180 protein-coding genes, 4 pseudogenes and 1 other annotated feature (2 of these 185 only partly in view) are annotated in these 230,686 nt (G+C 47.0%); of the genes and pseudogenes, 127 read left to right on the plus strand and 57 right to left on the minus strand.

Features of this window, described 5'->3' with window-relative positions; translation table 11 throughout:
- The 10 genes from NYE68_RS01625 to NYE68_RS01670 all read left to right on the plus strand — a co-directional run.
- Positions 1 to 9,734, plus strand: partial view of an amino acid adenylation domain-containing protein gene (locus tag NYE68_RS01625; protein WP_342494034.1) — the 3' portion only. Its footprint begins 1,024 nt before the window's first position; only the last 9,734 of its 10,758 coding nucleotides appear in the window; the start codon falls outside the window, past its left edge; the stop codon is at positions 9,732 to 9,734.
- Between the two features lie 82 nt (positions 9,735 to 9,816).
- Positions 9,817 to 11,070, plus strand: coding sequence for an ACP S-malonyltransferase (gene fabD / locus NYE68_RS01630; protein ID WP_033575111.1), 1,254 nt, complete (start codon positions 9,817 to 9,819; stop codon positions 11,068 to 11,070).
- 43 nt (positions 11,071 to 11,113) lie between these two features.
- On the plus strand, positions 11,114 to 15,886 hold the full coding sequence (locus NYE68_RS01635; RefSeq protein ID WP_053573787.1) for a type I polyketide synthase: 4,773 nt from the start codon (positions 11,114 to 11,116) through the stop codon (positions 15,884 to 15,886).
- Between the two features lie 184 nt (positions 15,887 to 16,070).
- Positions 16,071 to 20,861, plus strand: a complete 4,791-nt coding sequence (locus tag NYE68_RS01640) for a type I polyketide synthase (RefSeq protein WP_071392179.1) — start codon at positions 16,071 to 16,073, stop codon at positions 20,859 to 20,861.
- A 21-nt stretch (positions 20,862 to 20,882) separates the two neighbouring features.
- The gene (locus NYE68_RS01645; RefSeq protein WP_053573785.1) at positions 20,883 to 22,406 is read left to right on the plus strand and encodes an FAD-dependent oxidoreductase; all 1,524 of its coding nucleotides are present in this window, start codon (positions 20,883 to 20,885) and stop codon (positions 22,404 to 22,406) included.
- Positions 22,407 to 22,503: 97 nt separating this feature from the next.
- The gene (locus tag NYE68_RS01650) at positions 22,504 to 29,130 is read left to right on the plus strand and encodes a non-ribosomal peptide synthetase (RefSeq protein WP_324636162.1); all 6,627 of its coding nucleotides are present in this window, start codon (positions 22,504 to 22,506) and stop codon (positions 29,128 to 29,130) included.
- Positions 29,131 to 29,150: 20 nt separating this feature from the next.
- Positions 29,151 to 30,194: a methyltransferase gene (locus NYE68_RS01655; protein WP_033575115.1), complete on the plus strand. Its 1,044-nt coding sequence runs from the start codon at positions 29,151 to 29,153 to the stop codon at positions 30,192 to 30,194.
- Between the two features lie 156 nt (positions 30,195 to 30,350).
- Positions 30,351 to 30,827 carry a DUF4879 domain-containing protein gene (locus NYE68_RS01660; protein ID WP_342494035.1) on the plus strand — a complete coding sequence of 159 codons (477 nt, stop codon included), beginning with the start codon at positions 30,351 to 30,353 and terminating at the stop codon, positions 30,825 to 30,827.
- 80 nt (positions 30,828 to 30,907) lie between these two features.
- Entirely contained in the window at positions 30,908 to 31,156 is a 249-nt protein-coding gene (locus NYE68_RS01665) for a sigma-G-dependent sporulation-specific acid-soluble spore protein CsgA (protein WP_060675288.1), read from the plus strand.
- Between the two features lie 109 nt (positions 31,157 to 31,265).
- Positions 31,266 to 31,964 carry a hypothetical protein gene (locus tag NYE68_RS01670; protein WP_039252906.1) on the plus strand — a complete coding sequence of 233 codons (699 nt, stop codon included), beginning with the start codon at positions 31,266 to 31,268 and terminating at the stop codon, positions 31,962 to 31,964.
- 44 nt (positions 31,965 to 32,008) lie between these two features.
- On the opposite strand, the gene NYE68_RS01675 is transcribed toward NYE68_RS01670, so the two are convergent.
- A complete protein-coding gene (locus NYE68_RS01675; RefSeq protein WP_003156732.1) occupies positions 32,009 to 32,269 on the minus strand; it encodes a hypothetical protein in 261 nt (86 codons plus the stop codon).
- 185 nt (positions 32,270 to 32,454) lie between these two features.
- Between NYE68_RS01675 and NYE68_RS01680 the strand changes: the two genes are divergently transcribed.
- On the plus strand, positions 32,455 to 34,074 hold the full coding sequence (locus tag NYE68_RS01680; RefSeq protein WP_053573782.1) for an APC family permease: 1,620 nt from the start codon (positions 32,455 to 32,457) through the stop codon (positions 34,072 to 34,074).
- A 429-nt stretch (positions 34,075 to 34,503) separates the two neighbouring features.
- Positions 34,504 to 36,393 carry a glycosyltransferase family 2 protein gene (locus tag NYE68_RS01685; protein ID WP_053573781.1) on the plus strand — a complete coding sequence of 630 codons (1,890 nt, stop codon included), beginning with the start codon at positions 34,504 to 34,506 and terminating at the stop codon, positions 36,391 to 36,393.
- 68 nt (positions 36,394 to 36,461) lie between these two features.
- Here the strand turns inward: NYE68_RS01685 and NYE68_RS01690 are convergent, their stop codons facing one another.
- The gene (locus NYE68_RS01690) at positions 36,462 to 37,349 is read right to left on the minus strand and encodes a glycerophosphodiester phosphodiesterase (protein WP_053573780.1); all 888 of its coding nucleotides are present in this window, start codon (positions 37,347 to 37,349) and stop codon (positions 36,462 to 36,464) included.
- 95 nt (positions 37,350 to 37,444) lie between these two features.
- Positions 37,445 to 38,779, minus strand: coding sequence for a glycerol-3-phosphate transporter (gene glpT / locus NYE68_RS01695; RefSeq protein ID WP_003156725.1), 1,335 nt, complete (start codon positions 38,777 to 38,779; stop codon positions 37,445 to 37,447).
- Between the two features lie 334 nt (positions 38,780 to 39,113).
- On the opposite strand from glpT, the gene NYE68_RS01700 reads away from it, so the two are divergent.
- Positions 39,114 to 39,356, plus strand: coding sequence for a DUF2651 family protein (locus NYE68_RS01700; RefSeq protein WP_007408994.1), 243 nt, complete (start codon positions 39,114 to 39,116; stop codon positions 39,354 to 39,356).
- 55 nt (positions 39,357 to 39,411) lie between these two features.
- On the opposite strand, the gene hpaB is transcribed toward NYE68_RS01700, so the two are convergent.
- From hpaB to NYE68_RS01715, 3 genes are all read right to left on the minus strand, one after another.
- Positions 39,412 to 40,857 carry a 4-hydroxyphenylacetate 3-monooxygenase, oxygenase component gene (gene hpaB, locus NYE68_RS01705; RefSeq protein ID WP_021495313.1) on the minus strand — a complete coding sequence of 482 codons (1,446 nt, stop codon included), beginning with the start codon at positions 40,855 to 40,857 and terminating at the stop codon, positions 39,412 to 39,414.
- A gap of 148 nt (positions 40,858 to 41,005) precedes the next feature.
- On the minus strand, positions 41,006 to 41,431 hold the full coding sequence (locus NYE68_RS01710; protein WP_015416716.1) for a hypothetical protein: 426 nt from the start codon (positions 41,429 to 41,431) through the stop codon (positions 41,006 to 41,008).
- A 72-nt stretch (positions 41,432 to 41,503) separates the two neighbouring features.
- Positions 41,504 to 43,678: a glycoside hydrolase domain-containing protein gene (locus NYE68_RS01715; RefSeq protein WP_053573779.1), complete on the minus strand. Its 2,175-nt coding sequence runs from the start codon at positions 43,676 to 43,678 to the stop codon at positions 41,504 to 41,506.
- 375 nt (positions 43,679 to 44,053) lie between these two features.
- Between NYE68_RS01715 and NYE68_RS01720 the strand changes: the two genes are divergently transcribed.
- From NYE68_RS01720 to NYE68_RS01760, 9 genes are all read left to right on the plus strand, one after another.
- Complete coding sequence (locus NYE68_RS01720; protein ID WP_007408999.1) at positions 44,054 to 44,497, plus strand: Ser-Thr-rich GPI-anchored membrane family protein; 444 nt, start codon at positions 44,054 to 44,056, stop codon at positions 44,495 to 44,497.
- Between the two features lie 263 nt (positions 44,498 to 44,760).
- Positions 44,761 to 45,231 (plus strand): helix-turn-helix domain-containing protein, encoded by a 471-nt coding sequence (locus NYE68_RS01725; RefSeq protein WP_003156718.1) that lies wholly within the window; start codon positions 44,761 to 44,763, stop codon positions 45,229 to 45,231.
- Positions 45,232 to 45,303: 72 nt separating this feature from the next.
- A complete protein-coding gene (locus tag NYE68_RS01730; protein WP_254003526.1) occupies positions 45,304 to 46,374 on the plus strand; it encodes an iron-containing alcohol dehydrogenase family protein in 1,071 nt (356 codons plus the stop codon).
- 81 nt (positions 46,375 to 46,455) lie between these two features.
- Entirely contained in the window at positions 46,456 to 47,610 is a 1,155-nt protein-coding gene (gene purT, locus NYE68_RS01735; protein ID WP_324636160.1) for a phosphoribosylglycinamide formyltransferase 2, read from the plus strand.
- Between the two features lie 476 nt (positions 47,611 to 48,086).
- Positions 48,087 to 48,620 carry a CDP-diacylglycerol--serine O-phosphatidyltransferase gene (gene pssA, locus NYE68_RS01740; protein ID WP_007409002.1) on the plus strand — a complete coding sequence of 178 codons (534 nt, stop codon included), beginning with the start codon at positions 48,087 to 48,089 and terminating at the stop codon, positions 48,618 to 48,620.
- Positions 48,611 to 49,099: a DedA family protein gene (locus NYE68_RS01745; protein WP_015416720.1), complete on the plus strand. Its 489-nt coding sequence runs from the start codon at positions 48,611 to 48,613 to the stop codon at positions 49,097 to 49,099. Before pssA ends, NYE68_RS01745 begins: the two co-directional genes overlap by 10 nt.
- Positions 49,092 to 49,907, plus strand: coding sequence for a phosphatidylserine decarboxylase (locus NYE68_RS01750; protein ID WP_015416721.1), 816 nt, complete (start codon positions 49,092 to 49,094; stop codon positions 49,905 to 49,907). Before NYE68_RS01745 ends, NYE68_RS01750 begins: the two co-directional genes overlap by 8 nt.
- 42 nt (positions 49,908 to 49,949) lie before the next feature.
- Positions 49,950 to 50,225 carry a hypothetical protein gene (locus tag NYE68_RS01755; RefSeq protein ID WP_007409004.1) on the plus strand — a complete coding sequence of 92 codons (276 nt, stop codon included), beginning with the start codon at positions 49,950 to 49,952 and terminating at the stop codon, positions 50,223 to 50,225.
- 104 nt (positions 50,226 to 50,329) lie between these two features.
- A complete protein-coding gene (locus NYE68_RS01760; RefSeq protein WP_007609165.1) occupies positions 50,330 to 51,298 on the plus strand; it encodes a rhodanese-related sulfurtransferase in 969 nt (322 codons plus the stop codon).
- 36 nt (positions 51,299 to 51,334) lie between these two features.
- Here the strand turns inward: NYE68_RS01760 and gltP are convergent, their stop codons facing one another.
- Positions 51,335 to 52,585 carry a glutamate-aspartate/proton symporter GltP gene (gltP, locus tag NYE68_RS01765; RefSeq protein WP_007409006.1) on the minus strand — a complete coding sequence of 417 codons (1,251 nt, stop codon included), beginning with the start codon at positions 52,583 to 52,585 and terminating at the stop codon, positions 51,335 to 51,337.
- A gap of 369 nt (positions 52,586 to 52,954) precedes the next feature.
- On the opposite strand from gltP, the gene NYE68_RS01770 reads away from it, so the two are divergent.
- Entirely contained in the window at positions 52,955 to 54,022 is a 1,068-nt protein-coding gene (locus NYE68_RS01770) for a branched-chain amino acid aminotransferase (protein WP_015416722.1), read from the plus strand.
- A 40-nt stretch (positions 54,023 to 54,062) separates the two neighbouring features.
- On the opposite strand, the gene NYE68_RS01775 is transcribed toward NYE68_RS01770, so the two are convergent.
- The 4 genes from NYE68_RS01775 to NYE68_RS01790 all read right to left on the minus strand — a co-directional run bounded on the left by NYE68_RS01775 (position 54,063) and on the right by NYE68_RS01790 (position 59,087).
- Positions 54,063 to 55,466, minus strand: a complete 1,404-nt coding sequence (locus tag NYE68_RS01775; RefSeq protein WP_324636158.1) for an amino acid permease — start codon at positions 55,464 to 55,466, stop codon at positions 54,063 to 54,065.
- A gap of 113 nt (positions 55,467 to 55,579) precedes the next feature.
- Positions 55,580 to 56,527 carry a homocysteine S-methyltransferase gene (gene mmuM, locus NYE68_RS01780; RefSeq protein WP_021495304.1) on the minus strand — a complete coding sequence of 316 codons (948 nt, stop codon included), beginning with the start codon at positions 56,525 to 56,527 and terminating at the stop codon, positions 55,580 to 55,582.
- Positions 56,528 to 56,642: 115 nt separating this feature from the next.
- Positions 56,643 to 58,079, minus strand: coding sequence for an alanine/glycine:cation symporter family protein (locus NYE68_RS01785; protein WP_007409010.1), 1,437 nt, complete (start codon positions 58,077 to 58,079; stop codon positions 56,643 to 56,645).
- A gap of 24 nt (positions 58,080 to 58,103) precedes the next feature.
- Entirely contained in the window at positions 58,104 to 59,087 is a 984-nt protein-coding gene (locus NYE68_RS01790; RefSeq protein WP_007409011.1) for a glutaminase, read from the minus strand.
- Positions 59,088 to 59,330: 243 nt separating this feature from the next.
- On the opposite strand from NYE68_RS01790, the gene NYE68_RS01795 reads away from it, so the two are divergent.
- The 5 genes and pseudogenes from NYE68_RS01795 to NYE68_RS01815 all read left to right on the plus strand — a co-directional run.
- Positions 59,331 to 60,623, plus strand: coding sequence for a sensor histidine kinase (locus NYE68_RS01795; protein ID WP_324636156.1), 1,293 nt, complete (start codon positions 59,331 to 59,333; stop codon positions 60,621 to 60,623).
- A 1-nt stretch (position 60,624) separates the two neighbouring features.
- Positions 60,625 to 61,572, plus strand: a complete 948-nt coding sequence (locus NYE68_RS01800) for a DNA-binding domain-containing protein (RefSeq protein ID WP_007409014.1) — start codon at positions 60,625 to 60,627, stop codon at positions 61,570 to 61,572.
- Between the two features lie 5 nt (positions 61,573 to 61,577).
- Positions 61,578 to 61,970, plus strand: a pseudogene (locus tag NYE68_RS01805) (phosphotransferase); the annotation flags it as partial.
- A 48-nt stretch (positions 61,971 to 62,018) separates the two neighbouring features.
- Positions 62,019 to 62,269: a binding site (T-box leader), on the plus strand.
- A gap of 88 nt (positions 62,270 to 62,357) precedes the next feature.
- A complete protein-coding gene (locus tag NYE68_RS01810; RefSeq protein WP_324636155.1) occupies positions 62,358 to 62,522 on the plus strand; it encodes a tryptophan RNA-binding attenuation protein in 165 nt (54 codons plus the stop codon).
- A gap of 115 nt (positions 62,523 to 62,637) precedes the next feature.
- Positions 62,638 to 62,833, plus strand: a pseudogene (locus NYE68_RS01815) (IS5/IS1182 family transposase); the annotation flags it as partial.
- Between the two features lie 145 nt (positions 62,834 to 62,978).
- On the opposite strand, the gene NYE68_RS01820 reads toward NYE68_RS01815, so the two are convergent.
- Complete coding sequence (locus tag NYE68_RS01820; protein WP_113766591.1) at positions 62,979 to 63,872, minus strand: cation diffusion facilitator family transporter; 894 nt, start codon at positions 63,870 to 63,872, stop codon at positions 62,979 to 62,981.
- Between the two features lie 428 nt (positions 63,873 to 64,300).
- On the opposite strand from NYE68_RS01820, the gene NYE68_RS01825 reads away from it, so the two are divergent.
- From NYE68_RS01825 to NYE68_RS01840, 4 genes are all read left to right on the plus strand, one after another.
- On the plus strand, positions 64,301 to 64,921 hold the full coding sequence (locus tag NYE68_RS01825) for a nitroreductase family protein (protein ID WP_113766592.1): 621 nt from the start codon (positions 64,301 to 64,303) through the stop codon (positions 64,919 to 64,921).
- Between the two features lie 24 nt (positions 64,922 to 64,945).
- On the plus strand, positions 64,946 to 65,824 hold the full coding sequence (locus NYE68_RS01830) for a ring-cleaving dioxygenase (RefSeq protein ID WP_324636154.1): 879 nt from the start codon (positions 64,946 to 64,948) through the stop codon (positions 65,822 to 65,824).
- 191 nt (positions 65,825 to 66,015) lie between these two features.
- A complete protein-coding gene (locus NYE68_RS01835; protein WP_015239089.1) occupies positions 66,016 to 66,405 on the plus strand; it encodes a DoxX family protein in 390 nt (129 codons plus the stop codon).
- A 179-nt stretch (positions 66,406 to 66,584) separates the two neighbouring features.
- Positions 66,585 to 66,923, plus strand: coding sequence for a thioredoxin family protein (locus NYE68_RS01840; protein WP_015416731.1), 339 nt, complete (start codon positions 66,585 to 66,587; stop codon positions 66,921 to 66,923).
- A 62-nt stretch (positions 66,924 to 66,985) separates the two neighbouring features.
- Here the strand turns inward: NYE68_RS01840 and NYE68_RS01845 are convergent, their stop codons facing one another.
- Positions 66,986 to 67,369: a DUF2512 family protein gene (locus NYE68_RS01845; protein WP_003156684.1), complete on the minus strand. Its 384-nt coding sequence runs from the start codon at positions 67,367 to 67,369 to the stop codon at positions 66,986 to 66,988.
- Positions 67,370 to 67,522: 153 nt separating this feature from the next.
- Between NYE68_RS01845 and NYE68_RS01850 the strand changes: the two genes are divergently transcribed.
- The 4 genes from NYE68_RS01850 to tatC all read left to right on the plus strand — a co-directional run bounded on the left by NYE68_RS01850 (position 67,523) and on the right by tatC (position 70,963).
- The gene (locus NYE68_RS01850; RefSeq protein WP_015416732.1) at positions 67,523 to 67,951 is read left to right on the plus strand and encodes a cell wall hydrolase; all 429 of its coding nucleotides are present in this window, start codon (positions 67,523 to 67,525) and stop codon (positions 67,949 to 67,951) included.
- 263 nt (positions 67,952 to 68,214) lie between these two features.
- Positions 68,215 to 69,966 carry an alkaline phosphatase gene (locus NYE68_RS01855; RefSeq protein WP_033575133.1) on the plus strand — a complete coding sequence of 584 codons (1,752 nt, stop codon included), beginning with the start codon at positions 68,215 to 68,217 and terminating at the stop codon, positions 69,964 to 69,966.
- 12 nt (positions 69,967 to 69,978) lie between these two features.
- The gene (locus tag NYE68_RS01860) at positions 69,979 to 70,176 is read left to right on the plus strand and encodes a twin-arginine translocase TatA/TatE family subunit (protein WP_003156681.1); all 198 of its coding nucleotides are present in this window, start codon (positions 69,979 to 69,981) and stop codon (positions 70,174 to 70,176) included.
- Between the two features lie 61 nt (positions 70,177 to 70,237).
- Positions 70,238 to 70,963, plus strand: a complete 726-nt coding sequence (gene tatC, locus NYE68_RS01865) for a twin-arginine translocase subunit TatC (protein WP_342494036.1) — start codon at positions 70,238 to 70,240, stop codon at positions 70,961 to 70,963.
- Here tatC and pcp read toward each other — a convergent pair.
- Entirely contained in the window at positions 70,960 to 71,607 is a 648-nt protein-coding gene (gene pcp, locus NYE68_RS01870) for a pyroglutamyl-peptidase I (protein ID WP_033575135.1), read from the minus strand. The two genes, tatC and pcp, sit on opposite strands and share 4 nt — an antisense overlap.
- A 71-nt stretch (positions 71,608 to 71,678) precedes the next feature.
- On the opposite strand from pcp, the gene NYE68_RS01875 reads away from it, so the two are divergent.
- On the plus strand, positions 71,679 to 72,806 hold the full coding sequence (locus tag NYE68_RS01875) for an aminotransferase class V-fold PLP-dependent enzyme (RefSeq protein ID WP_161620107.1): 1,128 nt from the start codon (positions 71,679 to 71,681) through the stop codon (positions 72,804 to 72,806).
- A gap of 35 nt (positions 72,807 to 72,841) precedes the next feature.
- Here the strand turns inward: NYE68_RS01875 and lmr(B) are convergent, their stop codons facing one another.
- Together lmr(B) and NYE68_RS01885 are read right to left on the minus strand one after the other, a co-directional pair.
- The gene (lmr(B), locus tag NYE68_RS01880) at positions 72,842 to 74,281 is read right to left on the minus strand and encodes a lincomycin efflux MFS transporter Lmr(B) (protein WP_032865253.1); all 1,440 of its coding nucleotides are present in this window, start codon (positions 74,279 to 74,281) and stop codon (positions 72,842 to 72,844) included.
- Between the two features lie 36 nt (positions 74,282 to 74,317).
- Entirely contained in the window at positions 74,318 to 74,884 is a 567-nt protein-coding gene (locus NYE68_RS01885; RefSeq protein ID WP_007409030.1) for a TetR/AcrR family transcriptional regulator, read from the minus strand.
- 177 nt (positions 74,885 to 75,061) lie between these two features.
- Here NYE68_RS01885 and NYE68_RS01890 point away from each other — a divergent pair, with 177 nt between their 5' ends.
- The 4 genes from NYE68_RS01890 (at position 75,062) to NYE68_RS01905 (ending at position 79,286) form a co-directional block, all read left to right on the plus strand.
- A complete protein-coding gene (locus NYE68_RS01890) occupies positions 75,062 to 76,177 on the plus strand; it encodes a type II asparaginase (RefSeq protein ID WP_061861126.1) in 1,116 nt (371 codons plus the stop codon).
- A gap of 195 nt (positions 76,178 to 76,372) precedes the next feature.
- Positions 76,373 to 77,017 carry a triacylglycerol lipase gene (locus NYE68_RS01895; protein ID WP_007409033.1) on the plus strand — a complete coding sequence of 215 codons (645 nt, stop codon included), beginning with the start codon at positions 76,373 to 76,375 and terminating at the stop codon, positions 77,015 to 77,017.
- A 136-nt stretch (positions 77,018 to 77,153) separates the two neighbouring features.
- The gene (locus NYE68_RS01900; protein WP_015416739.1) at positions 77,154 to 78,224 is read left to right on the plus strand and encodes a helix-turn-helix domain-containing protein; all 1,071 of its coding nucleotides are present in this window, start codon (positions 77,154 to 77,156) and stop codon (positions 78,222 to 78,224) included.
- Positions 78,225 to 78,353: 129 nt separating this feature from the next.
- Positions 78,354 to 79,286, plus strand: coding sequence for an aldo/keto reductase (locus tag NYE68_RS01905; protein WP_342494037.1), 933 nt, complete (start codon positions 78,354 to 78,356; stop codon positions 79,284 to 79,286).
- Positions 79,287 to 79,329: 43 nt separating this feature from the next.
- Here the strand turns inward: NYE68_RS01905 and NYE68_RS01910 are convergent, their stop codons facing one another.
- The gene (locus tag NYE68_RS01910; RefSeq protein WP_015416740.1) at positions 79,330 to 80,325 is read right to left on the minus strand and encodes a DUF5105 domain-containing protein; all 996 of its coding nucleotides are present in this window, start codon (positions 80,323 to 80,325) and stop codon (positions 79,330 to 79,332) included.
- A gap of 126 nt (positions 80,326 to 80,451) precedes the next feature.
- On the opposite strand from NYE68_RS01910, the gene NYE68_RS01915 reads away from it, so the two are divergent.
- The gene (locus NYE68_RS01915) at positions 80,452 to 81,846 is read left to right on the plus strand and encodes a YcdB/YcdC domain-containing protein (RefSeq protein WP_324636152.1); all 1,395 of its coding nucleotides are present in this window, start codon (positions 80,452 to 80,454) and stop codon (positions 81,844 to 81,846) included.
- A 200-nt stretch (positions 81,847 to 82,046) separates the two neighbouring features.
- Entirely contained in the window at positions 82,047 to 83,405 is a 1,359-nt protein-coding gene (locus NYE68_RS01920; RefSeq protein WP_015416742.1) for a YcdB/YcdC domain-containing protein, read from the plus strand.
- Here the strand turns inward: NYE68_RS01920 and NYE68_RS01925 are convergent.
- Positions 83,402 to 83,905 carry a M15 family metallopeptidase gene (locus tag NYE68_RS01925; RefSeq protein WP_015416743.1) on the minus strand — a complete coding sequence of 168 codons (504 nt, stop codon included), beginning with the start codon at positions 83,903 to 83,905 and terminating at the stop codon, positions 83,402 to 83,404. The two genes, NYE68_RS01920 and NYE68_RS01925, sit on opposite strands and share 4 nt — an antisense overlap.
- Before the next feature lie 109 nt (positions 83,906 to 84,014).
- On the opposite strand from NYE68_RS01925, the gene NYE68_RS01930 reads away from it, so the two are divergent.
- From NYE68_RS01930 to NYE68_RS01955, 6 genes are all read left to right on the plus strand, one after another.
- Positions 84,015 to 85,136 carry a tetratricopeptide repeat protein gene (locus tag NYE68_RS01930; RefSeq protein ID WP_033575143.1) on the plus strand — a complete coding sequence of 374 codons (1,122 nt, stop codon included), beginning with the start codon at positions 84,015 to 84,017 and terminating at the stop codon, positions 85,134 to 85,136.
- 115 nt (positions 85,137 to 85,251) lie between these two features.
- Positions 85,252 to 86,031 (plus strand): glucose 1-dehydrogenase, encoded by a 780-nt coding sequence (locus tag NYE68_RS01935; RefSeq protein WP_039252868.1) that lies wholly within the window; start codon positions 85,252 to 85,254, stop codon positions 86,029 to 86,031.
- Positions 86,032 to 86,114: 83 nt separating this feature from the next.
- A complete protein-coding gene (locus NYE68_RS01940; RefSeq protein WP_324636150.1) occupies positions 86,115 to 87,794 on the plus strand; it encodes an alpha-glucosidase in 1,680 nt (559 codons plus the stop codon).
- Between the two features lie 185 nt (positions 87,795 to 87,979).
- Positions 87,980 to 88,939, plus strand: a complete 960-nt coding sequence (locus tag NYE68_RS01945; protein WP_064107327.1) for a metal ABC transporter substrate-binding protein — start codon at positions 87,980 to 87,982, stop codon at positions 88,937 to 88,939.
- 54 nt (positions 88,940 to 88,993) lie between these two features.
- On the plus strand, positions 88,994 to 89,689 hold the full coding sequence (locus NYE68_RS01950) for a metal ABC transporter ATP-binding protein (protein ID WP_003156655.1): 696 nt from the start codon (positions 88,994 to 88,996) through the stop codon (positions 89,687 to 89,689).
- Positions 89,647 to 90,486 (plus strand): metal ABC transporter permease, encoded by an 840-nt coding sequence (locus tag NYE68_RS01955; protein WP_222835625.1) that lies wholly within the window; start codon positions 89,647 to 89,649, stop codon positions 90,484 to 90,486. The genes NYE68_RS01950 and NYE68_RS01955 overlap by 43 nt, the downstream gene beginning before the upstream one ends.
- 44 nt (positions 90,487 to 90,530) lie before the next feature.
- Here NYE68_RS01955 and NYE68_RS01960 read toward each other — a convergent pair whose 3' ends face one another.
- Positions 90,531 to 91,526, minus strand: coding sequence for an LLM class flavin-dependent oxidoreductase (locus NYE68_RS01960; RefSeq protein WP_060563032.1), 996 nt, complete (start codon positions 91,524 to 91,526; stop codon positions 90,531 to 90,533).
- A 275-nt stretch (positions 91,527 to 91,801) separates the two neighbouring features.
- Between NYE68_RS01960 and NYE68_RS01965 the strand changes: the two genes are divergently transcribed.
- From NYE68_RS01965 to NYE68_RS02010, 10 genes are all read left to right on the plus strand, one after another.
- Positions 91,802 to 92,398 (plus strand): TerD family protein, encoded by a 597-nt coding sequence (locus NYE68_RS01965; RefSeq protein WP_015239102.1) that lies wholly within the window; start codon positions 91,802 to 91,804, stop codon positions 92,396 to 92,398.
- 23 nt (positions 92,399 to 92,421) lie between these two features.
- On the plus strand, positions 92,422 to 93,003 hold the full coding sequence (locus tag NYE68_RS01970) for a TerD family protein (RefSeq protein WP_003156648.1): 582 nt from the start codon (positions 92,422 to 92,424) through the stop codon (positions 93,001 to 93,003).
- A gap of 32 nt (positions 93,004 to 93,035) precedes the next feature.
- Complete coding sequence (locus tag NYE68_RS01975) at positions 93,036 to 93,614, plus strand: TerD family protein (RefSeq protein ID WP_003156645.1); 579 nt, start codon at positions 93,036 to 93,038, stop codon at positions 93,612 to 93,614.
- 38 nt (positions 93,615 to 93,652) lie between these two features.
- Positions 93,653 to 94,426, plus strand: a complete 774-nt coding sequence (locus NYE68_RS01980; protein ID WP_003156644.1) for a TerC family protein — start codon at positions 93,653 to 93,655, stop codon at positions 94,424 to 94,426.
- Between the two features lie 73 nt (positions 94,427 to 94,499).
- Positions 94,500 to 96,122, plus strand: coding sequence for a YceG family protein (locus tag NYE68_RS01985; protein ID WP_144464863.1), 1,623 nt, complete (start codon positions 94,500 to 94,502; stop codon positions 96,120 to 96,122).
- Positions 96,123 to 96,128: 6 nt separating this feature from the next.
- Positions 96,129 to 97,217, plus strand: coding sequence for a toxic anion resistance protein (locus tag NYE68_RS01990; protein ID WP_060675281.1), 1,089 nt, complete (start codon positions 96,129 to 96,131; stop codon positions 97,215 to 97,217).
- 115 nt (positions 97,218 to 97,332) lie between these two features.
- Entirely contained in the window at positions 97,333 to 98,535 is a 1,203-nt protein-coding gene (locus tag NYE68_RS01995) for an MFS transporter (protein WP_324636147.1), read from the plus strand.
- A 381-nt stretch (positions 98,536 to 98,916) separates the two neighbouring features.
- Positions 98,917 to 100,173, plus strand: coding sequence for a glycine/proline betaine ABC transporter ATP-binding protein OpuAA (gene opuAA / locus NYE68_RS02000; RefSeq protein WP_003156640.1), 1,257 nt, complete (start codon positions 98,917 to 98,919; stop codon positions 100,171 to 100,173).
- Entirely contained in the window at positions 100,174 to 101,022 is an 849-nt protein-coding gene (opuAB, locus tag NYE68_RS02005) for a glycine/proline betaine ABC transporter permease subunit OpuAB (RefSeq protein WP_003156639.1), read from the plus strand. It abuts the gene before it with no gap.
- The gene (locus NYE68_RS02010; RefSeq protein ID WP_015416757.1) at positions 101,022 to 101,903 is read left to right on the plus strand and encodes a glycine betaine ABC transporter substrate-binding protein; all 882 of its coding nucleotides are present in this window, start codon (positions 101,022 to 101,024) and stop codon (positions 101,901 to 101,903) included. The genes opuAB and NYE68_RS02010 overlap by 1 nt, the downstream gene beginning before the upstream one ends.
- A gap of 34 nt (positions 101,904 to 101,937) precedes the next feature.
- Here NYE68_RS02010 and NYE68_RS02015 read toward each other — a convergent pair whose 3' ends face one another.
- Positions 101,938 to 103,059, minus strand: coding sequence for a M20 peptidase aminoacylase family protein (locus NYE68_RS02015; protein WP_053573760.1), 1,122 nt, complete (start codon positions 103,057 to 103,059; stop codon positions 101,938 to 101,940).
- Positions 103,060 to 103,192: 133 nt separating this feature from the next.
- On the opposite strand from NYE68_RS02015, the gene NYE68_RS02020 reads away from it, so the two are divergent.
- From NYE68_RS02020 to NYE68_RS02035, 4 genes are all read left to right on the plus strand, one after another.
- A complete protein-coding gene (locus tag NYE68_RS02020; protein ID WP_007609251.1) occupies positions 103,193 to 104,626 on the plus strand; it encodes a YfcC family protein in 1,434 nt (477 codons plus the stop codon).
- Between the two features lie 91 nt (positions 104,627 to 104,717).
- On the plus strand, positions 104,718 to 105,206 hold the full coding sequence (locus tag NYE68_RS02025; protein ID WP_020955284.1) for a DUF6773 family protein: 489 nt from the start codon (positions 104,718 to 104,720) through the stop codon (positions 105,204 to 105,206).
- 229 nt (positions 105,207 to 105,435) lie between these two features.
- Positions 105,436 to 107,415: a starch-binding protein gene (locus NYE68_RS02030; protein WP_039252855.1), complete on the plus strand. Its 1,980-nt coding sequence runs from the start codon at positions 105,436 to 105,438 to the stop codon at positions 107,413 to 107,415.
- 270 nt (positions 107,416 to 107,685) lie between these two features.
- Complete coding sequence (locus NYE68_RS02035) at positions 107,686 to 108,639, plus strand: L-lactate dehydrogenase (protein ID WP_014416851.1); 954 nt, start codon at positions 107,686 to 107,688, stop codon at positions 108,637 to 108,639.
- 41 nt (positions 108,640 to 108,680) lie between these two features.
- Here the strand turns inward: NYE68_RS02035 and NYE68_RS02040 are convergent, their stop codons facing one another.
- On the minus strand, positions 108,681 to 110,213 hold the full coding sequence (locus NYE68_RS02040) for an MDR family MFS transporter (RefSeq protein ID WP_003156627.1): 1,533 nt from the start codon (positions 110,211 to 110,213) through the stop codon (positions 108,681 to 108,683).
- A gap of 113 nt (positions 110,214 to 110,326) precedes the next feature.
- On the opposite strand from NYE68_RS02040, the gene NYE68_RS02045 reads away from it, so the two are divergent.
- The 3 genes from NYE68_RS02045 to NYE68_RS02055 all read left to right on the plus strand — a co-directional run bounded on the left by NYE68_RS02045 (position 110,327) and on the right by NYE68_RS02055 (position 112,307).
- Positions 110,327 to 110,788 (plus strand): MarR family transcriptional regulator, encoded by a 462-nt coding sequence (locus NYE68_RS02045; RefSeq protein ID WP_003156626.1) that lies wholly within the window; start codon positions 110,327 to 110,329, stop codon positions 110,786 to 110,788.
- Between the two features lie 63 nt (positions 110,789 to 110,851).
- Positions 110,852 to 111,481, plus strand: coding sequence for a LysE family translocator (locus tag NYE68_RS02050; RefSeq protein ID WP_007409057.1), 630 nt, complete (start codon positions 110,852 to 110,854; stop codon positions 111,479 to 111,481).
- Between the two features lie 64 nt (positions 111,482 to 111,545).
- The gene (locus tag NYE68_RS02055; RefSeq protein ID WP_015416762.1) at positions 111,546 to 112,307 is read left to right on the plus strand and encodes a YqcI/YcgG family protein; all 762 of its coding nucleotides are present in this window, start codon (positions 111,546 to 111,548) and stop codon (positions 112,305 to 112,307) included.
- A gap of 1 nt (position 112,308) precedes the next feature.
- On the opposite strand, the gene NYE68_RS02060 is transcribed toward NYE68_RS02055, so the two are convergent.
- Positions 112,309 to 113,637, minus strand: coding sequence for an amino acid permease (locus NYE68_RS02060; RefSeq protein ID WP_003156623.1), 1,329 nt, complete (start codon positions 113,635 to 113,637; stop codon positions 112,309 to 112,311).
- A gap of 124 nt (positions 113,638 to 113,761) precedes the next feature.
- Here NYE68_RS02060 and NYE68_RS02065 point away from each other — a divergent pair, with 124 nt between their 5' ends.
- Both NYE68_RS02065 and nadE read left to right on the plus strand, forming a co-directional pair.
- Positions 113,762 to 114,358: a DUF1989 domain-containing protein gene (locus NYE68_RS02065; protein ID WP_011996295.1), complete on the plus strand. Its 597-nt coding sequence runs from the start codon at positions 113,762 to 113,764 to the stop codon at positions 114,356 to 114,358.
- Between the two features lie 134 nt (positions 114,359 to 114,492).
- Positions 114,493 to 115,311: an ammonia-dependent NAD(+) synthetase gene (gene nadE, locus NYE68_RS02070; RefSeq protein WP_007409061.1), complete on the plus strand. Its 819-nt coding sequence runs from the start codon at positions 114,493 to 114,495 to the stop codon at positions 115,309 to 115,311.
- 50 nt (positions 115,312 to 115,361) lie between these two features.
- On the opposite strand, the gene NYE68_RS02075 is transcribed toward nadE, so the two are convergent.
- From NYE68_RS02075 to NYE68_RS02085, 3 genes are all read right to left on the minus strand, one after another.
- Complete coding sequence (locus NYE68_RS02075) at positions 115,362 to 115,646, minus strand: antimicrobial peptide LCI (protein WP_015416764.1); 285 nt, start codon at positions 115,644 to 115,646, stop codon at positions 115,362 to 115,364.
- A gap of 179 nt (positions 115,647 to 115,825) precedes the next feature.
- Positions 115,826 to 116,419 (minus strand): tunicamycin resistance ATP-binding TmrB, encoded by a 594-nt coding sequence (gene tmrB / locus NYE68_RS02080; RefSeq protein WP_095284755.1) that lies wholly within the window; start codon positions 116,417 to 116,419, stop codon positions 115,826 to 115,828.
- A 54-nt stretch (positions 116,420 to 116,473) separates the two neighbouring features.
- Entirely contained in the window at positions 116,474 to 117,262 is a 789-nt protein-coding gene (locus NYE68_RS02085; RefSeq protein WP_324636146.1) for a sugar phosphate isomerase/epimerase family protein, read from the minus strand.
- 219 nt (positions 117,263 to 117,481) lie between these two features.
- On the opposite strand from NYE68_RS02085, the gene NYE68_RS02090 reads away from it, so the two are divergent.
- The 10 genes from NYE68_RS02090 to NYE68_RS02135 all read left to right on the plus strand — a co-directional run bounded on the left by NYE68_RS02090 (position 117,482) and on the right by NYE68_RS02135 (position 129,527).
- Complete coding sequence (locus NYE68_RS02090) at positions 117,482 to 118,792, plus strand: MFS transporter (RefSeq protein ID WP_015416767.1); 1,311 nt, start codon at positions 117,482 to 117,484, stop codon at positions 118,790 to 118,792.
- Positions 118,793 to 118,917: 125 nt separating this feature from the next.
- Positions 118,918 to 119,478, plus strand: a complete 561-nt coding sequence (locus NYE68_RS02095; RefSeq protein ID WP_003156609.1) for a shikimate kinase — start codon at positions 118,918 to 118,920, stop codon at positions 119,476 to 119,478.
- Between the two features lie 115 nt (positions 119,479 to 119,593).
- A protein-coding gene (locus tag NYE68_RS02100) for an IS3 family transposase (RefSeq protein ID WP_254003395.1) occupies positions 119,594 to 120,744 on the plus strand; the annotation gives its coding sequence in 2 pieces (ribosomal slippage) (positions 119,594 to 119,867 and positions 119,867 to 120,744; 1,152 coding nt in all).
- A gap of 164 nt (positions 120,745 to 120,908) precedes the next feature.
- Positions 120,909 to 121,865 (plus strand): cephalosporin C deacetylase, encoded by a 957-nt coding sequence (gene cah / locus NYE68_RS02105; RefSeq protein WP_007409374.1) that lies wholly within the window; start codon positions 120,909 to 120,911, stop codon positions 121,863 to 121,865.
- A 65-nt stretch (positions 121,866 to 121,930) separates the two neighbouring features.
- The gene (locus NYE68_RS02110; protein WP_015416769.1) at positions 121,931 to 122,716 is read left to right on the plus strand and encodes a nucleotidyltransferase domain-containing protein; all 786 of its coding nucleotides are present in this window, start codon (positions 121,931 to 121,933) and stop codon (positions 122,714 to 122,716) included.
- Positions 122,717 to 122,903: 187 nt separating this feature from the next.
- Positions 122,904 to 123,815, plus strand: coding sequence for a proline dehydrogenase (locus tag NYE68_RS02115; protein WP_087920787.1), 912 nt, complete (start codon positions 122,904 to 122,906; stop codon positions 123,813 to 123,815).
- Between the two features lie 17 nt (positions 123,816 to 123,832).
- The gene (gene pruA, locus NYE68_RS02120) at positions 123,833 to 125,380 is read left to right on the plus strand and encodes an L-glutamate gamma-semialdehyde dehydrogenase (RefSeq protein WP_324636145.1); all 1,548 of its coding nucleotides are present in this window, start codon (positions 123,833 to 123,835) and stop codon (positions 125,378 to 125,380) included.
- 91 nt (positions 125,381 to 125,471) lie between these two features.
- The gene (gene putP / locus NYE68_RS02125; RefSeq protein ID WP_079891296.1) at positions 125,472 to 126,926 is read left to right on the plus strand and encodes a sodium/proline symporter PutP; all 1,455 of its coding nucleotides are present in this window, start codon (positions 125,472 to 125,474) and stop codon (positions 126,924 to 126,926) included.
- 157 nt (positions 126,927 to 127,083) lie between these two features.
- Positions 127,084 to 128,319, plus strand: a complete 1,236-nt coding sequence (locus NYE68_RS02130) for a PucR family transcriptional regulator (protein WP_003156600.1) — start codon at positions 127,084 to 127,086, stop codon at positions 128,317 to 128,319.
- Between the two features lie 197 nt (positions 128,320 to 128,516).
- Entirely contained in the window at positions 128,517 to 129,527 is a 1,011-nt protein-coding gene (locus NYE68_RS02135; RefSeq protein ID WP_324636144.1) for an NAD(P)/FAD-dependent oxidoreductase, read from the plus strand.
- 54 nt (positions 129,528 to 129,581) lie between these two features.
- Here NYE68_RS02135 and cobA read toward each other — a convergent pair whose 3' ends face one another.
- The 5 genes from cobA to nirB form a co-directional block, all read right to left on the minus strand.
- A complete protein-coding gene (gene cobA, locus NYE68_RS02140) occupies positions 129,582 to 131,021 on the minus strand; it encodes a uroporphyrinogen-III C-methyltransferase (RefSeq protein WP_053573750.1) in 1,440 nt (479 codons plus the stop codon).
- A gap of 66 nt (positions 131,022 to 131,087) precedes the next feature.
- On the minus strand, positions 131,088 to 131,408 hold the full coding sequence (gene nirD, locus NYE68_RS02145) for a nitrite reductase small subunit NirD (protein WP_007409365.1): 321 nt from the start codon (positions 131,406 to 131,408) through the stop codon (positions 131,088 to 131,090).
- Positions 131,409 to 131,428: 20 nt separating this feature from the next.
- Positions 131,429 to 133,846 (minus strand): NADPH-nitrite reductase, encoded by a 2,418-nt coding sequence (gene nasD / locus NYE68_RS02150; protein ID WP_053573749.1) that lies wholly within the window; start codon positions 133,844 to 133,846, stop codon positions 131,429 to 131,431.
- 119 nt (positions 133,847 to 133,965) lie between these two features.
- Entirely contained in the window at positions 133,966 to 136,098 is a 2,133-nt protein-coding gene (locus tag NYE68_RS02155; RefSeq protein ID WP_324636143.1) for a nitrate reductase, read from the minus strand.
- Entirely contained in the window at positions 136,091 to 138,418 is a 2,328-nt protein-coding gene (nirB, locus tag NYE68_RS02160) for a nitrite reductase large subunit NirB (protein ID WP_324636142.1), read from the minus strand. Before nirB ends, NYE68_RS02155 begins: the two co-directional genes overlap by 8 nt.
- Positions 138,419 to 138,598: 180 nt before the next feature.
- Between nirB and NYE68_RS02165 the strand changes: the two genes are divergently transcribed.
- The 6 genes from NYE68_RS02165 to NYE68_RS02190 all read left to right on the plus strand — a co-directional run bounded on the left by NYE68_RS02165 (position 138,599) and on the right by NYE68_RS02190 (position 144,781).
- Positions 138,599 to 139,804, plus strand: coding sequence for a nitrate/nitrite transporter (locus NYE68_RS02165; protein WP_324636141.1), 1,206 nt, complete (start codon positions 138,599 to 138,601; stop codon positions 139,802 to 139,804).
- A 188-nt stretch (positions 139,805 to 139,992) separates the two neighbouring features.
- On the plus strand, positions 139,993 to 141,195 hold the full coding sequence (locus NYE68_RS02170; RefSeq protein WP_014416870.1) for a GTP-binding protein: 1,203 nt from the start codon (positions 139,993 to 139,995) through the stop codon (positions 141,193 to 141,195).
- A 64-nt stretch (positions 141,196 to 141,259) separates the two neighbouring features.
- Positions 141,260 to 142,396: a zinc-dependent alcohol dehydrogenase gene (locus NYE68_RS02175; protein ID WP_025284207.1), complete on the plus strand. Its 1,137-nt coding sequence runs from the start codon at positions 141,260 to 141,262 to the stop codon at positions 142,394 to 142,396.
- Positions 142,397 to 142,410: 14 nt separating this feature from the next.
- Positions 142,411 to 142,845, plus strand: coding sequence for an RDD family protein (locus NYE68_RS02180; protein ID WP_012116767.1), 435 nt, complete (start codon positions 142,411 to 142,413; stop codon positions 142,843 to 142,845).
- Positions 142,846 to 142,917: 72 nt separating this feature from the next.
- On the plus strand, positions 142,918 to 143,241 hold the full coding sequence (locus tag NYE68_RS02185) for a YckD family protein (RefSeq protein WP_007409357.1): 324 nt from the start codon (positions 142,918 to 142,920) through the stop codon (positions 143,239 to 143,241).
- A gap of 103 nt (positions 143,242 to 143,344) precedes the next feature.
- A complete protein-coding gene (locus NYE68_RS02190; RefSeq protein WP_324636140.1) occupies positions 143,345 to 144,781 on the plus strand; it encodes a family 1 glycosylhydrolase in 1,437 nt (478 codons plus the stop codon).
- Positions 144,782 to 144,821: 40 nt separating this feature from the next.
- Here NYE68_RS02190 and comJ read toward each other — a convergent pair whose 3' ends face one another.
- From comJ to hxlA, 4 genes are all read right to left on the minus strand, one after another.
- Positions 144,822 to 145,220 (minus strand): competence protein ComJ, encoded by a 399-nt coding sequence (comJ, locus tag NYE68_RS02195; protein ID WP_039252825.1) that lies wholly within the window; start codon positions 145,218 to 145,220, stop codon positions 144,822 to 144,824.
- A gap of 20 nt (positions 145,221 to 145,240) precedes the next feature.
- Positions 145,241 to 145,678, minus strand: a complete 438-nt coding sequence (locus NYE68_RS02200) for a NucA/NucB deoxyribonuclease domain-containing protein (protein ID WP_003156588.1) — start codon at positions 145,676 to 145,678, stop codon at positions 145,241 to 145,243.
- A 357-nt stretch (positions 145,679 to 146,035) separates the two neighbouring features.
- On the minus strand, positions 146,036 to 146,593 hold the full coding sequence (hxlB, locus tag NYE68_RS02205) for a 6-phospho-3-hexuloisomerase (RefSeq protein WP_014416874.1): 558 nt from the start codon (positions 146,591 to 146,593) through the stop codon (positions 146,036 to 146,038).
- Positions 146,590 to 147,225 (minus strand): 3-hexulose-6-phosphate synthase, encoded by a 636-nt coding sequence (gene hxlA / locus NYE68_RS02210; RefSeq protein WP_015239130.1) that lies wholly within the window; start codon positions 147,223 to 147,225, stop codon positions 146,590 to 146,592. The genes hxlB and hxlA overlap by 4 nt, the downstream gene beginning before the upstream one ends.
- A 231-nt stretch (positions 147,226 to 147,456) precedes the next feature.
- Between hxlA and NYE68_RS02215 the strand changes: the two genes are divergently transcribed.
- The 8 genes and pseudogenes from NYE68_RS02215 (at position 147,457) to NYE68_RS02250 (ending at position 176,001) form a co-directional block, all read left to right on the plus strand.
- The gene (locus tag NYE68_RS02215) at positions 147,457 to 147,819 is read left to right on the plus strand and encodes a helix-turn-helix domain-containing protein (protein WP_007409352.1); all 363 of its coding nucleotides are present in this window, start codon (positions 147,457 to 147,459) and stop codon (positions 147,817 to 147,819) included.
- 591 nt (positions 147,820 to 148,410) lie between these two features.
- Entirely contained in the window at positions 148,411 to 159,165 is a 10,755-nt protein-coding gene (srfAA, locus tag NYE68_RS02220; protein WP_324636139.1) for a surfactin non-ribosomal peptide synthetase SrfAA, read from the plus strand.
- 21 nt (positions 159,166 to 159,186) lie between these two features.
- Positions 159,187 to 162,279, plus strand: a pseudogene (gene srfAB, locus NYE68_RS02225) (surfactin non-ribosomal peptide synthetase SrfAB); the annotation flags it as partial.
- A 16-nt stretch (positions 162,280 to 162,295) separates the two neighbouring features.
- Positions 162,296 to 162,460, plus strand: coding sequence for a competence protein ComS (gene comS / locus NYE68_RS02230; RefSeq protein ID WP_012116773.1), 165 nt, complete (start codon positions 162,296 to 162,298; stop codon positions 162,458 to 162,460).
- Positions 162,406 to 169,947 (plus strand): annotated as a pseudogene (gene srfAB / locus NYE68_RS02235) (surfactin non-ribosomal peptide synthetase SrfAB); the annotation flags it as partial. The gene comS and the pseudogene srfAB (NYE68_RS02235), both read left to right, overlap by 55 nt.
- A gap of 34 nt (positions 169,948 to 169,981) precedes the next feature.
- Positions 169,982 to 173,818: a surfactin non-ribosomal peptide synthetase SrfAC gene (gene srfAC, locus NYE68_RS02240; RefSeq protein WP_324636138.1), complete on the plus strand. Its 3,837-nt coding sequence runs from the start codon at positions 169,982 to 169,984 to the stop codon at positions 173,816 to 173,818.
- 19 nt (positions 173,819 to 173,837) lie between these two features.
- Positions 173,838 to 174,569: a surfactin biosynthesis thioesterase SrfAD gene (srfAD, locus tag NYE68_RS02245; protein ID WP_324636137.1), complete on the plus strand. Its 732-nt coding sequence runs from the start codon at positions 173,838 to 173,840 to the stop codon at positions 174,567 to 174,569.
- Between the two features lie 121 nt (positions 174,570 to 174,690).
- Positions 174,691 to 176,001 carry an aminotransferase class I/II-fold pyridoxal phosphate-dependent enzyme gene (locus NYE68_RS02250; protein WP_265451399.1) on the plus strand — a complete coding sequence of 437 codons (1,311 nt, stop codon included), beginning with the start codon at positions 174,691 to 174,693 and terminating at the stop codon, positions 175,999 to 176,001.
- A gap of 34 nt (positions 176,002 to 176,035) precedes the next feature.
- On the opposite strand, the gene NYE68_RS02255 is transcribed toward NYE68_RS02250, so the two are convergent.
- Positions 176,036 to 176,575 carry a YcxB family protein gene (locus tag NYE68_RS02255; protein WP_324636136.1) on the minus strand — a complete coding sequence of 180 codons (540 nt, stop codon included), beginning with the start codon at positions 176,573 to 176,575 and terminating at the stop codon, positions 176,036 to 176,038.
- Positions 176,572 to 177,534, minus strand: coding sequence for a DMT family transporter (locus tag NYE68_RS02260; protein ID WP_015416790.1), 963 nt, complete (start codon positions 177,532 to 177,534; stop codon positions 176,572 to 176,574). The genes NYE68_RS02255 and NYE68_RS02260 overlap by 4 nt, the downstream gene beginning before the upstream one ends.
- Positions 177,535 to 177,652: 118 nt before the next feature.
- Here NYE68_RS02260 and NYE68_RS02265 point away from each other — a divergent pair, with 118 nt between their 5' ends.
- Positions 177,653 to 178,963 (plus strand): PLP-dependent aminotransferase family protein, encoded by a 1,311-nt coding sequence (locus tag NYE68_RS02265; protein WP_039252814.1) that lies wholly within the window; start codon positions 177,653 to 177,655, stop codon positions 178,961 to 178,963.
- Here the strand turns inward: NYE68_RS02265 and NYE68_RS02270 are convergent.
- The 6 genes from NYE68_RS02270 to NYE68_RS02295 form a co-directional block, all read right to left on the minus strand.
- Positions 178,958 to 179,632 carry a 4'-phosphopantetheinyl transferase superfamily protein gene (locus NYE68_RS02270; protein WP_254003540.1) on the minus strand — a complete coding sequence of 225 codons (675 nt, stop codon included), beginning with the start codon at positions 179,630 to 179,632 and terminating at the stop codon, positions 178,958 to 178,960. The genes NYE68_RS02265 and NYE68_RS02270 overlap by 6 nt on opposite strands.
- Positions 179,633 to 179,730: 98 nt before the next feature.
- Entirely contained in the window at positions 179,731 to 180,360 is a 630-nt protein-coding gene (locus NYE68_RS02275; RefSeq protein ID WP_025284214.1) for a YitT family protein, read from the minus strand.
- A 99-nt stretch (positions 180,361 to 180,459) separates the two neighbouring features.
- A complete protein-coding gene (tcyC, locus tag NYE68_RS02280; RefSeq protein WP_015416793.1) occupies positions 180,460 to 181,203 on the minus strand; it encodes a cystine ABC transporter ATP-binding protein TcyC in 744 nt (247 codons plus the stop codon).
- A gap of 12 nt (positions 181,204 to 181,215) precedes the next feature.
- A complete protein-coding gene (locus NYE68_RS02285) occupies positions 181,216 to 181,920 on the minus strand; it encodes an amino acid ABC transporter permease (protein WP_015416794.1) in 705 nt (234 codons plus the stop codon).
- Positions 181,907 to 182,704, minus strand: a complete 798-nt coding sequence (gene tcyA / locus NYE68_RS02290) for a cystine ABC transporter substrate-binding lipoprotein TcyA (protein WP_324636135.1) — start codon at positions 182,702 to 182,704, stop codon at positions 181,907 to 181,909. The genes NYE68_RS02285 and tcyA overlap by 14 nt, the downstream gene beginning before the upstream one ends.
- A 128-nt stretch (positions 182,705 to 182,832) precedes the next feature.
- Positions 182,833 to 183,705: a LysR family transcriptional regulator gene (locus NYE68_RS02295; protein WP_015416796.1), complete on the minus strand. Its 873-nt coding sequence runs from the start codon at positions 183,703 to 183,705 to the stop codon at positions 182,833 to 182,835.
- Positions 183,706 to 183,796: 91 nt separating this feature from the next.
- Between NYE68_RS02295 and NYE68_RS02300 the strand changes: the two genes are divergently transcribed.
- Genes NYE68_RS02300 through NYE68_RS02315 form a run of 4 tightly spaced genes read left to right on the plus strand, consistent with a single transcriptional unit; the run spans position 183,797 to position 186,541 of the window.
- Positions 183,797 to 184,411, plus strand: a complete 615-nt coding sequence (locus NYE68_RS02300) for a non-oxidative hydroxyarylic acid decarboxylases subunit B (protein WP_094032062.1) — start codon at positions 183,797 to 183,799, stop codon at positions 184,409 to 184,411.
- A 2-nt stretch (positions 184,412 to 184,413) separates the two neighbouring features.
- The gene (gene bsdC / locus NYE68_RS02305; RefSeq protein ID WP_015416797.1) at positions 184,414 to 185,835 is read left to right on the plus strand and encodes a phenolic acid decarboxylase BsdC; all 1,422 of its coding nucleotides are present in this window, start codon (positions 184,414 to 184,416) and stop codon (positions 185,833 to 185,835) included.
- A 17-nt stretch (positions 185,836 to 185,852) separates the two neighbouring features.
- Positions 185,853 to 186,080 carry a non-oxidative hydroxyarylic acid decarboxylases subunit D gene (locus NYE68_RS02310; protein WP_007410250.1) on the plus strand — a complete coding sequence of 76 codons (228 nt, stop codon included), beginning with the start codon at positions 185,853 to 185,855 and terminating at the stop codon, positions 186,078 to 186,080.
- Positions 186,080 to 186,541, plus strand: a complete 462-nt coding sequence (locus NYE68_RS02315) for a pyridoxamine 5'-phosphate oxidase family protein (RefSeq protein ID WP_324636134.1) — start codon at positions 186,080 to 186,082, stop codon at positions 186,539 to 186,541. Before NYE68_RS02310 ends, NYE68_RS02315 begins: the two co-directional genes overlap by 1 nt.
- A 48-nt stretch (positions 186,542 to 186,589) precedes the next feature.
- Here the strand turns inward: NYE68_RS02315 and NYE68_RS02320 are convergent, their stop codons facing one another.
- Complete coding sequence (locus NYE68_RS02320) at positions 186,590 to 188,068, minus strand: peptide MFS transporter (protein WP_012116786.1); 1,479 nt, start codon at positions 188,066 to 188,068, stop codon at positions 186,590 to 186,592.
- A 278-nt stretch (positions 188,069 to 188,346) separates the two neighbouring features.
- Between NYE68_RS02320 and NYE68_RS02325 the strand changes: the two genes are divergently transcribed.
- Positions 188,347 to 190,092: a right-handed parallel beta-helix repeat-containing protein gene (locus NYE68_RS02325; protein ID WP_342494038.1), complete on the plus strand. Its 1,746-nt coding sequence runs from the start codon at positions 188,347 to 188,349 to the stop codon at positions 190,090 to 190,092.
- Between the two features lie 92 nt (positions 190,093 to 190,184).
- Here the strand turns inward: NYE68_RS02325 and NYE68_RS02330 are convergent, their stop codons facing one another.
- Positions 190,185 to 190,406 carry a hypothetical protein gene (locus NYE68_RS02330; protein WP_007410254.1) on the minus strand — a complete coding sequence of 74 codons (222 nt, stop codon included), beginning with the start codon at positions 190,404 to 190,406 and terminating at the stop codon, positions 190,185 to 190,187.
- A 121-nt stretch (positions 190,407 to 190,527) separates the two neighbouring features.
- Here NYE68_RS02330 and gerKA point away from each other — a divergent pair, with 121 nt between their 5' ends.
- The 10 genes from gerKA to NYE68_RS02380 all read left to right on the plus strand — a co-directional run bounded on the left by gerKA (position 190,528) and on the right by NYE68_RS02380 (position 201,315).
- On the plus strand, positions 190,528 to 192,168 hold the full coding sequence (gene gerKA / locus NYE68_RS02335; protein ID WP_039252803.1) for a spore germination protein GerKA: 1,641 nt from the start codon (positions 190,528 to 190,530) through the stop codon (positions 192,166 to 192,168).
- Positions 192,155 to 193,381, plus strand: a complete 1,227-nt coding sequence (locus NYE68_RS02340) for a Ger(x)C family spore germination protein (RefSeq protein WP_020955315.1) — start codon at positions 192,155 to 192,157, stop codon at positions 193,379 to 193,381. Before gerKA ends, NYE68_RS02340 begins: the two co-directional genes overlap by 14 nt.
- A gap of 24 nt (positions 193,382 to 193,405) precedes the next feature.
- Positions 193,406 to 194,524, plus strand: coding sequence for a GerAB/ArcD/ProY family transporter (locus NYE68_RS02345; RefSeq protein ID WP_015416803.1), 1,119 nt, complete (start codon positions 193,406 to 193,408; stop codon positions 194,522 to 194,524).
- 168 nt (positions 194,525 to 194,692) lie between these two features.
- Complete coding sequence (locus tag NYE68_RS02350; protein WP_029326230.1) at positions 194,693 to 196,018, plus strand: LLM class flavin-dependent oxidoreductase; 1,326 nt, start codon at positions 194,693 to 194,695, stop codon at positions 196,016 to 196,018.
- A gap of 13 nt (positions 196,019 to 196,031) precedes the next feature.
- Complete coding sequence (locus tag NYE68_RS02355) at positions 196,032 to 196,523, plus strand: GNAT family N-acetyltransferase (RefSeq protein ID WP_053573735.1); 492 nt, start codon at positions 196,032 to 196,034, stop codon at positions 196,521 to 196,523.
- A gap of 28 nt (positions 196,524 to 196,551) precedes the next feature.
- Complete coding sequence (locus NYE68_RS02360) at positions 196,552 to 197,343, plus strand: amino acid ABC transporter substrate-binding protein (protein ID WP_012116791.1); 792 nt, start codon at positions 196,552 to 196,554, stop codon at positions 197,341 to 197,343.
- 22 nt (positions 197,344 to 197,365) lie between these two features.
- Positions 197,366 to 198,040 (plus strand): amino acid ABC transporter permease, encoded by a 675-nt coding sequence (locus NYE68_RS02365; protein ID WP_007410261.1) that lies wholly within the window; start codon positions 197,366 to 197,368, stop codon positions 198,038 to 198,040.
- 13 nt (positions 198,041 to 198,053) lie between these two features.
- Positions 198,054 to 198,803 carry an amino acid ABC transporter ATP-binding protein gene (locus NYE68_RS02370; RefSeq protein ID WP_015416806.1) on the plus strand — a complete coding sequence of 250 codons (750 nt, stop codon included), beginning with the start codon at positions 198,054 to 198,056 and terminating at the stop codon, positions 198,801 to 198,803.
- Positions 198,804 to 198,820: 17 nt separating this feature from the next.
- On the plus strand, positions 198,821 to 199,972 hold the full coding sequence (locus NYE68_RS02375; RefSeq protein ID WP_015239149.1) for a M20 peptidase aminoacylase family protein: 1,152 nt from the start codon (positions 198,821 to 198,823) through the stop codon (positions 199,970 to 199,972).
- Complete coding sequence (locus tag NYE68_RS02380) at positions 199,969 to 201,315, plus strand: MmgE/PrpD family protein (RefSeq protein WP_254003541.1); 1,347 nt, start codon at positions 199,969 to 199,971, stop codon at positions 201,313 to 201,315. The genes NYE68_RS02375 and NYE68_RS02380 overlap by 4 nt, the downstream gene beginning before the upstream one ends.
- A gap of 102 nt (positions 201,316 to 201,417) precedes the next feature.
- Here NYE68_RS02380 and NYE68_RS02385 read toward each other — a convergent pair whose 3' ends face one another.
- Both NYE68_RS02385 and NYE68_RS02390 read right to left on the minus strand, forming a co-directional pair.
- Positions 201,418 to 202,101 (minus strand): ABC transporter ATP-binding protein, encoded by a 684-nt coding sequence (locus NYE68_RS02385; protein WP_228903604.1) that lies wholly within the window; start codon positions 202,099 to 202,101, stop codon positions 201,418 to 201,420.
- A gap of 14 nt (positions 202,102 to 202,115) precedes the next feature.
- Positions 202,116 to 203,552 carry an ABC transporter permease gene (locus NYE68_RS02390; protein ID WP_228903603.1) on the minus strand — a complete coding sequence of 479 codons (1,437 nt, stop codon included), beginning with the start codon at positions 203,550 to 203,552 and terminating at the stop codon, positions 202,116 to 202,118.
- 212 nt (positions 203,553 to 203,764) lie between these two features.
- Here NYE68_RS02390 and NYE68_RS02395 point away from each other — a divergent pair, with 212 nt between their 5' ends.
- The 4 genes from NYE68_RS02395 to NYE68_RS02410 all read left to right on the plus strand — a co-directional run bounded on the left by NYE68_RS02395 (position 203,765) and on the right by NYE68_RS02410 (position 207,272).
- Positions 203,765 to 204,448 (plus strand): response regulator transcription factor, encoded by a 684-nt coding sequence (locus NYE68_RS02395; protein WP_007410267.1) that lies wholly within the window; start codon positions 203,765 to 203,767, stop codon positions 204,446 to 204,448.
- Complete coding sequence (locus NYE68_RS02400) at positions 204,435 to 205,868, plus strand: HAMP domain-containing sensor histidine kinase (RefSeq protein WP_324636132.1); 1,434 nt, start codon at positions 204,435 to 204,437, stop codon at positions 205,866 to 205,868. Before NYE68_RS02395 ends, NYE68_RS02400 begins: the two co-directional genes overlap by 14 nt.
- A 152-nt stretch (positions 205,869 to 206,020) precedes the next feature.
- Positions 206,021 to 207,169, plus strand: a complete 1,149-nt coding sequence (locus NYE68_RS02405; RefSeq protein ID WP_007410270.1) for a Rap family tetratricopeptide repeat protein — start codon at positions 206,021 to 206,023, stop codon at positions 207,167 to 207,169.
- Positions 207,153 to 207,272: a PhrC/PhrF family phosphatase-inhibitory pheromone gene (locus NYE68_RS02410; protein ID WP_031378677.1), complete on the plus strand. Its 120-nt coding sequence runs from the start codon at positions 207,153 to 207,155 to the stop codon at positions 207,270 to 207,272. Before NYE68_RS02405 ends, NYE68_RS02410 begins: the two co-directional genes overlap by 17 nt.
- A 148-nt stretch (positions 207,273 to 207,420) precedes the next feature.
- Here NYE68_RS02410 and NYE68_RS02415 read toward each other — a convergent pair whose 3' ends face one another.
- Both NYE68_RS02415 and NYE68_RS02420 read right to left on the minus strand, forming a co-directional pair.
- A complete protein-coding gene (locus NYE68_RS02415; RefSeq protein ID WP_012116800.1) occupies positions 207,421 to 207,516 on the minus strand; it encodes a YjcZ family sporulation protein in 96 nt (31 codons plus the stop codon).
- A gap of 94 nt (positions 207,517 to 207,610) precedes the next feature.
- Complete coding sequence (locus NYE68_RS02420) at positions 207,611 to 208,975, minus strand: aspartate kinase (protein WP_199022338.1); 1,365 nt, start codon at positions 208,973 to 208,975, stop codon at positions 207,611 to 207,613.
- Between the two features lie 413 nt (positions 208,976 to 209,388).
- Here NYE68_RS02420 and NYE68_RS02425 point away from each other — a divergent pair, with 413 nt between their 5' ends.
- Genes NYE68_RS02425 through NYE68_RS02440 form a run of 4 tightly spaced genes read left to right on the plus strand, consistent with a single transcriptional unit; the run spans position 209,389 to position 212,997 of the window.
- The gene (locus NYE68_RS02425; RefSeq protein WP_015239156.1) at positions 209,389 to 210,342 is read left to right on the plus strand and encodes an ABC transporter permease; all 954 of its coding nucleotides are present in this window, start codon (positions 209,389 to 209,391) and stop codon (positions 210,340 to 210,342) included.
- Positions 210,332 to 211,279 carry an iron chelate uptake ABC transporter family permease subunit gene (locus NYE68_RS02430; RefSeq protein ID WP_014416905.1) on the plus strand — a complete coding sequence of 316 codons (948 nt, stop codon included), beginning with the start codon at positions 210,332 to 210,334 and terminating at the stop codon, positions 211,277 to 211,279. The genes NYE68_RS02425 and NYE68_RS02430 overlap by 11 nt, the downstream gene beginning before the upstream one ends.
- Positions 211,273 to 212,031 (plus strand): ABC transporter ATP-binding protein, encoded by a 759-nt coding sequence (locus NYE68_RS02435; protein WP_003156330.1) that lies wholly within the window; start codon positions 211,273 to 211,275, stop codon positions 212,029 to 212,031. The genes NYE68_RS02430 and NYE68_RS02435 overlap by 7 nt, the downstream gene beginning before the upstream one ends.
- Positions 212,032 to 212,052: 21 nt before the next feature.
- A complete protein-coding gene (locus tag NYE68_RS02440; RefSeq protein ID WP_324636131.1) occupies positions 212,053 to 212,997 on the plus strand; it encodes a siderophore ABC transporter substrate-binding protein in 945 nt (314 codons plus the stop codon).
- Positions 212,998 to 213,038: 41 nt separating this feature from the next.
- Here NYE68_RS02440 and NYE68_RS02445 read toward each other — a convergent pair whose 3' ends face one another.
- The 4 genes from NYE68_RS02445 to NYE68_RS02460 form a co-directional block, all read right to left on the minus strand.
- The gene (locus tag NYE68_RS02445) at positions 213,039 to 214,463 is read right to left on the minus strand and encodes an MDR family MFS transporter (protein WP_039252789.1); all 1,425 of its coding nucleotides are present in this window, start codon (positions 214,461 to 214,463) and stop codon (positions 213,039 to 213,041) included.
- A 17-nt stretch (positions 214,464 to 214,480) separates the two neighbouring features.
- A complete protein-coding gene (locus NYE68_RS02450) occupies positions 214,481 to 215,356 on the minus strand; it encodes a TetR/AcrR family transcriptional regulator (protein ID WP_015416814.1) in 876 nt (291 codons plus the stop codon).
- Positions 215,357 to 215,516: 160 nt separating this feature from the next.
- Entirely contained in the window at positions 215,517 to 216,263 is a 747-nt protein-coding gene (gene nfsA, locus NYE68_RS02455) for an oxygen-insensitive NADPH nitroreductase (protein WP_015416815.1), read from the minus strand.
- 16 nt (positions 216,264 to 216,279) lie between these two features.
- On the minus strand, positions 216,280 to 216,567 hold the full coding sequence (locus NYE68_RS02460; protein WP_003156323.1) for a putative quinol monooxygenase: 288 nt from the start codon (positions 216,565 to 216,567) through the stop codon (positions 216,280 to 216,282).
- Positions 216,568 to 216,708: 141 nt separating this feature from the next.
- Between NYE68_RS02460 and NYE68_RS02465 the strand changes: the two genes are divergently transcribed.
- The gene (locus NYE68_RS02465) at positions 216,709 to 217,023 is read left to right on the plus strand and encodes a helix-turn-helix transcriptional regulator (RefSeq protein WP_012116810.1); all 315 of its coding nucleotides are present in this window, start codon (positions 216,709 to 216,711) and stop codon (positions 217,021 to 217,023) included.
- Positions 217,024 to 217,050: 27 nt separating this feature from the next.
- On the opposite strand, the gene NYE68_RS02470 is transcribed toward NYE68_RS02465, so the two are convergent.
- A complete protein-coding gene (locus NYE68_RS02470; RefSeq protein WP_324636130.1) occupies positions 217,051 to 218,460 on the minus strand; it encodes a PLP-dependent aminotransferase family protein in 1,410 nt (469 codons plus the stop codon).
- A gap of 107 nt (positions 218,461 to 218,567) precedes the next feature.
- On the opposite strand from NYE68_RS02470, the gene gabT reads away from it, so the two are divergent.
- From gabT to gdh, 4 genes are all read left to right on the plus strand, one after another.
- Positions 218,568 to 219,875, plus strand: coding sequence for a 4-aminobutyrate--2-oxoglutarate transaminase (gene gabT / locus NYE68_RS02475; RefSeq protein WP_033575077.1), 1,308 nt, complete (start codon positions 218,568 to 218,570; stop codon positions 219,873 to 219,875).
- 105 nt (positions 219,876 to 219,980) lie between these two features.
- Complete coding sequence (gene gabD, locus NYE68_RS02480) at positions 219,981 to 221,369, plus strand: succinate-semialdehyde dehydrogenase (protein WP_007410282.1); 1,389 nt, start codon at positions 219,981 to 219,983, stop codon at positions 221,367 to 221,369.
- 154 nt (positions 221,370 to 221,523) lie between these two features.
- Positions 221,524 to 222,387, plus strand: a complete 864-nt coding sequence (locus NYE68_RS02485; protein WP_003156317.1) for a RhaT/GlcU family sugar-proton symporter — start codon at positions 221,524 to 221,526, stop codon at positions 222,385 to 222,387.
- Between the two features lie 20 nt (positions 222,388 to 222,407).
- Positions 222,408 to 223,193, plus strand: coding sequence for a glucose 1-dehydrogenase (gdh, locus tag NYE68_RS02490; protein WP_007410286.1), 786 nt, complete (start codon positions 222,408 to 222,410; stop codon positions 223,191 to 223,193).
- Between the two features lie 45 nt (positions 223,194 to 223,238).
- Here the strand turns inward: gdh and NYE68_RS02495 are convergent, their stop codons facing one another.
- From NYE68_RS02495 to NYE68_RS02505, 3 genes are read right to left on the minus strand one after another with little or no spacing between them, the layout of a single operon-like run.
- Positions 223,239 to 223,850 (minus strand): DUF1775 domain-containing protein, encoded by a 612-nt coding sequence (locus NYE68_RS02495; RefSeq protein WP_007410287.1) that lies wholly within the window; start codon positions 223,848 to 223,850, stop codon positions 223,239 to 223,241.
- Between the two features lie 12 nt (positions 223,851 to 223,862).
- On the minus strand, positions 223,863 to 225,491 hold the full coding sequence (locus NYE68_RS02500; RefSeq protein ID WP_324636129.1) for a copper resistance CopC/CopD family protein: 1,629 nt from the start codon (positions 225,489 to 225,491) through the stop codon (positions 223,863 to 223,865).
- Positions 225,492 to 225,523: 32 nt separating this feature from the next.
- Entirely contained in the window at positions 225,524 to 226,096 is a 573-nt protein-coding gene (locus NYE68_RS02505) for a DeoR family transcriptional regulator (RefSeq protein ID WP_324636128.1), read from the minus strand.
- Positions 226,097 to 226,272: 176 nt separating this feature from the next.
- Between NYE68_RS02505 and NYE68_RS02510 the strand changes: the two genes are divergently transcribed.
- From NYE68_RS02510 to NYE68_RS02530, 5 genes are all read left to right on the plus strand, one after another.
- The gene (locus NYE68_RS02510; protein ID WP_003156306.1) at positions 226,273 to 226,614 is read left to right on the plus strand and encodes a hypothetical protein; all 342 of its coding nucleotides are present in this window, start codon (positions 226,273 to 226,275) and stop codon (positions 226,612 to 226,614) included.
- A 179-nt stretch (positions 226,615 to 226,793) separates the two neighbouring features.
- Positions 226,794 to 228,233 carry a PTS mannitol transporter subunit IICB gene (locus tag NYE68_RS02515; RefSeq protein WP_174738526.1) on the plus strand — a complete coding sequence of 480 codons (1,440 nt, stop codon included), beginning with the start codon at positions 226,794 to 226,796 and terminating at the stop codon, positions 228,231 to 228,233.
- A 25-nt stretch (positions 228,234 to 228,258) separates the two neighbouring features.
- On the plus strand, positions 228,259 to 228,690 hold the full coding sequence (locus tag NYE68_RS02520) for a PTS sugar transporter subunit IIA (protein ID WP_012116817.1): 432 nt from the start codon (positions 228,259 to 228,261) through the stop codon (positions 228,688 to 228,690).
- A 1-nt stretch (position 228,691) separates the two neighbouring features.
- Positions 228,692 to 229,813, plus strand: a complete 1,122-nt coding sequence (locus NYE68_RS02525) for a mannitol-1-phosphate 5-dehydrogenase (RefSeq protein WP_014416916.1) — start codon at positions 228,692 to 228,694, stop codon at positions 229,811 to 229,813.
- A gap of 70 nt (positions 229,814 to 229,883) precedes the next feature.
- A complete protein-coding gene (locus NYE68_RS02530) occupies positions 229,884 to 230,279 on the plus strand; it encodes a 3-hydroxyacyl-ACP dehydratase FabZ family protein (RefSeq protein WP_324636127.1) in 396 nt (131 codons plus the stop codon).
- A gap of 38 nt (positions 230,280 to 230,317) precedes the next feature.
- On the opposite strand, the gene NYE68_RS02535 is transcribed toward NYE68_RS02530, so the two are convergent.
- On the minus strand, positions 230,318 to 230,482 hold the full coding sequence (locus NYE68_RS02535) for a hypothetical protein (protein ID WP_003156294.1): 165 nt from the start codon (positions 230,480 to 230,482) through the stop codon (positions 230,318 to 230,320).
- A 127-nt stretch (positions 230,483 to 230,609) separates the two neighbouring features.
- On the opposite strand from NYE68_RS02535, the gene NYE68_RS02540 reads away from it, so the two are divergent.
- A protein-coding gene (locus NYE68_RS02540) for a Cof-type HAD-IIB family hydrolase (protein ID WP_003156292.1) crosses the window boundary here: on the plus strand, positions 230,610 to 230,686 show its start. 673 nt of this gene lie beyond the right edge of the window; 77 of the gene's 750 nt are visible here — the first part of the coding sequence; its start codon is at positions 230,610 to 230,612; its stop codon lies beyond the right edge, outside the window.

Genomic DNA, 230,686 nt, shown 5'->3' on the forward strand with positions numbered 1-230,686 from the left:
AATCACCGGTCAGTCGGATAAATCATATTTTAAAAGATAGCAAAGCTGATATCCTCATTACAGATTTGTGCTTTTTAGCTGATAAAAACATTGCGGCGGAATGTTTGGATATTACGGATAAATCGATTTATACCAGCCAAAATACATCAAACCCTGATGTTCAGTATGATCTCGAGGACGAGGTATATGTTATATATACCTCGGGTACTTCGGGAAAACCGAAGGGGGTGAAGGTGAAAAATAAATCATTAGTTAATTATTCATTATGGGTATGTGATCAAATAAACATAAATTCTGACAGCAGGTCGTTAGTGACGTCAAAATATAGTTTTGACTTATGCTATACCAGTATATTTCCGGTTTTATCCGGTGGCGGACAAGTCCACTTTGTTGATAAAGAAGTGTATCTTCACTCTCTATCATTAATAGAATATATTCATAAAAATAGTATTACATATCTTAAAATGACACCTACTTTATTTTCAACATTGATGGAGGATGTTGACATGCTGGCGTCTTGTCCTGATTTAAAAGTTATCATACTGGGCGGCGAAAGCATAAACATCGGCAACGTCAAAATGCTCGCTGAAAAATGCAGATGGATGAAGTTTATTAACCATTACGGGCCGACCGAAAGCACTGTTGGCTGTATTGCACATAGCATTGATCTAGATCATATTCAAAACTGTGAAATATACAATAAAATAGGAAGACCAATTCACGGCATTAATATCTATATTGTGGATCGTTCAGATCAACTGGTCCCTGTGGGAGCACCCGGTGAGATTTGTATCAGCGGGGTAGGTTTAGCATCGGGATATGTCAATAATGAAGAATTAACGAATGAAAAATTTATTGATAATCCTTTTCATCCCGGAGCAAAAATGTACAAAACAGGAGACCTTGGCAGATGGATGCCGGATGGAAATATAGAATTTTTAGGCCGGATTGACAACCAGATCAAAATCAGGGGTTTTAGAGTTGAAATCGGTGAGATCGAAAACCAACTATTACAGCTGGAAGGTATAAAAGAAGCCGCGGTTGTTTATATAGAGGAGAAATATCTTTCTGCATATATTACTGGGGACATTGAGATGGAAGGCTCGTTCGTACAGGAGAAATTGGCACAGGCTCTTCCGAAGTATATGATTCCGAGTTTCATAATACAACTGAAAGAGCTGCCTCTTACAGCTAACGGAAAAATCAATCGAAAAGAACTGCCTCTTCCTGACTTGCAACGGTTGTCAGTACCTCGATACGAAGCTCCGGCAAATGAAACGGAAGAAAAACTAGCTGAAATTTGGAAAGAAATGCTTGGGCATAAACGGATCAGTATAAATGAAGATTTCTTCGAACTGGGCGGACATTCTTTAACAGCTGCGTTCACTATTTCCCGCATCAGAAAAACTTTCGGTACGGATATAAAGGTGAAGGAGCTTTTTGAACAGCCTACCATCAAACAGCTGAGCCGTCTTATTCAAAAGCGGGATAAACAGAATTATCCGGTCATCAGTAAAGCGAGGAAGCAGTCTTATTATCAAGCATCATCTGCTCAGAAAAGAATGTTTGCCCTTTGGGAGACGGATAAAGACAGTATCGTTTATAACTTGCCGATTATGATCGAACTAAATGGAAAATTAGATGTAAAAAAAGCCGAATCAGTTTTACAAGAGATTATTGGCAGACACGAAGCGTTACGGACAAGTTTCGATGTTGTAAGCGGCGATGTGGTTCAGATTATTCACGATACATGGGAGCTCGAATTTGATTATCAGAAGCTGCCGTCTAATGGGATACGACCATATGTGAAGCAGTTTATCAGACCCTTTCATTTGGACAAAGCACCGTTAATCAGAGCCGGACTCATAACGTATGAAGACCGGAATCTGCTGCTGCTGGATGTTCATCATATCGCTGCGGACGGTGTATCGGTTGGAATAATCCGCAAAGAATTCAATGCGCTGTATGCGGGTCATAAACTAAAACAGCCGCCGCTGCAATATAAAGATTATTCAGAATGGCAAGTAAGCTCAGGAACAAAAGAGGCGTTAAAGGAACAAGAGGAGTATTGGCTTAAGCGGTTAAGCGGAGATCTGCCGATTCTCAATCTGCAGACTGATTATGAGCGGCCGAGAGTCAAAAGCTTTGAAGGAAGCCGAATCAGCTTTACGGCCGATGAAAGGTTAACATCAAGCTTAAAGTCGGTGGCGAAAGAAACAGGAACAACTTTGTACATGGTGCTGCTGGCGGTATATAATGTCATGCTTTCAAAATACAGCGGCCAGCAGGATGTGATCATCGGAACAGCAGAGTCCGGAAGGTCAGACACCGAACTGGAGAATACGGTGGGGATGTTCGTCAATACCGTCGCCATAAGAAATTTTCCTGAGGAACATAAAACATTCAGAGCGTTTTTAGAAGAGGTCAAACATCATACGTTAAAAGATTTTGAGAATACAGATTACCAATTTGAAAATATTGTTCAAAAACTCGGGGTAAAAAGAGATTCGAGCCGGAACCCGCTGTTTGATGTCATGTTTGTACTTGAAAATGCAGATTACGGTATTGAAAATCACTTGGATCCAAATCCGGAAGAGCATATTCAAACCGAGATCAATATTTCAAAATTCGATCTAACGCTAACCGCGACGGAAATTGATAAAGGAATCAAGTTCCACTTGGAATACTCCAGTCAATTATTTGAAAAAGAAACAGCCGAGAGAATGGGTGCCCATTTTACGAAGCTTTTACAAAGTGCAGCTGCCGGCCTAGATCAGCCTTTAATGAAATTGGATATGATTCCTGAACAGGAGAAGCACACATTGCTCCATATATTCAATGACACGGCAGCTGAATTTCCGCGAAATAAAACGATTCATCAATTATTTGAAGAGCAGGCAGAAAAAACACCTGAACGTATTGCGGCTGTCCAAGAAGATACGCTATTAACCTATAAAGAACTAAACGAGAAATCAAACAGCCTGGCTAATCTTTTGAGACAAAAAGGAATTAGAGAAAACAGCATTGTCGGAATCATGACAGAGAGATCTTTTGAGATGATCATCGGAATTATCGGGGTGCTGAAAGCAGGGGGAGCGTATTTGCCGATAGATCCTGAATATCCTGATGAAAGAGTAAATTACATGCTGAAAGACAGTGATGCAAACATTCTCCTAATTCAAAACGGATTGTCAGGTGGTATTACATTCAATAAAGAAATTTTATCATTAAGCGATCCTGCTCTATATATGCATAACAGAAGTAATCTGCCGAATGTCAGTTGCCCGGAAGACCTTGCCTACATGATTTATACTTCAGGGACTACAGGGCTGCCGAAGGGCGTCATGGTAAAACATAAAGGCGTGGTAAATTATATTCATTGGGCAAATAAGATATATGTAAATGATGAAGATATTGATTTTCCTCTGTATTCTTCTATTTCTTTTGACTTAACGGTTACTTCAATTTATACACCGCTTATTTCAGGAAATAAAATTATTATTTATGAGGGACCGGACAAGGCTCTTCTGATCAGAAGAATTATAGAAGAAAATAAAGCGGATATTATTAAGCTAACGCCGACGCATTTGAGATTGCTGGAGAATGTAGATTTAAGTACGTCAAAGATAAAAAAAATAATCGTCGGCGGGGAAGAGCTGAAAACCGGGCTTGCAAAAAAGATACACGGTGCATTTAACGGTCATGTCAAAATCTACAATGAATACGGCCCGACAGAGGCTACAGTCGGGTGTATGATTCATCAATATCATATTGAAAGAGACAATGGCAATGCAGTATCAATAGGCAAACCTGCGGATAATACTAAGCTTTATATATTAGGAAAACAATTGGAATTACTTCCTTTAGGGGCAGCCGGGGAACTTTGTGTCAGCGGAGAAGGGCTTGCGGACGGATATAAAAATAAAGCGGGCTTGACGTCAGAAAAATTTGTAGATAACCCCTTTGAACCCGGGGCTAAGTTATACAGAACAGGGGATATGGCAAAATGGATGCCGGACGGGACAATTGATTATTTAGGAAGAATTGATGATCAAGTCAAAATCAGAGGGTATCGTATTGAAACGGGAGAAATAGAGAACCGGCTTCTGAAAATGAGTCACATAAGAGAGGCTGTTGTTGTAGCGAGAGATGACCAACATGGGGATAAATATCTCTGCGGTTATGTTACTTCCGACAAAAAAATAGATGTTTATGCTTTAAAAGAAAATCTGTCTAAAGAATTACCGTTATTTATGGTGCCAAGTTATATCTTCCAGATTGAAAAAATGCCGTTAAGTTCAAACGGAAAAATAGATACGAAATCATTGCCGATTATAGATATTGCGGATGTATTGGAGTCTGCATATGAAGCACCGCGGAATAAAAAGGAACAAATTCTCGCATGCGTATGGGAGAAAGTTCTGGGGATGAAATCAATCGGGATTAACTATAACTATTACGAGATCGGCGGAGACTCAATTAAATCCATTTTAGTAGTTTCCGAACTCCAAAAATACGGCTTAAAACTTGAAGTCAGAGATTTAATGAAATATCCGCACATAAAAGACTTGAGTGCTCACGTAAAATCAGCTGATATACAAGCAGATCAGTCGATTGTAGAAGGAGACGTTGATCTGACACCGATTCAAAAATGGTTTATAGAACAGAGATTTGAACAAGAAAACCACTATAACCAAGCCTTTATGCTTTACAAAAAGTCCGGCATAGAAGAAAAAGCAATCGAAACGGCCTTTTTGGAATTGGTGAGGCATCATGATGCCCTCAGGATGCAGTTTAAAAAGGAAAACGGTGAAATTAAGCAATGGAATAGGGGCATTAAACAGGCAAAAGAAACATTTACTTTAGACGTATTTGATATGACACAAACAGAAGATCCAGCCATGGCAATTGAATCACTGGCTGACCGTATGCAGAACGAATTGAGCTTGGAAAAGGGGATTTTAATAAAACTGGCGGTATTTAAAACCAAAAACGGAGATCATCTTCTATTAACCATTCATCATATGATCATTGACGGAGTATCTTGGAGAATCCTATTGGAAGATTTTGAAACAGCTTATCTTCAAACAGTTAATGGGAACAAGGTGGAGCTGGAAACTAAAACAGCATCGTTCAAAGAATGGGCGCGTCAATTGAAAGAATATGCAAACAGCAAGGCTCTTCAAAAGGAAGCTGGGTACTGGGAGACCATAGAAACGGCTATTATTGAACCTCTTCCAAAGGATTTCATTGCCGAAAGCTGCTCTTATGAAGATAGTAAAGAAATTAAAATTGAATTAACAGAGGATCAAACAAAAACACTTTTAAGAAATACAAATGCAGCATATCATACACAAATTAATGATATATTGCTTTGCTCACTGGGACTTGCAGCCAAAGAATGGACCGGCAACGAGAAGATCCTTGTGAATCTTGAAGGGCACGGCCGTGAAAGTGTTATAAAAACCCCGGTCCATCGCACAATAGGCTGGTTTACGACAATATACCCAATTGTTCTCGATATGACAGAAAGTAATAGTTTATCAAGCTCCATTAAGTATACAAAGGAAATGCTTAGACATATCCCCCAAAACGGGATTGGTTACGGAATACTCAGATATTTGTCGGACTCGGTTCACCTTCAATTAAAACCTGATATCAGTTTTAACTACTTGGGTGAATTTGGCCAAGAAGATCGCAGCAACCTATTTCAAATATCACCTTTGTCCGCCGGAACGAGCATATCTGGAAGAAATAAAAAGACACATAGTATAGAAATAAATGGATATATCATGGATGGCAGGCTGATGTTTTCGTTCAATTACAGTGCAAACCAATATAAACGAGAGACGATTGAGCAATTTACGAAAGCCTATCAATTGAAAATAAATCAGATCATAGAACATTGTGTGAATAAGAAAATATCTGAGAAAACCCCATGGGATTATGGGGATCCCGATCTTCAAATAGAGGAGTTAAATCAAATTCTTGCAAGCGGTGCTGAAGTAGAAAAAATTCATTCTCTTTCACCGATGCAGGAAGGCATGCTGTATAACGCTGTGATTGACCATCAATCTAGCGCTTATTTCGAACAAAGTGAAATAACAGTTGAAGGAAATCTGAATACAGAAGTTCTCAGTGACGCATTAAACAGACTGATTGCTAAATATGAAATATTAAGAACGTCATTTTTCTATAACGGTTTCCGTGTATTTAAACAAGCCATTTTAAAAGAAAGAAAACTAAACATTCAATATCATGATATCAGCCAATGGGAGGAGCAGAAGAAGGATGCCTTTGTAGGGCAATTCAAGGTGAGAGACAGGAATACTCCGTTTGATCTGAACAAAGATTGTCTGATCAGAGTATCGGTGATCAAGCTGGGAAGAAATAAATTTAAAGTCATATACAGTTTCCACCACATTATTTTGGATGGCTGGAGTGTCGGTATTCTGTTAAAAGAGCTTATGGATCTATACGGTGACGTGGCTGAAGGGAAAAAACTCCTTCAAGAAACACCTGTACCGTACAGTCGTTATCTTGAATGGCTTGATCAGCAGGACAAGGACCGTGCATTTGAATATTGGAAGGAATACCTTTCTGCATATGAACAAGAGATCTCATTTCCGGAACTGGAATTGAAATCTGACGAGTATCAGCATGATCAAAAACTGGGAGCGCTTAACGGTGAAACCGCCGCCAAGCTGAAAAAAATCGCTGAGTCAAACAGCATTACATTAAATTCTATCGTTCAAACAGCATGGGGGATATTGCTGCAGAAATATAACAATACAAATGATGTGGTATTTGGTTCCATTGTTTCAGGCAGACCGAGTGAGATAAACGGAATTGAAAATATGGTCGGCTTATTTATAAATGCAGTGCCAATCAGAGTGAAAAGAGAACGTGATACATCATTTATTTCATTGGCTAAACAAATAAATAAAGACTTTATTGAAGCGAACGAATACAGTTATTGTTCTCTGGCAGACATACAGTCTTTGACAAGTATGAAAAATAAATTAATCAATCACGTAGTCGTGTATGAAAATTACCCGTTGAATGAGGATCTTTTCCAAGATTCAGCCCGTTCGAGTGTAAAAATAACTGCTGAACATGGGTTTGAACAAACCAACTATGATTTAGAGCTTTTAATTGCTCCCGGTGACGAATTGCATATGAAAATCACATATAACGCCAGTGTTTACAGTAAAGAAACGGTAAGTTCAATCTTGGATAACCTGGTTAGCGTTTTACAGCAGGCAGCGGCTGATCATGAAGTAATGGTTTCTCAGATCGATATGGTAAATGAGACAGAGAAACAAAAGCTGGTGAAAGAATTCAACTGCACGGAATTATCATATAAGAAAGAAAAGACGTTACAAGAGCTTTTCGAAGAGCAAGTTGTAAGGACACCTGATGCAATCGCTCTGGAATGGAACGGAGACTTCCTGACCTATAAGGAGCTGAATAATAAGGCAAATCAATTGGCACGAGCCCTCAGGGAAAACGGCATCAAAGAGAATGTTGTGGTTCCTATTTTGGTAAGAAGGTCTTTCCGATTGATTATAGGAATATTAGGAATACTAAAGGCAGGGGGATGTTACTTACCGCTTGATCCAGATTATCCGGCAGACAGGATCAATTATATGCTGAAAGACAGTAAAAGCGGCCTGCTGTTAACTGAGGAAGGACTTCCAAATGAATTAACGTACAGCGGAACTGTATTTAACATAGATTCAGAGGATTTATTACATCACTTGGAGACGAACATTGATGTTATTAACAGGGCCGAAGATTTAGCATATGTCATTTATACGTCGGGATCAACCGGAAAACCGAAAGGGGTCGCCGTAGAGCACCGTGCCGTTCATAACTTTATCAAGGGAATAACAGACAGGATCAGCTTTTCACAAGACAATGTCCTTCTTTCGGTCACCACGTGTTCATTTGACATATTCGGATTAGAGTCGCTGCTGCCTTTAACTCAAGGGCTGAAAGTTGTCATAGCCGGTGAAGCGGAACAAAGAGATCCGTACTTGTTAAACAAGATCGTTGTTGAGACTGATGTCAATACTATTCAGCTTACGCCATCCAGATTAAAGCTGATGCTGAGTGCAGAAAACAGCACGGAGAGTCTTCAGAAATTGAAGACCATCATGGTTGGGGGCGAGGTATTTCAACGGGAATTGTTATTTGAACTAAAAAAATATAAAAATCTGAAGATCTATAATATGTACGGTCCGACTGAGACGACGATTTGGTCTTCTGTGAAAGACTTAACCAATGAAAATAGTGTAAATATAGGCAAGCCGATTGCGAATACACAGATATATATTGTAGATCATGATGGAAACACTGTACCGCTCGGCAGTACTGGCGAATTATGCATTGCTGGAGCCGGAATGGCCAGAGGATATTTAGGAAAAGAAGATTTGACTGCGCAAAAGTTTGTAGACAATCCGTTTGTTAAAGGAACCAAGATGTATAAGACAGGAGATTTAGCAAGGTGGCTGCCAAATGGTGAACTGGACGTTATCGGAAGAATGGACAATCAGGTAAAGATCAGAGGGTATCGAATAGAATTGGGAGAGATTGAAAGCATAGTAAACCAACACGAAAAAGTTAAGGAATGTGTAGCTGCCGGAAAAACAAATTCCGCAGGAGTCCAAGATTTAGTTCTGTATTATGTGGCAGAAAGCACTGTATATCCTTCAGAATTTATTAAATTATTATCACCTGTGCTTCCTGAGTATATGATTCCGCAGATCTTTATGAAAATTGACCAAATTCCGCTGACAGCAAACGGAAAAATAAATGTCCTGGCACTGCCTGAACCTGTGATAGATAGAACAGGTTTTGACCGGCCTTTTGAGGAAGCGGTAACGGATGTACAAAAAAGTATCAGCCGTGTTTGGACCGATGTTTTAAAAATAGAAGAGCCTGGAATACATGATAACTTCTTTGAAGCAGGCGGTAATTCAATCAAAATCGTTGCAGTTTATAATGAGCTTCAGAAGCTGTATCCAAAACAAATTCAAATTGCTGACTTGTTTGCATATCCGACTATTTACAGATTGTCCGAATATATAGAATCAGCTATAGCCTTTGCGGAGATAGCAGTGTCCTTGGAAAAAGAAATCATTCCTATTACTTTACCGCTTGAATACATCTCGGAATCAACTGGACAAAGTCATACAGCCATGCACGAATATGCGGTAAATGCGAATTATTATGATGGTTTAAAAACAATATGCAATACCTACAAATATGATATTTCTCATGTTTTATTAGCGGGTTATGTATTTTTATTAGCTGATGTCAGCCAGCAAAACTTGGTTCATATCCAATTTTCGGGTCATGGAGATGATCGGATGAGTCAGCTGTCTTTTGATCTGTCTGATATCGAGAATTTTCACGATATTATTCGTATGGCGAAGGAGCAGATTGAGAATCAAGAGGATTCAGATCAATACGATTTGAATACTCACTATAAGAAATCAAGTTCGGCCCAAGATGTTTTTCCTCTTTTTTATATTAGTAATGAATCAAAAAAAGAGTACTCAGAATTATATGATCTGGTTTTTGCAGTTCATGAAAAGCCATCCGAAGCAGAAATCGTTTTTATATATAACCATCAGAAACTAAATGAGCACAAAATGAAGGATTTATTTTATAACTACATGAATTTGATTCAAGTGATTACAGCAGACAAAGCAGACAATTCAATATAAAGCGGCCGGTTCTGCCTTACATTTTGCTGATCGGCAGAATGTAAGGCAAATCAGGCATTATAGAGACTTTGGAGGTATTTAAATGTCGAAAATAGGTTTTTTATTTTCAGGACAAGGATCTCAATATGCAGGAATGGGCAAACGTTTATGTGACAATTTTATTATCGCTAAAAAAACGTTTGACGAAGCCAGTGATGCATTGGGATTTGACCTGAAGAAATTATGTATAGATGGAAGTGCCGCTGAGCTATCTCAAACAGAAAATACTCAGCCGGCCATCCTGGCAACAAGTATTGCACAATTCAGAATCTACATGGAAGAGGTCGGAAAAGAACCTGAATACATCGCCGGCCATAGTTTAGGAGAATATTCTGCCTTGGTTTGCAGTGACGTTTTGGATTTTCAGGACGCTGTAAAGCTGGTGAGAGCCAGAGGATTATTAATGAAAGAAGCTGCCGCACAAGGGACCGGAGCAATGGCTGTTATCAGGAACCTGGATGAAAGAATAGCAGAAGAAGAGTGCGAATCTCTCTCTTCAAGAGGAAAAACGATTGCTGTTTCTAACTACAATGGATATAAAGATGTTGTGGTATCCGGAGAAGCGGCAGCAGTTGAAGAGCTTAGTGAAACTCTTAAAGCCAGAGGAGCAGACATTTTTAAATTAAATGTAAGTGCTGCTTTTCATTCTCCGATCATGGGTTTTGCTGCGGAAAAATTCAGCCATGAGTTAAAAAAGTATGATCTCAGAACTCCAAAATACAAAGTTTTATCTAATGTGACGGCTCTTCCATATTCGGATAAACAGCAAATGGCTGACATACTGGGAACTCAAATCGTAAAACCGGTAAATTGGATGGGAATCATGAAGTATTTAGAAGCAAACCATACTGATACTGTGATTGAATTTGGGCCGAAATCTGTATTAAGGAATCTTGTAAGAAACAATATCGCTGACATCAAATCGTACAGCTACGACAAAGAAGAGGACGTGAAAATTATAAAAGAGACTCTTTTGAACGAATCTGTTTCACTGCAAGCCGGTTTTTCTATTATCTCGAGAAGTTTAGGGATCGCGGTTGCTACTAAAAATTACAACTGGAACAATGAGGAATACGCCAAAGGTGTAATCGAACCATATGAAAAAGTAGCTGCCATACAGGCTGAACTTGAAACATCAGGTCGTCAGCCGTCAAGAGAACAAATGCATATGGCAGTAGAAATGCTGAAGTCAGTGTTTCGAACCAAAAAAACCCCAATAGATGAACAGAAAAAAAGATTTAATCAATTATTTTCTGAAACAAACACAAAAAAACACTTTGAAGACTTTGAAGTTTGACAGGTATGATTACCTATCTAGTGATTCTCAGCGAGGTAAAAAAATGAAAACAGACTTTATAAGTTTAAGTAATTTAAAAGCGGCCGCTTTTACAAATCAAACTCTGAATGTAAAGAAACAAAAAAACGAGGAAGGGGCCAAAGACATTTCCGGAGATGACATTGCCATTGTCGGTTTATCATGCAGAATCGGCGAAGCCAATCACGTAAATGAATATTGGGATTTACTTTTACGAGGAAAAGAGTTCATCAGGGACATTCCGCTGAACAGAAAAAAAGATGCTGACCAGTCATTAAAAAACAGCGGAACCAAGTACAGTAAAGATGCAGCCTATACAAAAATAGCCTATATGGATGAGATTGATAAATTTGATTGTGACTTTTTCAGTATCCTTCCAAATGAAGCAAAGTTGATTGATCCCAGACAAAGATTATTTATTGAAACGGCCTGGAATGCATTGGAAGACGGGGGTTACGGCGGCGGAAAATTATGTGGGACAAATACGGGAGTATACATTGGACTCAGCAGTGACGGCTCAAATGAATACTTCAGATTGCTTGAAAAAGGAGATCAATCGTTACTCGGACTGGCTACCGCGGGTAACATTAAATCAGTTATCGCAAGCAGACTGTCATATATCTTGGATTTTAAAGGGCCAGCAATGGTAATCGATACTGCATGCTCTTCATCGCTTGTCGCCCTCCATACGGCTTGTCAGGCAATAAGAAATAAGGATTGCGATATGGCATTAGCCGGCGGAGTGAACATAAAAGTATTCCCCAAGACAATAGAGGAGAGCAGGTTAAATATCGGGAATTCTTCATCTGATTTTGCTGTAAGGACTTTCGATGATTCAGCTGACGGCACGAATAGCGGCGAAGGAGTCGCTGCCGTATTGCTGAAGCCGCTGGCCCAAGCGATTCGTGATCATGACCAGATCTATGCAGTCATTAAGGGGAGCGCTGTTAACCAGGACGGCAGCTCAGTAGGAATTACCGCTCCTAACGCAGCAGCTCAAGAACAAGTAATAGTAGATGCGTGGAAAAATGCAAAAATAGATCCTAAAACAATTACATATATTGAAGCTCATGGGACAGGGACCAAATTAGGGGATCCGATTGAAATAAATGCGTTGCAACGGGCTTTCAGAAAATATACAGACCGAAAACAGTTCTGTGCCGTATCTTCAGTCAAAACAAACATCGGGCATCTTGATAGTTTGGCGGGAATAGCGGGTTTAATTAAAGCGGTAATGGCATTAAAGCATAAAAAAATTCCGCCAAGTTTACATTTTAAAGTGCCGAACCGAAATATCAATTTTCATGAATCGCCTGTTTACGTCAATGACTCCGTTTCAGCATGGGAGAGCAGCGGAGTATACAGGTGCGGCATCAGCAGTTTTGGGCTGAGCGGTACAAACTGTCATGTCATTTTAGAAGAGGCACCCGCAGTTGAAAAAGTCGATCAATCCGTTTTATCTGAACATATTTTTACTGTTTCAGCTAGGACTAAAACATCACTCGCGCACTTGCTTACAGATCATATTGATTATTTAAAGAGAGAAACAGATGTGAATCTGGGAGATATATGTTATACAGCAAACACTGGGAGATTGCCAAACAAATACAGAATCGCTATGGTAATAAGCTCTGTCGCGGAACTGCTGGAAAAGCTGGAGTTTTTATCATGCTCTGAATGGAAAACGTATCGGGAGAAAAATATATACTTTCAATCGATAACAAATCAAACAAAGTTTATAGGAAAAACGCATACAGACAGTGTGCAGAATACTCAAACAATAAAAAATGTGATTCAAAGAGTCAGACAAAACGTCTCTAATATTTCAACCTCTGACTCACATATTTTATGTGAAATGTATTGTGATGGGGCGAATATCAACTTTGAAGATCTTTATAGCGAGATGAATTTTCAAAAGGTCAGCTTGCCGACATACAAATTCAGCGGAAAAAGATTATGGGCTGAGCCGGCTGCAGACGGCCCTTCAGCCGATGAGAAAAAACAATCTTTATTGAGCAATCTTGCAGTGCAGTCACTGAATCTGGAAGTGTATATATCCCATTTGAATGTCACTGATTATTGGTTTTTAAATGAACATAAAGTGAATGATTCTTACGTTATCCCTGGAACGGTTTATATAGAAACAGCTAGAGAAGCGGGAAGAAAATACTTTGGCGAACCTGTCGGCATTCTGTTAAAAGACGTTACGTTTTCAAATCAGTTAAAGGTAAAAGCAAATGAAGTTAAAGAAGTTCATACGATCATAAAGAAAAAGGACAGCGTTTTAGAGTTTAGTGTGATAAGTAAGTCCGGCGATAAATGGATAAAGCACGCGGAAGCGGTCATTGCGAAAGAAGAACCGGTACGGGAAACATATGACATTGAGGATTTAAAGAAAAGCTTCAATGCTGTCTATGCCATTCAACGTAATAATCATCCATTGACAGAAATAAACACCGATGAATACAAGTCGGTTTATCATATAGAAGATACGAATAGACCGGAAAGCATCGTTCAAGTCGGAGGCAGATGGAAATGCACCAATGCAATCTACAGAGACGACGACAGGCTTCTATGTGAATTGGAATTGCCGAAAGAATATGAGAGTGATTTCGTTCAGTTTTCGCTTCATCCTGCGATGATGGATTGTGCCGTTAATGCCGGGACATTCACGATAGATAACGAAACCTATCTCCCTTATTTTTATAAAGAATTTAAGATTTATGGCTCCGCTTCTAAAAAGTTTTACAGTTATATCAAGAAAAAGAGCCGAAGCAACGGAGAAACAGGAACGTTTCGCATCGTCCTGCTGAATGAGACTGGAGAAGTATTCGGTGAAATAAACAATTACATCGTAAAAAGGGTGCATAAAGCAGCTGAAAAGACTAAAAGAAACAATATATATCATAAGCTATCTTGGATAAGAGAAAGCGATCAATCACACGAGATGCGAGAAATTCATCATCCTATTTTATTATTTAAGAATAATGGCTGCAGTTTATCCGAGGAAATCATTCGAAGCTTAGAACTGGAAGGGAAAACTGTGATTGTCGCGGAACAGGGTGACTATTTCTCTAAAATCGGAAGCCATCATTATACAGTCAGTGATTCTCAAGAAGATTATGACTGTCTTGTAAAAACTCTTCAAAGTGAAAAGGTTTCTCAGATTGTCCATTTGATGTCTATCAGCGATGAGAAAGACAAAAACATATATCAGCTTCAGAAAAAAATATCCTCAGGGGTAGACAGTTTATTTTATTTAACAAAATCACTTGTAGAAAATACAAAAAATAACATAGAACTGATGCTGTTTGCAGACCTTGCACATCAAGTAAGCGGTGAAGAACCAGACATTAACCCGCATAACGCGGCATTTTTCGGTTTTGGAAAAGTAATTGAAAAGGAATATTCGCGTGTAAGTGTCAGATGCATAGATTTGGATCAAAATCTTATGGCGGAAAACATCATGTTTGAAATCAACTCAACAAAACAGTCAGAGCTTGTCGCTTACAGAGATCGGCATAAATACGTTCAAGAGCTCCAGACTGAAGACTTATCCGTAATTCGGGAAGGGAAAATAAGCATCAGAAAGAACGGTGTATATGTTATTACCGGCGGTATGGGCGGACTGGGATTAGAAATGGCCAAGTATTTATCATCAAAAGAAAATGTCCAATTAATCCTCATTGGACGCTCCGAGCAGCAGATCAACATGGAGAAGGGAAACAAAAAGAAAATCGATGCTCTAAAAGAAATAAAAGAAAGCGGTTCTAAGGTAGATTACTATAAGGCCGATGTCGCAAATGAAAGTGAAATGATTCATGTATTCGAGGAAATAAAGAGTAAATACAATACAATCCACGGTGTCATACATAGTGCTGGTGTTTCTGGAGATGGGTTTATTTTCAGAAAGGAAAAAAAAGTGTTTGATAACGTGCTCAGACCGAAAGTTAATGGAACATGGATATTAAACGAGCTGACAAAGCATGAGCATCTGGATTTCTTCATAATGTTTTCTTCTATCACAGCACTTGCGGGGAGTATGGGGCAGGCTGATTATACTGCGGCTAATGCCTACCTGGATTCCTTCGCAGAACGCAGACAGCGAAGAAGACCGGATGAAAAAACAGTTACGATTAATTGGTGCGGCTGGTCTGATGTGGGTATGCTTGCCGAATATATTGAAGAGCGTCAAAAGGCCGGAAACGAACATAAAGATGAAAACGGCTTTAAGACGATTACCTCAGCTGAAGCGATACGTGCCTTCGATGAAGTCATGCAAAAGGACATCCGGAATGTGATCATCGGGGAAATTGATCATCGGGTACTGGAATTAAATCAAGATCAAATTCAGTTCCGATTATCCCCGGATATTTTGACTTTTAAGGAGCAGGCGATTGTAAAAAAATCTGTTGAGTCGAAAACTGATCAGACATTTTGCTTCAGCGATATTGAAAATAAACTAATGAAAGCTTGGATAAAAGTTTTAGGCTTAGAACAAATCAGTATAACTGATAAATTTTATGATTTGGGCGGAGATTCAATATCCGCGATATATCTGGTAAAAGAAATAGAGAAAGAATGGCCTTCTCTCATTGATGTTTCTGATATTTTTACGTATCCCTCCATTAAGGAGATGTCAACCTACCTTGAATCCCACTTCAGTGATCAGAAGTCTTCTGACCGAATCCCTGAAGAAGACAATGAAGATGACCTGGATGCAATTTTGAATAAGCTGGCATCCGGAGAGATGGAAGTCAGCGAAGCAAATCAAATATTTCATCCAGACCGAAAATAACTGAATTGGGCCTGTAAAAATATATTCGCAAATGGAATATTGGCAGACTGCGAATTGAATGAAGAAAAAGCAGCCTGCCTATCACATTATTATGGGAACTGAATTCCATTTTAAGGTAAAATTGTAGATCTTATTACCCTTCCTATCAAAAATTTTCTTAGAAAGAAAGCGGGAGTGATCCGTAATGAATAGCGTTCAATCTTATATATTTGAACAAGTGAAACAGCATAAGCTAAGCCAGAAAGAAGCAAAGCGAATGCTAAAAGAATTAAAGGCTGCAAGCAGCAATGAAGATATTGCTATCATTGGAATTTCCTGCAGACTGCCGAAAGCAAACAATACAGATGAATACTGGCAGAATCTGATGAATGGAGAAGACTGCAAGGCGGAATATCCAAAAGATATGATCAATTACATTAAGCCGATCGTAAACAATAAAGGGTTTACTGATTTTCTCGGTTCAGGATATCTGACGGAAGAACAAGCAGATAACTGGAAACCTGGCGGATATTTAGAAGATGTAGACAAGTTCGATCCTGAATTTTTTAATATTTCTCCTAAAGAAGCAAAGGCCATTGACCCGTCTCATAGAGTATTGCTGGAGACGGTATGGACTGCGATTGAAGATGCAGGGTATGCAGGGGACAAAATTTATGGAAGCAACACATCGCTCTTTGTTGGAAAAGACCATGTCAATAATACGTTGTACCGCTACATTACAGAATCAGAATCGACAAGTATGACGGGCAACTGGCCGGGTTTGATGGCGGGGCGGATTAATTATTTATTAAATTTAAAAGGAAGTTCTATGGTTTTGGATTCTGCTTGCAGCTCGGGGCTGCTTGGTGTGCATCTTGCCTGTAATGCTTTGAAAAATAAAGAATGCGATATGTCTATTGTCAGCGGAATTTCATTAGGATTCTTTCCGCGCTTCAAAACGTCCAAAAAATCAATGATGGAATCAGTAAGTGATAAAGTACACTCATTTGATAAAGACGCAGACGGGACATTTTTCAGTGACGGAGTAGCGGCAGTCATCTTAAAACCTTTAAGTAAAGCCAAGCAGGACGGAGATCATATTTATGCTGTTATCAAAGGGAGTGCAGTTAATAATGACGGGGCCTCAAACGGATTGACAGCTCCAAATGCCATCGCCCAGGAAGAAGTACTGGTTCAGGCATGGGAAAATGCTCAAATTGATCCCGAAACCATTCAATATATCGAAGCGCACGGTACAGGCACAAAGCTTGGAGATCCAATTGAAATAAAGGGGATTTCCAATGCGTTTTCAAAATATACGGACAAGTTGCAGTTTTGCGGGATCGGATCTGTTAAATCTAATATTGGCCATACTGTTGCCGTTTCGGGTTTGGCGTCACTTATCAAGATCGTTCTGTCTATGAAGCATCAAGTCATCCCTCCGAGTATTAATTTTAAAGAACCGAATTCATTGATTAACTTTGTGAAGTCACCTGTATTTGTTACAGACAAAGCCCATGAATGGCCTAAAAATAACTCACCGAGGAGAGCGGGAATCAGTTCTTTCGGCTTTGTGGGGACCAATTCACATGTAGTGATTGAAGATGCTGGAGATGAGGTTGAAGAGGTCATTCCTGCAAATGAAACATTTGAGATATTTACTTTATCAGCTAAAACAGAGAATTCTTTAATGAAACTCATCAAGGAATATAATGAATTCTTTAAAAAAGGAACTCAAAAAAACGTAAAACACATTTGCTATACGGCAAACACAGGGCGGGGCCATTACGGCTACCGATTGGCTCTGATTGTAAAAAGTTACGAAGAATTAAAGAGAAAAATCGGCAGGCTTGCAGGACAAAACCTGAATGAAATATCAGAAAAAGGCGTATATTTTTCTTTCCATAAAGTTGGTTCTGATAGAAAACAGATTATGGATGAAGGAGAAATTTCCTTATCTGAACATCGAAAAATGAATGCTCAATCTGACAATTTGATACATGACATTCTTACTGAAGGGGATGAATATTTACTGCTAAACCTTACGGAAATTTGCAACCTGTATATCAGAGGAGCAAAAGTAGAATGGACAAAAATGTACAAGGATGAGCACAGAAAGATTGTCAGTCTTCCGACATACCAATTTGAAAGAACATTATGCTGGGGAGAAGTAAAGGACAGAAGAGGTGAAGCGCCGCATCAGAAAAATATCAGTCACCCGCTGATTGACCAGTGTTTGGCTGATTCAATGAATGAGACGATTTATTCAACGACATTTAATGTGAATAAGGATTGGGTTTTAAGTGACCATAAAATCATGGGGGCTTGTGTTATTCCGGGAACGACTTATATCGAAATGGGAAGAAGAGCAAGTGCCACTTACTATAAAAGCAATCAATTAGAATTACGAGATATTATCTTCTTCACTCCGTTAACGGTAAATGAGGGTGAGAATAAGATTGTACACACAATCATTAAGAAAAAGAAAGAATGTATTCAATTTATAATAGCCAGTCAGGAAGGAGAAACCTGGATTACACATGCAGAAGGAAAAGCGTTTCCATTAACGGACTCTGTATCAATGTTTGATTTAGACTCTGTTAGGAATGACAGTAACAGAGAGAAGATAAAAGTCAATTATGAAAATAAAAATGGTTTAATCAGCAAAGTCTTTACTTTCGGACCGAGGTGGCTGAACTTCAAAGAAGTCATACTGGGCCCTGATGAACAATTGGCCGAATTAAAATTGGCTGATGAATTTACAACAGATTTAAAAGACGTCTTTTTACATCCCGCTTTGCTAGATAATGCGGTGAACGTGTTTATTGGAGAAGATGATGACGATAGTACATTCCTTCCTTTTTCATATAAAAGTGTGAAGATTTACTCAAGAATGCCGCAGCATTTTTATGCGTTTGTCAAAAAGAACGCAAGCAGCAAAGAGACAAAGCTGTGTGATATTCAGTTAATAGATACAGAAGGACATGTTTTTGCAGAAATCACCGATTATGTATTAAAAAAAGTAAATCGGATTAATGCCCTTTTTGAAGAAAGTTCTGAATCACTTTATCAATTAAAATGGATGGCGCAAGAAGCTTTTGAAGAAGAAAAAACAGAGGTAACAGGTCCTGTACTGTTATTTAAAGACAACATGGAAATTTATAAATCTATACTGGAACAGTTGAAAATTCGTGACGATGATGTTATTGAAGTGGAGTTTGGGGATGAGTTTCAGAAGATAAATGGGCGGAAATTTCTAATTAGCGGATCAGAAGAAGACTATGTTCAATTATTGCATAGCATAAACGATCAAAATATCAGCAGCATTATACATATGTCTTCTATCAGCCGCCAAGGAACGGAATCATTAACAGATTTAGAAGACATGCAGAATAAAGGCGTATACAGCCTGTTCCGCTTAGTCCGGGGGTTAAGTAAGAATAAGATGAAAAGCAATATTAATTTGCATCTTATTTCTGATCTTGTGACAGAAGTGTCCGGAGAAGAAAATACAATCAATCCATTGGGCGCCGCGTTGTTTGGTCTGGGACGTGTTATTTCGCAGGAGTTCCAAAATGTTTCATGTAAAGCAATTGATATTGATGAACATACTTCACCGGAAATTATTAGTGAGGAGTTAAGAACAAAAGGGAAACACTATCAAGTCGCCTTTAGGGATGGTAAGCGGTATATCAGTCGGTTGGATACGGTTGAACCAATAAAGAATAAGAAACACGGCGGTTTGGAAATTAAAGAAAACGGTGTCTATATGATTACCGGCGGCACCGGCGGAATCGGTTTGGAGATCGCAAAGCACCTGGCTGGAAAACATAACGTCAATGCTGTATTGCTCAATCGCTCTAAACTGCCTGATCAAAGCCGATGGGACGACATCATTGCTGATGGAACGGATTTAAAGCTTTGCAGAAAACTGAAGTCCATCAGAGCTATCGAGTCAATGGGTTCTAAAGTTGATTGCTACAGCTGTGAAGTTTCTGACTTAAACAGCATGGGGCCGGTAATTGAAGAAATAAAACAGAAATACGGTACGATCAATGGCGTGTTCCATTGTGCCGGAGTTGCCGGGGACGGTTTCCTCTTTAGAAAAGAAGCTAATATTTTTAAAGAAGTGCTTGCTCCTAAAATTAATGGAACATGGGTTATCAATCATTTAACGAGAGACGTAGATTTAGATTTCACGATTTTGTTCTCCTCAATTAATTCTATTTTCGGAGGTGCCGGACAGGGAGATTATACAGCTGCAAATGCTTATTTAGATTCCTTTGCTTATATGCAAAACAAACAGGGAAAAAACACGCTGTCAATTAACTGGCCGGCTTGGGATGAGGTCGGCATAGCTGTCGATTATGGAATTACTGATGAGAGCTCTATTTTCAGATTATTGACGGTAGAAAGGGCTATTTCCGTTTTAGAAGAAATAGCATCGAATAAGCTTACTAATATCATTCCAGGTACATTAAATATGAAGCTCCTCGCTTTTGCGAAGGATGAATTGTCTTTTGAATTATCTGAGCAAATCAAAAACAAATTAATAGATAAAAACAGGACAAAAAACGAAGCAGAAAAACGTCGAAGAACAGATACTGAAGATATAGTGCTGAAAGGAAAGGGAGAACTTTACTCCGATACCGAAAAAAGTATTGCGCAAATGTACTCTATGGTTTTGGATATGCAAGAGCTAGATTTATATGAAAGCTTTAGCGCCATGGGCGGCGATTCTATTATGGCAACCCAACTGTTAAAACTGATTAATGAACAATATCCTGACATCGTGGATATATCCGATATATTTACATATTCCTCTGTAGTGGAGCTATCAGAGTATATTGACAAGCAGCTGAATAAAGATTCACAGCAAGAAACGGAAGAAGATACTGCTGAAAATCGGCTTGAGCAAGAACTCAACAATCTATTTGACGACCTGGAGAACGGCAAAATCAATATACAAGAAGGATTGAAAATTCTAGAAAACTAGTTACGGAAAAGGGGAAAAATAATGAAGAATACGGAAGAAAACAAGACTGCAATCATAATCGGAGGCGGTATTGCAGGAATGGCCGCGGGCTGTTACTTGCAAATGAACGGATACAGCACGAAAATCTTTGAAATGGGTTTGCTGCCGGGTGGTTTATGTACCGGCTGGAAGAGAAAAGGGTACTTTTTTGACGGTTGTATCAGCTGGCTGGTCGGTTCAGGACCTAACAATACGTTCCATAAATTTTGGAAAGAACTGAACGTAATACAAAATATGGAATTCATTAATGATGAAGAATTTGCGGTTGTTAACTTTAGAAATGGTGATACATTTACGCTGTATGCAGATGTAGATAAATTAGAACAGGAGTTTTTAAGAGTTGCACCTGAAGATGCGGAAACAATTAAGCTTTTAACTGATGGCATTCGAGTTGTTTCTGATGTAGAGCTGGATTTGGATAAAGCGCCCGAACTGTTCGATTTAGCAGACTTTGAGGCCTTCAAAGCAAAGGCTGGCCCTTACATGAAAGTAATGGGGCAATGGGGAAAAGTGACGATCAAAGAATTCGCCCAGCGCTTTAAAAGCAGTTTTGTAAGAGAGAATGTAAATCGTCTGTTTTGGTTTAATGTAGATACCCCTATATCTTATTTTATGGCTACTTTAGGCTGGGCTAATAGCAAATCTTCAGGACATCCTGTAGAAGGTTCTCTGCAATTCGCAAAAATTATTGAAGCTAGATATGTTGAATTAGGCGGTGAGATTCAATATAAATCACCTGTTTCTAAGGTTTTAGTAGAAAATGATAAAGCGATCGGAATAGAGTTGAAAAACGGGCAGTGTCATTATGGAGATATCGTCATTTCAGCAGCGGATGGCTATAAAACTATTTTTGAAATGCTGGATGGAAAATATACAGATGATGAACTGACATTTTGTTATGACAACCTTAAAACAAGTGCACCGCAAATTTATGTCGGATTGGGCGTATCAAAAACGTTTGAAAAATATCCTCATTATTTGAGCCTGGAATTAGAACAGCCTCTTAATAGCTATGGCTGTGACAACGTTAAAAACATATTTGTGAAAATATATAACGAAAATCCTTCCTTCGCACCTGATGGCAAAACGAGTATTATCGTGTATGCGAAAACTTCTGCTGAATACTGGGAGACTTTGCAAAAAAACAACCGCGAAAAATATGAAGAAGAGAAAAAAGCAATTGCGAATGTAATGATTGATGAATTAGACAAATGGTTTGGTGAAATTAAATCAAATATTGACGTGACTGATGTATCCACCCCATATACGATCAGAAGATACACAAATAATAGAAATGGAAGCTGGCAGGGCTGGGAAAAACAGATGGAAGGCATCATACACGAGAAAAAACTGAAACGTTCACTTCCCGGACTTAAAGACTTTTATATGGTTGGGCATTGGAGTCAAGTGGGAGGAGGTCTTCCGAGTGTTGTCTTACAGGCAAGAAATCTAGTGCAGGTGTTATGTAAAGAAGATGGAAAGGTGTTTGAGACAAAAATTAACTAATTCAATAAGCTGCTTCTTCAATTGAAGCAGCTATTCTATATATCCATGATGCTTCTCATATTTTATATAGAATCAAAATCGATAGGGGTGATTAATCGTGGATGATATTTCGATTATAAAACAATATGTATTGGAGCAAGTAAAAGAGCAAAAAATGGACAGGGAAATGGCTTTGCGCATTTTGAAAGGATTATCAGATAAGTCCAAGAAAAATCAATGTGATATTGCCATTATCGGCATATCCTGCCGTTTCTCAAAAGCCAATAATGCAAAAGAATACTGGCAAAACATTATGAACCGTGCCTCATGCATCCGGGACTTACCGAAGAAGCGGCGGAAAGATATTGATCCATTGCTGCCCAGTGCGAATGAGAATTCTTATTTTAAAGCGGGTTTCTTAGATGAAATTGATAAGTTTGATTCATCATTTTTCAGAATTTCGCCAAGAGAAGCCATGCTTATGGATCCGAAACAAAGATTGTTTTTGGAGACAGTTTATCACGCTATTGAAGACTCCGGTTATGCTGGGAACAAGTTACAAGGTTCGAATACAGGTATTTTCGTTGGACATGATCATAGCGGTGACTTGAAGTTTTCCTATGCTTCCCTAGTAAATGATGCGGATATGATTGCAATGACAGGTACTTATCCCGGCATATTGGCAAGCAGGACCTCCTACATTTTTAATCTGAAAGGGCCAAGCCTGGTTGTTGATACAGCCTGCTCTTCCGGACTCGTTTCGGTTCATCTTGCTTGTGAGGCACTTAAAAATGAAGAATGCAGCATGGCTATAGCGGGAGGCGTTAATTTATTTCTAAGACCTGAAAATATAGGTACGATGAGCGAGATAGAAGCGGAAAACGCTAAAATCAGCATTTTTGATAAAAATGCAAAGGGGACAGCATGGGGTGAGGGGATTTCTGCTATTGTATTAAAACCTTTACATAGAGCAATAGAAGACAGAGACCACATATATGCTGTCATTAAAGGGAGCGCTACGAATAATGACGGGGCTTCTAACGGAATCACCGCTCCTAATGCTGAATCACAAGAGAAATTGATTACGCGTGCCTGGAAGAATGCGAATATTAGTCCGGAAACTATTTCTTATATTGAAACGCATGGAACAGGCACGATTTTGGGAGACCCGATTGAGATCAAAGGGATAACGAATGCGTTTAAGAAATATACCGATAAAAAGCAGTTTTGCGGTATAGGTTCAGTCAAACCCAATATCGGCCATACAGTCGGGGCATCAGGCATGGCGTCTCTCATTAAAGCATGCATGGCTTTAAAAGAGAAGGTCATCCCCCCAAGTATCAACTTTAATGAACCGAATCCTTTAATTAATTTTTCGAATTCACCTGTTTATGTGAATGACATGATAAGAAATTGGGAAAAAGGAGAGACGCCAAGAAGAGCCGGTGTAAGTTCGTTTGGCTTCAACGGAACCAACTGTCATATTGTATTGGAAGAAGCACCTGGAATAATAGGTGAGACTGAACAGAGACAGGTAAAAGAGGTATTCACTCTGTCTGCAAAAAATAAGTCCATCCTGAATGATATTGCATCAAAGTATCTTCATTTTATCTCGGAAGAAAACAATTTGAATCTCTCTGATCTTTGTTATACAGCGAATACGGGAAGAAGACATCTGGAGAATAGAGTGTGTTTTCTCGTAAAAGACATCGAAGATCTGAAGGAAAAACTTGAAAGTCTGCTCGAAGCGCCGGTTCAGCAAGAAGAAGCTGCATTTTCTTTTAAGCCCGATAGAGATCTAAGTACCGCTGCTGGAGAGAAACTTAAGGCTTATAATGCAGGCGGGAGAACAGATGAGAGTCTTCTGATTGATATAAGCAAGCTCTATGAAAAAGGTGCAGAGATCGATTGGGAAAAGATATATGAAGGAGAAAAAAGAAGAAAAATCAGCTTGCCGGGTTACGCATTTTTGCGGGAGAGACATTGGGTGAAACTGCCTGAAAAATTACCGATAAGCAATGCACTAGATAACCCCTCAGTCAACAAGCCTCAAATAATAAGACTGAGTGGCAGGGAAGACGGCTGTTATTCAGAAACAGAGCTAATGGCAGGACAAATTTGGGGAAATGCCCTTGGAATCAATCCGATCGATGTTACATCCGATTTTTATGAAATGGGCGGAGATTCAATCATAGCAATAGAAATCATCAACTTTATCAATAAACAGCAAGGAACGGAGCTTTCAGTTTCAGACTTGCTAAAGCATTCGAATATAAAACTCTTTTCAGCTTATTTGGATGAATATTCTCTGAGGAAGACAAATGATGTGAATGTGATTCCCAAAGCAGGCGATTTTGAGTGGTATGAGGCATCATCTGCACAGAAAAGAATTTTTATTCTAGATCAATTAAATAAAAACAGCACTTCTTATAATATCCCGTTCTTTTTAATGATTGAAGGAGAGTTGGACGATAAACGTTTAGAAGATGCGTTTAAAAAATTAATAATCAGGCATGAGGTTTTAAGAACGTCCATAGTTTTAAGAGACGGGCAGCTTGTGCAAAACATAGAAAAAGACGTTCGATTTAAAATGGATAGAATCAAGACCTCCGACGAAGAATTAGAGAGCCTTATGGCTAATTTTGTCCGCCCGTTTGATGTAGAAAAGGCTCCTTTACTGCGTGCAGGATTAGCCGAGATTAGTCATCAAAAACATCTTTTAATGATAGATTTACAGCATATTATAGCGGATGGGGCGTCTATCCCGATCCTCCAAAGGGAATTGATAAATTTATACGAAGGCAACGAACTGCCGCCATTGAACATTCAATTTAAAGATTTTGCGAAATGGCAAAATGAATTATTTCATACTGAAGAAATGAAAAAACAAAAAGATTTTTGGTTAAATGAGTTTAAAGGAGAAATTCCCGCTCTCAATCTGCCCGCAGATTTTTCAAGAGAAGCCGAACGAGATGATCAAGGTGAACGAATCTATTTTTATGCAGGAAGAGAGCTGACCGCCAAGTTAAAAGAATTAAACGCAAAACAAAAAGTCACCCTTTTCATGACTTTAATGGCTTCATTTAATGTGCTTCTCCATAAACTTACTGGTCAAGAAGATATTATTATCGGCACACCTGTAGCCGGAAGAAAGCATAAAGAATTAGAAAACATGATAGGAATGTTTGTAAATACGCTGGCACTGAGAAATAAACCATCTGCCGACAAAACATTCAAAGAACTGCTTGAAGCCGTTAGGGATAATGCGCTTCTGGCTTATGAAAATCAAGATTATCCTTTTGAAGAGCTTGTAGACCATTTGAACCTTGAGAGGGATATAAACCAGAATGCTCTTTTCAACGTTATGTTTGTCCTTCAGCTGATGGATAATCCGGCAATTGAAGTAAATGGGCTGAAATATAAGCCGTATCCTTACGAAAACAAAACAGCCAAATTTGATCTTTTGCTTCAAGCATTTCCTTCAGAAGAGGATATCAAGTTTGAGTTCACTTATTCATCAAACTTGTTTAAGCGCACAACTGTAGAAAAATTCTCACATCGATTCTTAATGATTCTCAATCATATTGTTGAAAGTCAAAATGGACTAATCGGGGAGATTAACATTTTAGAAGAAAATGAACGACGCGAGATGTTGAGTTACAGTGGCAGTGGAAGATCACTGAGAAGCAGAGGCGCAGATGCATCTATCTGTGAGCTTTTTGAGAAGCAGGCGGAAGCAACGCCGAATCAAATAGCCGTGTCTGCACAAGACGGAAGCTTAACTTATAGTGAGCTGAACAAAAATGCAAACCGGCTTGGAAGAGCACTCATTCAAAAAGGTATCAAAAAGAATGAAGCAGTGGGCATAGCTGCAGACCGAACCACTGATTTTATCATCGGAGTAATGGGAATTTTAAAAGCGGGAGCAGCTTATCTGCCAATTGATCCATCATATCCGCAAGAAAGAGTTGAGTATATGCTCAAAGACAGCGGGGCCCGCTTGTTACTGACGGATCGTAACAATCATTGTCAAAGGTACGGAGTAGAAAGTGTTTGTCTGAATGAATTGGAAACAGTTCCAGACGACGGGAGAAATGTTAAAGGAGGAGCGGAACGGCACAGCCTTGCCTATATCATCTACACTTCTGGATCAACGGGACACCCAAAAGGTGTGATGATCGAACATAAAAGTATAGTGAATTTAACAGAAGCCCTGCATGAACGTATCTACTGCAAACATGGCGGGCGGCAGAATGTAGCGTTGTTGGCACCCTTTTCCTTTGACGCTTCTGTCAAACAGATTTTTTCTGCGCTGCTTTTGGGACACTCTCTTTACATCATCTCTGAAGAAGCCAGGCATGATATCACGAAACTTGCTGAGTTCTATATCCAAAATAAAATAAATATTTCTGATGGAACACCAGCCTATCTCAGCCTGCTCTCTGAGTCTCCGCAGTGTGGCCGTATAGGTGTAAAACATTTTATTATAGGCGGCGAAGTGCTTAAACCTGAAGAAGTAAAGCGTTTTTATAAAGTATTTAAGAAGAATGACCGTCCTTATATAACAAATGTATATGGACCGACGGAATGCTGTGTTGATGCTGCATCTTATACGATAAACCCAGATAATATTTCCAATATAAAGAGGATCCCTATCGGCACGCCGATAAAAAACTGTTCTATCTACATACTAGATAAACAGCAGAAGCCTGTGCCGCCGGGAGTTATCGGAGAGTTATACATCGGAGGGGAAGGAGTTGGACGGGGTTATTGCAATCGTGAAGAACTAACCGAGGCTAAGTTTATCCCGGATCTTGTTCATTCTGGTGAGAAAATGTATAAAACCGGAGATTTAGGCAAGTGGAATGAGGATGGGAATATAGAATTTGCCGGAAGAATCGATCGTCAAGTAAAAATCAGAGGATTTAGAATTGAACTGGATGAGATTGTAAACAGACTGCTGTCTCACCAAAATGTTCAAGAAGCGGTTGCGATTGCTCACAATGATCAGATATATGCCTATACAGTATGTAAAGATACGCAGCCGCCTTCTCAGCTAAAAGAATACTTATTGGAATATCTGCCGGAATATATGGTCCCGACAGTCATTATGGGCATAGATAAAATTCCGTTGACGAACAATGGGAAGACTGATGTAAAACGTTTGCCGCTACCAGCTGAAAATAATGCCGAGCTGCATCACTTTATTGCTCCGAGAAACGAGATTGAACGAATCGTCAGTGAGGTCTGGTCCGACATTCTTGAAGTTTCTAAAATCAGTATAAAAGATAATTTTTTCGTTTTAGGCGGAGACTCAATTAAAGCCATACAAGCAGCGGTCAGAATGGAAAAATTCAATCTTAGGCTGGAAGTGAAAGACATTTTTCATTACCAGACAATCGAAGGAGTTTCGAATAAAGTCAGTTATATAACAACGGCATCTGATAACAGTGTGATAACGGGGGAAGCCGGTCTTGTGCCAATTCAATGCTGGCTGGCTGAACGCCATAATGATACTCTGCACCATCGGAATCTTTCTTTTATGCTATACAGGGAAGCCGGGTTTGGCGAAGACATTGTAAAAGACATTTTCACCCGGATTATTCAGCATCATGACAGTCTGAGAACAGTATTCAAACGTAAAGGCGATAGAATGGTACAGGTAATCAGAGGCCTGACGGACGGCGACTTGTTTGACTTTCATCTGATTAATGCAATAAACATGCCGCAATCAGATTTAAAAATGAAAATAAATCAAATACAAGCCAGTATGGATCTGACTCACGGACCGCTTGTTAAATTGGCACTGATTAAGGAAGCAGATGGGGAACATCTGTTAATCGTCATTCACCAAATGATAATTGATCATATGTCTTGGAGAATACTGCTTGAAGATTTTAATACAGCATATCAGCAAGTTAAAAGTAACGAAGACATTGTATTACCAAATAAAACCGATTCGTATTTAAAATGGTCTGATTATCTCTATAAATATGCTGAAAGTGAACGGCTGTTGTTTGAGAAAGAGTATTGGACAAAAATCGAAAATGTTTATGCTCCGTCTATTCCGGTTGATATCCAGGGGCAAATTGCCAAAGTCAAAGATAACAGACAAGTATACAGGCAGTTTAATGTTCGGGAAACTGAAAATATAATGAATGCGATTCAAGGACAAGATCATTTCACTATTGAGACTGTTTTGCTCACAGCTTTAGGTTTGACAATAAAACATCAAACAGGCAGTAATACATCTCTCGTGCACTTAGGCAACCATGGCCGCACTCATCAGAGTGAGAAGCTTAATATCTACAGAACAGTAGGCAGATTTTCTGCAATCTATCCAGTGGCTTTGGAGGTCTCCGATTCAGATCATATCGGTTCGAGTTTAGATAATGTTAACTCGACCTTAGCCAATATTCCTGATCAAGGGATAGGATATGGTATTTTAAGATATTTAAAACAAGGTATAAAAGAGAAATCAAAACCAGACATTTCATTTAATTATATGGGCGAATTTGATAATGAACTGCACACAGAAAGCTTTACGGTCTCTCCGCTTTCAACCGGGAATGATATAAGTGAAGATGAAATTTGGAATTACAAGTTTAAGTTTATTGTGTTGGTAAGAGAGAAAAAATTAAGCATTGGAATTGAATATAATCAAAATCAGTACCATAAGAGTACTGTAGAAAATCTGCTCAATCAGTATATGCATTATATCAAAAAAGCAGCAGAAACCATTTAATTAATCGGAGGTTAACGTAAATGACCAATTCAGTTCAGCAAGATAAACAAGTACCGAAGAAATATCCTCAGGCCGCAGTCATGCAAATGGTTTCAGGGCTGGGGTTTTCCCTGGCAGTTAAAACAGCGGTAGAATTAGATGTATTTTCCGCTTTTCAAAATGGACCAGCTTCAGCGGAAGCGATAGCTGAAGCCCTTGAATTGAACCCCTCTGCCTTATTCAGGCTCTTAAGAGCGCTGGAATCCGTCGGTTTGGTCGCCCAAGCTCAAAATGGCTATTATGATGTAACAGAGTATGGTGCCACTTTGATGCCTGGGAAAGCAAAATCCATTGAGCCTTTGGTAGAATATCTGCTGCATGAAACAGTAGTGCAGTCTATGTTTAAAATGGATTATAGTATCAAAACCGGCAAATCCGCTTTTGAAGCCATTTATGGCGATAAATGGTATGAGAATAATAGTCTTGATCAAGATTACTTAAAAACAATGGATAAGGCGATGGAGATTTATTCAAAAATGAGTCTGCCATCCATATTGAAAGCTTACTCATTTGAAAAGTTTGATGTTATCGTAGACGTCGCGGGAGGAATGGGCCAGTTAATAACAGGCATTTTAGGTGCTGCTCCTAAATCAAAGGGGATATTGTTTGATCTTCCAAAAACGATACAAAGTGCAAAAAAGCATTTAGCATCTTCAGAGATGAGCGAACGCTGTCAGTTTACGGAAGGGAGTATGTTTGAGGAAATTCCTTCCGGGGGAGACTTGTATGTGATAAGCAAAGTGTTAAATGATTGGGATGATGAGCATGTGGTTGCTATTCTTGAAAATATAGCCGGTGCCATGTCTGATCATTCCAAGCTGATTATAGTTGAAAATGTGCCTGAAGCAGACAAGCTGTCCCCTGAAGAAGCTTTTCGTGATTTATTATTTTTAGTATGCTCTGCAGGCGGCAGAGTCAGAAAGAAAACCGAGTTTGAACAATTGATTGAGAAAGCCGGATTAACACTATTAAATGTAATTCAGACCCCGAGTAAATACACAATTTTGGAGTGTGGAAAGAAATAATGTTATATAAGCTATCTCCTTTAGGAGATAGCTTTTTTATATAAAAAGTTCACCAATTTGACTGATTGATTCTGTCTATCTATTGATTTCTCTGATAAAATAAAACTTATAATATTTAACATAATTATAAATTTGAACCATCACGGAGGAAGAAACATGAAAATGAGACTCGTTATGCTATTTGCCGCGGCCGCCGCTGCTTTGTTGCTTGTGAGCGGGTTGTGGGTTCCGTCAGCGTCTGCGGCGCCGGCTCCTGCTTTAACACAAATCCGTATTATCGGTGTGACGTCTGACGGTCAGAATTACCAATGGGAAAATATCGGGCCGAACCAAATCAGCGCATCAAAACCGATGAAGGGGACAACGGGTTATTTAGCCGTATATTTCCAAGGGTATCCGAACAATAACTCGATCCAGGCATTTAACAACGGAACGAATATTACAAATCTTACGTCAAAAGCGCTGGAAGATGAATATACAAAAAACGGCAATATCGTTACAGGCTATATTAAATATTACAGCGTTCCTCTTTCTTATGTCAGTTCAGGAACGTTCTCTTTCTCCGCAACGGGGCTGAACGGGCCGTACACGCCGTTAAGCAGCGGATTTTTCTCCATTCAGGTACAGAGTTAAAACAGCCGCCCGGTGCTTTCATGTATAGTTTTTCTCTCTTTCCGGGAAGCTATTCCTAAAGAAAAGGGAGGGCTTACATGATGGACAGGACACTCGGATATTTGCGCGAGGCGCTTTCGAACCACTTGGAGCATGATGTGTGCCGAGGGATTTATAAAAAGCTTCAGGTGAAGCATTATGCAAATGAGGGCGAGTTTGTGAAAGATCTAAATGATTTGGAAATGGATGCGCTGAATCAACTGCTTGAAAAGGAAATCAAATATGCTGAGAACGAGCAGGATGAGAAGCGCACGATGGAATTGAATGAAGTATATGAGCTCCTGTTTTAAAAAGCCTCCCGGCGGTCGGGAGGCTTTTTATTGTTTCGGAAACAGTTTACAGAATCATCCAACCCTTTGTATAATGGATAGTTGTGAAAAACACAGACGGAGGAGAAACATGAACGAAATAAAAAAACAGACGGTTCTTGAGTTGTCATCGGTTGAAAAAGCTTTGGTTTTTCTGGTGCCGCCATTATTTGGGCTGGTCATCGGATGGTTTCTGCCGGTCATTGCGAAGTGGGCCGTAACATTGGATTGGCTGCCTTTTCACGGGCCGCTGGAAATAATCGCTTCTTTTCACGGATGGAAGGCTGCGGCTGCAACTGCCGTTATCGGCTTAATCGGGGGAGTGTGGCTGACGCGGGCAGCTTTTAAAGAAACTCTTGTGGCAGTCGTGACGGACAGCGAGGTGTCCTTAACCATATATAATGAAGAAAGCGTGTTTTCGAAAGACAGCATTTCCGGTGTGTTTACGGATGAAAAGCATCTTGTCTTATTGGGGACTGAAGGGCAGGAGCTTTTTCGGGAGAAGCTTGAGCCGGCGGTTGAAAAAGCGGCTGATGCGTTTCGCGCGCATGGGTATGTCTGGCTGGGGACGGAAGATCCTTTTAAAGAAGAATACAAACGGTGGGTGCCGGACACGCCGGATTTGGAGCCAGGGGCAAATGCTCTTTTAAAAGCGAGAGAAAAGGCGCTGAAAGAGGAGGAAAAGGCTGATGCGAAAGAACTGAAAGCGGAAATATCCAAACTGGGCATTACCGTGCGGGATAAAGGCTCGCGCCAATATTGGCGGTTCTATCAAACGCCGTCTGCATAAAAAAGCTGCCGCCGTTTGATACGGCCGGGCAGCCCGGGAACAGATTATTTCTTCTTGTCATCATAATATTGAACCGGGTACATGGAGCCTTCGGATACCATTTTGTTATCTTCAATATCTTCGGGATGCGGGTTGCCTGCTTTGTTGACGGGGAATGATTCAATATCCTGCTTCCCGGAGAGCGATGTTTTCATATTGCGGATAAAGTTCATCACCTTTTGGCGGTTTGATTTATCTTTGAGCAGGTAGGAAGTCACTCCGACAGTCGACACGGCAAGTCCTGAAATGAGCAGTTTTTGTTTCACGATAAAAACTCCTTTCTATTTCTGGCTTGCAGTAGTTATTCCCGCTTAACGGCTGTTTAAACATCGGAAGGTTAATTTTGGCTTGCCGCTTTAATGCGATAAAGATTGACAAAACTATTTTCAGAATAATATTATAAATATATGATAGCGCTGGAGTCATATTTTAATTGAAAGGTGTTAACTTTATGAATCAATTACATCGCAGAATGGGAACGTTTGCACTCATGATGGTCGGACTTGGGTCGATGATTGGCTCCGGCTGGTTATTCGGGGCGTGGCGGGCGGCTCAGATTGCGGGACCTGCCGCAATTATTTCCTGGATTATCGGTATGATCGTTATTTTGTTTATCGCACTTTCTTACAGTGAATTGGGTTCAATGTTCCCGGAAGCCGGGGGAATGGTAAAATATACTCAATATTCTCATGGATCATTTATTGGATTTATCGCAGGATGGGCAAACTGGATTGCGATTGTTTCCGTTATTCCGGTGGAAGCGGTTGCGTCTGTTCAATACATGAGCTCATGGCCGTGGGAATGGGCAAAATGGACAAGCAATCTCGTTCACAACGGCACTCTTACGGGAGAGGGGCTCGGCTTCGCATCCGTATTACTGATTATTTACTTTTTACTGAATTATTGGACAGTTAACTTATTTTCAAAAGCGAATTCATTGATTACCATCTTTAAAATTATTATTCCGGGGCTGACAATCGGAGCGCTGCTGTTTACCGGTTTTCACGGCGGAAACTTCACATCCGGTTCAAGCATTGCGCCGAACGGCTGGGCGAGCGTGCTGACGGCGGTGGCCACATCAGGTATCGTATTTGCGTTTAACGGGTTTCAAAGCCCGATTAACATGGCCGGAGAAGCAAAAAATCCCGGCAAATCGATTCCGATTGCGGTTGTCGGTTCGCTGTTGGTCGCAACCGTCATTTACGTCCTATTGCAAATCGCATTTATCGGTGCGGTTGAACCTTCCATGATTGTTCACGGCTGGAGTCACCTGAACTTCAACTCTCCATTTGCCGATTTGGCGATCGCATTGAATATCAACTGGCTTGTCATTATTCTTTATGCGGATGCGTTCGTATCTCCGTCAGGAACGGGTATCACTTATACCGCTACGACGTCCCGCATGATTTACGGCATGGAAAAAAATAAATATATGCCGAGCATTTTCGGAAAGCTTCATCCGCTGTACGGCGTGCCGCGCCAAGCGATGATTTTCAACCTGATCATATCGTTTATCTTTCTGTTTTTATTCAGAGGATGGGGCGTGCTTGCTGAAATCATTTCCGTTGCGACGCTGATTTCTTATATCACGGGTCCCGTGACGGTGATGACGCTGCGGCGGACGGCGGCGGATTTGTACCGGCCTCTCCGTCTGAAAGGCCTCAGCGTGGTTGCACCGCTCGGCTTCGTGTTCGCGTCTCTCGTGCTGTATTGGGCGCGCTGGCCGTTAACAGGGCAGGTGCTGTTTATCATTTTGATCGGCCTTCCGATATATTTCTACTACCAAGCGAAAGCGAAGTGGAAAGGATTCCGCAGAAACTTTAAAGGCGGCGTCTGGATGGTTGTCTATCTGCTCAGCATGATGGTCATTTCATGGCTCGGAAGTGAAAAATTCGGCGGTCTGAACATCATTCCGTACGGATGGGATATGGGGCTGATCGCAATCGTTGCCCTTGCCTTCTATGCGTGGGCGCTGAAGAGCGGCTTCAAGACTGAGTATTTGAAAGACGCCAAAGCAATTAACGATCAATTAAAAGGCGGACAGGCTGAAGCCGCTGCCGGAAAAGAATAAGTTATAAAAAGTTGAAGTTTTTGAGAGTCTGAGCCTGTAAGCGCAGGACAAAGGCACCTTTAAGTTGAAAAGCAGGTATAATACCTGAAAACGACTTAGAGGTGTTTTTTCATGGGTGAAATTAAAAATCCGCAAAGTATCGTAATTAGGATTAAATGAAGTGAGCTTTCCAAATTCAAAGAGAAAATGAATCAAAGCCTGTACTAATGTATTTTTATTTTGAACATTTGTTAGGGGCCTTATGGAATCCGATTTAATTACTGGAAATATTCCATCTTATTATCTAGATTACGGTGGCTAGGTTTAAAAACACATTAAAATTTTTAACCATATTTATAAAAGAAAGAAATTATGGTAAACTTTTAAAATTGGAATCGAATAATTCTGGACTTGTTTTTATATAGGAAAAAATAATTAAGGAGAAAAAAGATGATATTTACTGTAGCTATTCCGGTTTATAATGATCAAAACACAATTAGAGATTGTCTTGATAGCGTGGTGAACCAAACAGTTGGAGAGGACAAACTTGAAATTATCTGTGTAAATGATGGTTCAACTGATAAAAGCGGTAATATTTTAGATGAATACATGAGCAAGTACAAGTTTATTAAAGTAATTCATCAGCAGAATAGCGGCGCACCTGGCAGACCGAGGAACAAAGCTATAGAAGCAGCAACAGGTGATTATATTTATTTTCTAGACGGAGATGATTATTTAGGACCTGAAGCTTTAGAAAAGATGGAAGAAAAAATAGTTCAGTATCAAAGTGATATAATTATCGGCCGTTATGAAGGAATTAATAGAGGTGTTCCTGTGGCTGTATTTAAAAAGAATCCAGATTGTTTTTCCTTCCCTGGTTCCAATGCTCTTTTTACGATGAGTGCTCAAAAACTATTTAAACGGGAGTTATTAATTAAACATAATATTCGTTTTCCGGAACACTTCTCTCTAGGAGAAGATCAACCGTTTATGATTCAAGCGTATGCATATTCAAATTCCATAGCCCTTGTTAAAGATTACCCATGTTATTATTTGACCAATCATCAAACAATAGGAAGGGTTCAACTTACTAAGAAACCATTATCAGGTGAAAGTTTTATGTTCAGAATCGAAGAAACATTGGCATCTATTGAATTACTGAACCTTGAAATAGATAAAAAACGGCTGATTTTCTTTCATTACTGGGAAAGGATTATGGAAGTGGAGTTAAGCGCACTGATTTCAAAGTCTTTTCTAATTGAAGATAAAATCTTTATTTTTAATAAATTAAAGAAAATGCTTGACAAGTATCAATACTTAGATTACTACCAGCAGTTTTCTTCCCGCCATAAACTCTTATTACGTTTAATTGAGAAAGGACAATTGGAGGATTTAATTTCTTTCTGGTACGCTGAAAAACAACCTGGTAACATGGTAGTACAACATGGAAAGGTCTATCCAAAACCAGAATTAGCATACAATTTGGCCTTGCATGAGTCTATTTCCTTTCATCGTAATAATAAATTTGAAGGAGAAATAACAAAAATAGAGAAATTAGAGAATGCCGTTTTGTTAGAGGGTTTTTGTTATCATTCACATGTTGACTCCTCAAATGAGCGTTTATTTATCGAAGTCTCTTTGAGAGAACAAAAAGATAAAACAATTTCATTTCCAGCTTATAGAAGCCTTTTTGAAAAAAAATATCCTTTTGAAATAGATACGCAAATTATAACAAAAGAAAAAATCACTTATTTTCACGCGTATATACCTATAGAATCTTTGCTCCACTTAAATAGCGAAGATGGTATATTAGATTTAAGATTAATTAGTAAGATAGAAGATTATACGAAATCATTGAGATTAAAATCGAAAGAAAGCGTTTATTTAAAAAATGCTTCTTATATTGCAAAAGGATGTAAAGAACCTATCGTTATAAACTCGTATCTAACTAAATGGGGTAATCTTTCTCTTGTTGTTAAACATCAAATGTTACATTTTAAAAACTTTGTGTTAACCTGCAGCGGTCCTAGGATTAAAGGACATTTTGATTGTGAAACAGATTTAAGTTTTGGAGAACAGAATTCTTTCCAGGTTAATTTTGGAAGGTTTCTTATGTTTAAACCTGATGTGGTACTTAAAGATTCTACTCGAAAAAAAATGTCATATGATTTTAGTTTTGAAGTAACTAAGCAGGAGTTAAAACAAATTAAGCTAAAAAAGAATGCAGAAGTGATTATTGGTCATTTGCAACAAAGTGTTCCTGTTATTTATAAGGGCAAATCTATTAAAGCAAAAGTTAAGAATATACTAAGACCGTTATTTAAAGGGAGAAATATTTAAAATTAATATTATAAAACTGCACGCGATATACGTGCAGTTTTTGTTTTGAAATCTTTAGATTCGTAAACCTATTGATCCCTATTAGATTTAACAAAATTAAATATATCCGCATAGTTGGTAAACACACCGGTTACGCCCCAATTCAGCAGACGGCGCATGTCCGCCTCGCTGTTTACGGTGTAAGGGTGAAGCAGAAGGCCGTGGCTGCGAATGTTTCGGACATTTTGAGCGTTCAGCGCTTTGTAATCCGGTCCGATTCCGACGGCATATGTTTTAATGTCCGTTAAATCTGCGTCAGTCATTGACGTCATCTGTTCCGCTTCAAGCAATTGGACGGCGGGAAGTTTCGGATCGAGCTGTTTGATTTTCAGAAGGCTGTCCCTGCTGAAAGACTGAATGATAACTTGTCCAAGTTTCGCATGCTTACCTGCCAATTTGTATTTTTTCAGTGAAGCGATCAGTTTTTCTTCCATACCCGGATATGTTTCGGGCGCCTTTGTTTCAATATAATAGTTTGCATGTCTGCCGAACCGTTTTAACACGTCATCAAGTGTGGGAACGCGAAGTCCGGCGTATTGCGGTTTTGCTTTTTCCGGATAGGCCTTATTGAACCAAGAGCCGGCGTCGAGCTTTTGAATCTCGGCTAATGTATGATCCTTCACCCAGCCTTGTCCGTTTGTGGTGCGGTCCAGTTTTTCATCATGCATGACGATCAGCTTGCCGTCTTTTGTCATTTGTAAATCCAGCTCAATATAGTCAGCCTTCATTTTTTGCGCAGTTTCATAAGAAAGGATCGTGTGCTCCGGGACATACCCCGAAGCACCGCGATGGGCAATGGTCAAAATTCTGTCAGGAGACAAGAGGTTTCCTTTTCCCGCCGCCGATACAGGCGTGACGATGAATGACAATAAACCGAATGAAAGCAATACCAAAGCAAACAATTTATGTTTCCGCATGTTTTCTTCCCCCTTAAAAATCAATATCTGTCTCTAGCGTAGAAAATCGTTGTAAATGCTGTACTGCAAAAATATTAATCTTTTATGTTGTTTTCTTACACATGCTCCGCCCGCTTGCCCGTATTCCACGTCATAGCCAAGAAGACGATGGACAGCACGCATGAGGAGATAAGCATGATAAAGCCGCCGTTCCAGTCAAAGCGGTCTACGACATAACCCATGATGGCGTTGGCGAAAGCAGAGCCTCCGATGTAGCCGAAAAACCCGGTTAAGCCGGCTGCCGTTCCCGCCGCTTTTTTAGGCGCAAGGTCAATGGCCTGAAGCCCGATCAGCATGACAGGTCCATAGATTAAGAAGCCGATGCTGATCAGCGCGATATTATCGATGAGCGGATGACCGGCAGGGTTAAGCCAGTAGACCAATACAGCGATAAATACGCCGGCCATGAACAGTACGCCTGCCGGCGCGCGGCGGCTTTTGAAAAACCGGTCGCTGATCCAGCCGCACAAAATCGTTCCCGGAATTCCCGCATATTCATAAAGGAAATAAGACCATCTGGAATCTTCAGGAGAGAACCCTTTCGCTTCCGTCAAATAAGTCGGCGCCCAGTCAACGACACCGTACCGTACGAAATAAACAAAGACATTGGCAAATGCGATATACCACAGAAATTTATTATTCAGCACGTATTTGAAAAGAATTTCTTTGGTCGTCATCTCTTTTTCCTGGTCTTTGAACGCATGCTTCGGATAGTCATTCCGGTATTCTTCAATCGGCGGAAGCCCGCAGGATTGCGGCGTGTCCCGTACGAGAAGAACAATCACAAATGAAATGACGATGGCGATAATCGCCGGAAAGAAAAACACGCTTTTCCAAGTAACAAACATGGCGATGCCGAGAGTCACGAGCGGGGCGAGAATACCTCCGCCTATGTTATGGGCGACATTCCATATCGACATTTTCGTGCCGCGTTCACTGATGGAAAACCAATGAGCCATCGTCCGTCCGCAAGGCGGCCAGCCCATTCCTTGAAACCATCCGTTAATAAACATAAAAATAAACATAATCGTCACGCTTGACGTGACCCACGGCATGGAAACAAATAAAATGTTTACGACACCTGACAAAAACAGACCCGTCGCAAGGAAATACCTCGGGTTGCAGCGGTCAGACACCATCCCCATAATAAATTTACTGAAGCCGTAAGCGATTGATACGGCCGCAAGCACCAAGCCAAGTTCCCCTTTTGAAAACCCTTGTTCCTGAAAATAAGGAATAGCGAAGGCAAAGTTTTTGCGAAGCAAATAATACCCGGCATACCCGATGAAAATCCCCAAAAATACTTGCAGCCTGAGCCGTTTATAGGCCGCATCCGTCTTTGAATCATCCAATCTCTCAATATGCGGAGCCGGCTTAAACAATTGAAACATCATATCCTCCCCTTTGCTGAACGTCTATCATGATGTATGTATGACTCCTTTCCTTGAAAATGACAAAAAGAACCAGAAATCACCCTTGTGAAAGGGCGGGGTTTCCTGGTTCTCCTCATCTCCATCCAAAAATCATTAACTTGTGTATGATAGCGCTTTCTTAAATTATCACAGTCTGACGTGAATGTAAACGCTTTAAGGAAAGTTTTCATTTTTTTGAATAAATAACCGGAGGGAAAATCAGCCGGAGCGCGAAAGATTTGAAGTACTCGATTTTGTACTCAGGCATAAGATGTGTTAGGCCGCACTAAGAAAAGCGAAGGGAGTGCATCTGTTGATTGATGAATTGGATTTTGCGTTCGGTGTTCTGCCGCTTTGTATCATCATCTTGTCAGTCGCCGGAACGTACCTGTTTAAAAACGCGTTCATTATGCCGGCTGCCGCTTTGGCCGTTTGCCTTATATGCACCTTTACCGTATTGAATTTCTCGTTTATCGGGTGGGCCGTTGTGTATACGCTTGTCTCTTTCGCGTTATCGCATATTACGATGGTGGTGATCAGCCAAAATAAAAAATAGGATCGGCGGCAGCCGATCCAGCTATCATAAGCAGAGATGCGCTCTCTGCTTTGTTTTATTTATGAATGTGCAGGAATTCCTTGATGACCGCGGTCTGTTCTTCTTTCGGATAGCTTCTGTACAGATGGCTGGTTAAGCGGACGGGGTCACCGAAGAAGTACCGCTCATATTGTGTCTGTCTTGTTCCGAAGGGGCTCATGGTCAAATCCCATGCGAGGCGGAACACTTTTACCCGGTCCTCAGCGTTCAATTCGGCCGCCTGCAAATATTGGTCAAGGTCTCCTCTGATGTCAGAACGGAACGCTTTTTCAGTCGGTAAAGTCACCATTCCGCTTGCCCCGATCAGCTGAATGATTTCCGTGAAGCGCGGGTAGATGTCGGGAAAAATCGCGCTGACCACACGAAGCGGAGTGACACTCGGACGCATATAACCCCATTCATCTGTTTCCGCATCATTCTCCGACTTTTCCAAAAGGGCTTTCATCGTTTCCAGACCGGTGATGATTTCAGCCATCTTAGCCTGAATATGCTGATATTCGCCCACATCTATCGCTTCGACAAGCGTTTGGGCGAGGCCCAGGAGAAACTCCGTCTTTACAATTTGTCTCGTGATGACTTGATGAAATGCGAAGGCGTTAAAAGAGCTTTTCATATTAAAATCAAAAGCCGCCTCGTAATTATTATAAAAAAATACGCGTTCCCAAGGGACCAAAACGTGATCAAATACAACGATAGAATCCATTTCTTCATATCTTGAGCTGAGCGGATAATCAAACGATGATTTTCCGAGTACGAAAGATTCCCTGCAGATGAATTTTACTCCCTTTGTATTGGAAGGGATTGAAAAAGCGAACGCTTCATCCGATTCAAAATACATTTTAGGCAGAGAAACCACGAGCACTTCATCCGTCAGGCCGCCTTGTGTGGCTAAAATCCGGGCGCCGTGTATGATGAGGCCTTTTTCATTTTTATCGACGACTTTTGCCGAGATAGGTGTCGGCGATACGTTTACACCCATTTGTGAACGATTCACCTGAGGGGTGATAAACGTGTGCGTAAAAGAAAGATCCTGTGCAGCAGCGCGTTCGTACAGCGCTTGAACATGTTCCGGAAAACAATGCTCGCGGTCTTTCAAAAGCGCGGCGGAGGAGGCGAAGCTCATCAGCACGGTATTCATATAATCCGGGCTTCGTCCCATCATTCCGTGCGTGTGTCTGGCCCAATGTTCGAACATGTTTCTTCTTCTTTTTACGTCTTCTTTCGTTTTCGGCTGCAGGTATGAAAGCCCGGCCCGTTCTTTTTTACCGGGAAGACTGTAAGTCATTTGATCTTTCATATCCGGTTTCGTTTGCAAATCATAAAGAGAGCGCTTCGTTTCCAGAAGGCCCTTAAATGCGGGATGCTCAGAAATCTGTCCCTCGATCTTTTCACCATCAAGCCAAATCTCATTTCCAAGCTGATTTAATCGGTCAATGAACATTTTGCCATTAATGATACCCATCATGTCGCCCTTCTTTCTTTGCGGATCCACTACCTCATTATATTGAAAACGAAATTGGGTGTTCCGGTTATTTCCAAAGGAGAAGAGCCTTTTTTGATAAGGGGGGTGAAGGGATTGCATAATAAAAAACCCCTTAAGCAGAGGGGTTTTAACTGATCATGTCTTTGTATCGTTGTTCGAGGACAAAGTCTATCATTCCGGTGATACGGGTGTTTTCAGATTTTTGTCTGAAACGGTCAGACACTTGGATTTTTCTTGAAAACGGAAATACAGCAATAATCCAAACAAGGCCGGCCAGGCCGAAAACCATCTGCAGAGCCATTTCAATCAAATCATTAAAATGAGTGCTGAAAAAAAAGATATATAACGTGATGAATGTGACTGTACATACGATTTTGACAGTATGTTGGAAGGTGAGGGGCGGTTCAGTGAGACACATTTTCATTTGATTCAGTGTGAGCGAATCTTGTTTCATTAAGTATGTAAGCAGTTCTTCGTCATTTTGACTTCGCGGAATCAAATCGGTTTCTATTTTTTGAACGGTTTCCTTGTATGTCTGCATATCAATCTTCATGCGAATCCTCCTTTAGAAATAACTCCAAGAATACTCATTGAGCATTCCTGGAGCAAGGAGCTGCCTGTTCAATTATAGAAATAGTGATAAAACCGTGCTGAACAAGGCTGCAGCTCCTCCTAATTCAGGTGCTAAAACGACTAAAGCACCGATCCCTACAATAACAATAATTCCTGCGCCTGCAATAGCCATGGTATTCACGACAGAATCCCAATCCGGGGAGTACACCTCTTCGGAATCCGGCAACCTGAAGCTCTTTTGTTTTATTTTAAATGTAATGGTAGTTGTTAGTCCAGTTGTAGCACTGTCACCGACCGGAATATCAGGTGTATAAATTTTAAATTGAATATTCAGCGATCCCGCAGCCGGATTGACATACACTTCTAAATAACCGTTGCGGACTGACAAGCTCAGACTGTTAAGCAGGTTTTGATAGGAATCAATTTGTGATGCTGTAAAAGAGACCTGTGAATCTCCCATCAGACCGGTAATATAAGCTCCCGGTTTGCCATTTGTAATGGTAACTGTGTTGGGAGAACCTTCGCTTGGAACTGTTGCCAAAAGTGAAGTAGATAAAAGAATATCCATTTCAGGTGATGCATAAATGGTCTCTGTTTTGTCGAATTCAAACATGGCATTCGCAAGATTCGATATATTTTCTAAAGCAGGAATGGTTGTTAAAATATCCGTCAGCGTGCGCAGTCTTGCATCATACACAGGATCAGAAGGCGGATGGACGCTGCTTGCACCCGAGTCTTTTCCGGAGTATCCGTCTTTGTCAATGGCGACTTTTCCCGCTCCGCTTCCGATCGTGCCTTCATAAAATTGATCAAAAGCCCAGTTTTTCGGCATCGGGTATCCGAGGTTGCCGCTGAATCCGGTCGACATGTTAGCCGTAAAGCTATATTTGGTCAGACCTGCTTCTGACGTCCGGATACAAATGTTTCTCGGTCCGTATACCCCGATTTCATATTTCGGCGCAGTAGAGAACGCCTGCATTTTCATAAAAGCTGACTTGATTTCTTGGAAGTAAGGAATGATTTTATCCGTGACTTCATAATCATACGCATCGAAATCGACCGCAAAGTAAATGGTCGTTCCTGACGGAAAACCTAATCTTCGGGCGGCTGATGCAGCGCTGTACGCATCTCTCGTTCCTTGGTCTTTTACAAAATAAGAAGATTCATAGCCGCCGTCCTGATAAATCGGAAACACGCTTAAGCCGGCATTGAAAATCGCGGAAAGTTCTTTTGACGTTAACGCTTTCGATGTCAGTCCGCTGCTTGTCCGCACATTCCCGGTCAGATATCTTCCCACGATCTTATAGCCATTCTCACGCAAAGTTTTGGCCGTATCTGCCGTCAAAATGGCAGCGGTGTCACAAGCTGAAGCAGCCCGCGTTGTGTCGCCTGAGCTTGATAATAAAGCTTTAATCGTCGGCATGTCCGCATAACCGGTCTGCGGCAGGCACATAAACTTTTGGAAAGCTTTCACTGCCGATACAACGCCGACGCCGTATTTTCCGTCGAATTCACCGGGATCAAACGCTTCCCCATTACAGTAAAGCGCGTATTGAACAATCAAAACAAAGCCTGTCCGTGAATCGCCGGGAGTCAAGGTAGGGCATAAGCTGGTCGTCCCGTTTCCGAAAAATCCATTGGCGACGCTTGTGCTCATGCCTTCTTCTTTTTGCAGAGCATAAATGAGAGCCTTGTTTGTATCGCGGGCGTATAAGCCGTCACAAGGCATCAAGCCGATGTAGTCATTGTAATCCCGGTTCAGGTTCTGCTGGATTTGGCGGATTCTTTTATCGCCTCCCGCTACTAACCGAAAAGCGCTCATATCCAGCAAGGCTTTCATAATGAGTGCCGTGACGATGCCGTCTTGCTTAGTGAGCCCGGCCGCTTTTTGAAACTCTTTTACAGCGCTTTCGGTATTTTCATAGAAAACGCCTGAAAATCCGCCGGGGTTAAAACCTTTACACCACAGCGCCCCTTGCAGAATGTAATTCATGTTTGTCGGCTTTGAATCGGGAGCCTGCTTTTTTAACGGCTTAAACAATCTTTGTGTCGTCGGTCCGAAGTTATCGGCAGGTTCTGAAATACCAAGCTCAATTTGAAGCGCCCGTGTCAGACCGTAAATGGTATCCCAGCCCGTTTTTCCGTTTTCCGGCACTTTGTTGTACCCGTGTCTGCCTTTGTACGTCTCATTCAGCCATTGTTGTGTTTCCAGGACCATTTCGTCCATTGTAATCCCTCCATTGCGTGTAGTGTGCGTTCATTCATAGGTGGCAAACGTATGACAGTTTGTCATGGATGCAGGAGTTTATCCAAGGAGAGCCCCATCATACAGCCGCAGAACAAACGCCGAAAGAGAGGCATTGATAGGAAAAGACCTCGCTATGACAATTGATATAAAAACAACAAAATGAATAGCGGTTTAAAGTAACTTTATCACTTAATCAAAAATAACAAGAATCATAAGTAGTAGTCATATAGTCATTTTAAGGTCTGTTCACATCTCTTCCTGCGGTCAAAATGGTTAGTTGGACGGATTTATGATTGGCTATATTGTCATTAACATAAATAGGGTAAATAGTTACAGGAAGGAAGGATTTTCTCGATGAAAAGCAAAAAGATTTTTAAGTCGCTCATCATTATTTTTACTCTTTTAATCAGCGGAATTGGTTTTATGGGTTTTTCTTCTCCGCAAAAAGCAGAGGCTAAAGACTGGCTTCATACTTATAAAAGCGGGTATTTCACTAACTATGTGATCAATACATATCACCCTAAATTCACTAAAACGACAAAAAAGTACACCTTGAGAGCCGTGACTTTTAAATCCAACAGTAAAGGGAAGGGCACGTATAAAATATACGTCCAAAAGCAAGTCAACGGCAAAGGTGCCTGGAAAACAATCAAAACCGCCAATGCAAAGAAAAATGGAACGACTTATTTTGAAACACCTTCGTTAAAAAAAGGAGATTCATACAGATTTAAAATGGTCAATCAGGGTTCGAAAAAACGTGTCAATTATAGTGCAAGATGGATTGTATTCGCTTCATAATGCTGATTTTCCGGTCTATAAAGTTTTAGCTGCTGCAGCTGCGGCAGCTTTTTATTTTGTCCGGAGCTCAACCGCCAGGGAGCCTGCACCTGTCTATTCGGGCGTACGTTTGTATTCACCGCATCATTCTGGATTATGCGGAAAGGTACATCGCTTCAATGATAAGCCAATCCCGGGTTCTTTTGATTCGTTTGAAAATGTTCTGATATAAAAAAGGCGTGCCGCGGTGTAAAATGGCTATATTGATAAATATGGAGGTTGAGATGGATCAAGATTATATGACTGAGCTTGTCTCGGTCCAGCTGAAGAAAATCCGGTCGGAGAGAGGCTATACGCAAGAGAAAATGGCGGATGTGATCGGCCTTTCTAAAAAGTCGCTGGTGCAGATTGAGAAAGGGCGGGCGCTTGCGGAATGGCCGCACGTTGTGGCGGTTTGCGCGCTTTTCAGATCAAGTGAAACACTGCAATCCGTATTAGGAGATGATCCGCTGGAAGTCATTGAAACGGTTGCTCACCGCACAATTGACAGGCCGAAGGGGAAGACGATGGGCGGCAAGGTGTGGTGGAAAGCCATCGAGAAAAAAGGCGAGTTCCGCTTGCAGCAGCATTTGATTTCCCACCATTACCGCATCCTTGATTCCTATGATGATCTGTGGTTCAGCAGTTTTGAAAAGGCAGAGGCTTTGGAGCGGCTTGATGAGCTGTTTTTGGAGGCGGAAGAAGCGAAGCGCTGACGCACCTCCGGTTGATGTATTTTCTGATAAGTGGGAAAATATATATAAATTCCAGCCAAAGGAGAGATTCGAATGAAGCCTGAAGATATCGTCCGAAGCGGCCCGAATCAGTACATATGCAAGGAAGGAATCGCAAAAGAACTTCCGGGGCTGCTTGAGACATTCAGAAAACCCGTTATTGTGACCGGAATCAAATCCTATCAGGCGTTCTCCGATTACAGCGGCGGTTCTTCCTGGGATGTGATTCAGCATAAAGGATACTGTTCACCTGAGGCGGTGCGTAAGGTCTGTGAGCAGGCGGAAGACGCGGATGTGATCATCGGTATCGGAGGCGGCACGATTTTGGATTTGGCAAAAGCGGCGGCAGACCGGCTTGATATTGAAGCTGTGATGGTTCCTTCCATTGCGGGGACGTGTGCGGCAAGTACGCCGTTGAGTGTCATATATGATGAGAGCGGCAATTTTATCAGAGTTGATTATCATAAGCGTTCAAGCTATTTGACGCTTGTTGATCCGCTGTTTTTGCTTTCCTCTCCCATTGAATATATGAAAAGCGGGATCGGTGATACGCTGGCGAAATGGTATGAGGCTGAGGCGGTCATCAGAAATACGAAGGAGGCGGCGCCGCTGATGGCGCAGGCGGGGCTGAGACAGGCGGAATATATCCGTAATCTGTTATTGCGTTACAGTGAAGCGGCCGTCGGAAGCATGGAGAAAGGCGAGCTGTCCGTGCCGTTCATCCATACGGCGGAAACGATCATTATGCTTGCGGGAACGGTCGGCGGGTATGGCGGCCGTTTGTGCAGGATGGCAGGGGCGCATGCGGTCCACAACGGACTCAGTTTTCTTCAGGAGACACATCAGGTGCTGCATGGCCAGAAGGTTGCTTACGGCATATTGGTGCAGCTCGCGCTTGAGAATCGGAGACCTGAGATTGAAGAGCTGCTTCCGTTTTACCGCCGGCTCGGTTTCCCCGTCACCCTCTGTGATCTCGGCATCCTTGACAACCATGAGGAAGCCAAGCGCCGCATTGCTTCTCACGCCTGCCGGGCGGAAGAATCGTTATGTTTAATGGGGCAATATTGCGAGAAGGACGTGTCAGCTGCGATTGAATCGCTCGAATCAGCGCAAAAGACAGGATAGAGCTTGTTATCTATCTTGTCTTTATTTTTTGAATATTTCCGTTATAATGAGTGGGGTATAGAAAGGGAGGGGCCAAAGGACATGTATCAGGCGAAGAAGATGTTGTTATTAGGATCAGGCGAGCTGGGGAAAGAAGTCGTCATTGAAGCGCAGCGGCTCGGGGTTGTCACTGTAGCCGTTGACAGCTATGAGCATGCTCCCGCCATGCAGGCCGCGCACAAAAGCTATGTGATTGATATGCTTGATAAAGCGCAGGTCAGAGAAGTCATTGAGAAAGAAAAACCGGACTTGATCGTGCCGGAAGTGGAAGCCATTGCGACGGATGAGCTGCTGAAGCTTGAGGAAGAAGGGTTTCACGTCATTCCGAATGCGCGTGCGGCAAAGCTGACGATGGACCGTGAAGGCATCAGACGGCTTGCGGCAGAGACGCTTCATCTTCCGACTGCCGGCTATGAATTCGCGAATACATATGAAGAATTTAAAGAAGCGGCGGAAACAATCGGCTTTCCGTGCGTGGTAAAACCGCTGATGAGCTCTTCCGGAAAAGGGCAAAGCGTGTGCCGCTCGGCTTCCGGGCTGAAAAGCTGCTGGGACATGGCGATGGAAGGCGGCCGAGTGAAAAACGGCCGGGTCATCGTTGAGGAATTCATTCCGTTTGAATCAGAAATCACTCTTCTGACAGTGCGTGCGGCGAACGGTACGTCCTTTTGCGCGCCGATCGGACATGAACAAAAAGACGGTGACTATATTGAATCATGGCAGCCTCATCATATGACGGAACAGCAGATCAAAGAGGCGAAACACATTACGAAAAGCATAACGGACGAGCTCGGCGGATACGGTTTGTTCGGTGTGGAGCTTTTCCTTACTGAAGATAAAGTATATTTCAGCGAGGTGTCTCCCCGTCCGCATGATACGGGGCTCGTTACGCTTGTAACGCAAAATTTGTCAGAGTTTGCGCTGCATGTCCGGGCGGTCTTGGGATTCCCGATTCCGGAAATCATTCAGCTGTCGCCGGGGGCAAGCCGTCCGCTGAAGGCGCCAAAAGAGCTTGCTGATTATGCGGTTGAAGGTTTGGAGAAAGCTTTGGCAGTAAAAAGCACTCAGATCCGCGTATTCGGTAAACCCGTCACGAAAGTAGGACGCCGTATGGCGGTTGCGCTTTCTGCAGCTGAGACCGTTGAAGAAGCCAGGGAAAGAGCGGCCGAAGCACTCAGCCATTTATCAATTACATAAAATGATCTTAAAAGGCGTTTTTACCGTAATGGTAAGGCGCCTTTTTTGTTTGGCAGACTATATACTGGAAAACGGGGTTGTGAGATAATGTATGAGGCCGTTTTGTGCCGGCTTTTGAATTCATGAAACTTTTTATGTCCGCAATCGTTATATGTAATGTTCTCATTTCACGGAGAAGGAAATAACAATACATCATACGGCTTTTCATTCATCAAGAACGGACAATCCGGATCGCGGCATGGAATATTGAAGCAGGGTAATCCGGAATAGAGGCATGCATGATTGCTTACCTTAATATGAACGGCGAAAAAACAAAAATCACCAGATTAGATTGTTCAAATAACACCAAATGCTGTATAATAAAAGAATTTGAATGATAGCATTGAAAGAATTTCATTTTATGTTTCCGTAAAATGGAGCCTTTATGCATACGCAGTCCGATTTGATATGGTTTTAATTGGGGGTTTGTGTAAACTGTGAATTATATACCTAGTATGATTACAATTGGAAATTTTATTTGCGGGCTCTTATCGATTCATTCCCTTTTGTATCATAATATACACTCTGCGGTGATCTTTATTTTCACCGGGATGTTTCTTGATTTCTTTGACGGTTTGGCCGCCCGTAAGCTGAACGCGGTATCGGAGATGGGAAGGGAGCTTGACTCTTTTGCTGATCTCGTGACGTTCGGCGTGGCGCCGTCTATGCTCGCTTACAGTGTTTCATTATATACGATTCCGTTCATCGGAATTTTAATCGCGCTTTCCTACAGCATCTGCGGGATGATCCGTCTTTCCAGATTTAATATTGAACAAAGCAAGCTGCCGACGTTTATCGGGATGCCGATTCCGTTTGCGGGTATGTGTCTTGTCATTTTGAGCTTTATCAATAACGCTTTTCTTCTGGGGGCGGGAACGATCGCGCTCGGTTATTTAATGGTCAGCAACATTAAATTTCCGCACTTTAAAAAACAGGCGCCTGAAAACCTGGAGAGCAGAAGATGGAATTAGTTCAGCAATTAATATCCGATTACGGATATATCGCGATTTTTCTTATGCTGACACTCGGTATTATCGGATTGCCTATTCCGGATGAAGTCATGATGACGCTTGTGGGCTACTTCGCTCATATAAACGTGCTGAATTACGGGCTCTCCATTCTGATCAGCTTTATCGGAGCGCTCCTTGGGATGATTATCAGCTACTTCATCGGCAGAAAAGCCGGCCGGCCGTTTATTAATAAGTTCGGGAAATGGGTCGGCCTGAAGGAAAAGAGGATGGAGAAAGTAGACAGGTGGATGAAGAAGTACGGGCCGTACACCATTATTTTAGGTTATTTCATCCCCGGCATCAGACACGTGACCTGCTACTTTTCCGGAATCGGCAGAATGGAATTCAAAACCTACTTATGCTTCGCCGCCATCGGAGCGTTTTTATGGTGTTTTATTTTTATTACTATAGGAAAATTCATAGGAGTAATCAATGTTTAATACTGCCGCTAAAGTTCTTTACCGTTCATTGATTGAACTGACTAATAATCGATTAACGTCTTATCTCATTAAAAACTTCTGTGAATCGAAACTGAGCAAGCCGATGATTCCGCTGTTTTCCAAACACTATCGCATCAACTGGAATGAAACGGAACGCACGGCTTCTGACTTTGATTCACTGGCGTCATTTTTCATTCGTGATATTAATTTGAATCTCCGCCCCGTGGCAAAAGAGAAGAACGCCATCGTCAGCCCGGTGGACGGCGTCGTTCAGACGGTGGGCATGATTAATCCTAATCAAACTTTCATGGTAAAAGGGAAGGATTATTCGTTCGCCGAACTGACGGGGTTTAAATGCGCCGATCACAAGTATAACGGCGGGTGTTTTGCCGTGCTTTACCTGAGCCCGAGACATTACCACCGCTTCCATTCTCCCGTCAGCTGCACGTATCAGAAGCTGGCCGAGCTGGGGAAACGCTCCTATCCCGTTAATACGATGGGGTTAAAGTACGGGAAAGATGTGCTCTCAAAAAATTACCGTTATGTGTACGAGCTGACCCGTGCTGACCAGCAGATGCTCATGATTCCGGTAGGTGCGATGAATATTAACTCGATCGTTCAGACAAACACCGGAAACAGGCTTGAGACGGGGGAAGAGCTGGGCTATTTTTCATTTGGATCGACCGTTATTTTAGTATTCGAGAAAGATATGTTTACCCCTTCGGATAACCTGACTGAAGGCCGTGAATTACAGGTCGGCCAGATCATCGGTTATGCGGAGTCACAGGAGGAGGCGTCCGCTTTATAAAAGCTGCTCCTCTTTTTTATATGGTGTAAGGAAGTGAACATTATGGAAGAAAAGGATTTGGCAAAGCTGATAGAACAGTACCAGCATACAGGGGATCAGCAAATTCTTGAAGCCGTGCGGGACGCATGCCGGCCTGTCGTTGAGGCGCTCATCTCAGAACTGGCTGAAGACAGCGCCGATCTTCTGCGGGCAAAAGGCCGTGACCGTTTTCCGTTTATTATCGGCAAGTATCAGACCGCGGCCGGCCTTTCGCTTGAGACCTTTTTGCGCAACACATATCGGTTTTATTTTCAGCAGGTTTTAAAAGGCGAAGCGTGACTGGAAGAAAGAGTACGGACGGAAATGTTCATCTTTCGCCCGTTTTCCTGTATGATATAGTAGAGTGTGCGATCATTAATATAATTGAACAGGGTGTATAAATCATGGAAAAACAATATAGAGTTTTACTTTATTATAAATATGTAAAGATTGATGAGCCTGAGGAGTTCACGGCTCAGCATTTGAAGTTTTGTAAGGAGCTCGGTCTGTTAGGCCGTATTTTGATTTCTGAGGAAGGCATTAACGGTACGGTGTCCGGAACGGTTGAACAGACGGAACAATACATGAATGCGCTGAAAGCTGATCCGCGCTTTGCCGACATGCCGATCAAAATTGACGAGGCTGACGGACATGCATTCCGCAAAATGTTTGTGCGCCATAAAAAAGAATTGGTGACGCTTCGTCTCGAAGATGATGTTGATCCGAATGTCACGACGGGCAAGCATTTGAAACCGAAAGACTTTTATGAGCAAATGCAGGATCCTGACACGATCGTGATCGACGCCAGAAACGACTATGAGTATGACCTCGGTCATTTCCGCGGAGCGGTCAGACCTGATATTGAGGCGTTCCGTGAGCTGCCGGACTGGATTGAAGAGCATAAAGACATGCTTGAAGGCAAAAAAATCCTCACGTACTGCACAGGCGGCGTACGCTGTGAAAAATTTTCCGGCTGGCTGCTGAAGAAGGGCTTTGAAGACGTGTCCCAGCTTGACGGCGGTATCGTCACTTACGGTAAAGATCCTGAAGTGAAAGGGCAGCTGTGGGACGGACAGTGCTACGTGTTTGACGAAAGAATCAGCGTACCGGTCAACCGCGTAGAGCACGTTATCATCGGAAAAGACTATTTCACGGGCGAGCCGTGCGAGCGTTATGTGAACTGCGCAAATCCGGCATGTAATAAAAAAATGATCTGCACACCTGAGAATGAATACAAATACATGCGCAGCTGCAGTCACGAATGCCGTACGAACGAACGCAACATGTATGTGAAAGAGCACGAAATGACTCAGGAAGAAATCAATGAACGCCTTGCTTTGATTGAGAAAGAGGATCATGCGGCGATTGATTAATAGAAAAGACCACCAATAAGGTGGTCTTTTTTGTGTTTACATACTTTCTGTCCGGGCGGTCTGGTCTGCCGTGACGGGTCCTTTATATTTGAATGCTTTTTCCCACTTGGACACGACGATGCAGGCGACCGCATGGCCGGGCACGTTGACGCCGGTTCTCGCCATGTCCATGACGCGGTCGACACCGGCAATGATGGCGACGCCTTCCGCGGGGAGACCGACGGCATTCGCTGTCGCCAGAAGGACGACGAGTGAGCCTGACGGGACGGCGGCAATGCCTTTGCTTGTCATGACGAGGACAAGCATCATCAGAAGCTGCTGAGAAAGCGGCATCTCTACATGAAACGCCTGCGCCAGAAAAATACAGGACACCGATAAATAGAGGCTTGAGCCGTCACAGTTCAGCGATAAACCTGACGGAACCACAAAGGAGACGACCCGCTTCGGACAGCCGTATTTCTCCATCCGATCCATCAGCTGAGGCAGAATGGTTTCTGTGCTTGTCGTGGAGAAAGCGATCAAAAACAGATCCCAAATCATTTTCAGCACTTCAAAGTATTTGATTTTAAAGATAAGCCCCACGATCGGAAACAGAACGAAGAGTATCAGGAACAGCCCGAGGAACACAGTGCCGATCAGCTTCAGCATCGGAAGCAAAAGCGCGATTCCGAATTGCCCGACAGAGGCGGCCATCAGGGCGAGAACGCCGATCGGAGCGGTGACCATTACCATTTGCGTCAGCTTGAACATAATATTTGCCGTGGATTCGAAGAAACTCATGACAGGTGCGGAGGCTTTGCCGATGCCGGCTGCGGCAACACCGAATAAAATCGCGAAAAAAATGACGGCGAGAAGATCGTTTTTCGCCATGACGTCAATGATGTTAACGGGGATAATATCAAGAAGCATTTGTTTCAGGTCGACTACTTTTTCCGTATAGCCGGAAAGCTCGTGAATATCTTTTTTAGCAAGATGAGAGAGGTTAAGTCCGACTCCCGGCTTCAGCACGTTCGCCAATAACAGACCGAGCGCCAGAACAAGCGTCGTAATCACTTCAAACCAAATAATCGTTTTGATGCCGAGACTGCCCATCTTTTTCATACTGCCGCTGCCGGCGGCTCCGATGACAATGGTTGAAAACACGATCGGCACGACAATCATTTTAATCAGGCGGATAAATCCGTCTCCGACGGGCCGCAGCGCCATCCCGAAATCCGGGAAGAAATGGCCGATCAATGCTCCGATGGCTAAAGCGATCAAAATCTGGAATGCGATAAATTTTTTCAAGCGAATCCCCCTTTTACTTGCGCATTTCATACGTAATTCGTGAAGCAGGCGGCAACCACCTTCCTATCCGCCATAAATTTGTCACATGATTGACTGTGCGAAAGAAAGGATTGCTTTACATTATGTAAGCGCAATCATTCAATATGACAGAAAGTCCTCATTGAAAAAAATCAAGCAGAATAAAATAAAGTTAGATTTTCGCTTGAAAATATCAAAAATTTTGATAATTATCCCCTTATAAGTGGTATATTTGATATGATACGGTCAACTGCATCCTCATATATCTGTGCATACACGATTCAGGCAGAGAAAACAGGCAGCTTATAAAAGACTGAAAATTTTAACAATTATAAGAAAGGTGTGCTTTTGTTGAATCAACTGATTGAAAGACGTAAGGTCACAGCAAGAAAAGAAAAACCGGACTCCGCTTCATTGGGGTTTGGCAAGTACTTCACAGATTACATGTTTGTCATGGATTACGAAGAGGAGAGAGGGTGGCATGATCCGAGAATCACCCCTTATGAACCGGTCCATCTGGATCCTTCCGCATCGGTTTTCCATTACGGGCAGGCCGTATTTGAAGGGCTGAAGGCTTACAGGTCAGAAGACGGACGGGTGTTGATGTTCCGTCCTGACCAAAATATAAAACGGCTGAATAAATCGTTACGGCGGATGAGCATGCCGCCTCTTGACGAGAAGCTGGCGCTGGAGGCATTGATACAATTGGTGGAGCTGGAGCAGGAATGGATACCGATAGAAAAAGGAACCTCTTTATATATCCGTCCGTTTGTAATTGCGACTGAGCCTTCTTTAGGCGTCCGGCCGTCAAAGCGTTACAAGTTCATGGTTGTTCTGACGCCTGTCGGTTCGTATTACGGCGATCAGCTGAAACCGATCCGGATTTATGTGGAGGATGAGTATGTGCGTGCCGTCACCGGCGGAGTGGGCGACGTCAAAACGTCCGGAAATTATGCGGCCAGCTTACAGGCTCAGCGGAAAGCCGAAGAACTGGGGTATGATCAGGTGCTTTGGCTCGACGGGGTGGAAAAGAAATATGCCGAAGAGGTAGGGAGTATGAATATCTTTTTCATCATAAACGGAGAGGCCGTAACGCCGGCGTTAAACGGAAGCATTCTCGGGGGCATCACACGCGCATCTGTGATAGAGCTGTTAAAAAGCTGGGGCATCCGCGTCAGGGAAGAACAGGTCGCCATTGATGACATCTATGAGGCTGCGATGAGAGGCGAGGTGTCAGAGGTATTCGGTACGGGAACCGCGGCCGTCATCTCGCCGGTCGGCGCGCTGCACATTCACGGAGAAACGATTGAACTGAATAACGGTTTGATCGGTGAAGTGTCAGAAAGGCTCTATGAAACGATTGCCGGCATCCAAGTCGGGAAGGTGCGGGATTCGTTCAGGTGGGTGGTTGAAGTATAAATGAAAAAAGAACCCTTGCGCTGCAGGGTTCTTTTTTTGGTTATTGGGATTTTACGGCTTGCACGCGGGCTCTGCTTTTCCGGTTTTTCAAGTAATAAGCGGTGTAGCAAACGGCCATAAATGCAATTCCGCAATAAAGGGCGATGGCCTGGTTCGGATCAAAAGCGATGCCGATACAGGAGGCGAGGCACAGGAGAAAGGCCGCTATCGGTACGGCCGGATATCCCGGCGTCCTGTATTTCAAGTCTGAAAGCTGGTGCCCTTCTGTAAGAAACCGTCTTCGGAACAAAAATTGCGATGCGGCGATGCTCATCCACACAGCCACTACCGCAAACCCTGAGACGGAGACGAGAACAAGATAGACTGTATCCGCTGCAAATACGCTTGACAACAACGACAGAATGCCGCCGATCATACTGAAGATCAGAGCGTTAAAAGGAATGCCTTTAGAGGTCAGCCTGGCAAAGGCGGGATGAAGCTCCCCTTCTTTAGACAGGGACCACAGCATACGTGATGACGCGTACAGCCCTGAATTGGCCGCAGACAGTAGCGCCGTTAAAATGACGAAATTCATCAGATCGGCCGCATAAGGCACGCCGACTCTGTCAAATACCGTGACGAACGGGCTTTCAATCACACCGGCTTCCTTGATGGAGATCATCCCTGACAGCACAAAAATCGTTCCGATAAAGAAAAGCGCCAGCCGCCAGACTGTGGTCTTAATGGCGCGCGGAACGGTTTTTTCCGGATCGGCGCTTTCCCCTGCGGCGATTCCGATCAACTCCGTCCCTGAAAAAGCAAAGTTTACTGAAAGCATCGTCATCAGTATCGGGAAAAAGCCATTTGGAAAAAGGCTGCCGCCATCCGTAAAGTTCGACAGCATAGGTGCGGTCTCACCGCTTTTCATCGGGACGATGCCGAACATCGCTGCTCCGCCCAATAAAATAAACAGTAAGATGGCTAAGACTTTAATGCTTGAGAACCAAAACTCCGATTCAGCAAAAAATTTCACGGAGAAGGCGTTTAATAAAAAGATGAAAAGAGCGAATACCGCACTCCACATCCAAACCGAAGTATGCGGGAACCAACGCTGCATGAAAAGCCCGGCCGCCGTGAATTCAGAGCCCAGCGCCACCGCCCACGTCAGCCAGTACAGCCATGCGACCGTAAAGCCCGTCGCGGGCCCGATATAGGTCTTCGCATAGGTGTGGAATGCGCCCGTCACCGGCATGGCCACTGACAGTTCACCAAGGCAAAGCATGACAAGATAGACGATGCCCGCGCCCAAAAGGTAAGCGAAAATGGTGCCCGCCGGACCCGCCTGATGAATGGTATACCCAGAGCTTAAAAACAGCCCCGTTCCGATCACACCTCCGAGTGATAGCATAAAGAGGTGTCTGCTTTTCATACTTCTCTGAAAATTCGTCTCGTTCTTGTTGTTCATTGTTTTCCAACTTTCTGCGAGGGCCGTTCTAATAAAAAATCTCATGCCGGCGAACGGCACGAGATTCCGGCGAACCGGCTTTTTGAATAGAATATACAAACTATTCCGATTAGTCAAGTTGTTTTTAAGGTTTTGGCCCAATCGGCAATGGCCTGAATGTCCGCGGGTTTCGTCCGGCAGCACCCTCCGATCAGGCTCACGCCGTTTTCGTACCAGCTTTGCGCGCTTTTTCCGAAATGGTTTTCGCACGCTGCGCCTTTCCAGGTTTTTGTCACTGGGTCATATTGTTCGCCGGAGTTCGGATAGGCGATAATCGGTTTGGATGCTGACCGTTTGATTTCTTCTATCAGCGGCGGAATATGTTCAATCGTTGTGCAGTTGATGCCGATCGCTGCGATTTGGCTGCAGGAGTCAAGCAGGGCCGCGCATTCGGAAATTGGCGTGCCTTCGCTGATATGCCGTCCGTCTTTGGCGCTGAAGCTGATCCATGCATAAGTGCCGGGGAATTCCTCCAGCAGCCTTGTGATCGCTTTTGCTTCTGACAGGCACGGAATGGTCTCACAGGCCAAAAGATCGGCGCCGGATTCTATAAGGGCTTTCATCCGGGGGCGGTGAAAGCTGATCAGCTCATCCTCCGTCAGTCCGTAATGCCCGCGATATTCTGAGCCGTCAGCGAGGCTCGCGCCGTAAGGCCCGATAGAAGCGGCGACCAAAGGTTTGGGCCGGTGTAAACGGTTTTCTTCATGCGCCCAAAATTCATCGCGTGCTTGTGCGGCAAGTTCAACAGATGTCTGAATGAGACGTATCGCATCGGTTTCCGGGATGCCGCGCGCTGCAAATCCTTCAATTGTCGATTGATAACTGGCGGTGATCGCGCAATCAGCGCCTGCGGCAAAATATTCTGCATGCACCTGTTTGATCAGTTCCGGTCTCTCCAAAAGAATTTTGGCCGACCACAGATCATCATGTAAATCACAGCCCATCCGCTCAAGCTCGGTTGCCATCGCGCCGTCTATGATCATAACCGGGTATTCATTTAATATTTGTGTAATGGGATTCATAGGCCTTCCTTTCTGACTTTACTGAAAATATATAAAAAGGGTAATGGACGCTATTCTCTTTGTCAATGAACCGGCAGAAAAAAGGTGTTCAGGACGCTGCCCGAACACCTTTTGTTTAGGAAATGTGTTTGCCTTTCGCACTTTTCGCGATGTCTGAATACTCCCAGCAGTCGATCCCGTCATCATCAGGGAGCACATCTCTGTAAAAGACGGGGTCTTTTCCGGCTTTCTTTTGCCGGACATAATCGCTCAAAGCGGCAAACGCTTTTTTCGACAGAAGGAAAATCGCGATTAAGTTCACGACCACCATTAAGCCCATGAACAAGTCAGCCATATCCCACACAAGCTGGACTTTGGAAATACAGCCGAACAGTACCATTCCGAGCACGCAGATGCGGTAAATGAACAGCCATTTTTTGTTCTGGCTTAAAAATCCGATATTGGTTTCTCCGTAATAATAGTTGCCCATCAGAGCGCTGAAGCCGAACAAAAGCATTAAGACGGCAAGGAAACCTGACGCCCACGCGCCGACATGGTCGCTCAAGGCGGCCTGAGAAAGCGCGATGCCGCTCAGTCCCGGCTGGTGATACGCGTCTGAAAATAAAATGATAAGCGCCGTGCTTGTACAAATGACGAGCGTATCCGTCAGGACGCCGAATGCCTGAATGAGCCCCTGTTTCACCGGGTGGCTCGTCGTAGCTGTCGCCGCCGCGTTCGGAGCGCTTCCCATACCCGCTTCATTTGAGAAAATCCCGCGCCTTACACCTTGCATCAAGGCCGCACCTAAAGCGCCGCCCGCTGCCTGATCAATGCCGAACGCATTTTTTACGATTAGCGACAGAACGCCGGGCAATTGGGTGATGTTCGTCAGAATGACAAAGAAAGCGACACCGATATATAAAACGGCCAAGACGACTACGATGTATTCCGCCATTTTCGCAATTCGTTTGACGCCGCCGAAGATTACGCCGCCGAAAACTACGATTAAAATAATGCCCAATGTAAGCCGGCTGGTGCCGAATGCGTTTTGAAAGGCGACGCTGATTGTATTGGATTGAACGGAATTAAAAACAACCCCGAATGACAGTGTGATTAATACGGCGAACAGCGCGCCCATCCAGCGTTTCTTCAGGCCCTTTTCCATGTAATAGGCCGGGCCTCCGCGGAATCCGTTTTGATCTTTTACTTTATAAATTTGGGCCAGCGTGCTTTCAACAAAGCTTGAAGCCGAACCGATGACTGCGATAATCCACATCCAGAAAATAGCGCCCGGACCGCCGAGTGCGATCGCAATGGCGATTCCGGTAATATTCCCGGTTCCGACACGCGCCGCCATACTGATGCAAAATGCCTGAAACGGGGAAATGGTGTTTTTTGTCCGGGCGGCCGCGCCTTCCTTCAAAACCCGGATCATTTCCTTCAGCATGCGGACTTGCAGACCCTTTGATCTGAACGTAAAAAACAGTCCCAGAGAAAGAAGCAGTACGATTAACAGTTTTGACCATAAAAAATCATTTGCCGAGCCGATTACATTTTCAAGGAATTCCTGCATCCAATCACCTCTTGGTTCGTTTGATTAAAAAATACTGAGCTCCCACTCCTGTGCGATATGTTTCAGCAGCATGCCGCCGGTCAGGCTGTTGCCGTATTCATCAATGGCCGGACCGTAAATGCCGATGCCGCAGCCGTTATGAAAAGGCTGTTCTCTTCTGGCGCTTGGGGGAACCAATGCCATAATGCCGCCGGATACCCCGCTTTTGGCCGGGACGCCGACGAAAGCCGCATATTTGCCTGACGCATTGTACATTCCGCACGTCAGCATCAGGGCTTTGGCGAGTTTCGCGACATCTTTCGGAATGACCTGTTCCCGTCGGATCGGATGGTAGCCGTCATGCGCAAGTATCAATCCGATTAAAGCGATGTCCTCGGTTGTACCCTCCATGGCGCACTGCTTTAAATACACTTCAAGCGTTTCTTCCACATCCGCCTCTAGAAAGTTCGTTTCTTTTAAATAGTAGGCGAGCGCTCTGTTCCGATGCGCGGTCTGCCATTCAGAACGGAAGACCTCCTCGTGAATGTGAGGCCGTTTTCCTATTAATTTTTCAAAAACGGAAAAGAGATATTCTAATTTATCATGCGCCGTTTCACCCGGAAGCAGCGAGGCGACGGTAATGGCGCCGGCATTGATCATCGGGTTGAAGGGCTTCCCGGGTTTATGGATTTCAAGCCGGATGATAGAATTAAACGCATCACCCGTCGGTTCCACGTCCACACGATCCAGCACGTAAGAAATGCCTCTGTTCATGCAGGCGGCAATAAAGCTGATGACTTTTGAGATGCTCTGCAATGTGAACGGGACATTCCATTCACCGGCATGAATCATTGAGCCATCCGGCTCTAATATGCAAATGCCCAGCTGAGAGTCGTTGATTTCTCCGAGGGCGGGTATATAATTTGCGCTTTTTCCATTGACGGAAAACGGTCGGTAATGCTCGACCCAATCTTGTAAAAGTGAAGCCAGTTCCTCTTTTTCAAGGCGCTCTCTGACCATATCTTTCATAACATTCCTCCTCTATTGCAAGCCTGTCCGAAGCGGAAACCGGTCTTGGAAAACGTTTTCAAAAATAGCGTGTTCCATGTTAATGTATAATGACATCTACAGAATCATACAAAATACGACAAAATCATTCTTAAAATAAGCCGATAGATTTATAAATCAGCCGGAGCGTCCCGCCATTCGGGTCTAAAGAAATTTGCGGACTGTATCGGTCTTGTTCAAAATAGACAGAAGAAGGAAGTGATTATGATCAGGCTCGACTATTTACTGAAAAAAGACGGCTATCTTTTCGCCCTTATGCTGATCACCGTGCCGCTGGCGGGGGAACTGAAATTTTACCCCCTGAATGAGGTATATCGGATCAGCTTCGGCGCCCCGGCTTTTTTCTTTTTTCTGCTGCTGCTTCGGCATGTGCCGGCATTATTGTCAGGGCTGTTGACAGGTGCAGCCGTTGTGGCATTCCGGATCGGCCTGGCGTGCTGGGGAGGAGAGCATGCCAGCTTTACGGAGGCTTTTTTCAGCCAATATCCCAGTTTCTTTTTTTACTTTACATATGCCTGCTTGTTTTATGTGCTGAAGGTCAGGCTTTTTTGGGATCGGCCGCTTATGATCGGTTTTCTCGGTTTTCTCATTGAAATTGCGTCCGATGCCGTTGAAATGACGGTTCAGTTTTCCGGCGGCCGGCAGATTATGATGCCGGACAAGCTGGCGGATATTGCGGTTATCGCTGTTTCTCACACATTTATTGTGCTGAGTTTTTTCAACGTGATGAAGCTGCACGAATCTCAGGTCAGGGAAAAACAAACGAGAAAGCAGCATGAGCACATGCTGATGATTGTGTCTAACTTATATGAAGAAACGATTCATTTGAAAAAAACGCTGAAAACGACGGAGCATGTGACGAAAGAATCCTATCAGCTATATCGGGAAATGAGCGGGAACGACCGGGAGCTCGGGAGCCGAATGCTGCGCCTTGCGGGAGAGATTCATGAAGTGAAAAAAGACAATCAGCGAATATTCGCCGGCCTGTCGAAGCTGATTTCCAATGAGAGATTCCGGGATTACATGAATGCCGCCGCTCTGGTCGGCATCGTCATCCGAATCAATGAAAAATACGCCGAATCTTTAGGCAAGGACATTCAATTCCGGAGCGTGATTGAAGGAGAGCATCCCGATTATCACGTCTTTACCGTCCTGTCGATCTTAAATAACCTGACCGCCAATGCCGTCGAAGCCATGGGAGACAGGGGTGAGATCCGCCTCGCGCTGCGCAGGACGGAAGGAGAAAAGGCTGAATTTCAGGCGGAAGATGACGGTCCCGGCATTCCGGAAAAAATCGGAGAGGTCGTTTATGATCCCGGGTTTACGTCCAAATACGATGAATTCGGCACACCTTCAACGGGCATCGGGCTTACTTACGTGAAGGAAATCGTAACTGAACTTGACGGAGACATTTCCTTTCATAACAAGCCAAAAGGCGTCATATTTACGATTAAACTGCCGGTGAAGCATTTGATTGCAGAAAGGATGAACTCATAATATGCGTTTTTTTATAGCTGATGATGACCGGGCGATCCGTTCCATTTTAAAACAGATGATCGAGGACGAGGACTTAGGAGAAGTCGTCGGTGAGGCAGAGGACGGAAGCCAGATTGAAGGGCATTATCTCCATTTTAAACAAGTCGATATTTTATTAATTGATCTGCTGATGCCGGGTCGGGACGGGATTGAGACGATCCGGCATCTTCAGGGGTCGTACAACGGAAAAGCGGTGATGATATCGCAGGTGGAGGCAAAGGAAATGGTGGGAGAAGCTTATTCTCTCGGCATCGAATACTTTATCCACAAACCGATCAACAAAATCGAGATCGTCACCGTTTTGCGAAAAGTAAAAGAGCGGATTGAACTGGAAACCTCGATCGGCGACATCCAACACTCGTTAAGCCGCCTTATTCAGCGGAATGAGCCGAAAAAAAGCGGGCCGGGGGGGATGCACGAGAAATCAATCAAAGAAACAGGAAAATTTCTTTTATCGGAATTAGGCATCGTGGGAGAAAGCGGGGCGCATGACCTCATGGCCGTCCTTCACTATTTATTTGAGGATGAACAGGCGGAAAGAAACATCCCGTCTTTAAAGCAGATGTTTACAAACGTCGCCATCCGGAAGCTGGGGCCTGCGGCGGCACAAGCCGAGGTTAACAGGGAAATCAAAGCCTCGGAACAGCGGATCAGAAGGGCCGTCATTCATTCGTTAAACCATTTCGCTTCATTGGGCACAACTGATTTTTCAAACCCCAAATTTGAATATTACGCCTCGAAATTCTTTGATTTCCCCGCTGTCAGCAAGAGAATGAAAGAAATGCAGGCTAAGGAAACCGTGCCGCTTTCTCCGGTTAAAGTGAATATGAAAAAATTCATTCACGTCTTCTTTTTGGAGGCGAAAGATTTACGCGAAGGATCAAAATTTGTCAGCGGAGGCAGCCGGTAAGCTGGCTTTGGAAAAGATGGCAAACGTGGATAAATGACAGTTCGTACTGGCCTGATTTTTCCGCGCTGATCCATGGCGACTTGCATCCTCCGCATATTTTGATCGGCGAAAATCAGCGTGTGACGGGTCTCCTCGATTGGACGGAGGCAAAGGTTGCCGATCCGGCCAAGGATTTTGTCCTTTATCAAGTGATATTAGGAGAAAAAGAAACAAAACGGCTGATGAAGAGCTGCGAAGCTGAAGGCGGGCGCGTCTGGCCGAAAATCCAGGAGCATGTGACAGAATGGCAGGCCGCTTACCCTGCGGAAACGGCGAAGTTCGCGCTTCAGACGGGGCAAGAGGAGCATATGCAAATGGCGCGGGACATGCTCGGCCTGTCCGATCCGAAAGGTTATTGACTTCCGCCGGATGACAGCGTATGATACATTTTAAAATAAAAGAACGGATGAACAATGCTGAGGAAGAGTAAGTACGCATCAGCGCGCGGGGTTCAGAGAGTCGGTGGCCGCTGTGAACCGATCCCCGTCCGGTGCCGAATGGGCTTCTGAATTGCTGCGCTGAAATGACAGTAGGCGGTGCCGGGATTCTTTCCCCGTTATCAAGAAAGGAGTATTGAAACCGTGTGTTTCTGTACTTTTTGAGAGAATGGCTTTTCAGCCGTTAATAAAGGTGGCACCGCGAAAACCTCGTCCTTTGATGGACGGGGTTTTTTTGTATTGTTAAGGAGGTGATGGCCATGGAAAGTGACTGGAGACGGACAGACAATCAAAAAAGGAGGGATATACATGGTGATCGCAACCGACGATCTTGAGCTCACGTGTCCGCATTGTGAAGGAACCGGCGAGGAGAAGGAAGGGACGCCCTGTCCGAAGTGCGGCGCGAAGGGCGTCATATTGACCGCTCAAGGAAACACGCTGCTGTATTTTATCAGAAAGCATATTGATCAGTGAAATCAAACGAAAAAGGCCGTTATCCGGCCTTCAGGCTGTCGAGAAAATCTCGACAGCCTTTATGTTTCCCCTGTCATAAAATAAAAGAAAGACTGAAAAAAACGGTGTCTTTCTCATGTTCCGCACAAGAAATTTTTCTCAAAACACAGCCGAATTCGTTCTGTTTGACCAACTCGTCGAAGAGGATCACCTTCTTCGAAAAATTGATAAATACATAGACTTCTCTTTCATCGTTGAAAAGGTTAAACCTTACTGCAGCGAAAATAAAGCCCCCCCCCTCACTTGATCCGCTGATCTTATTCAAAATGATGTTGAAGATTGCCACATACCCAGCCAAGCAAAGCTAGGCATGTGGGAGTGCTTTTTCTGCAACTGAAATCAAATGAATATGTAAAGAAACAGCACAAAACAAAAAAGCTTGCAGAAAAAACATCATTTTCTCTACAAGCTGCTTTTTCATTCTTCAAAATAAGGATTCACATGGATGAGCACTTCTTCAACATCTGAAAAGTGTCTTTGGATTTCATTTCGGATTTCGCGGGCAATATCGTGTCCCTGCTTAATCGTCAAATCATGATCCAAAGATAAGCGGACATCAAGCAATTTATAGTGGCCGTGTTCTCTTGCTCGGATTTTATCGAGCCGTTTGACTTGAGGGCAGTGCAAAATAACGGCTTTATATTCCTCTATCAGTTCGGGATCAACACTTTTTTCCATGAGAACGTCAACAGACGGCCTGATTAATTCCATTGAAATCTTAAAAATGAGGTACGCCACGATGACACTGGCAATTGCATCGGCGTACAACAGATAGGACCATCCGCGTGTGTTCCCGATAATCGCCAATAGGACGCCGATAAAAGCGGCAAGAGAGGCAACGATATCGCCTTTATGATCGTATGCAATCGCTATAATCGCTTTACTGTTCCATTTTTCCCCTTGTTTAATCGAATAACGATATAAGAACTGCTTAGCCGCGTAGGATATCAGAGCCGCAAACAATGCGCTGTATTGCGGGATGCTTGGACCTTCAACAAAGGACGAAATCGCTTCTATCAGAATATACACGGAAACGAGCACTAATATGATTCCTACAATCGCTTCGCTGATGACCTCAGCTTTGCCATGCCCGAAAGGATGGTCTTGATCGGGCGGCTTATTAGAAATGCCGATGACGGCCAGGACAGCAATTGAAGCCGCGACATCCGCTGCAGAATGTATACCGTCGGCAAAAACTGCTTCACTATCGCCTATCAGTCCAAAAAAGATCTTTCCTGCCATTAAGATCAGATTGGCTATCAATGCAATCAAAGCAACTTTTTTGCTTATTTGTTCTCTTTCACTTGTCATTTTTTCCTCCTATAAAACTGCACAAAAAAATAGAGGCGCTTTTGATTCGCTCTCCGTATCCTTTCTTGTGTAATCACTTTGCTTATCGTACCAATTCAGTTTCGAGTGGGTCTATAGCAAGGTTGTTTCCTGTTTACTAATAAATAAGGTGACAGAAAAAAAGTTGGAGCAGGGCTAAACAGTACACAGACAAAATGGCGCTGAATTTAAAAATGAACTGTTGACATTTGAGTATTTATCTTTTATTATTATCTCGAATTCAAGATTTTTTAATTCAAGATAATTTAATTAGTGTGCAGGATAAAAACCTGCCGATCGTTTGAATCACGAAAAGATCAGTGAAGAGAACGTTTCGTTTTTTAATCATACGTTATTTGATTTTTTATACGAAAATATCTCGAATTCGAGATAAAAGAGGTGCGAGAGAAATGGCTGAATTTGTACAGCTAGTGAATGAAAGAAGATCTGCAAGCAACTTTCTTCCAGAACATCCAATCACAAGAGATGAACTCAACGAAATGTTTGAATTGGTTGCGTTGGCTCCATCAGCTTTTAATTTGCAGCATACAAAATATGTGGCGGTTCTTGACCCGGATGTAAAAGAAAAGCTGAAACAGGCCGCAAACGGACAATATAAAGTGTTTAGCTCATCAGCTGTTCTTTTGGTTTTAGGGGATAAGCAGGCATATCAGCAAGCGGCTGACATCTATGAAGGATTGAAGATGCTGGGGGTATTAAATAAACAAGAGTATGATCACATGGTTCAAGACACCGTTTCGTTTTATGAAAACAGAGGAGAACCATTTAAGAGAGATGAGGCGATAAGAAATGCTTCACTTTCTGCGATGATGTTTATGCTGAGTGCTAAGGAAAAAGGCTGGGACACTTGTCCGATGATAGGGTTTGATGCTGAAGCCGTGAAACAGATTTTGAAGATAGATGATCAATTTGAGGTCGTCATGATGATTACAATCGGGAAAGAAAAAATAGAAAGCAGAAGGCCGCGCGGCTACCGAAAGCCTGTGAATGAGTTTGTGGAGTATATTTAACTATTTGTAAAGGAGCAAATAAAAATGGCGAAAAAAACGATGGGCATCCATCATATTACGGCAATTGTCGGTCACCCTCAAGAGAATGCTGATTTCTACGCTGGAGTGCTGGGGCTGCGATTGGTTAAGCAAACGGTCAATTTTGATGATCCGGGTACGTATCACCTTTATTTTGGGGATGAAGGCGGGAAGCCGGGAACAATCATCACATTCTTTCCGTGGGCGGGCGCCCGCCAAGGCATCATTGGAGACGGACAGGTTGGTGTGACATCTTACGCCGTGCCGAAGGGTGCCGTGGCGTTTTGGGAAAAGAGACTTGAAAAGTTCAACATTCCATACACAAAAATCGAGCGTTTTGGAGAACAATATATAGAATTTGATGACCCGCACGGTCTGCACTTGGAAATCGTGGAAAGAGAAGAAGGAGAAGCCAATACGTGGACGTTCGGAGACATAACCCCGGATGTTGCCATTAAAGGCTTTGGCGGTGCGACCCTGTTATCAGCACAGCCTGAAAAAACAGGTAAACTGCTGGAAAACATCATGGGGCTTGAGCGAGTCGGTAAAGAAGGAGACTTCGTTCGTTATCGTTCTGCCGGTGATATCGGAAATGTGATTGACCTTAAGTTAACGCCTATCGGCCGCGGGCAAATGGGTGTCGGCACGGTCCATCACATCGCTTGGCGGGCTCAGGATGACGAAGATCAATTAGATTGGCAAAGGTTCATTGCTGCGCACGGATATGGTGTAACTCCTGTTCAGGATAGAAACTATTTTAATGCAGTTTACTTCAGAGAACACGGGGAAATCTTATTTGAGATCGCAACTGATCCGCCGGGCTTTGCCCATGATGAGTCCCAAGAAACAATGGGCGGAAAACTGATGCTCCCTGAGCAGTATTAACCGCACCGGGCACAAATTGAACTAGGGCTGCTGCCGTTTGAAGTGAGAGAATTAGATTGATTGATAGATGAACGTGAAGCATGAAGGAAAATAAAAAGATATACATTTAACAGATGTTTGCTGGAAGCGACTGTTGGTAAACAGCTGCCTTGCAGCACATCATATAATATGAAAAATAAGGAGAGATAAAAATGGAAGATGCAGGACTATTACTTATTCGAATCATAATTGGTGTGGTGTTTCTGTTTTATGGATCACAAAAATTATTCGGCTGGTTTGGCGGATACGGAATTAAAGGAACCGGACAGTGGTTCGAGTCAATTGGAGTTAAACCGGGCAATGCCGCGGCCGCTTTATCAGGTCTCGGGGAACTCGCAAGCGGAATTCTATTTATTTTAGGTGTTTTCCTCCCGCTCGGAGCTGCTATTATAACGATTATTATGTTAGGTGCCATCGTAAAAGTCCATGGAGCGAAAGGATTTGCCAACGGTGCCGGCGGTTTTGAATATAACTTGGTGCTGATTGCAGTCTCCATCGGAGTTGCACTCATCGGTTCAGGGGCGTACGCTTTGCATTTTTAATATAAGTCTCTAAGAACAGTTACTGAAAAGCGGTAACTGTTCTTTTATTTTTCAAGCACAACGTTCAGGTGCTCTGAATAGCAAAAAAGCGGATATGTTCAAAATAAATGTGTATAGTGGATGTACGCGAATTGATGAGCTTGGTCATGAAAGACGAGCCGATTTGGAGGAGGGTTTTGATGAAAGAGATGGCAGAATTACATTCATTAGATTCTATCGAGAATTTTATTAAACAGCATCAATTCAGTTTTATCTACATTTCAAGACCCGCCTGTACAGTATGTCACGCTGTTCTGCCGCAGCTCAGAAACGTATTGGATCAGTTTCCGAATATCAAATTGGGGCATATCAATGCTGACGAGGTAGAAGAGGTGGCCGGCAGATTTTCAGTCTTCACTGTTCCCGTGCTTCTTTTGTTCATTGATGGGACTGAGTTTCTGAGAGAAGCCCGCTTTGTTCATTTTGAACAGCTCGAAGAAAGGCTGAAAAGGGTTTATCAGTTATATCAAGATGTATAAAGCGTTTATACTTTACAAATAAAAAGCCCCTTTAAAGGGGCTTTTATCCGGCCTTTTTTACGTTATTCGGACCGCGGTTCTAAAAAACGGGACCCGCCCAAGTCTTTTCTCATCAGATAGATATGGAAAAAATATTCTCCGACGGCGATGATGACGGCGGAAATAAGAGCGGCAAACGCCAGTCTTCCTCCGGAAATGCCCATGGACAGCGGCATTCCCATCAGCCAGACAACAAGAAACGCGATTCCGAAATCAGCGGACGCCGCCGTGATATTATTCCATCTTGGAAGCACGTACAGGTCGCCCGTAAAGTAGGAAACGGCTCCCAGCACAATGGTCATCAGCAGCACGTCGCCGAATGTAAAGCGAAAACCTAAGCCGAGTATCAGGTACAGAATAATGATGGTCATAATGCCTTTAATGGCAAGCGCTTTAATGTGTTCCATGCGAATTCCTCCTTATGGAAATCATGTTAATATGTTTCCTCATAACGTGAAATATAAACCCTTTTTTCGTGAACATTTGTTTTCTGGCTTTTGTCTGTCATCACTGGGCCGCGGCTGAATATGATGAAGGGAGAAAATACGGGAGGTGTCATGATGGCAGTCGTAAAAGCGTCGAGCGCCGATCTGGATCTAATGGCAAGGCTGCTCAGGGCGGAAGCGGAAGGCGAAGGGAAGCAGGGAATGCTTTTGGTCGGCAATGTGGGAATCAATCGGGTGCGGGCGAATTGTTCTGATTTTAAAGGCCTGCGCACCATCAGGCAGATGGTGTTTCAGCCGCACGCGTTTGAAGCGGTGACTCACGGATACTTTTACCAGAGACCGCGTGAATCCGAGCGGAGGCTTGCCCGCCGGACGATTAACGGAGAACGGTTTTGGCCGGCTAAGTTCAGTCTGTGGTATTTTAAGCCTCCGGGCAACTGCCCGCAGACTTGGTATGGCCAGCCGTTTGTCGCCAGATTCAAATCCCACTGCTTCTATCAGCCGACAGGTGAGACGTGCGAAAACGTGTACAATACATTTTAATCCCGGGCGCACCGTTCTGAGAATGAACGGTGTTTTTTTAATTTTTTGTGAAGAAAAATAGGAAAAAAGTGCGCTTGACGGATGACAAGCCAAAAACAAACAGAGGGGGTTTTCTCCCGGCGGGGCAAGGTTTGTCGAAACAATGTGAAAAATGTCTCCCGCCGTCCATTTTTCAGCCTTACAAACCCTTCACACTTCTTCATAGCGGTTTAACATTTCTTTTTTATAATAAGGGCGATCAATGAGACGAAAGGGGAACTGACATGACACATGACGGCCGTTTAGATGAATGGATCAAGGAATTGGAGAACAAAAGCTTTCAGAACAATACGTTTGACCGCCGCGCATTTATACAGGGCGCCGGGAAAATCGCCGGTCTTTCCCTCGGGTTAGCGATCGCGCAATCCATCGGCGCGTTTGAAGTGAATGCCGCTCCGAAATTTTCAAACTATCCGTTCACCCTCGGCGTAGCCTCCGGCGACCCGCTGTCTGACAGCGTCATTCTCTGGACGCGTCTTGCCCCTGACCCGCTGAATGGGGGCGGCATGCCGAAGCAGGCCGTGCCGGTAAAATGGGAAATCGCCGCTGATGAACATTTTCGTCACATCGTCAAACGCGGAACGGAAATGGCCAAGCCGAATCTCGGACACTCCGTCCATGTCGAGGCGGACGGACTTAAGCCCAATAAAGTGTACTATTACCGGTTTAAAAGCGGGCATGAGCTCAGTCCCGTCGGCCGGACGAAAACGCTGCCCGCTCCCGGCGCTGACGTATCCGCCATGACGTTTGCATTTGCCTCATGCCAGCAGTATGAACACGGCTATTATACGGCGTATAAACATATGGCGAAGGAAAAGCTTGATCTCGTGTTCCATCTCGGAGATTACATTTATGAATACGGACCGAACGAATATGTGTCAAAAACGGGAAATGTCAGGACGCACAGCAGCGCCGAAGTGTATACACTGTCAGATTACCGCAACCGTCATGCCCAATACCGCTCTGATGCCAATCTGAAAGCCGCCCACGCCGCATTTCCGTGGGTCGTGACGTGGGACGATCATGAGGTGGAAAACAATTATGCCAATATTATCCCTGAAAAAGGCCAATCCGTTGAAGCGTTTGTGCTCAGGAGGGCCGCAGCTTACCAGGCTTATTATGAACATATGCCGCTCAGGCGCATGTCATTGCCGAACGGTCCTGATATGCGGCTGTACAGGCAATTTTCTTATGGCAATTTAGCATCGTTCAATGTGCTTGATACAAGACAGTACAGAGATGATCAGGCCAACGGCGACGGGAATAAGCCGCCTTCTGATGAGTGGAGAGACCCGAAGCGTACATTGATGGGGACAGAACAGGAGCAATGGCTGTTCGGAAATTTAGCCGCCTCAAAAGCGAAGTGGAATGTGCTGGCGCAGCAAATCTTTTTCGCGCAATGGAATTTCGGAACAACCGCCAATCCGATATACAGCATGGATTCATGGGACGGCTACCCGGCTCAGCGGGAGCGGGTCATCAATTTTATAAAAAGCAAAAACCTGAACAATGTCATCGTGCTGACGGGTGATGTTCACGCAAGCTGGGCGTCAAACCTGCATACCGATTTTAATCAAACGAATTCAAAGATTTTCGGAGCCGAATTCGTCGGGACTTCCATTACATCTGGAGGAAACGGGGCGGATAAACGGGCCGATACGGATCAGATCTTAAAACAAAACCCGCATATTAAGTTTTTCAACGATTACCGCGGCTATGTCCGCTGTACGGTGACCCCTGCCCAATGGAGAGCGGATTACAGAGTGGTGCCGTACGTGACGGAGCCGGGGGCTGAGGTATCCACGCGGGCTTCATTCATTTATCAGAAAGACCAGACGGGGATTCGGAAGGTCTCTCAAGCTGCGGTTGCAGGCGGTGTAAAGCAGTCAAATGAGGTGGAAGAGGATCGTTTCTTCGCCCATAACAATGCGCATGAAAAGCAAATGAGAAAGAAACGGGCCAAAATCTCACAATAAGGAGGCACACTCATGTTTTCTAATATCGGCATTCCCGGGTTGATCCTGATCTTCGTCATCGCTCTCATCATTTTCGGGCCTTCAAAGCTTCCGGAAATCGGCCGTGCCGCCGGCCGCACGCTGCTTGAATTTAAAAGCGCCGCAAAAACACTGGTCTCAAATGAAGAGCCGGACAAGCAGACGGCTGAGAAAGACAAAACGGCAGGCTGAATCCTGACATGGGGGCAGACGAATCCGCTTCTGCCTCTTTCTCTATAAGGAGGATGTACGATTGGATAAAAAAGAAACCCACTTGATCGGGCATTTAGAGGAAGTCCGGCAGCGTCTCATTAAAACCGTTATCGCCTTTCTCGTGTTTTTTATCGGCGCCTGCTGGTTTGTGCAGGATATTTATGACTGGCTGATCAAGGATTTGGATGGCAGGCTGGCCGTTTTAGGGCCGAGCGAGATTTTATGGGTGTATATGATGATTGCGGGAATATGCGCCCTTACGGCAACGATTCCGGTTGCCGCTTTTCAGCTCTGGCGTTTTACGGCGCCGGCTTTGACCCCGTTTGAACGCCGCGCCGCTTTGCTTTACATTCCGGGGCTTTCGGTTTTGTTTATTATCGGAATTTCCTTCGGGTATTTTGTGCTGTTTCCGATTGTGCTCGGATTTTTAACACAATTATCCGCCGGCCATTTTGACATGGTATTTTCGGCGGACAAGTATTTTACCTTTATGCTGAATCTTACATTGCCGTTCGGATTTTTGTTTGAAATGCCTCTGGCCGTCATGTTTCTGACACGGCTCGGAATCGTGAATCCAACCCGGCTGGCAAAGGCGCGGAAGCTTTCGTATTTTGTGCTGATCGTCGTCTCGGTGCTGATTACGCCTCCGGATTTTATGTCTGACTTTCTCGTCATGATTCCGCTGCTCGTCCTCTATGAAATCAGTGTGACGCTGTCCCGCATCGTTTACCGGAAGAAATGGGCCGAGGCGGCGTCTGCAGCTTAGTGAAGTTCGCCTCCGCCGGTCTCAATATCGTCCTCATGCGCCGCGGCGGTCACCGCGGCGATTTTGAGCGCTTTTGTCACGAGATCCAGGCTGAGGCTCGGCGCAGACTTTTGCAAGGTTTGCTCCGGAATGTACGGGATGTGTATAAACCCGCCGCGGATGGGCGGATGATGGCGGCTGATTTCATCCATCAGCCCGTAAAAGAGGTGATTGCATACAAACGTCCCCGCCGTGTAGGATACAGCCGCGGGAATGCCTTCCTTTTTGATTTCCTCAACGATCCGTTTGATCGGAAGGCCGGTCCAATAAGCCGCGGGACCGTCTTGAGAAATGTTTTCCCCGACAGGCTGGTTTCCTTCGTTATCCGGTATGCGCGCCTCATTGAGATTGATCGCGACCCGTTCCGGCGTGATCTGCATTCTGCCGCCTGCCTGTCCGACACAGATGATAATGTCAGGCTGATGCTTTTTGATCGCCTCGCGCAGCACGGCAAGAGACTTATAAAAAACGGTCGGCACTTGTTCAGATACGATAGAGGCGGGGCCCTCAGCGGCACCATTCAGCCGTTTGACCGCTTCCCATGAAGGATTGACCGTTTCCCCGCCGAAGGGGTCAAAGCCTGTCAGCAATACTTTTTTCTCCATATAAAACCCTCCTTTTCTTTTTACCATACTCTATAATGGACATATATTCCTGCCGAAGGGGGAAACACGTCTTGAACTCGCCTCTGGTGCAATACCGATCTTTATTTCCGGCGCTCCGCACACATACGATGCTCGCCAGCTGCTCTCAAAGCGCTCTTGCCCTGCCGGTTTCAAAAGCGATCAATGACTATCAGGAAAGCCTGCTTCAGCATGGCGGAAACTGGGAAGAAGCCATTGGACGAACGGAGCAGGCAAGGTGTGAATTTGCGAAATTGATCGGCGCCCATCCTGAAGAAATCGCCGTTTTACCTTCAGTAACGGCTGCTGTCTCTGCCGTCGTTTCTGCTTTGCCGGATTGCCGAAAGAAACAGGCGGTGTATACGGAATTGGATTTTCCGGCGATCGCCCACATTTTGAAGGCACAGACTGAGATGGAGCTTTCAGTCGTGCCGTCTGAAGACGGAATGATCCCGTTAGAGCGGTATGAGACGTACATATCGGAACAGACGCTTTTCACCTGTGTGCCCCATGTGTCATATACGTCCGGTTTTGTCCAGGATATGAAGCGCATTGCCGAGATATCCGCAAAGAAGGGATCGCTTCTTTTTGTCGATGCTTATCAATCGGCGGGGCACATCCCGATTGATGTAAAAGAATGGGGAGTTGATATGCTGGCCGCGGGTGCGAGAAAGTATATGCTCGGCATACCGGGAACGGCGTTTCTTTATGTCAGAAAGGAACTCGCCGAACGGCTGAAGCCGAAAGTCACCGGGTGGTTCGGGCAGCAGCGGGCGTCGATGCTGGATATAACCCGTTTTTCTTATGCGGACGGAGCCAAACGCTTTGAGACCGGAACCCCGGCATTTATCAGCATATATGCGGCACAGGCGGCTTTATCTCTAGTGAACGATGCCGGCACAGACCGCATTCACCGGGAAGTAAAAAAACTCAGCGCATTTGCGTGTGAATACGCTTTTGAAAAAGGGTTGCACCTCACAGGGCCGCCGTCTGCCGATGACAGACCCGGCATGATCTCCATACGGGATGAAAAAGCGGCGGAAACGGCTGCGCTGTTGAGGCGGAAAAACATCGTATGCGCACCCAGCGGACATATCATCCGGCTGGCGCCTCATTTCTATAACACGGCCGATGATCTGATGTATGCGATTGATGAACTGGCTGAAGCGCGCGGTATATAAAAAAACAGCAGACTCACGGGGAGCCTGCTGTTTTCTTATGAGTGATTCACTTTGACCCGTTTCATAAAGAAGGCGCTGATCAAGCCGATAACAGCGACAATCATCGCGAAGATAAAGGCGTGCTGGACGCCCGCAATCAGCGCGTGAGAGTATGCGGAAGGATCATTCGGGTTTTTCACGGTGCTCATATAATTCTTCTGCCCGGCTGCCATGATGCTGACCGCCACCGCAGTGCCGATTGCGCCGGCCATCTGCTGGAGCGTATTCATAATGGCCGTTCCGTCCGGATAAAATTCCGGCGGCAGCTGGTTTAAGCCGTTCGTTTGCGCCGGCATCATGATCATGGAAATGCCGATCATCAGGCATGTGTGGAGCACGACGATGAGAATGGCCGTTGAAGTGCCGGTAATGTTTGAGAAAAACCAAAGTACGGCGGCCGTGATGACAAACCCGGGAATGACAAGCCACTTCGGTCCGTATTTGTCAAACAGGCGCCCCGTCACCGGAGACATAAAGCCGTTTAAAATACCGCCCGGCAGCAGGATGAGTCCGGACGTAAACGCCGTCAGCATCAGTCCGCTTTGTAAATACATAGGCAATAGAAGCATTGTTGATAAGATAACCATCATACAGATAAATACAATCACGACACCGAGAACAAACATCGGATAGCGGAAAGCGCGCAGATTCATCATCGGCTGCTTCATTGTCAGCTGCCTGATGGAAAATAAGATGAGCGCGATCGCACCGACAGTGAGCGAACCGATAACCGTCGGGCTTGACCAGCCGTCTGATCCTTCGCCCGCATTGCTGAATCCGAATACGATGCCGCCAAACCCGATCGTAGACAGAATAATGGAAAGCACGTCAATTTTCGGTTTTGTAATGTCAGACACGTTCTGCATGTAGGCGATGCCGAATAAAAGAGCCAACACAAGAAACGGCAGGGAAATCCAGAAAATCCAATGCCAGTTCAAATGCTCTAACACAAGCCCTGAAAATGTCGGACCGATCGCAGGAGCGAACATGATGACAAGCCCGATCGTCCCCATCGCCGCTCCGCGCTTATGCGGCGGAAAGATGACGAGGATTGTATTAAACATCAGCGGCAGCAGCAGCCCGGTTCCTAAAGCCTGCACGATTCTCGCCGCCAAAAGAAACGGAAAGCTCGGCGCAAGCGCTGCAATCAGCGTGCCGATAATGGAAAAAGCAAGTGAAACGATAAACAGCTGTCTCGTCGTAAACCATTGCAAAAGCAGACCCGATACCGGGACAAGAATACCGAGAACGAGCAGATAGCCCGTCGTCAGCCACTGGACGGTTGCAGGAGTGATATGTAACTCCTTCATCAGGTCAGTCAGGGCGATATTCAGCGCCGTTTCACTGAACATGCCGATAAACCCTGCCGTCAGCAAAGAAATCATGATCGGCATGACTTTATATTGTTTGGAAGGCTGAGCATTTTCCAAAATCATTCTCCTCTCTTTCTATACGTACATGTCTCTCGTATTTTATGTCTTCAGCAGGTTCGGGATTTGTTTAGAAATATGGAGGATCGGCATTTTGTCTTTTTTGGCTAAGGACACAATGATGCCGCCTTCTATCATGGCATTTAAAACAGTGCTGATTTCCGCCGCTTTCTCATCAGAAAAACCGGCTGATCTCAATTTGCCCGCGAACAGATTCTCCCATTCCTGATAAGCGCTTTGACAGGCCTGCTGGAGCTTTTCGCTCTTTAAAGCAGTCTCGGCAGCCAGTAAACCGACAGGAAACCCTTCAAAGTTCTCCGGACATGTGAATTGGCTTGATAAGTCCTGTAAAAACGCTTGAATGCTTTCCGCAGGATCAGGATGGGCATCAAGGCTTTCTTTTATTTTCATACGGATATAATGGCTCATTTCATTGACAGCCTCAATGGCGAGCTGCTCTTTGCCGTCCGGAAAATGATAGTAAAGAGAACCTTTCGGCGCACCGCTTTCTTTAATAATCTGATTCAGCCCCGTGCCGTAATATCCCTGAAGCTGAAACAGCCTGGTTGCCGCGGCGAGGATTTTTTCACGAGAATCTCCATAGCTCATAATGTTCCCACCTTACTGATTTTTGACAAATTTAAAATATAGTGACTGGTCTATTATCTTGATTTCACATGACGGTGTCAAGGTTTTTTAACGGTTATTTTCTTCGGGAGGTTGCCTGACAAGCGCGTTGACCGGTGAGAGGAAAATCTTCATAAATAAAGAAAAGGAGAGAAAAGAATGAAAAAACAATTTATGCCCTTCATTACATTTATCACGGCTCTGCTCTTCATCGCGGCCGGCTGCTCTCAATCTCCTCAAGCGAAAGAAACACCGCCCCGGATGGCAGCCGCAGCCCCAGCGAAAAAAGACGGACTTCCGAATGTTAAAATTCTTGCCGCCGGCGGCACAATTGCAGGCGCTGCTCCTTCAAAGACGTCCGCTACGGAGTACACGGCGGGGGCAATCGGAGTTGATGCCCTGATTCAGGCCGTTCCGGAGATAAAAGAGGTCGCGCATGTGAGCGGAGAACAGGTTGTGAATATAGGCAGCCAGAATATGAATAACGAGACACTGCTGAAACTTGCAAAACGGGTAAACAAGCTGCTCAAGTCTGATGATACAGACGGCATTGTCATTACACATGGAACAGACACACTTGAGGAAACCGCCTACTTTCTCAATCTGACGGTCAAAAGTGACAAGCCCGTTGTTGTCGCCGGGTCAATGAGGCCGTCCACGGCGATCGGAGCAGACGGGCCGTCCAACTTATATAACGCTGTAAAAACAGCGGCTGCGCCTGATGCGAAAGGTAAGGGGACGCTTGTCGTATTAAATGACAGAATCGCTTCGGCGCGCTATGTGACAAAAACCAATACAACCGCGGCAGACACATTCAAATCGGAAGAGATGGGTTATATCGGAACAATTGCTGATGACATCTATTTTAATAACATCATGACCCGAAAGCATACGAAGGATACAGATTTCAAAATAGACAAACTTGATAAACTGCCGCAAGTCGATATTATATACGGCTATCAAAATGACGGAAGCTATCTCTTTGAAGCTGCCGTAAAATCAGGGGCGCAAGGCATTATTTTTGCAGGCCCGGGAAACGGCTCAATGTCTGATGCGGCGCAAAAAGGCGCCGTAAAGTCGGTCAAAAGCGGGCTGGCGGTCGTCCGCTCCACAAGGACGGGAAACGGAACGGTAACACCTAATCGAGAGTATGAAAAAGACCATTTGACAGCTTCAAACTCTCTCAACCCTCAAAAAGCGCGGATTCTGCTGATGCTCGCGCTGACAAAAACGCATGACCCTAAGCGGATTCAAACCTATTTCAATGAGTACTAGGAGAAGAGAACCGGGTGTTCTCTCCTTTTTTTGTTTGCCGTATTAAAGTATAAGTGTGCTTTCGGGAAAGGGGCGTCTTTCTCATTTTTCCGCCTCTTTTTCAATTGTTGAAAACAGTAAAAAATACTCTATTTTTTCCTTTTCTTCTCTAATAAAATGAAAATTGCAAAAAATTACATAACAGGAGGAAAGTTCATGAAACAAATCAAAAGCAAAATCCTAGCGATTCTTACAGTCTGCATGCTCTCCGTCATTTCCGTATTTGCCTTCCAGCCGACCGTATCGAAAGCTTCCTCAGAGCATAACCCGGTTGTCATGGTCCACGGAATCGGCGGGGCGTCCTTTAACTTCGCGGGAATCAAAACGTACTTGGCATCCCAAGGCTGGTCAAGAAATGAGATGTACGCCATTGATTTTCTGGACAAAACCGGAAACAACAGACACAATGCGCCGAGACTGTCCAATTACGTGAAAAAAGTGCTCAGCGAAACAGGTGCGAAAAAAGTCGATATCGTCGCGCACAGCATGGGCGGCGCCAACACGCTCTATTACATTAAAAATCTTGACGGCGGAGACAAAATCGCAAACGTCGTCACACTGGGCGGAGCGAACGGCCTTGTGACCAACCGGGCGCTTCCGGGGACTGATCCGAACCAAAAGATTTTATATACATCGATTTACAGCTCAGCGGACTTAATCGTCCTGAACCCGCTGTCACGGCTGATCGGCGGGAAAAACGTGCAGATTCACGGTGTCGGACACATCGGACTTTTGATGAACAGCCAAGTAAACGGGCTGATTAAAGAAGGTCTGAACGGCGGCGGACAAAATACAAATTAACAGTTTCAAAGCCCCGGAGAATGAGAATATCCCGGGGTCTTTTTTTCTTCCATATTCTTTTTTCGCCGTAAACCAAGCCCTCTGAAGTTATTTTTGTTAAAATAATAAAGTTATATCAGAATTCGGAGGGTTTATTGTGGGAAAAGTGAAAAGAAACGCCCCTTGCCCATGCGGCAGCGGGAAGAAATATAAAAAATGCTGCGGAAGCAAAGAAGCTGCCATTCCGGCAGACATCGCGGCAAAAGAAGCGAAACAGATTCAGGAAAGCCTAATGGAGTACGCCTTTACAGCACATAGAGACGGCATATCATCATTTATTAACCAGCACGCGTTCATTACGGAGCTGGACAGACAGACAAAAGACATCGGAGTCTTCAACCTCGGCATCTGGGGAATTTTCTTCCGTCCGCTGGCAGGCGGCAAGACGATTTTTGAAGAATATCTTCAGAAAAAAGCCGGCGGCATCAACCGCCCGAAAACACGGGAAATCGTTGAATCATGGAAAAGCATGACACCTGCCGTTATGGTGCTTGAAGATGTGAAAGAAGGAATGATTCACTTTGAAGATGTGATGACGAAAAAACAATTCAAAGTGGAAATGGACGTCAGCCAGCAGGATCTTCCGCCGGCGGGAAGCCTGATTCTCGGCTATCCGATCCACGAAGCGGAAAAAGCGGAGTTCTTCATGCAATTTACGATCTTCCCTGTGAAGCGGACCGAAGCTCTAATCAGCAAAGTGAAAAAGGCGGCTGCCCCGGCTCTTGCGGAAGGAAAATCGCCTGAGCGCTTTATGCAGGACAACTTCGACATTGTGCTGGCCGCTCTTTTAGGAACGGCGGAAGAGCCTGAGCAGGCTGCTGAAGAAAAACAGACAGAGTGGGCCAACGACATGGAGAAGGAAACGGCAGACGCCATTGAAAAAGGCCTGAGCGGGGATGAATACCCGGCTGAGCTGGTTCCGGCCGTAATTGATCTGTGGAAAACGTTCTGTGTCAAAAAAACACCGACGATCAGAAAGCCTGAAGCTTTCGCGGCGGCGGTCGAATATTACGTAAACAGCATTTCTCTGAACGGCGCGTCCGTTTCTCAAGCGAAGCTGGCGAAGAAGTACGGCGTCAGCGCCTCAACGATTTCCAGCCGCTATAAGGAAATTGAGGGTGCTCTCACGGATGAAGCCGAACGCTTCGCCGCAGCTCTGACATCTTAATACACAGCAAAAAAACCTTGAAGGGCAAACGCTTTTCAAGGTTTTTTCTGCAGATAGGCTCTCAGGCAGGATAATTCTTACCGTCTATCTAATACTAAACAGAGCGATAAAAGGAAGGGAGCCTGAGCCATGGATGAGACACGTACGCTGGGCAGGACGGATTTACGGGTAAAGCGTATCGGTTTTGGCGCAAATGCGGTCGGAGGACATAATTTGTTTCCGAATCTTAATGATGAAACGGGAAAAGAACTCATCCGCACAGCGTTGGGCGGCGGCGTCAATTTTATTGATACGGCGTTTATATACGGTTTGGGGCGTTCCGAAGAGTTAATCGGTGAAGTTGTCGCAGAGCGCGGCGTGCGGGACAGCCTCGTGATTGCGTCAAAAGGCGCGCATAAAGAAGTCAACGGACAAATCGAGCTGGACAACAGCCGTGAATTTCTCCGGAGTGAGGCGGAAAACAGCCTGAAGCGGCTGAAAACAGACGTGATTGATTTGTATTACGTCCACTTCCCTGACGGCAAAACACCGCTCTCCGAAGTGGCGGGCACGCTAAAAGAACTGAAGGACGAAGGGAAAATCAGAGCAATCGGCGCGTCCAATCTCAGCTTCCGGCAATTGCAGGAGTTTAACGCCGACGGCTATTTAGAGGTTTTTCAATCGGAATATTCACTGATTCAGCGTGAGGCGGAGCATGATCTGCTGCCTTATTGTGAAAAGAACGGCATTTCCTTTATTCCTTATTTCCCGCTTGCTTCCGGCTTGCTGACGGGAAAGTTTACAAAAGACACAGTCTTTGAGGACAGCCGAAAGAACAGGCCGCCGTTTCAGGGAGAAGCTTTTCGCCAAAACCTGGAGAGAGTGGATAAGCTTCGGGCCGTTGCGGAGGAAAAAGGGGCGCAGACAGCGCATATCGCACTCGCGTGGCTTCTGTCGCAGCCGGCAGTGGATGCGATCATTCCCGGAGCCAAACGCCCCGACCAGCTGAAACACAATCTGGACGCGCTTCATGTGCAGTTAACCGAGGATGAGGTTCAATATATCAGTGACATCTTTAAGTGAAAATAAAAAAAGGAAATAGCCTGCGCTATTTCCTTTCTTGTTGTCAGGACGTTTTCAAAAACGCTTCTGTCAATCCTTCCAGATCGGCGTCTGTATCCAGATACCACTGGCCGCGGGCGTTTTTCTTCATCTCGATTTCTCTTGTAACAGAAGAAGAAGCCGGTTTGAGGCGCATAAACTCTTCCGGATAGACAGAAAGCAGGTGGCTGACAATTTCGTTTTCATCAGCATCAGGGTGCTTTCCGGCATAGTCTTGCACGCGGTCTTGCAGCTGGCCCGCAAGCGGAGACATATCAAGCGGCGTCACTTTTGCTTCAAGGACGGCTTTTTTTCCTGACATGGATTTGGTATGCACCTTGAGCTCTGTGTTATCCCGAAGCGCTGATGACATGGCGTCAATAATAGCGGAAATGGCTTTTGAATCCGCCTGTTCTTGTGAAATGCCTGCAGAAGCGATAAAGCTGGCTTTCGCCGATTCCTGATATGCGGCGGCCGTCATTTTTTCATTTACACCGGTCAGGCGGGTGAAATCTTTATTGTGCTTGCCGTACAGCATCACATCAATGTATGCGGATAATGCGTCCGCCGGGTCAGGTTTTGCGTTGGAGGCTGTGCCTTTGACTTTCAGTTTATAAGATAAAGGCTTCGCGTCTTTTGCCTGCGGCTGATATACCAATTCATAGGATTTGCCTTCGTCAGCTGTGAAGTACAGATTGCCCGTCACTGTCTTACCGGCATGAAGCGTGCCGCTCTGCATCAAGTCTTCCTTATCGGCCTTGGCTGTTTTCGCGTCATCCTGATAAAGCGAGAAGTCGCTGCTTTTGACGGTAAGCGGGTCTTTGCCCGTATTTTTGACGGTGACCGTTACTTTCAGCGCGGCCGGATGTTCAGTATCGTCTGAAGCGGCCCATGCCGTCTCTTTTATTTTCACTTTCGCCGTGCTGCTTTCCTGGCCGCCGCTCGTTTCGCTGCTGCACGCGGCGGTAAATGCCGTGAGAAGCAGAATGAAAAACACGGCGCTCATTTTTTTGATGGACATCTGGTTTACCCCCTGTTGTTAATGATTAATTCGATAGTCATGAAGACGGACAGGTTAATTATACTAGTTTTGTATAAAAGAGTCTTGGTAATCATCAATCTTTTTGGAAGAAAAGGAAGTGTTATGATGAATAAAGAAGAATTGAAACAGCTGGCTCTCCGAATCGGAAACGTACCTGCCCGCTACGAGAGTAATGTGGAAGAATACCAGGAAGATGAGGTTCTGTTTTGGTGGGAAGATAAGAATGATCCGGAAGCCGGCATCATGGTCGACCGGGACGGAAAACTGAAATACTTATCCCGTCCGGCTTTCCGGACTGATCTGCCGGCTCTTTCGGAATCGGACATAGAAGAACGGATGCGGGCGTTTTTAGAAACCCATCGTCCGGGGGCATTGGCTGAGTTTGAACCGGAAAAAAACGGACCCGCAAATGATGGCGATGTGAGATATTCCTATGTTCAGATGGCTGACGGTCTGCCGCTTCCGCTGACCGGGTTTTACATCGACCTGGCTGTGACAGGGGAAGTAACCGGCTTTTCTTACCATGGGAAGGCCGATGATCTGTTAAGACCGGAGACAATTGCGGACAAGCGGGAAGCATTGGCTCACTTTGTCAAACATATAGAAGCAGAGCTGTTGTTCACCGTCCTGCATCAGTCCGTCTATGTGCAGGGGGATGACAAGCCCCATCTCGTCTATGAAATCGTGTCTCCGACGCGGCCGATATCGGCCGACCTGAAGGAAGAAAATGCAGAATTAGACGAATATGAAGAGCTGGAAGACGACACGCGGCCGTATGTCCCGATTTCACGCCCTGCACCTGAAGCGGAAAAGATGAGCATCAATGACATGATCGGGCTGCACGACGGTTTTTATAAAGATAGGGAAAGCGATCTTGGAGAGGGCTGTATCGGCATTGCCTGGCGTCCTGAAAAAACAAAATCCGTGCGGGAAGATAAAAGCTTGGAAAGTCTGTTTAAAGAACGGAATGAACACGTATTGAAAACAAGATATGATAAAGAATCGGGCCGGCTCACCGGGGTGATGTCATTTATAAAAGTTGAAGGCGAATCGGTGTTTTCCGAGGAAGAATGCCATCACATGGCCATCCGCTTTTTATTCGCCATTTTTCCGGAAGCGGATCAGTATTTCCGGGTTCAATATGATGAACCGGATGATGAAGGAGAAAACGCAGGGCTTACATATAAGGCTTGTTCGGACGGCGTTGATTTGCGATTCGGAGAGGGGAGAATCTGTGTCAGCAAAAAGACGGGTCTTGTCACTTTTTATATGCCGCCGGAAATTGATCCGAAAGAGCTCCAGGAAATCGATCCCGTTCCTTCATTGACAATGGAAGAGGCGAAGGACGCGATCCGCCGGGCCATCAAAGCCGAGCTCGCTTGGGATCGTTGTTACGATGACGACAGCTGCGGAAAAGTGTACAGGCTCGTATACAAGCCGGTTTTCCCGCGGTTTATTGAGGCTCATACAGGGGAAGCGATCACGAGTTTAATAGGCTGAAGGTCATGGGCGTTCGTCCCGGGGCTTTCACGGGGAATGTGACATTTGTATGAAAAAGAGCCGCTCTGAATACGGCTCTTTTCCCTCTTTGCTAAAAATAGACACATAAAAGGCACTTTCTTCCCTTTAAAAGGATAAGGACGTTTTTATATAATAAAAAACAGTTCTTTTTTATACACTCTTCTGAAAGGATGACCCCATTGCTGAAAGAACATCTGAGAAAAAAAGCGCTGGAAATCGGGAACATACCGCCGGACTATGAGCTTGAAATAGAAGATTATGATGAAAAACAAAAAACGAAAGCCTATTATATATGGAAAGATCGTAACCATCCGGATAAAACGGTCACGATTGAGCTGGGCGACGACGGATCTTTGCTTACCTATTCACGCAACGACTGTCCGAGTTCAGACATGAAGCTGTCAGACGCCGAATTAAAGCTGACGGCTCTTCGGTTTGCGGCGAGACACCGCCCGCTTACTTTTATGAATTTCATCTTTCAGGCGAGGGAAGAACGCAATGGGTGCATCCGATTTATCTATACAAAAAAAGTGCTCGGCCGGCCGCTTCCCGATTCAGGTTTTTTCGTTGATGTAACCAGGAGCGGCTTCGTCGTGCAGTTTATCTATTACGGGGATAAGGGTGAAGCGCCCGTCCCGGAAACATTCGTCGATCGGGAAAAAGTCGTCTCGCATTATATGAGTGTGCTGACATTCAGTCTCGTCTATGATGTGGTCAATTTTGAGAAAATACCGCGTCTCGTCTATGAACCGATTCTGCCGGCTTACAGCTATCCGGCCGGTGAAGATGATATCGTGCCGGATCAGCAGCTTTGCGAAGACAGGAATGAGCCGGCAAAACCGCTTCCCGCGTTTGAACATAAACGGGAAATCAGCCTGGATGAATTAATGGGGTTTACCTCGGATATGGTTCAGACGCGCCGGCGCGATCTCGGGGATGAGATCGGAACGACATGGCGGAAAGGATCGGTTCCGGAACGGAAAGATTTGAGTATCGAAAGCTATTTTGAAAGCAGCAACAAAAATACAATGAAGATGAAAACGGACAAAAAGACAGGGAAAATGACAGCCTTTAAATCTTTTATTGAGCATCAGGGCCCGGCCTTTTATTCTGCGGAAGAGTGTGAGACCGTCGCGCTTCAATTTTTATACAAACTTTATCCGAGAGCGGACGAGTTTTTTAAAATGAACCCGCTGAAAACGGACGGAAGGGGCAGGTTCCGCTTCCATTTTTCCGTATGGCATCAGGATATTCCGCTGCGGTTCGGCGCTGCGAGAATACTTGTCAGTCCCGTAACGGGGCTTGTGGAAGCTTACATGGCGCCTGACATTGACCCGGAGCAGCTGGAGAAGATCAATCCGGTGCCGGCCGTTACTCCCGAAGAAGCAAAGGCCGCTTTTTTATCCGATTTCCATCTGCGGCTGGAGTGGCAGCGCGATTTTACGCCGTCCGGCAATGAAGGATATAAGCTTGTGTACAGGCCTGTCTATCCTCCGTACATTGATGCGCAAAAGCGAAAAAAGAAAAGGTTTTATTAGCCAGGGATCATTTGTAAATGAGGATAATCTTTAAAGCCTCTCCAATCGCCTCCCCAATCAAAACCGAGCGTTTTGGCAATCGATACGACCTCAAGCCAATCGGGCGTGCCGTTTCGGTTTCCGTCGTACGTCATATCCCAAATCAGGCTTCCATCCTTTTTTTGCAGGGCGAAGTCGATCGCAAGGCCGTAATTGTGGTAAGATTCCCCGCCTTTTGCGTAGGTGACGATATTTCCTTTTTTTGAACGTCCTTGACGGTACAATTCGTTTTGTTCCTCAATTGATCTGAAACCCTCTGTGATAATGACGGTGATGCCTTTTTTCAGAGCGGCCGTCTGCAATAGCTCCGCATTCTGTTTCACGAGCGGATGAAGAGCGCTTGGAATGGCTCTGTCTTGTAATGCCGTCTGCGGCCTCAATTCTTTCTGCACATAGGAAAAACATAGGTCTGCGGAAAAGAAGAGGATCAAAAGCAGCGCAATTCTGACTGGTCGTTTCATGATGAATTCTCTCTTTCTTTAATTGATTAAAATCTTTGTTTGCTCACTGCCATAAATTTGCTATGATAAAATATAACATAATTAGTAGCCGGAGGAAGGAGGCAAATCTATGAAATCCAAAATTCCATCTGAAGAAGTGGCCGTAAAGATGAATGAATGGTATAAGCTGATCCGCGCGTTTGAAGCCGATCAAGCTGAAGCGCTGAAGCGGGAGATTCAATATGAACTCGAAGATATGGAAGAGAACCAGGATTTATTGTTGTATTTTTCATTGATGGAATTTCGGCACCGCATCATGCTGGATAAATTAAAACCCATGAAAGACGGCGACTGCCAGCCTCCGTTCTCTGAAATGCTCACTGAGATTGAGATGAACCAGCAAAAGCTGACCGGCTTACTGGAATATTATTTTTACTATTTCAGGGGAATGTATGAATTTAAGCAGAAAAACTTCATCTCAGCGATTTCTCATTATAAGCGGGCTGAGGAAAAGCTTGAATATGTGGAAGATGACATAGAGAAAGCCGAGTTTCTGTATAAAATTTCTGAGGTGTACTATCATATCAAGCAGACTTTCTTTTCGATGAATTACGCGGGGCAGGCGCTTGATATTTACAAGAAATATGAATTATACGGAATGAGAAGGGTGCAGTGCAAATTTATCATTGCCGGAAATCTGATGGACGCCCAGCAGCATAAAAAAGCGCTGGAATACCTCGAATGCGCCTTGGAGCACGCGGAGCGGCTTGATGATCAATATATGATTGCTGCGGCCTATTATAATATCGGGCACTGTATGTACAGTCTGGGTGATTTTTGCAAGGCGGCGGAGGATTTTGAACGGGCGGCTGCCGGATTTGAAGCACACAGCTTCCGGCAGGTCATCCAGGCTGTTTTTTCACTCACGCATATCTACTTTAAAACGGAAAAATACAGTGAAGCCGCCGCCAGCTGCGCGCGGGGCATGAGAAGCGCGGCGGAGTGGGAAGATGAGATCTATATGACGAAATTCCGTCTGATTAAAGAGCTTTATCAGGGGGAAGGCGGACAGGATTCGCTCAAAGAGTATTTTGACATTCTGGAATCAAAAGAGCTGTTGGCTGACACAGAGGAACTGCTTCAGGACGCGGCTCATTTCTTTCATCAACGGGAGAACTACAAAGCGGCATCTTATTTTTTCAGCAGGCTTGTCGGCGTGCAAAAAAGGCTGCAAATGAACAACTACGCATAATGAAAAAAAGAACGAGGGAGCTTCGGCTTCATCGTTCTTTTTATGATCTCTTTTGTTTTCGGCCGATCAAAACCGGGTACATGCTCTGTATTAATATCAGGGAGGAAATGAGACAATGTATCAGGATTTACAGGGAAAAACAGCAATCGTAACAGGTTCTTCGAAAGGAATCGGAAAAGCCATTGCCGAACGCTTCGGCAAGGAGCGGATGAATGTGGTTGTGAACTACCTCGGTGATTCCGCCGGAGCGGAAGAAGCGGCGGACATCATTGAGAAAGCGGGAGGCCGAGCCGTCACCGTAAAAGCCGATGTATCCTCAGAAGAAGGGATTCAGGCGCTGTTTGATGCCGCCCAGGAGCATTTCGGGGGTGTGGACGTGATGGTCAACAATTCCGGCTTTAACGGAGCCGAAGCGATGCCCCATGAAATGAGCCTGGAAGATTGGCAAAGGGTCATCGACGTCAACGTGACCGGCACCTTTTTGGGGGCGAAAGCGGCACTGAAACATATGCTCGAGCGCGGCAAAAAAGGAACGGTCTTAAACATATCGAGCGTTCATCAGCAAATACCGCGTCCTGAAAACGTGCAGTACTCGGCATCCAAAGGCGGGATCAAAATGATGACGGAAACGATGGCGCTCAATTACGCAGACAAAGGCATCCGGGTGAATGCCATCGCTCCCGGCACGATCGCCACGGAGTCCAATAAGGATCTGGAAGATGAAACACATAAACAGGCCCAGCTGAAAAAAATTCCGATGAACGCCTTCGGAAAACCGGAAGAAGTCGCCGCGGCCGCCGCATGGATGGTGTCGGAAGAAGCGAGTTACGTAACCGGAACGACACTTTTCGTCGACGGAGGCATGACGCTTTATCCGTCTCAGCTGGAAAGTTAAAAGAGGAGGGGAAACCTTCTCTTTTTTGTTTAGGGAAGGATTATAAAGGAAATGGTTCTCTAAAAAACAGGAGGGGCCGCAAGATGGAGAATGACTGGTGGAAAGACGCCGTTGTCTATCAAATCTATCCGCGAAGCTTTCAAGATACGAACGGCGACGGCATTGGCGACCTGCGGGGGATTATCGCGCGTCTCGATTATATAAAAGAACTTGGCGCTGATGTGATATGGATCTGCCCGATTTACCCGTCGCCAAACGTCGATAACGGCTACGATGTGACGGATCATCAAGCGATTATGGAATCTTACGGAAGGATGAAGGACTTTCACGATCTGCTTACAGAATGCCACAGCCGCGGATTAAAGCTTGTGATGGATTTCGTCTTAAATCATACCTCCACGGAGCATCCTTGGTTCAAAGAGGCGGAAATGAATCCGGACAGCAAATACCGCGATTATTATATTTGGCGGCCGGGCACCGCGGACGGCCCGCCGACCGATTGGGTGTCGGATTACGGACAATCCGTCTGGCAGTACGAAGAACATACGGGCGAATATTACCTGCATATGAACGCCGTCAAACAAGCCGATCTGAATTGGGAAAACCCCGAAGTTCGGCAATCAGTATACGAGATGATGAGATTTTGGCTCGATAAAGGCGTGGACGGATTGCGTATAGACCAGCTCCATCTTCTGTCAAAAAAAGAATATTTGCCGCCATATGAAGATTACATCGCCCGCCGGGCCGATCCGAAGCCTTTCCGGCCAAACGGGGCACGGATACACGATTACTTAAAAGAAATGACGAAAGAGGTGTTTTCCAAATATGACGTGATGTCGGTCGGCGAGGCCGGATCAGTGACGCCTGAGGAGGGGCTGGTCTACACGGGAACCGATGAGCATGAACTGAATATGATTTTTCATTTTCAGCATATGGAGCTTGATCAAAAGCCGGGCCAAGAGCATTGGGATGTAAAACCGCTTGAGCTGTCCGATTTGAAGAAGGTGCTCACAGACTGGCAGGAAAAACTGGAACATCAAGGCTGGAATACGCTGTATTGGGGCAATCATGACCAGCCCCGGATCGTATCCCGTTTCGGAGACGAAGGCACATACCGCAAAGCATCCGCCAAAATGCTTGCCGCCCTGCTTTATTTCATGAAAGGCACGCCGTACATTTACCAGGGGGAAGAAATCGGCATGACAAACGCTCCGTTTGACAGGATAGAGGACTATCGGGATATTCAGACCGTCAATATGTATCATAAAAGGGTATTTGAAATGGGCCGCAACAGAGAAGAAGTCATGGCGTCCATTATGGCGAAAAGCCGGGATCATGCCCGTACACCGATGCAGTGGGACGGCAGCAAGAATGCCGGATTTACGGAGGGCGAACCGTGGCTCGCGGTCAATCCCAATTACAAAACCGTCAATGCGGCCGAGGCTCAGGATGATCCCGATTCTATATTGAACTTTTACAAAAAACTGATCCGCCTGCGAAAACAGTATGCTGATATCATAAAAGGCAGCTACAAGCTGCTGCTTCCTGATGACCCGCAGCTGTTCGTGTATGAAAGACAGGCAAACGGACAAAAACTCATGTCCATCAGCAACGTATCGAAAGAAGAAGCCGCTTTTTATTGGCCGGACGGTTCCGAACCTGAAAGGGCCGAGCTGCTTCTCAGCAACTATGATAATGACAGCGGCACGGAATCCCGCATCACATTCCGCCCATACGAAACAAGAGTTTATCTGCTTGCCTGATATGTGATAGGACTCCCCCGTCCATACATGGCGGGGGCTTTTTAGGTAAATTGGATATTAATTTAGAAAAAAATATCTTGCAAAACGTAATTACTTCGTTTTATTATGGTATAGGTAACAAATGAACGAGAAAGAACGCTTTGGAAATCGTCATCATTCTGATTTACAGAACAGGGGGAAACGGCTTGTTTAAAAAATGGAGCGGAATCATTGTCATTGCGGCATGCTTTTTAATCGCGGCGGGCTGCGGCAATTCATCTTCAAAAGGTTCGTCAGGTTCTTCAAAAAGCGGCAAACTGCACGTCGTGACGACCTTTTATCCTATGTACGAATTCACGAAACAAATTGTCAAAGACAAAGGCGATGTAGACATTCTCATCCCGTCTTCGGTCGAACCCCATGATTGGGAGCCGACGCCGAAGGATATCGCCGGCATTCAAAACGCCGATCTTTTCGTATACAACAGCGAATATATGGAGACATGGGTTCCTTCAGCGGAAAAAAGCATGAGCTCTGATCATGCGAAGTTTGTAAAGGCGTCAAAAGGAATTGACTTACTCGAAGGTTCGGATGAAGAGGAAGAGGAACATGGACACGGCGGTCATGACCACAGCCACAGCATGGACCCTCACGTGTGGCTCAGCCCGGTTCTTGCGCAAAAAGAGGTCAAAACCATTACGGCGCAGATCGTAAAACAGGACCCGAAGAATAAAGCATACTATGAGAAAAATAGTAAAGAATATATTGCAAAACTGCAGGATCTTGATAAACTATACCGTACAACATTAAATAAAGCGGCGAAAAAAGAACTGATCACACAGCACGCGGCATTCAGCTATCTCGCCAAAGAATACGGCTTAAAACAAGTCGCGATTGCAGGCCTTTCTCCTGAAGAAGAGCCGAGTGCGGCCAAACTGGCGGATCTCAAAACGTTTGCCAAACAGCATGATGTGAAGATCATCTACTTTGAAGAAGTTGCATCGCCTAAAGTTGCAGATACACTTGCCGGTGAAATCGGCGCGAAAACGGAAGTGCTCAATACACTGGAAGGTTTAAGCCAAAAAGAACGGGATAAAGGCATCGGTTATATCGACATTATGGAGAAAAACCTTGATGCACTGAAAGATTCGCTATTGGTTAAATAACATAGTGTGCGCCGCGGGGTGCACACTATTTCTATGCGGGAAAGGAAGGTCAGCATGAATCTCGTTACATTACAGGATATCGTTTTTGGTTATTCGCATACACCCGTGCTTGACGGCGTGTCGCTGGAAATCAAAAGCGGCGAATTCGTCGGCATTACAGGACCGAACGGCGCGTCAAAATCGACGCTGATGAAAGTCATGCTCGGCATGCTCAGACCTTGGGAAGGAACGGCCGAGATCAGCAAAAAAAACGCAGCCGGAAAACGCCTGACAATCGGCTATGTTCCGCAGCAGATTTCTTCATTTAACGCAGGATTCCCAAGCACGGTTCTGGAGCTTGTGCAATCAGGCCGTTATACGAAGGGAAAATGGTTTAAACGATTGAACGAAACGGATCACCACGAGGTGGAAAACGCGCTGAAGATGGTGGAAATGTGGGATTTCCGTCACCGGAAAATCGGCGATTTATCCGGCGGACAGAAGCAGAAAATCTGCATTGCGAGAATGCTTGCGAGCAATCCGGATCTGCTGATGCTTGATGAGCCGACAACCGCGGTTGATTATGAAAGCAGACAGGGTTTCTACGAATTTATGCACCATCAGGTGAAAAATCACAACCGCACCGTCGTCATGGTGACACACGAACAAAACGAAGTACAGCAGTATCTGGATAAAGTCATACGGCTTGAAAGGGGGGAAAAAGGCGGATGGAAATGTTTGACTTGGAATTCATGCGACGAGCTTTTCTAGCGGGAAGCATGATCGGAATTATGGCGCCGATATTAGGCGTATATCTCGTGCTGAGAAGACAGGCGCTGATGGCGGATACACTGTCTCATATTTCATTGTCGGGCGTGGCCATCGGTTTTTTTCTCAGTACCAATATTACGGCGGCGAGCATCGTTGTCGTCACGATCGGAGCGATCGGCATTGAATACATGCGGCGGGCGTACCGTACATATTCCGAGGTATCTATCGCAATCTTAATGGCGGCCGGGCTGTCGTTTGCGATGTTTCTGATCAGCCTGTCAAAAGGCGGCGCGTCGATGAGCATCGATCAATATTTATTTGGATCGCTTGTCACGGTCAGCCAGCAGCAGGTCTATATTATCGGAGGCATTACCCTGCTGATTCTGCTTTATTTCATTATATTAAACAGACCGCTCTATCTGCTTACTTTTGACGAGGCGACGGCGAAGACATCAGGCATTAACACAAACCTGCTGTCAATGTCATTCAGCATCGTGACGGGGCTGGCGATTTCGGTCATTATTCCGATTATCGGCGTGCTGCTCGTTTCCGCACTCCTCGTACTGCCCGCGGCTTTTGCAATCCGTATCGCCAAAGGGTTTAAATGGGTGTTTGCGGCAGCCATTATTATTTCTCTTTTCAGTGTGTTCATGGGGCTGACGTCTTCGTACCAGCTCGGAACGCCTCCGGGGCCGTCAATCACTTTACTGTTAATCATTCTGCTTCTGCTCGGGTTTACGCTGCAGGGGATTTGGAATGCGTTTAAAAAAGAAAAAGAACGAAAAAACCGCCGTTAAGCGGTGCAGCAGTCTCATCTGCTGCTCCGTTTGACGGCTTTTTTTTACAGAAATATATCAGCAAGACGCTTATATGACTCTTTTTTTGCTTCGAAATCAAAGACGTTGCACAGCACCATCATCTCTTTTGTCTGATACCGCTCGGAAAGTTCAAGCAGACGGCGTTTCACTGCGGCAGGAGAGCCGATCACCATCCGCTTCCTGTTTTCTTCTATCTGTTTACGGTCCTCCGGCGAATACGGATAAGCCTTCGCTTCTTCCACACTCGGCACGCGGCTGTCGGCGCCTTTTCCGACACGAAGAAGCCATAAATCCTGGCTTAAGGCGAGTTCTTCCGCTTTCTCATCCGTAGCCGCGCATATGACGAAAATGGCACAGAGCGAGGCGGGAGCGGAAAAATGGGCGGAGGCCCGGAAATGGTCCCGATAGATCTGAAAAGCTTTTTCCCCGCGTTCCGGGTTAATGAAATGGCCGAAGACATAGCCCGCACCTTGAAGAGCGGCGCGTCTGGCGCTGTTTTCCCCGAGGCCGAGCACCCAAAGCTGCGGGGCTGTTTCAATCAAGGGCGCTGTTTTTATTCCGGCATAAGCATGGTCCGAGGGAACCGAATCTGTCAGAAAGGATGATAAATCCTGAAGCTGCCTGTTGAACTCGGTCATGCTTTTCTTTACCCCGTCTGTGAGGGCGAGCCGGATTTTCGTCGTGCCGCCCGGTGAGCGTCCGACCCCGAGGTCAATCCGGTTCGGATGCAGCGCCTCAAGCTGACGGAAAGTTTCCGCGACTTTATAGGGGCTGTACTGCGGCAGCAGCACGCCGCCTGATCCGACACGGATGGACGTTGTGGCTGCGGCGGTATGAGCGATCATAATTTCCGGCGAAACGCTTGCGAGCCCTCTTGTGCCGTGATGCTCGGCAAACCAGTACCGCTTATAGCCCCATCCTTCACTGAGGCGGGCGAGCTCCGCTGAACGGCGGAGCGTCTCGTGCGGCCCGTTTCCTTTGGATACGGGCGCCTGATCAAGTATGCTTAAATCAATCACTCGTCTGCCCCTTTCCTGACATGTATTGATACAAGGATAGGAAAAATGTTCAGTCTTCGTCAATTTCTTTGTTTTCTCTATTCTCTCCGGAAAGAAGGAGAATATAGGAAGTAATTTTTCGCCGTTTTTCGCCAAAAATTCTTATGTTTTATGAAACTTTGATATAATAAAAGACGTATATCTTAATAAACACCGGGATTCTTGTCCCGGAATTTAGTAAAAATGCGCACTTGCGGCGTGCTTAGCGGCACCCTTACAGAATAGGAGTGAATCATATGGCGATCTCTTTACAAAAAGGACAGCGGATTGATTTAACAAAAGGAAAAGCCGGTCTGTCAAAACTGCTGGTCGGACTCGGCTGGGACCCTGTATCATCCGGGGGCTTTTTCGGAAAGCTGTTCGGCGGAGGCGGTGCCAATATCGACTGTGACGCTTCCGTACTGATGCTTGAAAATGATAAAATGACAGACAGCAAAAACGTCATCTATTTCGGCAATCTGAAAAGCCGGTGCGGCGGTGTCGTACATACGGGTGACAACCTGACGGGTGAAGGCGACGGCGATGATGAACAAATTCTCATCGATTTAGCGAAAGTGCCCGCTCAGATTAATAAACTTGTGTTTGTCGTCAATATTTACGACTGCGTCAGACGAAAACAGGACTTCGGCATGATTCAAAACGCGTTCATCCGCGTTGTTGATCAGGCTAATCGCGAAGAACTGGTGACTTACAATTTAAGAGATAACTATTCAGGCAGAACGAGCCTGATCGCGGCTGAAATCTACCGCCAGGACGGCGAGTGGAAATTCGCCGCAGTAGGAGAAGGCACAAACGATACAAAAATCGGCGATATCGTTAACCGATACGCCTAAACGATAAAAAGGAGAGTGCACTCATGGCAATTTCATTGGCAAAAGGACAAAAAGTAGATTTGACTAAAACAAATCCGGGTCTTTCTAAAGTCGTTGTCGGCCTTGGCTGGGATACAAACAAATACGACGGCGGACATGACTTTGATTTAGATTCCAGCGTCTTTCTATTAAATGAAGCAGGAAGATGCGCGTCGCCCGATGATTTCATTTTCTATAATCAGCTTGAAGGCGGAAACGGCTCTGTCGCACATTCAGGCGACAACCTGACAGGCCAGGGCGAAGGCGATGACGAAAGCGTAAGGGTCAACCTGAGCGCGGTGCCTGCCGCTATTGACAAAATTTCATTCGTCATCACGATTCATGAAGCGGAAGCGCGCGGCCAAAACTTCGGACAAGTTTCCAACGCGTTCGTGCGCATTGTCAATGAAGAAACAAATGAAGAGCTGATCCGTTATGATCTGGCTGAAGATTTCTCAATTGAAACAGCCATTATCGCAGGGGAGCTTTACAGACATAACGGCGAATGGAAATTTTCCGCGATCGGCTCAGGCTACCAAGGCGGACTGGCCCGTATTGCGACAGATTACGGCCTGCAAATCGGCTGAACCATATCAAACACAGAAGGGAGAGACAGCACATGGCTATTCAATTGGCGAAAGGACAGCGTGTTGATCTGACAAAAACGAACCCCGGTCTTACAAAAGCGGTGATCGGTTTAGGCTGGGATACGAACAAGTACTCCGGAGGGCATGACTTTGACCTTGACGCGTCGGCTTTTCTTGTCGATGCCCATGACAACTGTGTAAATGATCTTGATTTTGTTTTCTACAATAACCTGGAACACCCGAGCGGGGGCGTCATCCATACGGGAGACAACCGGACGGGCGAGGGCGAGGGAGACGATGAACAAATTATCGTCGACTTCTCAAAAATACCCGCAAATATTGAAAAGATCGGCATCACCGTCACGATTCATGATGCGGAAGCGCGCGGCCAAAATTTCGGACAAGTGTCTAACGCGTTCGTGCGCGTCGTCGATGAAAACAGCCAGAATGAACTGCTTCGTTTCGATTTAGGGGAAGACTTCTCGATTGAAACGGCGGTTGTCGTTTGTGAGCTTTACCGCCATGGGGCTGAGTGGAAGTTTAACGCCATCGGCAGCGGGTTTTCCGGCGGTCTGGCATCACTTTGCCGGAATTACGGCTTGCAGGTGTAAGCAGGAAATTACCGTTTTACTAAATAGGAGGAAAAAACTTGGATTTTCTACATCATATTATGTCGACCTACGCTTCCTTTTTTGATTGGAAAATGTGGGGTGAGGTGCTGACTGACCCTGTATCATGGGGGCTGATCGGTTCCTTGGTTCTGCTGGAAGGGCTGCTGTCGGCCGACAATGCGTTAGTGCTTGCGGTGATGGTAAGGCATCTGCCTGAAAAACAGCGGAAGAAAGCATTAACATACGGATTGTTCGGGGCATATATTTTCCGTTTTATCTTTATCGGGATCGGAATGCTGCTCATTAAGTTCTGGTGGATCAAAGTGCTTGGCGCGCTGTACCTGGCTTGGCTCGTCATTAAGCATTTCTGGATCGGAGAAGGTGATGACGATACGGAAGGCATGAAGAAAAATTCATGGATGGTCCGTACGTTCGGAATTTTCTGGGCCACTGTCGTTTCAGTTGAGTTAATGGATCTGGCCTTCTCTGTTGACAGCATTCTGGCCGCGTTTGCGGTATCGGAAAAAGTGTGGGTGCTCTTGATCGGCGGTATGCTCGGCATTCTCATGATGCGTACAGTCGCAAAAGTATTCCTTGTTTTAATTGATAAAATCCCTGAGCTTGAAAACACGGCTTTCGTGCTGATCGGGATCATCGCCGTGAAAATGGCGGCGAGCGCCTTTGATTATGAAATGCCGCACGTTGTGTTCTTCGGAATCATCATCGCTGCGTTTGTGGTAACGTTTATTATCCACTATTTCAACAAACAAAAGCAGGTTCAGGAGCAAACGGCTGCATCTAAAGAAGAATAAAACAAAAAAGGAGGGAGAGTTTCATTTCCTTCCTTTTTTGTACCGATAATCATGAAGAGAAAGGAGGAAAATGATGAAGCAGGAAGAATTGGTGATCCGAAAGGCCGAGCCGGAAAACGATGACTGGGAAACGTTTCTGATGCGGCCGCTGCCGGAACGTCCCGGTTACGAGCGGGAAAACGGGCTGGCGTTTACCCGTCTTGCCGTCCGGATTTTGGGCACTCCTTATGATGAGACGGAGTATTACAATAAGCTTTTCGAGCTGTCTTCTCATGAAAACATCCATGTGTTAAGCGAGACGCTGGATAAGACCATTGCGCCTGAAACGTTTCAGGCGCTGCAGCACATCCATTCGGTCAATCAAAAAGAGAAAGGGCTTTCGGTTTCCAGGTTTGTCGCGTTTCTCGATGGGGGCAGGCTGCTTGCCAAACACGCTGATCCGCTTATGCACCGCCGGCTGAGAACCGCGTTTATGACGCTTTTGGAAACCTTTGCGGACCGGCATGAAAACGGGCTGAATCATCCCGATTTCCGGCGTGTGCTCTTGGATGTGTCAAAGTTTTCGCTGAACCACCTGAATCCATGGCTTGAACAAGCCGATATAGAGCGTGAGATGCCGAAGGTGGTGTGGTATGGAGACGCTGCCAAAAGCCAGCTCTATTTTCTCTATTATCTCATGCTGATCGGCTGTGACGTCCTATTGTTTCATCCGGCTGCGGAAGATCCGTTCAGCTTGATTGATCCGGATGAGGAACTCAGCTTTGTGATAAAGCTCCCCGCAACAGGCGGCCTTGAGCCATTCCCGAAAGAAAAGCCGGACAGAACGTCCACGACGGCCTACCGGTCAACGAAAGAAATTGAGCATGTGCTGAACCATGAGGAATCTATGATGTATAAGCCTTGGCAGTTCAGGGATCATACCCCGCAGTCCGTGACATTAAAAACGACGTATGATGAGTTATTTCTCATTGCGAAGGAGCGGGCGTTTATCCGGCCGCAATTTAAAGCGGACAGGGAGCGGGTGGCCGTTCCGAACCTTTTTGCGAAAGTGATGGGGGTTTCCAAAGATACGAAAGAATATTGGAACAGACTCCATACCGCCGCAGACTATCAGGAGACACACATGATCCGCAGTTTTCCGTTTACGGAAGAGCTGAAAGCCAACTACCAGTATCACTACAGTCAGGTTTTGAACGAAGAAGGAGCGATTGACGCGGACAGGCTGAAAAGAAGCAACATCTGGCAGTACAAGCATCTCCCGTCAGGCGTGCAGAACGCCATCGCCAATGTGATTTCTGACATGTGCAGAAACCCAGGGCTGAAGGCTTTGCCCGGGGAGCAGGCAAGGGATGCCGCAATCTATTTGTTCCGCCAGGCGACGAACCTGCCCGCTTCGCTGCTGCAATTGATTCAGACGTTTGATTACGCCCAAACCGTTCCGAAACTCGTTTTATATCATACGGAACAAAATGGCGAACTTACACGTTCTGACGCCGCCGCTCTGTTGTTTTTAAATAAATTCGGCGTCGATATCATCTTGTATAATCCGCCGGGCCATCAGGACATTGAGCATTATATTGAAGAAAGCCAATTTGATGTCCATTGGCTGGAGGACATGGTGTTTCGGCAGGAATATAAGGAGCCGTCACTCGTAAGAAAGCTGTTTAGAACCATTACGCAAAAGCAGGGAGAGTAAATAAACATGACAGAAAATCAAAATCCGCTTGTTCTTGATAAAAATGAAGAGATTTCTGAACAAAAAGCAGATGACATCAGGGTGCAGCTGCGCCACGACCCTGAGGTGCAGCGCATTTCGCAGCAGATTGACGTGAAAAACCAAATGGAGCTGCTTGAGTACGGAAAAGAACCGGCAGTTGAAATCTCGAAGTTCTCCGACCGCATCTTAAATATGATGAAAACAACAAGTGTCACGGATTCAGGCACAATGCTGACGCAGCTCGGAAAAATCATGGACCGTTTTGACAAAAATGATTTCGATGAACCAAAAGGATTTCTCGCTAAAATGTTCAAACGCGGCAACAGTATGATTGAAAAGATTTTTCAAAAGTACCGCACCCTGGGCGGAGAAATTGAAAAAATCCACGTCGAAATTTCAAAATACAAAGATGAAATGGCAAAGACGAACCATACGCTTGAAGAGATGTATGAAAACAACATTAACTACTACATGGAGCTTGAAAAATATGTCGTTGCCGGGCAGATGAAGCTTGAGGAAATGCAGGCGCTCATTCCTTCTTATGAAGAAAAAGCGGCAGGCGGAAACCAGCTTGCGCAAATGCAGCTTGATACGCTGCGTGACGGGCTTCAGGCGCTTGAGGAACGTGTCTATGATTTAGATATGGCGCGGATGGTGGCGCTGCAAACGGCGCCGCAGATCCGCCTCCTTCAGCGCGGAAATACGAAGCTCATCGGGAAAATCAATTCCGCTTTCGTCATTACGATTCCGATTTTCAAAAACGGCATCATTCAGGCTGTCACAGTCAAACGGCAAAAGCTTGTGGCTGATTCAATGAGCGAGCTGGACCGCCGCACGAATGAAATGCTGAAGCGAAACGCTGAAAATATTTCAAACCAAAGCGTGGAGATTGCCCGTATGGCAGGCCGTCCGAGCATTGACATTGAGACGATTGAAACGTCTTGGAATACGATTGTCAGCGGTATGCAGGAAACGAAACAGATCGAAGAAGAGAACAGACGTATCAGAGAAGACGGCGCGAAACGGATTCAACAGCTTCAGGATAATATTAAAAACGCAGTCTTAAAGAATTAACACACACCCCGCTTGCTTACGGCAAGCGGGATTTTTTTGCGAAAAAAGATAATGACAATGTGTAAAGACAGGTGTAAACTTATACGGTAATCATTTTCGATTTGAGGTGCTGCTTATGAACAAACAACCTGCCGTCACTCCGCGAAAACTTCTGGCGATTGCCGGAATGGGCTGGCTGTTTGATGCGATGGATGTCGGAATTTTATCGTTTATTATCGCCGCGCTTCACACTGATTGGAATTTAACACCCGATCAAATGAAATGGATCGGAAGCGTCAATTCCATCGGTATGGCAGCGGGCGCCTTTGTATTCGGAATGCTGGCCGACAGGATCGGCCGGAAAAAAGTGTTTATGATCACGCTGTTATTCTTTTCTGTCGGAAGCGGCATATCCGCTTTCGCAACGGGATTGACGGTTTTTCTCATATTGCGTTTTCTGATCGGAATGGGGCTTGGCGGGGAACTGCCTGTCGCCTCGACGCTCGTGTCAGAAGCGTCCCCTCCCGAAAAGCGGGGACGGATCATCGTGCTGCTTGAGAGCTTTTGGGCCGCGGGCTGGCTTCTTGCGGCGGTGATTTCCTACTTTGTCATACCGTCATTCGGCTGGCAGGCCGCGCTGCTCTTAACGGCGCTGGCCGCATTTTATGCGCTGTACTTGCGGAAAAGCCTTCCGGAATCACCGGCGCATCAGGCATTGCCGCAGAAAAAAAGCATACGCGGGCAGGCGGGAAGTGTCTGGACGAAACCGTATATCCGGCCGACGGTGCTGCTGTCTGTCGTTTGGTTCTGCGTCGTCTTTTCATATTACGGCATGTTTTTATGGCTGCCGAGCGTGATGCTGATGAAAGGCTACAGCATGATTGAGAGCTTCGAATACGTCCTTCTGATGACACTTGCCCAGCTTCCCGGATATTTCTCTGCGGCGTGGCTGATCGAAAAAGCGGGGCGGAAGACCATCTTAGTCATCTATTTGCTCGGAACGGCGGGCAGCGCTTATTTCTTCGGTGCCACGGATTCACTGGCCATGCTGCTCGCGGCCGGCATGCTGCTGTCCTTCTTCAATCTCGGCGCATGGGGCGTGCTTTACGCCTATACACCGGAGCAGTATCCTGCGGCGATCCGTGCGACCGGTTCCGGCACAACGGCGGCGGTCGGCAGAATCGGCGGCATTTTCGGTCCGCTTCTCGTCGGATCGCTTGCAGCCCGGAACGTTTCGTTTACAGCAATTTTCGCCGTCTTTTGTGCGGCCATCCTGGTTGCCGTCATCACCATTATTATTCTCGGAAAAGAAACGAAACAGACAGAGCTTGCGCAATGAGCACCCTTTTGAGGTGCTTTTTTTAGTGAGCTGTCTGTCGGCAGACCTATATTTTTCCTTAATATCCCTTATTTTTAGGAGGGGAAAACTTCTTTTTCCGGGACAATGTCGCAAAAAAATTCTTGTATTTGTAAAAAAAGGATAGGAAATCAGTTTGCAGCACATTCGATGGAAACGTTCTCAAGCCTGATAAAAGCCCGGTTTCCTTTATAATTTATCCTCAATAAGGAGGATTAGAGAGTATTTAGAAGCATACCAGAGGAAAATAAGACACAGGGATGTTTTTAAAGTAATGATACAAAATAAAAGGGATTATGATGTTTGTTTGACTTATTACAAACGTGTTACGGTATTAAAGATTGCTTATTATGGAGGGAAAATATGAATTTGGATGAGAAACCAATTAAGATAAAAGTCGAAAATGTATCTAAGGTTTTCGGAAAACAGACAAAAAAAGCCATTCAGATGCTGTCCAGCGGAAAAAACAAAAAAGAGATCCTGAAAGCGACCGGATCAACCGTTGGTGTCAATCAAGCAAACTTTGATGTATATGATGGGGAGATATTTGTCATCATGGGTCTATCGGGGAGCGGTAAATCAACTTTAGTTCGGCTGTTAAACCGGCTTATTGAACCGACTGCCGGGAATATTTATATTGATGGTGACATGATAACAAATATGTCAAAAGACCAGCTCCGGGAAGTGCGCCGGAAAAAAATCAGCATGGTCTTTCAAAAATTTGCACTGTTTCCGCACAGAACAATTCTTGAAAATACGGAATACGGCCTGGAGCTTCAAGGCGTCGACAAAAAAGAGCGTGAGCAAAAAGCGCTTGATTCGCTTAAACTTGTCGGTCTTGAAGGCTTTGAACACCAATTCCCAGATCAGCTCAGCGGAGGAATGCAGCAGCGTGTCGGACTTGCCCGCGCATTGACGAATGATCCTGACATTCTTCTGATGGATGAAGCTTTCAGTGCGCTTGATCCGCTGATCCGCAAAGACATGCAGGATGAGCTTTTAGACCTTCATGACTCTGTCGGCAAGACGATCATCTTCATCACGCATGATCTTGATGAAGCATTGCGCATCGGCGACAGAATCGTGCTGATGAAAGACGGTAACATCGTTCAGATCGGGACGCCTGAAGAAATTCTGATGAGCCCGTCCAATGAATACGTTGAGAAATTCGTTGAGGACGTTGATTTATCCAAAGTTCTGACAGCGGGCCACATCATGAAGCGCGCTGAAACCGTGCGGATTGACAAAGGGCCTCGTGTAGCGCTGCAGCTCATGAAGAATCTCGGTATTTCTTCTATTTACGCCGTTGATAAACAGAAACAGCTTCTCGGCGTCATTCACGCGGCGGATGCGAAAAAAGCGGTGGAATCCGACTTATCGCTTCAGGATATTTTAAATACTGAATTTACGACTGTGCACGAAAGCACGTACTTGACGGAAATTTTCGATGTCGTGTCTGATGCGAATATTCCGATCGCCGTCACGGACGATAAGGACCGCATGAAAGGCATTGTCGTGAAAGGCGCATTAATCGGCGCGCTTTCAGGAAATAACGATTATATAAATGTTGAAGATTCTGCTGAACAAGCTCAGGATTCTTCTGTTCAGGGGGTGAAGTAAATGGACAGATTGCCTAGAATTCCGTTAGCAGATATCGTTGACCGGTTTGTTGACTGGCTTACCATGACGTTCGGAGGTTTCTTTGACGGAATCTCAAACGGTTTGGCCGCTTTCGTAAACGCGATTGTGAGCGGTTTGGGTTTCATCCCGTCTATTTTATTGACTGTTATTTTTGCAGCTCTCGCTTGGTGGATCAGTACGAGAGGAATTGCACTCTTTACGTTAATCGGATTCCTTGTTATTGATTATTTGGGCTATTGGTCGCCGATGCTGCAAACGTTGGCGCTTGTCGTCACATCTGTTTTGATTTCCATTATTATCGGGGTTCCGATCGGCATATGGGCGTCTCAGAAAGAAACGGTCCGCCGCATTGTTACACCGATTCTGGATTTAATGCAGACCATGCCGGCTTTCGTATATCTGCTGCCTGCAATTTTCTTCTTTAATATCGGGGTTGTGCCAGGCGTCGTGGCATCTGTTATTTTCGCGATGCCTCCGACGATTCGCATGACGGTTCTCGGTATTAAACAAGTTCCGGCTGATTTGATCGAAGCGACGGAAGCATTCGGTTCAACGACGTCTCAGCGCCTGTTCAAGGTGCAGCTTCCGCTTGCCACAAAAACAATTCTTGCCGGTATTAACCAAAGCATCATGCTTGCTTTGTCAATGGTCGTTATCGCGGCCATGGTCGGTGCGCCGGGCCTCGGTTCTGAAGTATACAGCGCCGTGACACAGTTGAAAACCGGTGTCGGAGTGGAAGCGGGTATCGCGATCGTCATCGTAGCGATTACACTCGACCGTATCACGCAAAACATTAAAGTGAAGAAGAAGAGCAGGGGGAATGCCTGATGCTTAAGAAAATCATCGGTGTCGGCGTTACCGCTGCGCTGGCTCTTTCTTTGGCTGCCTGCGGTTCGCAGACTGATGGTAAGGCAACGGCTGCGGACCAGGTGAACAAAACCATTATCGGTATTGATCCGGGATCGGGAATCATGGCCCTGACGGATGAGGCCGTGAAGGATTACGGATTGAAAGACTGGAATGTCGTCACGGCGTCAAGTGCTGCCATGACGGCGACATTGAAGAAATCATATGACCGGAAAAAGCCGATCATCGTAACGGGCTGGACGCCGCACTGGATGTTCTCCAGATACAAGCTGAAGTTCCTTGATGATCCGAAAAAAACGTACGGAACTGCCGAGCAGATTCATACGATTACAAGAACCGGCTTCAGTAAGGAACAGCCTAACGCGGCCAAAGTTCTCAGCCAGTTCAAATGGACGCAGGACGATATGGGAGAAGTCATGATTGCCGTTGAAGAAGGCGAAAAGCCGGCCAAAGCCGCTGCTGAATATGTGAAAAAACACAAAGATCAAGTAGCTCAATGGACAAAAGGCGCCCATAAAGTCAAAGGGGATAAAATTAACCTGGCATATGTGGCTTGGGACAGTGAAATCGCAAGTACGAACGTGGTCGGAAAAGTATTTCAAGACCTCGGCTATGACGTGAAGCTGACGCAAGTGGAGGCAGGACCGATGTGGACTGCGATTGCGACAGGCAGCGCGGATGCGTCATTGTCTGCTTGGCTTCCGAATACCCATAAGGCATATGCGTCTAAATATAAAGGCAAATATGAAGATGTAGGAACGAGTCTGACAGGCGTCAAGATGGGTCTGGTCGTTCCTCAGTACATGAAAAACGTCAATTCAATTGAAGATCTGAAGAAGTAATGAGGAAAAGCAGCCCTGTAACGGGCTGCTTTTTTTATGCTTCAAACGATTTGAGGACGGCAGCCGTTAATATCTCAACGCCTGTAAAGATGGCGCTTCGGTCAAATGTCATTTGGGGATGGTGAAGCCCCGGCTGCAGACCGCATCCTAGGCCGAGCATCGTCGTTTTCAAGTTTGGCACCTTTAACCCGTAAAAGTGAAAATCCTCTCCTCCGGTTGTCACAAGAGGTTCATCCACATGTTCTTCTCCGAGAATGCCGCTTATCGCAGATGCCATGATGGATTCCGCCTCTTTGTTTCGCTCGGCTGCCGGGAGGCTGTGTTCTTTTTGCAGTTCGATTTTTGCGCCGAATGCGGCAGCCGCCGCCTCACAGGCTCTTTCGGTTTCGGCGGTTAATTTCTCCATGGCGGCATTGGTTTGTGCGCGGAGGTCAAGGCTGAACGATGCTTTTCCCGGAATGATATTGGAACTCTCACCGCCTGCCTGAAGCTTTGTCATCTTCACGGAATGCGGGATGCCGGGATCAAGATGAATGAAGCTGAGTTTTTGGACGAGAAGGGCGGCGATTTCGATACTGTTAAGGCCGAGATGCGGTCTCGCGCCGTGGGCTTCTTCTCCGATAATCAGGCCTTCTATATGCTGGCTTGAGCCATGCAGAATGGACGGTGCGCATCGGCCGTTTGCCGTTTCCTGTACGGGGCGCACGTGCACGCCGTATAAGAAATCAACATCATCCAGTACGCCTTTTTCAATCATTTTCAGCGCTCCGCCGCCTTTTTCTTCAGCTGGCTGAAAAATAAAGCGGATGGTGCCCTTCGGAAGTTTCGGCTGACTCTTTAAAAGCATCATCGTGCCGAGCGCCATCGTCATATGTGAATCATGTCCGCATGAATGGTTCGCCTGAAAGACACCGTCCACTTCCTGCCACAGCGCGTCAATATCCGCCCGGACAGCCACAACCGGCGAGCCTTCTCCGATTTCGCCGACAACACCGGTACAATCATCAAACGTGCGGGTCCGGCAGCCGGCCTCTTTCAGTTTTTCAGTCAGATATTCAGTTGTTTGATATTCTTTCCAGCTTACTTCGGGATTGGCGTGCAGGTGGTCAAAAATATCCATAATGACTTGCTTTTCATGCGCTGTGAGTCTGTTCATGCCGTAAGTCCTCCTTCAAAAGCTGTCTGTTTTTTATTTTTGATATTGAAAACAGGCAATCGGTCTGTATATAATATAGCACATATCTGTATTTTCTGAATAGTTTATAAATTTAAAGCGGGATGGTGATGTTATGGCTGTGCCGAAGGCCGAACCTGTATTGAAAAAGAAGAAATTGTTTGTGATGCCTGATGCTTATGTGCTGCTGTTCATTGTCGCTTTACTATGCGCGATAGCGTCGTACATCGTTCCCGCAGGGGAATTTGACAGAGTGACAAAGGGCAGTGTGACGTCCGCCGTCCCGGGAAGCTATCATTCTTTAGACCAGTCTCCTGTCAGCCCGATCGCTTTTTTTACCGCGATTCAGGAAGGGATGACAAGTTCCGCGCCGATTATTTTTTTAATCCTGTTTACGGGCGGCACCATTGCGATTTTGGAGAAAACGGGCGCCATCAATGGATTGATCAGTAATGTCATCAGTACGTTCCGCACAAAACAGCTGCTGTTTATTGCGATTGTCGGCTCTCTATTTTCGATCCTCGGCACAACCGGCATCGTCGTTAATTCCGTGATCGGTTTTATTCCGATCGGCCTGATCGTCGCCCGCTCGCTGAAATGGGACGCCGTGGCCGGGGCGGCCGTCATTTATATCGGCTGCTATGCCGGGTTTAACGCGACGATTTTATCACCTTCACCGCTCGGGTTATCACAAAGCATCGCGGAGCTGCCGCTGTTTTCCGGTATCGGCCTGCGGATTGCCGTCTACATTTGTTTTCTGTTATCATCTATTTTATATATTTATCGGTATACGAGAAAACTCAGAAAAGCAAAGGATGCCAGTCTGCTGGGGAACGATTGGTTTCCGGCGGCAGGTTCACTCCCGCAGGTTTCTGAGCCGGAGGACAAGCATGTCCCGTTTACCGTCCGCCATAAATTGATTCTGGCTGTTGCGGCTTTGTCGCTTGCCGGCTTTTTATACGGCGCGCTTACTCTTGGCTGGTCTGATTCAGAGATGGCCGCCGTGTTCATTTTTATCTCAATCGTGTCCGGCCTGATTGCGGGAATGGCGGCAAATGATATCGCAAAAACGTTTATTACAGGCTGTCAGGGGCTCGTTTACGGTGCACTGATCGTCGGAATGGCGAGAAGCATTTCCGTTATCCTGGAACATGGAAAGCTGCTTGATACGGTAGTCAATGGACTAGCGTCACTGCTGCACGGTTTCAGCCCGATGGCAGGCGCAATCGGAATGTATATTTCCAGCGCCCTGCTTCATTTTCTGATTTCATCGGGCTCAGGGGAGGCGGTCGTATTTATTCCGATCTTGGCGCCGCTTGCCGATCTGATGGGCATCACGAGACAGGTCGCGGTTGAAGCGGTCATGCTCGGAGAAGGCGTCGTAAACTGTGTCAATCCGACTTCCGGCGTGCTGATGGCCGTACTGGCTGCCAGCGGCATTCCGTACGTAAAGTGGCTTCGCTTCATGATTCCGCTGGCGCTGATTTGGTTTGTCATCGGTCTCGTGTTTATCTGCATAGGCGTCCTGATCAATTGGGGCCCTTATTAACATTTTTGTCAATGATATTTCGGTTTATCATTATGAATCGGCAAGATATAATGGGAGTTGTAAGCCATTCTTAATAGTACGGGAGGAAGTCATGAATCAGCGTCGGAACGGACTTTCAAACGTGAATGGAAAGAGTGAGAGTGTGAAAGAGAAAGAACGAATGATTTGGTCAGAAGTCGGAATGCTTGTGGGCACACTGTCTTTGCTTGACATCATCGTACGCGGACTTGTTCTGAACTGTCCGTTTAGGGAATGGGCCGGAAGCTTGGCGGTTTTCTTCATTATAATTGTTTATTATTGCATCAGGGCGGGAGCGTCGGGAATGCTCATGCCGAGAATAGACACCAAAGAAGAACTGCAAAAGCGGGTGAAGCAGCAGCGGATAGATTCAATTGCGGTCACTTTTGCGGCAGCGGCGATTACGATGTACGACAGGGGGTTTCCCCATACATTCTTTGCTTGGCTGAAAATGATCTTTCTTTTTATCGTCTGCGGAGGCATTCTGTTTCTGCTTCGGTATGTCATTGTGAAGCTGTCTTACAGAAGAGCGATAAAAGAAATAAAAAAGAAATCATCTTGACAGGTGGTTTCTTTTTTTGTTTGAAAGCGGGAAGTCTTTTTAATTGATAGGAATATAGATTTGAATTCACTCTGCCACGTTGCTTTGATAGAGAGAGTGTGATAAGTTGAAATGTAAGCGTTAACAAAATTATCCAGTCTTCACAACAGTTGAAAGGAGCTGAAGAAAGAGTAAGAGGAATTTTTGACTCCGCAGTCAGTCTTCAAAAATGAAATAAGGAGTGTCAAAAATGTTTGAAAAACGATTCAAAACCTCTTTACTGCCGTTATTCGCCGGATTTTTATTGCTGTTTCATTTGGTTTTGTCAGGCCCGGCGGCTGCAAACGCTGAAACTGCAAACAAATCGAATAAGGTGACCGCGTCATCGGTCAAAAACGGGACCATCCTTCATGCATGGAATTGGTCGTTCAATACGTTAACACAAAATATGAAAGATATTCGTGATGCGGGCTATGCAGCCATTCAGACGTCTCCGATTAACCAAGTAAAGGAAGGGAACCAAGGAGATAAAAGCATGAGGAACTGGTACTGGCTGTATCAGCCGACATCGTACCAAATCGGCAACCGTTACTTAGGCACTGAACAAGAATTTAAGGACATGTGTGCAGCCGCGGAAAAGTATGGCGTAAAAGTCATTGTCGATGCGGTTATCAATCATACTACCAGCGATTATGGCGCGATTTCTGACGAGATTAAGCGTATTCCAAACTGGACCCATGGAAACACACAAATTAAAAATTGGTCGGATCGATGGGACGTCACTCAAAATTCCTTGCTTGGGCTGTATGATTGGAATACACAGAATACTGAGGTGCAGGCCTATCTGAAACGTTTCTTGGAAAGAGCATTGAATGACGGAGCAGACGGATTCCGCTATGATGCCGCCAAGCATATAGAGCTTCCGGATGATGGGAATTACGGCAGCCAGTTTTGGCCGAATATCACAAATACATCGGCGGAGTTCCAATACGGAGAAATCCTGCAAGACAGCGCGTCCAGAGATACTGCTTATGCGAATTATATGAATGTGACGGCTTCTAACTACGGGCATTCCATCAGATCCGCTTTAAAGAACCGTAATCTGAGTGTGTCGAATATCTCCCGTTATGCATCTGACGTGTCTGCGGACAAGTTAGTCACATGGGTGGAATCACATGATACGTATGCCAATGATGATGAAGAGTCCACATGGATGAGTGATGACGATATTCGTTTAGGCTGGGCAGTGATTGGTTCCCGCTCAGGAAGCACGCCTCTTTTCTTTTCCAGACCTGAGGGCGGAGGAAATGGTGTAAGATTTCCCGGAAAAAGTCAAATAGGAGATCGCGGGAGCGCCTTATTTAAAGATCAGGCGATTACTGCGGTCAATACATTTCACAATGTAATGGCCGGGCAGCCTGAGGAACTCTCGAATCCGAATGGGAACAACCAAATCTTTATGAATCAGCGCGGCTCAAAAGGCGTTGTGCTGGCAAATGCAGGATCCTCTTCTGTCACCATCAATACTTCAGCGAAATTACCTGACGGCAGGTATGATAATAGGGCCGGCGCCGGTTCATTTCAAGTAGCGAACGGCAAACTGACAGGTACGATCAATGCCAGATCGGCGGCTGTTCTTTATCCTGATGATATTGGAAATACGCCTCATGTCTTTCTTGAGAATTACCAAACGGGGGCAGTCCATTCTTTCAATGATCAGCTGACGGTCACCCTGCGTGCAAATGCGAAAACAACAAAAGCCGTTTACCAAATCAATAATGGGCAGCAGACAGCATTTAAGGATGGAGACCGACTAACGATCGGGAAAGGAGATCCAATCGGCACGACATACAACATCAAATTAACCGGAACGAACGGCGAGGGTCCAGCGAGAACCCAAGAATACACATTTGTCAAAAAAGACCCGTCCCAAACCAACATCATTGGCTATCAAAACCCGGACCATTGGGGCCAGGTAAATGCTTATATCTATAAACATGATGGAGGCAGGGCCATAGAATTAACCGGATCGTGGCCGGGGAAAGCCATGACTAAGAATGCAAATGGAATGTACACGCTGACGCTGCCTGCGAATACGGATACGGCCAATGCCAAAGTGATTTTTAACAATGGCAGCGCCCAAGTGCCCGGACAGAACCAGCCCGGCTTTGATTATGTGCAGAATGGTTTGTATAACAACTCCGGTTTGAATGGTTATCTTCCACATTAATGGATAGGGCCATCATCACATCAGCGTGCCGGCAAACCCCCGCTTCTGGGAAAGGGACAGCGCGTCTTCAATCACGCTGAAAAGATGACAACATCCTAAAACGGTTCCGTTTTAGGATGTTGTCAACAATCTGGAAACCATCACCGATATTTTTTTGTCCAACAATCAAACTTTTCTCTTGCAAAAGTTTGTGAAGTGTTGCACAATATAAATGTGAAATACTTCACAAGATAAAAACAGACACCACGAAACACTGGAGGATGAGCATACATGATGAACGAACGAGTGAACAAAGTAGCATTAATCGGAGCAGGTTTTGTTGGAAGCAGTTATGCATTTGCGTTAATTAACCAAGGGATCACAGATGAGCTTGTGATCATTGATGTAAATAGAGAAAAAGCCATGGGAGATGTCATGGATTTAAATCACGGAAAGGCATTTGCGCCTCATCCGGTCAAAACGTCTTACGGCACATATGAGGATTGCAAGGATGCCGATATCGTGTGCATCTGTGCAGGGGCCAATCAAAAACCGGGCGAAACGAGACTTGAGCTGGTCGAAAAAAATCTCGCCATTTTTAAAAGCATTGTCGGTGAAGTAATGGCAAGCGGATTTGACGGCATCTTCCTCGTTGCCACAAACCCGGTCGACATTCTCACTTATGCGACTTGGACATTCAGCGGCTTGCCGAAAGAACGCGTCATCGGCAGCGGCACGACACTGGATTCTGCGCGATTCCGTTATATGCTGAGTGAATACTTCGGAGCCGCTCCGCAAAACGTACACGCCCACATTATCGGCGAGCACGGCGATACCGAGCTTCCTGTATGGAGTCACGCCAATATCGGCGGAGTGCCGGTGCAGCAATTGCTGGAGAAAAATGCAGCTTACAAACAGGACGAGCTGGATCAGATCGTTGACGATGTGAAAAACGCGGCCTACCATATTATCGAGAAAAAAGGCGCGACATATTACGGAGTGGCGATGAGCCTCGCCCGCATCACAAAAGCGATTTTGCGTAATGAAAACAGCATTTTAACCGTCAGCACATATCTGGACGGCCAATACGGTGTAAACGACGTCTTTATCGGCGTTCCGGCCGTCGTCAATCGGAACGGCATCGCAGGTGTGACGGAACTTGAGCTGAATGAAACAGAACAGGCTCAATTCAGCCGCAGCGCAAACGTGCTGAAAGATATTCTCGCTCCGCATTTCGCAGAGTAAACAAAAAAGCAGTACATGACAAACGCCATGTACTGCTTTTTTTAATTCGCTTTTTTCGCCATTTCCTGAGAGGTTTTTACTCTCGCTTTTCCCATAAACAAAATGGTAACGGCCGCAATGACGATCGGCGCCAGCGCAAGCGTAAATACATATGTGATGCTTTGCGACATGGCGTCAATAATGCGATCCAGAATGTGCGGCGGAATATGGGCGCGCGTGCCGGCCTGGAAAATCTCCTGCGGATTTCCGATGTTCTGCATCGCGCCGCCCGCTCCTTTCATGCCGCTGAATGAATCTGTGAGCTTATTGGTAAACACATTCGTCTGGATGGTTCCGAAAATCGTCACACCGAGCGTCATACCGAATGATCTCAAAAACGAGTTTGTTGAGTTGGCGCTTCCGCGGTAACGCGGCTCCAGATCGTTCATGGACGCGGCCGGCAGCAGTGAGAAGTTGAAGCCGACGCCGAATCCTGAGATCAGCATGAATACCGTCAGCATCGTACGCGCCGTATCCGGTGTCATATTGGAAAGCAGCAGCATTCCGATAAAGAAAGCGACCACGGAAATCAGCATTAAATTGCGGAACCGCACTTTCGTCTGGAAAATTCCGCCGATCATACTTCCGATAACAGAACCGATCATCATCGGCGTCAAAATAAAGCCCGCGCTTGTCGCGGTGCTTCCGTACACAGCCTGAACGAAGATCGGGATAAACACCGCTAAAATGACGAACGTGGCTCCGTAAAGGAACGCCAGAATCTGTGCCGTAGCAAATAAACGGTTTTTAAACATCCAAAATGAGATAATCGGTTCTTCCGCTTTTCTTTCCACAATAAAAAAGGCGATAAAGAACACGGCGAACACAGCGAACAGACCGATGATCTGCACGGAGTTCCAATCATATGTTTTTCCGCCGAGCTCAAGAGCGAACATCAGACCGACAATGGAAACCACCAGCGTGATTGCGCCGGCCCAGTCGATTTTCTGCTTCTTGTGTTCAAGGGATTCTTTATAATAACGAAGAATAAAAAACAATGATAAAATACCGATCGGCACGTTGATGTAAAACACCCAGTGCCAGCTGATGGAGTCGGTAATGAGCGCGCCTAAAAGCGGCCCGAGAACGCTGGACAGGCCGAAAACGGCACCGAACATGCCCGACATTTTTCCGCGTTTTTCCGGCGGGAATAAATCAAAAATGATCGTGAAGGCGATCGGCATCAGCGCGCCTCCGCCGATTCCCTGAATGACGCGGTAAATAATGAGCTGATCCATTGTTTGGGCGATTCCGCATAACGCGGATCCGATTAAGAAAAGAATAAGACCGAATAAAAAGAAACGTTTGCGTCCGTACATATCGGACAGTTTTCCGTAAATCGGCATACCGGCCATAACGGCTACCATGTATGATGCCGTCACCCACGCGAACTTATCGAAACTTCCGAGGTCCGCCACGATATTTCCCATCGCAGTGGCAACGATTGTATTATCCATAGCCGACATTAAAATGCCCAGCAAAAGACCGATGACGACAAACTTCGTCGAGGCGTCCTTCGCGGCTGTTTGTTCCATGCTTTTTCCTCCCATACTTACTTTTGATCATTAAATTTGCTATGATCATATTAGATTTGCCGAAAATTATCTTGATCGTCAAGATAAATTGATTTTATAGGGAGGCCTGTCAGTTGTCAACAAGAAATACCAGAAGCGAGACGGAGGAAACCGCGATACAGTTATTCCGAAAGATGGCCACAAGGACGATCCTGTTTCATCAGGCGGCCGCTCAATCTCTCGGTCTGTTTCCGACCGATTTAAAATCAGCTGATATCTTAAATGAAGCAGGCCCGATGACCGCAGGCGAGCTTGGGAAAAAAACCGGTCTCAGCACAGGTTCGGTAACGGCGCTCATTGACCGGCTCGAAAAAGCGGGATATGTCATGAGGAAAAAAGACCCCGAAGACAAACGTCGGGTGATTATCGTGCCGCTGACAGCCGGAAAGGCGAATGTGAAGCAATTGTTCAGCTCCTTATCCCAGTCTACGATCAGCCTTTGCCGGCAATATAAAGAAGAAGAACTGCGGCTGATATTCGATTTTTTAGGAAAAGCGACGGACATGATGGAAGACGAGCTTGAGAAATTAAAATAATATATCATAGCACGGCCCATTCATGAATAACTTGTACAAGTTGCATGAATGAGGGGGAAGCCAATGAACATCTTTTTAAGCTACATCGTTCTCGGGCTGTCATTGTCAGCACCTGTCGGACCGGTCAATGCGGCGCAAATTGACAAAGGCATCAAAAACGGCTTTTGGCATGCATGGATTTTCGGTCTTGGCGCCATGGCCGCGGATGGGCTGTATATGATTCTGATCTATTTCGGGCTGTCTCAATTTTTGACCGCTCCTTTTGTAAAAACGTTTTTGTGGCTCTTCGGTTTTTTCGTGCTGACCTATACGGGAGTCGAAACGCTAAAAAATATCAGGGAAGCCATGAATGTCAGAAGCGGAAAAGGAAAACCGGCTTTTTACAAAACATTCGGCGCGGGATTTTTTATTTCTCTTTCCAATCCGCTGAGCATTTTATTCTGGCTCGGCATATACGGCAGCATCCTCGCTAAAACCGCTGAATCCTTCGATGCAAATCAGCTTTTGATTTACAGCTCCGGCATTCTTCTCGGCATTTTGATCTGGGATTTCTGCATGGCGGTCGCCGCGAGCACTTTCAGAAATCTCCTTCATGAAAAAGCGCTCCGCTGGCTGACGGGAGCGGCGGGTGTGTCTTTGATCGTTTTCGGGTTTTATTTCGGATGGCAGGGGATTCAAATGCTCATCTCATAAATAGAAGAGTCACCCATCGCCTATCTCCATCATAACGTATCATGACGATACTGGAGGTGGGCCGATGGCAAGCGAGCTGTACACAAAAAGTTGCCTTGAGGAAAAGTTATTGGATCTGCCAAATTGGCAGAGAATCGCTTTTGAGCTTCTATCAGAAAAAGTAGGCGATAAAGCGGACGCGTTTCCGTGCATTCCCGGACGTCAGGGATTTTTGACAGATCAGCTCCGGATATCCTTTGCGGGTGATCCCCGCGAAGAGGGAACCCCGGAGGAAGTGGGACTACTGCTGTCCGAGTACGGAAAGATCTCAAGGAATACCGGAAAATACGCGTCGCTGCTTGTGATTTTTGATACGCCTGAGGATTTAGCTGAGTATTATTCCATTGAGGCGTATGAAGAGCTGTTCTGGTCTTTTTTAAACCGGCTGAGCGGCTGCGATCCGAAAGACTGGCCGGAAGACATACCGGAAGACCCTGAACATTATAAATGGGAGTTCTGCTTTGACGGCGAGCCGTATTTTATTCTGTGCGCGACGCCTGCGCATGAAGCGAGACAAAGCAGAAGCTTCCCGTTTTTTATGCTCGCGTTTCAGCCGAGATGGGTTTTCGAAGGATTAAATGATTCAACCGCGTTCGGACGAAACATGAGCCGGCTGATCAGAAAACGCTTAGAGGCGTATGATGAAGCCCCTCTTCATCCCCGATTGGGGTGGTACGGAGGAAAAGACAATTTAGAATGGAAGCAATATTTCCTCCGTGATGATGAGACGCAAGTGTCAAAGTGTCCCTTTTCTTATTTGAAGAGACTGTTTAAACCGACGAAATAAGCTATGATCCGGCAGGGCTGTGTCCCTGCTTTTTTTGTACGATCCATGTCACGATCGCAATGACGGCGAGAAAACAAAGGCTGACCAGAAAACCGGGCCGGCTCGATTTCTCAAACAGCGTCCCGGAGACGGCCGCGACAATCAGCACAAGGGCGATAACAATCTGTACGGTTCCCATCTTTGTCGTTTCGAGCAGTTTCTTGCCCGAGAACAAAATGAACAGCCACGTATAAAGAAGCATCAGGCCCGCCGCGGTCGTCATGTGTTCATATATATTTTTCGGCAGCACCAATGACAGGATGATGGAGACGATGAGTCCGGCAAACGTCAATCCGAGCGCAGGCCAGCAGATTTTTTTGTTTTCCTTTAATCTGAAGCATTTCGGCGCATCTCCGTCATCTGCCATCGTACAAAGCAATGTCGTCACGGCAAACAGCGAGGCGACGAGCGTGGAAAATCCCGCAATAATAAAAATCCCGTTAAAAATATCAAGAATGATATCTAAATGAAAACCCTTCAGCGATGTAATAAACGGGCTGTCCTGTTCGGTGAATTTGCCCAGCGGCACTAACAGCAGCGCCAGGCCGAGAGAAATGACGTAAATCACCGCAAGAACGGCAAGCATCAGCCGGCCTGATTTTGAGGCTTCCTCCGGCTTTTTCAAATGCACGGTCATCAGCCCCAAGACTTCAATTCCTCCGAAGGCGTAAAACGCATAAATCAATCCGGTCCATAACCCCATCGCTCCGTGCGGGAACAAATCCTTTGATTCGTTCGGCACCTGCACATCCGGTTTATGAGAAAATATACCGCACAGCGCCAATATGGCGATGACGATAAACATAACAATCGCCGCCGTCTTGACAACAGCGAGCACATTTTCCGTTTTTTGAAAAACGGACAGCCCCGTAAATATAATCAAGAGACCGAGCACCGCATAGATGGAGGCGAAAATCCACAGCGGCACATTCGGAAACCAATGCTTCGTAAATAGCGAGATCGCTGTCAGCTGGCTTCCAGTGATCAGCATCTCGGACGACCAGTACACCCATCCGTTGCTGAAACCGGCCCAAGTGCCGAAAGCCTTTCTCGCATAAGCGCAAAAAGACCCCTTTTCGGGCTGTTTGGCCGAGAGCTTCGCGAGCTGCTCAAAGACAAAATAGGTGCCAAGCCCGGCAATAAGAAATGAGATCAGCGCGGAATATCCGCTTTTGACAATAGCGATGCTGGACCCGAGAAAAAAGCCCGTCCCGATTGTGCAGCCGACGCCGATTAAGGAGAGCTGCCACCAAGCGAGATTCCCTTTAGGCTGGTCCTGTGATTTACTCATGAAGTTCAACCCCTTTATCAAAGCTTAGATTGCGGCCGTCAGAAGGGGAATATACATCCAATAAATTGCTTTACATGAAACAAACGGCCGGGGTTCATAATAGAAGAAAAAAAGGAGCAGTCTGATGACACAGCAATTTATCGTACCGCCGAAAAAAGGGCTCGGCCTGAAGGTTCACAAAGGGCAGATTATAAAAGTAGTCGATGTGGAAGGGCAGCAGGTGGCTGATTTTACGGCGTATCATGCCAAGGACTTTTATGAACATCTTGATCAGGGCGCGACGATTGATGCCAACCAGTCCATTCATGTAAAAACGGGTGATCATATTTATTCGAATTTATACAAGCCGATGCTGACGCTGATTGAGGATACAGTCGGCAAGCATGACCTGCTGCTTCCCGCCTGCCGTCCGGATATGAACAGGCTTTTATACGGAAAGCATAAAGACGAGCTCCAGGATACGTGCTATGACAATATGAGCGGGGCGCTTGAACCGTTCGGGGTGCCGCGGCCGCATATGCATTACCCATTTGCCATCTTTATGAACACGGTGCTCGATGAGAAGGGGAACTTATCAGTCGAAACGCCTCTTTCTGACGCGGGTGATTATGTACGGCTCCGTGCGGAAATGGATCTCGTCGTCGCGTTTTCATCCTGTCCGATTGAAAAAGGAAAATGCAACGGAGACAGCATCACGGCGCTGCGGGTGGAAATCAGCTGATCCCGGTGTATTTGATTCACTTAAAATCTGCACCTGTGCTATATTTAACAGAGAGTCGTACATAGTGGCATGATTCATTTTCAGCATGAACGGGAAATGGATCATAAAGAAACAATGCAGGAGGAGTGATTGGGATGAGCATCCAGAAACAAATTATGAATGATCTCCATGTAAAGCCCTCAATTGATCCGAAACAAGAAATTGAGGACAGAGTGAACTTTCTGAAACAATATTTAAAAAAAACAGGTGCCAAAGGCTTTGTGCTCGGCATCAGCGGGGGGCAGGATTCCACGCTTGCGGGACGCCTCGCCCAGTTGGCGGCTGAAAGCATCAGAGAAGAAGGCGGAAACGCTGAATTTATCGCCGTCCGCCTTCCGCACGGCACACAGCAGGATGAGGATGACGCCCAATTGGCGCTCAAATTCATTAAACCTGATAAATCATGGACATTTGATATTAAGTCCGCTGTCAGCGCGTTCGCTGATCAGTATAAAAAAGACACGGGCGATCAGCTGTCTGACTTTAACAAAGGAAATGTAAAAGCCAGAATGAGAATGATCGCTCAATATGCCATCGGCGGACAAGAGGGGCTGCTTGTCATCGGAACCGACCATGCGGCCGAGGCGGTGACCGGTTTCTTCACGAAATACGGTGACGGCGGAGCTGATCTGCTGCCGCTGACCGGATTAACGAAACGCCAGGGCAGACGTTTATTAGAAGAGCTCGGCGCGCCGGAACGCCTGTATTTGAAATTACCGACGGCCGATCTGCTCGATGAAAAACCGCAGCAGACTGATGAGACCGAACTCGGCATCACATACAATGACATTGATGATTATTTAGAAGGCAAGGATGTTTCTTCCGAAGTGATTGAAGCGCTGGAAAAACGCTACCTCAGTACGGAGCATAAGCGCCAGGTGCCGGCATCGATGTTTGATGATTGGTGGAAATAGAATAAAAAAAACCTCCCTTTTGAAAGGGAGGTTTTTTGTTTATTTCATTTTTATTTATCTACACTTTCATAAATCCCTACCCAATACCCTTTGCTGCTGTCATAGTATTTGCTTTTGAAAATCCATTTTGTTCCATCTAAAACGAAAGAAGCAGCGAAGTTGCCGTTAGGGCTTTGAACGAGTTTGATGGCATTAATGCCGGCATCTGCTTTCGTTGAGATTGGGCTATTTTCCGCGGATGCGGATGCTGTTGGTGATGCGGCAAAGGCAGGAGCGGCAGACATCAGTAAGGCAAGAGACAGCGCAGAACCGGTTAACACTTTTTTGAAATTCATTTCGAGCACTCCCTTTTCAAATGAAATGTGTTACAGTGTTAATAATTAGATGATTATCCATAAAATTCCTCCTCTATTTCTAAAATTTTTTTCTTAATTTGAAAAAACATCCCTTCAGAGGGGCTTTTTATTTATTGATCCATTTGCATGGATCAGGGACATGTTTTCAAAACGTTTTTTTATTTGATACGGATATGATTCAGCTTCACTATCAACCTGTCGGTGAATCTTCGAAGGCTGCCTCTCGAATCAGGGTTAAGAGGCAGATTTGCTTGGGCAGCGATCGTTTCTGCGACCTGCTGAATAGACATTTGGTCTGTATGGAGATGTTCTGTGAAGAGGCTATCAGACAGGCTGTTGATGCAGCGGTCGATTTGTTTTGCGGCCCAGGAGTTTTTTCCTTCCGCTCTGGTGCGCAGGCGTTTCAGCAATGTTTCCTTTGAAGCCAGCAGGGTAAAGTGGTGAATGGTCCGGCCATCCTGTCTCAGCCTGCTGATAATGTCATGGAAGTATTGATCGTTCGTAATGGTCATGGGCACAATGATGATGCCCTGATATGTATCTGACAAATAGGAAAGCATGCTGTAATTGAATTCCCGCCACAGAGGGTAGCTTTGAAAGTCATCTTCAGCGATATCCGGCGGTATCATCGAACGCATCGCAAACCCCATCTTTTCAGGATCATATATGTAAGACGGTTTCAGTCTTCTGTGCAGTTCAAACGCTGTTTGTGTTTTTCCGGAACCGAAAGCCCCATTTATCCAAATGATCATCATGATATCCCCCTTTTTTTATATGATACAAAAAAAGACCCTTCGATCGAAGAGTCAGCGGGAAAAAACAGACGTATATTCGCGGAGCGATTCCTTTATATGCGTAAAGGCATGTTCTCCAAAATACTCAAGAGAAACAAAACCGTCATATTGTCTGTTCATCAGCTCTTTTAAAAATGCTTTTTGATCGATATCTCCTTGAAAAATCGGAGTTGGCTTGCTGAGATACCAGTTGGCAAAATCCCAGTGATAGTTTTTCAGATGAATGTGGCTGACGGTATGATACAGTTTTTCCAAAGCGGACATTTGGTCAACGTGATTGACGTGTAGGTTGGAGCCGTCAAAAATGGTGCGGACCCGCGGATGTCCGACATCCTCAAAAAATGCCAGCGCCGCCTCCGGTGTATCCGCGTACGTATCGTAATGAATCTCAAGCCCGATATCGACTTCATAGTCATCTGCGAGCCGTGCCGCCTGCTGAAATTGATCAACCGCACGTTGCCACTTTTCCGGTGACGTCCGGTGCGAAGGAAGATTGCCGGCAAAGACTCTGATCAAGGGACTGTGCAGCTGTCGTGCCGCGCTTAATGCCCTTTGAACATCCTTTAACGCCTGCCTTTCATCCTGAGTGGCGAAGTCAGTGTACAAACTGACGGCAGGCACCCCGATGCCTTCCTCCTGAAGCTGCTGATAAAGCCTGTCGAGCGGGCCGATTTCCTCTATATATTGTTTAGCGTGTCCGTACCACAGTTCGATTCCCTCAAAGGAGTGCTCCTTCGCGAAAGAAATGATGTCGAAAATATGCTTTTTCTTACATCCTGTCGTGCAAAAACTCAGTTTCATCGATAATCCTCCCGTAACTGTCTATCATATGTGTACTTTTTCCCCGGGTGCGATACGGATAAACAGGTGAAAAGGGCAGACACTTTTTTATAAGCGGGGTGTGTCTGCATCAGGTCAGTGCGGCACACAAATTGTTTAACGCTTTTTTGCGTCAAAGTATTAAATAATTAACCGAAGTGTTGTACAATTAATTTCATTCGAGTAAGGGGGGAGAAGCCATTGAAAAAAGAAACGGAGCTGAGGGCCTTCAGTCCCGTCCGCAATAAACCGACTCGCGCTCGTTATGTGATATTGGTTCTTTTGTTTTTTATCACTGCGATTAATTATATAGACCGAGCCAGTGTATCTATTGTCGGCCCATCCATTCAACATTCGCTGAACCTAAGCCCCGCGCTTTTGGGCATCGTTTTTTCTGCGTTCAGCTGGACCTATACGGGGATGCAGATTCCAGGCGGGCTCATTTTGGATAAATTCGGGTCAAAACGGACATACGGAATTTCTTTATTTGTGTGGTCGGTTTTTACCGGAGTACAAGCTTTTGCGGCAAGTTTCGGGTTTCTATTCGGCTGCCGCCTGCTCATCGGCATAGCTGAATCGCCGGCGTTTCCGGCAAACAACCGGATTGTCACGACATGGTTTCCAAGGCGGGAACGCGCCTTTGCGACGGGTGTTTATACGGCGGGGGAATATGTCGGGCTGGCGTTTGCCACACCGGTTTTATTCTGGGTGTTAACGGCATTTGACTGGCGCGCCGTATTTATTTCCTCAGGGGTGCTCGGAATTGTTTTCTCCATTTTCTGGTTTAAAATGTATCACGAGCCGAACGGGTATCGGAAAGTGAATCGTGAGGAGCTTGATTATATTAAAGAAGGCGGCGGACTGACTGAGGTGTCTGATTCAGCCGGCAGGATATCGTGGGCGGATTTCGTCCAGCTTCTAAAATACCGCAAGCTTGTCGGATTGTATATCGGCCAATTCGCCGTAGCCTCCACGCTGTTCTTCTTTTTGACATGGTTTCCGACTTATCTGGCGGAGGCAAAGCACATGGCTTTCTTAAAAGTCGGCTTCGCCGCATCAATCCCGTATATCGCCGCTTTTTTCGGCGTATTGTTCGGCGGATTTTGGTCTGACGGCATGATGAAACGGGGGGTGTCGGTGAACGTTGCCCGGAAAACGCCCGTCATCCTCGGTCTTCTGCTGACAGGCTCCATCGTGCTCGCGAATGTTACGGATTCTGCTCCTGCGGTTTTGACGATCTTATCCATTGCTTCTTTTGCGCAGGGCATGTCCAATATATCCTGGACGATGCTGAGTGAGGTCGCGCCAAGCGAAACAATCGGATTGGCAGGGGGCGTCTTTAGCTTTTTCGCCAATATGGCCGGCATTATCACCCCGCTTCTCATCGGGTTTATCGTTTCTGCGACCGGTTCATATAACGGAGCGATTCTGTTTGTCGGCGCTGTCGCATTTATCGGGGCATTTTCTTATATTTTCATTGTCGGAAAGGTGGAACGCATTAAGCTCCGATAGAAAGAAAAACTCATCTCTTCTTATAAAGGATGGGTTTTCTTTCATTGCATTATCTCTATATTTCAATATTGAGTTATCATATAATAAACATAACTTTTTCATTTCTTAGGAGGATTTCGCCGAAGATGAACGCAAAACGTGCCATTCCCGTAAGAGAAAGAAATATCGTACTGATCGGATTCATGGGTGTCGGAAAGACAACAATCGGCCAGCTGGTCGCTAAGAAATTATACAGAGACTTTATTGATATTGATTTGCAGATTGAGAAAGATTTCAATATGTCCATCCCTGAAATGTTTGAGAAAAAAGGTGAAGCCTTTTTCCGTCAGACTGAAAAGGACTATATATTAGATATCTGCCGCAATACGAAATTCAAGATCGTGTCGCTTGGGGGCGGTTCGTTTAAACAAGAGGAAATCAGACAGTGCTGCCTTGAAAACTGCCTCGTGCTCCATCTTGATTTATCATGGGAGAATTGGAAGCAGCGGGCTGACCTGCTGATTGAAAGCCGTCCCGTTCTGCATAACCGTTCCATGGATGAAATGCAGCAGCTCTTTAACGAGCGCCAAAGCATCTATGATAAACATAATTCAAAAGTGGCGACGGATAATCTGGAACCAGAAGAAATAGCCGATTATATCGTAGAAACGTTAAAAATCGGCTGGGACCTGTATCAGCCGATGTAAAAAGAGCCGTGACGCTGTGAGGGAACTGACCCCATAAGATGAGACAAACAAAAAACACCTTCAAGTTTGAAAACGGATCGTTGTTATCCGAAATTAGACTTGGAGGTGTTTTTCTATGAGGGCAAGAGTGAGTTATCCGGTTGAAGTCAAACAGAAGGCTGTAGAAATGAGATTGGCGGGCGTGCCTGTGAAGGAGATCATGCAGGAATTGAATATAAAGAATAAGACGCAGGTGCAGACATGGGTCAGGTGGTATAAAGCTGGGGACACACATCGATTCGAACAACCTGTCGGAAAGCAATATACTTATGGAAAGGGTCCGGAGTATTCTTCTGAATTAGAGAAACTCCAGGCAGAGAATCGTTATCTGAGACAACAGAATGAAGTGTTAAAAAAGTACAACGAATTGGAAAGGAAGCTGATAGGGAAACGACAATCAAACTGGTAGAAGAATTGCGCAAGACGATGACGGTACAGGACATCTGTGTCCATTTAGATATTTCACGCACTTCATATTATAGATGGAGAAAGAATCTGACTAAGAGTAATCCTAAGATACGACTGGAGAAACAAATCGGCACGTTGTGCCGAGAACACAAGTATCGATATGGATATCGAAAAATCACAGCCATACTAAAAAAGAGAATAAGTATTAATCATAAATCTGTTCAACGTATTATGCAGAAAAATCAATGGCAGTGTCGGGTTAAGATGAAAAAGCGTAAAAAAAGTGGGCAGCCATATTCTGTGGTCGATAATATATTGGATCGGAACTTTCAGTCTGATCGCCCTCTTGAAAAACTGGTAACGGACATCACATATTTGCCTTATGGACAGAAACAATTGTACCTTTCCAGTATATTGGATTTATACAATGGAGAAGTGATTGCTTTTACGATTGGAGATAAGCAGGACACAGACTTTGTCTTAGACACACTTGATCAGCTGCCAACACTTCCTGAAAACTGCGTGTTACATAGTGACCAAGGTTCTGTTTATACATCTTATGAGTATCAGAAAGCTGTTAAAACAAAAGGCATTACCATGAGCATGTCCCGCAAAGGGACGCCCGCTGATAATGCCTCCATCGAATCGTTTCATTCCTCACTAAAGTCTGAAACGTTCTATCTTAACAGCATTGATCGAACTACGACCGCCATCGTAGAACGCACTGCCATAGAATACATTCATTATTATAACAATATTCGTATTCAAACGAAACTAAACAGCCAATCGCCGATACAATATCGGCAATTGGCTGTATGAAGGTGTTTTGATCCCTGTCTCAAAAACGGGGGTCAGTCCCGTGAGCGCACGGCTTTTTTGTTTTTAAACAAACGTTTATTAAAATGTTTAGAAAATGAGTGTAAAATCGTGTTAAGATAGAGTCAGAAAATTAAAACATATAAAACAAAGGAGAATAATCGGATATGCAATTATACGACTTGCCGCTCGACCAACTGCAAACCTATAAACCAAATAAAACCGCTCCTCATGACTTTTCAGATTTTTGGGCATCATCATTACATGAGCTTGCAAAGGAAGAGGCAAAGCCTGAATTAAAGGCTGAAAGCTACCCGGCTGACGGCGTGAAAGTATTCCGGCTGACATACCGAAGCTTCGGCAAGGCGGAAATTGAGGGATGGTACGCCGTTCCCGACCGGCAAGGACCGCATCCGGCCATCGTGAAATATCACGGCTATAATGCGAGCTATGACGGGGATATACATGACATCGTAAATTGGGCGCTTCACGGATATGCCGCGTTCGGCATGCTTGTCCGGGGCCAGCACAGCAGCACAGATACAAGCGTCTCACCGCACGGACACGTTCCCGGCTGGATGACGAAAGGGATTTTAGATAAAGATACATATTATTACCGCGGCGTGTACTTAGACGCCGTCCGGGCTTTGGAAGTCATCAGCGGCTTTGATGAAGTGGATGAAACGAGGATCGCCGTCATCGGCGGGAGCCAGGGAGGCGGACTTTCAATCGCCGCGGCGGCACTATCTGACATTCCGAGAGCGGTTGCGGCCGATTATCCTTATTTAAGCAATTTTGAGCGGGCCATTGATGTCGCTCTTGATGAGCCGTATCTTGAGATTAACTCCTTTTTCAGAAAGAACGGCAGTCCTGAAACGGAGAAGGCCGCGATGAATACACTGGCCTATTTTGATATCATGAATCTGGCGGACCGCGTAAAAGTTCCGGTGCTCATGTCCATCGGGCTGATTGACCGCGTGACCCCGCCGTCGACGGTGTTTGCCGCGTACAATCATCTGGAAACGGAAAAAGAATTGAAGGTTTACCGGTATTTCGGACATGAATACATACCTTCTTTCCATACGGAAAAGCTGGCCTTTCTGAAAGCGCATCTGAAAGGCTGACGACAGCGAAAAGCCCAAGTACTCGGGCTTTTTTCAGGAATGATCACGGAAAAGGACGGATACAGATGGAACAAAGGATCATCGAAGAATTAAAACGAATTGAAGCACAGCACGGCGTCAAGGTGCTTTACGCCGTAGAATCAGGGAGCCGCGCATGGGGATTTCCGTCAAGCGACAGCGACTATGATGTACGGTTTCTCTATGTGCCGAAAAAAGAATGGTACTTTTCGATCGAACCGCATAGGGATGTCATAGAAGAGCCGATTCATGACATGCTTGACATCAGCGGCTGGGAACTGAGAAAAGCGCTGCAGCTTTTTAAAAAATCAAATCCGCCTCTTTTGGAATGGCTCTCTTCTGAGATGATCTATTATGAAGCTTTCTCAGCGGCTGAAAAGCTTCGAAAACTGAAAATCCGCGCCTTTTCGCCTGAAGCCGGCATCTATCATTATCTCAATATGGCAAAACGGAATGAAAAAACGGAATTGCGGGGCAGTGAAGTGAAGATTAAAAAGTATTTTTATGTTCTGCGTCCTCTCCTTGCCTGCAGGTGGATTGAAACGTTCGGCTCCGTACCGCCGATGTCTTTTCCCGTACTGGCCGATGCCTTATTGACGGATGAAGCGCTCATTTCTGAAATCAATACACTGCTTACAAGGAAAAAAAGCGGTCAGGAGCTGGCTCCGGAACCGAGAAATACGATCATTCATGCATTTATAGAAGAAGAAATAGAACGAATCGGGCACTATGTCAAAACGATCAAAACGCCGAAACCTGACATAACGGAGGAACTGAATCGGCTATTGATTCAGACCGTCGAAGAGGCGTGGGGGGAAAAAGGCGGAAATTGACGATTGCCGTCATTTCCGTCCGCCTTTTTTCGGCATAATCCGCCTGCTATCTAAGAAGCTGATTGTGGTAAAACCACAAAAATTTATCAGAATCTTTGTATTTTTAGAATATTGTGAGAGGATGTTTTGTCCATTTACAATAGACTCATACAAATACTTCTTAGATTGCGGGGTGTTAAGGTTGGAAGTGATTACAAGAGATTTTTTCTTATTTTTATCCAAGAGCAGCTTTCTCAATAAGATGGCGCGAAGCTGGGGAAGCCGTGTGGCAGCCGGCAAAATCATCGGAGGAATGGATTTCCGCAGTTCTATCCCGACAATCCGACATTTGAACAGCCAGGGGCTGTCAGTTACTGTCGATCATTTGGGGGAATTTGTCAACAGCGGTGATGTTGCGAAAGAACGCACCGAGGAGTGCATGCAGACCATCGCCTTAATCGCTGATGAACAGCTGAATTCCCAAGTGTCATTAAAAATGACGTCTTTAGGTCTTGATATAGATCTCGATCTCGTCTATGAAAATATGACGAAAATCCTCCAGACGGCTGAAAAACATAAAGTCATGGTGACGATTGACATGGAAGATGAAACGAGATGCCAGAAGACGCTGGATATCTTTAAAGACTTCCGGAGCCGGTATGAATATGTAAGCACCGTGGTGCAGGCCTATCTGTACAGAACGGAAAAGGATCTTGATGACCTCAGCCCGCTGAATCCGTTTCTGCGGCTTGTCAAAGGGGCCTATAAAGAATCGGAAAAGGTGGCCTATCCTGAAAAAAGCGACGTCGATGAAAATTATAAAAGACTCATCCGCAAACAGCTTTTAAAAGGACATTATACGGCAGTTGCCACGCATGATGACAAAATGATCGAGTTTACAAAACAGCTTGCCAAAGAGCATGGCATTCCAAACGACCGTTTTGAGTTTCAGATGCTGTACGGCATGCGCTCGCAAACCCAGCTCAGCCTGGTGGAAGAAGGATACCGCATGAGAGTCTACCTGCCTTACGGGGATGACTGGTACGGCTATTTCATGAGACGGCTCGCCGAACGCCCCTCAAACATCGCATTCGCCTTTAAAGGTATGACTAAGAAGTAAAAAAGGGAGAGATGACAATGACTACACCTTATAAACACGAACCATTCACGAATTTCCAAGATCAATCGAACGTTGAAGAATTTAAGAAAGCGCTTGCGACGGTAAATGAGTATCTGGGAAAAGATTATCCGCTCGTCATCAACGGTGAAAAGGTAGAGACGGAAGCGAAAATCGTTTCAATCAATCCGGCTGATAAAGAAGAAGTCGTCGGAAAAGTGTCAAAGGCGTCCCAGGAGCACGCTGAGCAAGCGATTGAAGCAGCTGCGAAAGCGTTCGAAGAGTGGAGATACACATCCCCTGAAGAAAGAGCGGCCGTTTTGTTCCGCGCAGCTGCCAAAGTCCGCCGCAGAAAGCACGAATTCTCCGCCCTGCTCGTCAAGGAAGCGGGAAAACCTTGGAACGAAGCTGATGCGGATACGGCGGAAGCGATTGACTTCATGGAGTATTATGCACGCCAAATGATCGAACTGGCAAAAGGCAAACCGGTCAACAGCCGTGAGGGCGAGAAAAACCAATATGTGTACACGCCGACCGGCGTGACAGTTGTTATTCCGCCGTGGAACTTCTTGTTTGCGATCATGGCAGGAACAACAGTGGCGCCGATCGTTACTGGAAACACAGTGGTTCTAAAACCTGCGAGTGCTACACCTGTTATTGCAGCAAAATTTGTTGAGGTGCTTGAAGAGTCCGGATTGCCAAAAGGCGTAGTCAACTTTGTGCCGGGAAGCGGAGCAGAAGTAGGCGATTATCTTGTTGACCATCCGAAAACAAGCCTTATCACATTTACAGGATCACGTGAAGTCGGTACGAGAATTTTCGAACGCACGGCGAAAGTTCAGCCGGGCCAGCAGCATTTAAAACGTGTCATTGCAGAAATGGGCGGTAAAGATACGGTTGTCGTTGACGAAGATGCGGACATTGAATTGGCGGCTCAATCCATCTTTACATCAGCATTCGGCTTCGCGGGACAAAAATGTTCTGCAGGTTCACGTGCAGTTGTCCATGAAAAAGTGTATGATCAAGTATTAGAGCGTGTCATTGAAATTACGGAATCAAAAGTAACTGCTAAACCTGACAGTGCAGATGTTTATATGGGGCCTGTCATCGACCAAGGTTCTTACGACAAGATCATGAGCTACATTGAAATCGGAAAAGAAGAAGGCCGTTTAGTAAGCGGCGGCACCGGAGATGATTCAAAAGGCTACTTTATCAAGCCGACGATCTTCGCTGACCTTGATCCGAAAGCAAGACTCATGCAGGAAGAAATTTTCGGGCCTGTCGTGGCGTTTTCTAAAGTGTCAAACTTTGATGAAGCTTTAGAAGTGGCAAACAATACTGAATATGGTTTGACAGGCGCGGTCATTACAAATAACCGCAAACATATTGAACGGGCGAAACAGGAATTCCATGTCGGCAACCTGTACTTCAACCGCAATTGTACGGGAGCGATTGTCGGCTACCATCCGTTCGGAGGCTTCAAAATGTCCGGCACTGATTCAAAAGCGGGCGGCCCGGATTATTTGGCCCTCCACATGCAGGCGAAAACAATCAGTGAAACGTTTTAAGAGGGACTGAATGGGCATCCTCCTCGCGGGGGGTGTCCATTTCACCATAAACATATAAAGCGGAGGAGGAAATGCCATAGCAAACATTCAGTTGATTATTTCCATTTGTATTTATATGTCGGGCATGCTGTTTATCGGCTATTACGCCTACAGACGGACGTCAAATCTGACGGATTACATGCTCGGGGGGCGTTCTTTAGGCCCTGCCGTCACAGCGCTCAGCGCGGGAGCGGCGGATATGAGCGGATGGCTCTTGATGGGGCTTCCGGGCGCTATGTTCTCGACAGGATTAAGCGGCGCTTGGATTGTGCTCGGGCTTGTGCTCGGGGCGTGGGCGAACTGGCTTTTCGTGGCGCCGAGACTGAGAACGTATACCGAAAAAGCGGGGAATTCCATCACCATTCCGGGTTTCCTTGAAAACCGTTTCGGTGATCATACGAAGCTTCTCAGACTGTTTTCGGGTCTTGTCATTCTCGTCTTTTTCACATTTTACGTATCATCCGGCATGGTATCCGGAGGTGTCTTGTTCAACAGCATTTTAGGGTTGAAGTACCACACGGGGCTGTGGGTCGTGACAGGCGTCGTTGTCGCCTACACCTTGTTCGGAGGCTTTTTGGCGGTAAGCTGGACGGACTTTGTTCAAGGGATCATTATGTTTGCGGCGCTTATTCTTGTGCCGATTGTGACGATTTTCCATACGGGCGGCCCGGGGGAAACCGTTGCCGATATCCGTTCCGTCAACCCGGAACTGTTTAACATGTTCAAAGGGACGACCGTCCTTGGCATTATTTCTTTATTTGCGTGGGGGCTCGGCTATTTCGGGCAGCCGCATATTATTGTGCGTTTTATGGCGATCACGTCTGTGAAAGAAATCAAACGCGCCAGACGGATCGGAATGGGATGGATGATTTTGTCTGCACTAGGCGCGCTGTTTACGGGTCTTGCGGGAATCGCGTATTACCACCAGAACGGACTGAAGCTGGCTGATCCGGAAACCATTTTTATTCAGCTCGGCAACATTCTGTTCCACCCGATTATTACGGGATTTCTCATTTCTGCGATTTTAGCGGCCATTATGAGTACGATTTCGTCTCAGTTGCTCGTTACGTCCAGTTCTTTAGTGGAGGACTTGTATAAGTCCATGTTCAGGCGTTCGGCTTCTGATAAGGAACTCGTATTTCTGGGGAGAATGGCAGTGCTTGCGGTGTCAATCATCGCTTTGGTGCTCGCCTGGGAGAAAAATAACACGATACTTGGTCTTGTCAGCTATGCATGGGCGGGATTCGGCGCTTCATTCGGGCCGGTCGTACTGCTCAGTTTATTTTGGAAACGGATGACGAAATGGGGGGCACTCGCCGGCATGATTGCGGGAGCGATTACCGTAATCATTTGGGCGAATGCCGGTCTTTCAGACTTTTTGTACGAAATCATTCCGGGCTTTGCTGTAAGCCTTGCCGCTGTATTTGTCGTCAGCTTATTGACACAGGCTCCGTCAAAAGATGTCACAGATCAGTTTCATGAGTACCGTGATACACTTTCTCAATAAAAGCAAGGAACGAGAGGAAGAAGGGACCGCCCTTTTTCCTCTTTTCACGATACAGGCTTTCGGATCATGCCGTTTTGGGAATATGTGAATTTTTTTCTATACAAAAAGTCACCCCGCAGAGTATGATAAAGATAAAAAGAGCATAGGAGAAATAGGTATGGAAGAGCTTTTAGAGAGAGTTTTTTCATTTACGGACATTGATAAATTAATTGATTTCATCAGTTATGAATTGCAGAAGCCTGTTATTCTGGAAAGCGCGGATTTCTTTTTGCTTGCCTATAATTCTTATTACATTAATCACTTCGACTCCGCCAACCAGCAGACGATATTTTCAAAAAAATGCCCCGTGCAGATTTTTGAAAGGTTTCTGAAGGACGGGGTGATCGAAAAGCTGAAAACCGTTCCTGAACCGTTCCGTGTCGAAAAAATAGACAGTATCGGACTGAATCAGAGAGTGGTTGTAAGCGCAAAACATAAAGGCGAAGTGATGGGCTACATCTGGATTCAGGAGCTCGACCGAAACTTGACGGACGAGGAGCTCGATTTTTTATATGAAACTTCATTCCATGTCGGAAAAATCATCTATAAAACGAACCGGCTGAAACAGGAAAAAGAAGAGAGAGCGGAAGACCTGGTGAAACGGGCGATCTTTCAGCAATTCTCCTCTGAAAAGGAGTTCAGGCGGGAAGCGGAAAAGATGAACGCCGTGCTGCCGTCGGTTTTTTCGGTAGTCGTCCTGCACGCCGCGAATGGGGATGGGGAGGCAGTCGAAGATGTGAAGGAAAACATCAAATCGTACTTGAATTTGCGGGATAAAGTCAGTCACGTCTTAACCATTGATTCCAATATTGTCATCGTCGTCGCAAGCTTCTCGCAAAAAAGCTCCGGCACTTCGGCAGCATCTGAATTCATCCACAAACTGCTGACTCATTTTCACTTTCAGAAGATCCCCACTCCCATCTATATCGGAATCGGCAATGAATACAGCAGCATCCTGAAGCTCGGCAAAAGTTATATAGAGGCCCTTGAAGTCATAAAGGCCGCCGAAATTACCGGAAACCAGGAAAATATCCCGTACGAATACAGTAAGCTCGGGATTTACCGCTATCTTGAAAGCATCGAAGAAAAAAACGCCTCACTGGAATATGTAAACGATGATTTAGCGTTATTAAAAGCCAAAGACAGAGAAAGCAGTACCGAACTGCTGAAAACGTTAGAAATCTATCTCCTCAATAACTGCAAAACAAAACCAGCCGCAGAACAGCTTTTTATTCATCAAAACACATTGAACTACCGTATCAAACAGATTCTTGACATGACATCAATTAATTTAAACGACTTCAGGACAAGGTGCCAGCTGTACCTCGATATCATGCTGATGAAAAAGAGATAAAAAAGAAACCAGTCGCCGTACTGGTTTCAGTTTTAATACCTTCCCGCTTATCAATCTCAGAACCTCACTTCTGAATCACTCCTTTCCCGCAAGAGAGAAATGAATAAACACTGCTCCTCAATATGTGTTATACTTTCATTGATATTGATTCTCAATTAAAAATGTTTGAAGTATATATATAAACGGGAGGCAGAACGATGGCGGAAAATCATGAGGTGTATGACGTCACGATTATAGGCGGAGGCCCGATCGGCCTGTTTGCGGCTTTTTATTGCGGGATGCGCGAGCTGAAAACGAAAGTGATCGAGTTTTTGCCGCGGCTCGGAGGGAAAGTGTCTATGTTTTTCCCTGAAAAAATCATCCGTGATATCGGCGGAATACCCGGGATTGCCGGAGAACAGCTGATTAAGCAGCTGAAGGAGCAGGCGGCGACATTTGAGCCGGATATCGTGTTGAATCAGCGGGTGACCGGATTTGAACGGTTGGAAGACGGAACCATTGTGCTGGAAAGTTCCGAAGGGGAAAAGCACTATACGCGCACGGTGATTTTGGCCGTCGGCATGGGAACGCTTGAGGTCAATGAACTTGACAGCGCGGATGCGAGCCGTTATTCAGGAAAGAACCTTCATTATAAGGTGGAGAAGCTTGATGCGTTTCGAGATAAGCATGTCGTGATTTCAGGAGGGGGAGATACCGCGGTTGACTGGGCGAATGAGCTGGAACCGATTGCGGCGTCTGTTACCGTCTTGCACCGCAGGGAGGAGTTCGGCGGTTTGGAAAGCAGCGTGGCGAAAATGAAGCGGTCTTCCGTGCGGGTGCTTGCGCCATATCGTCTGAAGCATCTCAACGGCACCGGAGAACGGATCGAGAGCGTCACCGTTTGCCAAACTGAGTCGGGACTTTCTGAAGTCATCAAGCTTGATGAGCTCATTATCAACCACGGGTTTAAAATTGATCTCGGTCCGATGAAGGACTGGGGGCTTGAGATTGAAGAAGGCAGGATTAAAGCTGACAGACATATGCGGACGAATCTTCCGGGCGTGTTTGTCGCCGGTGACGCCGCCCATTATGAAAGCAAGCTCAGATTGATTGCAGGCGGTTTCACGGAGGGGCCGACCGCCGTGAACAGCGCCAAAGCCTATTTGGACCCGCAGGCGGAACAGATGGCGATGTATTCGACTCATCATAAAAAATTGGTGACACAATAAAAAAGGGCTGACCCCCGATGTTGAGCCTGGGGGTCAGAAAAGCATTCCGGCGTATCAGCTGTGAACGAGCATGTCTTTCATTTCATTTCGTATAAACGCAAATAACTGTTCCTGATTTTTCACGGCGGTAAACTCGCAGCCGGCGGGAATGTCTTCACCCATGCAGATGACGGGAGGGCGGTTTGCCGATGGATCCGGTGATATGCCGATTTGTTTTCCGGCGCTGATCAAATGCTGAGCGGATTCTTTGCCCGTACAGATAATCATTTGCAGAGGAGACTCACTGATCGTGCGTTCGATCATGGAAGTGAACCGCTCATCTGCGATATGCTCATGGGTGATATAAAACGGGCATGATTTTGAGTCTGACAAGTTTTCTGCTGCTTGACGGCTTCCTACAATGAGTGAATGCGGAGAATCAATTTGACATTCGGATAGGAGAAAGCCCCGTTTTGTCAGTTCCGTCTTTGCGGTCTCAGTCGCTGCATTCAGGCTTGCGGTCACCCGGCGGATGTCGATCTGCTTGAAAGCCAGTGTGTCAAAGAATTCGCATACCGCAAGGCGTGATGTGAAAAATAGTTGTTCAAAGGTGCTGATCTGTTTCAGGATGTTTTCGTTTGCGGGCATTTTTTTAACGATCCGCTTCGGCCACTCAATAACATCGGCGCCATACTCGCGCAGCTTGTCTGTCAATGTATGTTCTTCATCGCCATGAGTGACAACCATGATATGCCGCCCGATGAACGGTTTGCTTTCAAACCAGCTGTGTGTTTGAAAATTGACAATATCACCGATGACGATAATGGCAGGGTTGGTGATGTTTTGGCTTTGAACTTTTTCATGGATATCCTGAAGCGTTCCTTTAACGCTCCGCTGCCGCCCCCACGTCCCCCATTGAATGACGAGTACGGGAACGGAAGGGGATTTACCGTACTCCGTAAGCTTACGGCATATAAATGACAGGTTTTTAACGCCCATATAAAACACAAGCGTTTGAACGCTTCGGGCAAGCCCTTCCCAGTCGAGATTCGGCCTGCCGTGCAATGATGTATCATGAGCGGTGATCATCGCGAAGGACGAAGCGAAATCACGATGGGTGACGGGGACTCCCGCATACATCGGCGCTGCGATTCCCGAGGTGATGCCGGGCACCATTTCGTAGCGGATGCCGTGCTGATGAAGCGCCTCTGCTTCTTCGCCGACTCTGCCGAACACACTTGGGTCTCCGCCTTTCAAGCGGACTACGGTGCAGCCTTCCGCCGCTTTTTCAATCAGCAGGGCATTTATCTCAGACTGTTTCATAAAATGGCGGTCGGGCAGCTTTCCGCAATAAATGAACCGGCAGTCCGGTGAGGCATATTCAAGAAACTTTGGGTTTGCGAGCCGGTCATACAAAATGATATCCGCTTTCTCCAGAGCCTGTTTTCCTTTTACGGTGATCAGCCCCGGGTCTCCTGGTCCGGCACCGACAAAATATACGATTCCGTTTTTCATGATGGCGTCATCCCTTCAGCAATTTAAAAAATGAAGGACCACTTGAAAAAGTGATCCGGTCTTTGCTCAATACAGGAGGTATACATTCTCTCCTTCAATCAGTGTTTCGTATGTTTTGACACAGCCATGATCCGGCTCTTGGACTTTTCCGTCTTCTAAGGAGATTTTCCAGTCATGCATCGGGCAGAAGACGTATTCTCCGCTGACGATGCCTTCAGCCAAGACGCCCCCTTTATGGGGACAGCGGTTTTCGACGGCGCGGACGCTCCCGTCAGAAAGCTTAAATACGGCAAGCTCTTTATCTTCTATATATACGGTTTTTCCTAACTCCTCAGGTAATTCGTTTACTTTGCCTATGCAAACCTTTGTCATATCTTTATTAACCATGTCCGTTCCCCCTTACTGTTTTATGAAGTCGTGACGACATTTTCAAATAGATCTTTAGATGCTTTTTTATCTTTAAGGAAGTATTGCCACGGATCTTTGTGGACAGAGAGTGTCTCATTCATTCTGTCGTTGAGCTCCTGCCGTTTTTCCGGATCGTTTAATACGGATTGGACATGAGATAAACCGACGCGCTCAAGCCATGCGGATGTCCGCTCCAGATAGTTTGCCGTTTCCCTGTAGTACTGAAGGTAAGCACCCGCATATTCTAAGACTTCTTCATTCGTTTTTACTTTCATCAGCAAATCACCGGCGCGCAAATGGGTTCCGCCGTTTCCGCCGACATAAAGCTCCCAGCCTCCGTCGATGCCGACAACGCCAAGGTCCTTAATACCTGATTCCGCACAGTTCCGAGGGCAGGCGGACACGGCCATTTTGACCTTATGAGGCGTATTGAGCCCTTCGAATTTTTTCTCAAGCGCAATGCCCAGTGCCATGGAGTCTTGCGTGCCGAAGCGGCAGAATTGTTCGCCTACGCACGTTTTTACCGTGCGGAGTGTTTTTCCGTACGCGTAGCCTGACGGCATATCAAGCTCGGCCCATACTTTCGGCAGGTCTTCTTTTTTGACGCCGATGAGATCAATTCGCTGGCCGCCTGTCATTTTAACGAGCGGGATCTCATATTTGTCGACGACATCGGCGATCTTGCGGAGATCCTGAGAGTTGGTCACGCCGCCGTACATCCGGGGAACGACTGAGTATGTTCCGTCTTTTTGAATATTGGCGTGCATCCGTTCGTTCACAAAACGGGATGTTCTGTCATCCTCGTATGTAGCCGGATTAATCATGCCTAAGTAGTAGTTGAGGGCAGGACGGCATTTGGAGCAGCCCTCCGGCGTTTTCCAGCCGAGCACGTTCATGATTTCTCTTGTATGGGACAGCCCTTTGGCTTTGATTTCTTCTACGACTTCATCTCTCGACAGTGATGTGCAGCCGCAAATCGCTTCTTTTTGCGCGGACGCGTCAAATTCTGAGCCCAGTGTATATTGAAGAATGTCTTCCACGAGCGGTTTACAGCCTCCGCAGGAACGGGATGCCCCGGTGCATGCTTTGATTTCGTCCGTAGATGTGCAGCCTTTTTCCTGAATGGCTTGAATAATCGCGCCTTTTGATACGCCGTTGCATCCGCAGATGATTTCATCGTCGCTCATCGCCGCGGTCATGCTTGCGCCTGCTTCCTGATCAAGAGGCTGTAAGATTGATATTTTGGAGGTTTCAGAGATATCGGCTTCTTTTTGAATCATTGAAAACAGGCGGCTGCCCTCGCTGCTGTCTCCGAACAAAACAGCGCCGACAATTTGATTGCCCCTCAGGACGATTTTTTTATAAATGCCGTCCTGCTCATCGAACACTTTAATCGCTTTTTTGTCCTCTGATTCGTTAAAGTCACCGGCAGAGAAGACTTCGACGCCTGATACCTTTAATTGAGTGGAGAGAACGGAGCCTTCATACGGTTTTGTTTCAATGCCGCAAATATGTTTGGCCAGCACTTTTGCCTGTTCATAGAGCGGCGCCACAAGACCGTATGCGATTCCGCGGTGCTCGGCACATTCACCGACCGCGTAAATGTGCGGAATGTCAGTCTGCATATAATCGTTGACAATGATTCCGCGGTTTACCGGAATGCCGCTTTCTGTGCCAAGCTGTGTATTCGGGCGGATGCCGACCGCCATGACGACCAGGTCAGCTTCGATGCTTGTGCCGTCTTTGAAGCGTACCCCTTCGACACGGTCAGTACCGAGAATTTCTTCGGTTTGCTTTTCAAGGAAAAAGGTCATGCCTTGTTTTTCTAATTCGTTTTGCAGCAGGCGTCCCGCCGCTGCGTCAAGCTGGCGCTCCATCAGGAATGGGGCGAGGTGGATGACAGACACGTCCATTCCGAGATTCAGCAGTCCGCGAGCGGCTTCCAAACCAAGCAGTCCTCCGCCGATGACGGCTGCTTTTTTATATTGTTTTGACGCGGCGAGCATCGTGTCTGTATCTTTTATATCCCGGAATGCCGTGACGCCTTGTTTGTCTGCGCCCGGAATCGGAAGGATAAAAGGGACAGAGCCTGTCGCCAGGATGAGTTCATCGTAAGGCTGGATTCTGTCTGCATCGGTGATGACGGTTTTGTTTTCCGTGTCGACTTTGATGACTGTTTCACCGGTATACAGCTGAATGTTGTTTTCTTTGTACCAGTTCCAATCGTTTAACGTAATGTCTTGAATGTCGGTATCGCCTTGCAGCACTTTTGACAGAAGGATTCGGTTATAGTTGGGATGAGGTTCGGCCCCGAATATTGTAATCTCGAATTCGTCTTGTGAAACACGCAGTATTTCTTCAATCGCTCTTACCCCGGCCATTCCATTTCCAACAAGGACTAGCTGTTTTTTTCCCATCAGATGATCCGCTCCTTATCTTTGTTTTTTTTAGCGTAGCACAGCAAAAACAAATATTTAAGATGCATGTTATGAAATGTAACAAAAAATACTAAAAAATCTAAAAATTTTATGAAAAATTATATAGGGCTGATTCGTACCGCACACATCTTAAAACCGGGCATTTTACAGTCCGGGTCCAAGGCTTCACCAATTAAATTGTTGACGTTTTGCGTGTCAGACCAATGGATGGGAACAAACAACGTGTCTTTTCGTACGTTCTCCGACCATCTGCTCCGGACCGTGATGCTGCCCCGGGGGGATTCTACTTTCACGAGAACACGGTCTTCGATATGATAGTCGGCCGCCGTTTTTGGGTGGATTTCCACAAAGGATTCGAAATGTCTTGCAGCCAGGGCGGAGCTTTTTCTCGTTTGTACACCCGTTAAGTAATGAGACATCACCCTGCCCGTGGTTAAATAAAGCGGATAGCCGGCGCTCGGTTTCTCTTTCGGGACGGCCGGTTCATTTGGAATCACGCTTAATTCAGCTCTGTGATCGGGATGGGCAAATGAGTGCTCAAACAATCGCCCGGTTCCGGGATGATCCGCTTCAGGACATGGCCACTGAATGCCGCCTTCCCGCCTGAGCCTGTCATAGGTGATGCCAGAGTAATCAGCAATTCCGCCGCGGCTCGCTTCTCTCAGTTCGTTAAAGATTTCCTCCGCCGACGTATAGGGAAAATAATGCCCTTTACCAAGAGCCGAGGCAATGTAACAGATGATCTGCCAATCATGTTTCGCTTCTCCGGGGCAGGTGCGGCTCGCTTCTCTTAATGTCACGCGGCCTTCTACATTTGTCATCGTGCCTTCGTCTTCCAAATAAGAGGAGGCGGGTAAAATCACATCCGCGAATGCCGCGGTCTCAGAAATAAATAAATCAACTGCGACAAAGAATCTCAGTTTCTTGATTGCCTGCTTGACGAAATTCGCATTTGGGCCGGAAACAGCCGGATTGGAACACATGAGCAACAGTCCTTTGATGTCGCCGCTATCTATTTTTTCTATCATTTCATAGGCTGAGACGCCTTTTCGCGGCAGCTCTTCCTGATGAATCCCCCACACCTTCGCAATGTGCGCCCGGTGTTCTTCAATTTCGATAGAACGGTAGCCCGGAAGCTGATCCGCTTTTTGGCCGTGTTCTCTCGCGCCTTGTCCGTTGCCTTGACCGGTAATTGCCCCGTAACCAGAGAAGGGCTTGCCAATTTTTCCGGTGATCAGCACCATATTTAAGAAAGCTTTCACTGCCGCGGTACCGTCAGTCTGCTGTTCGATCCCCCGCGCTGTAAACAGCATGCCGGATGTTTCCTTGGCAAACTTCACGGCGGCCTTTCGTATATGCTCCAAAGGAACACTTGTCTGCTCGGAGATCTCTTTCAGATCCAAAGCGTCGGTATGCCGTTTGAGCTTATCGAATCCGTTTGTGCGGGTGCGGATAAAGTCTTTGTCTGTAAGCTGTTCGTCAATGCAGATTTTGACGAGTCCGTTTGCCAGGGCGGCGTCTGTGCCGGGCTTGATTTTCAGGTGAAGATCGGCTATTTTGGTCGTCGCCGTTTCCCGGGGATCAATGGCGATAATGTAAGCCCCGTTTTCTTTCGCTTTATCAAAATACGGCATGATCGTCGGCTGGCATTCGGCGATATTGGTGCCTGCCAGGATGATGACACGTGTATGCGGGATGTCCGATAATGGATTCGTCAGGCCCCTGTCCGCGCCGAATGTCTGGCCGGCCGCCGTTGCTGCGGCAGACATACAGAGCCGCCCGTTGTAATCGATGTATTTCGTCTGTAAGCCGACCCGTGCGAACTTTCCAAGCAGATAGGCTTCTTCATTTGTAATTGAGGCGCTCCCGTAGACGGCCATCGCATCATTGCCGTGTTCGGTTTGGATCAGATTGATTTGTTCCTTAATGCGATTCAGTGCTTCAGCCCAAGAGACAGGCACAAATTCACCATTTTTTTTAAGCAGGGGGCGTGTAATGCGGGAAGAGTGCACGGCATGCTGATGGGCATTCATGCCTTTTGTACATAAACGGCCATGTGTCGTCGGATTATCAATGCCGATTGCAGTGTATTTCTTCCGTGCCGCGAAGGTTTGTTCCGTAAGCTGCATTTTGCATTGCATGCTGCAGAACGGGCATTGCGTCTCATATGTTTTTTCCGATTGGACATCTTGCAGTTTGTCACGGAAATAACGGAGCATCGGTTCAGTCAAAAAGCTTCATCCTTTCGTATGGCGTTTTCCCGGCAGACAGGTTTTGCAGCAGGGATATGTCTGAACGGAGATTTTTCAGAAGCTGTGTCCGCATATCTTCTTCAAACAGCATTTCTCTAATATGGACGAGGCCGAGTCTGTCAACCCATTGATAAATCGCTTCGTTGTAGTGAGCTGTTTCGCGATAATATTGAATAAGGCCTTTCATCATAGCGGCGGTACTGTCTTCGTTATCCGTCACACAAAAAAGGCTGCCGGCGCGGGCTTGTTTTCCGCGGACGCCCCCGATGTAAATCTCCCAGCCAGTTTGTGTCTGAAGCACGCCGATATCTTGAATGTAAGCATCGGTGCAATTGTTTTCACATGACAAGCTGACGGATACATAAGCAGGGACGGCAAGCATGTCGGTATCTCGTTCAATCCTGCTTGCCAGCTCTTGAAAGGAGCGATGCTGTCCGCACGTACATGCTTTGATTTGAATCGTCCTGCGGTGCCGGGGAGAGAAAACCGGCATGTTCAGTGCTTTTCTGATGCTTGCAAGGTCATTTGGCCTGATTCCGGAAAGCCTCAGCCGGTGACTGTCAGTCATCGAAACCCCAGGGATGCCGTATGCTTCGATGACGTCTGCGATGTTTTTGAGCTCTGCCGCACTTGTCAGTCCGCCGTACATTTGCGGAATGAGGGTGCATGTCTCTTCTGCCGATATTTCATTGAACTGCATAAAATCAGGCCGCATCCTTTCCATGTAATAGTGAAGCGCCGGAATACAAATGCGGCAGCCGTTTTCTGTTTTCCAGCCGATCACTTTCATTACCTCGGCGGCATCAGTGAACGGACGGCGGCGAATTTCGGCGATGACTTCTTCTTCCGTCAAATCGGTGCAGCCGCAAAATGAAGGCTGGCGGGAGGGTTTTGTGTAATCATCGCTCGCCATATACTTCAGCAAGTCTTCAACGAGCGGCCTGCATCCTCCGCAAGACCCGGATGCTTTTGTCATGTGCTTCACTTCCTCCGCGGTTTTTAAGCCATATTTGTTCACCGCTTCTTCAATGGAGCCCTTGGTCACTGAGCTGCATTGGCAAATGGTTTCATGGGGAGGCATGGATTCAAAGGATATACCGCCTTGATCCGGTTCCATGAGCTGTTTTTTCACGATGGAAATATCTCTTTGCTTCACAAGACTGTCGAGAAGCCGCTGTTTACCGCGCGTGTCCCCGAATAAAATAAAGCCGGCCGGTTTATCGTCCTTAAAGAGCGCTTTTTTGTAGATGCCTGCATGCTCATCATGGAACAATATGCCGGCTGTGTGCTCATCCTCGTGCACCTTTCCTGCCGACCATACATCAATACCGGCTATTTTTAAGGCCGCAGATTGTGCAAAGCCTTGAAACCCTTCGCACGGGACGCCGCATAGATGCTGCGCGAGCACTTTTCCCTGTTCATAAAGCGGCGCCGCCAATCCGTATACAATCCCGTCATGCTCCGCGCATTCACCGACGGCATACACATTCGGTTTGTTCGTCTGCATGAATTGATTGACGATGATTCCTCGGTTCACTGAAAGTCCGGCAGATGCAGCCAATCGGATATTGGGCCTCACACCGGCGGCCATGACAATCAGGTCTGCTTCTATGGAAGAACCGTCTTTGAAACGGATGCCTTCCGCCCGTGAGTTCCCTGTAATGGATGCCGTGTCTTTCTCTAAAAGAAAGACTAAGCCTTTTCGTTCCAGCTCTTTCTGCAGCAGGCGGGATGCCGTTTGATCAAGCTGTTTTTGCATAATGGCGGAAGAGTGGTGAATGACGCTGACGTCCATGCCGAGCTGCCGTAAGCCGACGGCCGCTTCAAGACCTAATAAACCGGCGCCGATGACCGCCGCCTTTTGATACCGGCCGGCCGCATTGATAAGAGATTGGCAGTCTTCTATTGTCCGAAAGCCGTACACACCTTCTTTATCTGCTCCGGGTATGGGGAGAATATAAGGAGAGGAGCCCGTTGCAAGGATGATTTGATCGTAAGTCATGCTGCGCTTCCGATCCGTTGTGACAACCTGCCGTTCTGTATCAATGTGTACAACCGTTTCTTCCGTGTAAAGCGTAATTCCGTTTTTTTCGTACCATTCGCGGCTATTCAGCGTAATGTCATCAAGCGAAACCTCACCTTGTAAAACGGAGGATAAGAGAATGCGATTGTAATTGGGATGAGGTTCGCTTCCGAAAATGACAATCTCAAACATGTCACGGTTCATCTTTAAAATGCGTTCAATACAGCGGATTCCGGCCATTCCGTTCCCTGCTGCAATTAATCGTTGTTTCTTCATTCGCCAAACCTCCTTTGCAGCTGCCTGTAAGATTGCTTCTCTATGAGAAATTATGGCACATTGCCTGATTAACGCATTAAATGTGTCGCATTATCTTACACATGTCTTTTCCGGTGAATGCCGGTCATATATTCTTGATTCAGCAATTTGAAATGATAGAAGACCGGAAAGGAGAATGTTATGAAGCTGTCGGAATTAAAAACAAGCGGCCATCCGCTCACTCTGCTCTGTTCCTTCTTATATTTTGATGTGAGTTTTATGATTTGGGTCATGCTGGGGGCGCTCGGCGTTTATATTTCTCAGGATTTCGGGTTATCTTCTTTTGAAAAAGGGTTTGTCGTGGCTCTGCCGATCTTATCAGGATCTGTGTTTCGGATCATTTTAGGCGTGTTAACGGACAGGATCGGTCCGAAGAAAACAGCCGTGATCGGGATGCTGATTACAATGATCCCGCTGCTTTGGGGGGCATTCGGCGGCCGTTCTTTGACTGAGCTGTATGCGATCGGCATTCTGCTGGGCGTGGCGGGCGCAAGTTTTGCTGTCGCGCTTCCGATGGCGAGCCGGTGGTATCCGCCTCACTTGCAGGGGCTTGCGATGGGGATAGCAGGTGCCGGCAACAGCGGCACTTTGTTTGCGACATTGTTCGGTCCCCGCCTTGCGGAACAGTTTGGGTGGCACAGTGTAATGGGAATTGCGCTTCTTCCGTTGATGATCGTTTTTATACTGTTTATCATCATGGCGAAGGACTCTCCTGCACAGCCCACACCGCAGCCGCTTAAAAACTATCTTCACGTTTTCAGGCAGAAGGAGACATGGTGTTTCTGTCTTTTGTACGGCGTCACTTTCGGAGGTTTTGTGGGATTATCAAGTTTTTTGGCGATTTTTTTCGTTGATCAATATCAATTGTCAAAAATCCATGCCGGTGATTTCGTCACAATATGTGTTGCAGCGGGCAGTTTTTTTCGCCCTGCAGGAGGCTGGATTTCAGACCGTGCGGGAGGTGCGAAAGTTCTCGCTGTACTGTTTATCATCGCGGCTCTATGTATGGCGGGAGTCAGCAGCCTGCCTCCGCTTTCAACGGTGATCGTTCTGTTGTTTATCGGAATGATGGCGCTCGGTATGGGCAACGGAGCGGTATTTCAGCTTGTCCCTCAGCACTTTGCAAAAGAAATCGGAATGGTGACGGGGATTGTCGGAGCGGCCGGCGGCATAGGAGGTTTTTTCCTTCCCAATATTTTAGGATCATTGAAGCAGATGACGGGAACTTATGCGATCGGTTTTATCTCTTTTTCATGTATCACATTGCTCGCATTTGTGCTTGTTCTGGCCGCAGGCTATTTTTGGAGAAAAAGCTATGGCGCTGAAAACAGTCCTGCGGATATTTAAGTTTAGGCGGAAGACACGTATGACAGCGTGTCTTTTTTATGATTGATTATTTTTCACTTGATTTTCAACGGAGAATACATCAGAATAAATAGTAACGATTACGATTTATAACCATGTATATTATGGTGAAAATAAGGCAGGTGCGGAATATAAATCGTAATCATTCTATTTTGTCAGGAGGCTATTATATGAAAAAAATTCCGGTTACAGTATTGAGCGGCTATCTTGGTGCCGGAAAGACGACCGTTTTGAATCATATTTTACAAAACCGCAACGGTTTAAAAATTGCCGTCATCGTCAATGACATGAGCGAAGTAAATATAGACGCGGGATTGGTGAAGCAGGGAGGCGGCTTGTCAAGGACGGATGAGAAACTCGTAGAATTATCCAACGGCTGTATCTGCTGCACGCTGCGTGAAGATTTATTAGTCGAAGTTGAGAAACTCGCGAAAGACGGCAGATTTGATTATATTGTGATTGAATCAACAGGGATCAGCGAACCGATTCCCGTTGCCCAGACATTTTCTTATATAGATGAAGAAATGGGCATTGATCTGACAACATTCTGCAGGCTGGACACAATGGTGACCGTGGTGGATGCAAACCGCTTCTGGCATGATTTCCAGTCCGGTGACAGCCTTCTTGACCGGAAGGAAGCGGCGGGAGAAGAGGATGAACGGGTGATTGCCGATTTATTAATTGACCAAATCGAGTTTTGTGATGTGCTCATTTTAAATAAATGCGACATGGTGGGCGAAAAAGAGCTTGAACAGCTGGAAACGGTCCTTCGCGCATTACAGCCCCGTGCCAGACTGATCCGGTCCGTCCGCGGAGAAGTGCCCGCCGAATACATATTGAATACCGGTTTATTTGAGTTTGAGGAAGCGAGTTCATCAGCAGGATGGATAAAGGAACTGACGGCAGGTCATGAAGCGCACACTCCGGAAACGGAAGAGTACGGCATCACTTCGTTTGTGTACTCGCGGCGTCTGCCGTTTCATACCGCTCGTTTTGACAGCTGGCTGCATCAATCAATCCCTGACAACATTGTGCGCGCAAAAGGAATTGCTTGGTGCGCAACCCGCAACAGCCTTGCGCTGCTGATGTCTCAGGCGGGTCCGGCGGTTTCGATTGAGCCTGTTTCTTATTGGGTGGCGGCAATGCCGAAACTTGAGCAGGAGCAGATCAAACAGCAGGAACCGGAGATTCTGGAAGATTGGGACGACCAATTCGGAGACCGTCATACGAACCTGGTGTTTATCGGAACAGATTTAGATGAAGCAGCCATTACAAAGGAATTGGATCAGTGCCTGCTCACGCCGTCTGAGTTCGATTCCGATTGGTCGCAGCTTGAAGATCCTTTTCAATGGGATATTCAGCGGGCCGAATAACATACCGGCCAAGTTTAGAAGCAGGTGAAAAGGGAAGGAGTGATGAAAAAGGAGCTGACCAAGTGTGAAAGCACTGACATACCAAGGAAAAGAACATATGGAAGTGAAAGAAGTCCCGGCACCCGCCATTCAAGATGAGAGAGATGTCATCGTTCGAATCACCGCAACCGGGATATGCGGTTCAGACCTTCATTTATATAAAAACGGAATACCCGCCGATCCGGGTTATATCGTCGGGCATGAGCCGATGGGAATCGTTGAAGAAACGGGCAGTCAAGTCAAAAAGCTGAAAAAAGGCGACCGGGTCGTGATTCCTTTTAACATCGGCTGCGGAGAATGTCATTATTGCAAGCACCAGATGGAAAGCCAGTGTGATGAATCAAATCCAAACCCTCATACAGATGCCGGCGGCTTATTCGGTTTCTCGGAGTTTAACGGTAATTATCCCGGCGGGCAGGCTGAATATTTACGTGTTCCTTATGCTGATTTCTCTTCTTTTCTGGTTCCGGCAGACAGTGAGCTTGAAGATGAGCAGGTGCTGCTTCTGTCAGATGTCATGCCGACCGCCTTTTGGAGCGTCCAGCACAGCGGAGTGAAAAAAGGGGATACAGTCGTTATTCTGGGATCAGGCCCGATCGGCTTAATGGCGCAAAAATTCGCGTGGAAAAAAGGAGCTAAACGGGTTATCGCAGTTGATCAAGTCCCGCACCGCCTTGAACATGCGAGACGCATAAACGGAGCAGAGACCTTCAATTTTTCAGAACATGATGAGATCGGGAAACTGCTGCATGAACATACGTCAGGGGGCGCGGATGTAGTGATTGATTGTGTCGGAATGGACGGCACGCCGCTTTCAAAAGAAAAAGCAGAGCAAAAACCGAATCAGTTCGGAACGATCAGTCCGATTCTTACAGCATCAGAAGCCGTTAAGAAGTTCGGAACCGTGCAGCTCACGGGCGCATACATTTCTGAAGCGGACGGCTTTCCGCTCGGTGATTTTTTCACACGCAACGTTTCTTTGAAAATGGGCCAGGCACCCGTTATTCATCTGATGCCGATGCTGTATCAAATGATCGAACAAAATGAAATTGATCCGACGGATATCATTACACACAAAATGAGTCTTGCGGAAGCTCCTGCTGCATATGATATATTTGACAAAAAAGAAGATGGCAACATTAAAGTGATTTTAAAGCCATAGCGAGGAGAAACACGATGAATATTTACAGACCGGCGGGATTTTGGATCAGATTGGGAGCCGTGGTACTCGACTATTTAATTACTTCAGTGCCTTTGGCGATTATTTTTATGCTGGCAACAGGAAAAGATCCGAATGAGAGCACAATGATCAGCATCATTTTGACTCTTTATGCTATTTTGCTCCCTGTATACTGGAACGGTTATGTTATCGGCAAAAAGATCTGCGGTATCCGCATCGTCAAAAAAGACGGCACTCAGGTAGGCTTTCTCACTATGATTTTGAGAGTGCTTGTGGGCGGCCTGATATATGGCGTGACGTTTGGAATCGGCGTGATCGTGAGCGCATTCATGGTCGGAATGAGAGAAGACAAACGGTCAATCCACGATTTTGTAGCAGGAACGTATGTCACATACGCGCTGCCGGACGAATCGATTGAAAAGAGCGAATAATTTCGCTCTTTTTTTTGCATAAAAAATGGATGAGGGAGCAACATATAACAAACGTTAAAGGAGGAAAGAGTCATGAAAAAAGCTGCATTGTCTTTAGCTGCATTTTTCATTACAGCAATGGTTTTCACAATGCCGGCACACGCCGCCGGAACAAAAATGCCTTCAACAATGTCACTCACGGAACAGCAGAAAAAAGAAATTGAATCACTTGAAAAAGAAGTGCTCGAAAAACGAAAACATGTTATATCCAAATATGTTGAGTACGGGGTCCTGCCGAAAGAAAAAGCAGAACATATTAAACAGCATATGGACAGGCGCTTTAACATGATGAAACAAAATGGGTTTGTCCCGAAGCCTCCGCCTCATAAATTGGAAAAGCGGCACCATCATTCTTAAGCATCCGGCAAGCCGGATGCTTTTTTGTTTTTATCGGGATTGCTCTGAAACGCGTTTCATAACGTATGATATCAATATCATACGCATCAGGAGGATGAAACACATGATACATAAAAAACAGGGCCTGTTCCCTGATACATTTCTATGGGGATCAGCCTCGGCTGCCTATCAGGTTGAAGGAGCATGGAATAAAGACGGTAAAGGACCTTCAGTATGGGACTTATTCACGAAAATACCGGGTAAAACGTTTAAAGGCTCAAATGGCGATACAGCAGTTGGCCATTATGAGCGTTATAAAGAAGATATCGCCTTGATGGCAGAAATGGGTTTGAAAGCTTACCGCTTTTCTGTCAGCTGGCCGAGAATTTTTCCGAATGGCAGAGGGGAAATCAACGAATCAGGGATCGCATTTTACGAAGACCTGATCGATGTATTGATTTCTAACGATATTGAGCCGGTGCTGACTCTTTATCATTGGGACTTGCCTCAGGCGCTGATGGATGAATACGGCGGCTTTGAATCAAGAAAAATTATTGATGATTTTAATGATTACTGCATTGCGTTATACAAAAGATTTGCCGGCAAGGTGAAATACTGGGTCACGTTAAACGAGCAGAATTATAATTTTCATAACGGGTTTATTACAGCTGCACATCCGCCCGGCGTAAAGGACAGAAAACGATTTTATGAAGCGAATCATATCGCATTTTTAGCTAATGCCAAAGCGATTGAATCCTTCAGACAATATGTTCCTGACGGCATGATCGGCCCGAGCTTCGCTTATTCACCGGCTTATCCGCTTACAAGTCATCCTGAAGACATAACTGCATTTGAAAACGCAGAGGAATTTATGAATCATTGGTGGCTTGATATGTATTGCCGGGGGACTTATCCGCAAATTCCTTTCAATTATTTAAAGGAAAAGGGCTGGGCGCCCGCCATTGAAGCCGGGGATATGGAATTGCTTGCAAAAGGCAAGCCGGATTTTATCGGTGTTAATTATTATCAGACGATTACGTACGAAAGAAATCCTCTTGACGGTGTATCGGAGGGGAAAATGAACACGACTGGTCAGAAAGGGACAAACCAGGATACCGGTATACCGGGTCTGTTTAAAACGAAAAAGAATTCGAACCTCGTGACGAGTAATTGGGATTGGACGATTGACCCGATAGGTCTGCGCATCGGCCTCCGGCGTATAACGAGCCGCTATGAGCTGCCGGTTTTTATAACAGAAAACGGGCTGGGGGAATTCGATAAAATAGAAGAAGACGGCTCAATTCAGGATGACTACAGAATTGACTATTTACGCTCCCATCTTGAACAGTGCAGAGAGGCCATTAGTGACGGAGTTTATCTCATCGGCTACTGCAGCTGGTCATTCACGGATCTGTTAAGCTGGCTGAACGGCTATCAAAAACGCTACGGTTTTGTCTATATCAATCGAGATGAAGAAGATGAAAAGGATTTGAAACGGATCAGGAAAAAAAGTTTTTATTGGTACCAAAATGTAATTGAAACAAACGGTAAAAGTTTATAAAAGTTCCCTGAGAGAAATAAGATTCTCTCAGGGCTTTCTTTTACATTGAGGCTGCATCAATAATATACGTATCCGCATGAAGATCGGATATTTCGGCAGGCACTGAATAACAGGTAAGGCTGTATCGGCCTTTCGGAATATGAAAGAAAAGCCGCTTTGACATCACGCTTTCAATCTCAATTCCATCTTTTACAGCCTCAAAGGGAACAGTCGCTTTTTTCTCATAGGATGGTACCGGTTCACTTGTGTTAAGCCTGAGGACGATAAATGCCCTCGTATTTCTCCTTGCCTCAAATGAAACAGCTCCGTCAGCTTCCGCATATCCTTTTTCAATGGCTTCATCGGTCCAATCGATAACAGGCGGTTCTGAATCTTTTTGGAAGATTGTAAATTGATGATAAGAAATGGCCAGTTCTTGCGGTTTCCATGATTTATTCAATGCGCTGTTCCTCCTGTTTTTTACTTGATTTTAAATAATACTCTCGTTCCGTCGGGATCATTGGTAAGCTGATGTCCGACCCATGAGCCGGCTCCGCGGTTGTCTGCCGGAGAAATATATTCTACGGAGGCGTTATTTCCGCCCTGTTTACAAACCGCCATCGGCCATTCATCTCTATCGTATCCCGTTTTGACGGGCACATGTTTAAGAGATTGCTCACGCCGCTTATGTACTCCGTCTCTGTCAATGGTGCATATGCTGGAATGTCCTTCTTTTATCGCGTCCTTAATATGCTTTGCTGTTTCCGGATATCGATCGGACGGAAATAAGATTACTTTGTCGTAATCACTCTTCTGAACGGTCTGCTCGTTATCTGAGAAAAGATCACCCTTGATCAGGGCCGCGACTGCTCCGGCAATGATGATAAGAACAAGCAGCAGTGCTTTTAATGTTTTCAAGAGTATCAATCACCTCCAGTTTTAATTGCTGTAAAGCTGGTCCAAGAATAAAGCAGAATCGGCCGGCTGTAAAGCTGTTAAAATATATTTCTCAGCCGCAATTCAGCTGAATATCTGTAAAACCATCCGCACAAATCAACTTTATTCATTAAAAATTCAATCAGAAAGTGTTTTTTGCCGTTTCCCTATTCAGAAATGAACGGTTGCGGGTGTATCGTCAATTGACTTATTATAGCGATAAGCTCACCGGCAGGATATCTTCGTCTGCGAGTGTCCGACCCGAAAACCTTGGTCTGCATGACCGTGCGCAACAAGACGATAAAAAGACGGCCATCTGATAAGAAGGCCGTCAGCAAATCATTCCAGATTCGCATGCTTTGTAAACATGTCTGCTGAATTCAATTCTTTTTTCTCCATGATTTTTAGAATAACCGCATCGTAGAACAGCAGAAGAGTTTGTTCGAATAAAGAACCCATCGGCTGAATCGTCTTTCTGTCTCCGCCGGTCTCTTCCTTAGGAGAGCCGGGAATCGTTATTGTAAGATCCGCAAGTTTGCCGAGACTTGAAGCGGGGTTAATCGTTAATGCAGTGATGATGCCGTTAAGGTTTTTGGCTTTTTCAGCCGTATGAAGCAGACTTTTTGTTTCGCCTGAGCCTGAGCCGATGATGACGAGACCGCCTTCTTGGAGGGGAGGGGTAAGCGTCTCACCGACGATGTAAGCGTTCAGGCCGATGTGCATCATCCTCATGGCGAACGCTTTAGCCATAAAGCCGGAACGGCCCGCTCCGGACGTGAAGATTTGATCTGCCGATAAAATCAGATCCGCAAGCTTGTCAGCTTCACTGTCGGCTATTAATGCTGCGGTGCGGGATATTTCATTTAGTATTTCATGTAAGTATTCAGTCGTTTTCATGATCCTTGTGTGATCAGCTGTTTCATTTTAGCAGCAGCATCCGCTTTATTGTCAGCTCCCGTAATGCCTCCGCCGACAATGATTAAATCTGGGTTTTGTTTGATGGCTTCAGGAAGCGTATCAAGTTTAATGCCTCCGGCAATTGCGGTTTTAGCGCTCTTGACCGCTTTTTTAATCGCCGTCAGTTCCTCGAATGAATTTTTTCCTTCTGCTTGAAGATCATAACCTGTGTGAACACAAATATAATCAACACCGAGTTGGTCAATTTCTTTTGCCCGTGTTTCAAGGTTTTTTACGTTAATCATGTCGACGAGGATTTTTTTCTGCTGTTTTTTTGCTTCGGCAACCGCCCCTTTGATCGTTGAGTCGTCTGTCGCCCCTAAAACGGTGATGATGTCGGCTCCCGCTTCTGCCGCTTTCATAATCTCGTAACCGCCTGCATCCATGATTTTAAGATCGGCAAGCACTTTCAAGTGAGGAAAGGCTGTTTTCATTTCCTGCACGGCTTTCAGTCCTTCATTAATGACAACGGGAGTGCCGATTTCTACAACATCTATATATGGTTCGACCTCTTTCACAAGTTCAATTGCTTCCGGGATATTTACTAAGTCTAATGCCAGCTGTAATTCCACTTTATATCCACTCCTCTTTTTCATGTATTTCCATTCTATAGAGTGCCCCGCATGTTGAGAAGTACGCACTTTGAAGTCTAATAGTTACTTTGAGGATACTGTCCCCGCAGGCAATGCGCTTTGTTTCAGCAAAACTGCGTGGTAGTATAAACTGACGAAAGTTGTGTGAAAAAGTAAGCGTGTATGAATAGATGATGACCGTACAAAAAGTAAGAGGAAGGAGAATTGTCCGTGAGCCGAATGGATGAGAAAACGTTTAATTGCGAAAAGGAATTGACGCTTGCCGTGATAGGCGGGAAGTGGAAAATGCTGATTATGTGGCACTTGGGAAAAGAAGGGACGAAGCGGTTTAATGAGCTGAAAGCTTTAATTCCGGATATTACGCACAAAATTCTTGTGAATCAGCTCAGGGAGCTGGAGCAGGATCTGATCGTTCACAGGGAAGTTTACCCTGTCGTCCCTCCGAAAGTGGAGTATTCTTTAACGGCGCAAGGAGAAAGCCTTATGCCGATTCTGGACGCCATGTATAAGTGGGGAAAAGATTATATGGAATTAATCAACATTGATAAAACTGCAATAAAGGAATCTTTTTGAAGTGCTCTATGTAAAATAGAGTGCTTTTTTTGCGGTTTAATGAAATCATATTGCGAACATTCGGGCCGTCTGTTTCGGTTCTTGCGCTGTTTTTTCCGGGTCAGCTTACGTACGTAAATTTTTTTCATTCTGCCATAACTGGATATTCGACAGATTTTCATTATAGTTTAAAGATTTTTAATTTTACGTAAATAATATTTTTGAAAATAAATTGCGGGATGCCGCAAAATACCCTCTGGATTCGTCGGATTTTTTTTCGGTGTGCCGCATGAAACTTTTCACCCATTTTTCGGTGATAAAAACAATATTTTCATATAAAGTGAACGTAAGTAGATATATAGAAATACATGCAGAAATAGGTAAACCTTTCGTGCTTACAATCAATGGCTTTTTGTCTTGATTTCTCATAAATTTGATGCCGCATTTCGGACTGCGCGGGTGAACGGATGACGGATTTCGGCGGTGATTGAATCGGGATCGTTTTTGGAGGTAAGTGGTTCTTTTGGCTTGAGAATGAGTTAGGGACATAGAGGGAGGCTGTTTCTAAGGGAGAATTGACAACTTTATCTTAAAAAGGGGAGGCGCACACATATGGAAATAACTTTTTATCCTTTAACAAATGCTCAAAAACGTATCTGGTATACAGAAAAATTCTATCCGAACACAAGCATTTCAAATCTAGCCGGTTTCGGGAAACTCATTTCTGAAGACGGCGTACAGGCTCATTACGTTGAGAAAGCGATACAGGAATTCGTCCGGCGGTATGAGTCGATGAGAATCCGTCTGCGGCTTGATGATGAGGGGGAGCCCGTTCAATATGTGAGCGAATACCGTCCGCTCTCTATCGGGCACACGGATATCAGGCAAGCCGGCTGCTCTGCGGACGAGCTGTCCAAATGGGGGCGTGAAGAAGCCGGCAAGCCTCTGGCGTTATATGATCAGGATTTATTCCGTTTTTCCGTGCACACGATCAGTGAAAATGAGGTCTGGTTTTACGCTAATGTGCATCACATTATTTCAGACGGGATTTCCATGACGATTCTGGGCAATGCGATTACTGATATTTATTTGGAGCTTTCAGGCGGGACAAGTGAGGAACAGACGGAGATTCCTTCTTTTATTGAGCATGTGCTGACAGAGCAGGAATATGTGCAGTCGAAGCGGTTTAAAAAGGATCGGGATTTTTGGAACGGGCAGTTTGAGACCGTGCCGGAGCTTGTGTCCCTGAAACGGAGCCAGGCAGATGCGGGTCTTGATGCGAAACGGTTTTCTCAAGAAATTCCTCACGACTTATATGGCCGCATTCATTCATTCTGCGAGGAGCATAAAGTCAGCGTACTATCTCTGTTCCAGTCAGCTCTGATCACTTATCTCTACAAAGTGACCGGCCGGGATGACGTTGTCACAGGTACGTTTATGGGAAACCGGACGAATGCGAAAGAAAAGCAGATGCTCGGGATGTTCGTATCTACAGTTCCTGTGCGGACAAGCGTTGACGGAGGACAGTCGTTCTTGGAATTCGTTAAAGGCCGGATGAAGGACCTGATGAAAATTCTCCGCCACCAAAAGTATCCGTATAACCTGCTTGTCAATGATTTGCGCGCTTCGAAAAGTTCGCTGAGCAGATTGTTTACGGTGGCTCTGGAGTACCAGGTGATGCAGTGGCAGAAAAAAGAGAATCTGTCCTTCCTGACAGACCCTATTTTCAGCGGAAGCGGTACAAATGATATTTCAATTCATGTGAAGGAACGATGGGACACCGGGAAATTGACAATTGATTTTGACTATCGCAGCGACATTTTCAAGGGGGAAGAGATTGAATCTGTTTCTGAACGTTTGATCACGCTGATTGAAGATGCGATTTCATCTCCTGATCGCATAATTGATGAACTTACTCTTCTTTCTGAATCCGAGAAAGAGCAGCTGCTGAAACGGGCCTCCGGCAATCCGGTGAATTACCGCGGGGAGATGACGATACCGGGGCTGTTTGAAGAGAAGGTGAAGTCACTGTCTGACAAACCCGCGGTTGTGTATGAAGGCCGAACATTGTCCTATCGCACATTGCATGAACAGTCAGGCCGTATTGCCGGACGCCTTCTTAAAGCCGGGATATCAGCCGATACTCCTGTCGCGGTGCTGCTTGGCCGTTCTGAGCGTGTCATTGCGGCAATATTGGGAATTTTGAAAGCAGGCGGCGCCTATGTGCCGATAGATCCTGATTTTCCGGCGGATCGGATTCAGTACATTTTGGAGGACAGCGGAGCGAAGGCTGTTCTGACGGAGGCCGGAATACAGGCGCCTGCAGCGGATGCCGAACGGATTGATTTTGACGAGGCTGTTCAGTATGAGACGGCTGCGGACGGTGTCAGCACACAATCAGACCGGCTGGCTTACATCATCTACACGTCAGGTACAACGGGGCGGCCGAAAGGCGTGATGATTGAGCACCGGCAAGTTCATCATCTGGTGCAATCACTGCAGCAGGAGATTTATCAATGCGGTGAGCAGACATTAAGAATGGCGCTTTTGGCTCCGTTTCATTTTGATGCGTCCGTCAAACAGATTTTTGCCTCGCTTCTTTTGGGACAGACGCTTTATATCGTGCCGAAAACGACTGTAACGAATGGCTCGGCACTGCTGGACTATTATCGTCAAAACCGGATTGAAGCCACTGACGGAACGCCTGCGCATCTGCAGATGATGGTTGCGGCGGGAGATGTCAGCGGAATTGAATTGCGCCACATGCTCATTGGGGGAGAGGGTCTGTCCGCGGCTGTTGCTGAACAGCTGATGACGCTCTTTCATCAATCGGGCAGGACGCCGCGTCTGACGAATGTCTACGGGCCGACAGAAACGTGCGTAGATGCGTCCGTGCATCAGGTGTCAGCGGATAACGGAATGAATCAACAGGCGGCGTACGTTCCGATCGGAAAACCGCTCGGCAACGCCCGTCTGTATATATTGGATAAGCACCAGCGGCTTCAGCCCGACGGCACGGCCGGTGAGCTGTATATCGCGGGTGACGGTGTAGGCCGCGGCTATTTAAATCTTCCGGATTTGACCGCAGAGAAGTTTTTGCAGGACCCGTTTAACGGAAGCGGCCGCATGTACCGCACGGGTGATATGGCGCGCTGGCTGCCGGACGGGACGATCGAATATATCGGCCGTGAAGATGATCAGGTGAAAGTCCGCGGCTACCGCATTGAGCTGGGAGAAATTGAAACGGTGCTCAGAAAAGCCCCGGGCGCGGCGCAGGCCGTCGTGCTGGCACGGCCGGATCAGCAGGGCAGCTTAGATGTCTGCGCATATATCGTTCAGGAAAAAGGAACCGAGTTTCACCCTGCCGAGTACAGGGAGTATGTGTCCAAGCACCTTCCTGATTACATGGTGCCCGCTTACTTTACAAAAACGGACGAAATTCCGCTCACGCCAAGCGGGAAGGCGGACCGCAAAAAGCTGTTTGCGCTTGATGTGCAGGCTGTCAGCTCATCTGAATATGCCGCGCCGAGAAATGAAACGGAGGAAACACTTGCCGTCATCTGGCAGGAAGTTCTCGGAATGGACAAGGCGGGCATTTATGATCATTTCTTCGAGTCAGGCGGTCATTCATTAAAGGCAATGACGCTTCTGACGAAAATTCATAAGCAAATGGGCGTTGAAATTCCGCTGCAATACTTGTTTGAGCATCCGACGATTGCGGCGCTTGCCGATTATGCGGAAAACCGAAACGAAGGACCGGCATTCAGTGCAATTGAGCCGGCTGAGAAGCAGGCGAGCTATCCGCTTTCGCTCGCTCAGCAGCGGACTTATATCGCAAGCCAATTTGAAGACGCGGGAGTCGGATATAACATGCCGGCTGCGGCCATGATTGAGGGCGCTTTAGACCGTGAAAAGCTTGAGCGTGCATTTTCTGCCTTAATCAGCAGGCATGAAGCGCTCAGAACATCGTTTCAATCAGAGGACGGCACGCCGAGACAAGTGATTGGCGAGCATGTTCCGTTTCATATTGAAATGATCGAAGCGCGCGGAAGAACGAATGAACAGGTCATGAAGGACTTTGTGCGCCGTTTTGATTTATCTGAGGCGCCGTTGTTCAGAATCGGCCTGCAAACGCTCGGTCACAATCGCCATATGCTGCTGTTTGATATGCATCACCTGATTTCTGACGGGGTGTCTATTTCCATCATGCTGAAGGAACTGGCTGACATCTACGGCGGAAATCAGCTGCCTGAATTGCGCATTCAATATAAAGATTATGCCGTATGGCAGGCGGAACGGGCGAAAGAAGGCTACAAGAAGGAGCGGGCGTACTGGAAAGAAGTCTTCAGCGGCGAACTGCCGGTGCTTCAGCTGCTCCCTGATTATCCGCGGCCGCAGGTGCAAAGCTTTGAAGGTGACCGCGTGTCCGTCAAGCTGCCGAAAATGCTGCGGGAACGGCTGCAGAAGCTTGCCGAGAAAAACGGAGCCACTCTTTACATGGTGCTGTTATCGGCATACTATACGCTGCTTTCTAAGTATTCGGGACAGGAAGACATCATCGTGGGAACACCGTCAGCGGGAAGAAATCACTCCGATACCGAGGGGCTCATCGGGATGTTTGTCAACACGCTTGCGCTGCGAAGCTCCGTGAAGCAGGATCAGACATTTGCCGGCTTGTTAGGTCATGTGCGCAAGCAGGTGCTGGATGCGTTTTCTCATCAGGATTATCCGTTTGAGTGGCTGACCGAGGAGCTGAACGTGCCCCGGGACATGAGCAGGCATCCGATATTTGACACGATGTTCAGTCTGCAAAACGCCTCGGACGGAATTCCGGAGATCGGTAATCTGACGCTGTCTCTTCATGAAACAAACTTCAATATCGCCAAATTCGACCTGACCATGCAGGCTCGGGAAACAGCGGAAGGCATTGCGCTTGATTTGGATTATTGCACGAAGCTGTTTAAGCGCTCAACTGCGGATCGCATGCTTGCGCACTATGTCCGTCTGCTGGAAAGCGCGGCAGCTCAGCCGGATGCGAAAATCAGCGAATATGATCTGCTTTCTGAACGGGAGGCTTTGAATCAATTACAGCGGTTCAACCCGGAACGCACGGTATACCCGAAAGATCAAACGATCGTGCAGATCTTTGAAGAACAAGCCCGAAAGAACCCTGACCGGACGGCTCTACAGTTCGAAGGGGAAACCCTGTCGTATCAGCAGCTGAATGAACGCGCCAACAGGCTTGCGCGGCATATTCTTTCGGTCGGAGGCGGCGGAAAAACCGCGGCTGTTCTGTGTGAACGGTCAATGGATATGATTGTTTCCATTATGGCTGTGTTAAAAGCGGGGTCCGCCTATGTGCCGATTGATCCTGAGCATCCGGTTCAGCGGATTCAGCATTTCTTCTGCGACAGCGGGGCGAATGTGCTCCTGACTCAGCAAAGCCTCAAGCCGATTGCGGAAAAGGCCGGTTTTCAAGGCGTCATTGTGCTTGCTGATGATGAGGCGAGCTATGAAAAGGACTCTCGCAATCCAGCATTGCCGTTTGATTCCAAAACGATTGCCAATCTCACTTATACATCAGGCACGACGGGAACGCCGAAAGGAAACATCGTCACACATGCCAACATTTTGCGGACGGTAAAAAACACGAACTATTTGACTGTTTCTGAAGAGGACACAGTGCTCGGTCTGTCAAACTACGTTTTTGACGCTTTTATGTTTGATATGTTCGGTTCGCTGTTAAACGGTGCAAAGCTTGTGATCGTCCCGAAAGATACGGTGCTGGATATGTCACGCCTGTCCCGTGTGATCAAACGGGAGAACGTCAGCATTCTGATGATTACGACGGCCCTGTTCCACCTGCTTGTTGATATGGAGCCGTCCTGTCTGACGATGCTTCGGAAAATCATGTTCGGGGGCGAAAGAGCGTCTGTAGAACATGTCAAAAAGGCGCTTGCGGCAGTCGGAAAAGGAAGACTGCTTCATATGTACGGCCCGTCGGAAAGCACGGTGTTTGCGACATACCATCCGGTGGATGTCATTGAAGAGGATACGCTCTCCGTTCCGATCGGGAAACCGGTCAGCAATACGGAAGTCTTCATCATGAACTCAGCCGGACGCATTCAGCCGGCGGGTATCGCGGGAGAGCTGTGCGTCAGCGGGGAAGGACTCGTAGAAGGCTACTACAACCGTCCTGAACTGACGGAAGAAAAATTTGTAAAGCATCCGTTTAAGGAAGGTGAACGGATGTATAAAACGGGCGACTTGGCCAGATGGCTTCCGAATGGCGATATCGAGTTTATCGGACGTATCGACCATCAGGTGAAAATCCGCGGTCAGCGGATTGAGCTTGGCGAAATTGAGCATCAGCTTCAAAGTCATGACCAGATTCAGGAATGCATTGTGCTCGCTGTGGATCAGGGCGCGGGTGACAAACTTCTTTGCGCGTATGTTGTCGGTCACAGGGAAATCTCTTCCCGGGAGCTGAGGGAGCATACGGCGAAGGATCTTCCGGCTTATATGATTCCATCCGTCTTTATTCAATTGGATGAACTGCCTCTTACAGGGAACGGAAAAATCGACAGGCGGGCGCTGCCGATGCCGGATGTGACCGCAGCGAATGCCGTGTCATATACGGCGCCGCGCAATGAAACAGAACAAAAACTGGCGGATATTTGGGCTGAGGTGCTGCAAATGGAGCGGGTCGGTGTCCATGACCAGTTCTTTGAGATCGGGGGCCACTCGTTAGCGGGGATGAAACTGCTGGCCCTTATCCAGAAGACATTCGGCGTGCAGCTTACCTTAAAGGATCTGTTCACTTCTCCGACGGCTGCGGGGCTGGCGCAGCTGATTGAAGGGGCTGAGCGGAAGGCGGCAGAGAGCATCGCACCGGCGGCCGAGCGGGAAACGTATCCGGTTTCTTCACCGCAGAAGCGGATGTTCGTGCTTCAGCAGCTGGAAGGCGCTGAAACAAGCTATAACATGCCGTCTGTGCTCCGCTTAAAAGGAAAGCTTGATGCAGAAAAGCTGAAATCCGTCATGAAACAGCTGACAGAACGCCATGAAGCCTTCAGAACGACATTTGACATACAGGATGGAGAAACGGTTCAGCGCATATGGACGGAAGCTGATATCGACATGGAATATTATGAAGCCTCTGAAGAAGATGCTGAACGGATTATTCAGAGCTTTATCCGGCCGTTCCGCCTGGATCAGCTTCCTCTCGTCAGAACGGGACTGGTCAAGCTGGCTGAACATGACCACCTGCTGCTGTTTGACATGCACCATATCATTTCGGACGGCGCTTCAGTCGGCGTGCTGATAGATGAACTGTCCCGCTTGTATGGCGGTGAAACGCTTGAGCCGTTGCGGATTCATTATAAAGACTATGCGGTATGGCAGCAGAAATTTATTCAATCAGAGCAGTACCGCAAGCAGGAGGAGCATTGGCTTCGGGAGCTTGACGGCGAGCTTCCGGTATTGACGCTGCCGGCTGATTACAGCCGTCCGGCCGTGCAAACCTTTGAAGGAGACAAGCTGGTCTTTTCTCTGACTGAGGAACAGACGTCGGCTCTTCGCAGTCTTGCGAAACAAACGGATTCTACCATGTACATGGTGCTGCTGGCGACATACAGCGCCTTTCTCTCAAAACTGAGCGGACAGCATGACATCATTGTGGGCTCGCCGGTTGCGGGACGGTCACATGCGGATCTCGCAAACGTCATCGGTGTTTTTGTGAATACACTCGCGCTTCGTACGTATCCGGAAGCGGACAAAACGTTCACGGACTATCTTAAAGAAGTAAAACAAACCGCTTTACATGCATTTGACGCGCAGGATTATCCGCTTGAAGACCTTCTGCAAAAGGTTGAGGTGCAGCGTGATACGAGCAGAAATCCGCTGTTTGATGCGGTATTCTCAATGCAAAATGCAAATGCGGAAGATCTGGTCATGGAAGGAATTGAGCTGAAGCACCATCCGTTTGACAGAAAAACAGCCAAGTTTGACCTGACAATGACGGCTGAGGACACAGACGAAGGTTTAACGTTTGTGCTTGAATATAACACCGCGCTGTTTAAACCGGAAACGGCAGAGACATGGAAGCATTACTGGCTTCAACTGTTAGAAGCCGCAGCGGAAAATCCGGCTGCGAAGCTTTCTGAGCTTTCATTGGTGAATAAAACAGAAAAACAAGCCCTCCTCAACGCATGGAAAGGAAAAACAATTTCTGTGCCGCGGGACAAAACGGTTCACCGTCTCTTTGAAGAAACGGCCGCCCGCTACGCGAACCGGCCGGCCGCGGCATACAACGGCGCGAAATGGACGTACGGCGAGCTGAACGCAAGGGCGAACCGGATCGCACGTATCCTCGTGGACTGCGGCGTCACGGATGACGAACGTGTCGGCATTTTGACGAAACCGTCCTTGGAAATGGCCGCAGGCGTACTCGGCGTCCTGAAAGCGGGCGCGGCATTTGTGCCGATTGACCCCGAATACCCGGAAGAGCGGATCAGCTACATTCTGCAGGACAGCGGCGCCAAGCTTCTTCTCACACAGGAAGCGCTGGGCGTGCCGGACAGCTACAACGGAGAAACGATCCTGCTTGACGGCAGCCGCTCCATTCTGAGCCTGCCGCTTGATGAAAACGATGAAGCGAACCCGCAGACGGAAACAACGGCGGATCATCTCGCTTATATGATTTACACGTCAGGAACGACCGGACAGCCGAAGGGTGTGATGGTCGAACACCATGCGCTGGTGAACCTGTGTTTCTGGCATCACGACGCATTCGCCATGACGGCGGATGATAAAAGCGCCAAATACGCGGGCTTCGGTTTTGACGCCTCTATCTGGGAGATGTTCCCGACATGGACCATCGGCGCGGAGCTTCACGTCATTGACGAAGCGATCCGGCTGGATATCACCCGCTTAAATCACTATTTCGAGGAGAACGGCGTGACCATCACTTTCCTGCCGACGCAGCTGGCCGAACAATTTATGGAGCTGGAAAATACCTCTCTCCGCATGCTTCTCGTCGGCGGCGACAAGCTGAAGCGGGCGGTGAAACAGCCGTACACGATCGTCAACAACTACGGCCCGACGGAAAACACCGTCGTCGCGACAAGCGGCGTCATCAATCCGGAGGAAGGATCGCTTTCGATCGGACGGGCAATTGCCAATACGAGAGTTTATATTCTCGGCGACGGCGATCAGGTGCAGCCGGAAGGCATTGCCGGTGAATTGTGTGTGGCAGGCCGCGGACTTGCGCGCGGATACCTGAACCGTGAAGAAGAAACGGCGAAGCGGTTTACCGCAGATCCGTTCGTGCCGGGCGAGCGCATGTACCGGACCGGCGACCTCGTCAAATGGAACGCGCAGTGCGGCATCGAATACATCGGCCGTATTGACCAGCAGGTCAAAGTGCGGGGCTACCGGATCGAGCTTTCAGAAATCGAAGTCCGCCTCGCCCAGCTTGCGGACGTTCATGACGCAGCGGTGACGGCCGTGGAAGACAAAGCGGGCAATACCGCGCTTTGCGCCTATGTCGCGCCTCAGCAGGACGATATCGAAACGCTCAAATCCGCGCTGAAAGACACGCTGCCTGACTACATGGTGCCGGCTTTCTGGGTGGAGATGGACGAGCTTCCGGTCACCGCGAACGGAAAGATTGACAAAAAAGCCCTGCCGGAACCGGATATTGAAGCGGGAAGCGCGGCATACAAAGCGCCGGAAACGGAGATGGAGACGCTGCTTTCCGACATTTGGCAGGAAGTGCTCGGTCTTGATCAGATCGGCGTAAGCGACAATTTCTTCACGCTCGGCGGGGACTCGATCAAAGGCATCCAAATGGCGAGCCGCCTGAACCAGCACGGCTATAAATTGGAGATGAAAGATCTCTTCCAGCATCCGACCATCGAAGAGCTCGTCTCGTATGTGGAGCGGACGGAAGGCAAGCAGGCCGACCAGGGCCCGGTCGAAGGCGAAGCGGCCTTAACGCCGATCCAGCGCTGGTTCTTTGAGAAAAACTTCACGGACAAACACCACTGGAACCAATCCGTCATGCTTCACGCGAAAGACGGCTTTGATCCGGAGGTAACAGAAAAAACATTACATGTCCTGACGGTGCACCATGATGCGCTCCGGATGATTTATCGTGAACAAAAACCGTATTACAGAGGGCTTGAGGATGCGTCTGTTGAACTGAACGTCTTTGAGCTGAACGGACCTGCTGAAGACCATGAGGACCGTATCGAAAGGGAAGCAGACCGTCTTCAAAGCAGTATTTCACTGGAAACAGGACATCTCTTGAAAGCCGGGCTCTTCCGGGCTGAAGATGGAGACCACCTTCTTCTCGCAATCCATCACTTAGTCGTGGATGGTGTATCTTGGCGGATTTTACTGGAGGACTTTACGTCCGTGTATACGCAGCTGAAGCAAGGCAATGAACCGGCGCTGCCGCCGAAAACACATTCATTCGCCGAATTTGCCGAGAGAATCAAAGAATACGCAAATACGAAGGCGTTTCTGAAAGAAGCGGATTACTGGAGAGAGCTTGAGAAAAAAGAGGTATGCACTCAGCTTCCGAAAGACAGGCAGTCTGGTGATCAGCGCATGAGACATACGAGAACGGTCAGCTTCTCTCTGACGCCTGAACAAACTGAACAGCTGACGACAAACGTACATGAAGCCTATCACACCGAAATGAACGACATCCTGCTCACGGCGCTCGGACTGGCGCTGAAAGAGTGGACGGGTGAAGACACGATCGGCGTTCATTTGGAAGGCCACGGACGCGAAGACATTCTTGACGGCCTGAATATCACCCGGACGGTCGGATGGTTTACGAGCATGTATCCGATGATCCTTGAGATGAAGCATTCCGACGATCTTTCATATCAGCTGAAACAAATGAAAGAAGACATCAGACACATCCCGAACAAAGGAGTCGGCTACGGCATTCTGCGTTATGTAACGGCGCCTGAGCATAAAGAGAATCTTTCATTTGAGATTGATCCGGATATCAGCTTTAACTACTTAGGCCAGTTTAATGAGATGTCGGATTCCGGCTTATTTACAAGATCCGGGATGCCGTCAGGACAATCGCTGAGCCCTGACACAGAGAAGCCGAATGCGCTTGATATTGTCGGATTTATAGAAAATGGGCAGATGACGATGACGTTTGCCTATCATTCTCTCGAATTTCATGAAAAAACCATTCAATCGTTCAGTGACAGCTTTAAAGGGCACCTCTTGAAAATCATAGATCACTGCCTGGCCCAAGACGGACCTGAGCTTACGCCTAGCGATCTTGGCGATGATGATCTGACGCTTGATGAACTTGATAAATTAATGGAAATTCTCTAACAGAAAAGACAGAGGTGACATATGAGCAAAAAATCGATTCAAAAGGTGTATGCACTCACACCGATGCAGGAGGGAATGCTTTATCATGCGCTGCTTGATCCGCATTCTTCCTCCTACTTCACACAATTAGAGCTTAGGATTCACGGAAGTTTTCAGCTGGAGCTTTTTGAAAAAAGCGTCAATGAGCTGATCCGGACATATGACATCCTGCGTACGGTATTCGTGCACCAGCAGCTTCAAAAACCGCGCCAAGTCGTATTAGCCGAGCGGAAGACGAAGGTGCACTATGAAGATATCAGTCAATTAGATGAAGCGCGCCAAACCGAATATATTGAACGCTATAAACGCGGCGTGCAGCAGCAGGGCTTTCATCTGGCGAAAGATATTCTCTTTAAAGCGGCGGTGTTCAGACTCAGTGAGAAAGAGCTGTATCTCGTCTGGAGCAATCATCATATCGTCATGGACGGCTGGAGTATGGGCGTTTTGATGAAAAGCCTGTTCCAAAACTATGAAGCGCTTCGTGCCGGCCGGCCCGCCGGGGGAAGCCAGGGCAAACCTTACTCTGACTATATCAAATGGCTCGGAGGCCGGGATTATGAGGAGGCGGAACAATATTGGAGCAGCCGACTGGCGGATTTCGAACAGCCGAGCCTGCTCCCGGGCCGTCTGGCAGCAGAAAAGAAAGACTACCAAAATGAAGAATATTCTTTTGTCTGGGATGAAGAGCTGGTCGCGCAGATTCAGCAGACCGCCAACCGGCATCAAGTCACGGGACCTAACCTGTTTCAGGCCGTTTGGGGTGCGGTGCTCAGCAAATACAACTATACAGACGATGTGGTGTTCGGCACCGTCGTATCAGGCCGTCCTTCAGAAATCAACGGCATAGAAACGATGGCGGGGCTGTTCATCAATACAATTCCCGTCAGAATCAAAATTGACAAAGATGCAGCCTTTTCGGACGTGATGGCGGCAGTTCAGAAAAACGCCGTGGAAGCCGAGCGCTATGATTATGTGCCGCTCTATGACATTCAAAAGCGCTCCGCCCTGGACGGCAGCCTCTTAAATCATTTGGTCGCGTTTGAAAACTATCCGCTGGACAAAGAGCTGGAAAACGGGGGCATGGAGGAAAGACTCGGCTTTTCCATTAAAGTTGAACATGCTTTTGAGCAGACGAGCTTTGATTTCAATCTCATCGTGTATCCGGGAAAAACGTGGACTGTCAAAATCAAATATAACGGAGCGGCTTTCGCTCATGATGCCATCGAACGAACGGCGCACCATCTGACCCGCATGATGAAAGCCGCGGTCGGAACGCCTGACGCGCCCGTACGGGAACTCGGCCTTGTTTCAGGCGAAGAAGAGCGGCAGATTGTTGAGGTATTCAATGATACGAAAACGGCGCTTCCGGAAGAGGAGGCCGTTCACCGTTTGTTTGAAGCACAGGCAAACCGGACGCCTGCAAGCATCGCGATAAAAGAAGCGGGACGCGAATGGACCTACCGTGAAGTGAACGAAGCGGCCAACCGTCTGGCGAGACACCTTGTGAAGAGCGGGCTGGAAAAAGGCCGGACCGCCGCTATTATGAACGACCGGTCTGCGGAAACCGTTATCGGAATGCTTGCCGTTCTAAAAGCAGGCGGCGCATATGTGCCGATTGATCCGGCTTTTCCGGAGGACCGTCTCCGCTTTATGGCGGAAGACAGCTCGATTCGGCTCGTGCTGACAGTTCAGGACTATCAAGAACAAGCGGGCGCATTGCAAGTCCCGGTCGTCATGCTGGATGAAAGCGCGGATGAAACGGTAAGCGGAACAGACTTGAATCTTCCGGCCGGCGGCAACGACTTGGCGTATATCATGTATACATCCGGATCGACCGGCAAACCGAAAGGCGTCATGATTGAACACAGAAATATCATCAGGCTCGTCAAACATTCGAATTACGTGCCGGTTCATGAAGAAGACCGGATGGCGCAAACGGGAGCCGTCAGCTTTGATGCCGGAACCTTCGAAGTCTTCGGCGCATTGCTGAACGGAGCGTCATTGCACCCGGTGAAAAAAGAGACGCTGCTTGACGCCGGACAATTCGCCCAATTTCTGAAAGAGCAGCGGATCACGACCATGTGGCTGACGTCTCCGCTGTTTAATCAGCTTGCCCAAAAGGATGCCGGCATGTTTAACACGCTCCGGCACCTCATCATCGGCGGTGATGCGCTTGTGCCGCATATCGTCAGCAAAGTGAGGAAGGCATCACCGGAGCTGTCGCTTTGGAACGGATACGGGCCGACGGAGAATACGACGTTTTCGACGAGTTTTCTCATTGATCAGGATTATGACGGTTCGATCCCGATCGGGAAGCCGATCGGAAATTCCACTGCGTACATTATGGACGAAAACCGCAACCTCCAGCCGATCGGCGCGCCCGGTGAGCTGTGCGTCGGCGGAAGCGGAGTGGCAAGAGGCTATGTGAATCTGCCTGAATTAACGGAGAAGCAGTTTGTCCGCGATCCGTTCAGACCGGATGAAATGATATACCGGACGGGGGACTTGGCGAAGTGGCTTCCGGACGGCACGATCGAGTTTCTCGGCAGAATTGATAACCAAGTAAAGGTCCGCGGTTTCAGAATCGAGCTCGGCGAAATCGAGGCGAAAATCAGCCAGGCGGAGAATGTGACGGAATCTGCGGCTGTGATCCGGAAAAATAAAGCGGATGAAAATGAAATCTGCGCTTACTTTACCGCAGACCAAGCCCTTTCGCCGGAAGACCTGCGCAAAACACTTTCGGAATCACTTCCGGAATACATGATTCCCGCACACTTCATCCAGATGAATCAGTTTCCGCTGACGGCGAACGGGAAAATTGATAAAAAAGCGCTGCCTGAGCCTCAGGCTGAAGCCGTTCAACAAGAATACGTAGCGCCGAAAACGGAAGCGGAGCAGAAACTCGCCGACATATGGGAAGGCATTCTCGGTGTAAAAGCGGGTGTGACTGACAATTTCTTCACGATTGGCGGACATTCTTTAAAAGCCATGATGATGACCGCTAAAATCCAGGAGCACTTTCAAAAAGAAGTGCCGATTAAAGTGTTATTTGAAAAGCCGACCATTCAGGAGCTTGCGCATTATTTGGAGCATGAGAGCGAGGAGGAGCAGCAGTTTGAACCGATCCGACAAGCGCCTTATCAGAAGCATTATCCTGTTTCCTCAGCACAGCGCAGGATGTATATCCTTAATCAGCTCGGACAGGCCAGCACGAGCTACAACGTCCCTGCTGTACTTTTGCTGGAAGGGTCAGTAGACAAAAAGCGTCTTGAGGAGGCCATGCAGGCATTAATCAACCGTCATGAGACCTTGCGTACGTCGTTTGACATGGCAGATGGAGAAGTCGTGCAGACCATTCATAAAAATGTGTCGTTTGAGCTTGAAACCGCCGAGGGCCGGGAAGAAGATGCAGAAGAGCTGACAAAAGCCTTTATCAGGCCGTTTGCGCTCAACCGCGCGCCGCTTGTCCGTTCGAAGCTGATCCGGCTTGAAGAAGACCGGCATCTTCTGCTGATTGACATGCACCACATTATTACGGACGGAAGCTCAATGGGCATTTTCATCGGTGATCTTGCGAAGCTTTATCAAGGCACGGAGCTTGCGCTGCCAAAGATTCATTATAAGGATTTTTCAGTCTGGCAGCGTGAAAAAGCAAGTCTCGATCAGCACGAAGCCTACTGGCTTGATACGTTCAAAGGCGATCTGCCGGTGCTGGATCTGCCGCTTGATTTCCCGCGTCCTGCCGAGCGCAGTTTTGAAGGGGAACGCGTCATCTTCGGGCTTGATAAACAGGTGACGGCGCAGATTAAGAAGCTGCTGGCTGATACGGATACGACGATGTACATGTTCTTGTTAGCCGCTTTTCAAGTGCTGCTGTCCAAATATTCGGGTCAGGAAGACATCATAGTCGGGTCTCCGGCGGCCGGAAGACAGCATCCTGATCTCCAAGACGTGCCGGGCATGTTTGTCAACACAGTTGCGCTTCGGTCGCATCCTGCCGGCAAAAAAACGTTCAAACAATTTCTGGATGAGGTGAAAACGGCGAGCCTTCAAGCTTTTGAGCATCAAAGCTATCCGCTTGAAGAATTAATTGAAAAACTGCCGTTAACGAGGGACACAAGCCGGAGTCCGCTGTTCAGCGTGTTATTTAATATGCAGAACATGGAGATCCCGGCCCTGCGGCTCGGAGATTTGGAGATTTCTTCTTACTCCATGCATCATCATGTCGCTAAATTTGATCTTTCCTTAGAAGCGGCTGAGCGCGGAGAAGAGGTCGGATTGAGCTTTGATTACGCGAAAGCCTTATTTGCGGACGAAACCATCCGCCGCTGGAGCGCTCATTTTGTCAATCTGATTAAAGCCTGCGCCGAAAATCCGGATATTCAGCTGGCCGACGCAAGCCTGCTGTCAGCTCCTGAGCGGGAAGCGCTCCTTTCTGATGAAAAACGGACGGAGGCGGATCTGCCTGAGGGCACTTTTGTTTCGCTGTTTGAACGGCAAGCGCAAAAAACGCCTGATCTCACGGCGGTTGCGGGCGGAACTAGTCTGACATATCGTGAGCTTGATGAACGCTCGAACCGGTTTGCCCGACACCTTCAGGCTTACGGAACGGGCAGTGAGGACATCGTAGCCATTATGATGGATCGTTCGGCCGACTTGATTACCGCGATTCTCGGCGTCATGAAAGCCGGAGCGGCATTTCTCCCGATTGATCCGGAGACTCCTGAAGAGAGAATCCGCTACTCTCTTGAAGACAGCGGAACGAAGCTTCTGGTCGTCAATGAGAGAAACATGACCGCGGCCGCCGTTTATAAAGGAAAAACGGTCGTAATGGAAGACGGAGAATGGCAGAACGAAAGCGCCGACCGGCTTGAAACGGAGCCCGGCGCCGACCAGCTTGCATATATCATTTATACCTCGGGAACAACGGGCAAACCGAAAGGCGTCCAGCTGGAGCACCGTAATCTAATCAATTATGTCACATGGTTCAGCCGTGAAGCCGATTTGACCGAAGCTGACAAATCCGTGCTGCTGTCTTCTTACGCATTTGACCTCGGCTATACGGCCATATTCCCGATTCTTCAGGCGGGCGGCGAGCTGCACATTGTGCCGAAAGAGACGTACACCGCGCCTGATCAGCTTGGTGAGTATATACAGAAAAACGGCATTACGTATATGAAACTGACGCCGTCATTGTTCCATATGATCGTCAATACAGCCCGTTTTACGTCAGAACGCCGTTTCAGCCCGCTTCGTTTAGTGGTGCTCGGCGGAGAAAAGATCATCACGTCCGATGTCCGCAAATTTCATGACGTATATGCCCATACCGACTTCATCAATCACTACGGGCCGACGGAAACGACGATCGGCGCCATTGCCGGACGGATCAATATGGAGCGCCTTGATCAATATGAGCAGCGTCCCGTCATCGGCCGCCCGATCGCAAATACCGGCGCGCTTGTATTGGACGGAGCAATGCAGCTCGTTCCTCCGGGCGCAAGCGGCGAGCTTTATATTACCGGGAAGGGGCTTGCCAGAGGATATCTTCACCGTCCGCAGCTGACGGCGGAGAAATTTCTCTCAAATCCTTTTTCACCGGACAGCCTCATGTACAAAACGGGAGATGTCGTCCGCAGGCTTCCTGACGGGACGATTGAATTTATCGGCCGTGCGGATGATCAGGTGAAAATCCGGGGCTACCGCATTGAATTAAAAGAGGTTGAAACTGTGCTGTTAAGCGTAAACGGCATTCAGGAGGCGGTCGTTCTCGCAGTCAGCGAAGGCGGGCTGCCGGAACTGTGCGCGTACTATAAAGCCGACAGCGAGCTGAAAGGCTCTGAGCTTCGCAAACGGCTTTCCGAAACACTGCCGTCTCATATGCTTCCGGCCTATTTCATGCAAGTAGACCGCATTCCGCTCACAGCCAACGGAAAAACCGATAAAAACGCCCTTCCGAAACCGGGCGTCAGCCAAACGGCGCAAACAGCTTCAGCCTTGCCGGAAACGGAATTGGAGGAAAAGCTGTGCCGCATTTGGAAACAGACACTCGGTACAGATACGCTCGGCATCGACGATAATTTCTTCGATTACGGCGGGCACTCTTTAAAAGGCATGATGCTCCTCGCCAATATTCAGGCTGAACTGGACAAAACGGTTCCGTTAAAAGCGCTGTTCGAACAGCCGACGGTCCGCCTGCTTGCCGCATATATCGAAAAATCAGCGGTATCTGAGGGATATCGGATGATCTCACCTGCCGACAGTGCAGACGCGTACCCGTTATCATCCGCCCAAAAACGGATGTACGTCCTGAACCAGCTTGACCGGGAGACAATCAGTTATAATATGCCGTCCGTTCTTCTGATGGAAGGAGAAGTCAATATTTCAAGGCTTCAGGAAGCGCTCAATCAGATGATCAATCGCCACGAGTCTTTGCGGACGTCCTTTATCGATCAAAACGGCCGCCCGATGCAGCAGATCGCAGAACAGGCTGACATCGACCTGCACATCTTTGAAGCAGCAGACGAGGAGAAAGCGGATCTTATCATTCAGGCATTCATTAAGCCGTTCGATCTGAGTGCGGCTCCGCTCATTCGGGCCGCTCTTGTCAGACTGAATGAAAAGAAACACCTGCTGCTGCTGGATATGCATCATATTATTGCCGACGGCGTGTCCAGAAGCATGCTGGTCAAAGAGCTCGCTCATCTTTACAAAGGCGGAAGCCTGCCGTCGCCGAACCTGCACTATAAAGACTTCGCCGTCTGGCAGAATGAACCCGAGCAGGCCGAACGGATGAAAGACCATGAGCGTTATTGGCTCTCCGCATTTTCCGACGAGCTTCCTGAATTGAATCTGCCGACCGATTTCCCCCGTCCGCCGGTTCAAAGTTTTAAAGGACAATCCGTCCGTTTCAGAGCGGGGCGTGAAACGGAAAAAGCGGTGCGTGAATTAATGGAATCATCGGGAGCGACTCTTCATATGGTGCTTCACGCCGCGTTCCATGTCTTTTTGAGCAAAATCACGGGGCAGCGCGATATCATTATCGGCTCGGTGACCGCCGGAAGAACGAGCGCCGAAGTTCAGGAAATGCCGGGGATGTTTGTCAATACGCTTGCGCTTCGCAATGAAACGCGAAAAGAGCAGACCTTTGCCGGGCTGCTCGAACGGGTGAAACAAACCAATCTCGACGCGCTGGCGCATCAGGATTATCCGTTTGAGGATCTGATCGGAAAGCTTGACCTGCCGAGAGATATGAGCCGCAACCCGTTGTTCCAGGTTATGGTGACGACAGAAGATCCGGATAAAGAAACACTGGAACTGGAGAACCTGCGCATCACTCCGTATGAGTCAAACCAAGGCACGGCGAAATTCGATCTGACACTCGGCGGCTTTACGGATCAAGAAGGTCTCGGCCTTCAGTTTGAATATGCGACTGATCTGTTTAAAAAAGAAACAATTGAAAAGTGGAGCGCCGGGTTCCTGCGGATTCTGAAGCAAGCGGCAGAAAGTCCGGACAGAAAGCTGCCTGAGATTTCACTGATCAGCGATGCTGAAAAACAAGCTCTCCTCAACGCATGGAAAGGAAAAACACTTTCTGTGCCGCGGGACAAAACCGTTCACCGTCTCTTTGAAGAAACAGCCGCCCGCTACGCGAACCGGCCGGCCGCGGCATACAACGGCGCGAAATGGACGTACGGCGAGCTGAACGCAAGGGCGAATCGCATCGCACGCATTCTCATGGACTGCGGCGTCACGGCTGACGAACGTGTCGGCATTTTGACGAAACCGTCCTTGGAAATGGCCGCGGGCGTACTCGGCGTCCTGAAAGCGGGCGCGGCATTTGTGCCGATTGACCCCGACTACCCGGAAGAGCGGATCAGCTACATTCTGCAGGACAGCGGCGCCGAGCTTCTTCTCACACAGGAAGCGCTGGACGTGCCGGACAGCTACAACGGAGAAACGATTCTGCTTGACGGCGGACGCTCCATTCTGAGCCTGCCGCTTGATGAAAACGATGAAGCGAACCCGCAGACGGAAACAACGGCGGATCATCTCGCTTATATGATTTACACGTCAGGAACGACCGGACAGCCGAAGGGTGTCATGGTCGAACACCATGCGCTGGTGAACCTGTGCTTCTGGCATCACGACGCATTCGCCATGACGGCGGATGATAAAAGCGCCAAATACGCGGGCTTCGGTTTTGACGCCTCCATCTGGGAAATGTTCCCGGCATGGACCATCGGCGCGGAACTTCACGTCATTGACGAAGCGATCCGGCTGGATATCACCCGCTTAAATCACTATTTCGAAGAGCACGGCGTGACCATCACCTTCCTGCCGACGCAGCTCGCCGAACAATTTATGGAGCTGGAAAATACCTCTCTCCGCATGCTTCTCGTCGGCGGCGATAAGCTGAAGCGGGCGGTGAAACAGCCGTACACGATCGTCAACAACTACGGCCCGACGGAAAACACCGTCGTCGCGACAAGCGGCGTCATCAATCCGGAGGAAGGATCGCTTTCGATCGGACGGGCGATTGCCAATACGAGAGTTTATATTCTTGGCGGCGGCGATCAGGTGCAGCCGGAAGGCATTGCCGGTGAATTGTGCGTGGCCGGCCGCGGTCTGGCGCGCGGATACCTGAACCGTGAAGAAGAAACGGCGAAGCGGTTTACCGCAGATCCGTTCGTGCCCGGCGAGCGCATGTACCGGACCGGCGACCTCGTCAAATGGAACGCGCAGTGCGGCATCGAATACATCGGGCGTATCGACCAGCAGGTCAAAGTGCGGGGCTACCGGATCGAGCTTTCAGAAATCGAAGTCCGCCTCGCCCAGCTTGCGGACGTTCATGACGCAGCGGTGACGGCGGTGGAAGACAAAGCGGGCAATACCGCGCTTTGCGCCTATGTCGCGCCTCAGCAGGACGATATTGAAGCGCTCAAAGCCGCGCTGAAAGACACGCTGCCTGACTACATGGTGCCGGCGTTCTGGGTGGAGATGGACGAGCTTCCGGTCACCGCAAACGGCAAGATTGACAAAAAAGCCTTGCCGGCGCCTGACATTGAAGCGGGAAGTGCCGCGTACAAAGCGCCGGAAACGGAGATGGAGACGCTGCTTTCCGACATTTGGCAGGAAGTGCTCGGTCTTGACCAGATCGGCGTAAGCGATAATTTCTTCACGCTCGGCGGGGACTCGATCAAAGGCATCCAAATGGCAAGCCGTCTGAACCAGCACGGCTACAAGCTGGAGATGAAAGACCTCTTCCAGCACCCGACCATTGAAGAGCTCGTCTCCTATGTGGAGCGAACGGAAGGCAAGCAGGCCGACCAGGGACCTGTCGAAGGCGAAGCGGAGTTAACGCCGATCCAGCGCTGGTTCTTTGAACGAAACTTCACGGACAAACACCACTGGAACCAATCCGTCATGCTTCACGCGAAAGACGGCTTTGATCCGGACCTGGTGGAAAAAACCCTGCAAGCATTGATTGAACACCATGACGCGCTCCGCATGGTTTACCGTGAAGAAAGGGAAGGCATCATTCAGACATACCTCCCTGTCACAGAATGCAAGGCAAGCTTTGAAATCGTTGATCTGTACGGAACTGACGAGGATATGCTGAAAAGCCAGATTCAGCGGCTTGCCGATCATCTTCAGGGAAGTCTGGATCTGGAGAACGGCCCGCTGTTAAAAGCGGAGCAATACCGGACAGAACAAGGCGATCATCTGTTAATTGCGGTTCACCATCTCGTCGTGGACGGGGTTTCATGGAGAATTCTGCTTGAGGATTTCGCTTCAGGTTATAAACAGGCGCAGCAGCAAAACAGCATCGTCCTCCCGCAAAAAACCCACTCCTTTAAAGATTGGGCGGAGGCGCTGAACACATTTGCGCAATCAGAAGAGCTGAAAAAGCAGGCGGATTATTGGGCGCAGGCAGATGCGGAAGAACTCCGGCCGCTGCCGAAAGACCATGATCCGAACAAACGGCTCGTCAAACATACGGCGGCCGTGAAATGTGAATTAACTGAGGAAGAAACGGCACAGCTGCTTACAGATGTTCATCATCCGTACGGAACGGAAATCAACGACATTCTGCTCAGCGCGCTCGGCTTAACGATCGGTGAATGGACGGAAAACGGCAAAGTCGGCATCAACTTAGAAGGACACGGCCGGGAAGAAATCATACCGAATGTCAATATTTCACGGACGGTCGGCTGGTTTACGGCCCAATATCCTTTGATTCTGCAAATCAGCAAGGAAGACGGCATCTCTTCCGTCATTAAAACGGTAAAAGAGACGGTGCGGCGCGTTCCTGATAAAGGTGTAGGATACGGGATTCTCCGGTATCTGTCATCCGATGAAGCAGAAAAAGGCGTCACGCCTGAAATCAGTTTTAACTACTTAGGGCAGTTTGACAATGAAGTGAAAACGGAATGGTTTGAGCCGTCTCCATATGATATGGGACGTCAAGTCAGCGAAGAGTCAGAGGCGTTATACGCACTGAGCTTCAGCGGGATGGTTACAGGCGGCCGCTTCGTCATTTCCTGCTCATACAATCAGGAAGAATATGAAAGAAGCACCGTCGAAACACAGATGCAGCGGTTTAAAGACAATCTCTTAATGATCATCCGCCATTGCACGGCCAAAGAGGAGAAAGAATTTACGCCGAGCGATTTCAGCGCGCAGGATCTTGAGATGGATGAAATGGGAGACATCTTTGACATGCTTGAGGAGAATTTAACGTGACAAAAACAGTTAACAGAAGGGGGGAGCGGAGCAGATGAGCCAGTTCAAAAAAGATCAAGTTCAGGACATGTATTATTTGTCGCCGATGCAGGAGGGAATGCTGTTTCATACTCTCCTGAATCCCGGCCAAAGTTTTTACATCGAACAAATGACAATGAAAGTAAAAGGCAGCTTGAATATCAAATGCCTCGAAGAAAGCATGAATGTGATCATGGACCGGTACGATGTATTTCGTACCGTGTTCATTCACGAAAAAGTAAAAAGGCCGGTCCAAGTCGTATTGAAAAAACGGCAGTTTCAGATAGAAGAAATCGATCTGACACATGTAACGGACAGCGAGCAAACAGCCAAAATCAATGAATACAAAGAACAGGATAAGATCAAGGGCTTTGATTTGACGCGGGATATTCCGATGCGGGCAGCCATTTTCAAAAAATCGGAAGAAAGCTTTGAATGGGTGTGGAGCTACCACCACATCATTTTGGACGGCTGGTGCTTCGGCATCGTCGTGCAGGATCTGTTTAAGGTATACAATGCCCTGCGCGAACAAAAGCCGTACAGCCTGCCGCCGGTCAAACCGTATAAAGACTATATCAAGTGGCTTGAAAAGCAGGATAAACAAGCATCACTGCATTACTGGCGCGGGTACTTAGAAGATTTTGAAGGACAAACGACATTTGCGGAGCAAAGAAAGAAACAAAAGGACGGCTATGAGCCGAAAGAGCTGCTCTTCTCACTGCCGGAGGCGGAAACAAAAGCATTTACCGAGCTTGCAAAATCGCAGCATACCACTTTGAGTACGGCGCTTCAGGCGGTTTGGAGTGTATTAATCAGCCGCTACCAGCAGTCCGGCGATTTGATCTTCGGCACAGTCGTTTCCGGGCGTCCCGCAGAAATCAAAGGCGTTGAACATATGGTCGGGCTGTTTATCAATGCTGTCCCGAGGCGGGTGAAGTTGTCTGAGGATACCACATTTAACGGCTTGCTCAAGCAGCTGCAGGAGCAATCGCTGCAGTCTGAGCCGCATCAATATGTGCCGCTCTATGACATCCAAAGCCAGGCCGATCAGCCAAAGCTGATTGACCACATCATTGTGTTTGAAAATTATCCGCTTCAGGATGCAAAAAATGAAGAAAACAGTGAAAACGGCTTTGATATGGAGGACGTCCATGTTTTTGAGAAATCGAATTATGATCTCAACCTGATGGCTTCTCCAGGTGATGAGATGCTGATTAAGCTTGCCTATAACGGGAATGTGTTTGATGAGGCGTTTATCCTGCGCTTAAAATCTCAGCTTCTCACAGCGATTCAGCAGCTCATCCAGAAGCCGGATCAGCCTGTCAATACGATCAGACTTGTTGATGAAAAGGAAAGAGAGCTTCTGCTTACCGGCTTAAACCCGCCGGCTCAGACTCATCAGGCGAAGCCTCTGACAGATTGGTTCAAGGAAGCGGTGAATGTAAATCCAGATGCACCGGCGCTTACGTATTCCGGCCAGACCCTTTCCTATCGTGAATTAGATGAGGAAGCGAACCGTCTTGCGCGCCGTTTGCAAAAGCAAGGTGCGGGTAAGGACACCGTTGTCGCGTTATACACGAAGCGCTCGCTTGAGCTGGTGATCGGCATTCTCGGCGTATTAAAAGCGGGAGCGGCTTATCTGCCGGTTGATCCGAAGCTGCCGGAGGACCGAATCTCGTACATGCTGGCTGACAGTGCGGCTGCCTGTCTGCTGACACATCAGGAGATGAAAGAAAAAGCGGCTCAGCTGCCGTATACAGGAACAAGACTCATCATCGATGATCGAGCACGGTTTGAGGAACAGGCAAGCGATCCTGCAGCCGCAATTGATCCCGATGATCCGGCGTATATTATGTATACGTCCGGCACAACCGGAAAGCCAAAGGGCAATATCACCACTCATGCCAATATTCAAGGATTGGTCAAGCATGTAGACTACATGGCATTTTCTGAAAAAGATACGTTCTTATCTGTTTCCAATTACGCCTTTGACGCATTTACCTTTGATTTCTACTCATCAATACTGAATGCGGCACGGCTCATTATCGCAGATGAACATACACTGCTTGATACAGAACGGCTCACTGATCTGATCCGGCAGGAGAATGTCAATGTCATGTTTGCGACAACCGCACTTTTTAATCTTCTCACCGATGCGGGAGAGGAGTGGCTGAAGGGGCTTCGCTGTGTGTTATTCGGGGGTGAGCGCGCGTCAGTGCCTCACGTCAGAAAGGCGCTTGAGATCATGGGGCCCGGTAAGCTGATTAATTGCTACGGGCCGACTGAGGGAACGGTGTTTGCGACAGCTCACGTCGTGCACGATATACCGGATTCCATTTCCTCATTGCCGATCGGAAAGCCGATCAGCAATGCCAGTGTTTATATTCTTAACGGGCAAAATCAGCTTCAGCCGTTCGGAGCTGTCGGTGAACTGTGCATCAGCGGAATGGGTGTATCAAAAGGATATCTGAACCGTCATGACCTGACGAAGCAAACGTTTATCCCAAATCCGTTCAAGCCGGGAGAAACGCTTTACCGCACAGGGGATTTAGCACGCTGGCTGCCGGATGGAACAATTGAATACGCCGGGCGTATTGACGACCAGGTCAAAATACGCGGACACCGGATTGAGCTTGAAGAAATCGAAAAGCAGCTGCAGGAATACCCGGGTGTGAAAGATGCGGTCGTTGTTGCGGACCGCCATGAGTCTGGAGATGCATCAATCAACGCCTACCTCGTGAACCGGACGCCGCTTTCAGCTGAAGACGTAAAGAGGCACCTGAAAAAACAGCTTCCTGCTTACATGGTGCCGCAAACCTTTACTTTCTTAGAGGAGCTTCCGTTAACGACAAACGGGAAGGTCAATAAACGGCAGCTGCCGAAACCGGATCAGACTCAGGCGGCGAAAGAATGGATCGGGCCTCGAAACGCGACAGAAGAAACGATTGCACACATCTGGTCCGACATCCTCGGCAGACAGCAGATCGGGATTCATGATGATTTCTTCGCGCTCGGAGGCCATTCCTTAAAAGCGATGACGGCAGCGTCGCGCATTAAAAAAGAGCTCGGTACTGACATTCCGGTGCAGCTGTTATTCGAAGCGACGACAATCGCAGACATTGCCGGTTATCTGCTTCACGGTGAAGAAAAAGGAATGAAAGATCTCACCATCATGAATAAAAATCAGTCTGACACACTGTTTGCGTTCCCGCCGGTTCTCGGTTACGGGCTGATGTACCAGCCGCTGGCAAAACAGCTGTCCGGCTATAGAATCTGTGCGTTTGATTTTATCGAGGAAGACAACCGCATTGAACGCTACACAGAGCTGATCAATCAGCTCCAGCCGGAAGGACCGGTCAAGCTGTTCGGATACTCGGCAGGCTGCACGCTCGCCTTTGAAACGGCCAAACGGCTTGAAGCCGAAGGACGTAAAGTGGAGCGGCTGATCATGGTTGATTCTTATAAAAAACAAGGCGTCAGCGACTTGGAAGGCCGCACCGTAGAAAGCGATGTCCAGGCGCTGATGAAGGTAAACCGGGATAACGAAGCGCTGAATGACGAAGCCGTCAAAGAAGGTCTCGCCAAAAAAACAAACGCGTTTTATTCTTATTTCGTGCATACCGTCAGCACCGGCACGGTCAAAGCGGATATAGATCTATTAACGTCAGAACCGGACTTTGCGATGCCGCCGTGGCTCGCTTCGTGGGAGGAAGCCACGACAGGTGAATACCGTGTGAAAAAAGGCTGCGGTACTCACGCAGAAATGCTTCAGGGAGAATGTCTCGAAAGGAATGCGGCATATTTGCTCGAATTCCTAAGGAAGGAACATCTGAAGCTGACAACTTCACGATAGAAAAGGAGGAAGCCCGCCAATGGTCCAGCTCTTTAAATCGTTCGATACCACGGAAAAAACGCAGCTTATCTGTTTTCCGTTCGCAGGAGGCTATTCCGCATCATTCCGCCCGCTCCACACCTATCTTCAAGGTGAGTGTGAGATGCTTGCCGCGGAACCGCCGGGACACGGAACAAATCAAATGTCCGCCGTTGAGGATTTTGAACAGCTTGTCAGTTTATACAAGCAGGAGTTGAATCTCCATCCTGACCGCCCGTTTGTGCTGTTCGGCCACAGTATGGGAGGCATGGTCGCTTTCAGGCTGGCGCAAAAGCTGGAGCGGGAGGGCATTTACCCGCAGGCCGTAATCATCTCAGCCATTCAGCCGCCGCATGTTGAAAGAAAAAAAGTGTCTCATCTTGATGATGAAAAATTTCTCGCCCATATTATCGAGCTTGGCGGAATGCCGCAGGAGTTAGTGGAGAATAAGGAGGTCATGTCATTTTTCCTGCCTTCTTTCAGATCCGACTACCGCGCGCTTGAAAGCTTTCGTCCGTCTGATTCTCACATCATTCAATCACCCGTCCATATATTTAACGGGCGGAAAGATAAAAAATGTATCAAAGATGCGGACGGATGGAAAAAATGGGCCGACAATCCCGTATTTCATGAGTTTTTGGACGGCCACATGTTCATATTAAGTGAAACTGAAAAAGTGGCGGAACGAATCTATGAGATTATTAACAGGAGCACTGCAGGCCAATTGTTATAGGATATGACAGACAGCATTCGCTGTCTGTTTTTTGTAACAAAATCCGCCCGCGAGTTTTCTCATTTATCAAAAATTTTATGTTATGATTTGATGGAATATAATTTTGAAGGGATTGTCGTACATGAATGATGCAGCAAAAGAGCTGAACAGAACATTGTCTGAAGAAAACCCGCACGTGCTTCATATGCTTTCTGATTTGGGCAGAGAGTTGTTTTATCCGAAAGGGGTGCTGACACAATCGGCGGAAGCGAAAGCCAAGGCCGGAAAGTATAATGCCACGATCGGGATCGCCACCTCACAGGGCGAGTCCATGCACTTTTCCCATATTCAAGAGACACTGTCCGCCTATAACCCCGATGATATCTACGATTATGCTCCGCCGCAGGGAAAAGAGCCGCTCAGGCAGGAATGGCTGAAAAAAATGCGTCTCGAAAATCCTTCATTAGCCGGCAAAGACATCAGCACGCCGATCGTGACAAATGCTTTAACACACGGGCTGAGCATCGCCGCCGACTTGTTCGTCAATGAAGGGGATGCGCTGCTTCTGCCTGATAAATATTGGGGAAATTACAATTTTATTTTCGGTGTCCGGCGCAAGGCATCCATTGAGACGTACCCGCTTTTTCAGCAGGATGGGCGTTTTAATGCGGCGGGGCTGTCCGAGCTGCTGAAAAAGCAGGAAGAAAAGGCGATTGTCGTGCTGAATTTCCCGAATAATCCGACAGGCTACACGCCGGGGGAAGAGGAAGCGGCAGAAATCGTCAGCGTGATCCTGGAGGCGGCAGAAGCCGGCAAAGAGATTGTCGTACTCGTAGACGATGCGTATTACAATCTGTTTTACGATGAAACGGCCATTCAGGAATCCATTTTCAGCAAACTCGCCCAAGTGCACGACCGGGTGCTTTGCGTGAAAATAGACGGCGCGACGAAGGAAAATTACGCGTGGGGCTTCCGCGTCGGTTTTATTACGTACAGCACAAAAAGCGAAAAAGCGCTGCGCGTGCTCGAGGAAAAAACAAAAGGGATTATCAGGGGAACGATTTCAAGCGCCCCGCACCCGTCCCAAACGTTTATGCTGCGGGCGATGCAGTCACCGGAATACGAAAAAGAAAAATCGCTGAAATATAACATCATGAAAAAACGGGCTGACAAAGTGAAAGCCGTTCTTGCAGAAAACAAGCACTATGATGACGTATGGACGCCTTACCCGTTTAACTCGGGTTATTTCATGTGTGTCCGGCTGAAAGACATAAACGCCGGCGAATTGAGAGTGTCGTTGCTTGAAAAGAGAGGAATCGGGACGATATCCATTAATGAAACCGATTTGCGAATCGCATTTTCATGTGTTGAAGAGGAACACATCGCGGATCTGTTCGAAGAAATTTATCAGGAAGCAAAGCAGCTGCAGAAACAGGCGGAAATATCAGGCTGACAAAAAAGGAGGGGGACACCCTCCTTTTTGTCTTTTATTCTATTACATTTACTTTCCCATTCACATTTTCCCGGAGCATTTGCCTGAAAACGGCGATATCTTTTTGCGAATAGAAAAGTCGTTTCGGCAGCAGAAGTGTTCCGTAACCCGATGTTTGTAATCGAAACATATCTTTGTGCTCCCTAGCCGAGAGCAGTTCATCCCATTCAAAAAGAATGCTTGCGTTTTTTTGTTTTTGGCTGATTCCGAGCTGATGAATCGTAATACTTCTGGCAGATTTCAGCCGCTGATTCGTTTTGTATGTTCTGTAAAGACGGAAGAATGAGATTGCCGTTGCGATCACCGTGACTGCCAAAGAGAGAATCACAGCTGCAAGGAAATTCAGGAGAGCTCTGACGCCCCATGTGCCGCCTGTAACCGGGCCGTTCATTTCAAAACAGATGGCAGAAGCCAGCAGCATAATCAAAAAACAGACAGCCGCGGATTTTCCTTGATGATAAGCAAAGTGTTTTCTTACATCGGCAAATGTTAAGCAGCCCGCGAGATAGATATTTTCATTTCGTGTGTTGATCATATTCCTTCTTCGTTTCCTTTCATTTTTTCCCTATGTCGTAATATGCTTTTTTTCCGCCGTCCTGAAGCATTGCTTCCCAAGACTCCGATGACGATACAGACGGCGCCGGCGATATGATACCAGCGGAGTGACTCATGGAGAACGAGGACACCCGCAAGCATCGTCACGATGACGGACAAATTGTTAAAGGCGCTCATCTTAAACGCTTCAATCTTGGACAGCGCGTAGTTTGACATCAATGATGTAATGAGAGAAGACAAAATGCCTAAATACAGAATCGCTGCGATAAAACCGGGATCGCGGAAGGGCAGAAAATACTGCCCGATCGTTCCTTCCGCTCCGTGCCGGAAGAGAGCGATGCAGTTGAAGGAAGCAAAGCCGATCGCAGACATGCACCAGGTCAGCTCACCCAATGAAAAACGCTGGGTCATGCGTCTCGCTGCCGTATTGTAAAGGGCGGAGGACAGCGCGGACAACAGGATCAGGAAAGCACCTTTAAAACTCGCCGATTCCGCGGACACCCCTTTCATTGTGAAAATAAATACCACCCCGGCCACTGACAGGCATGTGAATCCCTTTTGCGCCCATGTCGGACGTTCCTTTAAAAAGTAAGACGAAAACAGCATCGTAAAAATCGGGATGGCGGCTTGAATGATACCGGCTTCCGATGATGAAGAATACAAAAGGCCGAACGCCTGAAAACTGAAAAACAAAGCCGGATATAAAAGGGCCAAAGGCAAGATCGCCAGCACATTTTTCCAGCTGACGGACAGTTTGATCCAGCCGAATAAAACAGGAAGCATTGCACAGATGAAGGCCGCTGTGAACCGATGAGCCAATATATCAAACGGATTGGCGGATTGAAGCGCAATCTTGACAAATATAAAGGAAAAACCGATAATCAGCGCATTTAAAATGGCAGCGAGGTAAGCAGCAGCCAAACGCTTTTGATTAATCATCTTTACGAACTCCTTTAATGAGATCGAGCGCCGGCCGCTCCCTTTTATTGTATGGGAAGGGAAGAAGCAGTACAATGAGAATAATGATAAACTGTACCGGTACAGATGGAGGTTCAGCATGGAAAAGTATATGAACGTGATGATAGAAGTGGAGAGTCTCATTGAAGGCGGCACTTTTCAGGAAGGGGCGCGGCTGCCTTCTATCAGGCAGCTGGCCGAGCGTTTTCACGTCAGTAAAAGCACCGTCATCCGTGCGCTTCAGGAGCTTGAAAAACGGCACATTATTTATGCCGTGCCGAAAAGTGGCTACTATCTTATTAAAAATGAAAAAAAGCAGGAGCGAGAACAAACAGGTATCATTGATTTTGCAGCCTCGGCGCCGGACCCTGATATTTTTCCGTACCGCGACTTTCAGCATTGCATCAACAAAGCCATTGATATGTATAAAAATGATTTGTTCATTTACGGCACGCCGCAGGGGCTTCCGTCTTTAATCCGGGTGCTTCAGAGGCTGTTATCCGATTATCAGGTATTTGCAAAAGAGCGGAACATTTTTATCACCTCGGGTGTGCAGCAGGCGTTATCCCTGCTGTCTCTGATGCCGTTTCCGAACGGAAAAAAGAAGATTTTAATCGAACAGCCGGGCTATCATCTAATGGTGGAGCAGCTTGAAGCGCTGCGCCTTCCCGCCTGCGGCATTAAACGGACGGCTGAGGGGCTTGATATGGCGGAAGTCGAGCGGCTGTTTCAAACGGAGGAAATTAAGTTTTTTTACACGATGCCCCGATTTCATAATCCGCTCGGCAGCTCTCTGACAGAATGGCAAAAACGAGAGCTTGTCCGATTAGCGGAGGCGTATGACGTTTATTTGGTTGAGGATGATTTCCTAGGAGATTTAGAGGACAATCAGAAGGCAGACCCGCTGTACGCCTACGATCTGTCTTCCCGCGTGATTTATTTGAAAAGCTTTTCGAAAATGATTTTTCCGGGGCTGCGTGTTGGAGCGGCTGTGCTCCCGGATTCGCTGGCCCCGGTTTTCCATACGTATAAAAAGCTGAGCGATATCGACTGTTCGATGATATCCCAAGCGGCCCTTGAAGTGTATATCAAAAGCGGCATGTTCAAAAGGCATAAAGAAAAAATCCGGGCCTCTTACAGAGCACGTTCCGAGCTGCTCCAAAACGCGCTGCAGGAGTACGGCGGTTTTTCTGTAAAGCAAACGTCGATCCATACCCATCTCGTGCTGGAGAAAAGCCTTTCCGCTTCAAGAGTTGTGCAGCGTCTGAAAGCGCAAGGCGTGCTGGTGGAGCCGATTGAGAGCCATTACCTATCGGATTTTCCGAAAGAAAATATCATCAAACTCAACGTGTCCAACGTCAAGACAGGGGATATCACGCGAGGCATCAAAATGCTGACGGATTGCTTATAACAGCTCTTCATACGTTTTCATCTCAATCTCGTCACAAAAATCGGGATGCGCCGCACAAACGGCCAGCTTATACTCCTCGTCCGCCTCATATGTGCGGATGAAACAAGGTTCATGTCCGTCCGGAAGTTCAATGGACACATGGCCGTCGTCTTTGAGGCGGACGCTGAATGAATCAAGCGGCAGGGAAAGCCCTTTTCCGGCCTGTTTGATAAAGCTCTCTTTCATCGACCACAGGTGGTAAAAATAATCGGTCTGCTGATCGGGGTGTTTCGCTTGCAGATCACTGTATTCCGTCGGCGAAAAAAACCGTTTGGCGATATCAATCGTGCCGGGCTTCATTTTTTCAATATCAATGCCGATCGGTTTTGAATCAACGGCGCACACGATCCAGCGCCCGGAGTGGGAAATGTTAAAGTGCATGTCCGGAAGCGCGGGGATGTACGGCTTTCCGTATTCCTGGACGCCGAATGAAATCCCGGCCGGATCAAGTCCATAAGCCTTCGCCGCAGCGGTGCGGATCAGCATGTCGCCGATCAAGGTGCGGTGAGCATCCTCCTTATGGTAAAAGCGCCGGCATTTTTCCCGCTTTTCGGCGGACACGGCCGCCATCATCCGATCCTCTTCCCCTGCAGAAAGCGGGCGGTCCATATATACTCCGTAAATTTTCATGTCCAGATCCTCCGTCTGAAAATATTGTCAAAACCATCCTATCATATCAGACGAAAGCTGTCCGAAAATAAAAAAACAAAACCGTTTCGGCTTTGTTTTTAATGAACGGACGTTGCCCGCCCGGAGATCGCGTATGTTAACAGTTTAGAGGACTGCGGCAAAGAAAAACGCAGAATCAGCCCCGTCAAAACAGCCGTAATAATGGTTCCGGCGCCGATCGGTCCGCCCATCATCCAGGCTGCGGCAAGAATCGTCAGCTCAATGCCGTTCCGCACCCATTGCACGTTCCAGCCCGTTTTTTCAGATATCAGCATCATCAGAGAGTCCCGGGGGCCCGCGCCGAGCCCTGCTGATACGTAAATACCGACGCCGCAGCCGATCAGCAGCAATCCGATAGAAAAACACACGGCCGCTAAGGAAAAAGCGTGCGTCTCAGGAAGCAGAAACGAAAAGAAATCAATAAACATTCCCATCAGCACCATGTTTAAGATAGCGCCGATTTTCGGGAGTGTCCTCGTGAACAGGCAGGTTAAAGCCACAATGACCGCGCCGACCACGATGGACCATTGTCCGACAGAAAGCCCGAAATGCTGAAAAAGCCCATAATGAAAGGCATCCCAAGGGCTGATGCCGAGAGCTTTTCCTTTAATGGTTAACGATACCCCGAAAGACAAAATCAACAGACCGGCAAAATAAAACGTCCAGCGCATCAAGAATTCCCGCTTCAAAGAGGTCCCTTCTTTCATAAAATTTCATTAATTGTCATTGTAGCATAACCGCCAAAAAAAAGAAGAAGCGAAATCAGTGTTTCGCTTCTTCTCCCGCTCCTACAAAGGATTCAGTATACGATTTAAAAACCGCTGCGTGCGTTCTTCTTTCGGCGCGGAAAAAATTTGCTCCGGCGATCCTTGTTCCACAATGACGCCGCCGTCAATGAAGATGACTTCATCGGCCACTTCCTGCGCGAATTTGATTTCATGGGTGACGACGACCATCGTCCAGCCTTCGTTCGCCAGATCCTTAATCACTTTGAGCACCTCGCCGACCAGCTCCGGATCAAGCGCTGACGTCGGTTCGTCAAACAGCATCAGCTCGGGCTGAATCGCAAGCGCGCGGGCGATGCCGACACGCTGCTGCTGACCGCCGGAAAGCTGGAACGGATATAAATCCATTTTGTCTTTCAGTCCGACTTTTTCCAGAAGCTCCATCGCTTCTTTTCTGACTTGCTCCTTGTCGCGCTTTTGCACTTGAACGGGTCCTTCCATGACGTTTTCAAGCGCCGTGCGGTGAGGAAACAGATGATACGCCTGAAAGACCATGCCTGATTTGCGGCGGAGGCGAAGAATATCAGCCTGCTTCACTTTTTTGGAGAAATCTATTGAAAAATCGGAGAATGCCAGCTCGCCGCGATTGGGGATCTCAAGCGCGTTCAGACAGCGCAGAAGCGTCGTTTTTCCTGAACCGGACGGCCCCAGAACGGCGATGACTTTCCCTTTTTCTATCTCCATATCTATCTTTTTTAAAATTTCATTCTGTCCGAATGATTTATTTAATCCTTTGACGGAAAGCATATCGAAACCTCCTTATTTGGCCACATAACGGTCGAGACGCCGTTCGATCACGTGCTGTACGATTGACAGCAAGAAGCAGATGATCCAATAAATAAAGGCGGCTTCAATATAGATGACCAAGATTTGATCAAGGTTTTGCGCGCCGATTTCCTGCGCTTTTCTGAACAGCTCCGCGACGAGAATCTGTGACGCGAGAGATGTATCCTTGATCAGGCTGATAAATGTATTTGATAATGGCGGAATGGACACGCGAAACGCCTGCGGCAGGATCACGCGGAACAATGTCTTGCGATAGGTCATGCCGATCGTATAACCGGCTTCCCATTGCCCTTTCGGCACGGATGAAATAGATGCCCGGATGATTTCAGAAGCATAGGCGCCCACGTTTAATGAAAACGCGATGACTGCGCTTGGGAAAGGGTCCAGCGTAATATTAAATGTCGGGAACAGATAAAAAATGATGAACAATTGAACGAGAAGAGGAGTGCCGCGCACCGCTGATACGTATACGCTGAACACCCATCTCAATGGTTTCATATTTGACATTCTGGCGAGCGCCGTAATCAGCGCGATGATCATTCCGAAAATAAAGGAAAGAATGGCAAGGGGAATCGAATAATAGATTCCCCTGGAAAGAATCGGCCAGAATGACTGCTGCACCAAATCCCAAGGAATGGCTGTTGCAATCACGGGTTCCGGCATGTTACTTAGAAACATCTTCGCCGAACCATTTTTTCGCTATTTTAGAAAGAGTCCCGTCCTCTTTCATTTCTTTTAACGCCTTGTTGACGTGAGTCACAAGTTCGCCGCTTCCTTTTCGGAATGCGAAATACGTCTGCTGCGGCTGGCCTGCTTCAAACGCGATTTTCACGTCTTTATTGCCGGACGTTTTTAAGTAGTTCAGTACGGCAAGCTTATCATTGTAAGTCAGATCAGCGCGGCCCTGCTGAATGAGCTGAAGGGATTGCGCCATGCCTTCAACGCCTTCAATTTTCGCGCCGGCTTCTTTCGCTAATTTATTGTAATTGCTTGTTAATGACTGAGCCGCTGTTTTTCCTTTGACATCAGCCTCTTTCGCAATCGTGCTGTCTTTTTTCGTCACGACGACTGCATTTGACGTTGTGTATTTATCCGAAAAATCATATTGGTTCTCACGGCCTGTTTTGCCGACTTGGTTGGCGACGACGTCAAACCGTTTCGCGTTTAATCCGGCAAACATGCTGTCCCATTGCGTTTCTTTGAAGTCAGCTTTCAGATCGAGGCGTTTCGCGACTTCTTGAATCACTTCAACATCATATCCGGTCAGTTTGTCACTCTTTTTATCATGGAAGGTAAACGGTTCGTACGTTCCTTCTGTGCCGACGGTCAGTACGCCTTTTTTCTTGACAGAAGCCCAAAGATCGCCGTCTTTTGACTTAGATCCGCTATCCTGTGAGTTTCCGCAGGCTGCAAGCATTGCGATGCTGACCATCATGAACAAAGCGAATAATGCTTTTTTCATCTTCTTTATTCCCCACTTTTCTGAGTAGTTTTATTGAGAAAAAATAGCTCCCAATTGTAAAGGATAACTTTTTTTTAGTATGAGTCAAGTAATTGGTTTTCATAAGCGGGAATTCTTCGTGTTCCGGATCAAAATAATTCCAAAAACTGTCTGACCGGCTTCGGCAGATAGCTGTCTTTTCTCCAGATGACGGCCGGTGTCATGACAAACGGGTTGTCTTCGATGATAACTGTTTTGACATGCGAGCGCATATGGACGGGAATCATCGTCAAAGGCAGAATTGTGGCGCCGAACCCTGATGATACGAGGCTCAAGAGCGTCGCGGAGTCATGACATTCACAGACAACCTGAAGGTCGAGACCGTACTGTTCACAAACTTGGAGGACTTGGTCATACACACCTCTTCCATTGACGGTGCGCAAAAGGATCAAAGGCAAAGAGGCGATGTCATTCAGTTTAATCGTTTCACCGCACAGTCGTTTTGAATGCTCGGACAGCACCAATACACACGGAATGTCTTCAAGCTCCTTCGATTCAATGCCGTCGTTTTTAATCAAGGTGGTGGTGACGGCGGCGTCAATCTGCCGGGTTTCCAGAAGCTCGAGCAGTGAGACAGGCTCATCTTCCCAAATGTTAAAGGTGAGATGCGGAAACCGCTCTTTCATCTGTGACACTTTCTCAAGCATGAGCGCGGCGCAGTAAATGGTTGACCCGACGGCAAGTGTCCCGGCCACCTCCTCCTTCAGCTCTTGTACCTCGATTATAGCGTCCTCAAACTTATGAAGAATCTCTTTCGCTCTTTTCAAAAAGACATTTCCTTCATATGTAAGGGTCATGTGTTTCTTTTTATTGCGGTCAAACAGAATGACGCCCAATTCTTCTTCGAGCTGTTTCAGCTGTCTGCTTAAAGGCGGCTGTGCCATATGAAGCTTTTTGGCGGCCGTCGTGATTTTCTGCTCTTGGGCAATGGTGATGAAATAACGCAATTGCCGGATATCCATGAGAACGCGCTCCTTTCTTTTATACCTTTAAGGTATGATACATAGATTTAACGAATATTTTTCATATGGATATATCAGGAGTATGATGGTTTTGACACCACATTTCAAGCGTAAAGGAGGGGTCGATATGAAGCTCGTCATCGGAATGACCGGGGCAACGGGAGCCATATTCGGGATCAGGCTTTTAGAATATTTAAAAGCCGCGGAGATCGAAACCCATCTTGTCGTGTCTCCTTGGGCAAATGTCACCATTACACATGAAACCGATTATACGTTAAAAGATGTCGAGAAACTCGCATCCTATACGTATTCTCACAAAGACCAGGCAGCGGCGATTTCAAGCGGTTCGTTTGAAACGGACGGGATGATCATCGCTCCGTGCAGCATGAAATCACTGGCAAGCATCCGCACCGGAATGGCTGACAATCTGCTGACAAGGGCGGCTGACGTCATCCTGAAGGAGCGGAAAAAACTTGTGCTGCTGACAAGAGAAACGCCGCTCAGCCAAATCCATTTAGAAAATATGCTAGCGCTTACAAAAATGGGTTCCGTCATTCTTCCGCCGATGCCTGCATTTTATAACAAGCCGGCTGACATGGATGAATTGATCGACCATATTGTGTTCCGGACGCTCGATCAGTTCGGCATCCGTCTGCCGGAAGCGAAACGGTGGTACGGAATTGAAAAACAAAAAGGAGGAATCTGATAATGGCCTATCAGGATTTTAGGGAATTTCTCGCCGCTCTTGAAAAAGAAGGGCAGCTCTTAACAGTCAACGAAGAGGTGAAACCGGAGCCGGATCTGGGTGCCGCTGCGCGTGCAGCCAGCAATCTCGGGGATAAAACCCCTGCGCTTTTGTTTAACAATATTTACGGACATCACCATGCGCAGGTGGCTCTGAATGTCATCGGCTCGTGGCCGAATCACGCGATGATGCTCGGCATGCCGAAAGATACGCCTGTAAAGGAACAATTCTTTGAGTTTGCCAAACGGTACGATGCATTTCCGATGCCGGTCAAACGGGAAGAAACCGCGCCGTTTCATGAAAATGAAATAACGGAAGATATCAATCTATTTGACATCCTTCCGCTATTCAGAATCAACCAGGGGGACGGCGGCTACTATTTGGATAAAGCGTGTGTCATTTCCCGCGATCTTGAAGATCCGGACAATTTCGGCAAGCAGAATGTCGGCATTTACAGAATGCAGGTAAAGGGAAAAGACCGCCTCGGCATTCAGCCCGTGCCTCAGCATGATATTGCGATTCATCTTCGCCAAGCTGAAGAACGCGGCGTGAATCTTCCCGTTACGATCGCGCTGGGCTGTGAGCCGGTGATTACGACAGCTGCGTCAACTCCGCTGTTATACGATCAATCCGAGTATGAAATGGCCGGCGCGATTCAAGGGGAGCCCTACAGAATCGTCAAATCTAAATTGTCTGATTTAGACATCCCTTGGGGCGCTGAAGTCGTTCTGGAAGGAGAGATCCTTGCGGGAGAACGGGAATACGAAGGACCTTTCGGTGAGTTCACGGGCCATTATTCAGGCGGCCGCAGCATGCCGGTGATCAAAATCAAACGGGTATATCATAGAAACAATCCGATTTTTGAACATTTATACTTAGGCATGCCGTGGACGGAGTGCGATTATATGATCGGCATTAATACGTGCGTGCCGCTTTACCAGCAGCTCAAGGAAGCTTATCCGAACGAGATTGTCGCCGTGAACGCGATGTATACGCACGGCCTGATCGCCATCATTTCAACGAAAACGCGCTACGGCGGATTTGCCAAGGCGGTCGGCATGCGCGCCCTGACCACGCCGCACGGACTCGGCTACTGCAAAATGGTCATTGTCGTGGATGAGGATGTCGATCCGTTTAACCTGCCGCAAGTCATGTGGGCGCTCTCAACGAAAATGCATCCGAAACACGATGCAGTCATCATTCCTGACCTGTCTGTCCTTCCGCTTGACCCGGGGTCTGATCCGGCAGGGATGACACACAAAATGATTCTTGACGCCACGACGCCTGTCGCGCCGGAAACAAGAGGCCATTATTCGCAGCCGCTTGATTCTCCGCTGACAACGAAAGAATGGGAACAAAAACTGATGGACTTAATGAATCAATAAGAAAGGATGAGGTTGCAATGAAAACATGCCCGCGCTGTGAATCGAAAAAAGGAGAAACCGTCAGCCAATCGCCGGTCAAAGGTGCCTGGGAAATTTACCAATGCCAAACCTGCTTTTTCACATGGAGATCCTGTGAACCGGAAAGCATCACGAATCCGGCGGCATTCAACCCGGCATTTAAAATCGATCCGAAAGAAACGGAGACGGCCGCACATGTTCCCGCTGTTCCGGAAAGAAAAGCGTAATGCTGACGGAGCACTTGCCGGAGGCGCTTTACACGCTTTTAGACGGGACGGAGCTTGAAAAAAAGCAGCACGACGCATTTGTGCTCCAATCCGTGACAAAAGAAGGCCGTCCGCACGCGGCCATGATCAGCGCCGGTGAAATCGTGGCCGTGAGCAGAACAAATCTCCGGCTTGCCTTATGGAAAAACACGACGACCGTAAGAAGCCTTCTGCATTCGGGACAAGCTCTTTTCATCGCCTGGCACGGAGGAGCCGCATATTACGTCACATTGGAATGTGAGGCGCTTCCGCCGCTGAAAGAGGCGAAACACGAGCGGGAACGGTTCAGCTGCCGGGTGATCACCGTCAAGGAAGATCGGGCGAAATACGCGGATCTGACATCCGGACCGGCCATCCAGCTCTACGAACCGGAAGATGTCTTGAAGAGATGGAGAGAAACGCTTGAGGAGTTAAAACAATAGACGCATCAAAAAAGCCTGCGGACGATTCCGCAGGCTTTTCTTTATCTGTTATTGAACGCCTTTCATCGCCCGTTTAATGACGGGAGACAGAAGAATCAAAATAATACCGAGAATGATCGAAACAAGACCGATTGAGCCGAAGTAGGCCGCTTCAGAAATCTTATCAAACAAACCGACTACTTTTGCGTTCAGGGCTTGACCGCAGGCGTTTGTTAAAAACCACATGCTCATCGTCTGCGCTGAGAAAGCGGCAGGCGCAAGTTTCGTTGTGACGGATAAACCGACCGGTGAAAGGCAAAGCTCACCAAGCACAACCAAAAGGAAGCTGAGCACAAGCCAAAGCGGGCTCACAAGCTCGCCGCTCCCGCCCATAACCGGAAGCACCATGACTAAAAATGATAATCCGGCAAGGATAATGCCGATCGCGAATTTAATCGGTGTTGAAGGCTGGCGTTTGCCGAGCTTCATCCAGATCCAGGCGAACACCGGCGCGAAAATAACGATGAATAATGGGTTCAGAGACTGGAACCATGAAGACTCAAGATGCATGCCCGCAAAGGAAAGTCTCGTGCGCTGATCCGCATATAAAGCAAGAATCGTCGCGCCCTGCTCCTGAATCGCCCAGAACATTGCCGCTGCAACAAACAGCGGAACATAAGCCGCAAGCCTTGATTTTTCCGTTTTCGTCGCTTTTTTGCTCGTGAACATCACGATAAAGTAAATAACCGGAATGACAATACCGAGGATACTGACCGTATCAATCACACGCTGGATCGTCAGCCAGCCGGTTTGAATCAGAACGATGATAACGGCTGCTGCGATGACCACTCCGATTCCCGTGCCGATCACTGATGATTTAGAAATCGGATTCGGTACATTGGAGCCTGCTTTGCCGAGGTATTTCTTTCTCGTAAGAGCGAAAACAATCAGTCCGAGGAACATACCGGCCGCGGCGCATCCGAAGCCTAAGTGGTAGTTGTACTTCTGTCCGAGTGTTCCGACAATTAGCGGCGCAAGCAATCCGCCGAGGTTGATCCCCATGTAAAAGATGCTGAAACCTGAGTCGCGGCGCTCGTCTTCCTTCGTATATAAATCTCCGACAACGCTGGATACGTTTGGTTTAAGCAGGCCGGTTCCGATAATGATCAGAGCCATGCTGGTAAAAAACGCCGCCGTGCTGCCAGGGAAGGCAAGAGCGATGTGCCCGAACATAATTAAAATTCCGCCGTAAAATACGGTGTTTGCCGTGCCGAATACCCGGTCGGCCAGCCATCCGCCGATGACGCTCGACATGTATACGAGAGACCCGTATATGGACATGATGGCAACTGCGGTCGTTTTATCAAAGCCGAGACCGCCATGAGCGACTTCCGTGTATAAATAGTAAAGCAATATGGCTCTCATACCATAGTAGGAGAAACGCTCCCAAAATTCGGTGAAAAACAGTGTGAACAAGCCGCGGGGATGACCGAAAAAGCCTCGTTGCGGCACAGTTTCTGTTATAGAGTCCTTATCAATAGATGCCACCTGAGCCAACCCTTTCTTAAAAAAGTGTATTACAAAAATCATATTCTTATATAATACTTGTGTCAATATAATTTATACTGAATTCAAAAAATTCCAGAATGAAAAGATATTAAAACGTTGAATATAGACGAATTTTCCTAATTCCAATGACTTATTTTGTTATATTATCTGACTAAACTATCTTTATAAACTTTTTTAATAAAATTTAAAGTATGTACAGGCGGAGCGGGATATGGCGGAATAAGATGACAATAAGAGAGGAAGGAGGAGATTATCACTTGCCGAATCGTATATTGGATATTACGGATTGCGGTGTGGCGGCAGACGGAAAAACCGATGTAACGGGCGCCATCAACCAATGCTTGGCCAAGGCCGTCAGCGAAGGCTGTCATACGGTGTTTTTTCCGCCGGGAACGTATAAAATCAACGGCACGCTTGGCGGGGACAGCAGCCAGCCGTTTCGGAACGCCGGGATTAACGTGCCGAGCCATCTCACCATCGTTTTAGATCCGGAATGCACGATTAAAGTGGCGCCGAACAGCTCTTGGGGCTACTCGGCTTTCTATATAGGCAGGCGGGAAAATGTCACCATCACCGGCGGCCGGATCATCGGCGAACGGGATGAACACACGTATACCAATGTCCCTTTGCGTTCGACCCATGAATGGGGGTTTGGAATCTGTATTGAAGGCAGCAGCAATGTGCTGATCGAAAATGTGAAGATTTCGGATTTTACGGGAGACGGCATTATTGTCAGCCCGCTCGGGTTAAAAACAAACAGTGATTACGAAACTTCAGAACAGGTGACCATCCGCCGCTGTGAGATCAGGCAGTCAAGGCGAAACAACATTTCAATCACCGGCTGCAATACCGTTACGGTGGAAGAATGCGTGATTGAAGACGCCGGGCAAGGGAACGGAACGGCTCCGAAATTCGGAATCGATATTGAATCGTACGGAGAAGGCGATATTGATTATGAAGAAGCTCTTCATATTACGGTACGCAACAACTTCTTTTCCGGAAACGCAGCAAGCTCAGTCACCAATTTTAACGGATATCATGTGTTAATTGAAGGAATTCATTCCGATAACACAATCAGCTACGGGTATGGGGCACATACCGTCATTTCGGGGAATGTCTTCTTTCGGTCAGATGGCGGCTCAAGAACCGCAGTCGCCGGACAAGGTGTGTCACAGGGGCAGGACAGCAGCAATGCCGTCATTTCCAACAATCTGATTACCGGTTTTTCCACCGGAATAGATGTAAGGGGAAAAAGCGTCCTCGTCACCCATAACAAAATCAGTCAATTTGAAAATACGGGCATTTCCGTCTATCAAGCGGAAGATGTGACCGTTGACGGCAATGTCATTGAAAACGGACGTTCCGAAACGAGACGAAGCACGGGGATGCGGGCGACGCTGTCGGAAAACGCCGTCTTTATGAATAATACTCTGAATCAGGTAACGGACGGAATCAGCATGTCGGCCGGCAATATCACCGTAAAACAAAATGTGCTGAAATCGTTCAGCCGGGGCATATGGGTAACAGGCGGAAATGCCGTTATTGAAGGAAATACGCTGATTCCGAATGCGTATCAGGGCGCCGCGGAGTCCTATGCCGTATCTGTGACAAATGACGCCAGGGCTGTCATCAAGGGAAATCTCTTCAAAAGCTACAAAAACTATCCCATTTTCAGTTCAACATCCTCGGGAACCTCTGTCATCAGCAACCGTTTTGAATCATCACCGCTCATCGTTACCGTGTATCTGAATTCAGGCACGCATGAAGTCATAGACAATACGCTCACGATCAACCGAACGGCGGGCAGCCCGATCGGCATCTATCTGAACGGAGCCTCCAATTCCCTCGTGTCGGGCAATACCATCAACAACCTTTCCGCCGCTTCTGCTTCCGCCATCCAAACCAATTCCTCCGCAAGTACTAAAATCATCGGCAACCGCATTATCAAAGGCGTCATTGTGAAACACGCGACAGATACGGACAGCGGAAATATCGTCATCTGAAAACAATCTGCATCGGAAAAATAAAAAGAACACATGAACTCCGAAAGAAGGAGGGATGTGTTCTTTTTTGACACAATACAGCCGTGCGCCTGTCAGGCATCTTTTTTACCGGATTTATATAAAACGATCATTTCTCTGATTAAAAAGAGGGCGAATAAAAACAGCATCAGCCATTCTGAGAAGGTGGTCAATTTAAAAGCGGACAGGTTGTTTTGGACCGCTCCATAGAAACTGAAACCTTGCAGCATATCTATCGTTACTGAAATGATCAGACAGGCAGCCAGCAAAAAAAATGAAACCCCCAATATTTTCATGCGCATCACTCTCCCTTTTTATCCTTTTCGATTACGCAGAACTTATACAGACTTTCCGCCGTGCATAATCTTTTGCCGTACAGGAAGAATATGAAAAAAACGAGGAGAGGTTTTTTGCGATATGCCGCCATTTTTTAAACAGAAGAAACAAAAAAAAGCCGATCAAAACGACCGTGACAATGAAGGCAGAAAAGAAGCGGACAGCCAGCCGGACAAAGAGCGGGATGAGCCGATCTCCCTCAGCTTAAAGCAAAATATGAAGAAGCTGTCTGAGAGGTTCGGCAACAGTGCCGACGTCGTCATCCGCCGGCTGAAAATCGGAAAAGAAGAGCTTCCGGCTGCAATTGTGTATATCGCCGGTTTGGTAGACGAACAGCTCGTCAGCCAATCCCTTCTGGAGGATTTAATCGACATCCCGTCCGTTCAGCCGGAACAAGCGGTCTGCCTGATATACGATAAAACGCTTGCGATCGGCGGGGTGAAAGAGGCAGAAAAATGGAAAAGTCTTTATGCCGGGCTGGTGGCGGGCAGCACGCTCATTTTTGTCGACGGGGCTGACAAGGCGCTGATTGCCAGCACGGAAGGGGGAGAGCACCGGTCCATTCAAGAGCCGAGCACCCAGGTCTCTTTCCGCGGCCCGCGGCAGGGATTCACCGAATCTCTGCAAACCAATATTTCCATGATCCGCAGGTATGTAAAAACGCCTGATGTATGGGTTGAAAAAATGGAGATCGGACACGAAACGAATACGGATGTCGCGCTGATGTATATTAACGGAATTTGCGATAAAAAGCTGATTAAGGAAGTCCGCAAGCGGCTGAAGCACATTGACATCGACAGCATTCTGGAATCCGGCTACATTGAACAGCTCATTGAAGACGCGCCGTTTTCTGTGTTTCCCACCGTATATCATACGGAGCGGCCGGACGTCGTGGCGGGGAATCTGCTGGAAGGACGATTTGCGATTATCGTGGACGGAACGCCGTTCGTTCTCATCGCGCCGGCCTTATTTATTCAATTTTTTCAATCCGTTGAGGATTATTATTCACGATTTGATATCGCCACCAGCATCAGGGTGCTGCGGGTTTTGATCTTCTTCATTTCACTGGTGGCGCCGGGGATTTATGTGGCGGCGACGACCTTTCACCAGGAAATGATTCCGACGCAGCTGCTGATTGTCATCGCGGCTCAGCGGGAGACGGTGCCGTTCCCGGCCGTGATTGAAGCGCTGACGATGGAAGTGGCCTTTGAGATTCTCAGGGAGGCGGGTGTCCGGCTTCCGAGAGTTGTCGGCTCCGCCGTTTCCATAGTCGGAGCGCTTGTCATCGGCCAGGCCGCCGTACAGGCCGGCATCGTCTCCCCGGCCATGGTTATCGTCGTCGCCCTGACGGCGATTGCCAGCTTTGCGACCCCGGCTTTTGACATGGCGATATCTGCGCGCCTGATCCGGTTTCTCTTTATTCTGTCGGCGGCGGTCATGGGATTTTACGGGCTGATTCTGGGCATTATCATGATGTTTGTCCATCTGTGCGGCCTGCGTTCATTCGGATTTCCGTATATGTCCCCGCTCGCTCCTTTAACCCCGGGCGGGCTGAAGGATTCCCTTCTCCGAGCTCCGTTATGGGCGGATGAAAAAAGGCCGGGACTGCTCGTGCAGGAAAACAACAGGCGCCAAGGGGAACATCAAAGACCGAAACCGGAGACATCCAGAGGAATGGTTAATAAAGATGTAGAAGAGGGCGACGGTAATGAAAAGACGTAAATGGATGCTTATCCTTTGTACGATGGTTTCCCTTATGTTTGTATCCGGATGCTGGGATAAAAGGGAGCTGACCGATCTAGCGGTGATCTCCGCCATCGGTATTGACCGGACCGAAACGGGAAAATACGTCCTTCACTTGCAAATTATCAATCCGGGAAACGTGGCCGGCGGTCTGCAGGGCGGCGGAGCGGGAGACCGGCCTCCGGTTTCCGTCTATTCGGTGTCCGGAGACAATATGACGGAAGCTTTGAGAAAAGGCTCGATGAAAGTGTCCAGAAGGCTCTATTTTGCGCATACGAATCTCGTGGTGTTCAGTGAAAAACTGGCGAAAGAGGAAGGGCTCAGTTTTATTCTGGACAATCTTGACCGCGACACCGAATTCAGGACGACCGCAACTGTTGTGATCGCGCATAATTGCAAGGCTGAAGACATTATTAAAGTGCTGACGCCGATTGATAAAATCCCTTCCAATAAAGTGAACAAGACGCTCAGCTTCACGCAGGAACAATACGGCAGAGTCATTAAAACCAGCCTTCAGGACGTTCTGATTGATCTCGCTTCTCCGGCCGGGTCGCCGTTTATTCCTGGTTATGAAATGCACGGAGACGATAAAGCCGGTCCTACGATGGAAAATACGCAGACAACTGAACCGAAAGCAGTGCTGTCAGCGGACGGACTGGCGGTGTTCAAAAAGGATGGGAGGCTGGATTACTGGATTGAGGATGACGACAGTGTGGGGGCTGTATGGCTGCTCAATAGGATCAAGCATACGTTCATCAATGCGGATTGGAAGAACGTGAAGCATGCCATCAGTCTGCAGGTCACCCGCCAGAATACAAAAGTGACGGCCACTTTTCCGAACGGAAAACCGCATATTCACGTGCATGCTCAGGTCGAGGGGCTGGTGGACGCTGTCAGATACCCTTTCCATCTGTCTGATCCGCAAGTGCTGATGACGATGCAAAAGGCGCTCAGCGTGCAGCTTGAGAAAGATATCACCAAATCGATTGAAGATATAAAAGCCCATAAGAATGACTTCGTCGGCTTTGGAGACCTGATCTATCGGAAGCATCCGGACAAATGGAAAAAGTTCAAAGGGAAGTGGGATGAAGAATATTTCCCCAATCTCCCCGTAGATGTCAAAACGGAAGTCATTATCAGAAGAACGGGCTTGCGGAATAATCCTCTCTCAGACAAGCTTGAGCATGATTGATTTGAGGAGAAAGGAGCGAAGCGTATGGAAAATGCGAAAATCGGCACGCGTCAGCTGTTTATTATGATCATTTTGTTTGAATTGGGCAGTTCGTTATTGATCCCGCCGGGCACGATGGCCGGGCGGGATGCGTGGCTGTCCGTGCTTCTCGGGTGCGTTACCGGTCTCGGACTTTTCTACGTTTATCAGGCGCTGTATCAATTTTTTCCTGAGTCTTCACCGAGAGATTACATGAACGAACTGATCGGCAGACATCTGAGCTGGGCGGTCTCCCTTCTTTATATTCTCTATTTTGCTTATATCGCCGCCCGCGTATTGCGGGATTTCGGCGAAATGCTTGTCACCTTCGCCTACCAGGACACGCCGATTTTAATTGTGAATGCCATGCTGATGATCGCCGCGATATTTGCGGTCAGAAAGGGAATTGAAGTGATAGCGAGAGCCGGCGAGCTGCTGTTTGGCATTATGTATTTCCTGACAGCCGTCGGGCTGATCCTCATTATCAGCTCAGGCACGATAAACCTCAGATTTCTCCAGCCCGTTTTAGCGGAGGGTGCAGGAACGGTCATTTATTCCGTGTTTAAACAGACGATGTTCATCCCGTTCGGTGAATTAATCGTGTTTGTCATGATTTTCCCTTATTTAAAAGATCGGAAAAAGGTGAAGAAAACCGGATTTCTGGCGATTATCATCAGCGGGCTGTTTTTGGCAATGTCAGTGGCGATTAATATTTGTGTGCTGGACGTCAACTTAATGCTCCGCTCTCAATTTCCGCTGCTGAGCACCATACAGACAATTAAAGTGGAAGAGTTTTTAGACCGGCTGGATGTCTTTTTCATGCTCGTGCTCGTCATCGGCGGTTTTTTCAAAGTCAGCCTTTTTACATATGCGGTTGTCGTGGGCGTGTCCACGCTGTTTAAAGAAAAAAATCCGTCCCAGCTGGCCTTCCCGGTCGGATTGGGGGTGCTGATTCTCTCCATCAGCATCGCAAGCAATTTTTCGGAACACATGAATGAAGGCTTAAACATTGTGCCGATCTATATTCATCTTCCGTTTCAAGTGCTGTTCCCCGTTTTGCTGCTTATCATTGCCGTTATTAAGAAAAAGGTCAAAGGGACCGTCTATACAGTTTCGAAGAAATAACCCGGCCGGTGCGCCGGGTTTTTTAAAAAATCATGATTTTTGTCTTCATGCATTGACAAACTTACCTGACAATTGTACATTTTGATTTATTCTTATAAAATTACTAGGAAATATAGGTTTAGTGGTGTTAATATGTTCCGAACCGTATTTCAGAATAGAAGGAGATCCATCATGACAAAGAAAAAAGAAATCAAACTCGGTGTGTTTCTCGCGGGCACCGGCCATCATGTCGCTTCTTGGAGACATCCTCAGGCACCGGCGGACGCGAGCATGAATTTGGATTATTTCAAAGAACTGGCGAAAACAGCGGAGCGGGGGAAATTGGACATGCTGTTCTTGGCGGACAGTTTATCAATTGACGGCAAATCACATCCGAATGTGCTGACGCGCTTTGAGCCGTTTACGCTGCTGTCGGCGCTCGCTCAGGTCACATCCCGCATCGGTCTGACGGCGACCGCGTCTACCACATACAGCGAACCGTTCCATATCGCGAGACAATTTGCATCGCTTGACCATCTTTCCAACGGCCGCGCGGGCTGGAATGTCGTTACATCTTCGATTGAATCGACCGCACTTAATTTCAGCGGCGAAAAGCATCTTGAGCACCATCTCAGATATCAGCGCGCGGAAGAATTCGTTGAAGTCGTCAAAGGATTATGGGATTCGTGGGAGGAAGACGCCTTTATCCGTGACAAAGAATCAGGAGCATTTTTCGATAAAGACAAAATGCATGAATTGAACCATAAAGGAACATATTTCTCCGTGAGAGGGCCGTTAAATGTCGCCCGCACACCTCAAGGGCGCCCGGTCATTATTCAGGCCGGATCATCAGGAGACGGAAAAGCGCTGGCCGCCAAAACGGCGGAGGTCATTTTCACCGCGCAAAATCATTTGGAATCCGCGCAGGAATTCTATCAATCTATTAAAGAACAAGCGGCTTCTTTCGGCCGTGATCCTGAAAAAATCGCGATCATGCCGGGAATTTTTCCCGTTATCGCCGATACCGAAGAAGAAGCGCAGGCAAAATATGAAGAGCTCCAAGACCTCATCATTCCGTCTGTCGGCCTGAACATTCTGCAAAACTATCTGGGCGGCGTCGATCTTTCCGCCTGCCCGCTTGACGGCCCGCTGCCTGAATTGGATGCGGATGCGTCGAATGCCGTTAAAAGCCGCTTCAAGCTCGTTCAGGAGATGGCCAAACGCGATAACATGACCATCCGCGAGCTGTACAAATATGTGGCGGGTTCAAGAGGCCATCATATCTTTGTCGGAACGCCGGAACAGCTTGCCGATAAGATGGAAGAATGGGTCGGAAAACAAGCTTGTGACGGTTTCAACATCATGCCGCCGCTTTTGCCTGAAGGTCTCACTCTTTTTGTAGACAAAGTGATTCCGATTTTACAAGAACGGGGCGTGTTCAGAAAAGAGTATGAAGGAACGACGCTCAGAGAACATTTCGGACTGGAAAAACCGGCAAACCGATATGCCGACTAAAGGAGGGCTCATCATGTCAAGACAATACCGGCTCGCAACGGAGGAAGACGCTGATGAGCTGCTTTCACTGACACTGCGGGCGTATGAACCGATCCGCAAGCTCGGCATCAACTTTGCCGCTGCCACGGCGGATAAAGAACTCGTTTTGAATAACATACAAAAAAACGCCTGCTACGTTTTGGAGGAAGACGGCCGGATTCTGGCGACGATTTCTCTGCGGATGCCGTGGGGGCCGAATCCCGGGCCGTACGGTGTTCCTCATATTTGGTGGTTTGCCGTCGATCCTGAAACCGGAAAAAAAGGGACGGGCTCAGACATGCTGGAGTGGCTGGAGAATACAGTGCTCCGCGACACATTAAAAGCGCCTTTCGTGTCACTGGGCACAGCGGATAAGCATCCGTGGCTGATCGGCATGTACGAGCGGAAAGGCTACGTCCGTGCAGGCGAAAAGGACTTAGGAAAAGGGCACATCACCATTTATTTGAAAAAACAATTGCAGGATTAACATTTTAATAGGAAAAGGCGGGATTTCAATGAAGAAGAAAACATGGGCTTTGCTGCTGTCTGCCGCACTTTTGGCGGTCTTATCAGCATGCGGAAACGGAAAAGAAAGCGAAGGCGGCGATAACGTACTGCATGTAGGCGCCACGGGACAAAGCTATCCGTTCGCATATAAAGAAAACGGCAAGCTGACCGGCTTTGACGTGGATGTCATGGAAGCCGTCGCGAAAAAAATCAACATGAAACTGGACTGGAAGCTGCTTGAATTCAGCGGACTGATGGGAGAGCTCCAGACCGGCAAACTCGATACCATCTCTAACCAGGTCGCTGTCACGGACGAACGCAAGAAAACGTATAACTTCACAGAACCGTATTCGTATGCGGGCACTCAAATCGTCGTCAAAAACGATAACAAAGACATCAAATCAGTCAACGATCTAAAAGGAAAAACAGTGGCGGCCGTTCTGGGCTCAAACCACGCGAAAAACCTTGAGAGCAAGGACCCGGATAAAAAAATCAACATGAAAACGTATGAAACACAAGAAGGCACGCTGAAAGACGTGGCTTACGGACGGGTTGACGCTTATGTAAACAGCCGCAGCGTCCTGATCGCCCAGATCAAAAAGACCGGTCTGCCTCTGAAATTAGCAGGAGACCCGATTGTCTATGAAAAAGTCGCTTTCCCGTTTGCGAAAGATGCGGCTCACGATAAAATCCGCAAAAAAGTAAACAAAGCCATTGAAGACCTGCGAAAAGACGGCACGCTGAAAAAGCTGTCTGAAAAGTACTTTAAAGAAGATATCACAACAGAAGCAAAGCATTAAGAAACGGCGGTGAAAATCGAGAATGAACAGCATTGATTGGGGATTTATGTTTTCAGCTTTTCCCGCGTTAATCGAAGCCTTGCCGATCACATTACTAATGGCCGTCGCAGCCATGGTATTTGCCGTGATCGGCGGCCTTATATTAGCGCTTATCACAAAAAATCGTGTTCCTGTGCTTCACCAGCTGTCAAAGGTGTATATTTCATTTTTCCGGGGCGTGCCGACGCTCGTCCAGCTTTTCTTAATTTATTACGGCCTGCCTCAGCTGTTTCCCGGAATGAGCAAGATGACGGCGTTAACTGCGGCGATTATCGGGTTAAGCCTGAAGAATGCCGCCTACTTGGCTGAAATCTTCCGCGCGGCGCTCAACTCAGTAGATGAGGGGCAGCTTGAAGCCTGTCTGTCTGTCGGAATGACAAAATCCCAGGCGTACAGACGGATCATTTTCCCGCAAGCCGTCAGAAACGCGCTTCCCGCGACGGGAAATACGTTTATCGGCCTGTTAAAAGAAACATCGCTCGCCTTTACATTAGGAGTGATGGAAATGTTCGCCCAAGGAAAAATGTACGCATCAGGCAACCTCAAATATTTTGAGACGTATTTAGCCGTCGCGGTCATGTACTGGATTCTTACGATTATTTACAGTGTGCTGCAGGATCTGCTCGAACGGGCGATCAGCAAGCCTTATCGCACATAGGAGGAGGCTCAGGATGATACAAGTCAGACATATTCGAAAAGCATTTAAAGACCTTACCGTACTTGACGGGATCGATCTTGAGATCAAAAGCGGCGAAGTCACGGCCATCATCGGCCCGTCAGGCTCGGGAAAATCAACGCTCCTCCGTTGTTTGAATCTGCTGGAGCGCCCGGATGCCGGCATCATTGAAATCGGTGATGCAAAGCTGAATGCAGCGTCCTATTCGCGCAAAGACGTTCATAAGCTTCGCCAGCAGACGGCGATGGTGTTTCAGAATTACAACCTGTTCAAAAACAAAACCGCCCTGCAAAATGTGACAGAGGCGCTGATCACCGCGCAAAAGAAACCGAAAAAAGAAGCGGAACAGATCGGTATGGATCTGCTGCGGCAAGTCGGTTTAGAACACAAAGCGGACAGCTACCCGATTACGATGTCAGGCGGGCAGCAGCAGCGGATCGGGATTGCGCGTGCCTTGGCCGTTGATCCTCACGCGATTTTACTGGATGAACCGACTTCGGCCCTTGACCCTGAGCTTGTAGCCGGGGTGCTCCAAGTCATCAAATCAATTGCCGAAAAACAGACAACCATGATCATCGTCACGCATGAGATGGCTTTTGCTCGTGAAGTGGCCGACAAGGTCATATTTATGGCGGACGGACGCATCATCGAACAGGGAACGCCGGAAGAGCTGTTTGACAATCCGCAGAACGAACGGACGAAAAAATTCATTAAGCAAGTGGGAGAGCCCGCCGAACTTGTCTAAGAAGGGAAGAAGAAGAAATGGCAAATGAAACGTATGAATCATTAAACAAACGTTTAATCAATATCCGCCGCGACCTTCATGAACACCCTGAGCTGTCAGGCGAGGAATACGAAACGACGAATAAAATCCGCCGCTGGCTGGAGGAAGAAGGAATTACGGTTCTTGATATGCCGAAACTTCAAACCGGAGTGATTGCTGAAATCAAAGGAGACAAAAGCGGCCCCGTCATCGCCGTCAGAGCGGACATCGACGCATTGCCGATCGAAGAGAAAACAAACCTTCCGTTTGCTTCACGCAACAGCGGCGTGATGCACGCCTGCGGCCATGATTTCCATACGGCATCTATCCTCGGCACGGCTTTTTTATTAAATGAGAGAAAGCATGAGCTGAAAGGAACGGTGCGGTTTATTTTTCAGCCCGCGGAAGAAATCGCCGCCGGAGCAAGACAGGTCATTGAAGCCGGCGCGCTTGACGGTGTATCGGCGATATTCGGCATGCATAACAAACCTGACCTCCCCGTCGGCACGGTCGGTCTGAAAGAAGGTCCGCTGATGGCGAGTGTCGACCGCTTTGAAATCACTGTTAAAGGAAAAGGCGGCCACGCCGGAATCCCTGATAACAGCATTGATCCGATTCAGGCGGCAGGACAGATCATCGGCGGCCTGCAATCAGTTGTCAGCAGAAATATCAGCTCGCTTCATAATGCCGTCGTCAGCATCACAAGAGTTCAAGGCGGCAGCTCATGGAATGTCATCCCGGACCATGTTGAAATGGAAGGCACCGTCCGGACGTTTCAAAAAGAAGCGCGTGACGCTGTTCCGAAACATATGAAGCGGGTTGCTGAAGGAATCGCGGCCGGATTCGGGGCAGAGGCTGATTTCCGCTGGTATCCTTACCTTCCGTCAGTGATGAACGACGCCCGTTTCATACAGGCGGCGGAACAAACGGCTGAAAGCCTCGGGCTTCAAACCGTTCGGGCAGAACAGTCGCCCGGCGGGGAAGACTTCGCATTATATCAAGAAAAAATCCCCGGCTTCTTCGTCTGGATGGGAACAAACGGAACGGAAGAATGGCACCATCCCGCCTTCACACTCGACGAAAAAGCGCTCCCGGCAGCGGCTGAGTTTTTCGCCCGGCTTGCCGTCAACGTATTGGAGCAGACGGAATGAATACGGAAAATCTGACGGCCGGGCTTGCTCAGGCCGTCATGTCGTCTGTGCCGGAAACATCCGCTGAAGCGATGAAAGAAGCGCGCAAAGGACTGCTTGATTTTACAGCGGCAGCTTTTGCCGGGAGACGGGATAAAGGAGTTGAAAAGCTGGTAAAACTGGCCGAAGAAGAAGGCGGGGTGCCGATAGCGCCGCTTATCGGCAGAAATCAAAAAAACACGCCGTCCCAATCCGCGCTCATTAACGGATTCATCGCACATGCGCTTGATTTTGACGATGTTCATTCTGATGTAAGAGGACATCCGAGCGCAGTCATCCTCCCGGCTTTGATTGCAGCCGCATCAGCCGGCCGTATAGACAAAAGCCGTTTTCTCGGTGCTTATGTGACGGGAATCGAAGTGATGGCGCGGCTCGGCGAGTCAGCTGGAAGGCATCATTACGAGAAAGGCTGGCACAATACAGGAACGTTAGGTGCCATTGCGGCCGCATGCGCCGTCGGATTCGCGGAGAATCTGAATCAAACCCAATTGCAGAAAGCAATTGGGTTTGCGGCTGCCCGCTCCGGAGGCATGAGAGTGCAATTCGGGACAGAGATGAAGCCGCTCCACGCCGGACTGGCCGCTCAAGCCGGATTGTTCGCAGTGCAGCTTGCAAAGGCCGGTTTCGGCGGCTCAGCTCATGCGCTCGACGGGGAGAAAGGTTTTTTCGGACTGTACGGCGATCTTGAACGGGCAGAAACCCTCCTTGTAAACAGGTGGGGAAAACCTTGGCGGATTGTGAGCCCGGGACTTTGGTTTAAGGTTTATCCGTTTTGCTCGGCGGCTCATCATGCGGCGGACGCCATTCTCAAGCTGAAGGCCGAACATGGTCTCATTTTCGGCCAAACGGAACGGATCGACGTGATTTATCCGCCGGGCGGTGACGCCGCATTGACAGAACGGCGTCCGAAAACAGGCGAAGCGGGGAGATTCAGCGTGGAATATGTGATCACCTTAGCTTTGCACGGTAAGGATTTTTCAGTTGAACATTTCACATCCGCGCCGATTCCGGAATCCCTTCAAAAAGGATTTGAGCGGATTCACCGCAGCTGCGATGACCAAATTCAGCCGGCTGAAAACGCCGTTCCGAAAGGCCGTTTTACAATTGTACGGGTCACGGCTTCCGGCGGTCATGTCTATGAAGCACGTATCGACTGTCCGAAGGGAGCGCCGGGAAACGGTCTTTCTGAAAAAGACATTGAAGACAAACTCCGGCTCGCTTTGCCGGGAGAAGAGAAAAAGGCGGAAGAATTGATCAAAGCAGCCGGACAATCAAATATGGACCGTTATTTACAGCTGATATAAAAAAAAGAGCGGGGGGATGCAGCCCTCGCTCTTTTTACGTTCACTTCTATTGAAAAGGGGGATATAGGGTGCGCCCCTGTCTGCGCTGGCAGGGGCGCGGTATCAGGAAACGGCCGTGCCGTTTCCTTTAACCGTGAAACTTCCTCTTGATAAGCGGATGTTGATATCCGAAACTTTGGCAATTTGTTCGTCGTGCGTAACCATGATGATGCATTTGCCGTCTTTATGCGCCAGATCCTGAAAGAGCCGGACGATTTCCTTTGACGTATCCTCGTCGAGACTTCCCGTCGGCTCGTCCGCGCAAATCAAATCCGTGTTACAGCTGAAAGCCCGCGCAATTGAAACGCGCTGCTGCTGTCCGCCGCTTAATGTCAGCACCCGCTGACGGGCCTGCTGTTCGGTGATGCCGACTTTTTTCAGCATGCTGAGCGCGAACGCATCTTTGCTGTTCTCCTTAGAGCCGGTGATCTCCATCGCCGTTGTGACATTCTGGAGCGCCGTCATATACGGGATCAGATGATAAGATTGAAAGACGATAGAGACATATTGATTTCTGAATTTGGTTAATCCGATTTTGGAGATGTCTTTTCCGTTATAAAGGATGCTTCCCTCTTTAGGTGTGTCAAGGCCGCCCGCCAGAGACAAAAACGTTGTTTTCCCCGTTCCGGAGGCGCCGACAATTGTATAAAACTTCCCTTTTTCAAAGCTGATCGTTATATCCTGAAACAGCGGCTGTGATTCATCTTGGTACCAGTAGCCGGTCTGTTGAAAGGTTAATAGGCTCATTATGCTGCCTCCTCTTACTCCTGCTTGGCCAGGATCGTTTTAGGGTGAAGCCGCATGACTGATACAGACGGCAGTAATGTGGCGATGACGGCAATTGCGACGCCGATGCCGCCGAGAATCAGAAGGTCATTCAGCGAGACGTTTACTTGCATTGTACTGATGACATCCGCGCCGGATGAATGCTGACCGAACATGCCGCCTCCCCGCGGCATTTCTTCTCCGCCCCAGCCGCTTGTTTGCTGCTGTGAATCATCGGCTGAGCTGACCTGCTGGGAAAGAAGCTGATTTCCGAGCTGATTCGCCACAAGGCTGCCCGTGACGGATGCGATCCCGATGGCAATAACGGCGACAACCAGAATTTCCGTTAAGAATTGTCCGATGAGCTTCCAGCGCTTTTCGCCGATCGCCATCAAGACACCCATTTCATACTTGCGTTCCCTGATCGACATCATCACGATCAACCCGAGAATGACCGCGCCCGCGATGGATACAAGGTATACCACGTTTTTAGAAAATGACGCGACATTTTCAATCGGGCCGGCCATTTGCTGATACACCTGATCATTTGTCGTCAGCGCGTAGGTTTTATCATCTATAGATGTTTTTTTCGCAGCCGCAACGAATGAGTCAATATATTTGGCATCATCCATATAATAAACGGCTGAGCTGATTTTGTTTTTGTTATCAGACCCTTTTAACGCCGCCGCGGCAGTGTAAGGCGTATAGATTTTATTGTCAGGATTTAAGAATGAAAAATGCTGTGCCTGATCGTCTCCTGATGATGTTGTTTTATAGATTCCCACAATTTTAAGCTTCGTTTTCACAGAATCATCCGCTGCTGAGGAAACGGTAATGGAGCCGCCGACCTTCAGCTTGTTTTGATCTGCCAGCGTTTCATTAATCACGGCGACTTTTGCGTCCGCATCTGTTTTTATGATGGCGCGGCCGTCAGTGATTTTTGAGCTCCCGCCTGTGAAATCATCAAGCAATGCCGTAGAGAGCACGCCTTCGATCGAGATATCAGCTGAAATCATCTGTCTTCCGCCGCCTTGAAAACGGCCGGCGCCGGAACGGTTATCGGCTGATTCGCCTGAGCTTTTTATCGCATCAAAGCTTTCTGCATTTGCTGACGCTGTCGTGAGGAAGTTGTAATTTTTAACATGCTGTAAAGATGTAAGCTTCTTGGCATCTGAGACGGAAATCGGCGTTGATTCAAACGTCCTCTTTTCACCGTCTTTTTGCTGCTGCGCCATTTGCTTTTGGCGGTCAGCCTGGAGTGTGACGCTCCCGCCGAGCTGCTGCCTTGCCAGTTCGCTTGATTTCTTTGCCGCTGACTGGATCGTAAGACCGGACAGGACAAAAATGCAAATCACTGAAAACACAACCAGCTGCAAAAATGTTTTTCCCTTTTTTGCCTTCATGCTCCAAAAGGCTCTTTTTATAAAGTTCATGTCTGTTCCTCCGTGTGGGTGTCAGATCTTGTGAAACCGGCCTTCTTTAGCACCGGCCATTTGATATGTATATAGTAGGAGAAATGTATGAAAAAAATATGAATAAACTATTTCCGGGTGATGAAATAAAAACTAACAATTGTGAAACCCGAAAACACCCGGGTAAAATGGTGCTATTATAAGAAAAAGCGTGAAGATAAGCGGAGGAACCAATGAAGATATTAATGATAGAAGACAATATAAGCGTATGCACCATGACGGAAATGTTCTTTTTTAAAGAAGGATTTGAAGCCGAATTTGTCCATGACGGAGTGGAAGGCTATCAGCGTTTCACGGAAGAGGACTGGGATTTGGTCATTCTGGACATTATGCTTCCATCCATGGACGGAGTGACAATCTGCCGGAAAATAAGAGAGACGAGCAGTGTACCGATTATTATGCTGACCGCAAAGGACACGGAGTCTGATCAGGTGATCGGGTTTGAAATGGGGGCGGACGACTATGTCACCAAGCCGTTCAGTCCGCTGACACTAGTAGCGCGGATTAAAGCGGTGATCAGAAGATACCGGGCGACGGGGCAGGCCGTAAAAAGCGACGACTTGATCGAAACGGCGTGTTTTTCAATCAATAAGAAGACGCGGGAAGTGTTTCTGCACGGAAAACCTGTCGAGAATCTGACGCCGAAGGAATTCGATCTGCTCTTTTATCTCGCACAAAACCCGCGCCAGGTTTTTTCGAGAGAGCAGCTGCTTGAGCAGGTGTGGGGCTATCAATTTTACGGCGATGAACGTACGGTTGATGTTCATATTAAACGGCTGCGCAAAAAACTGTCCAGTGAGGAAAAACCGTTTTTATACACGGTGTGGGGGGTAGGATACAAATTTGATGAGGATTAAATACTTATATCAGCTGCTGTTAAGCCATGTCAGCATTTTGATTTTGGCCTTTTTCATCATCATTTCCTTGTTTTCGCACTTTGTGAAAGATTTTGCGTATCAAAATAAAGTGGACGAGCTGTCTTCTTACGCGCAGCAGATCACAAGTGAGCTGAACGGCCGCGATCTTGATCTGCGCCGCCTGTATCCGTATCAGGACATGTTAAAAACGCGCGAGACCAGGTTTATTATTTTCGATGAACATCAGCGGCCTTACTTTTTTCCTGACGATATGCCGCCGCGCGAGAAGCTGAAAAGTAAAGAGTGGCACATGCTGAAGCAAGGGAAAACCGTTCAGATCAGAGCGGAGATGAACCGTTTTAATACGGAAGGTTTAGAAGTATCGCTTGTCGCAAAGCCGCTTTTTATCAACGATCAATTTAAAGGCGCGGTGCTGCTCGTGTCTCCCGTCAGAGGGGTCGAGCAGATGATCAGCCAGGTCAACCGCTATATGTTTTACGCGATCATCAGCACCCTTATCATCACGATTCTGCTGAGCTGGCTTTTATCTAAATTTCACGTCAAGCGGATTCAGACATTGCGGGATGCGACCGGAAAAGTGGCATCCGGTGATTACGATATTTCGCTCAAGAACAGCGGCGGCGATGAAATCGGCATGCTGGCGTCCGATTTCAACATCATGGCCAAAAATCTGAAGCAATCGAGAGAGCAGATTGACCGCCTTGAAAAACGGAGGCGCCAATTTATCGCCGATGTCTCCCATGAGCTGAGAACGCCTTTGACGACCATTAACGGACTTGTGGAGGGGCTTAACAGCAACACCATCCCGGAAAAAGATAAAGAGAAATGCTTCTCGCTGATCAGCGAAGAAACGAAGCGGATGCTCAGGCTCGTGAAAGAAAACCTGGATTATGAAAAAATCAGATCCCAGCAAATCAAACTGGACAAGCTCAGTCTGCCGCTAATCGAGGTGTTTGAAATTATTAAAGAGCATCTCAATCAGCAGGCGGAGGAAAAACAAAATCAGCTGCGGATTCAAGTGGAGGACGGCGTCAAAGTGTTCGCCGATTATGACAGGCTGATCCAGATTCTCGTCAACATCACGAAAAACAGCATTCAATTTACGCAAAAGGGAGACATCACGCTGCGCGGGTATGAAGGCTATAAAGAAACGGTGATTGAAATCGAAGACACCGGGATCGGCATCTCCAAAAAGGAAATTGAGCATATATGGGAGCGGTTTTATAAGGCGGACGTGTCCCGGACGAATACGGCATACGGCGAATACGGACTCGGCCTTTCCATTGTCAGGCAGCTCGTCGAAATGCACAAGGGCACGATAGATATTGACAGCGAAAAAGGAAAAGGCACGACCTTTACAATCCGCCTTCCGCTGAATACGAAACATGAATCATCTTGAAACCGGCGGTCCCGTCTGGCCGCCGTCTGTTTTATCTCCACTCGGAAAATTGCGCTCTGCCGAAACAAAGTTTGCGTGTTTTTCGGGATGGAAAGAGACGGAAACGTGATAAAATAACTGGTAAACAGGTCTTGGATGGGGAGGGTGAAGGAATGAAGAGCGGGTTAATTCCTTCTTCAGCAGTCGGGCAGAAAATTAACGAGTGGTATCGATACATCAGAACATTCAGCGTGCCGGATGCGGAGATCTTGAAGGCCGAGATCAAACAAGAGCTTGACCATATGGAGCCTGATTCGAACTTAGTGCTTTATTATTCCCTCATGGAATTTCGCCATCAGCTGATGCTGGACTACTTGGAGCCGCTGGAAAAACTGAAGATAGAAGACCAGCCGACCCTGTCGGAAATTCTTGATAACATTGATAACAGCCAGGCCGGCCTCAAAGGGCTTCTCGATTATTACGTCAACTTTTTCAAAGGCATGTTTGAATTTGATAAAAGAGAATTTATCTCAGCGATTACATATTATAAACAAGCTGAGAAAAAACTGGCCTTCGTATCGGACCACGTGGAACGGGCGGAGTTTTATTTTAAAGTGGCCGAAGCTTATTATCATATGAAACAAACGTATTTTTCTTTGATACATATAAAAAACGCTTATGAAATTTACGTAGAGCAGGACACATATAACGTCCGGATCATTCAATGCCATTTTGTATTCGGCGTCAATTTAATGGATGAAAGGCGATTTGAACAGGCGGCCAAACATTTTCAGCACGCTCTGCAAATGGCCGAAAAAGAACAAAAAGCGCAGCTTGTCGGGAGGGCGCTGTATAACCTCGGACTGTGCTACTACAATCAGGACCGCATCGGCGAAGCGATTCCGTACTTTGAACGGGCGGTCGATACATTTGAATCACAAAGAATCGTCAATTCTCTTCCTCAAGCATATTTTCTAATCACACTCATTTACTTTAAACTCGGAAAAAAAGAAAAAGCGTCGGAATATCACAAGCGGGGATATGAATATGCTAAAGAAACAGACGATCCCGTTTACACGGTAAAATTCGAATGGCTGCAGGCTCTGTATCAGGCGAAACCGGATGAGGAAACAATCAGCGCGTGTTTCCGTTACCTGGAAGATAAAAATTTATACGCCGATATAGAGGATTTAGCACTAGAAGCAGCTAAATATTACTATGAACAAAATTGCTTTAAAATTTCTTCTGACTATTTTCTGAAAGTCGAAGAGGCAAGGAAACAAATACAAAGGAGTGAAGGTTTGTATGAAATTGAAATCTAAATGGTTTGTTATTTGTTTAGCAGCCGCCGCGATTTTTACAGTGACAGGTGCAGGCCAGCCAGATCAGGCTGACTTCCATGTAACTGAAAGAGGAATGACGTGAGAAGAAAATAACCTGAACAAAGGAAAAGACTGCCTGGGAATGTTCCCGGCAGTCTTTTTTTGCGCGGCCGGACTCGGACAGCGGCGGAAAACAAAAGAAAACGCCGCAGGTCAAAACCCGCAGCGTCCTCATATAGACGGAGTGATGCTTAGAAACCGCCAACATAGGCAGTACCTACAATAACCAACAGGATAAATAAAACAACGATCAAAGCGAAAGAGCTGATTCCAGAATATCCTGACATGAGCTTCACCTCCATATTGTCTATACCATACAATATGTAAAAGAAGCTGCTTTGTAAGGGATACTAGTGGACAAGAGAAAAAAGAGGCTGTGTCCTATGAGAGTAAGACTCCGGCGAAAAATTCGTCATACAGTGCCCGCACCGCGTGTTTTTCCTGTTCTTCTTTCACTCCGAACATCATGCTGACTTCCGATGACCCTTGATTGATCATCTCGATGTTGACGCCGGCTTCCGACAGTGCTTTGGATGCCCTGGCGGTTGTGCCGACATTATGGCGCATCGCTTCCCCGACGACCATAATCAGCGCCAGATTGTGCCTGACTGTGACTTCATCTGCTTGAAGTTCCTGCTTCAGACGGGTGACGAGCCTGTGTTCCAGTTCTGAGTCCATCTGATTGTGCCGAAGGATGATCGTGATGTCGTCAATGCCGGATGGAACGTGTTCATACGTCAATCCTTCTTCCTCCAAAATGTGAAGGGCTTTGCGGCCGAAACCGATTTCCCGGTTCATTAAATATTTGCTTATGTAAATGCTGCAAAAGCCCGTGTCGCTTGCGATGCCGATGACTGGCCCGTTCGTATTGTCACGGCTGCTGACGACGCGTGTTCCTTTCGCATCCGGATTATTCGTATTCTTAATCTGAACGGGGATGCCGGCCCGAAATGCGGGAATCAGCGCTTCATCATGAAAAACGGAAAATCCGGCATAGGAGAGCTCACGCATTTCCCGATACGTCAGTTCGTTAATTTCTTTCGGATGCCGCACGATTGACGGGTTGACGGAATAGACGGCGTCCACATCAGTAAAGTTTTCGTACAGGTCGGCTTTTAAGCCGCTGGCGAGAATGGAGCCGGTAATATCAGAACCGCTCCTGGAAAACGTCACAATCTCATGATCCTTCGTGTAACCGAAGAATCCCGGAAAAATGATCAAGCCTTCACGGTTTCTCAGACGGTACAAATGATCATAAGACTCAGGGAGCACCTGCGCGCTTCCGGGTTCATTCGTCACAAACAGCCCCGCTTCTTTCGGACTTACGTATTCCGCTTTCACGCCCTGCCGACGGAAGTAGGCTGCGATCAGCTTCGCGTTGTTGTCCTCGCCGCTCGCCTTCACCGCATCCATATATTGTTCGGGATTGGTTTTACAGCTGTTTAAAAGAGCGAATAGGTCACTGCGGATTCTTTCTATAATAGAGAAATCCAGGTTCAGCTCACGCGCGATGGCGGCGTACCGTTCAATGACCGTTTCGGCAAGCTCGGGCGCTGCACCTTTTTGCAAATAATGCTCCGCACAGCGGATTAACAGATCCGTCACCTTTGTATCGTCCGAGAAGCGTTTTCCCGGTGCCGATACGACGACGGCTTTCCGCGCGGGATCAGCCGTCACGATTTGAAACACTTTCTCAAGCTGGGCTCCTGACGCAAGAGAGCTGCCTCCGAATTTTACAACTTTCATGATTTACATCCCCTAATATTTAAATTTTCTCACAAATTTAATTTTTATTATCTCTCTTTCAAACATGTAAATCAAGGATTTTTTCTACGTGGGGAGAACATTTGTATTTTCATGGAGGAATTTTGCCGCTGTTTGTCAGATTTGTTTCCCTCAAGCGTGTTATCATGTGCAAAAAATGATAAGCAGCCAAATGTAGGTTATAGAAAATCCTGCAAATTCTTGATAGACTGATTGTAAGACAATTTAGTGTACGGCCCGCGGATGACCGCTTTTGAAAGCAAAACTGTATTGACTGCGCTTGGAAAGATGATAAGATTATAATTGTCGTTGATAATGATAATCATTACGAGTGGGATATATGGGAGTTGTTTGGCAATCAGTCATACCGTTTGTGATGGGTGCAGGGAGGCAGCATGAAGCTACGTTACTTACTTTTGCTACTGGCGGTTTTGGCGTGTACTTCTATATTTATCGGTGTAGAAGATTTGTCGCCGCTGGATATTTTTCATTTAAATAAAGAACAGGCGGGTACATTGTTTGACAGCCGGCTGCCGCGTTTGGTGAGCATTATCATCGCCGGCATGAGCCTGAGCATCTGCGGATTAATCATGCAGCAGATCAGCCGGAATAAATTTGTATCGCCGACGACTGCGGGAACGATGGATTGGGCAAGGCTCGGAATCTTGATTTCATTAATGCTTTTTACGTCAGCGAGTCCGCTTGTGAAAATGTCTATCGCTTTCGTTTTCGCGTTGGCGGGAAATTTCCTTTTCATGAAAATCCTCGAGAGAATCAAGTTCAATGATGCGATTTTTATTCCTCTCGTCGGTTTAATGCTTGGGAACATCGTCAGCTCAATCGCCACGTTTATCGCATATAAATATGACCTGATCCAAAACCTGTCGTCTTGGCTGCAGGGAGATTTCTCACTGGTCGTCAAAGGCCGGTATGAGCTTTTATATCTGAGTATCCCGCTGGTGATCATCGCTTATGTGTATGCGGATAAATTTACGGTGGCGGGAATGGGAGAGAGCTTTTCCGTCAATCTCGGCCTGAAATACAAACGCGTCGTTAATATCGGTCTGATTATCGTGTCGCTCATCGCTTCACTGGTGATCCTGACCGTCGGGATGCTGCCGTTTCTCGGTTTGATCATTCCCAATATGGTGTCGATTTACAAAGGGGACAACCTGAGGAGCAGCCTGCCTCACACCGCTCTGCTGGGCGCTGTTTTTGTGCTGTTTTGCGACATTTTGGGAAGGGTGATCATCTTCCCGTACGAAATTTCCATCGGCCTGATGGTCGGTGTTATCGGCAGCGGCATCTTCCTGTATATGCTGTTAAGGAGAAAAGCATATGAGTCATAATAAAAAAATTACGCTGCTGGCGGCGCTCGCCATGATATGTATCGGATTCTTCCTGTTCTACGGACTGGGCAATTGGGAATACTCCCTGCCGAGACGATGCTTCAAAGTGCTTGCCATGATGCTCACCGGAGGAGCGATCGCGTTTTCAACGGTCATCTTCCAGACGATTACAAATAACCGCATACTGACACCGGGCATTTTAGGCCTCGATTCCCTGTATATGCTCATTCAGACCGTCATCGTGTTCCTGTTCGGTTCAATGAATATCGTCATGATGAACAAAAATCTTAATTTCGTCATCTCCGTCGGGCTGATGGTGCTCTTGTCACTCGTTTTGTACCAGCTCATGTTTAAAGGAGAGGGGCGGAACGTGTTTTTCCTTCTGCTTGTCGGCGTCGTGTTCGGCACGCTGTTCAACAGTCTGTCATCCTTTATGCAGATGCTGATTGATCCGAATGAGTTCCAGGTTGTTCAGGACAAAATGTTTGCCAGCTTTAACAATATCAACACCGATCTTTTATGGTTTGCCGGTGCTGTCTTTCTTCTGACGGGCATTTATGTCTGGCGGTTCACGCGGTTTTTTGACGTGCTGTCGCTCGGCAGGGAGCACGCCGTCAACCTGGGGATTGATTACGATAAGCTTGTGAAACAGATGCTCATTGTCGTCGCCATTCTTGTGTCTGTCTCGACGGCTCTTGTCGGGCCGATTATGTTTTTAGGACTGCTTGTCGTCAATCTGGCGAGAGAGTTTTTAAAAACCTACAGGCACACGTATTTAATCGCGGGTTCTGTCCTGATCAGCATCGTCGCGCTCGTCGGGGGCCAGTTCGTCGTGGAGAAAGTGTTCACGTTTTCCACGACGCTGAGCGTCATCATTAATTTTGCCGGCGGGATTTATTTTATCTATCTGCTGTTAAAGGAGAATAAATCATGGTAGAGGTCAAAAATGTAAGCAAACAATACGGAGGGAAAACCGTCCTTGAGAAAACGTCTCTATCCATTCAAAAGGGCAGGCTCACCTCATTTATCGGTCCGAACGGCGCGGGAAAAAGCACGCTGCTGTCTATCATGAGCCGGCTGATTAAGACGGATTCCGGGGAAATCACGGTCGACGGGCAAGAGATCGGGGCCTGTAAAAGCAACGATCTGGCAAAAAAAATCAGCATCCTGAAGCAGACGAACCAAATCAATATCAGGCTGACGATTAAAGACCTGGTCAGCTTCGGCAGATTTCCGTATTCCCAGGGGAAACTGACGGATGAAGATTGGGTGCATATCAACCAGGCACTCAGTTATATGAAGCTGGATGACTTAAAGGATAAATATCTCGATCAGCTCAGCGGAGGCCAGTGCCAGAGGGCGTTTATCGCGATGATCATCGCTCAGGATACGGACTATATTTTTCTCGATGAGCCGCTGAACAATTTAGATATGAAGCATTCCGTTGAAATGATGAAGCTGTTGAAGCGGCTTGTGGAAGACTTCGGAAAAACGGTCGTCGTAGTGATTCACGATATCAACTTCGCATCCGTATATTCAGACCATATCGTTGCACTGAAAAACGGCCGGATCGTCAAAGAAGGGCCGGCGGAGGAGATCATTGAAACCTCCGTGCTTGAAGATATTTATGATATGACCATCCCGATTCAAGAGATTGACAGTCAGCGGATCGGTGTGTACTTTTCTTAAAAACCAGATGAGGTGAAAGTCATGAAAAAATTCGCATTGCTATTCATTGCGCTCGTTACGATTTTTGTTGTTTCTGCATGCGGAAACGGGGACAAAACATCAGGCAAATCAAAAGAAACAATCACAATCAAAGATGACCTGAACAAAGAAGGCGTCAAAGTGCCGAAGAATCCGAAAAAAGTCGTCGTATTCAACTTCGGAATGCTGGACACGATGGATGAACTCGGTTTACAGGATTACGTGGCGGGACTTCCGAAACAAAACATTCCAAAATACTTATCTTCATATAAAAGTGATAAATACACCAATACAGGCGGTTTAAAAGAACCGGATTTTGAAAAAGTCGCGGATATTGACCCGGATTTAATCATTATCGCTCACAGACAATCTGATTCTTATAAAGAGTTCTCAAAAATCGCGCCGACGATTTACCTTGATGATGACTATACAAACTACGTTGACAGATTCAAGCACAACACCGAAGTGATCGGCAAAATCTTTAACAAAGAAAATGAAGTGAAAGATAAGCTTGCGAAAATTGACAAATCCATTGCGGATCTGAAGAAAAAGACAAGCAGCACGGATAAAAACGGGTTAGTGGTGATGGCGAACGACGGCAAAATCAGCGCGTTCGGATCTAAATCAAGATACGGCTTCATTCATGATGTGTTCGGCGTCAAACCGGCTGACAAAAACATCGAAGCCTCATTGCACGGACAAAGCATTTCTTATGAATATATCGCCAAAACAAACCCTGATTATATGTTTGTCGTTGACCGCGGAACAGCGATCGGCACAAAATCTTCAACAAAACAAGTGGTTGAAAATGATTATGTAAAATCGGTGAAAGCCGTGAAAAACAACCATGTTGTCTACCTTGATTCAGCTACATGGTATTTATCAGGAGGCGGCCTGGAATCCATGGCGCAAATGGTGAAAGAAGTTAAAGACGGAATCGAGAAGTAAAAAAAGAACCCGGTCACATACGTGATCGGGTTCTTTTTGGTTTACCGCGTAACGGCCTGCTGCTGCTCGGGCTGACGCGGTTTTTTCTTCAATATAAAAGATAGGAGGAAGCCGGCCAGCGCGATGCAGGCGGCTACGACAAATGCCGCATTCATGCCGTGCAGGGCGGCGTTTGCCGGAGTTGTCGCATTTGCGTGCGCGGCCTGGCTGCTCATCACGGAAACTAGCAGCGCCGTACCGATAGAACCGCCGACTTGGCGGACGGTATTGTTCATGGCTGTGCCGTGCGGAATTAAGTGGCGCGGCAGGGCGTTGATACCCGCTGTCGTCACCGGCATCATAATCATGGCTGTTCCCAAAAGCCGCGCGGTATAAACGACGACAATCCAAATGAGAGACGTCGAGTCCGTCAGATTCATAAACGGCAGGGACGTGAGCAGGATGATGAAGAATCCGGTCATCGCAAGGCCCTTTCCGCCGATTTTGTCAAACACCCGGCCGATAAACGGAGACATCATCCCCATCACAATCGCGCCCGGCAAAAGCATTAATCCGGTATCAAACGCGGATACGCCCCGGACTTTTTGCGTGTAAAGCGGGAGAATGGTTTCCGTTCCGATCAGCAGCGCGAAAACAAGCGTTCCGAGCAGGGTGGTCAGGCTGAAAATCCCGAAAGAAAACACGCGGAATTCCAGCATCGGTTTTTTGAGCTTCATCTGTCTTGCGATAAAGAAAATCAGTGCGACCGCTCCGACAAGCAGCGAAGTCAGCACTTCAGTACTGGTCCACCCTGATGAACCGGCGCTTGAGAAGCCGTAAAGCAGACCGCCGAATCCGAGGGTCGATAAGATCACGGATACAATATCAATCTGTGTTTCTCGTAATGTCGTGACGTTTTTCATCAGAATAATCGCTAAAAGCAAATCGATGACTGCGATCGGGAAGATGATATAAAACAAAGACCGCCAAGAGAATGCTTCGACCGCCCATCCGGAAAGCGTCGGGCCGATCGCCGGGGCGAACGAAATAACCAAGCCGACCATACCCATGGCGCGGCCGCGCTTTTCCATCGGGAAAATCGTGAGAAATACCGTCTGCATGAGCGGCAGCATAATTCCGGCACCGGCTGCCTGGATAATCCGGGCCGTCAAGAGCACCGGAAAGTTCGGGGCGAATGCGCCGACAATGGTGCCCGCCGTGAAAATACTCATGGCGGAAATCAAGAGGGTGCGGCTTGTGAATTTCTCTATTAAAAATGCGGTAATCGGAATCAAAATCCCGTTCGTCAGCATAAACGATGTTGTCAGCCATTGCGCTTTGTTGGCGTCTATATTGAAGTCATTCATAATGTGCGGCAGCGCCGTGATAAGCAGTGTCTGGTTCAAAATGGCGACGAACGCACCCGCCAAAAGAATCCCGACAATGACAGAGCGGTTGTATGGTGCAGTTTTAATACTCTTATTCAAGCTGATTCCTTCTTTCTTTATAGTTTGAGCAATGTTTTAACGGCTGCAAGCGGCTGGTGCAGCGGTCCGGCCTGCTCCAAATAACCGATAAGCGCTTTGATGAGAAAATCCCGCGGCTGTTTGTCCGCTGATTCTTTCTCCAGCATAGCCGCCGCGGAAGCGAGTCCTGCGGCGTCATATTTTTCCTCCGGAAGGGCTGAGACGGCTTCTTTCAGTTCCTTCAGGCTTTCAGCCAGCAATACGGTTTTGTCTTTCGGCTCAAATGAGGAAGCGGAGGCGATATAAAGGTCAATCATCTCCTGAGGCAAAGCGGTTTCGGCTGTCCTGTTTTCGACGATGAGATTGAGGTGGCGGATGATAAACTCCGTGAGCGGCTCCAGGGCGAGCGGTTCTTTTTCCAGCTTAATCAGCGTGATGCATTCTCTCAGGAGCCCTTGCAGGACGATTACCAGCTCCCATACATAAGGAATAATGTCTTCACCGTACGTCTGAATCAGTGAATCGCGATGCCAGCAGATAAAGGTGGAGCGGGCCCTGTGAATATGCCGTTTTACCCGTTCATTAATGGAAGAGGGGCTTCCGTACATCAGCATATTAAAAAACTGCTGATTGCGCCTGAAGCCTTCAAGCTCAGCCATCAGTTTTTTGGCAAACCGTTCCTCAGGGGAGAGGCTTGTTTCTTCATTCAATAATGAAGCGGCGGCTACCATCTGTTTCTGGTTAAAGTCGAGCAGCTCCAACAGCAGGTCTTCCTTTGATTCAAACAGCTTATATAAAGATGCTTTGGAGACTTTGCACTCCTCTGCGATCGCCTGCATCGAAACTGACGAAAAGCTTTTCCCGGAAAAAAGCTTTCTTGCCGCCAGCAGAATATCCGTTTTCTTATCATTCATAAGCCCAGATTCCTTCTTTCGTCACAATAGAAAACCCATCGGTTCACAGAAAACCAATGAGTATATGATGAAAATATTAACAAAAATTTTTACATAGTGTCAACGCTTTTGTTTGAGAAATAGAAAAAACCTGCCGGAGTGTTCCGGCAGGCTGATCCGCTTATTTATCCGTCTTAAACCCTTGTTTTTCAAGCATTTCACGAATGTGAGGATAATAAACCTGCTTATAGTAGGAAGTGATGCCTTGTGACCAGTTTCTTGTTTCCTGTCCGTCGGTGCGTTTTTTCATGTATTCGGACATCTGCTTGTCATAGGCCTCGATATGGGTTCTTACATCTTCTTCTTGATACGTTTCATGATGCAGAACGGCTGCTTGCGGCAGACGCGGTTTTTTCGCGGAGCGGTCTGCCGGATGGCCGATGACAAGACCGGAAACCGGGAAAACGTATTTCGGAAGTTTCAGCAATTCAATGAGTTCGTCAGGCTTGCCGCGCACGGCGCCGATCGGCACAGTGCCGAGTCCCATTGATTCAGCCGCAGCCGTTGCCGTACCCAGCGCAATCCCGACATCTACGGCTCCGACTAGAACGGACTCTAAACCGTTCGTGATCTCAAGCGGTGTATCATTATATTCTTCAAGCGCAATTTTGGCGCGGTTAAAATCAGCGCAGAATAAAAGGAAAACAGGCGCTTGGTCAATCCACGGCTGGCCGCCGGCCAATTCGGATATTTTTTTCTTCCGCTCCTTATCTTTCACCGCAATAACGGTAAATTGCTGGCCGTTAATGGAAGTCGGCGCTGCCTGAGTTGCTTGGATGATAAGGTCCAGCTGCTCATCCGATACGGGTTCATCTGTGTAGCTGCGGATGGAACGGTGGTCTGTTAATATTTGAAGGACTTCGTTCATGTCATTCATCCTTTCGTTACTCTGACAGTTCTGTGCGGACGACGTCAAGCGGCGCACTCAGCACTTCTTTTGCTTTTGCCACGAATCCTTGGAAATGGTCAGTTGCGTTGTGGAATTTCATCGCTTCTTCATCTTTCCATTGCTCAAGCATAACGAATGTATTTTCCTCACCGACTTTTTCGAAAAGATCGTATTGCACATTTCCTTCTTCCGCGCGTGAATGCTGAACAAGTGATTGCGCTTCTCCTAAAAATTCCTCGCGTTTATCCGCTTTTACTTTCATGTAAGCCTGTAAGACGATCATTGTTATTCCTCCTGATTGGGTTTATTTGTTATAGTTCGAATATTATCGAACTAACTGTAACATGTTTCGCTGCGAATGGTAAAGGAAAAACCCTCACCGCCTAAATTGTCACCCGCCGATGATCTGTGTTACATTTGACTCATGAACATTCCAAACCATCCTGAAACCGAACGCTTACAGCTGACAAAGGTTCTTCATGCTCTGAGTGATCCGCTCCGCTTAGAGCTGGTCAAACAATTGGCGGAAACAACAGAAAAAACGTGCGGAACCTGCGCTGATGTCCGGGTCGCTAAATCAACGCTGTCCCATCACTTCAAAGTGCTGCGGGAAGCGGGGATCGCCCAAGTGCGCATAGACGGGAAGCACCGTTATTATTCCCTGCGCAAAGATGATTTACAAGCGGCGTTTCCCGGCCTGTTGGAGGCGATTTTGCAGACAGAACCGGACCGCTGGTAAATAAGTCCCCGAATTCCGGGGGTTTTTTTATGCGCCGAAAACCGCCCGGTAAAGCCTGTAGACGCCTTCTTGAATATCGCTCTCCTTCAGGCGTGCGAACCCCAGGATAAGCTGCGGTTTATCTGAATCGCCTCCCGCTTTCAGACGGAATCGGCTCATCGCAAACAGATCGAGCTGTTCTGCATCCGCCCGTGCCAATATCTCTTTTTCTGAACGTGCGCATTCAAACTCAGTGACAAAATGAAGCCCCGCATTGGCGCCCTTTACACTGATTCTTTCTCCGAATGTTTCTTCCAAAGCCGAAATGAGGCATTCCCGCATGTTCTTATAATGCTGCTTCATCTTTTTAATATGTTTCTGATATTCACCTGATTCGATAAATTCTTTAAGCGCGAGCTGGGCAAGCGTGCTGCACGTTTGCAGGTCATACGTTCTCTCTTTGAACGTCCGCAAAAGCCCGGGCGGCAGAACCATATAGCTGATGCGCAGACCTGGGAAAAGGGATTTTGAAAAGGTCCCCATGTAGATGACATTTTGAAACCGGTCAAGGCTTTGAAGCGCCGGTATCGTATCGGCGTCATATTTAAATTCACTGTCATAATCATCTTCAATGATGAAGCGGCCGTTCTGTTCGGCGGCCCAGTTTAAAAGCTGAATCCGCCGGGAAGCCGGCATGATCACGCCTGAGGGGAATTGATGGGAAGGCGTGGTGATCAATACAGAGGGCCGGCGTTTTTCGATTTCGTTCATGGACATGCCTTTTTCATCAAGGCTGATCGTCGCAACCTTTTTCCCGAGGTTTTGCAGCAGCCGGTACATCCTCATATATCCCGGGTTCTCCATGGCGTAGAGCGCGTCTTTTGGCAGCAGTTCCGTCAGCAGCTGCATCAGCATTTGTGTGCCCGCTCCGAGCACGATTTGTTCCGGGCGGCATGTAACGCCCCTTGTCAGGGAAATAAGCCGCGAAATTGTTTCACGGACTTCATATAAACCTTGAGGATGGACGAGTTCTCCGAGTGTATGAAATGAACGGGCGGCTGCTTTCTGCTCACAGCGGAACCAGCTTTTCAGGGGGAAATGCGCCGTATCCACGCTCATATGTGAAAATGAAATCCAGCCGCTTTTATCCGTCTCCCGCTCTTTCAAATCATCAGGCAATAGGAGCGAAGGCGTTTCTTCATGATAAACCGTATCAATTTCCTCCACGAAAAAACCTTTTCTTTCGACCGCATATAAATAACCTTCCGAAAGCAGCTGCTGATAAGCTGAATTCACTGAATTCACGCTGACCTTCAGCGTCTCGGCAAGCTCTCGTTTAGACGGCACCTTTGTATGAGGCATCAGGCTGCGCTTCAAAACGGCCGCTTTTATGTGCTGATAGATCTGCTGATAGATATAATCCGCCGTTTCCGAATGGTCAATGGAAATCGTCAGCATCCAGACCCTGCCCCTTTCTGATACCATGGATAAATTGGTTTTGGTACTTTTCATCATACCAAAAAGAAGTCAGAATGATAAGAAAACAATGCAGGGGGATGGAATCTATGAGTCGAACAGCATCATCGGAAGTGACAACTGCCCAGTGGCAGCAAAAACGGGATCAATTCGTTTCCAAGGGGGTCGGCAACGGAAACCGCGGCATGGCGGTAAAAGGGGAAGGGGCGCTTTTGTACGATTTGGACGGCAGACGATTCATTGATTTTGCCGGAGCGATCGGAACGCTGAATGTCGGCCATTCCCATCCGAAAGTGGTGGAGGCCGTGAAGAAACAGGCGGAGGATCTGATTCACCCGGGATTTAACGTCATGATGTATCCGTCTTATATTGAGCTGGCCGAAAAACTTTGCGCCCTTGCGCCGGGAGATCATGCGAAAAAAGCGATTTTTCTCAATTCGGGGGCGGAAGCGGTGGAAAACGCCGTGAAAATCGCCAGAAAATATACGAAGCGCCAGGCTGTCGTGTCATTTACAAGAGGGTTCCACGGCCGCACGAACATGACGATGAGCATGACGAGCAAGGTGAAGCCTTATAAATTCGGTTTCGGCCCGTTTGCCTCAGAGGTGTATCAGGCGCCGTTTCCTTATTATTATCAAAAGCCGGCCGGCATGAGCGACGAGCAGTATGACGACTTTATCATCAGCGCTTTTGAGGATTTCTTTATCGCCGCAGTTGCACCGGAAACCGTCGCCTGTGTCGTCATGGAGCCGGTTCAGGGAGAAGGCGGCTTCATCATTCCGTCAAAACGTTTCGTGCAGCACGTCGCCGCTTTTTGTAAAAAACACGGCATCGTTTTTGTAGCGGATGAGATTCAGACCGGTTTTGCCAGAACGGGAACGTATTTTGCGATTGAACATTTCGGGGCCGTTCCTGATTTGATCACCGTTTCCAAATCACTTGCGGCCGGATTGCCGCTGAGCGGCGTCATCGGCCGGGCGGAAATGCTTGATGCCGCCGCGCCGGGGGAACTCGGGGGCACATATGCGGGAAGCCCGCTCGGCTGTGCGGCTGCGCTTGCGGTCTTGGATATTATTGAAGAAGAAGGGCTGAATCAGCGTTCCGAGGAGATCGGCCGGATCATCGAGCATCAAGCGCTCGAGTGGAAAAAAGAGCATGCCTGCATCGGAGAAGTGCGCAGACTCGGCGCGATGGCGGCCATCGAAATTGTCAAAGATCCGGACACGCGGGAACCGGACAAAGCAAAAGCCGCGGCGATCGCCAAAACGGCGAACGAGAACGGACTGCTGCTGCTGACGGCCGGCATTAACGGCAACATTATCAGATTCCTGACGCCGCTTGTCGTGACGGATGAGCAGCTCAAAGAAGGCCTTTCCATTATCGAAGCAGCTCTGTGAGTTCAATTATTGGAATGCCGGCGGATGTGTCTGCTATCATGAAAGTGTGAGATACATCAACTAGCATTCAATGGCTTTACTATAGCAGAGAAAGGAATGTTCAATATGCCAGAGCAATTAACAGTGTACAACCCGGCAACGGGAGAGGCGATCGAAAGCATCCCCCAGCAGACGGCCGAAGATGTTGAAAAAGCGATTGAACGTTCACATCAAGCGTTTCAATCATGGTCCAAAACATCAGCGGGAGAACGTGCCTCACTGCTGAGAAAATGGTATGAGCTGATTGTTGAAAATAAAGAAGAACTTGCGGAATTAATTACGAAAGAAAACGGCAAACCGTACGAAGAAGCGGTCGGAGAAGTTTTATACGGCGCCGGCTATATTGAATGGTTCGCCGAAGAAGCAAAACGGATTTACGGCAGAACAGTACCTGCGCCGACAACGGGCAAACGGATTGTCGTCACCCGTCAGGCGGTCGGCCCGGTAGCCGCGATCACGCCGTGGAATTTCCCGAATGCGATGATTACAAGAAAAGCCGCGCCCGCTTTGGCGGCAGGCTGTACGTTCATCATCAAACCGGCGGAGGATACGCCGCTTTCCGCTTACGCCCTTGCGCGTCTCGCATATGAAGCGGGAATTCCGAAGGACGTGCTGCAAGTGGTGATCGGTGACGGAGCCGAAATCGGAAACGTCTTCACCAGCAGCCCGAAAATCCGCAAAATTACCTTTACCGGCTCAACGCCTGTCGGCAAAATCCTGATGAAAAACAGCGCCGACACCGTAAAACATATGTCAATGGAGCTTGGCGGACATGCGCCGCTGATCGTGGATGAAGACGCTGATCTTGATCTGGCGGTAGCCCAAACAATGGCCTCTAAATTCAGAAATGCCGGCCAAACCTGCGTCTGTGCGAACCGGCTGATCGTACACGAATCCGTAAAAGACGAGTTTGCGAAAAAACTGAGTGAAGAAGCTGCGAAACTAAAAGTCGGAAACGGTCTTGAAAAAGGCGTAAACGTCGGCCCTGTCATCAACAAAAAAGGCTTCGATAAAATCGTCGGCCAAATTAATGACGCCGTGGAAAAAGGCGCAAAAGTGCTGACGGGCGGAACGTATGACCAAAACGATGAAAAAGGCTGCTATTTCGTGACACCGACCGTGCTGTCAAACGTAGACACATCCATGAACATCATGCACGAAGAAACATTCGGCCCGGTTGCGCCGATTGTTACGTTCTCAGATATTGATGAAGCGATCAAGCTTGCGAACGATACGCCGTTCGGGCTTGCGGCTTATTTCTTCACAGAAAACTACCGCCGCGGCATTTATATTTCTGAACAGCTTGAATACGGCATCATCGGCTGGAATGACGGCGGTCCGTCCGCGGTTCAAGCGCCGTTCGGAGGAATGAAAGAAAGCGGCATCGGCCGTGAAGGCGGTACGGAAGGCATTGAGCCGTACCTGGAAACCAAATACATGTCTATCGGACTTTAATCAACCGAAAAGTAAGCCCCGCTTCTAAGCGGGGCTGTTTTTATTGAGCAGCCTGCCGGTGAATATCGCCGGCAGGCTTTTTTGATCTTGCGGGAATAATCGGTTCGATTCCAGACAAAATAACAGCAAATACGATTGAAAGAAGGTCGCCATCATGGATATATTACTGGCTCTTCTCCCGGCTTTATTTTGGGGGAGCATCGTGTTATTTAACGTCAAATTAGGCGGCGGGCCTTACAGCCAGACGCTGGGAACGACAATCGGGGCGCTCATCGTTTCGTTTGTGTTGTATCTGTTTGTCCATCCGGTGCTGTCTGGGCGCATTTTTATTGTCGGCATCATCTCGGGGCTGTTTTGGTCGCTCGGCCAAAGCAATCAGCTTAAAAGCATACAGCTGATGGGCGTTTCAAAAACGATGCCGATATCAACGGGAATGCAGCTCGTCTCGACTTCTTTGTTCGGTGTGATCGTATTCAAAGAATGGTCAACCCCGATCGCGATTACGCTGGGTATTCTCGCCCTTATTTTTATCATCATCGGGATTGTGCTCACATCTTTAGAAGATAAAAAGGGGCGGGCGGACGGAGAACCGGGAAACTTAAAAAAAGGCATTGTCATCCTGCTGATCTCCACGCTCGGTTATTTGGTCTATGTCGTTGTGGCCCGGCTGTTCGGCGTATCCGGATGGTCAGCGCTTCTGCCGCAGGCGATCGGGATGGTCATCGGCGGGCTGCTCCTGACGTACAAGCATAAACCGTTTAATAAGTACGCCCTCAAGAACATTCTGCCGGGAATCATCTGGGCGCTCGGGAATATGTTTCTGTTCATCTCACAGCCGCGCGTCGGAGTCGCGACAAGTTTTTCCCTCTCTCAAATGGGGATCGTCATCAGCACGCTCGGCGGAATCTTCATTCTCCGTGAGAGCAAAACGAAGCGTCAGCTGGTCGCCATTGCCATCGGGATTATCCTGATCATTGTGGCCGCGGTATTCTTAGGCGTTGCGAAATCAAATTCATAACAAATGCAGGAGGTTTGAACATGTACACGGATTTAAAAGGAAAAGTCGTTGCCATTACGGGAGCTTCATCAGGATTAGGAAAAGCGATGGCGATCCGCTTCGGACAGGAGCAGGCGAAAGTCGTGGTTAACTACTATAGTAATGAAAAAGACGCCCAAACCGTTAAAGAAGAGATTCAAAAAGCGGGAGGCGAAGCGGTCATCATTCAAGGCGACGTCACAAAAGAAGAAGATGTCAAAAACATCGTGCAGACCGCGGTGAAGGAATTCGGCACATTGGATGTCATGATCAATAACGCCGGCATGGAAAATCCGGTTCAGTCGCATGAAATGCCGCTCAAAGACTGGAACAAAGTCATCAATACCAATCTGACCGGCGCTTTCTTAGGAAGCCGCGAAGCCATTAAATATTACGTAGAGAATGATATTCAAGGAAACGTCATTAACATGTCAAGCGTACATGAAATGATTCCATGGCCTCTGTTTGTTCACTACGCGGCGAGTAAAGGCGGCATCAAATTGATGACGGAAACGCTGGCGCTTGAGTACGCGCCGAAGCGCATCCGTGTCAACAACATCGGGCCGGGAGCCATCAATACGCCGATCAACGCGGAAAAATTTGCGGATCCCGTTCAGAAAAAAGATGTGGAAAGCATGATTCCGATGGGATATATCGGTGAGCCGGAAGAAATCGCGGCTGTCGCCGTCTGGCTTGCTTCAAAGGAATCAAGCTACGTAACCGGCATTACGCTGTTTGCTGACGGGGGAATGACTAAATATCCGTCATTCCAGGCAGGCCGCGGATAAGAAAAAAAGCGATCGCAGGCTCTTTAGAGCCGGATCGCTTTTTGCTTACGCGCGTTTTTTCTTTACAAGCGCCGCGATGGAAAGGATAATCGCCGCAGCTGACAGAACGATGGCTGCAATATCAAGCGCTGATACGCCGGATTTGCTTTCTTCGTTTGACTGTTCAGCTCCGTGCGCATCCGTCACGCTGGCCGATTTCGTGATTTTCGTAATCGAGTGGGGCGTGTCGGCTTTCTCATCACCCGTCCATTCTACAATGCTGCCGTCTTTGTAATATTGATAAGCGTCCCAAGCGGCATCTCCGCTCTTTTCAGGATTTTTCGCAACGAACGTGAACTGCTGGAATTGGCCGGGCTGAATGCCGCCGTCCTTTGCTTCCCAAGTGACGGAGACCGCTTTGTCATCATGTTTGGATACGGATGTTTTCCAGCCCGGAATTGGCTGATACTGCTGAAATTCAACGCCGGCGGGCATTTTCAGCACGACTTTCGTTGTCGGCTCATTCTTTTCCACAGGCACTTTCATCGTGTACGTTTCCCAAGAACCGGCCGCGGATTCCGCCGGTTTGACTGAGACGTGGGCGCTTGCTGTCGCCGTAAAACCGACGAGTGACAGGGTCACGGCGGATATGAATAATAAAGCCTTTTTTTTCAACATGAGATACACTCCTTAGTTTGTCGTTGAGAATATTTGGTTGATTTCATTAAAATCGTTTGTCAGCCCGTGGACTTTGATCTTCCAGTTTCCCTTTTCGGTGATGGACAGGTTGGCGGCTTCGAATGTGCCTTCTTTCGTCTTCTTCAAATCAAAGGTGTTTTCATGCTGGTTGCCGCTGAAGCCCGTCTGGTAAACAGTGACCGTAAATTGCTGAATGTCTTTTACCAAGCTGCCGTTGTGATCGGTGACAATGACTTGAAATTCATTTTTACCCGGCTGGTTCGGCGTAATGTGCAAGGACAGGGTTTCCCCGTTTCCGATCGTTTCTGAGCCGTTAAAAGGCAATGGCGCAGGCGGCGGCGGACTGGGCAGGCTTGTGAAGACGGCGGTTGTAAATAACACCGCGATGCCTAGTGCCCATTCGGCCTTTATCGTTGCGCTGATGCTCCTTTTTCTGCTGAACTTCGTCATCCATACGTGAACGGCGCCGAGCACAAGCATGATGACAAACAGTCCGATTTTCAAAAGGAGCGTCTTACCGTAAGCGGTGTGAAAGAGTGAATCAAACGTGCGGATAATGAAAAATCCGTTCAGCACACCTGAAAATAACAGCACACCGACAGAGGCGAACGCCCAAGGAGAAAACCGTCTGACCGTTTCCCAAGCGATGGTTTTATCGGGTTTTCTCCACTCTGATGAAAGAAGCAGCACAAGCGCGGCGATACCGCCCATCCATACAGACGCGGCCGATAAATGGAGAAAGTCCATCGCGATGCCGACCGCTTTTTCGTCGATAACCGCCGCATGCCCGGCGAATGCTTTTGCCAAAAGCGAAGCGAAGAAGAACAACAGCGGCGCCGTCCAGTACGCAAATGACCAGAATGCTTTCTTCTTCAACAGCGGGATCATGGACAGGGCGAGCAGGATAAATAAGCTGATCTGGATCATCCAGACGTACCCGCCTGCCGTTTTCAGAAGCGTTTCTTTTACATAGTCCGGCTGGAACGCGGCGCTCCAAGCGCCGCCCGCGTTTTCTTTCGTCTGGATCGGGAGCTGGCAGATAAGCGCGAGCCCCGTTACACATAAAGAAATCACGAGCAGCTTTACAGTTCGTTTTGCTTTTGATGAATCTTTATTATTTCTGTACCAAAACAGATGGAAAAAAGCCGTGCCGATAAACAGGGAGAGAGCGGTGTACAAAATACCGCGGCCGATGGCCGCTTCGGGATGAAGCGCCGCTTGCGATGATGTCTGCTCCTGAAGTTCTCCGCCGGCTTTTCCGATACTGAAAGGGATGACGCCGGATACCGGATGTCCGTCGGCCGATACCGCGTTCCATTCCGCTCTGTAAATATCATGCGGCAGATTTTTTTTCAATGCCGCGGTCATGATGCGGGCATCATTTTTTTGAATCACCGTTTTTCCCGCATCGACCCGTTCGCCGGATGAATTATAGACCTTAATGGAGTGGAAGCCTTCTTCAATCTGTTCATTAAACTCAATTTCAATCTGCTTCGGCGCTTGTTTTAATTCGCTGTTCTCACCCGGATTTGAGTTTGTGATGTAGGCGTGGGCGAAGCTTGTTTTCGGAATCAAAACAAGGAACAGCAAAAAGATGAGCCAGCGTTTGTTCTGTCTCATGGATGATGACACCGCCTTCCGGTTGGTTGTTGTTATGTCTTGATGCAGGTGCATCCCTTCTGCCTGTCGTGTAAGATGATGTCCGCCGCCTCGTCAAAGGTGCAAATGACCCCGCCGAATCCTTTTTGAAACCGTTCTGCGTAATCAAGCGTTGAGAAGGGAATCGCCTGAGGCCGGCAGCAGTGAAGGTCAATATCGGCATGGACTAAAAAGTATGCGGAAGCGGCCGTCAGCGTCGTCTGGAGAAGAAAATCTTTACAAATGACGTGGGACACTTCTTCCTTTTTATCCTCATACCGCAAAATCGCGCAATGAATGCAGCACATCTGCTCAACGGCTTGTGAAACGGTAATAAGCTGAACAGAATACGAATGCTGAATCGGCCGCAGGCAATAGCCGCATTGATTGGCGCTTCGTTCTGAAGCGGGAGGGAGCGTAATGCCGCCGGGTGTCCGGATAATCCGGTTTGCATCCGCCAGCTGATTGACATCTCTGTACACGGTCATCTCGGAGACGCCGAATCTCTCGCTTATGTCAGAGATTTTCAGCGCGCCCTCTTCTTTCAGCCATTCAAGCAAGGTTTGCTGTCTGTGAATCGGAAGCAATTCTGCATCCTCCTTTTTATGCGAATGAGTGATGAACCTCCCTCTAAGAGTAGATGTTTTCACAAATGCACACAAGAGCCTGATGATAAAATATGTGAAAAAATGTTGAACAATCACAAATGTAAAAGACGTAGTCAGACTCTGTTATAATAGAAGAGTTGAATGGAGGAATAAACATGAAAGAAACGACCTGCCCGAACTGCGGCAAGCCGATTACAGGCGACATGGTCAGATCATCCATGATCCCGTGCCAGTTTCAGTGCGGGCATTGCCATGTGAAATTGCGTGAATATAAAGTATCAGCTCCGATTATGGCTGCGGCCATTGCGATCACGGTGCTTTTGATTTATCTTGTGCAGATGGCCAGAACCGCCGTCATGCCGATGTTTCCGGCAGCGCGGTACGTGCCGGCCGCCATTTTCGCGCTCGTATGTGCGTATCCGGTGTTTATTGTCAGTGAGCGGCTCATTGCCAAACTCGTCGTCACAAAAGGACACATTATATACAGAAAGCGGTAAGACACCTTTGATGAGGTGTCTTTTTTTTTTGTTAAGGAGTTGTCACAGTCTCTGTGCCAAACTCCTCTTTACTTTTCATTGAATGAGAATTGTAAGCGTTTTATGATGAAGACACAGGGGAGAGAGAGAAACCCCGTGTCTTATTTATTTTCATCTGAAGGCAAGCAAACAGGGAGGGAATGAACATGCAGCAAGAACAGCAAGCTGGCATGAAAGTGAAGATACAGCGGTTCGGCAGTTATTTAAGCGGTATGATCATGCCGAATATCGGCGCATTTATCGCATGGGGAATTATCACCGCGCTGTTTATACCTAAGGGGTGGTTTCCGAATCCGCAGCTGAATACATTGGTAACCCCGATGATTACGTATCTTCTGCCGCTTTTAATCGCATATACGGGCGGAAAAATGATTTACGATCACCGCGGGGGAGTCGTCGGAGCGACGGCGGCCATCGGAGTCATTGTCGGAGCGGACATTCCGATGTTCTTAGGGGCAATGATTATGGGGCCTTTGGGCGGTTATCTCATTAAACAATTAGACCGTGTGTTTAAAGATAAAGTCAGACAGGGTTTTGAAATGCTGATCAACAACTTCACGGCGGGAATTATCGGAGCTGTGCTGACGATTATCGCGTTTTATGCGATCGGCCCGGTTGTCCTGTCTCTTAACAAATTGCTGGCGGCGGGTGTGGAAGTCATTGTCCACGCGAATTTGCTGCCGATTGCAAGCGTTTTCGTAGAACCGGCGAAAGTCCTGTTCCTGAATAACGCGATCAACCACGGCATTTTAAGTCCGATCGGAATCGAGCAGGCCGCCAAAGCGGGTAAATCCATTCTGTTCTTAGTGGAAGCGAACCCCGGACCGGGACTCGGTATTTTACTGGCATATATGTTCTTTGGGAAAGGCTCTTCAAGATCGACGGCTCCGGGAGCGGCGATCATTCATTTCTTCGGGGGGATTCATGAAATCTATTTCCCTTACATTTTAATGAAACCGATGCTGATCCTCGCGGCGATCGCCGGGGGAGCGAGCGGACTGCTTACATTCTCGATCTTTAACGCAGGTCTTGTCGCCGCATCATCTCCGGGAAGCATCATCGCCATTTTGGCGCTGACGCCGAAAGGAAGCTACCTCGGCGTGCTGGCGGGCGTCATCGTTGCCGCGGCCGTATCGTTTATCGTCTCGGCGCTTATTCTGAAATCGTCTAAAGCGGGCGAAGAAGATTTGACAGCCGCGGCGGAAAAAATGCAGGAAATGAAAGGCAGGAAAAGTGAAGCGGCGGCCGCGTTGGCGGACAAAGAGGAAGAGCCGGAAAACAGCGCCGCTGATATTTCCGCCGACCAAGTCAGCCGCATTATCTTCGCGTGTGACGCGGGTATGGGATCGAGCGCAATGGGCGCCTCCATTTTAAGAAATAAAGTGAAAAAAGCAGACCTGGATATTGATGTGACAAATACGTCGATCAATAATCTGCCGAATGACGCGGATATCGTCATTACGCATAAGGACCTGACTGACCGCGCGAAAGCGAAGCTGCCGCAGGCGGTGCACATTTCGGTTGATAATTTCTTGAACAGCCCGAAATACGATGAACTGATTGAAAAGCTTAAAAACTAATCAAACAGAAAGAGGGATCTTCATCATGGAAGTATTGGCTAAAGCGAACATCAAACTGAACCAGACGGTGAACTCAAAAGAGGATGCCATCCGCCTCGCGGGACAGACATTGATTGATAACGGCTACGTGAAGAACGGCTATGTGGAAAAAATGTTCGAACGTGAAGAAACATCATCGACGTTTATGGGGAATTTCATCGCGATCCCGCACGGCACGGAAGATGCGAAGGATGAGGTGCTTCATTCAGGCATTTCCGTCATCCAGATTCCGGACGGTGTGGAATACGGTGAAGGCAATACGGCAAAGGTCGTTTTCGGTATCGCCGGAAAAAACAATGAACACTTAGACATCCTGTCAAACATCGCCATCATCTGCTCAGAGGAAGAAAACATTGAACGGCTGATCAGTGCAAAGACGGAAGAAGAACTGGCCGCTATTTTCAGCGAGGTGAACTGACATGATTGCCCTTCATTTCGGAGCGGGAAACATCGGGCGGGGCTTTATCGGCGCCCTGCTCCATCATTCCGGCTATGACGTAGTTTTCGCTGATGTGAATGAAACGATGGTCAGCCTTCTCAATGAAAAGAAGGAATATACCGTGGAGCTTGCCGACGGCGGCCGGCAGACCGAAATCATCGGCCCCGTTTCAGCCATCAACAGCGCGGTGCAAGAACAAGAGCTGTACAGGCTGATCAATGAAGCGGCGATCATTACGACGGCGGTGGGCCCGAACGTTCTCAGACTCATCGCCCCGTCCATCGCGGAAGGGCTGAAGCGCAGAACGTCCTCTGAGCCTCTCAATATCATTGCCTGTGAAAATATGATCGGCGGCAGCAGTTTTCTGAAAAAAGAAGTTTTCGGACATTTGACGGAAGCGGAACGGGAACTCGTGAACCGGACGGTCGGCTTCCCGGATTCTGCGGTGGATCGGATCGTGCCGATTCAGCACCATGAAGATCCGCTGAAAGTATCCGTAGAACCGTTTTTTGAATGGGTCATAGACAGAACCGGCTTTGCCGGCGGCCAGCCGGTACTGGAAGGTGCGTTGTTTACGGATGATCTTACGCCTTTCATCGAGAGAAAGCTGTTTACCGTCAATACCGGGCATGCCGTCACGGCGTATGTCGGCTATCAGCGCGGATTAAAAACCGTCAAAGAGGCCATCGGCCATCCTGAAATCCGGCGTGTCGTGTACGATGCACTTTCAGAAACGGGCGAGTACTTGGTGAAAGCGTACGGCTTTAAGCAATCCGAACACGAGCAGTACATGAAAAAAATCATCGGCCGCTTTGAAAATGAATACATCACGGATGATGTGACAAGAGTCGCCAGATCACCGCTCAGAAAACTCGGAGCGAATGACAGATTAGTAGGGCCGGCCAAAAAAATAAAAGAACCGAACGCGCTGGCGGAAGGTATCGCCGCCGCCCTGCGCTTTGACTATCAGGATGATCCGGAAGCGGTTGAGCTGCAAAAGCTTATCGCGGAAAAAGGCACGAGCGGCGTTCTTCAAGACATTTGCGGTATTCAGCCGCATGAACCGTTGCATGGCATCGTGCTCAAAAAGCTCAATCAATAAAAATGAACCTGCGTCGGGGGGGACGCGGGTTTTTTCTTGCGTTATAATGAGAGGGAAGGGAGGCTGCGTGATGAATCAGACGCTATTGCCCCATCGTTTTCCGTTTCTTTTGATTGACGGCACGACGAACAGTGAAGCCGGAAAATGGGCGGCTGCTTACAAAAACATCAGTGAAAATGACTGGTTTATAACTGAATCCCAAAGAGAGATGCCATTTTCGCTCGTCGTTGAAGCAATGGCCCAAACGGCGGCTTGCGCGGGAATTACCGGCGGTGACGGTCTCGGTCTCTTATCCGCGGTGAAGAAAGCGGAAAGGTTAGGTGCCGCTTTGCCGGGAGACCGTCTGGATCTTTTTTTTGAGGTCACGCGAATCAGACGCGGTTTTGTGTTCGGCCGGGCGAAAGCGTCCGTTGCCGGGAAGCCTGTGGCGGAAGCGGAGCTCAGCATATTTATCCAGCTATCGTAAAAAAAGCCGCCACTGGAGGCGGCTTTCGGACAAGCGTTTTATTTTGTATCATAATCTCTTTCACTTTGTGAATTGTCCCTCTGGTCATGTTTGTGTTTTTCGTCATTGGCGTTTTCCTTCAGCTCTTCCAGCGGAATCGGATCGGTTAAATCATGATGTTCAGGATTTTCATTCGGTTTGTTCTTTTGTTTTCTTTCTTTCATCCTCCATCACCTCAATATTTATTTTCCTCAACGCTCGCCCTGCCAAACGCAGGAAGCGGTTTTTTGTTCCTGTGGGTCATATGTATTAAAATAGAGACGACTACAATATAAAAAGTGAGGTACATATATGCCGATACAAAGAGAAGACGCAGATATTAAACTGATCGCGATTGATATGGACGGAACCCTGCTCAATGACGAGCA

The organism is Bacillus sp. FSL R5-0447, assembly GCF_038606125.1.
Classification (GTDB): domain Bacteria; phylum Bacillota; class Bacilli; order Bacillales; family Bacillaceae; genus Bacillus; species Bacillus velezensis.

Coding starts and splice junctions, on each gene's coding strand:
- fabD (WP_033575111.1), top strand. CDS start 9,817: ATGTCGAAAATAGGTTTTTTATTTTCAGGACAAGGATCTCAATATGCA.
- NYE68_RS01635 (WP_053573787.1), top strand. CDS start 11,114: ATGAAAACAGACTTTATAAGTTTAAGTAATTTAAAAGCGGCCGCTTTT.
- NYE68_RS01640 (WP_071392179.1), top strand. CDS start 16,071: ATGAATAGCGTTCAATCTTATATATTTGAACAAGTGAAACAGCATAAG.
- NYE68_RS01645 (WP_053573785.1), top strand. CDS start 20,883: ATGAAGAATACGGAAGAAAACAAGACTGCAATCATAATCGGAGGCGGT.
- NYE68_RS01655 (WP_033575115.1), top strand. CDS start 29,151: ATGACCAATTCAGTTCAGCAAGATAAACAAGTACCGAAGAAATATCCT.
- NYE68_RS01660 (WP_342494035.1), top strand. CDS start 30,351: ATGAAAATGAGACTCGTTATGCTATTTGCCGCGGCCGCCGCTGCTTTG.
- NYE68_RS01665 (WP_060675288.1), top strand. CDS start 30,908: ATGGACAGGACACTCGGATATTTGCGCGAGGCGCTTTCGAACCACTTG.
- NYE68_RS01670 (WP_039252906.1), top strand. CDS start 31,266: ATGAACGAAATAAAAAAACAGACGGTTCTTGAGTTGTCATCGGTTGAA.
- NYE68_RS01680 (WP_053573782.1), top strand. CDS start 32,455: ATGAATCAATTACATCGCAGAATGGGAACGTTTGCACTCATGATGGTC.
- NYE68_RS01685 (WP_053573781.1), top strand. CDS start 34,504: ATGATATTTACTGTAGCTATTCCGGTTTATAATGATCAAAACACAATT.
- NYE68_RS01690 (WP_053573780.1), bottom strand. CDS start 37,349: ATGCGGAAACATAAATTGTTTGCTTTGGTATTGCTTTCATTCGGTTTA.
- glpT (WP_003156725.1), bottom strand. CDS start 38,779: ATGTTTCAATTGTTTAAGCCGGCTCCGCATATTGAGAGATTGGATGAT.
- hpaB (WP_021495313.1), bottom strand. CDS start 40,857: ATGGGTATCATTAATGGCAAAATGTTCATTGACCGATTAAATCAGCTT.
- NYE68_RS01710 (WP_015416716.1), bottom strand. CDS start 41,431: ATGAAGATTGATATGCAGACATACAAGGAAACCGTTCAAAAAATAGAA.
- NYE68_RS01715 (WP_053573779.1), bottom strand. CDS start 43,678: ATGGACGAAATGGTCCTGGAAACACAACAATGGCTGAATGAGACGTAC.
- NYE68_RS01720 (WP_007408999.1), top strand. CDS start 44,054: ATGAAAAGCAAAAAGATTTTTAAGTCGCTCATCATTATTTTTACTCTT.
- NYE68_RS01725 (WP_003156718.1), top strand. CDS start 44,761: ATGGATCAAGATTATATGACTGAGCTTGTCTCGGTCCAGCTGAAGAAA.
- NYE68_RS01730 (WP_254003526.1), top strand. CDS start 45,304: ATGAAGCCTGAAGATATCGTCCGAAGCGGCCCGAATCAGTACATATGC.
- purT (WP_324636160.1), top strand. CDS start 46,456: ATGTATCAGGCGAAGAAGATGTTGTTATTAGGATCAGGCGAGCTGGGG.
- NYE68_RS01745 (WP_015416720.1), top strand. CDS start 48,611: ATGGAATTAGTTCAGCAATTAATATCCGATTACGGATATATCGCGATT.
- NYE68_RS01750 (WP_015416721.1), top strand. CDS start 49,092: ATGTTTAATACTGCCGCTAAAGTTCTTTACCGTTCATTGATTGAACTG.
- NYE68_RS01755 (WP_007409004.1), top strand. CDS start 49,950: ATGGAAGAAAAGGATTTGGCAAAGCTGATAGAACAGTACCAGCATACA.
- NYE68_RS01760 (WP_007609165.1), top strand. CDS start 50,330: ATGGAAAAACAATATAGAGTTTTACTTTATTATAAATATGTAAAGATT.
- NYE68_RS01775 (WP_324636158.1), bottom strand. CDS start 55,466: ATGAACAACAAGAACGAGACGAATTTTCAGAGAAGTATGAAAAGCAGA.
- mmuM (WP_021495304.1), bottom strand. CDS start 56,527: ATGAATCCCATTACACAAATATTAAATGAATACCCGGTTATGATCATA.
- NYE68_RS01785 (WP_007409010.1), bottom strand. CDS start 58,079: ATGCAGGAATTCCTTGAAAATGTAATCGGCTCGGCAAATGATTTTTTA.
- NYE68_RS01790 (WP_007409011.1), bottom strand. CDS start 59,087: ATGAAAGATATGGTCAGAGAGCGCCTTGAAAAAGAGGAACTGGCTTCA.
- NYE68_RS01795 (WP_324636156.1), top strand. CDS start 59,331: ATGATCAGGCTCGACTATTTACTGAAAAAAGACGGCTATCTTTTCGCC.
- NYE68_RS01800 (WP_007409014.1), top strand. CDS start 60,625: ATGCGTTTTTTTATAGCTGATGATGACCGGGCGATCCGTTCCATTTTA.
- NYE68_RS01810 (WP_324636155.1), top strand. CDS start 62,358: ATGGTGATCGCAACCGACGATCTTGAGCTCACGTGTCCGCATTGTGAA.
- NYE68_RS01820 (WP_113766591.1), bottom strand. CDS start 63,872: ATGACAAGTGAAAGAGAACAAATAAGCAAAAAAGTTGCTTTGATTGCA.
- NYE68_RS01825 (WP_113766592.1), top strand. CDS start 64,301: ATGGCTGAATTTGTACAGCTAGTGAATGAAAGAAGATCTGCAAGCAAC.
- NYE68_RS01830 (WP_324636154.1), top strand. CDS start 64,946: ATGGCGAAAAAAACGATGGGCATCCATCATATTACGGCAATTGTCGGT.
- NYE68_RS01835 (WP_015239089.1), top strand. CDS start 66,016: ATGGAAGATGCAGGACTATTACTTATTCGAATCATAATTGGTGTGGTG.
- NYE68_RS01840 (WP_015416731.1), top strand. CDS start 66,585: ATGAAAGAGATGGCAGAATTACATTCATTAGATTCTATCGAGAATTTT.
- NYE68_RS01845 (WP_003156684.1), bottom strand. CDS start 67,369: ATGGAACACATTAAAGCGCTTGCCATTAAAGGCATTATGACCATCATT.
- NYE68_RS01850 (WP_015416732.1), top strand. CDS start 67,523: ATGGCAGTCGTAAAAGCGTCGAGCGCCGATCTGGATCTAATGGCAAGG.
- NYE68_RS01855 (WP_033575133.1), top strand. CDS start 68,215: ATGACACATGACGGCCGTTTAGATGAATGGATCAAGGAATTGGAGAAC.
- NYE68_RS01860 (WP_003156681.1), top strand. CDS start 69,979: ATGTTTTCTAATATCGGCATTCCCGGGTTGATCCTGATCTTCGTCATC.
- pcp (WP_033575135.1), bottom strand. CDS start 71,607: ATGGAGAAAAAAGTATTGCTGACAGGCTTTGACCCCTTCGGCGGGGAA.
- NYE68_RS01885 (WP_007409030.1), bottom strand. CDS start 74,884: ATGAGCTATGGAGATTCTCGTGAAAAAATCCTCGCCGCGGCAACCAGG.
- NYE68_RS01890 (WP_061861126.1), top strand. CDS start 75,062: ATGAAAAAACAATTTATGCCCTTCATTACATTTATCACGGCTCTGCTC.
- NYE68_RS01895 (WP_007409033.1), top strand. CDS start 76,373: ATGAAACAAATCAAAAGCAAAATCCTAGCGATTCTTACAGTCTGCATG.
- NYE68_RS01905 (WP_342494037.1), top strand. CDS start 78,354: ATGGATGAGACACGTACGCTGGGCAGGACGGATTTACGGGTAAAGCGT.
- NYE68_RS01910 (WP_015416740.1), bottom strand. CDS start 80,325: ATGTCCATCAAAAAAATGAGCGCCGTGTTTTTCATTCTGCTTCTCACG.
- NYE68_RS01915 (WP_324636152.1), top strand. CDS start 80,452: ATGAATAAAGAAGAATTGAAACAGCTGGCTCTCCGAATCGGAAACGTA.
- NYE68_RS01925 (WP_015416743.1), bottom strand. CDS start 83,905: ATGAAACGACCAGTCAGAATTGCGCTGCTTTTGATCCTCTTCTTTTCC.
- NYE68_RS01930 (WP_033575143.1), top strand. CDS start 84,015: ATGAAATCCAAAATTCCATCTGAAGAAGTGGCCGTAAAGATGAATGAA.
- NYE68_RS01935 (WP_039252868.1), top strand. CDS start 85,252: ATGTATCAGGATTTACAGGGAAAAACAGCAATCGTAACAGGTTCTTCG.
- NYE68_RS01940 (WP_324636150.1), top strand. CDS start 86,115: ATGGAGAATGACTGGTGGAAAGACGCCGTTGTCTATCAAATCTATCCG.
- NYE68_RS01950 (WP_003156655.1), top strand. CDS start 88,994: ATGAATCTCGTTACATTACAGGATATCGTTTTTGGTTATTCGCATACA.
- NYE68_RS01955 (WP_222835625.1), top strand. CDS start 89,647: ATGGAAATGTTTGACTTGGAATTCATGCGACGAGCTTTTCTAGCGGGA.
- NYE68_RS01965 (WP_015239102.1), top strand. CDS start 91,802: ATGGCGATCTCTTTACAAAAAGGACAGCGGATTGATTTAACAAAAGGA.
- NYE68_RS01970 (WP_003156648.1), top strand. CDS start 92,422: ATGGCAATTTCATTGGCAAAAGGACAAAAAGTAGATTTGACTAAAACA.
- NYE68_RS01975 (WP_003156645.1), top strand. CDS start 93,036: ATGGCTATTCAATTGGCGAAAGGACAGCGTGTTGATCTGACAAAAACG.
- NYE68_RS01985 (WP_144464863.1), top strand. CDS start 94,500: ATGAAGCAGGAAGAATTGGTGATCCGAAAGGCCGAGCCGGAAAACGAT.
- NYE68_RS01990 (WP_060675281.1), top strand. CDS start 96,129: ATGACAGAAAATCAAAATCCGCTTGTTCTTGATAAAAATGAAGAGATT.
- NYE68_RS01995 (WP_324636147.1), top strand. CDS start 97,333: ATGAACAAACAACCTGCCGTCACTCCGCGAAAACTTCTGGCGATTGCC.
- opuAA (WP_003156640.1), top strand. CDS start 98,917: ATGAATTTGGATGAGAAACCAATTAAGATAAAAGTCGAAAATGTATCT.
- opuAB (WP_003156639.1), top strand. CDS start 100,174: ATGGACAGATTGCCTAGAATTCCGTTAGCAGATATCGTTGACCGGTTT.
- NYE68_RS02010 (WP_015416757.1), top strand. CDS start 101,022: ATGCTTAAGAAAATCATCGGTGTCGGCGTTACCGCTGCGCTGGCTCTT.
- NYE68_RS02015 (WP_053573760.1), bottom strand. CDS start 103,059: ATGAACAGACTCACAGCGCATGAAAAGCAAGTCATTATGGATATTTTT.
- NYE68_RS02020 (WP_007609251.1), top strand. CDS start 103,193: ATGGCTGTGCCGAAGGCCGAACCTGTATTGAAAAAGAAGAAATTGTTT.
- NYE68_RS02025 (WP_020955284.1), top strand. CDS start 104,718: ATGAATCAGCGTCGGAACGGACTTTCAAACGTGAATGGAAAGAGTGAG.
- NYE68_RS02030 (WP_039252855.1), top strand. CDS start 105,436: ATGTTTGAAAAACGATTCAAAACCTCTTTACTGCCGTTATTCGCCGGA.
- NYE68_RS02035 (WP_014416851.1), top strand. CDS start 107,686: ATGATGAACGAACGAGTGAACAAAGTAGCATTAATCGGAGCAGGTTTT.
- NYE68_RS02040 (WP_003156627.1), bottom strand. CDS start 110,213: ATGGAACAAACAGCCGCGAAGGACGCCTCGACGAAGTTTGTCGTCATC.
- NYE68_RS02050 (WP_007409057.1), top strand. CDS start 110,852: ATGAACATCTTTTTAAGCTACATCGTTCTCGGGCTGTCATTGTCAGCA.
- NYE68_RS02055 (WP_015416762.1), top strand. CDS start 111,546: ATGGCAAGCGAGCTGTACACAAAAAGTTGCCTTGAGGAAAAGTTATTG.
- NYE68_RS02060 (WP_003156623.1), bottom strand. CDS start 113,637: ATGAGTAAATCACAGGACCAGCCTAAAGGGAATCTCGCTTGGTGGCAG.
- NYE68_RS02065 (WP_011996295.1), top strand. CDS start 113,762: ATGACACAGCAATTTATCGTACCGCCGAAAAAAGGGCTCGGCCTGAAG.
- nadE (WP_007409061.1), top strand. CDS start 114,493: ATGAGCATCCAGAAACAAATTATGAATGATCTCCATGTAAAGCCCTCA.
- NYE68_RS02075 (WP_015416764.1), bottom strand. CDS start 115,646: ATGAATTTCAAAAAAGTGTTAACCGGTTCTGCGCTGTCTCTTGCCTTA.
- tmrB (WP_095284755.1), bottom strand. CDS start 116,419: ATGATCATTTGGATAAATGGGGCTTTCGGTTCCGGAAAAACACAAACA.
- NYE68_RS02085 (WP_324636146.1), bottom strand. CDS start 117,262: ATGAAACTGAGTTTTTGCACGACAGGATGTAAGAAAAAGCATATTTTC.
- NYE68_RS02095 (WP_003156609.1), top strand. CDS start 118,918: ATGAACGCAAAACGTGCCATTCCCGTAAGAGAAAGAAATATCGTACTG.
- cah (WP_007409374.1), top strand. CDS start 120,909: ATGCAATTATACGACTTGCCGCTCGACCAACTGCAAACCTATAAACCA.
- NYE68_RS02110 (WP_015416769.1), top strand. CDS start 121,931: ATGGAACAAAGGATCATCGAAGAATTAAAACGAATTGAAGCACAGCAC.
- pruA (WP_324636145.1), top strand. CDS start 123,833: ATGACTACACCTTATAAACACGAACCATTCACGAATTTCCAAGATCAA.
- NYE68_RS02130 (WP_003156600.1), top strand. CDS start 127,084: ATGGAAGAGCTTTTAGAGAGAGTTTTTTCATTTACGGACATTGATAAA.
- NYE68_RS02135 (WP_324636144.1), top strand. CDS start 128,517: ATGGCGGAAAATCATGAGGTGTATGACGTCACGATTATAGGCGGAGGC.
- cobA (WP_053573750.1), bottom strand. CDS start 131,021: ATGAAAAACGGAATCGTATATTTTGTCGGTGCCGGACCAGGAGACCCG.
- nirD (WP_007409365.1), bottom strand. CDS start 131,408: ATGGTTAATAAAGATATGACAAAGGTTTGCATAGGCAAAGTAAACGAA.
- nasD (WP_053573749.1), bottom strand. CDS start 133,846: ATGGGAAAAAAACAGCTAGTCCTTGTTGGAAATGGAATGGCCGGGGTA.
- nirB (WP_324636142.1), bottom strand. CDS start 138,418: ATGAAGAAACAACGATTAATTGCAGCAGGGAACGGAATGGCCGGAATC.
- NYE68_RS02165 (WP_324636141.1), top strand. CDS start 138,599: ATGAAGCTGTCGGAATTAAAAACAAGCGGCCATCCGCTCACTCTGCTC.
- NYE68_RS02170 (WP_014416870.1), top strand. CDS start 139,993: ATGAAAAAAATTCCGGTTACAGTATTGAGCGGCTATCTTGGTGCCGGA.
- NYE68_RS02180 (WP_012116767.1), top strand. CDS start 142,411: ATGAATATTTACAGACCGGCGGGATTTTGGATCAGATTGGGAGCCGTG.
- NYE68_RS02185 (WP_007409357.1), top strand. CDS start 142,918: ATGAAAAAAGCTGCATTGTCTTTAGCTGCATTTTTCATTACAGCAATG.
- NYE68_RS02190 (WP_324636140.1), top strand. CDS start 143,345: ATGATACATAAAAAACAGGGCCTGTTCCCTGATACATTTCTATGGGGA.
- hxlB (WP_014416874.1), bottom strand. CDS start 146,593: ATGAAAACGACTGAATACTTACATGAAATACTAAATGAAATATCCCGC.
- srfAA (WP_324636139.1), top strand. CDS start 148,411: ATGGAAATAACTTTTTATCCTTTAACAAATGCTCAAAAACGTATCTGG.
- comS (WP_012116773.1), top strand. CDS start 162,296: ATGAGAGCGAGGAGGAGCAGCAGTTTGAACCGATCCGACAAGCGCCTT.
- srfAC (WP_324636138.1), top strand. CDS start 169,982: ATGAGCCAGTTCAAAAAAGATCAAGTTCAGGACATGTATTATTTGTCG.
- srfAD (WP_324636137.1), top strand. CDS start 173,838: ATGGTCCAGCTCTTTAAATCGTTCGATACCACGGAAAAAACGCAGCTT.
- NYE68_RS02250 (WP_265451399.1), top strand. CDS start 174,691: ATGAATGATGCAGCAAAAGAGCTGAACAGAACATTGTCTGAAGAAAAC.
- NYE68_RS02255 (WP_324636136.1), bottom strand. CDS start 176,575: ATGATCAACACACGAAATGAAAATATCTATCTCGCGGGCTGCTTAACA.
- NYE68_RS02260 (WP_015416790.1), bottom strand. CDS start 177,534: ATGATTAATCAAAAGCGTTTGGCTGCTGCTTACCTCGCTGCCATTTTA.
- NYE68_RS02265 (WP_039252814.1), top strand. CDS start 177,653: ATGGAAAAGTATATGAACGTGATGATAGAAGTGGAGAGTCTCATTGAA.
- NYE68_RS02270 (WP_254003540.1), bottom strand. CDS start 179,632: ATGAAAATTTACGGAGTATATATGGACCGCCCGCTTTCTGCAGGGGAA.
- tcyC (WP_015416793.1), bottom strand. CDS start 181,203: ATGCTTTCCGTCAAAGGATTAAATAAATCATTCGGACAGAATGAAATT.
- NYE68_RS02285 (WP_015416794.1), bottom strand. CDS start 181,920: ATGTTTCTAAGTAACATGCCGGAACCCGTGATTGCAACAGCCATTCCT.
- tcyA (WP_324636135.1), bottom strand. CDS start 182,704: ATGAAAAAAGCATTATTCGCTTTGTTCATGATGGTCAGCATCGCAATG.
- NYE68_RS02295 (WP_015416796.1), bottom strand. CDS start 183,705: ATGGATATCCGGCAATTGCGTTATTTCATCACCATTGCCCAAGAGCAG.
- bsdC (WP_015416797.1), top strand. CDS start 184,414: ATGGCCTATCAGGATTTTAGGGAATTTCTCGCCGCTCTTGAAAAAGAA.
- NYE68_RS02310 (WP_007410250.1), top strand. CDS start 185,853: ATGAAAACATGCCCGCGCTGTGAATCGAAAAAAGGAGAAACCGTCAGC.
- NYE68_RS02315 (WP_324636134.1), top strand. CDS start 186,080: ATGCTGACGGAGCACTTGCCGGAGGCGCTTTACACGCTTTTAGACGGG.
- NYE68_RS02330 (WP_007410254.1), bottom strand. CDS start 190,406: ATGAAAATATTGGGGGTTTCATTTTTTTTGCTGGCTGCCTGTCTGATC.
- gerKA (WP_039252803.1), top strand. CDS start 190,528: ATGCCGCCATTTTTTAAACAGAAGAAACAAAAAAAAGCCGATCAAAAC.
- NYE68_RS02340 (WP_020955315.1), top strand. CDS start 192,155: ATGAAAAGACGTAAATGGATGCTTATCCTTTGTACGATGGTTTCCCTT.
- NYE68_RS02345 (WP_015416803.1), top strand. CDS start 193,406: ATGGAAAATGCGAAAATCGGCACGCGTCAGCTGTTTATTATGATCATT.
- NYE68_RS02355 (WP_053573735.1), top strand. CDS start 196,032: ATGTCAAGACAATACCGGCTCGCAACGGAGGAAGACGCTGATGAGCTG.
- NYE68_RS02360 (WP_012116791.1), top strand. CDS start 196,552: ATGAAGAAGAAAACATGGGCTTTGCTGCTGTCTGCCGCACTTTTGGCG.
- NYE68_RS02365 (WP_007410261.1), top strand. CDS start 197,366: ATGAACAGCATTGATTGGGGATTTATGTTTTCAGCTTTTCCCGCGTTA.
- NYE68_RS02370 (WP_015416806.1), top strand. CDS start 198,054: ATGATACAAGTCAGACATATTCGAAAAGCATTTAAAGACCTTACCGTA.
- NYE68_RS02375 (WP_015239149.1), top strand. CDS start 198,821: ATGGCAAATGAAACGTATGAATCATTAAACAAACGTTTAATCAATATC.
- NYE68_RS02380 (WP_254003541.1), top strand. CDS start 199,969: ATGAATACGGAAAATCTGACGGCCGGGCTTGCTCAGGCCGTCATGTCG.
- NYE68_RS02385 (WP_228903604.1), bottom strand. CDS start 202,101: ATGAGCCTATTAACCTTTCAACAGACCGGCTACTGGTACCAAGATGAA.
- NYE68_RS02390 (WP_228903603.1), bottom strand. CDS start 203,552: ATGAACTTTATAAAAAGAGCCTTTTGGAGCATGAAGGCAAAAAAGGGA.
- NYE68_RS02395 (WP_007410267.1), top strand. CDS start 203,765: ATGAAGATATTAATGATAGAAGACAATATAAGCGTATGCACCATGACG.
- NYE68_RS02405 (WP_007410270.1), top strand. CDS start 206,021: ATGAAGAGCGGGTTAATTCCTTCTTCAGCAGTCGGGCAGAAAATTAAC.
- NYE68_RS02410 (WP_031378677.1), top strand. CDS start 207,153: ATGAAATTGAAATCTAAATGGTTTGTTATTTGTTTAGCAGCCGCCGCG.
- NYE68_RS02415 (WP_012116800.1), bottom strand. CDS start 207,516: ATGTCAGGATATTCTGGAATCAGCTCTTTCGCTTTGATCGTTGTTTTA.
- NYE68_RS02420 (WP_199022338.1), bottom strand. CDS start 208,975: ATGAAAGTTGTAAAATTCGGAGGCAGCTCTCTTGCGTCAGGAGCCCAG.
- NYE68_RS02425 (WP_015239156.1), top strand. CDS start 209,389: ATGAAGCTACGTTACTTACTTTTGCTACTGGCGGTTTTGGCGTGTACT.
- NYE68_RS02430 (WP_014416905.1), top strand. CDS start 210,332: ATGAGTCATAATAAAAAAATTACGCTGCTGGCGGCGCTCGCCATGATA.
- NYE68_RS02435 (WP_003156330.1), top strand. CDS start 211,273: ATGGTAGAGGTCAAAAATGTAAGCAAACAATACGGAGGGAAAACCGTC.
- NYE68_RS02440 (WP_324636131.1), top strand. CDS start 212,053: ATGAAAAAATTCGCATTGCTATTCATTGCGCTCGTTACGATTTTTGTT.
- NYE68_RS02450 (WP_015416814.1), bottom strand. CDS start 215,356: ATGAATGATAAGAAAACGGATATTCTGCTGGCGGCAAGAAAGCTTTTT.
- nfsA (WP_015416815.1), bottom strand. CDS start 216,263: ATGAACGAAGTCCTTCAAATATTAACAGACCACCGTTCCATCCGCAGC.
- NYE68_RS02460 (WP_003156323.1), bottom strand. CDS start 216,567: ATGATCGTCTTACAGGCTTACATGAAAGTAAAAGCGGATAAACGCGAG.
- NYE68_RS02465 (WP_012116810.1), top strand. CDS start 216,709: ATGAACATTCCAAACCATCCTGAAACCGAACGCTTACAGCTGACAAAG.
- NYE68_RS02470 (WP_324636130.1), bottom strand. CDS start 218,460: ATGCTGACGATTTCCATTGACCATTCGGAAACGGCGGATTATATCTAT.
- gabT (WP_033575077.1), top strand. CDS start 218,568: ATGAGTCGAACAGCATCATCGGAAGTGACAACTGCCCAGTGGCAGCAA.
- gabD (WP_007410282.1), top strand. CDS start 219,981: ATGCCAGAGCAATTAACAGTGTACAACCCGGCAACGGGAGAGGCGATC.
- NYE68_RS02485 (WP_003156317.1), top strand. CDS start 221,524: ATGGATATATTACTGGCTCTTCTCCCGGCTTTATTTTGGGGGAGCATC.
- gdh (WP_007410286.1), top strand. CDS start 222,408: ATGTACACGGATTTAAAAGGAAAAGTCGTTGCCATTACGGGAGCTTCA.
- NYE68_RS02495 (WP_007410287.1), bottom strand. CDS start 223,850: ATGTTGAAAAAAAAGGCTTTATTATTCATATCCGCCGTGACCCTGTCA.
- NYE68_RS02500 (WP_324636129.1), bottom strand. CDS start 225,491: ATGAGACAGAACAAACGCTGGCTCATCTTTTTGCTGTTCCTTGTTTTG.
- NYE68_RS02510 (WP_003156306.1), top strand. CDS start 226,273: ATGAAAGAAACGACCTGCCCGAACTGCGGCAAGCCGATTACAGGCGAC.
- NYE68_RS02515 (WP_174738526.1), top strand. CDS start 226,794: ATGAACATGCAGCAAGAACAGCAAGCTGGCATGAAAGTGAAGATACAG.
- NYE68_RS02520 (WP_012116817.1), top strand. CDS start 228,259: ATGGAAGTATTGGCTAAAGCGAACATCAAACTGAACCAGACGGTGAAC.
- NYE68_RS02525 (WP_014416916.1), top strand. CDS start 228,692: ATGATTGCCCTTCATTTCGGAGCGGGAAACATCGGGCGGGGCTTTATC.
- NYE68_RS02530 (WP_324636127.1), top strand. CDS start 229,884: ATGAATCAGACGCTATTGCCCCATCGTTTTCCGTTTCTTTTGATTGAC.
- NYE68_RS02535 (WP_003156294.1), bottom strand. CDS start 230,482: ATGAAAGAAAGAAAACAAAAGAACAAACCGAATGAAAATCCTGAACAT.